At 72.5% G+C, this 196874-nt stretch carries 164 protein-coding genes and 3 pseudogenes; 76 read left to right on the plus strand and 91 right to left on the minus strand.

The features are described from left to right. Positions 1-1347, plus strand: a 1347-nt coding sequence (locus ACWCPW_RS22415) for a M28 family peptidase (RefSeq protein WP_449763368.1), incomplete at its 5' end; no start/stop codon positions are given. Between the two features lie 108 nt (positions 1348-1455). Here ACWCPW_RS22415 and ACWCPW_RS22420 read toward each other — a convergent pair. Continuing rightward, complete coding sequence (locus ACWCPW_RS22420; RefSeq protein WP_449763369.1) at positions 1456-1923, minus strand: MarR family winged helix-turn-helix transcriptional regulator; 468 nt, start codon at positions 1921-1923, stop codon at positions 1456-1458. A gap of 111 nt (positions 1924-2034) precedes the next feature. On the opposite strand from ACWCPW_RS22420, the gene ACWCPW_RS22425 reads away from it, so the two are divergent. Further along, entirely contained in the window at positions 2035-2601 is a 567-nt protein-coding gene (locus ACWCPW_RS22425; protein ID WP_449763370.1) for a DoxX family protein, read from the plus strand. A 90-nt stretch (positions 2602-2691) separates the two neighbouring features. Here ACWCPW_RS22425 and ACWCPW_RS22430 read toward each other — a convergent pair whose 3' ends face one another. Continuing rightward, a complete protein-coding gene (locus tag ACWCPW_RS22430; RefSeq protein WP_449763371.1) occupies positions 2692-3438 on the minus strand; it encodes a hypothetical protein in 747 nt (248 codons plus the stop codon). Between the two features lie 382 nt (positions 3439-3820). Between ACWCPW_RS22430 and ACWCPW_RS22435 the strand changes: the two genes are divergently transcribed. The 3 genes from ACWCPW_RS22435 to ACWCPW_RS22445 all read left to right on the plus strand — a co-directional run bounded on the left by ACWCPW_RS22435 (position 3821) and on the right by ACWCPW_RS22445 (position 7800). Next, positions 3821-4096 (plus strand): heavy-metal-associated domain-containing protein, encoded by a 276-nt coding sequence (locus ACWCPW_RS22435; RefSeq protein ID WP_449763372.1) that lies wholly within the window; start codon positions 3821-3823, stop codon positions 4094-4096. 161 nt (positions 4097-4257) lie between these two features. Next, positions 4258-5253 carry a hypothetical protein gene (locus tag ACWCPW_RS22440; RefSeq protein WP_449763373.1) on the plus strand — a complete coding sequence of 332 codons (996 nt, stop codon included), beginning with the start codon at positions 4258-4260 and terminating at the stop codon, positions 5251-5253. Positions 5254-5490: 237 nt separating this feature from the next. After that, the gene (locus tag ACWCPW_RS22445) at positions 5491-7800 is read left to right on the plus strand and encodes a heavy metal translocating P-type ATPase (RefSeq protein WP_449763374.1); all 2310 of its coding nucleotides are present in this window, start codon (positions 5491-5493) and stop codon (positions 7798-7800) included. A gap of 173 nt (positions 7801-7973) precedes the next feature. Here the strand turns inward: ACWCPW_RS22445 and ACWCPW_RS22450 are convergent, their stop codons facing one another. After that, the gene (locus tag ACWCPW_RS22450; RefSeq protein WP_449763375.1) at positions 7974-8762 is read right to left on the minus strand and encodes a VOC family protein; all 789 of its coding nucleotides are present in this window, start codon (positions 8760-8762) and stop codon (positions 7974-7976) included. Between the two features lie 295 nt (positions 8763-9057). Here ACWCPW_RS22450 and ACWCPW_RS22455 point away from each other — a divergent pair, with 295 nt between their 5' ends. Next, positions 9058-10191 carry an NADH:flavin oxidoreductase gene (locus ACWCPW_RS22455; protein WP_449763376.1) on the plus strand — a complete coding sequence of 378 codons (1134 nt, stop codon included), beginning with the start codon at positions 9058-9060 and terminating at the stop codon, positions 10189-10191. On the opposite strand, the gene ACWCPW_RS22460 is transcribed toward ACWCPW_RS22455, so the two are convergent. The 12 genes from ACWCPW_RS22460 to ACWCPW_RS22515 form a co-directional block, all read right to left on the minus strand. Next, positions 10093-11697, minus strand: a complete 1605-nt coding sequence (locus tag ACWCPW_RS22460; protein WP_449763377.1) for an ABC transporter ATP-binding protein — start codon at positions 11695-11697, stop codon at positions 10093-10095. The two genes, ACWCPW_RS22455 and ACWCPW_RS22460, sit on opposite strands and share 99 nt — an antisense overlap. Then, positions 11694-12494: an ABC transporter permease gene (locus tag ACWCPW_RS22465; RefSeq protein ID WP_449763524.1), complete on the minus strand. Its 801-nt coding sequence runs from the start codon at positions 12492-12494 to the stop codon at positions 11694-11696. Before ACWCPW_RS22465 ends, ACWCPW_RS22460 begins: the two co-directional genes overlap by 4 nt. A gap of 53 nt (positions 12495-12547) precedes the next feature. Beyond that, on the minus strand, positions 12548-13501 hold the full coding sequence (locus tag ACWCPW_RS22470; RefSeq protein ID WP_449763378.1) for an ABC transporter permease: 954 nt from the start codon (positions 13499-13501) through the stop codon (positions 12548-12550). Next, a complete protein-coding gene (locus ACWCPW_RS22475; RefSeq protein ID WP_449763379.1) occupies positions 13498-15102 on the minus strand; it encodes an ABC transporter substrate-binding protein in 1605 nt (534 codons plus the stop codon). The genes ACWCPW_RS22470 and ACWCPW_RS22475 overlap by 4 nt, the downstream gene beginning before the upstream one ends. A 77-nt stretch (positions 15103-15179) precedes the next feature. Then, positions 15180-15974 carry a class I SAM-dependent methyltransferase gene (locus tag ACWCPW_RS22480; RefSeq protein ID WP_449763380.1) on the minus strand — a complete coding sequence of 265 codons (795 nt, stop codon included), beginning with the start codon at positions 15972-15974 and terminating at the stop codon, positions 15180-15182. Beyond that, entirely contained in the window at positions 15971-17308 is a 1338-nt protein-coding gene (locus ACWCPW_RS22485) for an MFS transporter (protein ID WP_449763381.1), read from the minus strand. Before ACWCPW_RS22485 ends, ACWCPW_RS22480 begins: the two co-directional genes overlap by 4 nt. Further along, a complete protein-coding gene (locus tag ACWCPW_RS22490; protein ID WP_449763382.1) occupies positions 17305-18357 on the minus strand; it encodes a dipeptide epimerase in 1053 nt (350 codons plus the stop codon). Before ACWCPW_RS22490 ends, ACWCPW_RS22485 begins: the two co-directional genes overlap by 4 nt. Continuing rightward, on the minus strand, positions 18354-19523 hold the full coding sequence (locus ACWCPW_RS22495; RefSeq protein ID WP_449763383.1) for a PLP-dependent cysteine synthase family protein: 1170 nt from the start codon (positions 19521-19523) through the stop codon (positions 18354-18356). The genes ACWCPW_RS22490 and ACWCPW_RS22495 overlap by 4 nt, the downstream gene beginning before the upstream one ends. Next, on the minus strand, positions 19520-20350 hold the full coding sequence (locus ACWCPW_RS22500; protein WP_449763384.1) for a hypothetical protein: 831 nt from the start codon (positions 20348-20350) through the stop codon (positions 19520-19522). The genes ACWCPW_RS22495 and ACWCPW_RS22500 overlap by 4 nt, the downstream gene beginning before the upstream one ends. Further along, positions 20347-21660, minus strand: coding sequence for an ATP-grasp domain-containing protein (locus tag ACWCPW_RS22505; RefSeq protein WP_449763385.1), 1314 nt, complete (start codon positions 21658-21660; stop codon positions 20347-20349). The genes ACWCPW_RS22500 and ACWCPW_RS22505 overlap by 4 nt, the downstream gene beginning before the upstream one ends. A gap of 276 nt (positions 21661-21936) precedes the next feature. After that, positions 21937-22131, minus strand: a complete 195-nt coding sequence (locus tag ACWCPW_RS22510) for a hypothetical protein (protein WP_449763386.1) — start codon at positions 22129-22131, stop codon at positions 21937-21939. A 41-nt stretch (positions 22132-22172) separates the two neighbouring features. After that, positions 22173-23150 carry a S66 peptidase family protein gene (locus ACWCPW_RS22515; RefSeq protein ID WP_449763525.1) on the minus strand — a complete coding sequence of 326 codons (978 nt, stop codon included), beginning with the start codon at positions 23148-23150 and terminating at the stop codon, positions 22173-22175. 899 nt (positions 23151-24049) lie between these two features. Here ACWCPW_RS22515 and ACWCPW_RS22520 point away from each other — a divergent pair. The 3 genes from ACWCPW_RS22520 (at position 24050) to ACWCPW_RS22530 (ending at position 27294) form a co-directional block, all read left to right on the plus strand. Then, positions 24050-24811, plus strand: a complete 762-nt coding sequence (locus ACWCPW_RS22520) for a hypothetical protein (protein ID WP_449763387.1) — start codon at positions 24050-24052, stop codon at positions 24809-24811. A gap of 355 nt (positions 24812-25166) precedes the next feature. Next, a complete protein-coding gene (locus ACWCPW_RS22525; RefSeq protein ID WP_449763388.1) occupies positions 25167-26210 on the plus strand; it encodes a ferritin-like domain-containing protein in 1044 nt (347 codons plus the stop codon). A gap of 262 nt (positions 26211-26472) precedes the next feature. Beyond that, entirely contained in the window at positions 26473-27294 is an 822-nt protein-coding gene (locus ACWCPW_RS22530) for an SAM-dependent methyltransferase (RefSeq protein WP_449763389.1), read from the plus strand. A gap of 164 nt (positions 27295-27458) precedes the next feature. Here the strand turns inward: ACWCPW_RS22530 and ACWCPW_RS22535 are convergent, their stop codons facing one another. Beyond that, complete coding sequence (locus tag ACWCPW_RS22535) at positions 27459-27782, minus strand: chaplin (protein ID WP_449763390.1); 324 nt, start codon at positions 27780-27782, stop codon at positions 27459-27461. A gap of 243 nt (positions 27783-28025) precedes the next feature. Here ACWCPW_RS22535 and ACWCPW_RS22540 point away from each other — a divergent pair, with 243 nt between their 5' ends. Continuing rightward, positions 28026-29507, plus strand: a complete 1482-nt coding sequence (locus ACWCPW_RS22540) for a multicopper oxidase family protein (protein WP_449763391.1) — start codon at positions 28026-28028, stop codon at positions 29505-29507. A gap of 99 nt (positions 29508-29606) precedes the next feature. On the opposite strand, the gene ACWCPW_RS22545 is transcribed toward ACWCPW_RS22540, so the two are convergent. From ACWCPW_RS22545 to ACWCPW_RS22595, 11 genes are all read right to left on the minus strand, one after another. Next, positions 29607-30641, minus strand: coding sequence for a right-handed parallel beta-helix repeat-containing protein (locus ACWCPW_RS22545; RefSeq protein WP_449763392.1), 1035 nt, complete (start codon positions 30639-30641; stop codon positions 29607-29609). Positions 30642-30680: 39 nt separating this feature from the next. Continuing rightward, positions 30681-32072, minus strand: coding sequence for an acetyl-CoA carboxylase biotin carboxylase subunit (locus ACWCPW_RS22550; RefSeq protein WP_449763393.1), 1392 nt, complete (start codon positions 32070-32072; stop codon positions 30681-30683). 66 nt (positions 32073-32138) lie between these two features. After that, the gene (locus ACWCPW_RS22555) at positions 32139-32762 is read right to left on the minus strand and encodes an acetyl-CoA carboxylase biotin carboxyl carrier protein (RefSeq protein WP_449763394.1); all 624 of its coding nucleotides are present in this window, start codon (positions 32760-32762) and stop codon (positions 32139-32141) included. Further along, entirely contained in the window at positions 32759-34468 is a 1710-nt protein-coding gene (accD, locus tag ACWCPW_RS22560; protein WP_449763395.1) for an acetyl-CoA carboxylase, carboxyltransferase subunit beta, read from the minus strand. The genes ACWCPW_RS22555 and accD overlap by 4 nt, the downstream gene beginning before the upstream one ends. A 158-nt stretch (positions 34469-34626) precedes the next feature. Then, the gene (locus ACWCPW_RS22565; RefSeq protein ID WP_449763396.1) at positions 34627-34959 is read right to left on the minus strand and encodes a TcmI family type II polyketide cyclase; all 333 of its coding nucleotides are present in this window, start codon (positions 34957-34959) and stop codon (positions 34627-34629) included. A 110-nt stretch (positions 34960-35069) separates the two neighbouring features. After that, complete coding sequence (locus ACWCPW_RS22570) at positions 35070-35555, minus strand: SRPBCC family protein (protein ID WP_449763397.1); 486 nt, start codon at positions 35553-35555, stop codon at positions 35070-35072. A gap of 1 nt (position 35556) precedes the next feature. Next, positions 35557-35811 carry an acyl carrier protein gene (locus ACWCPW_RS22575; protein ID WP_449763398.1) on the minus strand — a complete coding sequence of 85 codons (255 nt, stop codon included), beginning with the start codon at positions 35809-35811 and terminating at the stop codon, positions 35557-35559. A 25-nt stretch (positions 35812-35836) separates the two neighbouring features. Further along, positions 35837-37093: a beta-ketoacyl synthase N-terminal-like domain-containing protein gene (locus tag ACWCPW_RS22580; RefSeq protein WP_449763399.1), complete on the minus strand. Its 1257-nt coding sequence runs from the start codon at positions 37091-37093 to the stop codon at positions 35837-35839. After that, positions 37090-38358 (minus strand): beta-ketoacyl-[acyl-carrier-protein] synthase family protein, encoded by a 1269-nt coding sequence (locus ACWCPW_RS22585; RefSeq protein WP_449763400.1) that lies wholly within the window; start codon positions 38356-38358, stop codon positions 37090-37092. Before ACWCPW_RS22585 ends, ACWCPW_RS22580 begins: the two co-directional genes overlap by 4 nt. Further along, on the minus strand, positions 38355-38771 hold the full coding sequence (locus tag ACWCPW_RS22590) for a cupin domain-containing protein (RefSeq protein WP_449763401.1): 417 nt from the start codon (positions 38769-38771) through the stop codon (positions 38355-38357). The genes ACWCPW_RS22585 and ACWCPW_RS22590 overlap by 4 nt, the downstream gene beginning before the upstream one ends. Positions 38772-38821: 50 nt before the next feature. Then, positions 38822-40060, minus strand: a complete 1239-nt coding sequence (locus tag ACWCPW_RS22595) for a SchA/CurD-like domain-containing protein (RefSeq protein ID WP_449763402.1) — start codon at positions 40058-40060, stop codon at positions 38822-38824. Positions 40061-40423: 363 nt separating this feature from the next. On the opposite strand from ACWCPW_RS22595, the gene ACWCPW_RS22600 reads away from it, so the two are divergent. Then, positions 40424-42112, plus strand: a complete 1689-nt coding sequence (locus ACWCPW_RS22600) for an FAD-dependent oxidoreductase (protein WP_449763403.1) — start codon at positions 40424-40426, stop codon at positions 42110-42112. A gap of 387 nt (positions 42113-42499) precedes the next feature. On the opposite strand, the gene ACWCPW_RS22605 is transcribed toward ACWCPW_RS22600, so the two are convergent. The 4 genes from ACWCPW_RS22605 to ACWCPW_RS22620 form a co-directional block, all read right to left on the minus strand. Further along, positions 42500-43183, minus strand: coding sequence for a class F sortase (locus ACWCPW_RS22605; protein ID WP_449763404.1), 684 nt, complete (start codon positions 43181-43183; stop codon positions 42500-42502). Positions 43184-43329: 146 nt separating this feature from the next. Further along, a complete protein-coding gene (locus tag ACWCPW_RS22610; RefSeq protein WP_449763405.1) occupies positions 43330-43758 on the minus strand; it encodes a hypothetical protein in 429 nt (142 codons plus the stop codon). 276 nt (positions 43759-44034) lie between these two features. Beyond that, positions 44035-45069 (minus strand): methyltransferase, encoded by a 1035-nt coding sequence (locus ACWCPW_RS22615; RefSeq protein ID WP_449763406.1) that lies wholly within the window; start codon positions 45067-45069, stop codon positions 44035-44037. A gap of 358 nt (positions 45070-45427) precedes the next feature. Next, the gene (locus ACWCPW_RS22620) at positions 45428-46588 is read right to left on the minus strand and encodes a PucR family transcriptional regulator (RefSeq protein ID WP_449763407.1); all 1161 of its coding nucleotides are present in this window, start codon (positions 46586-46588) and stop codon (positions 45428-45430) included. 92 nt (positions 46589-46680) lie between these two features. Between ACWCPW_RS22620 and ACWCPW_RS22625 the strand changes: the two genes are divergently transcribed. Then, positions 46681-47871, plus strand: a complete 1191-nt coding sequence (locus ACWCPW_RS22625) for a M20 family metallopeptidase (RefSeq protein ID WP_449763408.1) — start codon at positions 46681-46683, stop codon at positions 47869-47871. A 66-nt stretch (positions 47872-47937) separates the two neighbouring features. On the opposite strand, the gene aroC is transcribed toward ACWCPW_RS22625, so the two are convergent. From aroC to ACWCPW_RS22680, 11 genes are all read right to left on the minus strand, one after another. After that, positions 47938-49170: a chorismate synthase gene (aroC, locus tag ACWCPW_RS22630; RefSeq protein ID WP_449763409.1), complete on the minus strand. Its 1233-nt coding sequence runs from the start codon at positions 49168-49170 to the stop codon at positions 47938-47940. A gap of 437 nt (positions 49171-49607) precedes the next feature. Then, a complete protein-coding gene (locus ACWCPW_RS22635) occupies positions 49608-50384 on the minus strand; it encodes a sulfite exporter TauE/SafE family protein (RefSeq protein ID WP_449763410.1) in 777 nt (258 codons plus the stop codon). Beyond that, entirely contained in the window at positions 50381-51424 is a 1044-nt protein-coding gene (locus tag ACWCPW_RS22640) for a zinc-binding dehydrogenase (RefSeq protein ID WP_449763411.1), read from the minus strand. The genes ACWCPW_RS22635 and ACWCPW_RS22640 overlap by 4 nt, the downstream gene beginning before the upstream one ends. Further along, the gene (locus ACWCPW_RS22645) at positions 51421-52329 is read right to left on the minus strand and encodes an ABC transporter permease (protein WP_449763412.1); all 909 of its coding nucleotides are present in this window, start codon (positions 52327-52329) and stop codon (positions 51421-51423) included. Before ACWCPW_RS22645 ends, ACWCPW_RS22640 begins: the two co-directional genes overlap by 4 nt. A gap of 15 nt (positions 52330-52344) precedes the next feature. Next, on the minus strand, positions 52345-53472 hold the full coding sequence (locus ACWCPW_RS22650; RefSeq protein ID WP_449763413.1) for an ABC transporter permease: 1128 nt from the start codon (positions 53470-53472) through the stop codon (positions 52345-52347). Further along, on the minus strand, positions 53469-55166 hold the full coding sequence (locus ACWCPW_RS22655; protein WP_449763414.1) for an ABC transporter ATP-binding protein: 1698 nt from the start codon (positions 55164-55166) through the stop codon (positions 53469-53471). The genes ACWCPW_RS22650 and ACWCPW_RS22655 overlap by 4 nt, the downstream gene beginning before the upstream one ends. After that, a complete protein-coding gene (locus tag ACWCPW_RS22660) occupies positions 55141-56229 on the minus strand; it encodes a BMP family ABC transporter substrate-binding protein (RefSeq protein ID WP_449763415.1) in 1089 nt (362 codons plus the stop codon). Before ACWCPW_RS22660 ends, ACWCPW_RS22655 begins: the two co-directional genes overlap by 26 nt. A gap of 300 nt (positions 56230-56529) precedes the next feature. Then, a complete protein-coding gene (locus tag ACWCPW_RS22665) occupies positions 56530-56895 on the minus strand; it encodes a cupin domain-containing protein (RefSeq protein WP_449763416.1) in 366 nt (121 codons plus the stop codon). 83 nt (positions 56896-56978) lie between these two features. Then, positions 56979-57704 (minus strand): FadR/GntR family transcriptional regulator, encoded by a 726-nt coding sequence (locus ACWCPW_RS22670; protein WP_331771509.1) that lies wholly within the window; start codon positions 57702-57704, stop codon positions 56979-56981. Positions 57705-57709: 5 nt separating this feature from the next. Beyond that, on the minus strand, positions 57710-58195 hold the full coding sequence (locus ACWCPW_RS22675) for a VOC family protein (protein ID WP_395871391.1): 486 nt from the start codon (positions 58193-58195) through the stop codon (positions 57710-57712). 103 nt (positions 58196-58298) lie between these two features. Next, positions 58299-59813 carry an aldehyde dehydrogenase family protein gene (locus ACWCPW_RS22680; RefSeq protein WP_449763417.1) on the minus strand — a complete coding sequence of 505 codons (1515 nt, stop codon included), beginning with the start codon at positions 59811-59813 and terminating at the stop codon, positions 58299-58301. A 279-nt stretch (positions 59814-60092) separates the two neighbouring features. On the opposite strand from ACWCPW_RS22680, the gene ACWCPW_RS22685 reads away from it, so the two are divergent. The 7 genes from ACWCPW_RS22685 (at position 60093) to ACWCPW_RS22715 (ending at position 67164) form a co-directional block, all read left to right on the plus strand. Further along, the gene (locus tag ACWCPW_RS22685) at positions 60093-61490 is read left to right on the plus strand and encodes an amidohydrolase family protein (RefSeq protein WP_449763418.1); all 1398 of its coding nucleotides are present in this window, start codon (positions 60093-60095) and stop codon (positions 61488-61490) included. 134 nt (positions 61491-61624) lie between these two features. Continuing rightward, on the plus strand, positions 61625-62644 hold the full coding sequence (locus tag ACWCPW_RS22690) for a zinc-dependent alcohol dehydrogenase (RefSeq protein ID WP_449763419.1): 1020 nt from the start codon (positions 61625-61627) through the stop codon (positions 62642-62644). 2 nt (positions 62645-62646) lie between these two features. Continuing rightward, positions 62647-64038, plus strand: coding sequence for an FGGY-family carbohydrate kinase (locus ACWCPW_RS22695; RefSeq protein ID WP_449763420.1), 1392 nt, complete (start codon positions 62647-62649; stop codon positions 64036-64038). Beyond that, positions 64023-64412, plus strand: coding sequence for a VOC family protein (locus ACWCPW_RS22700; protein WP_449763421.1), 390 nt, complete (start codon positions 64023-64025; stop codon positions 64410-64412). Before ACWCPW_RS22695 ends, ACWCPW_RS22700 begins: the two co-directional genes overlap by 16 nt. 77 nt (positions 64413-64489) lie before the next feature. Next, positions 64490-64876, plus strand: a complete 387-nt coding sequence (locus ACWCPW_RS22705; RefSeq protein ID WP_331771502.1) for a VOC family protein — start codon at positions 64490-64492, stop codon at positions 64874-64876. 141 nt (positions 64877-65017) lie between these two features. Then, positions 65018-65920, plus strand: coding sequence for a helix-turn-helix domain-containing protein (locus tag ACWCPW_RS22710; RefSeq protein ID WP_449763422.1), 903 nt, complete (start codon positions 65018-65020; stop codon positions 65918-65920). Positions 65921-66189: 269 nt separating this feature from the next. After that, positions 66190-67164 carry a hypothetical protein gene (locus ACWCPW_RS22715; RefSeq protein WP_449763423.1) on the plus strand — a complete coding sequence of 325 codons (975 nt, stop codon included), beginning with the start codon at positions 66190-66192 and terminating at the stop codon, positions 67162-67164. A gap of 57 nt (positions 67165-67221) precedes the next feature. Here ACWCPW_RS22715 and ACWCPW_RS22720 read toward each other — a convergent pair whose 3' ends face one another. Next, positions 67222-68235, minus strand: a complete 1014-nt coding sequence (locus tag ACWCPW_RS22720; RefSeq protein WP_449763424.1) for an aldo/keto reductase — start codon at positions 68233-68235, stop codon at positions 67222-67224. Between the two features lie 185 nt (positions 68236-68420). Between ACWCPW_RS22720 and ACWCPW_RS22725 the strand changes: the two genes are divergently transcribed. The 12 genes from ACWCPW_RS22725 (at position 68421) to ACWCPW_RS22780 (ending at position 83266) form a co-directional block, all read left to right on the plus strand. Beyond that, complete coding sequence (locus tag ACWCPW_RS22725; RefSeq protein WP_449763425.1) at positions 68421-69620, plus strand: aromatic ring-hydroxylating oxygenase subunit alpha; 1200 nt, start codon at positions 68421-68423, stop codon at positions 69618-69620. Between the two features lie 234 nt (positions 69621-69854). Next, entirely contained in the window at positions 69855-70352 is a 498-nt protein-coding gene (locus tag ACWCPW_RS22730; RefSeq protein WP_449763426.1) for a VOC family protein, read from the plus strand. Continuing rightward, entirely contained in the window at positions 70349-70759 is a 411-nt protein-coding gene (locus ACWCPW_RS22735; protein ID WP_449763427.1) for a nuclear transport factor 2 family protein, read from the plus strand. Before ACWCPW_RS22730 ends, ACWCPW_RS22735 begins: the two co-directional genes overlap by 4 nt. A gap of 50 nt (positions 70760-70809) precedes the next feature. Beyond that, entirely contained in the window at positions 70810-71595 is a 786-nt protein-coding gene (locus tag ACWCPW_RS22740; protein ID WP_449763428.1) for a class I fructose-bisphosphate aldolase, read from the plus strand. A gap of 571 nt (positions 71596-72166) precedes the next feature. Next, on the plus strand, positions 72167-74035 hold the full coding sequence (locus tag ACWCPW_RS22745) for a 2-oxoacid:acceptor oxidoreductase subunit alpha (RefSeq protein WP_449763429.1): 1869 nt from the start codon (positions 72167-72169) through the stop codon (positions 74033-74035). Continuing rightward, complete coding sequence (locus ACWCPW_RS22750; RefSeq protein WP_449763430.1) at positions 74028-75092, plus strand: 2-oxoacid:ferredoxin oxidoreductase subunit beta; 1065 nt, start codon at positions 74028-74030, stop codon at positions 75090-75092. Before ACWCPW_RS22745 ends, ACWCPW_RS22750 begins: the two co-directional genes overlap by 8 nt. Continuing rightward, on the plus strand, positions 75089-75394 hold the full coding sequence (gene fdxA / locus ACWCPW_RS22755; protein WP_449763431.1) for a ferredoxin: 306 nt from the start codon (positions 75089-75091) through the stop codon (positions 75392-75394). Before ACWCPW_RS22750 ends, fdxA begins: the two co-directional genes overlap by 4 nt. Before the next feature lie 120 nt (positions 75395-75514). Further along, positions 75515-77659, plus strand: coding sequence for a hydantoinase/oxoprolinase family protein (locus ACWCPW_RS22760; protein ID WP_449763432.1), 2145 nt, complete (start codon positions 75515-75517; stop codon positions 77657-77659). Beyond that, complete coding sequence (locus ACWCPW_RS22765; protein WP_449763433.1) at positions 77656-79257, plus strand: hydantoinase B/oxoprolinase family protein; 1602 nt, start codon at positions 77656-77658, stop codon at positions 79255-79257. The genes ACWCPW_RS22760 and ACWCPW_RS22765 overlap by 4 nt, the downstream gene beginning before the upstream one ends. Before the next feature lie 274 nt (positions 79258-79531). Further along, complete coding sequence (locus ACWCPW_RS22770) at positions 79532-81061, plus strand: class I adenylate-forming enzyme family protein (protein WP_449763434.1); 1530 nt, start codon at positions 79532-79534, stop codon at positions 81059-81061. Continuing rightward, positions 81058-81711, plus strand: a complete 654-nt coding sequence (locus tag ACWCPW_RS22775) for an RraA family protein (protein WP_449763435.1) — start codon at positions 81058-81060, stop codon at positions 81709-81711. The genes ACWCPW_RS22770 and ACWCPW_RS22775 overlap by 4 nt, the downstream gene beginning before the upstream one ends. 334 nt (positions 81712-82045) lie before the next feature. Further along, positions 82046-83266, plus strand: a complete 1221-nt coding sequence (locus ACWCPW_RS22780; protein WP_449763436.1) for a hypothetical protein — start codon at positions 82046-82048, stop codon at positions 83264-83266. Between the two features lie 68 nt (positions 83267-83334). Here ACWCPW_RS22780 and ACWCPW_RS22785 read toward each other — a convergent pair whose 3' ends face one another. Next, on the minus strand, positions 83335-86517 hold the full coding sequence (locus tag ACWCPW_RS22785) for an amino acid adenylation domain-containing protein (protein ID WP_449763437.1): 3183 nt from the start codon (positions 86515-86517) through the stop codon (positions 83335-83337). 133 nt (positions 86518-86650) lie between these two features. Continuing rightward, complete coding sequence (locus ACWCPW_RS22790; RefSeq protein WP_449763438.1) at positions 86651-86962, minus strand: hypothetical protein; 312 nt, start codon at positions 86960-86962, stop codon at positions 86651-86653. A 388-nt stretch (positions 86963-87350) separates the two neighbouring features. Here ACWCPW_RS22790 and ACWCPW_RS22795 point away from each other — a divergent pair, with 388 nt between their 5' ends. From ACWCPW_RS22795 to ACWCPW_RS22830, 8 genes are read left to right on the plus strand one after another with little or no spacing between them, the layout of a single operon-like run. Next, entirely contained in the window at positions 87351-88604 is a 1254-nt protein-coding gene (locus tag ACWCPW_RS22795) for a GNAT family N-acetyltransferase (protein WP_449763439.1), read from the plus strand. Between the two features lie 46 nt (positions 88605-88650). Continuing rightward, positions 88651-89886 (plus strand): DegT/DnrJ/EryC1/StrS family aminotransferase, encoded by a 1236-nt coding sequence (locus ACWCPW_RS22800; RefSeq protein WP_449763440.1) that lies wholly within the window; start codon positions 88651-88653, stop codon positions 89884-89886. Between the two features lie 23 nt (positions 89887-89909). After that, complete coding sequence (locus ACWCPW_RS22805) at positions 89910-90887, plus strand: glycosyltransferase family 2 protein (RefSeq protein ID WP_449763441.1); 978 nt, start codon at positions 89910-89912, stop codon at positions 90885-90887. Continuing rightward, positions 90884-92275 carry an NAD(P)/FAD-dependent oxidoreductase gene (locus ACWCPW_RS22810; protein WP_449763442.1) on the plus strand — a complete coding sequence of 464 codons (1392 nt, stop codon included), beginning with the start codon at positions 90884-90886 and terminating at the stop codon, positions 92273-92275. The genes ACWCPW_RS22805 and ACWCPW_RS22810 overlap by 4 nt, the downstream gene beginning before the upstream one ends. Continuing rightward, a complete protein-coding gene (locus ACWCPW_RS22815) occupies positions 92272-93687 on the plus strand; it encodes an aspartate aminotransferase family protein (RefSeq protein ID WP_449763443.1) in 1416 nt (471 codons plus the stop codon). Before ACWCPW_RS22810 ends, ACWCPW_RS22815 begins: the two co-directional genes overlap by 4 nt. Further along, positions 93684-94109 carry a hypothetical protein gene (locus ACWCPW_RS22820; RefSeq protein WP_449763444.1) on the plus strand — a complete coding sequence of 142 codons (426 nt, stop codon included), beginning with the start codon at positions 93684-93686 and terminating at the stop codon, positions 94107-94109. The genes ACWCPW_RS22815 and ACWCPW_RS22820 overlap by 4 nt, the downstream gene beginning before the upstream one ends. Next, positions 94088-95566 (plus strand): GMC family oxidoreductase N-terminal domain-containing protein, encoded by a 1479-nt coding sequence (locus tag ACWCPW_RS22825; RefSeq protein WP_449763445.1) that lies wholly within the window; start codon positions 94088-94090, stop codon positions 95564-95566. Before ACWCPW_RS22820 ends, ACWCPW_RS22825 begins: the two co-directional genes overlap by 22 nt. 60 nt (positions 95567-95626) lie before the next feature. Then, a complete protein-coding gene (locus ACWCPW_RS22830) occupies positions 95627-97180 on the plus strand; it encodes a GMC oxidoreductase (protein WP_449763446.1) in 1554 nt (517 codons plus the stop codon). A 10-nt stretch (positions 97181-97190) separates the two neighbouring features. On the opposite strand, the gene ACWCPW_RS22835 is transcribed toward ACWCPW_RS22830, so the two are convergent. The 3 genes from ACWCPW_RS22835 to ACWCPW_RS22845 form a co-directional block, all read right to left on the minus strand. After that, on the minus strand, positions 97191-98156 hold the full coding sequence (locus ACWCPW_RS22835) for an ROK family protein (RefSeq protein WP_449763447.1): 966 nt from the start codon (positions 98154-98156) through the stop codon (positions 97191-97193). Between the two features lie 89 nt (positions 98157-98245). Beyond that, positions 98246-98770: a pyridoxamine 5'-phosphate oxidase family protein gene (locus tag ACWCPW_RS22840; RefSeq protein ID WP_449763448.1), complete on the minus strand. Its 525-nt coding sequence runs from the start codon at positions 98768-98770 to the stop codon at positions 98246-98248. A gap of 202 nt (positions 98771-98972) precedes the next feature. Further along, complete coding sequence (locus ACWCPW_RS22845; RefSeq protein WP_449763449.1) at positions 98973-100052, minus strand: LuxR C-terminal-related transcriptional regulator; 1080 nt, start codon at positions 100050-100052, stop codon at positions 98973-98975. A gap of 160 nt (positions 100053-100212) precedes the next feature. Here ACWCPW_RS22845 and ACWCPW_RS22850 point away from each other — a divergent pair, with 160 nt between their 5' ends. Then, complete coding sequence (locus ACWCPW_RS22850; RefSeq protein ID WP_449763450.1) at positions 100213-101658, plus strand: FAD/NAD(P)-binding protein; 1446 nt, start codon at positions 100213-100215, stop codon at positions 101656-101658. A 93-nt stretch (positions 101659-101751) separates the two neighbouring features. Continuing rightward, positions 101752-102831 (plus strand): annotated as a pseudogene (locus tag ACWCPW_RS22855) (glycosyl hydrolase family 18 protein); the annotation flags it as partial. Positions 102832-103002: 171 nt separating this feature from the next. On the opposite strand, the gene ACWCPW_RS22860 reads toward ACWCPW_RS22855, so the two are convergent. From ACWCPW_RS22860 to ACWCPW_RS22870, 3 genes are all read right to left on the minus strand, one after another. Then, the gene (locus ACWCPW_RS22860) at positions 103003-103839 is read right to left on the minus strand and encodes an alpha/beta fold hydrolase (protein WP_449763451.1); all 837 of its coding nucleotides are present in this window, start codon (positions 103837-103839) and stop codon (positions 103003-103005) included. A 187-nt stretch (positions 103840-104026) separates the two neighbouring features. Then, positions 104027-104350 (minus strand): hypothetical protein, encoded by a 324-nt coding sequence (locus ACWCPW_RS22865; protein WP_449763452.1) that lies wholly within the window; start codon positions 104348-104350, stop codon positions 104027-104029. A 917-nt stretch (positions 104351-105267) separates the two neighbouring features. Further along, positions 105268-106521 carry an aminotransferase class I/II-fold pyridoxal phosphate-dependent enzyme gene (locus ACWCPW_RS22870; RefSeq protein WP_449763453.1) on the minus strand — a complete coding sequence of 418 codons (1254 nt, stop codon included), beginning with the start codon at positions 106519-106521 and terminating at the stop codon, positions 105268-105270. Between the two features lie 272 nt (positions 106522-106793). Between ACWCPW_RS22870 and corA the strand changes: the two genes are divergently transcribed. Beyond that, positions 106794-107870: a magnesium/cobalt transporter CorA gene (gene corA / locus ACWCPW_RS22875; protein ID WP_449763454.1), complete on the plus strand. Its 1077-nt coding sequence runs from the start codon at positions 106794-106796 to the stop codon at positions 107868-107870. Continuing rightward, positions 107825-108445, plus strand: coding sequence for a 3-oxoacyl-[acyl-carrier-protein] synthase III C-terminal domain-containing protein (locus tag ACWCPW_RS22880; protein ID WP_449763455.1), 621 nt, complete (start codon positions 107825-107827; stop codon positions 108443-108445). The genes corA and ACWCPW_RS22880 overlap by 46 nt, the downstream gene beginning before the upstream one ends. Positions 108446-108547: 102 nt before the next feature. Here the strand turns inward: ACWCPW_RS22880 and ACWCPW_RS22885 are convergent, their stop codons facing one another. Both ACWCPW_RS22885 and ACWCPW_RS22890 read right to left on the minus strand, forming a co-directional pair. Next, positions 108548-109324 carry a hypothetical protein gene (locus tag ACWCPW_RS22885; protein ID WP_449763456.1) on the minus strand — a complete coding sequence of 259 codons (777 nt, stop codon included), beginning with the start codon at positions 109322-109324 and terminating at the stop codon, positions 108548-108550. A 176-nt stretch (positions 109325-109500) separates the two neighbouring features. Continuing rightward, positions 109501-109926, minus strand: coding sequence for a nuclear transport factor 2 family protein (locus ACWCPW_RS22890; protein WP_449763457.1), 426 nt, complete (start codon positions 109924-109926; stop codon positions 109501-109503). 88 nt (positions 109927-110014) lie between these two features. Here ACWCPW_RS22890 and ACWCPW_RS22895 point away from each other — a divergent pair, with 88 nt between their 5' ends. After that, complete coding sequence (locus ACWCPW_RS22895) at positions 110015-110458, plus strand: MarR family winged helix-turn-helix transcriptional regulator (protein WP_449763458.1); 444 nt, start codon at positions 110015-110017, stop codon at positions 110456-110458. Between the two features lie 83 nt (positions 110459-110541). Here ACWCPW_RS22895 and ACWCPW_RS22900 read toward each other — a convergent pair whose 3' ends face one another. Together ACWCPW_RS22900 and ACWCPW_RS22905 are read right to left on the minus strand one after the other, a co-directional pair. Further along, positions 110542-111438 carry an ATP-binding cassette domain-containing protein gene (locus tag ACWCPW_RS22900; protein ID WP_449763459.1) on the minus strand — a complete coding sequence of 299 codons (897 nt, stop codon included), beginning with the start codon at positions 111436-111438 and terminating at the stop codon, positions 110542-110544. Continuing rightward, a complete protein-coding gene (locus ACWCPW_RS22905; protein WP_449763460.1) occupies positions 111426-113024 on the minus strand; it encodes a dipeptide/oligopeptide/nickel ABC transporter permease/ATP-binding protein in 1599 nt (532 codons plus the stop codon). The genes ACWCPW_RS22900 and ACWCPW_RS22905 overlap by 13 nt, the downstream gene beginning before the upstream one ends. Here ACWCPW_RS22905 and ACWCPW_RS22910 point away from each other — a divergent pair. Both ACWCPW_RS22910 and ACWCPW_RS22915 read left to right on the plus strand, forming a co-directional pair. Then, a pseudogene (locus ACWCPW_RS22910) lies at positions 112950-115157 on the plus strand (family 1 glycosylhydrolase); the annotation flags it as partial. The gene ACWCPW_RS22905 and the pseudogene ACWCPW_RS22910 sit on opposite strands and share 75 nt — an antisense overlap. A gap of 34 nt (positions 115158-115191) precedes the next feature. Next, a complete protein-coding gene (locus ACWCPW_RS22915) occupies positions 115192-115536 on the plus strand; it encodes an alpha/beta hydrolase fold domain-containing protein (RefSeq protein WP_449763526.1) in 345 nt (114 codons plus the stop codon). Positions 115537-115641: 105 nt separating this feature from the next. On the opposite strand, the gene ACWCPW_RS22920 is transcribed toward ACWCPW_RS22915, so the two are convergent. From ACWCPW_RS22920 to ACWCPW_RS22935, 4 genes are all read right to left on the minus strand, one after another. Further along, positions 115642-117600 carry a glycosyl hydrolase gene (locus ACWCPW_RS22920; protein ID WP_449763461.1) on the minus strand — a complete coding sequence of 653 codons (1959 nt, stop codon included), beginning with the start codon at positions 117598-117600 and terminating at the stop codon, positions 115642-115644. 179 nt (positions 117601-117779) lie between these two features. Further along, positions 117780-118073 (minus strand): hypothetical protein, encoded by a 294-nt coding sequence (locus tag ACWCPW_RS22925; RefSeq protein WP_449763462.1) that lies wholly within the window; start codon positions 118071-118073, stop codon positions 117780-117782. Positions 118074-118153: 80 nt separating this feature from the next. Next, positions 118154-118354, minus strand: coding sequence for a hypothetical protein (locus ACWCPW_RS22930; RefSeq protein WP_449763463.1), 201 nt, complete (start codon positions 118352-118354; stop codon positions 118154-118156). Further along, a complete protein-coding gene (locus tag ACWCPW_RS22935; RefSeq protein WP_449763464.1) occupies positions 118338-118580 on the minus strand; it encodes a hypothetical protein in 243 nt (80 codons plus the stop codon). Before ACWCPW_RS22935 ends, ACWCPW_RS22930 begins: the two co-directional genes overlap by 17 nt. A 114-nt stretch (positions 118581-118694) precedes the next feature. Between ACWCPW_RS22935 and ACWCPW_RS22940 the strand changes: the two genes are divergently transcribed. Further along, positions 118695-119513 (plus strand): helix-turn-helix domain-containing protein, encoded by an 819-nt coding sequence (locus tag ACWCPW_RS22940; RefSeq protein WP_449763465.1) that lies wholly within the window; start codon positions 118695-118697, stop codon positions 119511-119513. After that, positions 119510-119701 carry a DUF397 domain-containing protein gene (locus ACWCPW_RS22945; protein WP_449763466.1) on the plus strand — a complete coding sequence of 64 codons (192 nt, stop codon included), beginning with the start codon at positions 119510-119512 and terminating at the stop codon, positions 119699-119701. Before ACWCPW_RS22940 ends, ACWCPW_RS22945 begins: the two co-directional genes overlap by 4 nt. 50 nt (positions 119702-119751) lie before the next feature. Here the strand turns inward: ACWCPW_RS22945 and ACWCPW_RS22950 are convergent, their stop codons facing one another. The 6 genes from ACWCPW_RS22950 to ACWCPW_RS22975 form a co-directional block, all read right to left on the minus strand. Continuing rightward, positions 119752-121290 carry a YfcC family protein gene (locus tag ACWCPW_RS22950; RefSeq protein ID WP_449763467.1) on the minus strand — a complete coding sequence of 513 codons (1539 nt, stop codon included), beginning with the start codon at positions 121288-121290 and terminating at the stop codon, positions 119752-119754. Positions 121291-121383: 93 nt separating this feature from the next. Then, positions 121384-122733: a M20/M25/M40 family metallo-hydrolase gene (locus tag ACWCPW_RS22955; RefSeq protein ID WP_449763468.1), complete on the minus strand. Its 1350-nt coding sequence runs from the start codon at positions 122731-122733 to the stop codon at positions 121384-121386. A 436-nt stretch (positions 122734-123169) separates the two neighbouring features. Continuing rightward, entirely contained in the window at positions 123170-126541 is a 3372-nt protein-coding gene (locus tag ACWCPW_RS22960) for a serine hydrolase (protein WP_449763469.1), read from the minus strand. 510 nt (positions 126542-127051) lie between these two features. After that, positions 127052-127594, minus strand: a complete 543-nt coding sequence (locus ACWCPW_RS22965; RefSeq protein ID WP_449763470.1) for a GNAT family N-acetyltransferase — start codon at positions 127592-127594, stop codon at positions 127052-127054. A gap of 766 nt (positions 127595-128360) precedes the next feature. Then, the gene (locus ACWCPW_RS22970) at positions 128361-129611 is read right to left on the minus strand and encodes an MFS transporter (RefSeq protein WP_449763471.1); all 1251 of its coding nucleotides are present in this window, start codon (positions 129609-129611) and stop codon (positions 128361-128363) included. Continuing rightward, positions 129596-130900: a DNA-3-methyladenine glycosylase family protein gene (locus ACWCPW_RS22975; protein ID WP_449763472.1), complete on the minus strand. Its 1305-nt coding sequence runs from the start codon at positions 130898-130900 to the stop codon at positions 129596-129598. The genes ACWCPW_RS22970 and ACWCPW_RS22975 overlap by 16 nt, the downstream gene beginning before the upstream one ends. On the opposite strand from ACWCPW_RS22975, the gene nhaA reads away from it, so the two are divergent. Beyond that, complete coding sequence (gene nhaA, locus ACWCPW_RS22980) at positions 130818-132704, plus strand: Na+/H+ antiporter NhaA (protein ID WP_449763473.1); 1887 nt, start codon at positions 130818-130820, stop codon at positions 132702-132704. The two genes, ACWCPW_RS22975 and nhaA, sit on opposite strands and share 83 nt — an antisense overlap. A 23-nt stretch (positions 132705-132727) precedes the next feature. On the opposite strand, the gene cynR is transcribed toward nhaA, so the two are convergent. Beyond that, a complete protein-coding gene (gene cynR, locus ACWCPW_RS22985) occupies positions 132728-133759 on the minus strand; it encodes a transcriptional regulator CynR (protein WP_449763474.1) in 1032 nt (343 codons plus the stop codon). Between the two features lie 138 nt (positions 133760-133897). Between cynR and ACWCPW_RS22990 the strand changes: the two genes are divergently transcribed. The 3 genes from ACWCPW_RS22990 to ACWCPW_RS23000 all read left to right on the plus strand — a co-directional run bounded on the left by ACWCPW_RS22990 (position 133898) and on the right by ACWCPW_RS23000 (position 136482). Beyond that, entirely contained in the window at positions 133898-134545 is a 648-nt protein-coding gene (locus ACWCPW_RS22990; RefSeq protein ID WP_449763475.1) for a carbonic anhydrase, read from the plus strand. 91 nt (positions 134546-134636) lie between these two features. Further along, complete coding sequence (gene cynS / locus ACWCPW_RS22995) at positions 134637-135107, plus strand: cyanase (RefSeq protein ID WP_331771442.1); 471 nt, start codon at positions 134637-134639, stop codon at positions 135105-135107. 169 nt (positions 135108-135276) lie between these two features. Next, on the plus strand, positions 135277-136482 hold the full coding sequence (locus ACWCPW_RS23000; RefSeq protein ID WP_449763476.1) for a methyltransferase domain-containing protein: 1206 nt from the start codon (positions 135277-135279) through the stop codon (positions 136480-136482). Positions 136483-136520: 38 nt separating this feature from the next. On the opposite strand, the gene ACWCPW_RS23005 is transcribed toward ACWCPW_RS23000, so the two are convergent. Continuing rightward, positions 136521-137330 (minus strand): alpha/beta hydrolase, encoded by an 810-nt coding sequence (locus tag ACWCPW_RS23005; protein WP_449763477.1) that lies wholly within the window; start codon positions 137328-137330, stop codon positions 136521-136523. A gap of 505 nt (positions 137331-137835) precedes the next feature. On the opposite strand from ACWCPW_RS23005, the gene ACWCPW_RS23010 reads away from it, so the two are divergent. Together ACWCPW_RS23010 and ACWCPW_RS23015 are read left to right on the plus strand one after the other, a co-directional pair. After that, positions 137836-138021, plus strand: a complete 186-nt coding sequence (locus ACWCPW_RS23010) for a hypothetical protein (RefSeq protein ID WP_449763478.1) — start codon at positions 137836-137838, stop codon at positions 138019-138021. Positions 138022-138216: 195 nt separating this feature from the next. Further along, positions 138217-138999, plus strand: a complete 783-nt coding sequence (locus ACWCPW_RS23015; RefSeq protein WP_449763479.1) for an SDR family NAD(P)-dependent oxidoreductase — start codon at positions 138217-138219, stop codon at positions 138997-138999. Between the two features lie 234 nt (positions 139000-139233). Here the strand turns inward: ACWCPW_RS23015 and ACWCPW_RS23020 are convergent, their stop codons facing one another. The 3 genes from ACWCPW_RS23020 to ACWCPW_RS23030 all read right to left on the minus strand — a co-directional run bounded on the left by ACWCPW_RS23020 (position 139234) and on the right by ACWCPW_RS23030 (position 141914). Next, positions 139234-139692, minus strand: coding sequence for a MarR family winged helix-turn-helix transcriptional regulator (locus tag ACWCPW_RS23020; RefSeq protein ID WP_449763527.1), 459 nt, complete (start codon positions 139690-139692; stop codon positions 139234-139236). A 202-nt stretch (positions 139693-139894) separates the two neighbouring features. Next, the gene (locus ACWCPW_RS23025) at positions 139895-140992 is read right to left on the minus strand and encodes a chitinase (protein ID WP_449763480.1); all 1098 of its coding nucleotides are present in this window, start codon (positions 140990-140992) and stop codon (positions 139895-139897) included. 262 nt (positions 140993-141254) lie between these two features. Then, positions 141255-141914 carry a TetR/AcrR family transcriptional regulator gene (locus ACWCPW_RS23030; protein ID WP_449763481.1) on the minus strand — a complete coding sequence of 220 codons (660 nt, stop codon included), beginning with the start codon at positions 141912-141914 and terminating at the stop codon, positions 141255-141257. A gap of 188 nt (positions 141915-142102) precedes the next feature. Between ACWCPW_RS23030 and ACWCPW_RS23035 the strand changes: the two genes are divergently transcribed. After that, positions 142103-143773, plus strand: coding sequence for a flavin-containing monooxygenase (locus tag ACWCPW_RS23035; protein ID WP_449763482.1), 1671 nt, complete (start codon positions 142103-142105; stop codon positions 143771-143773). Here ACWCPW_RS23035 and ACWCPW_RS23040 read toward each other — a convergent pair. The 3 genes from ACWCPW_RS23040 to cas3g form a co-directional block, all read right to left on the minus strand. Then, entirely contained in the window at positions 143743-144975 is a 1233-nt protein-coding gene (locus tag ACWCPW_RS23040) for a styrene monooxygenase/indole monooxygenase family protein (protein WP_449763483.1), read from the minus strand. The two genes, ACWCPW_RS23035 and ACWCPW_RS23040, sit on opposite strands and share 31 nt — an antisense overlap. A gap of 150 nt (positions 144976-145125) precedes the next feature. Beyond that, the gene (locus ACWCPW_RS23045) at positions 145126-145605 is read right to left on the minus strand and encodes a DUF2867 domain-containing protein (RefSeq protein WP_449763484.1); all 480 of its coding nucleotides are present in this window, start codon (positions 145603-145605) and stop codon (positions 145126-145128) included. A gap of 111 nt (positions 145606-145716) precedes the next feature. After that, positions 145717-148302, minus strand: coding sequence for a type I-G CRISPR-associated helicase/endonuclease Cas3g (gene cas3g, locus ACWCPW_RS23050; protein ID WP_449763485.1), 2586 nt, complete (start codon positions 148300-148302; stop codon positions 145717-145719). Positions 148303-148477: 175 nt separating this feature from the next. On the opposite strand from cas3g, the gene ACWCPW_RS23055 reads away from it, so the two are divergent. Beyond that, complete coding sequence (locus ACWCPW_RS23055) at positions 148478-149656, plus strand: MalY/PatB family protein (protein WP_449763486.1); 1179 nt, start codon at positions 148478-148480, stop codon at positions 149654-149656. Positions 149657-149693: 37 nt separating this feature from the next. Here the strand turns inward: ACWCPW_RS23055 and ACWCPW_RS23060 are convergent, their stop codons facing one another. Further along, positions 149694-150218: a hypothetical protein gene (locus tag ACWCPW_RS23060; protein ID WP_449763487.1), complete on the minus strand. Its 525-nt coding sequence runs from the start codon at positions 150216-150218 to the stop codon at positions 149694-149696. A 360-nt stretch (positions 150219-150578) separates the two neighbouring features. Here ACWCPW_RS23060 and ACWCPW_RS23065 point away from each other — a divergent pair, with 360 nt between their 5' ends. Together ACWCPW_RS23065 and ACWCPW_RS23070 are read left to right on the plus strand one after the other, a co-directional pair. Continuing rightward, positions 150579-152885 (plus strand): glycosyl hydrolase family 18 protein, encoded by a 2307-nt coding sequence (locus tag ACWCPW_RS23065; protein WP_449763488.1) that lies wholly within the window; start codon positions 150579-150581, stop codon positions 152883-152885. A 231-nt stretch (positions 152886-153116) separates the two neighbouring features. Further along, the gene (locus ACWCPW_RS23070) at positions 153117-153644 is read left to right on the plus strand and encodes a hypothetical protein (protein ID WP_449763489.1); all 528 of its coding nucleotides are present in this window, start codon (positions 153117-153119) and stop codon (positions 153642-153644) included. Positions 153645-153738: 94 nt separating this feature from the next. Here ACWCPW_RS23070 and ACWCPW_RS23075 read toward each other — a convergent pair whose 3' ends face one another. From ACWCPW_RS23075 to ACWCPW_RS23090, 4 genes are all read right to left on the minus strand, one after another. Beyond that, positions 153739-154710, minus strand: coding sequence for an aldo/keto reductase (locus ACWCPW_RS23075; protein ID WP_449763490.1), 972 nt, complete (start codon positions 154708-154710; stop codon positions 153739-153741). Positions 154711-154916: 206 nt separating this feature from the next. After that, a complete protein-coding gene (gene speB / locus ACWCPW_RS23080) occupies positions 154917-155879 on the minus strand; it encodes an agmatinase (protein ID WP_449763491.1) in 963 nt (320 codons plus the stop codon). Next, positions 155876-156793: a nitrilase-related carbon-nitrogen hydrolase gene (locus ACWCPW_RS23085; protein WP_449763492.1), complete on the minus strand. Its 918-nt coding sequence runs from the start codon at positions 156791-156793 to the stop codon at positions 155876-155878. The genes speB and ACWCPW_RS23085 overlap by 4 nt, the downstream gene beginning before the upstream one ends. Position 156794: 1 nt before the next feature. After that, a complete protein-coding gene (locus ACWCPW_RS23090; RefSeq protein ID WP_449763493.1) occupies positions 156795-158324 on the minus strand; it encodes a purine-cytosine permease family protein in 1530 nt (509 codons plus the stop codon). Between the two features lie 164 nt (positions 158325-158488). Between ACWCPW_RS23090 and ACWCPW_RS23095 the strand changes: the two genes are divergently transcribed. Further along, positions 158489-160111 carry a PucR family transcriptional regulator gene (locus ACWCPW_RS23095; RefSeq protein WP_449763494.1) on the plus strand — a complete coding sequence of 541 codons (1623 nt, stop codon included), beginning with the start codon at positions 158489-158491 and terminating at the stop codon, positions 160109-160111. A 49-nt stretch (positions 160112-160160) separates the two neighbouring features. Here ACWCPW_RS23095 and ACWCPW_RS23100 read toward each other — a convergent pair whose 3' ends face one another. Beyond that, positions 160161-160628, minus strand: a complete 468-nt coding sequence (locus tag ACWCPW_RS23100; protein ID WP_449763495.1) for a DoxX family protein — start codon at positions 160626-160628, stop codon at positions 160161-160163. 1067 nt (positions 160629-161695) lie between these two features. Here ACWCPW_RS23100 and ACWCPW_RS23105 point away from each other — a divergent pair. The 4 genes from ACWCPW_RS23105 (at position 161696) to ACWCPW_RS23120 (ending at position 166906) form a co-directional block, all read left to right on the plus strand. Further along, on the plus strand, positions 161696-164104 hold the full coding sequence (locus ACWCPW_RS23105) for a nitrate- and nitrite sensing domain-containing protein (RefSeq protein ID WP_449763496.1): 2409 nt from the start codon (positions 161696-161698) through the stop codon (positions 164102-164104). Then, entirely contained in the window at positions 164101-164613 is a 513-nt protein-coding gene (locus ACWCPW_RS23110) for a hypothetical protein (RefSeq protein ID WP_449763497.1), read from the plus strand. The genes ACWCPW_RS23105 and ACWCPW_RS23110 overlap by 4 nt, the downstream gene beginning before the upstream one ends. Positions 164614-164832: 219 nt before the next feature. Then, positions 164833-166068 (plus strand): ABC transporter substrate-binding protein, encoded by a 1236-nt coding sequence (locus ACWCPW_RS23115; protein ID WP_449763498.1) that lies wholly within the window; start codon positions 164833-164835, stop codon positions 166066-166068. Positions 166069-166114: 46 nt separating this feature from the next. Continuing rightward, entirely contained in the window at positions 166115-166906 is a 792-nt protein-coding gene (locus ACWCPW_RS23120; protein ID WP_449763499.1) for a class I SAM-dependent methyltransferase, read from the plus strand. Positions 166907-167069: 163 nt separating this feature from the next. On the opposite strand, the gene ACWCPW_RS23125 is transcribed toward ACWCPW_RS23120, so the two are convergent. After that, positions 167070-168017 (minus strand): D-2-hydroxyacid dehydrogenase family protein, encoded by a 948-nt coding sequence (locus tag ACWCPW_RS23125; protein ID WP_449763500.1) that lies wholly within the window; start codon positions 168015-168017, stop codon positions 167070-167072. A gap of 65 nt (positions 168018-168082) precedes the next feature. Next, positions 168083-168382, minus strand: coding sequence for a hypothetical protein (locus ACWCPW_RS23130; protein WP_449763501.1), 300 nt, complete (start codon positions 168380-168382; stop codon positions 168083-168085). A gap of 171 nt (positions 168383-168553) precedes the next feature. Between ACWCPW_RS23130 and ACWCPW_RS23135 the strand changes: the two genes are divergently transcribed. After that, positions 168554-168847 carry a DUF6343 family protein gene (locus ACWCPW_RS23135; protein ID WP_449763502.1) on the plus strand — a complete coding sequence of 98 codons (294 nt, stop codon included), beginning with the start codon at positions 168554-168556 and terminating at the stop codon, positions 168845-168847. A 198-nt stretch (positions 168848-169045) separates the two neighbouring features. On the opposite strand, the gene ACWCPW_RS23140 is transcribed toward ACWCPW_RS23135, so the two are convergent. Then, positions 169046-169861, minus strand: coding sequence for a siderophore-interacting protein (locus tag ACWCPW_RS23140; protein WP_449763503.1), 816 nt, complete (start codon positions 169859-169861; stop codon positions 169046-169048). A gap of 399 nt (positions 169862-170260) precedes the next feature. Between ACWCPW_RS23140 and ACWCPW_RS23145 the strand changes: the two genes are divergently transcribed. The 7 genes from ACWCPW_RS23145 (at position 170261) to ACWCPW_RS23175 (ending at position 178456) form a co-directional block, all read left to right on the plus strand. Further along, complete coding sequence (locus ACWCPW_RS23145; protein ID WP_449763504.1) at positions 170261-171469, plus strand: ATP-grasp domain-containing protein; 1209 nt, start codon at positions 170261-170263, stop codon at positions 171467-171469. Further along, entirely contained in the window at positions 171466-173244 is a 1779-nt protein-coding gene (locus ACWCPW_RS23150; protein WP_449763505.1) for an IucA/IucC family protein, read from the plus strand. The genes ACWCPW_RS23145 and ACWCPW_RS23150 overlap by 4 nt, the downstream gene beginning before the upstream one ends. 83 nt (positions 173245-173327) lie before the next feature. After that, positions 173328-175064: an IucA/IucC family protein gene (locus tag ACWCPW_RS23155; protein ID WP_449763506.1), complete on the plus strand. Its 1737-nt coding sequence runs from the start codon at positions 173328-173330 to the stop codon at positions 175062-175064. Beyond that, positions 175061-176257 (plus strand): type III PLP-dependent enzyme, encoded by a 1197-nt coding sequence (locus ACWCPW_RS23160; protein WP_449763507.1) that lies wholly within the window; start codon positions 175061-175063, stop codon positions 176255-176257. The genes ACWCPW_RS23155 and ACWCPW_RS23160 overlap by 4 nt, the downstream gene beginning before the upstream one ends. A 132-nt stretch (positions 176258-176389) precedes the next feature. Next, positions 176390-177022, plus strand: a complete 633-nt coding sequence (locus ACWCPW_RS23165) for an AAA family ATPase (protein ID WP_449763508.1) — start codon at positions 176390-176392, stop codon at positions 177020-177022. Between the two features lie 310 nt (positions 177023-177332). After that, the gene (locus ACWCPW_RS23170; RefSeq protein ID WP_449763509.1) at positions 177333-178112 is read left to right on the plus strand and encodes a SpoIIE family protein phosphatase; all 780 of its coding nucleotides are present in this window, start codon (positions 177333-177335) and stop codon (positions 178110-178112) included. Positions 178113-178216: 104 nt separating this feature from the next. Then, the gene (locus ACWCPW_RS23175) at positions 178217-178456 is read left to right on the plus strand and encodes a lipopolysaccharide assembly protein LapA domain-containing protein (protein WP_449763510.1); all 240 of its coding nucleotides are present in this window, start codon (positions 178217-178219) and stop codon (positions 178454-178456) included. Positions 178457-178520: 64 nt separating this feature from the next. On the opposite strand, the gene ACWCPW_RS23180 is transcribed toward ACWCPW_RS23175, so the two are convergent. From ACWCPW_RS23180 to ACWCPW_RS23210, 7 genes are all read right to left on the minus strand, one after another. Continuing rightward, entirely contained in the window at positions 178521-180188 is a 1668-nt protein-coding gene (locus ACWCPW_RS23180) for a PucR family transcriptional regulator (protein ID WP_449763511.1), read from the minus strand. 241 nt (positions 180189-180429) lie between these two features. After that, positions 180430-181347: a GNAT family N-acetyltransferase gene (locus tag ACWCPW_RS23185; protein ID WP_449763512.1), complete on the minus strand. Its 918-nt coding sequence runs from the start codon at positions 181345-181347 to the stop codon at positions 180430-180432. Then, positions 181344-182216 carry an ABC transporter ATP-binding protein gene (locus tag ACWCPW_RS23190; RefSeq protein ID WP_449763513.1) on the minus strand — a complete coding sequence of 291 codons (873 nt, stop codon included), beginning with the start codon at positions 182214-182216 and terminating at the stop codon, positions 181344-181346. Before ACWCPW_RS23190 ends, ACWCPW_RS23185 begins: the two co-directional genes overlap by 4 nt. Beyond that, positions 182213-184069: a dipeptide/oligopeptide/nickel ABC transporter permease/ATP-binding protein gene (locus ACWCPW_RS23195; RefSeq protein WP_449763514.1), complete on the minus strand. Its 1857-nt coding sequence runs from the start codon at positions 184067-184069 to the stop codon at positions 182213-182215. The genes ACWCPW_RS23190 and ACWCPW_RS23195 overlap by 4 nt, the downstream gene beginning before the upstream one ends. A 2-nt stretch (positions 184070-184071) precedes the next feature. Continuing rightward, positions 184072-185073 (minus strand): ABC transporter permease, encoded by a 1002-nt coding sequence (locus tag ACWCPW_RS23200; RefSeq protein WP_449763515.1) that lies wholly within the window; start codon positions 185071-185073, stop codon positions 184072-184074. Continuing rightward, the gene (locus tag ACWCPW_RS23205; protein WP_449763516.1) at positions 185070-186641 is read right to left on the minus strand and encodes an ABC transporter substrate-binding protein; all 1572 of its coding nucleotides are present in this window, start codon (positions 186639-186641) and stop codon (positions 185070-185072) included. The genes ACWCPW_RS23200 and ACWCPW_RS23205 overlap by 4 nt, the downstream gene beginning before the upstream one ends. Then, the gene (locus tag ACWCPW_RS23210) at positions 186638-188110 is read right to left on the minus strand and encodes a serine hydrolase domain-containing protein (protein ID WP_449763517.1); all 1473 of its coding nucleotides are present in this window, start codon (positions 188108-188110) and stop codon (positions 186638-186640) included. Before ACWCPW_RS23210 ends, ACWCPW_RS23205 begins: the two co-directional genes overlap by 4 nt. Positions 188111-188363: 253 nt before the next feature. Between ACWCPW_RS23210 and ACWCPW_RS23215 the strand changes: the two genes are divergently transcribed. Then, a complete protein-coding gene (locus tag ACWCPW_RS23215; RefSeq protein ID WP_449763518.1) occupies positions 188364-189212 on the plus strand; it encodes a M55 family metallopeptidase in 849 nt (282 codons plus the stop codon). 52 nt (positions 189213-189264) lie between these two features. After that, the gene (locus ACWCPW_RS23220; RefSeq protein WP_449763519.1) at positions 189265-190167 is read left to right on the plus strand and encodes a serine hydrolase; all 903 of its coding nucleotides are present in this window, start codon (positions 189265-189267) and stop codon (positions 190165-190167) included. Between the two features lie 142 nt (positions 190168-190309). Here the strand turns inward: ACWCPW_RS23220 and ACWCPW_RS23225 are convergent, their stop codons facing one another. Beyond that, a complete protein-coding gene (locus tag ACWCPW_RS23225) occupies positions 190310-191041 on the minus strand; it encodes a spermidine synthase (protein ID WP_449763520.1) in 732 nt (243 codons plus the stop codon). A 234-nt stretch (positions 191042-191275) separates the two neighbouring features. Between ACWCPW_RS23225 and ACWCPW_RS23230 the strand changes: the two genes are divergently transcribed. Then, positions 191276-192319 carry a P1 family peptidase gene (locus ACWCPW_RS23230; RefSeq protein WP_449763521.1) on the plus strand — a complete coding sequence of 348 codons (1044 nt, stop codon included), beginning with the start codon at positions 191276-191278 and terminating at the stop codon, positions 192317-192319. A gap of 58 nt (positions 192320-192377) precedes the next feature. On the opposite strand, the gene ACWCPW_RS23235 is transcribed toward ACWCPW_RS23230, so the two are convergent. Further along, positions 192378-193841 (minus strand): carboxylesterase/lipase family protein, encoded by a 1464-nt coding sequence (locus ACWCPW_RS23235; RefSeq protein WP_449763522.1) that lies wholly within the window; start codon positions 193839-193841, stop codon positions 192378-192380. Positions 193842-194069: 228 nt separating this feature from the next. On the opposite strand from ACWCPW_RS23235, the gene ACWCPW_RS23240 reads away from it, so the two are divergent. After that, the gene (locus ACWCPW_RS23240) at positions 194070-195707 is read left to right on the plus strand and encodes a CocE/NonD family hydrolase (protein ID WP_449763523.1); all 1638 of its coding nucleotides are present in this window, start codon (positions 194070-194072) and stop codon (positions 195705-195707) included. A 391-nt stretch (positions 195708-196098) separates the two neighbouring features. Continuing rightward, a pseudogene (locus ACWCPW_RS23245) lies at positions 196099-196874 on the plus strand (peptidase M28); the annotation flags it as partial.

Consider the following 196874-nt stretch of genomic DNA (forward strand, 5'->3'; position numbering starts at 1 on the left):
TTCGGCGCCCACCTGGACGGCGTCTCCGCCGGACCCGGCATCAACGACAACGGCTCCGGCTCCGCCACCCTCCTGGAGAACGCCCTCGCACTCGCGCAGGCCAATCCGACGCTCAGCAAGCACGTGCGCTTCGGCTGGTGGGCGGGCGAGGAACAGGGCCTGCAGGGCTCGCAGTTCTACGTCGGTCAGCTCAGCTCCACCCAGCGCAGCGCGATCAAGGGCTACTACAACTTCGACATGGTCGGCTCGCCCAACGGCGGCTACTTCATCAACAACATCAACTCCACCACCGCCGCGCCGATGAAGGCCTACTGGGACACGCTGAACCTGCGTCCCGAGGAGAACGTCGAGGGCCAGGGCCGCTCCGACGACTACTCCTTCCAGCAGGGCGGCATCCCCACCTCCGGCTACGCGGCCGGCGCCGACGCCCGCAAGACCTCGGCACAGGCCACGAAGTGGGGCGGCCAGGCGAACGCCTCCTACGACTCCTGCTACCACTCCGCGTGTGACACCACCGCCAACATCAACGCGACGGTCCTCGACCGCAGCGCCGACGGAATCGCCTACACCATCTGGAAGACGGCGGTCGGCGGACCCGCGCCCACCAACGACTTCTCGATCGCGGTCACGCCCGGCGCGGGCAACGTGCCCTCCGCCGGCGGCACCGCCACGACGACCGTGAACACGACCACCACGAGCGGCACCGCGCAGACCGTGGCGCTGAGCTCCAACGGCGCGCCCAGCGGCGTCGGGGTGACCTTCAACCCGACGTCCGTACAGTCCGGGGCTTCCTCGACCGCCACCATCACGGTCGCGGCCGGCACCACGCCCGGCACGTACCCGATCACCATCACCGGCACCGGCTCGGTCGTGCACTCGACCACGTACACGCTGACCGTCGGCAACACCAACCCGGGCAACGCGCTCCAGAACGGCGGCTTCGAGCAGGGCACCGCCAACTGGACGCAGGACGCCACCATCATCACCAACAGCAGCCAGGCCACCGCGCACGGCGGTAGCTGGTACGCCTGGATGATGGGTTACGGCAGCACGGCCACCGAGAACGTCACCCAGTCCAACATCACCGTCCCGGCCGGCACCTCGCTCCGCCTGTGGGTCAGGATCACCACACAGGAAGTCGGCTCGACCGTCTACGACACGCTCAAGGTCCAGGTCAACGGTACGACCCTGGCCACCTACTCCAACACCAACGCCACCGGCACCTACGTCCAGAAGACTGTCGACCTGAGCGCATACGCGGGCCAGACGGTCACGCTCCGGTTCGCCGGTTCCGAGGACGAATCCGCCACGACCACCTTCTACGTGGACGACGTCAGCATCTCCTGACCCGTCCCCGATCGCTCGTGATGATCGTCCGATGAGCAACGCGCCCCGCTCCCGACACCTCATCCGGGAGCGGGGCGCCTCGTCGTGTGGGCCCGGTCGCGGTGCCGATCAGCCGCGGTCGTGTGCCCGCAGCCGCCGGCCGACGGTGCCCAACGCCTCGGCCAGGACCGCGAGTTGCTCGCGATCCAGCACATCGATGAGCACTTCGCGAACCCGCTCCACGTGCGCGGGCGCGGCACCGCGCAACCGCTCGGATCCGTGCTCCGTGAGCACCGCGAAGACGCCGCGCGCCTGGTCGGGACACTGCCGCCGACGGACCAGGCCGAGCTTCTCCAGTTGGGCGACCTGGTAGGTGATCCCGCTCTTGGAGGTGATCAGGCGTTCGGCCAGCTCGGCCATCCGCAGTTCCCCGTCGGACGCGGCGGACAGGTGCACGAGGATCTCGTACTGCGGATGGGAGAGGCCGGCCTCGTCCTTGAGTTGGCGCTCCAGCGCCCGGTCCACGCGGTGGCCGGCCTCGACGAAGCTCTGCCACGCCGCCATCTCGAGGTCGTCCAACCACCGCGGCTCACTCATGCGCGCCAGCCTACTGAGCTTGTCGAAGCCGGGGGCGGGCTGTAGCGTCGAAGTAGTTCAAATTTGAACTCACTATCGTCCGACGACCTCGCATCGACAGGAGACACCCGCATGTCCTCCCCCGCCGAGACGACCCTCCGCAGCCTCGACCGGTCCCCCGATACCGCGTCGCCGACCGCGCCCGGCCCGTCCCTGCACGGATACGACCTGGGGTTGCTCCTGCTGCGCGTCGTGGTCGGCCTGACCATGGCCGCGCACGGCTCCCAGAAGCTCTTCGGCTGGTTCGACGGCGCCGGCCTCGACGGCACCGGCCGGTTCTTCACCATGAGCGGTTACCCGTCCGGCAAGGCGATGGCCACGGTGGCCGGCCTCACCGAGACCTTCGGCGGCCTGGCCCTGGTCGTCGGCCTGTGCACCCCTCTGGCCGCCGCCGCGATCGTGGGCACGATGATCAACGCGGTCGCGGTCAAGTGGGACGGCGGCTTCTTCGCGCCGAGCGGCGTCGAGTACGAACTGCTCCTCACCTCCGCCGCCGCCGCGCTCGCCCTCACCGGCCCGGGTCGGCCGGCCGTCGACCGTTTCCTCCCGGTCCTGCGCGCGCACCGTCTCGCCTACGGCATCGCCGCCGTCGCCGTCGGCGTGGTCACCGCCGGCGTCATCCTGATGCTGCGCGACTGACGCCGGACGATCGCCCGGGCCTGGGTGACAGGCCCGGGCCTCGGGCCTCGGCTTCGGACCCGGGCCTCAGGCCGGCCTCGGACCCGGGCTTCAGGCCTGGGTGGCCGCGGTGGGAGCCGTCGGGGCTTTGCCGCGCTCCAGCGCGTCCGGGTCGAGCACCTGATCGGCGGGCGGCGCGGTGGGCGTGCACTTCTGCGCACCCCTGGTGAGGTTCAACGTCATCGTCACACTGCCCGACACGGTGACCAGCGTCGGGAAGGGCTCACCCTTCTCCGGGACGTGCAGCGTCACCGTGTTGCCCTTGGCGTTCTTCTTGCTGAGCGGAATCAACTTCCTGCCGTCCACCGTGACGACCTCGCCCTTGGCCACACCCTCGGCGGAGCCCTGGAAGAAGTCGCTCATACCGCCGACGCTCCCGTCCTCGCCGTCCTCGCCCTTGGCGGGAGTCTTCACGTACCGGCCCGCGAAGAGCTTGCTCATCAGAGCCGCCTGCGGGCCCCGCTCCGCCAGGGCCTTGGCCCAGAAGTCGGGTTCGGCCTTCATGTAGACGAACGTGCCGACCAGGACGATGTCCACGGGCGATCCGTCGACCTTCATCGTGCCCTGCAGGTCGGCGTTCCGCAGGCAGACGTCCACGTCCTGCTTCCTGCCCCGGTTGTCGCCGCCGCCGACCATCTTCACGTCGTCGGCCTCGCGCAGCCGGGCCAGTGCGTCGTCGGCCAGCACCTTCGCGTCCTTGTCCGCGTTGGACTTCTCCGAGCCGCCGTCACAGGCCGCCAGACCGGCGACGGCGAGAGCGACGACGGCCGAGACGGCGGCCGTACGGATCATGCGCATGGTGCTCCTTGACGCGGCGTGAAGCAGGGGCGGTCGCGCGGTCGCTCCGGCGGGCCGAACCGTCCCCGTGACGATCACCAGACTCACAGGTTCCGCCCCTCGGCGACACCCTGATTCTCGGCCCCGTCCGGCCCCGGGTTGCCGAACATCGGCAATGTCGAACGGACCTACGCCGACCGCTGCCCGAGACGCCCCGACAGGCCCGAAACGTCGCGCCCGACACCCGCGACACCACGCCCGACGAAGCGCCCGCCACTGTCGAGAAACCGCTCCGGATCGGCCTCGACGGGTTGACTACATACCTAGGGGGGGTATGTTGTAACCGAAGCCGCCGACCGGAGCACATCCGGTGCGGCGGATCCGAGAACCGGGAGGCTTCGCCATGGGCACGTCCACGTCCACCACCGTCACCGCGACCTACACCGTCACCGGCATGACCTGCGGCCACTGCGTCTCGTCGGTCCGGACCGAGGTCGGCCGGATCGACGGCGTCACCGACGTCGGGGTCGACCTCGCGAGCGGCACCGTCACCGTGACCGCCGACACCACGATCGACGACGCGGCCGTCGCGGCGGCGATCGACGAGGCCGGCTACGAGCTCGTCGCCCCCGCGGCGGCGCCTGCGGCGGGCGCGAGCTGCTGCGGTAGCTGCCACTGACCGGCCCGGGAGGGCGCCCACCCACGGCGCCCTCCCGGCCGGCGCGGCCCGCGGCCAACCGACGACCGGGGCCCGCGGCCCGACTGGACCCCGACCCCGATCCCGACCCCGATCCCGACCCCGACTTCGATCCCGACCGACCGATCGACCGAGGAGAGACCATGAACACGGCAGTCAAGGTCGGCGCGTTCGGCGCCGGCATCGTCCTGGCCTTCGGCGCCGCGTTCGGCGTGGGCCACGCGGTCGGCCCGGTCGGCTCCGACCCCGCGCCCGCGCACGGCGGACACGGCGCCGACGCCGACGCACGCGGCGTCGAGCCGGCCCCCGGTGCGACCGGCGTCAAGCCCGCCGCCGCCGAAGCGCCCGGCGGCCTCCAGGTGTCCGAACGCGGCTACACGCTCGCCGCGCCCGCCGAACCGCTCCCGGTCGACACCCCGACCGACTTCCGGTTCCGCGTGCTCGGCCCGGACGGCCGCCCGTGGACTCGCTACGACCGCGCCCACGAGCAGGACCTGCACCTGATCGTGGCCCGCCGCGACCTGTCCGGCTTCCGGCACGTGCACCCCACACTCGGGCCGGACGGCACGTGGAGCGTCCCGCTGACCTTCACGACCGCCGGCACGTACCGCGTGTTCGCCGACTTCACCCCCACCGGGGACCCCGGCGGCCCGCTCACCCTCGGCGCCGACGTGGTCGTGGCCGGCTCCTACGAACCGGCCGCGCTTCCCGCGCCGACTCGCACCGCGACCGTCGCCGGATACACCGTGACCCTGACCGGCGACCTGTCCGCGACCGGCTCCACCGCGCTCACCCTGAACGTGAGCAAGGACGGCCGCCCCGTCACCGACCTCCAGCCCTACCTCGGCGCCTACGGCCACCTGGTCGCCCTGCGCCAAGGCGACCTCGCCTACCTGCACGTGCATCCCCAGGGCGCGCCCGGCGACGGCAAGACTCCCGCGGGTCCCGGCATCGGCTTCCACGCCCAGGCTCCCAGCGCGGGCAACTACCGGCTCTACCTGGACTTCCGGCACGAGGGAACGGTCCGCACCGCCGAGTTCACCGTGAACGTGGGCGCTTCGACCAGCACTGAGGCACCCCCGGTCGTGCCGGCCTCGTCGCCCGCCGCGGAAGCGGAGCACGGCGAACACGCGCACTGAGCACCACGAGCGCGCGCAGCGGGCCGGGCAAGGACGCGGCCGAACGAACGAGCACGCGCGTCGAGCCGGGCAAGCCCACGTACCGAAGGAACCACCGAGCGGCGACATCGAGGCCGACACTTGCGCTCCGTATACCCCCTAGGGGTATATTGGAGGTGTGATCGCGAGCCCGCACCGGCCGCCACCGCCCCGGGCCGCGACGGCCACACCGCACCACGACACGAGAAGGAGAGGGCGATGAGTTCGAGCACCGAGACCTCGGCGCCGCAGGACACCGGGCAGATCGAGTTGTCGATCGGCGGCATGACCTGTGCCTCGTGCGCGATGCGCATCGAGAAGCGACTCAACAAGCTCGACGGCGTGACCGCGACGGTCAACTACGCCACCGAGAAGGCCAAGGTCACCTACGCCGGCGACATCGCGCCGACCGACCTGGTCGCCCAGGTCGAGGCCGCCGGCTACACCGCCGAGCTGCCCGCCCCGCCCAAGAGCGCCGGCGGCACCGACGAGCCGGCGCCGGACGCGGACCCGGACGGGGGCAGGGTCCGCGCCCTGCGCGATCGGCTGCTCGTCTCCGCCGTACTGACCGTGCCGGTGATCGCGATGGCGATGGTCCCGGCCCTGCAGTTCACCAACTGGCAGTGGTTGTCCCTCGCCCTGGCCTGGCCGGTCGTCGCCTTCGGCGCCTGGCCGTTCCACAAGGCCGCGTGGACCAACCTGCGGCACGGCACCTCGACCATGGACACCCTGGTGTCCATGGGCACCCTCGCCGCGCTCGCGTGGTCGGTGTACGCCCTCTTCTGGGGCACCGCCGGCACACCCGGGATGACCCACGCGTTCTCCTTCGCCATCGAACGCGGCGACGGAGCGGGCAACATCTACCTCGAGGCCGCCGCCGGGGTGACCACGTTCATCCTGGCCGGCCGCTACTTCGAGGCCCGCGCCAAGCGCCGCTCCGGTGCCGCGCTCAAGGCGCTGCTCGAACTCGGCGCCCGCGACGTGGCCGTGCTGCGGAACGGGCGCGAGGAACGGGTCAGGGTCGAGGAGTTGGTCGTCGGCGACCTGTTCGTGGTCCGCCCGGGCGAGAAGATCGCCACCGACGGCGTGATCGAGCAGGGCACCTCGGCCGTGGACGCCTCGATGCTCACCGGCGAATCGGTCCCGGTCGAGGTACGCCCCGGCGATGTCGTCACCGGGGCCACCGTCAACGCCGGCGGCCGACTGGTGGTCCGCGCCACCCGGATCGGCGCCGACACCCAACTCGCCCGAATGGCCCGCCTGGTCGAGGACGCGCAGAACGGCAAGGCGCAGGTGCAGCGCCTGGCCGACAAGGTCTCCGGCATCTTCGTGCCGATCGTCATCGCGCTGGCCGCCGCCACGCTCGGCTTCTGGTGGGGCACCGGTCAGGGCGTCGCCGGCGCGTTCACCGCCGCCGTCGCCGTACTGATCATCGCCTGCCCGTGCGCCCTGGGCCTGGCCACCCCGACCGCGCTGATGGTCGGCACCGGGCGCGGCGCGCAACTGGGCATCCTGATCAAGGGCCCCGAGATGTTGGAGTCCACCCGCCGCGTGGACACCATCGTCCTGGACAAGACCGGCACCGTCACCACCGGCCGGATGACCCTGTTGGAGACCCACCTCGCCGCCGACGAGCGGATCGAGGACGTGCTGCGGCTCGCGGGTGCCCTGGAGAACGCCTCCGAGCACCCGATCGCCCAGGCCATCGCCAAGGGTGCGAGCGAGCGCGTCGGCGACCTGCCCGACCCCGAGGACTTCGCCAACGTCGAGGGGCTCGGCGTCCAGGGCATCGTCGAGGGCCACGCGGTGCTGGTCGGCCGCACCCGGCTGCTCACCGAGTGGGCCTTGGACCTTCCCGTCGACCTCGAACGCGCCATGGCCGACGCCGAGGCGCTCGGCCGGACCGCCGTCGCGGTGGCCTGGGACGGAAAGGCCCGCGCCGTCCTGGTCGTCGCCGACGCGGTCAAGCCCACCTCCGCCGAGGCCATCCGCCGCTTCCGCGAGCTGGGCCTGACCCCGATCCTGCTCACCGGCGACAACACCACCGTCGCACGCACCGTCGCCGCGCAGGTGGGCATCGACCCAGAGCACGTGTACGCCGAGGTGATGCCGCAGGACAAGGTCGACGTGGTCACCCGGCTCCGGGCCGAGGGCCGGATCGTGGCCATGGTCGGCGACGGCGTCAACGACGCGGCGGCGCTGGCCACGGCCGACCTCGGTCTGGCCATGGGCACCGGCACCGACGTGGCGATCGAGGCCGCCGACCTGACCCTGGTCCGCGGCGACCTGCGGGCCGCCGCCGACGCCATTCGGCTCGCCCGCAAGACCCTGGCCACCATCAAGTCCAACCTGTTCTGGGCGTTCGCCTACAACGTCGCCGCCCTCCCGCTCGCCGCCGCCGGCCTGCTCAACCCGATGCTCGCCGGCGCCGCGATGGCCTTCAGTTCGGTCTTCGTGATCAGCAACAGCCTTCGCCTGCGCGGCTTCAAGGCACTCGCCGACGAAGGCCCCGCCACGAGCGCGGCCTGAACCACCCGCACGACCCGACCCCCGCCGGCACCGCCGGCGGGGGTCGTCCGCATGATCGAGTGGTGACCGGGGTCGACCGGAACGACCGCACCGTGGTGACCATCGTCGACTGCCCGCCCACAACGGCCGTGCGCCCGGCGTCCGTTGCGGATGCCGGGCGCACGACGGGGTGGTCAGGCCGGTGCGGGAGCCGTCGCGTTGATCACCGCGAAGGCGCCGCCCTGCGGGTCCTGCACCACGGCCATCCGACCCGCCATCATGTCGAACGGCGGCTTGAGCACATTGCCGCCGGCCCGGATCAGCGCGTCCACCGTGCTGTCGGTGTCGTCGACGGAGAAGTACGTCAGCCAGTGCGCGGGCGTGCCGGGCGGCAACTGATCCAGCCCCTGCATGCCGCCGATCACCCGGCCGCCGGCGCTCAGCGACGAGTAGCCCTCGGCACCCTCCATCTCGGCGGCCTTCAGGCCCAGCGCGGCCGAGTAGAACGTGGACGCGGCGGCCGTGTCGCCGGTGTTGAGCTCGCTCCAGATCACCGCGCCGGGCTCGTTGACCACCTCGGCGCCGCCGAAGTCCCGCGCCTGCCAGATCCCGAACACGGCGCCCGTGGGGTCGGCGATCACGCCCATCCGGCCGAGCGTCATCACGTCCATCACCGGCATGACCATCGTGCCGCCGGCCTTCGTGACGGCCTGTTGGGTGGCGTCCGCGTCGGCGGTGGCCAGGTAGGTGGTCCACGCGGTCGGCGGCGTCTCCCCGCCGTCCGGGGACATCGCGCCCACGATGCCCGCGACGGGCTTCCCGTTCAGCAGGCACACCGAATAGCCACCGGTCTCCGGCGGCCCGACCTCGCCCTGCCAGCCGAACAGATCGCGGTAGAAGTCGAGGGCGGCCTGCTGGTCGGGGACCATCAGGTCGACCCAACAGGGGGTGCCGGGCACGTAGGGCTTGGTGACCACGGGCATGACGTGAACCTCCAGAGAAACCGACAAGGAACGCCCCCGTCCCCTCATCGTCGGCGCCCTCGGCACGGCCCGCCACCGACGTGACCCATTCGTCGACGCGAGGCACCGCGCGCCTGCCAGGCCTTGCCGATACAACGTATCCAGTGTGTACATTGTCTACTACAGATACAACGTACGCAGCATTGTCGTCCGGCCATGAACGTGCGGCCACGGGCGTCGTCGGCCACTGGTGTCGTCCGCCGTCGATGCCGTCGGCCATGCGTCGGCCACCGTGTCGTCAGCCCAGGGAGAACACGTGACCAGCCACCCGCCAACCACGACCGTCGATCAGGTCCGGCCGCTGTTCCGCCCGTTCGCCGTCGGCGGCCTGGAACTGCCCAATCGCATCGTGATGGCCCCGATGACCCGCGGATTCTCACCCGGCGGGGTCCCCGGGGCCGATGTCGCCGACTACTACGCCCGCCGCGCCGCCGGTGGCACCGCGCTGATCGTCACCGAGGGCACGTACATCGGCCACGCCACCGCCGGGTGGGGCGAGCGTGTGCCCCGCTTCCACGGCGAGGACGCGCTCGCGGGTTGGCAACACGTCGCGCGGGCCGTGCACGCGGCGGGAGGGCGGATCGCGGCGCAGCTCTGGCATGTGGGAACCAGGCTCGACGACGGGATGCGGCCACCCGCCGGCACCGGGATACTCGGCCCCTCCGGCCTCGGTGCGGACGGCCGAGCGATCGCCGGTGGGCGGGCGATGAGCGAAGCGGATCTGGCCGACGTGATCGACGCCTACGCGCGGGCCGCCGGCGAGGCCGAACGGCGCGGCTTCGACGGCGTCGAGATCCACGCCGCGCACGGATACCTGATCGACTCGTTCCTGTGGAGCACCACCAATCGGCGCACCGACGGGTACGGCGGCGACCTGCACCGCCGCACCCGCCTCGCCCGCGAGGTCGTCGCCGCCGTGCGCGGCGCGGTCTCCCCGACGTTCCCGGTGTCGTTGCGCTTCTCCCAGTGGAAGATGGACGACCACGCCGCCCGCCTCGCGCACACCCCCCACGAGCTCGAACGCCTGCTCACGCCGCTGGTCGAGGCCGGGGTCGACGTATTCCACGCGTCCACGCGTCACCACCTCGCACCGGAGTTCGAGGACGGCGAGCTGACGTTGGCGGGCTGGACCCGCAAGCTCACCGGCCGGCCCACGATCGCGGTGGGCTCCGTCGGCCTCGACGTCGACTTCCTGCGGGCCCTGGCCGGGGCGAAAGGCTCGCGCACCGACCTGGACGGCCTGCTCGCGCGCCTCGACCGCGACGAATTCGACCTGATCGCCGTCGGCCGCTCACTGCTGGCCGACCCGGAATGGGCCGAGAAGATCCGTACCGGGCGACCCGACCGGGTCACCCCCTTCACCCGGCCCCTCCTGGGTTCCCTGCACTGACCCGACACCGCCGGCGGCGCGTACCAGCAGCCCGGTGAAAGCGTGCGTGGGCTCGGTCAGGACGCGCCGCGCCGGGCCGTGTTCGACCACCCGCCCGTGGTCCAGGACCGCGATGCGATCGCCGAGCAGGCCCGCTGCCGCCAGGTCGTGGGTGATGAACACCAGGCTCAGCTCGGCGCGTTCGCGCGACCGCGCGAGCAGTTCCAGGATCGCGAGCCGGGTCGGCGCGTCCAGGCCGGAGGTGATCTCGTCGCAGACCAGCACCCGGGGCCGGGCGAACAGCGCGCGGGCCAGCGCGGCGCGCTGCAACTCGCCTCCGGACAACGCGCCCGGGCGGCGGCCCGCCGTGTCGGCCGGCAGTCCCAACTCGCCCAGCGTGTCCAGCGCCTGCGCGCGGGCAGCGCCCGGCTCGACACCGCGCAACCTGACCGCTGTACGGGCCACCTGCTCGAACACCGGCCGATATTCGTCGAAGGAGGCCCGCGCGTCCTGGAACACGTATTGCACGGAGGCCAGTTCGGCGCGGGTACGAGCACGCAGGGTGCGTCGCAGCGGCGTGCCGTCGAGCAGGACCCGCCCGTCGTAGCGGCTGTGCAGTCCGGCCACACAGCGTCCCAGGGTGGTCTTGCCACTGCCGGAGCGCCCCACCAGGGCCAGGCATTCGCCCGCTTCCACCGACACGCTCACGCCGTGCAGCACGGCGGTCGCCCGCCCGCCCGCGCGGTGCCGGGCGACCACGTCGCGCACCTCGAGGCGGGACCCGGCCGCCGTCCGGGCCGAGGGCACCGGCCGGTTCGGCGGCTCCGCGAGCCCATCCGGCCGCCGCGCGGTGAGCGACACCCGGCCCGGCGGCCCGGACTCGACCACCCGCCCGTGCGCCAACACCACGACTTCGTCGGCCAGTCGGCGCACCACGTCGAGGTCGTGGCTGAGCAGGATCACCGCGATGCCCTGTCCGGCCACCGCCGCCAACCGCTCGACCACCCCCTGCTTGGTCAGCGCGTCCTGCCCCGTGGTGGGCTCGTCGGCGACCACGGCACGGGCCCCGAGCAGGAGGGCCTGGGCCAGCACCACACGCTGCTGTTGCCCGCCGGAGAGTTGATGCGGGAATCGCCGCACCGTCTCCTGCGGATCCGGGATCCGAGCCGCCCGCAGGGCGTCGTACACCCGCGCCCGAATCGCGGCGCGTCCGCCTCCCGCCGGCCGGGCGATGTCGCGCAGCAGCGCCCCGACCCGGCGGGCCGGGTTGAGCGCGGCGGCGGGATGTTGCGGGATGTAGCCCACGGGACCTTCGCCGGTGACCCGTACCTCGCCCGTCACCCGGGCGCCGGGCGGGAATTCGCCGAGCAGGGCCAGCCCCGTGGTGGTCTTGCCGCTGCCGGACGCGCCCACGAGCGCGGTGATCCGCCCCGCGCGCGCGGTCAGGCTCACCCCGTCCACGATCGCCCGACCGCCGACCTCCACCCGCAACCCGGATACCACCAGCACCGGTTCCGGATCACTCATCGGTGCTCTCCCGTCCGCTCCCGGGAGCCTTGCAGCGCCGCGTCGAACAGCAGATTCGTGCCCATCGACAGCGCCACGATCAGCGCCGCGGGCACCACCACCGCCCACGGCTGGAGGAACAGGCCGACCCGGTTGCGGTCCACCATCACCGCCCAGTCCGAGGCGTCCGGTGCCACGCCCACGCCCAGGAACGCGGCGGTGGCCACCAGGTACAGCGCTCCCGCCAGCCGCGTGCCCAGGTCGGCGGCGAGGGTCCGCCGCATCGACCGGGCCACGTAGCCGACGGCGATCCGCCACCACGACTCGCCCTGCATCCGCAGCGCCTCCACCACCGGACGCGCGGCGATCTCGGTGGCCGCCGAGGCCACCACGCGCGCCGCGTCGGGCACGGTGACCAGGGCCACCACCGGGACCAGTTCGCCCGGTCCGGGCCGAAACAGCGCGGCCACGAGCAGCACGAACAGCAGCGAGGGCACCGCGAGCAGCACGTCCAGTGGGCGGACGAGCAGTTCCGCGAGCCAACTCCGGCCGGTCAACGCCGCGGCCAACCCCAGCGGGATCGCCACCAGATAGGCCAGCGCGGTCGCGGCGACCGCCACGACCACCACCGAGCGCCCACCCAGCAACACCTGTCGCCAAACGTCGCGACCGGCGAAGTCGGTGCCCAGCCAGTGCCCTCGGCCGGCGGTGAAGGACACGGAACGAGATTCGGGCGCTCCCGCGAACAGCGGCCCGAGCACCGCGAACAGCAGCGGCACGGCGATCAGTCCCAGCGCGAGCGCGTACCGCCACGCCATCCGCCTGCGGGAGCCGATCCCGTCGCGAAGCCCGTCCCGGGCGGTGAGGCCGCTCACGCCGCCACCTCCGCACGCGGGGCGAGCCGGCGGGTGACCAGGTCGGCGCCGAGGTTGACCACGACGGTGACCACTCCGAACACCACCGCCAGGCCCTGGACCACCGGGATGTCGCGCGCCGCGACCGCGTCGATCAGCACCGTGCCCAGTCCCGGGATCACGAACAGGGCCTCGACCACGATCACGCCGCTCAGCAACCAGTCGCAGGTCCGGGCGAGTTGCTGGCCCGCCGGGGCAAGCGCGTTGGGCAGGGCGTGGGTCCAGCGCACCCGGGCCGCGGACAGGCCCTGCCGCCGGGCGTGTGCGACGTACGGCGACGCCATCGCGTCGATCATGCCCGCCCGGACCAGGCGACTGATCGTGCACACCGGCCGGGAGAGCAACACCAGCACCGGCAGCACCAACACGGCCGGGTGCGCCCACGGATCGCCGCCGGTGCCGACGGCGGTGGGCGGCAACCAGCCCAGGCGCAGCGCGAACAGCGTGGTCAACAACACCCCCAGGGCGAACTCCGGGACGGCGTGCACGGCCGAGGTCAACGCGCTCACGGTCCGATCCAGCGGACCGCCCTCGCGGCGCGCGGCGAGCACGCCCAGCCCCACCGACAGCGGCACCAGCAGGGCCGCGGTGACACCGGCCAGCGTCAGGGTCGGGCCGAACCCGTCGGCGAGCAGGTCGGTGACGGGTCGACCGGAGATCAGCGACGTACCCAGGTCGCCGCGTGCCAGGGCGCCGCACCAGTCGAGCAGTCGTTCGGCGGCGGAGTGGTCCAGGCCCATGGACTCCCGGATTCGGGCGATCCGTTCCGGATCGGGCTGGTCGCCGGCCAGGGCCACCGCCGCGTCGCCGGGCAGCGCCTCGGTGAGCGCGAAGATCAGCACGACCAGCGCCGCCGTCTGCGCCACCCCGAGCAGCAGTCGGCGGCTCAGCCAGGTCCGGTCCGGGCTCACGCGAGCCAGACCCGGTCGAATCGGGCCCAGTCCAGCGTGTTGGCGGGCGCGGTCACCGCCACCCCGCGCACCCGGTTCGCGGTGGCCACGATCCAGTCCGCGAACCCCCAGATCAGAAAGCCGCCCTCGGCGTGCAGCCGGCGCTGCATGCGCTCGTAGAGCGCGGTGCGCAACGCCTCGTCGGAGGTGGATTGGATCTGTTGGTAGAGGTCGTCGAAGTCCTTGGCGTGCCACCGCGTGGCGTTGGTGGTGGAACCGGTCAACAGCCGCTGGGAGACGTGGGATTCGATGGGCATCGCGCCCGAGCGGTAGGAGGCCAGGGTGCCGCCGGTGAGGATGTCCTTCCAGTAGGTGTCCTTGTTGCCGACCCGGACCTCGACGATCACCCCGGCCTTGGCGGCCTGTTCCTTGAAGATGCCCGCCGCCTCGACGAATCCGGTGGCGGCCGGCGCGGTGTCCAGGGTGACCCGCAGTCCCTCCGCGCCCGCCTCGCGCAACAGGTCGCGGGCCTTGGCCAGATCCTGGGTGCGTTGCGGGATGCCGGCCGCGTAGTAGCGGTATCCCTTGCCGAACAGGTCGTTGCCCACCTCGCCGGCGCCCGACAGCGCGCCGTCGACGAGTTCGCGACGGTCGGCGATCAGGCAGAACGCCTGCCGAACCCTGAGGTCGTCGAACGGCGGCCGGTCGGTCTTCATCACGAAGCCCTGCATCGCGCTGTTGCGCAGCCGCAGCACGGTGATCCGGCCCTTGCCCTCGTGGACGCGCGCGGTGGCCGGGTTCAACTCGTGCGCGTACTCGACCTGTCCGCCCAGCAGCGCGTTGGTGCGCGCCGACTCCTCGCCGGCGACCACGAATTCCAGTTCGTCCAGGTGCGGCGCCCCCTCCCAGTACTTCTCATTGCGCCGCAGCAGGAGCGAGCTTCCGGGCTTGAACGAGGCGAACGTGAACGGGCCCGAGCCCACCGGTCGTTCGAAGGAGTCCGCGCCCTTGGGCACGATGTAGGCGCCGAACGCGGCCAGCGTGTTCGGGAATTCCGCGTAGGGCCGTTTGAGGCGGAACTCCACGGTGCTCGGGTCCGGGGCCGAACTGGCGTCCAGATCGATCGGTTCCAGGGACGCCTTCGCACGGAACGCCCGCTTGGGATCGGCGATGCGGCGGAAGCTGTACAGCACGTCCTCGGCGGTGACCGGCCGGCCGTCGTGGAAGGCGGCCGGGCGCAGCCGGACCCGCCAGGTGACCAGGCTCGGGTCGGCCTCCCAGCCCGCGGCCAGCCGGGGCACCGGGGCCAGATCCGCGCCGTAGTCGGCGAGTTTGTCGAACAGGGCCTTGGCCCGGGCCACGTCGACGAACAGATTGGCCAGGTGCGGATCGAGGTTCTCGTTGGCCCCGCCGCCCGGGAAGGCCGCGCGCAGTCGGCCGCCGCGCCTGGGGGTGCCCTCGGCCTGGGCGTTGGCGGCGCGCCGGCCGGGGTCGGCCGACCCGCCGCCCGCGCAACTCACCGCCAGGGCCAGGGCGCCGGCGCCGCCGGCGGCGAGGAGGACGCGACGCGAGGTGCCGGGCGGGCGGTCGCCGAACGGTATGGCGGGGCTGGTGCGACTCATGGGTCGTGCTCTCCGTGATGGTGGTGGGGATGGTGGCGGAGCCGTGCTGGGGATGGTGCCGCAGCCGTGGCGGTGCGTCAGTCGAGCCGGCGGGCGACCACGTGCAGGCGGTCCGAGTCGGCGCTGTCCGCCGGTGGTGCGCCCTCGGTCCACGGCGGGTCGGTGCGCGGTCCCGGGCGGTCGTACAGGGCGAGCACCTCGAACCCGGCGACCGTGAGGAAGTGCCGCAGTTCCTGCGGGAACAGCAGCCGCCACGCGGAGTACTGCGCGCGGGGCGGGGTGCCCCGATCCGAGGTCCACACCCGGCGTCGGCGCAGCAGTTGCGCCGCGTGGTCGACCCACAGCGTGGTGTGCGAGGTGTGCGTGACGCCGTCGTGGACGACGGTGTCCACGCGGGGTGTCGACGGTTGCCGGGCGCCGTCCGCGCCGCGCAGGAAGTAGGCGCCGTTGCGCAGTTCGGCGATCAGCAGGCCGCCCGGCGCCAGGTGTCGCCGGGACCGGTCCAGGAACGCGGTCAGTTCCGCGTTGTGGTGGCAGTACAGCAGCGCGCTGTCCAGGCAGACGACGGCGTCGAAGGTGCGTCCGAGGTCGAAGTCGCGCATGTCGGCGAGGCGGTAGTCGGGGCCGGGGTGCCGGCTGCGGGCATGGTCGAGCATGGCCGCCGAGGTGTCGATGCCGACCACCTCGCGCGCCGCGTCGCGGTGCAGCCAGGCCGCGTCCCGCCCGGTGCCGCAGCCGACGTCGAGCACGCGCGGCCCGGCCTCGTAGCGGCGCAGCGTCTCCTCGGTCCAGCGGGCGGCGACCCGGTCCGGATCGGGGAAGCGCCGTTCGTAGAGTTCCGGCGTGTCGGTGAGGAGGTTGCGGGTGTTCATCGCGGCTCGCTCTCGGCCCGGAGGCGGTCGCCGGCGGGCGAGGCGGCCGGCCCCTCGGCGGCGCCGGCGGACGGGGACACCGGCCCCTCCGCGGCGATGATGGGCGGCGTGGGCAGCACACCCCTGCGGTACAGCCGGGCGACCGCGAGGGCCGAGCCCAGCCCGAGCACCACGCAGCACACCCACGGCAGCCACGCGCGGTCGGTGCGCGCGCCGCTGTCCATCGCCCACCCGATCCCGGCGTTGCCCACGGCGGCGGCGATGCCGGACGCCCCGTAGAACAGTCCGAAGCCGGTTCCGGTCAGCCCCTCGCGGCCGAACGCGGGAATCAGTTCCAGCACGAATGGCTGGGCGACCATCACCCCCACGTGCAGCAGCAGCGCGCCCGCGAGCAGCGGCAGCAGCCGCAGCGCCGCGTCCGCGGTCCCGTCCGGGCCGGTGCCGCCGGCCACCAGGATCGGCGGAAGGAAGGCCAGGCCCATCAGCGCGGTTCCGGCGGCGATCCAGCGGGCCCGGTCGCCGCGTGCCTGCAGGTACCGGGTGATCCGCAGTTGCAGGAGCAGATTGGCCGCGGTGCCGATCACGAAGAGCAGTCCGACCGCGCTCTCGCGCCCGGTGGCGTGCCGCACACCGTCCGGGAGCAGCAGGTAGAGCTGCGCCTGCAGGCCGTACATCCCGGCCATCGCGATCGAGAACGCCACGAACGCGCGGTTGCCCAGGACTTCGCGCCAGTCGGCGGCCACCGACCCCTGTGGGGCGGGGACCGGGCGGGCCGGCAGCACGGCGGCCTGGGCGAGGGTGAGCACGGCGAACAGGGCCGCCGCGGTGAGCGCCGCGGTGGTGAAGTTCACCAGGAGCAGCAGGCTGCCCAGCACCGGGCCGAGCAGCGCCCCGGTGGTGGCGAACACGTTGAACAGGGCGAACGCCTCCGCCTTGCGTTCGCCCGCCTCCTGCGCCAGGTAGGTGCGTACGGCCGGGTTGAACAGGGCACCGGCGAGGCCGCTGAGCACGGCCGCCGCGATCAGGATCGGCAGACCGTCACCGAGCGCGAACAGCGCGAATCCCACGGTGCGCAGCGCGCATCCGGCGATGATCACCCCGCGTGCGCCGAGCCGGTCGGCCGCGGAGCCGCCGACCACGAACAGGCCCTGCTGGCTGAGGTTGCGGACGCCCAGCACGATGCCGACCACGGCCGCCGATTGCCCCAGGTCGTCGGTGAGGTGGGTGGCGAGGTAGGGGATCAGCAGGTAGAAGCCGGTGTTCACGCCGAGTTGGTTGACCAGGAGCAGGCGCACCGCGAGCGGGAAGCTCGCCACCGCGCGCAGAGTCCTCATCGGCGCTCCCGCGCGGGCGCGGGCCGGACGCCCAGGCCGGCGGCATCGGCGGCGCGTACGGTGCCGTCGAGGCCGCCGATCCCGGTCCACGGGTCGTGCGCCAGCAGCAGGTGGCCGTCCAGGTCGATCCAGCGGGCCCGGTCCAGAATCTGCACAGCCGGCGCGAGGCCCAGCGAACTGCCGGTCAGGCAGCCGAACATGATCTCGGTACCGCTCCCGCGCAGCGCCTGGACCAGGCGCAACGCGGCGCGTGCGCCGCCGCATTCGGCGAGTTTCAGGTTGACTCCGGGCACTTTCCCGGCCAACCGCAGTACGTCCTCGGGAGTGACCGCGTCCTCGTCGGCGATCACCGGGATCGGCGCGTGTCGGGCGATCCGGGCGAGCAGGTCGGGTCGGCCGGGTGCGACGGGTTGTTCCACGGCCTCGACGCCGAGCGCGGCGAAGCGCGGGAGCAGGTCCAGGGTGCGGGCCTCGGTCCAGCCGCCGTTGGGGTCGAGCAGCAGCCGGGCGTGCGGAGCCGCGGCCCGCACGGCCGCGACCCGGTCCAGGTCGTGGACGGGGTCGGGCGAGCCGGCCTTGATCTTCAGGACGGTGAAGCCGAGCGCGGCCAGCCGGCCCGCCTGGGTCGCGGCGCGCTCGGGCTCGACGATGCCGATGGTGCGGGCGGTCGCGGCGGCGGGCGCCCGGTCGGCGCCGAGCAGTCGGTGGACGGGTCGATCGGCACGCTTGCCGACGAGATCCCACAGGGCCGCGTCCAGGGCCGCCAGGACACCGGCGGGCAGGCCGCCGGGGGCGGCCGTGTCCAACTCTGCCGAGGCGCTCTCGGGTTCGGCGAAGCGGGCCAGCCACGGCCGGGCCGTGCTCTCCAGTGCTGCCACGATGGTGCTCGCCGACAGGCCGAGCCGCGGGCTGCCCAGCGCCTCGCCGCTGCCGTACCTGCCCTCGTGTTCGATCGTCACCCACACCGCGTCGCGACCGGCCGTCACCGAGCGCGATATGCGCAGCGGCTCGGCCAGTTCCAGACGCGCGGTGCGCCACGTGAGCCTCATGTCGTTCCTCGGGTCGCGGTCTCGGGTGCGGGCGCGGAGATCGGCGCCCGCGGGGTCGGCGGCGCGGGTGTGCGCCGGGACGGTCGCGGGTCGTCGACCCTGCGGCAGCGGGCCCAGCCGGCGACCTCGACGGCGCGCGCGTGCAGGATCTCCACCGGATGGGTGGGGACGACCGCGCGATCCAGGCCGTGGGTGCGGCAGAAGTCGTCGTCGTAGACGGTGCCGAGGTAGCGGTGCGGCCCGTCCGGGAAAACGCCGACCACGGTCGCGCCCCGGTGTACGCGGGCCGCCCAGGCGGCGACCAGGGCGACCGCCCCGGTGCTCCAGCCGCCGCTGACGAAGCTGCCTCGGGCCAGCCTGCGGCACGCGTCCACGGCGGCGGCCGGGCCGACCCAGTGCACCTCGTCGAACGCGTGGTGGGCGACGTTGCGCGGATGGATGCTGCTGCCCAGTCCGCGCATCAGCCGAGGACGCGCGGGCTGCCCGAAGATGGTCGAGCCGACCGAGTCGACGCCGATCACGGTCAGCGCGGGCCAGCGCCGACGCAGCGGTCCGATCAGCCCGGCGCTGTGCCCGCCGGTACCCACGCTGCACACGAGCACGTCCACGTGCTCCAGGCCGTCGACCAGTTCGGCCGCCATCGAGGCGTACCCCGAGGGGTTGTCGGGGTTGTTGTACTGGTCGGGCCAATAGGCGTCGGGGGTGCCGCGCAGGATCTCGCGCACCCGGGCCAGCCGGGCCGCCTGCCAGCCGCCGGTGCTCGCGGGTCGATCCACCACCTCCAGCGCGGCCCCGTGGGCTCGGAGCAACTGGCGCATGGACGGCTCGAGTTCGCCGTCGCAGACGAGCCTAACCGGATGACCCAGGGCCTGGCCGGCGAAGGCGAGTCCGACGCCCAGCGTGCCCGAGGTGGACTCGACCACCAGCGCGCCGGGGCGCAGTTCGCCGCGCCGCCGGGCACCGCGCAACATCGACACGGCGGCGCGCGCCTTCATGCCGCCCGCGCTGAGGTATTCGAGCTTGGCCCAGAAGCCGGGTTGCGGACAGGGCAGCGCGGTGCCGATCCGCACGAGCGGCGTACGGCCGAGCAGCGCCAGCAGGTCGGGGTTCGCGACGACCGCCTCGGCCGGACCGGGCGCGGGACGCGGTGCGGGAACGCTGTTCACGAGGCGCCCTCGCCGTACCGGTGCACGACTCCCGGGCCGCCGTCCAGCCAGAAGAACGGGTACGGCTCGGCGCACACCGCGCTCACCCCGGCGCCGAGGAACAGCGGCAACACCGCGCTGCCGGTCTGGGCGAACATCACCAGCGGCTTGCCGGTGCTCGCGGCATGCGCGCGCAGCGGCTCGAAGGTGCCGTTGCCCAGCGTCATCCCCGACGCCAGGATCGCGTCGCAGTACGCCAGTTCCGCGTTCGCGTCGCGGCGGATCGGCTCGCCCCACTCGGTCGTGCCGCCCTTGAGGTCGCACGGCACGCAGTGCAGGCCGAGCGCGCGCAGCCGTTCCAGGAGCGAGTTGACCACGCCTACCACCAGGACCGTGGCCGGCCGTTCCAGCGGCAGCAGTTCCACCACCGCGCGGGCCCGGGCCCGCGACTTCTCCAGCGAGGTCCCGGCGGGCAACGGGTGGGTTCGGGCGCCGTGTTCGGCGGTGTGCGGACGGCAGCGCATCAGGTAGGCGTCCAGCGCGGCGATCCGGATCGGTGCGAGCGGGTGGGCCAGCAGTTCGGCCACGCTCGCCCCCACGCAGTCGTCGAGCGTGTCGGCGGGCAGCGTGCCGGGTTCGGCCGCGCACGAGCCGACCGCCGCGCCCAGTCGCACGCTGAGCACCTCGTTGCGATAGCCGCCGGAGCGCTCGGCGTGCCGGACCGCCTGGATCGTGCGGAACGCGGTGCTCACCCGCTCCCCGGCCGGGTCGGGTCCGTACCGGCCGGCGGCGACCCCGGCGAGCAACTCCTCCAGCGAGCGCACGGGTGGGGTCGGGGGCGCGCTCATCCGGACACCACCGTCGGGTCCGCGTAGCGCGGACGCAGTCGGGACAGCAGCCACTCGGCCGACTCGCGCGCGGCACCGCCTTCGGTGTCGGCGGTCATCACATGACCCAGGTAGTCGTTGTTGCTGGTCGCGGCGCGCACCGCGCGGCCCGGTTCGGTCAGGGTCAGTTCGACCACGTCGGGCCGGTGCCGGACGGCGTCCGCGCCGTCGATGGCCACGAGCGTGCCCTCGCCGCCCGCGGGCAGGTCCTGCTCGTTCGGCAGCAGCAGGCCGATCGCCGCGCTGCGCATCCCGGTCGGGCGTTCGGCGAGGTCGGGTCGCCGGCCGAGGGCGACGTCCACGCACGCCGCGACCAGGTCGACGCCGGTGACGTGACGGACCAGTTCGGTGATGCGGTTGCCCGCCGGTCGCGGATTGACCTCCACCACCCGCGGGCCGTCCGGGGTCAGCTTGATCTCGGTGTGCGCGACCACGTGGTCCAGGCCGAGCGCCTCGACGGCGCGCACGGCGGTGTCCGCGGCGGCCCGGGCCAGGTCCGGGTCCACCGCCGCCGGGAACATGTGCCCGGTCTCGACGAACCACGGCGCGCCGCCCAGGCTCTTGTCGGTGACGCCGACCACGTGGGTGTGCCCGTCGAAGGTGACGGTCTCGACGCTGACCTCGGGGCCGGTGAGGAACTCCTCGACCAGCACGACGGGCACCCGTTCCTGTCCGCGCGCGTTCACCGGGAAGTCGACCGACGCCCGGTGGGCGTGCGCCGCCTCGACGTCGTCGTGCACCTTGCGCACCAGCATTCCGGCGCACAGGTCCACCGGCTTGACCACCACCGGATAGCCGATCTCCCGGGCGGCGGCCCGGGTTTGCTCCCGGTCCCGACACAGCGCGAAGCGCGGGCCGGGCACGCCCGCCTCGGCCAGCCGTACCCGGGTCAGGTCCTTGCGGCAGGCCGCCTCGACCGCGACCGGATCGGGGGCCGGCAGGCCCAGCCGGGCGGCGATCCGGGCCGTGCCGGGCAGGTAGTAGTCGCACGCCGACACCACCCCGTCGAAGCCGAACACCTCGTGCAGCCGCTCCGCCAGCAACGGCAGTTCGGCCGTGTCGTTGGTTTCGGCGGTGACGATGTTGCGCGCGGCCAACAGCGGATGGGGTGCGCCGTCGGACCCGGGGCGCGCTCCGTTCGGCGTCGAGCGCAGGTAGTGGTGCAGGTCCCGGGTCAGGAAGGTGAACTCGTGCCCGCCCTCGTGGATCGCTCTGGGCAGCAGCCTGCTCATCGCCCCGACCCAGCTTTCGACAACCAGCAGATGACCCACCGAACTCCCTCTCCGCCTGCGGCGACGGCTCTCTCGCAGAGCGTCGACCCGCCGCACCGTATCGGGAATGGTTTTCATTATCAATGCTTGACTAATGAAAGTCGTTTTCAGTTATGGTGGTCGTCGAGACGCGTCGGGGCAGCCCAAAACAGCCCGGAACAGCCCGGAACAGCCCGAGAAGGCCCAGGCCGGCCTCGAGCCGGCCTGCCTCGGGCAGGGGTGGGGCAGGCAAGGGCAGGGCGGGTCGGGGGCCCGGACCGCTCCAGGCCGCCCCCGTCAGTCGGCCCGCATCGGTTCGACGATCTCCTCGTGCCGGGCGCGGGGTGGACACGGCACGCCGTCGATGGCGGTCACCCGCGCGACGAGCCGAACGCTGAAGATCGGCCACACGCCGTCCCCGCGCAGCGCCCCCGGGTCGTCGGCCCGCGGTGCCGGTCGGGCGCGGTCGGCGACGGTGTTGTCGACGTGCACCAGAGTCCCCGGGCCGCAAGCGGGCGGCTCCGGCGCGCCGGTCACCGCAACGCCGCCGAAGTGAGCGTCAGGGTGCCCGCGTCCGCGTCCAGGTCGGCCTCGACGCCCAGGGGCATGGTGAGTTGGCGCCGCCCGTGGCCGAAGTCGAGTCCCGCCAGCACCGGCACGCCCAGCGGCGTCAGCCGGTCGCGCAGCACGGCGTCGATCTGCTCGATCGACCCGCAGTCCGCCCAACTCCCGGTCGCGATCCCGGCCACCCCCGCGAACCACCCCGAGCGCAGCAGTTGGGTGAGCAACCGATCAATGCGATACGGCTGTTCCCCGATGTCCTCGAACAGCACGATCGCGCCGCCGGCGGGCGACGACTCCGGGCATCCCAGCGAGCCGACCACCAGACTCAGCGTGCCACCCGTGGTGACCCCGCGGGCACGACCGGCCACCAGGGGGCGGGCCTCCGCGGAGCCCAGTTCCATCGCGTCCTCCGGACTGAACAAGGTCGCGCGCAGGTGGGCGAGGGTGCCCGGGTCGGGCGGTATGCCGTCCACCGCGCCGAAGCCGGCGGTGGCGGGCATCGGCCCGAACAGGGTGACCACGCCCAGCCGGGCGGCGAACGCGGTGTGCAGGGAGGTGACATCACTGGATCCCAGGAAGACCTTCGGCTCCGCCGCCGCCATCGACTCCCAACACAGCAGGTCGAGTGCCCGTGCGGCACCATATCCGCCGCGCGCGCAGACGATCGCGTCGATATCGGGATCCCGCCACGCGTCCTCCAGGTCGTGCGCCCGATCCCGGTCGGTGCCGGCGAGATACCCCGGCCCCTGCCCATCGAGGACGTGCGCGCCCGGCACCACTTCCAGCCCCAGGTCGGCCAGCACCGCACACCCGATACGCAACCGCTCGGCCTCGACCGGACCGGCCGGGCACACCACCGCGACCCGATCACCCGGCCGCAGCCGACGCGGGCGGCGCAGCGCCCGCCCGCCCGGCGCCGACGGATCGGGTTCGACCGGCCGCGTCACCACGAACCCCGCCCTCGGTCGGAATCGGCCGCCGGCCCCGATCCCCGCGCTGCCTCGACCACCTCGAACAACCACGAAGGCGTCCCGGGTCGGTCCCCGCACGAGGGACTCCGGTCGCGGCGCGCCGGGTCGTTGTTCGCCAAGTCGCGGCTCATCCGGTCGCGACTCGTCCGATCGCGGCTCGTCCGATCGCGGGTCGTGCGTTCAGCCCTCATGCCTCGCATCATGCCCAGCGTGGCCGGAGCAACCGGCCCGCGTTCACCTCACCGGGTGAATCGCCGCCGCGCCCGGCGGGTCCGGCCCGGGACGGCGACGGGCGCCCGCCGGGCAAGCCACACCACGGCGGCACGCGCCGGCGGAAGCACACGTCCCGGGCCCGCGCGCACGGCCCGACCACCCGGCCGCTCACGGACATCGCCGACCACCGGCAGGACCACCGCGCCGCCGACGACGTCCCGTTCGGCCGTCCCCACAGCCCCGGCATCACCAACAACCGTGAAACCGCCGCGCTCCGAGCCTGGGACGCCCATCCGTCCCGATCGGGCGGGTAACACCACCCCTGATCGGACCCGGAACCGCCGCCCGCCGAAGTCGCCCGCCGACAACGCTCGCCGACCGCGCACGCGCATCCGCCCGCGCGCCCGCGGAAGTCGCCGAATCCATCGGGTACACGCCGCCGCGACCCCGGAAAGACCCATCCACGAAGCCGGCTTCCCTACACCATCGGGGGCCTGAATTCATCACACTTGGATACCGCCGCCCCGCGGAAAGGGGTTTCGGTGGATCATGGGCGCAGAGCGGGTGGGAAGTCCCCACCCGCCGGAAGGGTACATGCCCGCCCCGACAACGGGCCGCGTTCGCCCTTCCAGCGTCCCAGTGGCATGAGAAGGAGTCGCCGGATGGTCGCATCGTCTGTGGACGAACTGCGGATTTCTTTGGAAAAGGAGGCTAGTGAACTGGCCGGGCAGCGAGACCGGCTGCGTGAGGAACTGGCGGATGTGGAACGGCAGTTGGCGGCCCGGCTGAGCGCGGTGGAACACCTCGCGCTGATCCGCCCGCTGGTGCCGCTGCCCCGGGCCGAGGCCGAACCCGTCGCACCGGTCGAGGTCGCTCCGGTCGAGGCCGAACCCGTCGCGGAGGCGCCGGTCGAGGTTGCTCCGGTCGAGGAGACCCCGGCCGAGGAGGCTCCCGTCGAGGAGGCTCCGGCGGAGGAAGTCGTCGCGGAGGAGCCGCCGGCTCCCGCTCCGGCCACGCGTCGCAAGCGCAAGACGGTTGCGGCTACGAAGGAAAAGACGCGGATACAGGCCGCATCGGCACGCAAGGCCCCCGCGGCCAAGCCCGCCACCAAGCCCGCCGCCAAGAAGAAGACCACCCGCGCGAAGGCGGCTCCGGCCAAGGCGGTCGAGCCGGTCGCTCCGGTCGAGCCGGTCGCTCCCGAACCGGCGGCGGCTCGCCCGGTCCGCTCCCACCTGCGCGACGAGATCGCCGCGTTGTTGGAAGGCACCGGCGAACCCATGAACGTCCGTCAGCTCACCGAGGCTCTGGGTGAGACCGCCACCAAGAGCCGCATGGAGAGCGTGCGTACGTCCACGGAGGGTCTGGTCAAGGCCGGCCGCGCGATCAAGGCCGGTCGCGGCCTGTTCACCGGCCCCGGGGCCTGAATCACCTCCGGGAACCCCCGGATGCACCGACCACCGCCGGCCCGACACCCGCCCCCTGGGGCGAGGTCGGGCCGGCGGTGTCCGTTGGACCGACACCGGCCCGCTCCGACGCGCCCGAACGCCGCCTCGACGTCGAGTGCGGATCCCAGGGCGTCGCGGGGCCGCCGCAGTCCTCGAAGTCCGGTCACCGGAGCGCGGGTTGCTTCGCCGACCCCGCACGATCGTCCGAACGAGTGAATCCGGTGGGCCATCGGGGGTGGGGCCGTAACTCGCCCCGAACCAACCCATACGTTGCCGGCTGCGGGGAGTAGTCGCCCGGGCCCTCGGGTCCGGACCGAATCGACAGGAGAGCGGCATGACAACGGTTCTCGAATACGAGAGCGAAGCCATCGTCGAGCTGATGGGAGTATCCGACGAACAACTCACCGTGCAGTGGCTCAAGGACGCGCTCCAGCAGGCGATCGTCCTGGAACTCGCCACGCTGCCGCCCTACCTGTCCGGGGTCTGGTCGATCAAGGAGCGCGGTGACGTCTCCCGGGCGATCGACTCGATCGTCTGGGACGAGATGCGCCACTTCGGGCTCGCCTGCAACCTGCTCACCACCATCGGCGGGACACCGATCCTGAGCAATCGGCCCGGTGCGACGGTGGTTCCCAGCTACCCGACCAAGCTGCCCGGCGGCGTGCGCAAGGACCTGGACATCCATCTGGAGGGCCTGAACACCCGATCCGTCGAGCTCTTCTCCGAGATCGAGCGCCCCGAGCAACCACTCGCCGAATTCGCCGACGCCTATCCGTCGATCGGCGCCTTCTACACCCGGATCCTCAAGGCGTTCAAGGCCAACGAGAGCGCGATCCAGGGCACCCGACAGGTGGTGAACCAGGCTCCGGAAGTCTTCAAGATCGAGCAGCTCAGCGACGTCGAGCGGGCCATCGAGATCATCAAGGCCGAGGGCGAGGGCACCGACAAGACACCCGACCAACCACAGGTCGCGGTCTCGTTGGCGCACTACTATGTGTTCCGGGAGATCTTCCGAGGCAGGAAGTTGGTCATGGTCTCGAAGCCGGAGTGGGATTTCCGTGGCGATCCGATCGCGATGCCCGACGCCCATCCCATGGGCCGGGTACCCAAGGGCGGCTGGGCCACGGCGTACCAGGTGGACCCCGAGGCGGCGAAGCTGATCGAGAAGGGCAACATCGAATACAGCTCGATGTTGCGCGCCCTGGAGTCGGCCTGGGCGAAGGGCTCATCGACCGACCTGGCCACCGCCGTCGCCCACATGCGGAAGATGCGCGACCCCGCGGTGGAACTCATGCGGATCCGGCTGCCCGTCCAACACCCCCTGCCCGAACCCACCACCTACGGCCCGGAGTTCCGTTACACGGAGAAGAAGGCCTGACCCCGGGGACCCGACCGGCCGATTCCACCGACCCGGCTCGGCGGCGCCCTTGTCACTCCACGACGGATGCCGCCGACCCGGCGCGGCCCGGCGACCCGGCGACCGACGCCCCCTCGCCCCGCCCCGCCCGCACGGGTCGGGTGTCGCCGCTCGGAAAGTTTGCCTAACGTGATGGAACGTTCACCGCGATGCCTGCCGGCCCGGTGTATGGGCCCCTAGATTGGCCTGGACCACCCCACACGGCATCCGGAGATGAGAGTTCGTGGCCGAGTCCATACTCGACGCAGAATCGGCTTTACCCGAGCGGAAGATCGACACCGAGGTAGCGCACACCGCCCGCGTGTGGAACTACTGGCTGGGCGGCAAGGACAACTACCCCGTGGACCGCGAGACCGGCGATCAGATCGCCGCGATCCACCCCGGAACGCGCGACTACGCCCTCGCCGACCGGCAGTTCCTGGGCCGAGCGATCCGCTATCTGGCCAAGGATCTGGGCATCCGCCAGTTCCTCGACATCGGCACGGGACTGCCGACCGCCGGAAACACCCACGAGATAGCCCAGGCCGTGGCTCCGGAATCGCGGATCGTGTACGTCGACAACGATCCGCTGGTCCTCGTACACGCCCGGGCCCTGCTCACCAGCAGCCCGGAGGGGGCGACCCGCTACATCGACGCCGACCTGCGCGACGTCGACGAGATCCTGGCCCGCGCCGCCAAGACGCTGGACTTCGACCAGCCCATCGCACTCGTCCTGCTCGGCGTGATCATCTTCGTCAACGACGACGACGAGGCGTACGGGACGGTCCGTCGACTGCTGGACGCGCTTCCCTCCGGCAGCCACCTGGCGCTGTCGCATACCGTGACCAGTCCGCCGGCGCCGCCGGACGTGGACGACGCGGTGGCGTTCTGGAACGCGCACGGCACGCCCAGACTCAAACAGCGCTCACCCGAGGACATCGAACGCTTCTTCGACGGCCTGGAGTTGCTGGAACCCGGCGTCGTCTCCTGCTCCCGATGGCGGCCCGAGGCGGGCGACAAGACCCCGGACGTGGCCATGTACGGCGCGGTGGGACGCAAGCCGTAGTCGCCGCGAGCACACCGGCCACGTGCCGGCGACACCTGCCGGACCGTCGAGGAGGGTATCGATCGGTCCGGCCGGGCGGCCCCTCGGACCCGTTCGTATCGAAGGGGCCGCCGGTACAACGATGTCGAGCGCTGTCGCCGGAGGACGAGGCGCGCCGACGCGCGTCAGCCCTGGTGGCCGCCGTCGTGGTGCTGCGGGGCCTGGTGCTGGGAGTGCCCGCCCTCGTGCCCGCCCTTGTCGTGGTCGCCGTCGATGTTCGCGCAGATGTTGCCGACCGTCGGGTTGAAGAAGCCGAGCAGGTTGAGGCTGTTGCCGCAGACGTTGATCGGCACGTGGACCGGGATCTGGACGTTGTTGCCGGACAGTACGCCCGGCGAGCCGACGGCCGCACCCTTGGCCTCGGAGCCGGCGCTGGCGACGCCCGCACCCGACATGACGAGCGCGGTGATGCCGACGGCCACGGCCGCGGTCTTCTTGAACGTGTTCATGAGATCTCCGTTTCGGATGGCGCCGCGGGTGGCGCGACGTCCGGTGCAACGACCCGAATCGCGGCCGGCAACTGCTGATTCGCGGGTTTCACCCGGGTGGCGGCACCCGCCCGGACGCACCGGGCGCCGAGTCCGAGCGGCGTGTTCGGCGCGCCCGGCGCGGGGTACTCACCGCCGGACCACGCCGGTCCGCCGGCGGGCGATGCCTCATCGCGAGCCGACTCCAGGAAGCAGGGCCGCATCGTGCCTGTCCCCTCCCACCCGACCCGCCGGGCCCTGCTGTTCGGCGCGGTGGGCAGCGTCGCCCTGCTCGGCGCCGGCGCCCGGGCGCCGCTGCGCACCGGCGCCGCGCCACGGTCCGCGTTCCCCGCCGCCGACACCGCCGTGCCGCTCGACGCGGCGCCGGTCACCGTCGACCTGGGCTCGCGTACCGTGCGCACGTGGGCGTACGGCGACCGGGCGCCCGGCCCACAGATCCGGGTCACCGCGGGCGGCACGGTCTCCGCGCGGTTGCGCAACGGACTGCCGCAGGAGACCACGGTGCACTGGCACGGCGTGCGGATCGATCCAACGATGGACGGCGCCCCCGGACTCAGCCAGGTCCCGGTCGCGTCCGGCGACACCTTCGACTACCGCTTCACCGCGCCCGATCCGGGCACGTTCTTCTACCACTCGCACGTGGGCACCCAGCTCGACCGCGGGATGTACGGGGTGCTCGTGGTCGAGGACCCGGCCGAACCGCTCGGCTACGACGCGGAGTGGGCCGTGGTCCTCGACGACTGGCTCGACGGCACCGGCACCGATCCGGACACCGAACTGGGCACGATCCGGGACACGCCCCGGCCGGCACGCAACCTGCGCAGCACGCTGCTGGGCGGGACGGCCGGTCACATCGACTACCCGCACTACCTGATCAACGGCCGCACACCGCAGGCCCCCGACGTATTCACCGACAGCCCCGGTCGACGGATCAGGCTGCGGTTGGTCAACGCCGGGGCGGACACCGCGTTCCGGGTCGCGTTGGGCGGTCACCGACTGACCGTCACGCACACCGACGGGTTCCCGGTGCTGCCGGTCACCGTGGACACGCTGCTGATCGGGATGGGCGAGCGCTACGACGTGCTGGTCACCCTGGCCGACGGGGTGTTCCCGCTGGTGGCCGCGGCCGAGGGCAAGGACGCCCGGGCGTTCGCCGTGCTGCGCACCTCGGCCGGCGACGCCCCCGATCCCTCGGTCGCGGTACCCGAATTGGATCGCCGCCTGCTCACCCTCGCCGACCTGGTCGCCGACCCGTCGGTGGACCAGGGCGACGCGCCCGCCCGCGCGGTGGATCTGCTGCTGGGCCGCGGGGCGAACGGAACGGGTTGGACGCTCGGTACGACCGCGGCGCCGGAGATGACGCCGCTGCGGGTGCCGGTCGCCGTCGGCGAGCGGATCCGACTGTCCTTCATCAACGCCACCCGCATGTGGCATCCGGTCCACCTGCACGGGCACACCTTCCAGGTGCGCGGCGACGAGGGCCGGGGCCCGCGCAAGGACACCGTGATCGTGCGTCCGAGGGAGCGGGTGACGGTGGACGTGCTCGCCCGGAACCCGGGCGAGTGGATGCTGCACTGCCACAACCTGTACCACAGCGAGTTGGGCATGATGGCGATCCTGGGCTACGGCGACACCCCGCCCGCCGCTCCCGACCCGTCCATGGGGGGCATGTCGGGGATGCGGTGACTCCGACCGCCCCAAGTCCCCCGCCGGTACCGGGAGTCCGAACGGACGAAACCCGGCGTCGGCACCGAGTCCGGTGCCGGCGCCGGGTATCGCGTCCGGTCAGCAGTGCCCTTCCGGCTCCGAGCGGCCACACACGTTCGCGGTGAACGTGTTGACCGCCTTGCCGTCCCGGTTCGCCAGGTCGGCCGGTTCGTTGCGCAACGCCTCGTTGTCCTGGATCACGTTGTTCGTGGTCGCGTCGCCGGAGAAGCTGGGCACCATCACGATGCCCCCGGACATCGGCGACTCGCCCCGGTTGTCCCGGACTTGATTGTCCGTCACCCGCGTCTCCTGGGCACCGGTGAGCACGATGCCCGAGCCCTGGATGTGCGCGATCCTGGAATTCCCCTCGCAGTACTTGTTGTTCTCGTCGATCCGATTGCGCCGGATCGCCAGCGACCCGGCCACCGGCTGCGTCTCGTCGCCGACCACGAACACCCCGGCGCAATTGCCGGTCAGCTCGTTGTACTCGACCGCCAACTCGCGCCCGCGCCGGATCAGCACGCCGAGCCGGTTGCCCGACGCGTGGTTGCGGGCGATGATCGCGCCCAAGGCGTCGGCGGTGTCGGCCAGGAACAGCCCCGCCTGGACGTTGTCGTTCGTGGTGTTGTCGGTGAACGCGGCGCGGGTGGAGTTCTCCTGGCCGATCCCGTGCTCGCCGTTGTCGTGCGCGAACACCCGGCGTACCCGCATGCCTTCGGTGGCGTTGCCCATCACCCCGGTCTTGCCGAAGCCGGTGACCGCCAGCGACTGGATCCGCACGTCGGACACCGGGTCCTCCGCCGTGCCGAACACACAGATGCCGTGTCCGGCCGCCGCGCACGCGTTCGCCGCCGACTCGCCGGGCGTGATCACCGTACGCTCGCCCGCGCCGCGGATCGTCAGGCCGTCCGTGCCGATCAGCACGCTGCCCGGGTAGGTGCCGGCCGACACCTCGATGGTGTCCCCCGGCGCGGCCGCGTCCACCGCCGCCTGGATCGATTCGCCGGGATGGACCACGTGCCGGGTGTCCGCGTGCGCTACCGGTGCCAGGACCGAGCCCAGCACGGCCAGGGCGGTGACGCCGGCGAGGGGAAGCAACCGTTGTACGAGCATGAGCGCGATCTGCCTTCGTGGGAGAGGGATGGGAACGGTTCAGGAAACGGGTACGGGCGGCCGAGCCGGGGTGGTCTCGGCGACGTCGGAGGTCATCGTTTCGACGAGCCCCGTGGTGTGCTCGCCGGCGCGGAACACGGGGTGGGCGAGCAGCCGGCGCAGGAAGCCCAGGGTGGTGTGCACGCCGCCGCCGGCCACTCGGAACTCGCTCAACGCCCGCTCGGCGCGCGCGATGGCCCGGTCCCGGTCCGGCGCCCAGACGATCGCCTTGGCGAGCAGCGAGTCGTAGTCGGGCCCCACCGTCCAGCCCGGGTACGCGTGCGTGTCGATCCGCACGCACGGCCCGCCGGGCGGCACGAACTCGGTGAGCCGACCGGGGGTCGGCGCGAACCCGCGGGTGGGGTCCTCGGCGTTGATCCGGCACTCGATCGCCACCCCGCGCGGCACCACGTCCTCCTGACCGAACGTCAGGGGCGCGCCGGCGGCGATGGTGAGTTGTTCGCGCACGATGTCGACGCCGGTGACCATCTCGGTCACCGGATGCTCCACTTGGATCCGGCAGTTGATCTCCAGTAGGTGGAAATGGTGCGCGGGGGTGACCACGAACTCGAAGGTCCCGGCGCCGACATAGCCGACGGCGGACGCGCCGCGCAGCGCCGCCGCACACATCGCGTCGCGCACCTCGGCCGGCAGGTGCGGAGCCGGGGACTCCTCGACCAGCTTCTGGTGCCGTCGCTGCACCGAGCAGTCGCGTTCGCCCAGGTGCACCGCGCCGCCGTGCCGGTCGCACAACACCTGGACCTCGACGTGTCGGGCGTCGTCGATGTACCGCTCCAGGTAGAGCCGTTCGTCACCGAAGACGGCCCGCGCGTGGGCGCGGGTGTCCTGGTACGCCCAGGCCAGTTCGTCCGGGTCGCGCACCACGCTCATGCCGCGACCGCCGCCGCCCGCGACCGCCTTGAGGATCACCGGGTAGCCGACCCGGGCGGCGATCTCGGACGCCTCGGCCGGCGACGTCAACGCGCCGTCGCTGCCCGGCAGAACCGGCAGTCCGGCCGCGGCCATCACCGCGCGTGCCTCGCTCTTGTCGCCCAGGCGCTGCATGACGTGCGGCGGCGGCCCGATGAAGGTGATCCCGTGCGCCTCGCAGATCTCGGCGAAGTCGGGGTCCTCGGACAGGAATCCGTACCCGGGGTGGATCGCCTCCGCGCCGGTGCGTCGGGCCGCCTCGATGATCGCCGGCATGTTGAGGTAGCTGGATCGGGCGGGTGGCGGGCCGATGTGCACGGCCTCGTCGGCGAAGCGCACGACGGCGGAGTCGCGGTCGGCGGTCGAGTACACGGCCACGGTGCGAATGCCGAGTTCGCGGCAGGTGCGGGCCACCCGCAGGGCGATTTCCCCCCGGTTGGCGATGAGCACGGTCGAGAACACGTGGACCACCTCGGTCGATGTCGGCGCTGGGTGTTCGGACCGCGACGGCCCGGACTGGGACTCGCGTCAAGGGGTGTGGTCGAAACCGCCGGCGTGACCGGCGCTCCCGTCCGGGCCCACCGCGCGCGGTTCGATCGCGATCAGCGGTTGCTGGTACTCCACCGGGTGCGCGTCCGGCACCATCACCTCCACCACCTGCCCGGACACGTCGGCGGTGATGGTGTTCATCATCTTCATGATCTCCAGGATGCCCACCGTCTGACCGGGCCGGACGGTGTCGCCGACGCTGACGAAGGGCTTCGCACCCACCTCGGGGGCGTGGTAGAACGTGCCGACCATCGGCGCGCAGACGAACCGCCGTCCGCCGTCCGGCTCGACCCGCTCCCCGACGGGCGCGGCGGCGACGGGGCCACCGGACGCCGCGGGCGCCGCGGCGCCCGTCGCGGCGGGTTCGGGCCACTCGATCTCGAGGGTGGTGTCGCCGCAGCGCAACCGGATCAAGCGCGGCGGCACCGAACCGGTGCGCGCCTGCCGCGGCTCGTCGCCGGAGACCGGCGGGGGCGACTGCGGGTGCGGCTGTGCGGGGTTCAGCGGCTTGACCCACCGTTCGTCCGCGTAGCCGGCGTGGTTGTTGAGGTGGTCGCCGGCGTGCGCGTCGCGCGCTTCGGGGGATCCGTGGGGTGGGGTCATGACGCACTTCCTTCGGCACGGGCATCCGGCGTGACGCCGAAGCTCCGGAATCGCTCGCCGCGTTCGCGCAGGAGCCGGGTCTTGTCCAGCGCGAGCAGTTCCTCGACGACGGGGATCAGCGCCGCGCGCAGCAGCGCGGCGGCCCGGCCCGGGTCGGTGTGCGCGCCACCGGCGGGTTCGGGCACGATCCGGTCGACCACCCCCAGGCGCAGCAGTTCGCGGGGCCGCATGCGCAGTGCGGCCGCCGCGGCGGGTGCGGCCGAGGGGTCCTTCCACAGGATGGCCGCGCAGCCCTCCGGGCTGATCACCGAGTAGACGCCGTGCTCGCCGATCAGCACCCGATCGGCGACGGCCAGGGCGAGCGCGCCGCCGCTGCCGCCCTCGCCGGTGATCACGGTGACGATCGGGGTGGGCAGCCGGGCCATCAGGCGCAGGTTCTCCGCGATGGCGACCGCCTGTCCGTCCCGTTCGGCGTCCGGCCCGGGGTTGGCCCCGGGCGTGTCCACCAGCGTGATCACCGGCAGGCCCAGCTTGGCGGCGAGTCGCATCAGCCGGGCGGCCTTGCGAAAGCCCGCCGGGGTGGCCATGCCGAACTTGCGGTGTTGGCGTTCGGCGAGGTTGTCGCCACCCTTTTGGTGTCCGATCAGCATCACCGCCAGACCGTCGAGCCGGCCGATGCCGCCGACCACGGCGGGGCAGTCGGCGCCGATCCGGTCGCCGTGCAACTCGTTGAAGTCGTCCAGGAGTCGGCTCGCGTAGTCGAGCGTGGTCGGCCGGGCCGGGTGCCGGGCCAGCCGGACGGCGTCCCACGGGTCCCCCTCGTCCGGCGCGTGCGCCGAGGGCACGGGCGGGGCGGGTGGCTCGTCGGGCACGTCGTCGGGTCGCTCCCCGCGGGGCTCGTCCAGGGCGAGGAACTGCCGGATGGTCGCGCGCAGCGCCGGTCGGGGCACGATCACGTCGACCATGCCGTGCTCCAGCAGGAACTCGGCGGTCTGGAAGCCGGTGGGCAGCCGTTCGCCGATGGTGTGTTCGATCACCCGGGGGCCGGCGAAGCCGAGCCGGGCACCCGGTTCGATCAGGATGACGTCGGCGAGCGTGGCGAAGGACGCGGCCACCCCGCCGTAGGTGGGGTCGGTGATCAGCGACAACACCAGGACGCCGGCCTCGTGCAGTTCGGCCAGGGCGTACGCGGTCTTGGCCATCTGCATCAGCGAGAGCACACCCTCCTGCATGCGGGCGCCGCCGGAGGCGGTGACCAGCAACAGGGGGGTGCGGGTGCGCAGGCTCTCGTCGGCGGCCTCGGTGACCAGCGCGCCCACGGCGCAGCCCAGACTGCCGCCCATGAAGCGGAAGTCCATCGCCGCCACCACGACCGGTCGGCCGTGGACGGTGCCGCGCGCGCACAGCACCGCCTCGTCCATCCCGGTCTCGGCGCGGGCCTCGGCCAGTCGTTCCGGGTAGGGGCGCGAGTCCACGAAGCCCAGCGGGTCGTGCGGGGTGGGACCGGCCGTCAGCGGCGTCTCGGAGCCGGGGTCGAGGAGTTGGTCCAGGCGTTGACGCGCCGTCAGCCGGGCGTGGTCACCGCAGTCGGGGCACACCCGCAGGTCCCGGGTGAAGCGTTTGCCGTAAACGAGTTCGGCGCAGCGCCCGCACTTGACCCAGTCGGGTCGGGTGCGGACGGTGGGCCCGAGGTCGGTCTCGATCATGGGGGCAGGTCCTTGGACGGAGGGGCCTTGGACGAAGGGGCCTTCGACTGCGGGGCCGTGCGGCGAAGAGCCCTGGACGCAAGGGCCGCGGAGCGACCGGTCCCGGGAACGCGGGCTCCGGGGAGGGGAGTTCGTACGCGGGTCCCGGATCGCGGCCGCTACCCGGTCGTGCCGCGCTCCCAGCGGTAGAACTCGCGGGCCATCGCGTCCTGCGGCGACCGCCAGGTCTGCGGGTCGTACGCGTTCACGTGCATGGCCAGTCGTTCGCTGATGTCGCGGAACTGCGGGTGTCCGGTGACCTTGGCGACGGCGGGCCCGGGCGGTCGGTCGGCCTCGATCAGATGCAGGTACAGGTCGCCGAATTGGAACAGGCTGCGGCCGGTGACGCCCACGAGGTGCGGGAGTTCGCCGGTGTCGGAGTCGGCGAAGATGTCCGCGATCCGGGTTGCCGAGTCGGGCTTCATCCGGGCCACGATCAGGGTGCGGTGCATGCGTTCGGGTCCTTCCCGGTGAGTGGGTGGGATGGTCGGCGGGGTCGCGGGACGCGCGGCCCCGCCGACGGGGCGCGTCGTCGGCGGCCGGGCCGTCGACGACGCGCCGGTCACCAGGTGCGCGCGGCGGCGGGCTCGCCGCCCATCTCCCGGGCGCGCTGCTGGATCTTGTCCCGGATCAGTTCCAGTTGCACACGCGAGTTGCGGTTGATGTTGTCCGTCATCCACGCGTCGTCGACCGGGGCGGTCTCCTTCATCGCGAAGTCCTGCACCCAGCGCATCCGCACGCCGTCGGGGACCTCGTGGTACTCCCAGCGGATGTGCATGTGCGCGAACGGCCCCGTCTCCACCCGGCGGGCCCACACCGTGCGGGTCTCGCGGTCGGCCTCGCGCTCGGACACCCAGCTCCACACCTTGCCGTCCCGGTCCGGGTGCATGGTGAGGCGGAAGGTGACCTTGGCGTCCTCGCGGGAGAGGATCTCCACCGACGCGTACTCGCTGAACAGGTCCGTCCAGTGCTCCACGTCGTTGGTCATGTCCCAGATCAGGTCGATCGGGGCCGCGATGACGATGTCGTTGTCGGTATGGCCGGCCATGTCACACTCCAGAGGTCAGTTGGGAGTTGGTGATTTCCAGGAACTCGCGCGGGGTCTTGCACTGGTCCGCGTCCGCGCCCAGCGGGAACTTGTAGCGCCGCTCCACTTCGGAGACGATCCCGAGCAGGCCCAGCGAGTCGAGGCCGAACTCCTCGAACGTCGCGTCCGGGCGACTCATGTGGTCGGGATCGGCGGTGACGCCGGCGCAGGACTTCATCAGCGCGGCGAGTTCCTCGTAGGTGAAGGGTCCGTTCATCGCAGACTTCCTTTCGAGTGGACGGCTACGGGGTCGGGAAGGGCGTCCCGGGCCGGCCGTCGCCGCGGCGAAGCACCAGGGCCGCGTTGTGGCCCATCAGGCCGCGGCTGAGCACCAGGGCGGTGCGCAGTTCGGCGGTTCGGGCCCGACCGGTGACCAGGTCGACGTCGTGGCAGACGTCGAAGACGCCCGGGGTGGGCGGCAGTACGCCGTGTTCCATTGCCAGGATCGCGGCGGCGCAGTCCAGCACGGGCGCGCCGCAGTAGGCGCGTCCGATGCCGGCCTTGGGCGCGGTGACCGGCACCCGGGCCGCGTGCGCGCCCAACGCGTCGGACAGGGCCAGTACTTCGGCGTGGTCGGCCTCGCGCACACCGAGCGCGTCGGCGAAGACCACGTCGATGTCCTGCGGGGCGCACTCGGCCTCGGCCAGCGCGTCCCGGATCGCCCGGGCGAGTCCGTACCGGGAGGGCCCCCAGCCCGAGGTGCCGGTGAACGTGGCGCCGTGCCCGGCCACTTCCGCGTGCACGCGGGCACCGCGCCGGTAGGCCGCCTCCGCCTCCTCGACGACGAACATCGCGCCGCCCTCCGCGGGCGCGAATCCGCACGCGGCCGAGGTGAACGGGAGGTAGGCCTGCGCGGGTTCGCGGGCCAGGCTGAGCGCGTCGTAGCCGAGCTGGCACACCATGGAGTACGGCGCGAGCGGGGCCTCCGCCGCGCCGACCACGACCGCGTCGGTGCCGCGCCGGATGGTGCGGGTCGCGTGCGCGATCGCGTCCAGGCCGCCGGCCTCGTCGTTGGCCAGCACCGCGCACGGCCCCTTGAAGCCGCCGCGGATGGAGACCTGGCCGGTGGTGGCGGCGTAGAACCAGGCGATGGACTGGTAGGGCCCGACGAAGCCGGGACCCTGGCCCCACAGGTTCTGCAGTTCGCGCTGGCCGAACTCGCCGCCGCCGGAGCAGCTCGCGGTGGTCACCCCGACGCCGAACGTCGGCATCGGGCCCAGCGCGGCGTCGGCGAGCGCCTGGTCCGCGGCGACCATCGCGAAGTGCGTGAAGCGGTCGGTCTGGACCAGGAAGCGCTCCTCGACCACGGTGGCCGGGTCGAAGTCGCGCACCTCGCCGGCGACGGCCAACGGCAGTTCGCCGCATCCCTCGCGGCTGATCCGGTCCAGGACGCTGCGGCCCTCCCGGGTGGCCTTCCAGAACACGTCGACGCCGACGCCGTTGGGCGCGACGACGCCGACACCGGTCACCACGGTGCGTCTGGGTACTGAGGTGTTCACCGGGGTCTCCTTTCCCGGCGATCCAGCACCACGGCGGACTGGAAGCCGCCGAACCCGCTGCCGACCGACAGCACCGTCTGCAGTGCCATCGGCCGGGCCGTCCCCGGCACGTAGTCGAGGTCGCACTCCGGGTCCGGGGTCTGGTAGTTCGCCGTGGGCGGCACCGCCTTGTGCTCCATCGCCAGGGCACACGCGGCCAGTTCGATCGCGCCGATCGCGCCGAGCGAGTGGCCCACCATGGACTTGATCGAACTCATCGGGGTCTTGTACGCGTGCTCGCCCAGGGACCGCTTGACCGCCGCCGTCTCGTGGCGGTCGTTCTGCTTGGTGCCCGAGCCGTGCGCGTTGACGTAGTCGATCGCGGTGGGGTCGACCTCCGCATCGGCCAGCGCGCGGTCGATCGCCTCGGACATCTCCAGGCCCTCGCGGGTCAGCCCGGTCATGTGGTGCGCGTTGCCCCGGGTGGCGAAGCCGCCGACCTCGCAGTAGACACGGGCGCCACGCCGCCGGGCGTGTTCGAGTTCCTCCAGGACGAGCACGGCGGCGCCCTCGCCCAGGACGAAGCCGTCCCGGTCCGCGTCGAACGGCCGGGAGGCGTGCGCCGGGTCGTCGTTGCGGGTCGAGGTCGCCTTGATCGCGTCGAAGCAGGCGACCGTGATCGGCGAGATCGGCGAATCGGAGGCACCGGCCAGGTACACATCGGCCCGGCCCTCCTCGATCGCGTGTGCGGCGTAGCCGATCGCGTCCAGCCCCGAGGTGCATCCGGTGGACACCGTCTGCACCGGGCCCCGGGCGCCGAACTCCTCGGCCACCTCGGAGGCCAGGGTGCTCGGCGAGAACGCCCGGTGCAGGAACGGGTTGGCCCGCTTCGGCTCCACCGCCCAGTTCCGACCCGAGTCGCTGACCGCGACGTAGTCGTGTTCGAGCCGGGTGGTGCCACCCACCGCGGTGCCCAGCGAGACGCCGAACCGCCAGGGGTCCTCGCCGTCCCGGTCCAGGCCGCAGTCCGTGACCGCCTCCGCCGCCGCCGCGAGCGCGAACTGCACGTAGCGGTCCGCGCGTTGCGCCCGATCCCGGTTGACGCCGCGGGCGATCGGGTCGAAGTCGCATTCGGCGGCGATCCGGGAGCGGAACCCGGTGGGGTCGAAGAAGGTGATCCCCCGGGTCGCCGTACGGCCGGCCATCAGCAGATCCCAGAACGCGGTGACACCCACGCCGCCGGGCGCCACGACGCCGACGCCGGTGACCGCCACCCGGCGCCTCAAGAGTCGGCGCCCACGGTCTCGGCGGGCTCGATCCCCTCCGTGTCGACGTGCCCCAGTTCCGGTCGGGGCGCCAACGGGGCGAGTTGGAAGACCATCCGCGCCTGGACCCGGCCGACGTTGCGGAACCGGTGCCGCATGTTCTTGGGCACCATCAGGCCCTGGTCGGGGCGGAGTTCATAGGTGATGCCGTCCAGGTCGACCTCCAGCGCGCCGGTGACGACGTGGATGAACTCCTCGGAGTACGGGTGGTAGTGCTCGGTGATCATGTCGCCGGGCTCGATGATGGCCAGGCCCATGAAGCCGCTGGTGCACCCCACGGTCGCCGGGCCGAGGGTGACCCGGAGGTCACCGCCCCGGCGCCGGTTGGGCTCGACCTCGTCGACGTTGACGATGCGTACGGTCTGCGTGGTCATGTGTGCCACCTCCAAGTGGCGGGCGGCGCCCGAAGGCGCCGCCCGGGGGGTCATGCGTCGCGGTCGGCGCGACGGTCGGTGACGAGGGTCGTCTCGGCCGAGGCGAGCAGGTTCCGCAGGCCCTTGTCGGTGTCCAGCGCGCCGTCCCCACCGAGGTCGAGCAGCCGGCTCAGCCGGGCCGCGGACTCCTCGCGGTCGATGCCCAGCACCGTCGCCGGATCGTGCGAGTCGCCGCGCAGATCGAGCACGCGCACCAGGGTGTCTCCACGCAGGAAGACCGAGCTGCTCGCGATCGGCCCAGAACCGGACGCGATCACCTGTTCGTCGTGCCGCTGGAGCACGGTGGCGGCGGATTCGCCGCAGCCGTGCCGCACCGGGTACAACAGCGCACGACGGGTGGTCCGCGCCTTCGCCGACTTGCCGGAGGCGGGTGCGGTCAGGTGGTATGCCTCGGCCAGCGAGGAGCGCATGAAGAACGCCCGGGCGGCCTCGGAGTCGTTCAGGTCGCGGGCCTCCTCCAGGTGCGGGTTCAGCGCCTCCTCGGCGGCCCGCACCTGCGGCTGCTCGGCCACGTGCCGCAGCGCGGCCCGCAGGTCGCCCTCGACCTCGATCGCGCGCACCACCCGGTTCCCGAGCATGAACACCGACGTGCGGCGCAGCGACGTGGTGGCGTTCACCCGGGCCGCGGGCGACTTGTAGCCGGCGAGGATCTTCGCCACCGCCGCCTCGCTGCCGGGCTTGACGGTGAAGGTGAGCGCGCAGCGGACCACACCGGGCACCGCCGGAGCCGCCGCGCGGGCCTTGTCGGTCGCGCCCGCCTTGGCCTTGGCGCTCCCCGCCTTGACCTTGTCGGTCGCGCCCGCCTTCGCCTTGGCGCCGGAACCCGCCTTCGCCTTCGCGCCCCGGGCGCCCTTGGTGATCACCGAGCCGGCCTGGTCCGCGCGCAGGTCGGTCTCGCGGGCCACCGCGAACCGCAGCGAACGGGTGCCGCGTACGCAGCCGTGCAGCGGCTGCACCATCATCTGGTGCTCGGGGCTGTCCACCCAGGCCAGGTATTCGGAACTGCCCTCCCACTCGCTGGTGATCAGCCACTGGGTCGGGTCCTCGATCGACTGGCAGAGCTGGTCGCGCAAGTGGCCCGGTACGGCGGCCACCTGGTGCCGGATGCGCTCGTAGGCTTCCAGGAAGCGCTGCTCCGAGCCTTCGTGCAGCTCCAGCATGAGCAACACCCGGAGCTTGGAGGACGTGTCGACGGTGGGATTCGCCGCGGAGTGGACGAGGGTGTCCATGTCATTCCTTTGGTCTTGGGATTCGGCCTGCGTGGTGCTGCCCGATGCGGGCAATCCCGGGGGGACCCGGCCGCGCCGAAGCCGCCCGGGGGACGGGAATACGAGGGTGCCGGGATACCTCCCGCCGGTCGCGCGAAGCACTCGGACAACCGACCGATCCGTCCCGTCGGGACCCGGCCTCGACTTCGAGCGTGGAGGCGGATCATCACCCTCTGCATCTTTTGATGGCATATGAGTGACATTCGGCACAGCGAACGGCTCACCCGGGATCAGCGGGAACAGGAGGACACCCACGGACCATCGGCCGTCCACCGCGGCGGTCGACGCGTCCGCCGTCCTCGCCAACGCAGGAGAAGAGAACTGATGAACCCCGAGATCGAACACCGGGTACCGGTCCTGGTCGTGGGCGGCTCGCTGGTCGGGCTGTCCACGTCCGTGTTCCTGGGCCGCCTGGGCGTGCCGCACATGCTGGTGGAGCGGCATGCCGACACCTCGCGGCACCCCCGCGGACGCGGCAACAACGTGCGCACGATGGAACTGTTCCGGACCGCGGGGGTCGAGGACCGGGTGCGCGCCGCGTCCGCGGTGCTGGCCGACAACCACGGCATCCTGCAGGCGGACACGATCGCCGGGGACGACCAGGAATGGCTGTTCAAGGAGATCGACCCGGGCGGGGGCCTGGCCCGGTTCAGCCCCGCTTCGTGGTGCCTGTGCAGCCAGAACGACCTGGAGCCGGTGCTGGTCGAGTACGCCCGCGAACTCGGCGGCGTGTTGCGCTTCGGCACCGAACTCGTCTCCTTCGAGCAGGACGAGGACGGGGTCACCGCGGTCGTGGAGACCCGGTCGACCGGCGAGCGGCAGACGGTGCGCGCGGACTACCTGGTCGCCGCGGACGGGCCGCGCAGTCCGGTGCGCGAGCGACTGGGCATCGAGGTGACCGGACCCGGCGACCTCTTCCACAACGTGAGCGTGACCTTCTCCTCCCGTCGGCTGGCCGAGTTCGTCGGCGAACGGCGGTTCATCGTCTGCTATCTGACCAATCGTCAAGGCGAGGGCGCGCTGCTCCCGGTGGACAACCGCGACCACTGGGTCTTCCACCTGCCGTGGCACCCCGAGCGGGGTGAGCCGATCGAGGCGTTCACCGACGAGCGCTGCGTGGAACACATCCGCGCCGCCGCCGGCGTACCCGATCTGGACGTGGAGATCACCGGAAAGGCCCCGTGGCACGCGGCCGAACGGGTGGCCGAGCGCTACCGCGTGGGACGGGTGTTCCTGGCGGGCGACTCCGCGCACGAGATGTCCCCCACCGGCGCGTTCGGCTCCAACACGGGCATCCAGGACGCGCACAACCTGGCCTGGAAGCTCGCGGCCGTGCTGAACGAGCACGCGGGCGCCGACCTGTTGGCCACCTACGAGGCCGAGCGCCGGCCGGTGGCCAGGGCCACGGCCGCCCGCGCGTCCACCCGTTCGGCCGAGCACAGCCACCCGGGATACGCCGCTCCCCCGGTGGCCGGCGGCGGCAAGCAGCCCGGGGTGCTGGGCGTGGTGCTCGGCTACCGCTACGTCTCCGACGCCGTGCTCGGCGCGGATCCCGAAGTCCCGGTGCTGCCCGATCGGTTCCGCCCGCCCTGCGGCGAGCCCGGCACCCGGGCACCGCACGTGTGGCTGCGCCGGGGCGACACCCGGGTGTCCACGCTGGACCTGTACGAGACCTCGCTGGTGCTGCTGGTCGGCGCGGGCGCGGCGGGCGAGGTGTGGCGGCAGGCGGCGCGGCGGGCGCGCGAGCGGCTCGGGGTGCCGGTGGCGATCCACCGGGTGGGCACCGAGGCGGAGTCCGCGATGGTGGACCTGGTCACCGCGCCCGACGTCGACTGGGCGCAACTGCACGGGGTCACCGACGAGGGGGCCGTGCTGATCCGACCGGACGGATTCGTCGCGTGGCGGGTGCCGGCCGTCGAGTTGGACCCGGAGGAGACCATGGTCTCGGTGCTGCGCGCGGTGGCGTGTCGGGCCGAGGCGGACGCCGGGGTGGGCGGCGAACTCGACCGGTAGGCAGCCCGCGACCGGTGGACGACCACTGCCGGCGGGCAGCCGAAACGGCCGGCCTCCGAGAGGAATCCGAGGCCGGCCGCGGTGTGTTCGCGTTGCGCCGCGCCCGCGGTGTCCGCGTTGCGTGACGCGCGGGGTGTTCGGGTAGCGCTACGCACGGGTGTTCGCGTTGCGTCTCGGGCGCGGTGTTCGCGGCGCGCGGCGCGCTGCGTGTTCGTGTTGCGTCTCGCGGGCGATGTGCGCGTCGCGCCGCGCGTGGGGTGTTCGCGTTGCCTCTCGGGCGCGGCCTTCGCGGTGCGCCGCGCGCTGCGTGTTCGTGGTGCGTTTCGCGTGGTGTGGGCCGTGTGGGCGGCGACGGGTGCCTGCCCCCGGGCGGCGCCGGGTCGGCGGTTACGTGGGTGGCAACAGGTGGGCGAACACGACCACGTTGTCCTTGTAGTCCTTGGCCTTCTTGTCGTACACCCCGCCGCAGGTGATCAGCCGTAGTTGGGCATCGGTGGTCTTGCCGTAGACCCGCTCGTCCGGGAAGGCGTCCTTGGGGAAGACCTCGACCGAGTCCACCGCGAACCTCGCCACGCTGCCGTCGAAGCGCTCGATCTCCACGGTGTCGCCGGGTTTGAGACTGCCGAGCCCCCAGAAGACCGCCGGGCCCATCATCGTGTCGACGTGCCCGAGCACGATCGCGTTGCCCCGGGCGCCGGGAGTGACCCCGTCCTGGTACCAGCCGGCCAGGTTGCGGTCCGCGGGGGGCGGCACCTGCAACACGCCGGAGTCGTTCAGGCTCAGTCCGATGAACGGCGCGTCCACCTTGATCTTGGGAATCTTGATCCGCATCGGCTGCGAGCGCTTCATCACCGGCGTCCCCTGCCCGGGGCTCGGACTCGCCGAGGCCACCACCGGCGCGGGCGTGCTCGGTTGTGCGGCGGCGGGCACCGGCTGCGGCGGCGGGCCCGAGTCGGTGCTCAGGTCGTGCTTGATCATCAGGACGCCCAACAGGACGGCCGTCGCGGCGATCAGCATCAGTTTTCCGGCGCTGGTGCGGCGGGGCGCCGGTTGTTGTTCGGACGTGTCCATGGGCGGTGCCGGGTCTCGCAAGACGTTGCCTCTCTCCTGGGCGCTCGTGGGCCGCGGGTCGGGCCGCCGGCGCCGACGACGACAGCCGTGACCACCGCCCCGGTAAGGGCGGTGGCCACGGCGCGTGTTGCCTGGGCGAGGACGGGTCAGGCCTGGGCCGCCGCCGCACCCGAACGACGACGCAGGGCGTAGACGCCCATGCCGACGCCGCCCGCGATCAGGGCCGCACCGGTGCCGAGCGCGGCGCCGTCGTCGAGGAAGGCGCCACCGATGCCGGTGTGCACGCCACCGTGCGGGCTCTTGTGGTCCTTCCAGGACTTCTCGTGCGAGGAGCCCTCGTCACCCTTGCTCTCGTAGCTCTTGCCTTCGTAGCCCTTGTCCGACTTCTCAGTGCTGTGCTCGGAGGCCTTTTCGGGCGTCCACTTCGCCTCGCCGGAATAGGACTTCTCCGAGTCGGAGGCCGCCGGCTCCGGCTTCACCGGCGCCGGGGCGTCGGCGTAGGCGGACGGAGCCGCCAGGGTCAGGGCGGCGAAACCGAGGGCGGTACCGGCGACAAGAGCGCGTGCACGACGCATCGTGATATTCCTTCCGGCGCTTCGCGAACTGCCGACGGGCATCGGCACACGGGGATCGGCGAGGCGCCTTAATCACCATCGAACGACCCCCGTGACCCCGCGACCCGCGTGACTGCATTCGAGGGCTGTCCGTGGGCCTCCCGGGCGGATATCGCGGCCGGCTTCACTCGCCGGGAGCAGTCCGAGGTTTAGCGGAACGTCATAGGATGTCACTTTCAGTAGCTTTTCGGGGGTCGGCGGACCGTGTTCGGAGGGGCGGCAGGCCGTGCCGGGCGGCTAGGCCGGCACCGTGCACTCGAACATGTGCAGCGACGGGTTCACCGCGCGGACGTCCCGACCACGCAGGCCCGCCTGCTCGATCAGGGTCAGCAGGCTGTCCTTGGTGTGCTTGCGGCCGCCGACGTTGAGCAGCAACAACAGGTCCATCGCCGCGGTGAACCGCATCGACGCGGTCTCGTCGACCAGGTTCTCGATGATCACGACCCGGGCGCCGGGGGCGGCCTTCGCGACGACGTTGCGCAGCGTGCGCAGCGTGCTGTCGTCGTCCCATTCCAGAATGTTCTTGATGATGTACAGGTCGGCGCGGACCGGGATGTCGACCCGGCAGTCGCCGCCCACCAGGGTTGCCCTGGCAGCGAGTTCGCCGCCTTCGCGGAGTCGGCGGTCGGCTGCGGCCACCACGCCGGGCAGGTCGAGCAGGGTGCCGCGCAGGGCGGGGTTGCGCTCCAGCAAGGTGGCCAGCACGAGTCCCTGGCCGCCGCCGATGTCGGCGACGCTGTCGATGCCGGTGAGGTCGAGCACCTCGGTGACGTCCTGGGCGGACTGCCGGCTGGACTGGGTCATCGCCCGGTCGAAGGCGGCGGCCGATTCCGGCGCGTCCTCGTGCAGGTAGTCGAAGAAGTGCTTGCCGTGCAGGCCCGGGAAGACGCTCTTGCCGGTACGGACCGCCTCGTCCAGACGCGGCCACACCTCCCACGTCCACGGCTCCGTGGTCCACAGCGCGACGTCGCGCATGCTGCGCGGGGCGTCGGCGCGCAGCAGCCGGGACTCCTCGGTGTGCGCGTACCGCCCGTCCGGCTCCTCGGCGAAGATGCCCTGGCACTCCAGCGCGCGCAGCAGCCGGTGCAGCGCGCCCGGGTGGGCGGACACCGCGGTCGCCAACTCGTCCACGGTGGCCGGGCTCTCGCCCAGCGCGTCCGGCAGGCCCAGGCGCAGCGCGGCGCGCACCGCGCCGGCGGACATCGCGCTGAACGCCAACTCGCGCAGCCGGGTGGCCGCCTGCGGGGAGCGGGTGACGTCGGTTTCGGTCATGCTGATCGCCTCTCAACCGGTGGACCATCCGGGCCGGGCCGGCGGAACTCGACCGCAACGACCCGCGCACCGACGTCCCGGCGGTCCGCGCCGGGGCTGCAACGACTGTGACCCACACTCGCCGACCCGCCGCCGAGGCGCGGCCGGTCCGGGCGAAGACTCGCGCGGGAGTCATCCGGATGGGTGCAGACCCGCGGGGCGGGCGGGCGCGGTGCCGGCGCCGGGCGGGGCCGGGCGGTGCGGAGCCGGATCGCGCGGGGCCGGATCGCGCGGGGCCGGATCGCGCGGGGCCGGATCGCGCGATGGTGGACCGTGCCGTGCGGGTGGTGCGGGGCCGCCGGGATGCTCCGCAGCGGGTCTAAGGCACTTCCTTGAGGGCCAGGAGGAGTTCGCGGGCGGTCAGCGCCGCCTGGAGTTGGAGGGTGACCTCCGGGTCGAGCGGGTTGGCGCCCAGGAGCTCGCGGATCTGGCCGATCCGGTAGCCCACCGAGTTGCGGTGCAGGTGCAGCAGTTCGGCGACCGCGGCGCGGCTGCCGTTGGTGGCCAGCCACGCGCTGAGCGTGGCCACCCACTCCTCGCGCTCCAGGATCGGCCCCAGGTGCTGGTCCACGAACGCCTGGAGCCGGGCCGGCGGCACCCCGAACAACAACTGGGCCAGGCCCAGCGAGGAGAACATCAGTTGCACCTCGCCCGGGCGTCGGCGCAGCAGTCCGAGCACCGTCTCCGCGTCGTGGAACGAGCGCGCGGTCCCACGCGGGTCGCTGACCGTGGGACCGGCGGCGGCCAGGACGGGGACGTCGCCGACCATGCCCTGCAGCCGGATCCGGATCCGGCTGACCTCCCGCTCGATGTTGCCCGAGAGCACCGCGAGGCCCAGCTCGCCCTCCTGACGCACCGGCATCTCCAACCACGACAGCGCGGTGGTCCAGGTGCGCTGGTTGGGTCCGGCGTAGGCGAACACCACGGCGGAGTGCGGGCGATCCAGATGCAGGCCGAAGCGCGCGGCGGTGCGGGTCACGTCGCCGAGGTTGCGCAGCGCGCCGTAGCGCAGTTCGTCGATCAGCCGGCCGGCCGTCTCGGCGGTCGCGGTGGCCACCGCGTCCCGGCGGATCGCCTCGATCGCCACCGCCGTCACCGCCGCCCGCAGCAGCGGTTCGTCGTCGTCGGCGCCGTCCGGCTCGCCCAACAACAGCAGTCCGACCCGGCGTTGCGCCACCCGTACGGCGAGCGCGGAGGCCCGCCAGCCCTCGTCGCAGGTGACCTCGACGACCTTGTCGTCGACGAACACGTGGGCCACGGCGACCGGGGTCATCGACTCGGTGCCGTCGTCGGTCGCGGCGAGCACACCGCCGTGCACGCCCACCAGTCGGGCGGTCCTACCGGTGCGTTGCGCCAGGGCTCGCAGGATCGCGAGCCAGCCGTCGCCGGAGAGCGCGAGCACGTTCAGTTCCCGCTCGAACGCCTGCGCGCGGTCCGGCACGGGGGTCCGGTTTTCCGTGACTTCTACCTTGTCGATCATGGATTTCCGCACCTTATCCGGTCGTTGTTACGCGGAACAGATACTTCGATCGGTCACTTCCCGTTACGTCTTTCCTGGGGCAGGATGCGCGCATGCGAGCCTTCGACCTCGCGGCCGGCGCAAAGGCCGCTGCCCAGGCGGCGGTGCAAGCCGCCGCCCCCGATCTGGTTGCACTCAGTCACCGACTGCACGCCCACCCCGAACTCGGCTTCGCCGAGGAACGCGCGTGCGGCTGGCTGGGCGAGCAACTGACCGAGCACGGCTTCACCGTCACCTCGGGGGTCTGCGAACTGCCGACCGCCTTCGTCGCCGAACGCGGCAGCGGACCGCTGGTGCTGGGGATCTGCGCCGAGTACGACGCGCTGCCGGGCATCGGGCACGCGTGCGGGCACAACGTGATCGCCTCCGCCGCGACCACCGCCGCGCTCGCGCTCGGCGCGCTGGCCGACGACCTGGGCATCACCGTGCGGGTGTTGGGCACTCCCGCCGAGGAGAACGGCGGCGGCAAGGTGCTCATGCTCGAGCGCGGCGCGTTCGCCGGGGTGCACGCGGCGATGATGGTGCACCCCTCGCCGCGCGAGCGCCTGGACCCGACCTGCCTGGCCCGCGCGCAACTGCACGTCGAGTACGACGGTCGGGCCGCGCACGCGTCCGCGTGTCCCGAGGACGGCGTCAACGCCGCCGACGCGCTGACCGTGGCCCAGGTGGCGATCGGGCTGCTGCGCCAGCACATGACGCCGGATCAGCGGGTGCACGGGATCACCACGACCGGCGGGCAGGTGCCGAACGTGATCCCCGAGCACACCGAGGCCGCCTATTACGTGCGGGCCGCGACGCTGGCCGGGTTGACCGATCTGGAGGCTCGGGTGCGCGAGTGCTTCCAGGCGGGTGCGGTGGCCACCCGGTCGCGACTGACCATCTCCTCGACCTCGCCCGCGTACTCCGAGTTCCGGCACGACGGCGACCTGCTGGCCGCCTACGAGCGCAACGCGCTGGCCGCGGGACGCGAGTTCCCGCCGGTGACCGCGGCCGACGACCGGCAGGCGGGCTCCACCGACATGGCGAACGTGTCGCTGGCGATTCCCTCCATCCAGCCGCTGGTCTCGATCGACTCGGGCACCGTCGGGCTGCATCAGGCCGAGTTCGCCGCGTACGCCGTGCGGCCCGCCGCGGATCGGGCACTGCTGGACGGCGGTCTGGCGATGGCCTGGACGGGCGTGGACGCGGCGCTGGACCCGGGCCTGCGCGAGCGGCTGCTCGCGGGCGCGCCGGCCGGGGGCTGACCCGCCGATGGGCTCCGGGGCGATCGCCCCGGAGCCCATCGGTCGCATGCGGCTCGACACCCGTGCTCACGCGTCGGCGACGGTCACCGGCAGGGCCGCGAGGTACGCCTCGGCGTTGCGGCGGGTCTCGGCCACGCTGTCCCCGCCGAACTTCTCCAGGACGGCGTCCGCGAGCACCAGCGCGACCATCGCCTCGGCGACCACGCCGGTGGCGGGCACCGAACACACGTCGCTGCGCTGCGCGATCGCCTTGGCCGGGTCGCCGGTGCGCACGTCGAAGGTGGCCAGCGCCCGGGACAGGGTGGAGATCGGCTTCATCGCGGCGCGTACCCGCAGGAGTTCGCCGGAGGTCATGCCGCCCTCGATGCCGCCCGCGCGTCCGGTCTCGCGGCGCACCCGCGCGGGTCCTGGACGGCCGGGGGCGACCGGGGTGATCTCGTCGTGCGCGACCGAGCCGCGCCGGGTCGCGGTGGTGAAGCCGTCGCCGACCTCGACCCCCTTGATCGCCTGAATGCCCATCAGCGCCGCGGCGAGCCGGGCGTCCAGGCGCCGGTCCCAGTGCACGTGGCTGCCCAGGCCCGGCGGCAGGCCGTACACCACCACCTCGACCACGCCGCCGAGCGTGTCGGCGTCCTTGTGCGCGGCCTCGATCTCGGCGTTCATCGCGGCGGCGGTGTCGGGGTCCACGCAGCGCACCTGGTCGGCGTCGATCGCGTCCCCGCTGCCGGGTTCGGGCACCAGCGCCTCGGGCAGGGCGACCGCACCGATCCGGACCACGTGGCTGAGGATCTCCACGCCCAGCGTCTGGGCCAGGAACGCGCGCGCGACCTCGCCGATGGCCACCCGGGCCGCCGTCTCGCGCGCGCTGGCCCGCTCCAGTACCGGGCGGATGTCGTCGAAGCCGTACTTCTGCATGCCGGCCAGGTCGGCGTGCCCGGGCCTGGGCCGGGTCAGCGCGGCGCCGCGGCCGCGGTCGGGGAGCCGGCCCGGCTCGTCGTAGCGGCGGCCTTCGGCGTCGGTGGGGTCGGGGGCCATCACCTCGGCCCACTTGGCCCATTCGGTGTTGGCCACGCGCAGCGCGACCGGGCCGCCCTGGGTCACCCCGTGCCGGACGCCGCCGTTGAACTCGACCTCGTCGCGTTCGAAGCGCATCCGCGCACCCCGACCGTTGCCCAGGCGGCGCCGGGCCAGCGCCCGGGCCAGATCGGCGGAGGAGATCTCCACCCCGGCGGGCAGCCCCTCCAGGACGGCGGTGAGCGCGGGTCCATGCGATTCACCTGCGGTGAGCCAGCGGAGCATGGGGTCCTTCTTTCAGGGAGACGGATCGGTCGGACGACCAGGGGGCGGGCGGGCAGCGGGGCGCGTTGCGGACGGGGGCGCGTCGTGGGTGGCCGGGTCGAGCGGGGGCGGAGGCTCGCGGGGGACGCGAGGTGGGCGGTTGGGGGTGTGGGCGTTACGGGGGCGGGCGCGTCGTGGGTGGGGGTGCGTCACGGGGGCGAGTCGAGCCGGCGGAGCGGCTCGGGTGCGTGCGGCATAGCGGAAGGCGGACGGAGGGGCGGGCCTGCTCGCGGGGCGACTGGAGGTCGGGCGGCGGGGCGGTGGGGCGTTGTGGGTGGGTGGGCGGGCGGACGGGGCGGGTCTGCGCGCAGGCGGGGGGAAGGTGGGTGGACCGGGTGCCGGCGGATGTGACGGAGGTTGGGTCGGGTGAGTGGAGGGTCGGGTGGGTGGGGTGGGGGTCAGGTGATCAGTAGGGCGATGCCGACTGCCGTGCCGACTACGACCACCAGTGCGCGGAGCACCGGGGGTGGGACCCGGCGGCCGAGGAGGGCGCCGAGCCGGCCGCCGGCCACCGAGCCGAGGGCGAGCAGCAGGACCGGGATCCAGGCCACGTCGGCGGTGAGGGTGAACAGGAGCGCGGCCACCAGGTTGACCAGGGCCTGGAGCAGGTTCTTCAGGCCGTTGAGCAGGTTCAGGTCCTCGTCGAGCACGGTGGCCAGCAGCGCCAGCAGCAACACGCCCTGCGCGGCGCCGAAGTAGCCGCCGTACACGCTGACCGTGAACACCGCGGCGGAGAGCGCCGGGCCTACACCGGTGCCGGTGCCATGCTCCGGGTGCGCGTGCCGCTCGCGACGTGTGCGCAGGCGCCGGGACAGCCACGGCTGAGCGGCCATCAGCAGCGCGGCGAGCAGGACCAGGGCCGGCACCACCGCGCGGAACGCGCCCGGCGGCAGGCCGAGCAGGAGCAGGCCACCGCTCGCCCCGCCGAGCACCGCGGCGATCGACAGCGGGAGCAACCGGGCCGACTGTGCGGCCAGTTCGCGCCGATATCCGAGCGCGCCGCTGATCGAGCCGGGGGTGAGCCCGACCGTGTTGGAGACGTTGGCCACCACCGGCGGGTAGCCGAGCGCGAGTAGGACGGGAAAGGTGAGCAGCGAGCCGGAGCCCACCACGGTGTTGACCGTGCCCGCGCCGAGGCCCGCCACGAGCACGAGCAGGGCCTCGGCGGGGCTCATGCCGAACTGCCGGGCAGCAGCGTGATCTTGCCGAACGCGGCGCCGCTCGCCAGCCGGCGATGCGCCTCGGCGGCGTCCGCGAGCGCGTAGGTGGTGTCCGCGACCGGGAACAGTCCCCGCTCCAGACAGAACCCGATCATGGTCTCGAAGTCCGCCGCGCCGCACGAGCCCGCGCCCAGCAGCGTGACCCCGGTGTGGAAGGCGTGCGGCAGGTCGAACGTCGCCTCGGTGCCGGTGGTGTCCCCGCAGAACACCAACCGGCCGCGCGGGCGCAGCGCGTGCAGCGACGCCTGGAACAGCGCCGGGCCGACATGGTCGAGCACCAGGTCCACGCCGGCCCCGCCGGTGGCCGCCCGGGCCTGGGCGACCAGGTCCGACCCGCGGGTATCGATCAGTACGTCGGCGCCCAGCGCCGCCATCCGGTCCAGTTTGGCGCGCGAGCCGGAGGTGACCACGACGCGGGCGCCCAAGGCGCGGGCCAGTTGCACCGCGGCGATGCTGACCCCGCTGCCCGCGCCGTGCACCATCAGCGTCTCGCCCGCGCGCAGACCGCCGCGCACGACCAGTCCCTGCCAGGCCATGCCGTACGCGGTCGGCAGGCTCGCGGCGGCCTCGTGTTCCCACCGCGCCGGGATCGGGTGGGTGCGGCCGGCGGGCACCACCATCAACTCGGCGTAGCCGCCCGGCCGGTTGCCGCCGACCACCCGCAGCGCCGCGCACCACGCGTCCTCCCCCGCCCGGCACGCGGCGCATCCGCCGCAGTGCAGCGCCGGGTTGACCAACACCCGGTCGCCGACCCGGCGTTCGCGCACCCCTGCGCCGAGGGCGAGCACATCGCCGGAGACGTCCATCCCGGGCACGTGCGGGAGGGTGAAGCCGGGCAGCAGGCCGGGACCGCGGCGTTGCAGCAGGTCGAGCCGGTTCACCGCGGCCGCGCGGACGGCGATCAGCACTTCACCCGGGCCCGGTTCGGGATCGGGCAGTGCCACCGGTTCCAGGATCTCGGGGCCGCCGTGCCCCCGGTGCAGGACGGCCCTCATACGATCCCCCGCACGAACGGGGCGCCCAGCGCGGCCGGTTGGCGGTGGGTCTTGGCCAGGAACATCATCGCGAGCAACGCCAACAGGTACGGCGCGGCGATCAGCAGTTGCGAGTTCAGGTGCACGCCCAGCGCGGGCAGCGCCAGCCGCATCGCGTCGGCGGCACCGAACACGAGGCAGCCGGCCATCGTGCCGCGCAGCGTCCAGCCGCCGAAGATCACCGCGGCGATCACCACGAAGCCGCGACCCGCGGTCATGTTCTGGTTGAACGCGCCCACTTCGCCGACCGCGAGGTAGGCGCCGCCCAGTCCGGCGAGCACGCCGCACAGGAGCACGCTCTGCCGGCGCCGGCGACGCACGTCGATCCCGGTCACGTCGGCCGACTGGGGGTTCTCCCCGGCGGCGCGCAGTTCCAGGCCGAACCGGCTGCGCTGGACCAGCCACCAGACCAGCGGGATCACCCCCGCCAGCAGATAGGCGGGCCAGCGGTGGGCGAACAACACCGGTCCCAGCAGCGGCAGGTCGGACAGGACCGGAATGTTCACCGCGTCCACCTGATGCCCGGTCAGGTCGACCGAGTCGAGCAGGAAGCTGGTCAGGCCGAGCACGAGCGCGTTCAGGGCGAGCCCGACCACGTAGGTGTTGACCGACAGGCGGTGGCTGAACTCGGCATGCACGAAGCCGATGACCAGGCCGGCGACCATGCCGAAGACCAGGCCGAAGGACGCGGATCCGGTCATCGAGGCGCCCCATACGGCGTTGAACGCGCCGCCGAGCATCATCGCCTCGACCGAGATGTTGATCGTGCCGGCCCGTTCGGCGATGTACTCGCCGCACGCCGCGAAGGCCAGTGGCACGGTGAGTCGGACCGAACTGGCGAGGACCATGGCAAGGTCGTCGATCATGTCAACCTCCCGGTCTCAGGCCGCGCCGACGGCGCGCCGGCGGCGCACCTCGGCGTACGCGGCGGGAAAGACCGTGGCCAGCACCAGGAGCGCGGTGACCACGGCGACGATGTAGCGCGGTACGCCGGTCGCGGACAGGAAGCCGCCGCCGGCGCGCAGGGCCCCGAAGAACAGTGCGACGGGCACGGCCAGCATCGGCTTGTCCCGGGCCACCAGCGCGACCAACAGCCCGTCGAAGCCGACGTTGTCGGCGAAGCCGTCCTGCATGCGGTGGCCGCTGCCGGTGAGCATCACGCCGCCGGCCAGACCGGCGAACGCGCCGGAGGCGAGCAGGGCGCCGCCGCCGATCAGCACCGCGCCGACACCGGCCCGGTGCGCGGCCTTGGGATTGAGCCCGAGCATCCGCACCCGGAAGCCGAGCCGGCTGCGCACCAGGACCACCGAGGTGCCCACCGCGAGCACGAGCGCGATGAAGATGCCCGCGCCGATGTTGAAGTTCGGGTACTCGCCGATCCGGGGCAGCCAGACCGACTCCGCCAGCATGTCCGACTGCGACGTGGTGACCTGCCCGGGCACCGCCTTCTCGCGCAGCAGCGACGGTGAGTTGACCGCGTACGAGACGGCCTGGTTCGCCACGAAGATCAGCAGCAGGGTGCTGATCACCACGGCGACGCCGCGCCAGTAGAAGAGCAGGGCCGCGATGGCCGCCCACAGGGCGCCGCCGACGGCCGCGCCGAGCAGGGCCAGGATCAGCACGAGCGCGCCGGGGCCGGGGGTGAACAGGGCGATCGCGGCGCCGACGCTCGCGCCGACCAGGAGTTGGCCCTCCTGGCCGATGTTGAAGATGCCCGCGCGGGCGGCGATCACCGAGCCGATCGCGACCAGGAGCAGCGGTGCGGCCTGGTCGATGCTCTGTCCGATGGCCGCGCCGTCGGCCAGGCTGCCGTCGTACATCGCGCTCGCCGCGTCCCACGGGGACCGGCCGACCAGCGCGATGAGCAGGCCGGCCAGGACGAGCGCGGTGGACAACGACGCCGTGTACAGCAGCGGGGTGCCCAGGTCGGCGATCCGGGGTCGGCGGCGGGGGCCGGCCGGCGGGGCGGCGACGGCCGGGGCGCGTTCGGATGTCAGGGTCGGGGTCATGCCGCCTGGCCTCCCATCAGCAGGCCCAGTCGCTCGGTGTCGACGTCGGCGCGGTCCATCTCGCCGACGACGGCGCCTCGGTGGATGACCGCGACGCGGTGCGAGAGGGTCAGGATCTCGCCCAGTTCGGTGGACAGCAGCAGCACCGCGATGCCGGAGCGGGCCGCGGCGTGCAGCCGTTCGGTCATGTACTCGATCGCGCCGATGTCCAGGCCGCGGGTCGGCTGGGCGGCCACCAACACCTTGGGTTGGGCCGCCAGTTCACGGGCCAGCACCACCTTTTGCTGGTTGCCGCCGGACAGTTGCCGCATCGGGGTGTCCGGCGAGGGGGTGGCGATCTCGAATTCCTCGATCAACTGCCGGGCCCGGGCCGCCATTCGGCGCCGACTCAGCAGTCCTTTGCGGGTGACCGAGGCCAGGTCGGCCAGGACCAGGTTCTCCGCGACGCTCATGTCCAGCACACAACCGGACACGTGTCGGTCCTCGGGCACGATGCCGACCCCGGCGGCGTGCATCGCGCCGGGCCGTCCGGCGGTCACCGGCGCGCCGCACACCTCCACCCGGCCGGCGCTGAGCGGAAGCAGGCTGGAGAGCAGATCGCCCAGCGCCGCCTGGCCGTTGCCCTCGACGCCGGCGATGCCCAGGATCTCGCCGGCGCGCACCTCCAGGGTCAGCCCGCGCAGCAGCGGGCGTCGGTCGGTGGTGCTCGCGTGCGCGTCGCTGATCCGCAGCCGCACCTCGCCGGCCGGCGGCCTGGGCTCCGGGGCGGGTTCGGCGGCCGGTTCGCGGACGTCCAGCAGCGCCCCCCCGCCGGTCGGGGTGCCGGTGCCGGGCTCGATCAGCGCGTCCAGCGCGCCGACCGCCGACGCGGCGGTCCACTTGGACAGCTCACGGCCGACCATCTCCCGGGCCAGCGAGCGCACATCGGTGTCGGCGGTGGCCCGCCGGGCCACCACGCGCCCCTGGCGCATGATGGTGACCCGGTCGGTGGCGTGCACGATCTCGTCCAGCTTGTGGCTGATCAGGATCACCGCCTTGCCCTCGTCGGCGACCACCCGGCGCAGCACGGTGAACAGTTCGCGCGACTCCTCCAGGGTCAGCACCGAGGTCGGCTCGTCCAGGATCAGCACGCCGGGGTCGCGGCGCAGGCACTTGACGATCTCGACGCGCTGACGCTGGCCGGTGGACAGGTCCTCGACGCACGCGTCGGGGTCCACCTCCAGGCCGTAGCGCCCGCCCACGTCCCGCACCAGCGCACGGGCCCGGTCCCGGTCGACCCGGCCCCGGTCGCCGAGCACCACGTTCTCCCACACGCTGAGCCGGTCCACCAGGCTGAAGTGCTGGTGCACCATGGAGATTCCGTGGGCGGCGGCGGCCGAGGGGTCGGTGATCGTGGCGGGTTCGCCGCGCAGCAGGATGCGCCCGGTGTCCGGCACGACCAGGCCGAGCAGGATCTTCATCAGGGTGCTCTTGCCCGCGCCGTTCTCGCCGAGCAGGCCGTGGATCTCGCCGGCCTGCACCCGCAGCGAGACGTCCTCGCACGCGCGCACCGCGCCGAACCGCTTGCCGATGCCCAGCAGTTGCACGACGGGGACGGTGAGTACGGACGGCGCGACCGGGTGCTCGGCGGCGGCCCGGGGTCGTGGGTCCGGGGTGGTCACGGCGGTGTCACTTGCCTGCGGCGACGGCCTCATCGACCTTCACCTTCCCGCTGCCGATGTCCTGGATCAGGGTCTTGAGCTGCTGCTCCTGGTCACCGGTGGGCTTGCAGAGCTTGACCGTGGGCACCGGGTCCTTGCCCAGGTGCCATTCGCGGGCCACGCCCATCCGCAGGGTGCCCTTCTTGAAGTCCTCCAGCGCGCCGGCGAAGTAGGCGCCGGGGCTGAAGATCACCGACACCGCGTACTGCGCGCCGGGCGTCGAGCAGCGGTCGGTGCCGGGGGTGAGCGCCGGGACGCCCTTCTCGTTGGCGAGTTGGGTGACCACGTCGGTGGCGCCGCCGAGGTAGGGGTAGATCACCTTGACGCCCTGGCTGATCTGCGCCTGGGCGGCCTCCTTGGCCTTGCCGGAGTCGTTGAAGTCGCCGGTGTAGGTCTGCACCATCTCGGCGTCCGGGACGACCTTCCTGATGCCCGCCTCGAAGGCCTTGGCCACGTCCCGGGCGAACTGGAGGTCGGGGCCGGTGATGTAGCCGGCCTTCTTGCCGCCGTTCTCCTTGAGGATCAGGCCGGCCGCGTAACCGGCCACGTACAGCGACTCGTTGATGTAGTCGAGGGACTGGGTGAACTCGGGGGTCTGGGTCACGCCCTGGCCGCCGCTGATGTACCAGGCGATGCCCTTGCACTGCGGTTCCTTGGCCGCGCTGAGCGCGTCCTTGAGCTCGCTGGCGCCGATCGCGATCATGTCGACCTTCTGCCGACACAGGTTGCGGGCCTGCTGGACCGCGTTGGCCGGGTTGATCTTGTCGACCACGACGAGCTTCCACCCGTTGGCGTCGGCGTAGCCGTTCGCCTCGTCGACGAAGCTCTGGTAGTAGCCCTTGTCCTTGGTGTCGCCGGGGCTCATCACCCCGATGACGACCTTCTTGTCCTTGTTGACGTCGGGTTCGTTGGCGGGGAGGGTGCCGGCGCCGGGCGCACCGGCCGAGGCGGGCGCCGCGGCGGACGTGGAGGAGGAAGAGGAGCCACCGCCACAGGCGGTGACGAGCAGTCCCGGTATGATGACCGAGGCGGCGATGACTCGAACCATGTTCTTCATCGGAAGGTCTCCAGACGAATCAGGGCGCGTTGGTTCGACACGGACCGACGGGTGCGCGGCGACCCGGGCGGGCACGGTGGGCGTGCCGGGCTCGGGGGTACGGTGCCGCGGGCCGGGGATGAGGGTTGTCGGTCCGGCGGAGGGACCCGTTCCGGTTGCGCGGGGGATTCCGGCCCGGAAGCGGGTGGGGGTCGGTGCGCGGCGCCTGCGGCGACCGCTACCGTCCGACAGTGGTGTGGTGGTGCGGAGTTGCCTGTTCGCGAGCCCGCGAGTGTGCGGTGCCGCGAAGGGTGCCGTGGGTCAGCCGTTGCGGTATTCGTCGCGCGGCGGGGTGAAGATGTCCAGGATCCAGGTCTCGCCGTGCTCGGGGTCGCCGATGAACAGGCTGTCCCCGTGGTCGCAGCCCTTGGGCGCCCAGTAGACGTCGCCCGGGCCGAGCACCCGCCGCTCGTCCGAGTCGATCCTGAAGTCCAGCCTGCCCTTGAGCACCATGCCGTACTGCTCGTGCTCGGGATGGTCGTCGTAGGGGGTGGGACCGCAGCCCTCGCGGATCCGCCACAGGGTCAGCATCATCTCGTCGCCGGTGTAGACCCGGCGCCGAAATCCCGGCTTGACCTCGACGAACTCGCTGTCGTCGAAGGCCCAGACGCGTTGTACCTCGCTCATGTCACGACCGTCCTCTCCGGTTGATGCGCGCGATTGCTTCCTCGGGCGGGTCGGCCCCCGTGCCGACCGCGCCAGGGCGTGTCCTAGAACATCCGGGCGGTCATCTGCCGCTCGACCTCGCCGAGGTGGTCGGCGGCGGCGCGTGCGGCGGCGTCGGGGGCGCGGGCCGCGACCGCCTCGGCGATGCCGCGATGCGAGCGGCAGGACTCGGCGATCACCTGGCGCACCGCCTCGGCGTTGCCCTCGGCGTCGAGGAGCGAGGCGAAGTCGCCGGACGCGAATACCGCGTCGAGCACCTTCGCGTACAGCTCGCGCAGTGTGGTGTTGCCACACGCGCGGGCCAGCGCCGCGTGGAAGCGGCGGTCCTGGCGGCGGAAGGCCTCCAGGGTCATCTGTGCGTCGAAGCCGGCCGCGAGTTCGCTGATCTCGGCCCGTTCGTCGGGTGCGGCACGGATGGCGGCGAGGCGGGCGATGGCCACCTCGGTCACCTGCCGAACCTCGAACAGTTCGGACACGCGCAGCTTGCGGCCGTCGTCCTCGTCGAAGGACACCCCGGGCAGTCGCTCGGCGACGTAGAACCGGTTGCCCCGCTTGACCAGGCAACCCAGCGAGACGAGTCCTTGGATCGCCTCGCGGACCGAGGTTCGGGCCACCCCGAACTGCTCGCACAGGGTGCGTTCCGGGGGCAGTTGGGCGCCGGGGCGCAGGTCGCCCTCGCGTACGCTCGCCAGGAGCGCGTCCCGGACCTCCTCGGAGATCGTGCGGCGCGCGACCTTGGCGAACGGGATCCGGTCCCCCGGTGCCCGCAAGGGCACTACGCGCCCGCCAGGGCCGCGAAGCGCTCGCGCTCGGCGTCCAGGTCCAGCGGCCGGATGATCGCCTCGTGCTCCTCGTCGCCCCAATACGCGGGCGGGACCAGCCACATGACCTCGAACTCGAGGCCGTCGGGGTCCTTGGCGTACAGGCTCTTGTTCGCGCCGTGGTCGCTCGCGCCGATCAACGCGCCCGCCGCCACCAGGCGTTCGCGGGCCTCGGCCAGCGCGTCGAGCGTGGGCACCTCCCACGCGACGTGGTACATCCCCACGGTGCGCCGGCCCGCCTGCGAGTCGCCCGCCTCGGCACCGATCGTGAAGAACGCGATGTCGTGGTGGTTCTCGGAGGCGGGGGCCCGCATGAAGACGTAACTGCCGGGCGGGCCGTCGATGACGGTGATGAAGTCCAGCACCTCGTTGTAGAACCGGGCGGTCCGGTGTGCGTCGCGCACGTACAGCACCGCGTGGTTCATCCCGGTAACGGCCACGATCGGGCCTCCTCAGGGTGTGGGTCAGGCTGTTGGTCTGACAATCAGAAGGTATGAAGCTCGGTCAGGTGTGGTCATTGGTCTCCCAGCACAACCCCACGCTTCACCCGCTGTGCACCTGGACGTTCACCGCCTTGGTGCGGGTGTACGCGTCCACGCCGGTCCGGGCGAACCCGCTGGCCCGGCGCGGCTCGCCGCGTCCGCCGTTCATGTCCGGCGCGAAATGGCAGTTCACGTTGACCTCGCCGCAGTCCAGCGCGTCCGAGAAGCGGAACGCGCGCTCGATGTCGCGGGTGAACACCGTGCCGTTGAGGCCGTACCGGGTGCCGTTGGCCAGCGCGATCGCCTCGGCCTCGTCGCGGAACGGCATCGCGGCCAGCACCGGCCCGAACACCTCCTGCTGCTCCACCTCGCAGCCACGGCGCACCCGGCCCAGCACGGTCGGCGCGACATAGGTCGGCAGGAGGCCGTCCGGCAGGGCGGGTTTGCCCACCACCGAGGCGTCGCCGGCGTCCAGTGCCCTGCTCACGAAGCCGCGGACCCGGTCCGCGTGGCGCTCGTTGATCAGGGGCCCGATGAAGGTGTCCGGATGCAGCGCGTCGCCCACCGGCAGCGTGGCCGCCGCCGCCGCGACCGCCTCCACCACCTGGTCGTAGACCGATTCCTCGACCAGCAGCCGGCTGCCCGCGACGCACACCTCGCCCATGTTCACGAACGCGGCCATCATCGCCCAGCCCACCGCCTGGTCCAGGTCGGCGTCGGCGAATACCACCACCGGCGACTTGCCACCCAGCTCCAGATGCACGGGGGTGAGGTTGCGCGCGGCGGCGGCCAGCACGTGTCGGCCGGTCTCGGTGCCGCCGGTCAGGCTGATCAGATCGATCCGCCGGTCGGTGATCAACCGCTCGCCGACCGTCGAGCCCGGGCCCAGCACGATGTTCAACACCCCCGCCGGCAGCCCGGCGGCGGTCAGGATCCGGCCCAGCTCGACCAGCGTCACCACCGCGTCCACCGGCGGCTTGGCCACGATCGAGCAGCCGGCCGCGAGCGCCGAGGCGATCCGCTGGCTGCCCGTCATCAGCGGCCCGTTCCACGGCAACAACTCGGCCACCACACCGGCCGGCTCGCGCAGCCGCAACGTCAACAGGTCCGGGCCGCCGCCGGGCAGCAGGTCCGGCGGGAAGGACGAGCGGCGCACGTCACCGTGCGTGGTGCGACAGATGGCCGCCGCGTACGAGAACGCGTTGGCCGCCTCGTACACGTCGTTGGTCAGCGCCCCGGAGACCGCCTTCCCGGTGTCCATCGCCTCCAGCGCGGCCAGCCGGGGCGCGTCCGCGCGGATCGCCGCGGCCGCCGCCTCCAACACCTCGGCCTTGCGCGGGCCCGGCATGCGCTGCCACACCTTCGCGTCGAAACTGGCCCGCGCGGCGGAGATCGCGCCCTCGACCTCGGCGTCGCTCGCCGCCAGATAGGAGGCGACCCGCCCGCCGGTCGAGGGGTCGAACACCGGCCGCGCCGCGCCGTCGAACGACTCGCGCCCGTCGATCAACTGCGGATACGGGTCCGGGCGCAGCCAGTCGGCGCGGATGCGCGGCTCGCTGGTGGTGGTGTCGGACATGCGGCAACTCCCTGGACGCGGCGGACGAACCTTCGAGCCGTACGCCGTGCCGGGCGCCGCAACCTGGTAAGCCTCGCCCGACACGGCACCGGTGCCGCGCCGGCGAGGGTCGCCCGGCGCCGGGCGCGGCACCAGGCCAGGTTTGCCCTCGTCGCCCTGTGCTCGCATTGTGTCCCCGGCATGTACTGGGCCCACTTGATTGTGCTCCCGGCCACGATGCCTGCGGACGGCGCCGGGCCTAGTGTCCCCAGACATGGTGAGTTCGCAGGTGAGAGCAACGTGAACGGCGCCGGGCCGACGCGGCCCGACCTGTTGGTCGTGCGCGGTGACGTGGTCACCATGAACGCGCGCCGCGAGGTGTTGCTCGGCGGCACGGTCGCCGTCGCGGGCGAGCGCGTCCTGGCCGTCGGCGCCACCGGCGAGCTGCGGGCGCGCTGGCCGGGCACCCCCGAGCTGGACGCGAGCGACTGCGTGGTCACGCCCGGCCTGGTCAACGCGCACCTGCACCAGACCGGCGACCCGCTGGCGCGCGCCCGGATCCCGGACGACCTGCCGCCGGGGGCCTCCGTCGACACCTGGGCGGTGCCGCTGCACGCGGCGCACCGACCCGCCGACGACACGCTGTCCGCGCTGCTGGCCGGCGTGGAGAGCGTGCGCAACGGCGTCACCACGATCATCGAGGCGGGCACCGTGGCCCACCCGCACCGGGTGGCCGCCGCGATGACCGAGGTCGGTGTGCGTGGCGGGATCGGCGCGTGGGGCTGGGACGTGCCCGGCGCACCGTTCGCCGCGCCCGCCGCCGAGGTGCTGGACCGGCTCGCCGCACTGGTCGACGCCTACCCCGCGGGCGGCCCGGTCGAGGCCTGGGTCACCCTGGTCGGGCACGGCCTGGCCTCGGACGAACTGCTGGCCGGCGCGGCCGACCTGGCCCGCGGCACCGGCGCGCGGATGACGATGCACCTGTCGCCCTCCGGCGCCGACCCCGACGACTACCTGCGGCGCACCGGACGCCGGCCGGTACTGCACCTGGCCGACCTGGGGGTGCTGGGTCCGCACCTGCTGCTCGCGCACGCGGTGTGGCTCGACGACGCCGAGGTCGACGCGCTGTTGGCGGGCCGTACCGCGGTCGCCTACTGCCCGTGGGCGTACCTGCGGCTGGGCCAGGGCGTCACCCGGGCCGGGCGGCACGCCGAGTTGCTGCGCCGGGGCGGCCGGCTCGCGCTGGGCACCGACGCGGGCAACGCCGCCGACTCGGCCGACCTGCTGCGCACCGCGGCGCTCGCGGTCGGCCTGGCCAAGGACATGGCGATCGACCCCACCGGCCCCGGCGCCGCCGAGGCACTGGAATTGGCCACCATCGGCGGCGCCGAGGCGGTCGGCATGGCCGATCGGGTCGGCTCGCTCGAACCCGGCAAGTACGCCGACCTGGTCGTGCACGACGCCACCGGTCCCCAGTGGACCCCGCGCGGCGACATCGCCCAGCAGTTGGTGTGGTCCGGCGACGGCCGCTCGGTCCGCGACGTGCTGATCGGCGGACGGGCCGTGGTCCGCGACCACGTGTGCGTCACCGTCGACGAACGCGCGCTGCGCATCGAGGCGGCGCGCGCGTCCCGGGAGTTGCTCGCCCGGGCGGGCGTACCGCTGCGGTCGCGGTGGCCGACGCTGCCCGCGTACTGAGTGCGGGCGCCGCCGCGTACCGGGTGCCGAAGCCGCCGGCGACCCCGGTTCCGACGCCGCCCGCGCACCGAATTCGCGCACCGCTTTCCGCACCCACCGTTGATCGCCCCGAATCCCCCACCGAGGAGCCCCACATGCGAGTTGCCGTAGTCACCGCCCCCGAGCAGGTCGATCTGCGCGAGGAGCCGGTCCCCGAGGTCGGGCCCGAGGACGTGCTCGTGCGGGTCGGACGCACCGGCCTGTGCACCATGGAGCGCCGGCTCTACCTGGGCACCAAGCCGATCTACCCGGTCGCCCCCGGCCACGAGGTCGCCGGCGAGGTGGTCGCGGTCGGTGACGCCGTCGCCGGGCTGCCCGGGGTCGCGGCCGTCGGCGACACGGTCACCGTGGACCTGCTCACCCGGTGCGGCACCTGCACGTCGTGTCGGCGCGGGCGCAGCGCGCTGTGCAAACGACCGCAGGGCGGCGCGCTGGCCGACGGCACCATATCGATGGGTGCCGGCTTCGCCGAGTTCGTCAAGGTCAAGGCGCTGCAGGCGTTCCGCACCGGCGACGCGCCGATCGCGCACGCCGCGATGGGCGAACCGCTGGCGTGCGTCGCGCACTCGGCCCGATTGGGCGGACTGCGCGCGGGCGACCGGGTGGCGGTGGTCGGCGCCGGCTACATGGGGCGCCTGCACCTGGCCCTGGCCCGGTTCAAGGGCGCCGCGTCGGTCGGGCTGATCGACATCAGCCGAGAGCGCCTCACCCAGGCCCGCGAGGCCGGCGCCGATTGGACGAGCACCCCGGAGGAGGCCGTCGCCACCGGCGGGAAGCAGGACGTCGTCTTCGTCACCGCCGGCGCCCCGGGCGCGCTGGAGACCGCGCTGTCCCTGTGCGACGACGGCGGCACCGTGGTGCTGTTCGGCGCCTTCCCGAAGGACGTCCTGGCCGGGGTCGGCCCGGACCACGTGCACCACCACGAACTGAGCATCGTCGGCGTGTACAGCCAGGAGCCGCAGGACTGGACCGAGGCCGCCGCGATCATCGCCTCGGGCCGGCTCGCCGCCGAACTGGACGCGCTGGTCACCGCGACGTACGCGCTCACCGACGTCGACGCGGCGTTCCGACTGGCCGCCGAGTCGCCGGTCTATCGCGTCCTCGTGGGCGGCTGAGCGTGGCCGGCAACCCCGGGGTCGTCGTCGGCGTCGACGTCGGGAGCAATTCGGTACGCGCCCTCGCGCTCGACCCGGACGGCGTCGTCCTGGGCGCGGCCACCGCCGGCTACCCCGGCGCGGCGACCTGGCGGCCCGGACACGCCGATCCGTACGCGTGGTTCGCGGCCGCCGCGCAGGCGCTGGCGAAATTGCGCGCGCTCGTGCCCGGCGCGGCCCGTCCCGCCGCGCTGTGCCTGGGCGGGCAGAGTCCGACCACCGTTCCCGACGGCGTGCCGCACACCGGTTCCGATGCCGCGCTGACCTGCCGGCACCCGGCGGGCGCGACCGGCTCACCGGTCGAACAACACCACGCGCAGCACGCCGCGTTGCGCGCCGCGCACGGACCCGACGTGCGGGCCTGGCAGCTCTACGACTGGCTGGCCGCGCGGTTCGGCGCGGGGCGGGCGCAGGCCCGCTGGCCCGGCGATCCGCCGCTGACCGACTACGGGCCGATCGCGGCGACCGGATCGGTGGTGGGCGCGGTCGGCACCGGGCACGACGTCGCGGCGGGCACCCCGCTGGTGGCCGGCGCGCAGGACGCGTACCTGGCGTTCTGGGCGGGCGGCCTGGATCGGCCCGGCCGGGCGATGGACCCCGGCGGGCGCACCGGCGGCCTGGCCGTCGCGGTGGCCGCCGGCTCACCCGCCGCGGACGCCTACGCGCTGCCCTCGGCGGTGCCCGGCGTCGACATCGTCGGCGGCCCGGTCGCCGCGCACGGCCTGATCCTGGAGTGGCTGCGCGACCTGACCGGGCGCGACGTGCGCGACCTGCTCACGCTGGCCGCCGCGGTACCGCCCGGCGCGCGCGGCGTGCTGGTACTGCCCTATCTGGAGGGCGAACGCGCGCCCCGATGGAACCGCGAGCTGCGCGGCGAGGTCTTCGGGCTGAGCGCGGGCACGGGTCCCGGCGAGCTGGCCCGCGCCGTGCTGGAGGGCACCGCGTACGGCCTGGCGCACATCGCGATGGGACTCGACGCGCGGGGCGCCCGCCTGGACACGCTGGTCTGCGCCGGTTCGCCCGCGCGCAGTCCGCTGTGGTGCTCGATCAAGGCCGCCGTGCTGGGTGTGCCGGTCGAGGTGCCCGCGGAGACCGACCTCGCCGCCTACGGCGCGGCGCTCGCGGCCGGCGCCGGGGCGCACTGGTGGCCCGCGCCCGGTGCCGGGTCTGCGGGCGACTGGCCGCGCCCGGCGATGACCGTGCTCGACCCCGAGCCACACCCCGAGTACGCGGCCGGCCTGCGCCGCTTCCTAGAACTGGGCGACGCGGCACAGGCGCGCCTGGCCGCGTCACCCGCATCGTCCGACGCCCCCGTTCCGACCCCCTCCGAGGAGCCGACGTGCCCAATCCGGTGATCTTCATGGACCTGCCCACCCCCGACGTGGAGGCCACTTCCGCGTTCTACGCGGCGCTGTTCGGCTGGGACTTCAAGCGGCGACCCGCCGGCGAGTTCAGCGAGGTGCTCCCGGGGGTCAAGCCCAACCTCGGGATCCGCCGCGAGTCGCGCCCGGCCGCGGGGCCGGTGCCGCGCATCTACGTGATGGTCGACGAGCCGCCCGTCTACCTCGACAAGGCGGTCGCGGCCGGCGCGAGCGTGTTGTGGGAGGAGAAGCCGTGGGCCGAGTTCGAGGCCCGGTACGCGGCGTTCCGCGACCCATGGGGCAACGAGGTCGTGCTGTGGCGCGACAAGGGCACCTACTTCACCCACGGGCACGCCCACCAGGTCTGAGCCCGCGTCGGATCCCCAGTCCGATGCCGCGTCACATCCCGTTCGGTACACCCGAGTTCCCCCGGAAAGGACCCCGCATGACCAACACCCTGGTCTTCGTCGACATGCCCACGCCCGACGTCGACGCGACCACCGAGTTCTACCGCGAGTTGTTCGGCTGGACCATCAACCCCCGCCCGCAGGGCGTCTTCCACCAGATAGTCCCGGGCGAGGGACTGCACCTGGGCCTGTACGACGAGGTCGCCCAGGTGCCCGACCCGGCGCCGCTGCCCCAGCAGGCGCGTGCCGGTCTGCACGCCCGCGTCTACATCCTGGTCGACGCGGCACCCAGCGAATACCTGAACAAGGCCGTGCTGCTGGGCGCGACCGCGCTGTGGGAGCAGTGCTTCTGGGAGGAGTTCGGCGGGCACCACGCCTCCTTCCTGGACCCGTGGGGGAACCAGATCGTGATGTGGGAGAAGTGAGGTAGCGCCGCACCGGAACGGCCCGTGCGCCCCGTGCCCGCGATCCGCACCGGATCGCGGGTACGGGCGTATCGACGCGCCGCGGATCCGTACCCCGGCAGGGTGCGGCGCCGGGCGCCGACGGTTCGCATACTCGACTGCATGAACACGAACGGGCATCTCGCCGACTTCCTCCGCGCCCGCCGGGGCCGCCTGCGACCCGAGGACGTCGGGCTGCGGACCTACGGTGAGCGGCGTCGGGTACCGGGGCTGCGGCGCGAGGAGTTGGCGCTGCTCGCGGGTATCAGCGCGCCCTACTACGCCCGTCTGGAGCGCGGGGAATCGCGCAACGCCTCGCGGGAGGTGCTCGACGCCATCGCGAGTGCCCTGCGCCTGAACGATTCCGAGCGGGCCCACCTGCACCTTTTGGCCACCGCCCCGAGCCGGAGCAGAACCGCCGGCCGGCCGCGCCCGGAGCGCGTCACCCCGGCGACCACCGCGCTGCTGACCGCCCTCGACGGCACGCCCGCCCTCGCGATCGGTCGGAGCGGCGACGTGCCGGCCTGGAATCGGCAGGGTCACGCGCTGTTCGCGAGCCACCTCGACCCGAACGGCCCGAACCGGCCGGGTCGACGGCCGAACATGACCGCGCTGGTGTTCCTCGACCCGCACACCCGCGACCTGTACGCCGACTGGCAGGCCAAGGCCAGGACCGTGGTCGGCAATCTGCGCCTGACCGCCGGGCGCCATCCCGAGGATGCCGCACTGGCCACGCTGATCGGCGAACTCACGATCCGCAGCCGGGAGTTCGCCGCGATGTGGGCGGACCACCGGATCGTCGCGTGCCATGTCGCCGACTACGAGATGCGCCATCCCCTGGTCGGGACGCTGACCGTCACCCAGCAGACGCTGCAGAGTCCGCAGGGAACCGGCCCGGCTTTCGTGATGGCCACGGCCGCCCCCGACTCCCCGTCGGCGACCGCGCCGGCCCTGCTCGCGCACGCCACCGAGCCCCGCGATTCGACCCCGGCGCGCCGGGACGCGGGCGCGGCCCACACCGGCTGACCCGAGCCCTTTCCGTCTCCTTCGTCTGCGTCTCCCGCGTCTGCGTCTGCGTCGAGGGCGGCTGCGGCAGGTGCCGTCGCGACCGCACCGGTACGCCGGGCGGTCTCGCGTCACCCGGCCGCCGCCCCCGACGCCCGGCGATCCCACTCACCGGACCGGCACGCCCGAATGCCGGCCATCCCGCACCCGGGCACCGCCCCGTCGTGTGTCATCCCCCGACCACGGCGCCGTACCTCGGCCGCCGCATGCCCGAAAACAGTGAAGGAATCATGTCCCAGCGAAAGCTCACCCTCACCTTGACGGCCGTCGCACTGGCCGCGACCACCCTCGTCGCAACCGCCCCGGCCGGTGCGGCGCCGGTGACCGGCAGGCCGTTGACCGATGTCCGGATCGCCGCGCACTTCGACCTGGCCGCGGGGCAACAGGCGGAGAACATCAGCCTCTCGCCCGACGGTTCGGCGTACGTCACCTTCGCCCGCAGCCGCCAGGTGGCCCGGGTCGACGCGCGCGGCACGACCCGCATCCTGGCGACCCTGCCCGCGCCCGCCGACGGCGGCGCGCACCCACCGGCCCTCGACGCGCCGATGGCCACCGGCATCGTGCGTACCTCCGACGGCACGGTGTACGTGTTGTACGCGGCCGGCACCGCCGACCTGACCGGACTGTGGCGCTTGCGCCCCGGAGGGGCCCCGCAGCGCATCGCCGCGTTGCCCGCCGACGGCGTGCCCAACGGGCCGGCCCTGGACGCGCACGCCAAGCGCTTCTACATCGCCGACTCGGTGCTCGGCACGGTCTGGACCGTTCCGGTCGCCGGCGGCACGCCGACCGCGTGGTCCACCGCCCCCGAACTCGCCGCGACCGGCTTCCTCGGGGCCAACGGCGCGAAGGTCCACGACGGCGCGCTGTGGATGACCAACCTGGACCGGGGCACCCTGCTGCGCATTCCGATCCGGGCCGGGAACCGCGCCGGAACGCCGCATATCAAGGCATCCGGCCTGGTGGGCATCGACGACATCGCCTTCACCGGGAACGGCGACGAGTTGCTCGCCGCGGTCAACGCCCCGAACCGGGTCGTGCGGGTGCGATCGGACGGCGCGGCGAGCACCGTCCTGGACACCGGCGACGGGCTGCAGAACCCCACGTCCGTCGCGGTGCGCGGGCGCGAGGTGTACGTGCTCAGCGCTGCCTTCTTCACGGCCGCCGATCCCAACCTGCTGCGCGCCCGCCTGGGCGGCAGGAGGTAGGCGGTAGGAGGCCGCCGGACCGGCGGAGGCATTCCCCCGACCCGGGCGGGCCGGAGCTCAGCCCCGGTGCGGGATCGGGCGCGGGTAGGGGGAATCCGCCGGGTTGACGTCCGTGCCGGGCGACACCAGGGCGTCCAGGCGGCGCAGCGTCTGTGGGGTCAACCGCACGGCGCAGGCGCCGAGTTGGGACTCCAGTTGCTCCTCGGTGCGCGGGCCGATGATCGCCGACGTGACGTTCGGGTGGGCCAGCGCGAAGGCGAGGGCCAGTTCCGGCAGTGAGCACCCGGCGTCCGCGGCGATCGCGGCGAACTCTTCGACCAGCGCGGTCTTCGCGACCCGTACGGCGGCGTCCGCGTGGTCGAAGTGCTCGGCGTTGCGCACCGCCCGCGAATCGGCCGAAACGGCTTGTCCCGCACGGTACTTGCCGGTCAGCCAGCCACCGTTGAGCGGACTGAACACCAGCACGCCCAGGCCGTACCGCCCGCACGTGGGCAGTGCGGCCGCCTCCGCGTGCCGGGCGAACGCCGAGTACGCGAGCTGCTCGACCGTGAAGCGCTCGTGCCCGCGCCGCTCGGCGACCCACTGCGCCTCGACGATGGCCTCCGCGGGCAGTGCGGAGGAGCCGATCGCCCGCACCTTGCCCTGGCGGATCAGGTCGCTCAGCGCGCCGAGCGTCTCGTCCGGGTCGGTGCTCGGGTCGGGCCGGTGCATTTGGTAGAGGTCGAGGTAGTCGGTGTCCAGGCGGCGCAGGCTGTCCTCGACCGCGCGGATGATCCAGCGTCGGGAGGCGCCGCGGCGCAGCGGCGCGTCCGGGTCCATCGCCTCGCCGAACTTGGTCGCCAGCACCACGTCGTCGCGCCGGCCCTTGAGCGCCTTGGCCAGGATCGCCTCGCTCTCGCCGAACGCGTACACGTCGGCGGTGTCCACCAGGTTGATCCCGGCGTCGAGCGCGCGATGCACCATCCGTACGCACGCGTCGTGGTCCGGGTTGCCCCACGCGCCGAACATCATCGTGCCCAGGCACAGCCGGCTGACCCGCATGCCGGTGCGACCGAGCGAGGTGTACTCCACGGGTGCCCTCCAAAGGTGATCATCGGACGTCCTCCCCCGAGGCTGGCACGGCGGCGCGTGTGCACCGATGTGGTCCCGGCGCAGCGCACGGGCCGTTTGTTCGTGCCTGAAGCACATATCGGGGCCGTTTCCCGGCGCCTACCTTCGGTCGTATCGCAAACATCCCAGGTGACGGGGAGGAAGCTGTGCCGACTGACCAGCTTGGGGCTGCGGAACTTGCCCTGGACGAGCGGGTGGCGGAACTTCGCCGGAACGCGGCGGCGCGAGAGGGCGACGGGCTCGTGGTCGCTCCCCTGCCGAGCGAGATGTTGCAGCCGTGGGAGGTCTGGGACCGGGACCTGTTCGACCTGGAGATGATCCGGGTGTTCGCCCGCTCGTGGCTGTGGCTGGGCGACACGGAGGACCTGCGCCGCCCCGGCGACTTCATCACCGGACGGATCGGCAGCCAGTCGGTCCTGGTGGTCAAGCAGCGGGACGGCTCGATCAAGGGCTTCCTGAACAACTGCCGGCACCGTGCCTCGGGCGTCGCGTTCGACGCGGCGGGCAACTGCGGCAAGGCGTTCGCGTGCCCGTACCACGCCTGGACCTACGGTCTCGACGGCAAGCTGCTGTCGATTCCGGACATGAACCGGATGTACGGTCCGGACTTCCCCGTGCAGCAGTACGGCCTGGTGCCGATCCGGGTGCACGTGGCCTTCGACAAGCTGGTGTTCGCGTGCCTGTCGCACAAGGCGCCGACGTTCGAGGAGTGGATCGCGCCGCTGCTGCCGCGCTACACGGCGTACAAGATCGGCGAGTACCACCGCTACCACCGCGAGTTGGACGAGGAGTACCCGTTCAACTGGAAGGCGTTCGTGGAGAACTCCAACGACGACTACCACGTGCGGTTCGTGCACCGGCGGCTGAACAAGGTGCGCAAGCAGATGGACACCATCGTGCGCTTCGAGGGCCGCACCACCAGTGGGTACAAGCCGCACAGCGACGCGTACGACATGTCGCTGGGACGTACCGACCTGGGCGAGGAGGACCTGCGCGGGAGCTACGCGGAGTTCATCTATCCCAATCTGACGCCGCTGCCCTACGCGTCCCAGCTCATCATGGTCCGCGCGGACCCGCTCGCGCCGGACCGGACCCGGTTGTTCTCCCGGATCTACGGGCTGACCGACGACATCGAGCTCCAGGAGCGCGAGCTGGTCAACCTGGAGCTGACGAACAAGGAGGACACGGACATGGTGACCGTGCTCATGGAGAACCTGCGTTCGCCGTTCTATCGGGTCGGTCCGCCCAGCGCGTGGGAGGGCCGGGCCCAGCACATGATGCGGCAGATCCGGCAGGACGTGGCCACGCCGCTGGCGGCGGACGAGTTCGACGGGCCGATCGAGTGAGCGGTCCACGGTCTTCGGGCCGATCGGCCGCCGGTCGGTTCGCCGATCGCGAGCGGTCGGCTTCACCGGTCGGCCGCGATGGGTTCGACCGGTCGACCGTGTTCGGTTTGACCGGTCGACCGACGGACGATTGGCCCATCGACCGAGGTCGATGACGCCGACCGACCCCTCGCGCGCGTCTCGCCGCAGACTGCACCAACCCCGACACACCGGAACGTGAGAGGAGCCACCGCGATGGAACCGACGCTGACCGAGGCCCGCTGGACCCATATCGCGCTGCCGTCGTCCGACCTGGAGGCGGCGATCGAGTTCTACACCTCCTTCACCCCGCTGGTGGTGGTCTCGCGGCACAGCGACGCCGCCGGCTCGAACGCGTGGTTGTCCAATCCCAACCAGGTCCAGACCCCGTTCGTGCTGGTCCTGGTCGCCTTCGACAAGGACCGGGGCAATCCTCAGCCGCAACTGACGCCGTTCGCGCACCTGGGCATGGAAGTGGCCGCCCGCGAGGACGTGGACGCCGTCGCGGACCGGGCCCGTGCGGCGGGATGCCTGCACTGGGAGCCGATGGACGTGCCGCCGCCGGTGGGCTACATCTGCGCGCTCAAGGACCCGGACGGCAATGTCGTGGAGATCTCGCACAACCAGCGGGTGTTCGCGGAGGTCCGCGAGCTGTGGGGCGACCGGGCGGACCGGGACGATCGGGTGGACCAGGGCGACCGGGCCGACGCGTGAGCGACCCGGCGCGGACCCGGGAGACCGTCGAGGCGTATGTCGCGGCGCTCAACTCCGGTGATCCGGAGCAGATCGCGGCGTGCGTGAGCGAGGACTTCCACAACGAGCACACCTCGGCGCTGGGTCGGAGCCTGCGCGGGCGAGCCGCCTACCGCGAGCGACTGCCGGTGTTCCTGGCCGAGTTCGAGGGCCTGCGGTACGCCGTCGAGGACCTGCTCGTGGACGGCGATCGGGCCGCCCTCGCGTACACCATGACCTTTCGCCCGCGCGGTTCGGCGGCCGGTGAACCGGTGCGGATCCGCGGGGTGTTCCGACTGCGGGTGGTGGCCGACCTGATCGCGCACCGCGTGGACTACTGGGACGGCGCCGAGTTCGAGCGGCAGATCGCCGGCACCGAGAAACGCTGAGCACTGCACTGCCGACAATCATCGACCATCGACCATCGAAGGGAACGACTGTGCACACCTTTTCCGCCACCGGGGCAGGCAAGCTCCGCCGGATGCGCCGGATGTTCGGCGCGGACGGCCGCGCCGTGTTCGTCGCGATCGACCACGCCGCCTACATGGGCGAGGGGCCGCCGCTGGGCGAGCCGATGGCGCAGATCGCCGCGGGCGGGCCGGACGCGGTGCTGGCGACCTGGCATCTGGCCCGGGCCTACGCGGACACGTTCGCCGATTCCGGGCTGGTGTTGCGGATCGACGGCGGCGCGTCGGAGTTGGGCGACTTCGCGCCCGGTGACGTCACCGACATCATGCACCTGCCCGAGCAGGCGCTGAAACTGGGCGCGGACTGTGTGGTCGTGCTGGCGTTTCCCGGGGCACCCGACGAACACCTGTCGCTGCAACGGCTGGCCCGGCTCACCTCGGAGTGCGAACAGCTCGGCTTGCCGGTGATGGCCGAGATGATCCCCGGCGGGTGGGGCAAGGCGGTGCCGTGGACCACGGAGAACGTGGCCCGCGCGGCGCGGATCGGCGCGGAACTGGGCGCGGACATCGTCAAGACGGTGTGCCCGGGCCCGCCCGAGGAGTTCGCCGCCGTGGTCGCGGCGTGTCCGGTCCCGGTCGTCGCACTGGGCGGGCCGAAGTCGGACAGCGAGGACGAGGTCGTCGCGCTGGCTCGCGGTGTGGTCGAGGCGGGTGGTGCGGGGGTGGCCTTCGGCCGGAACGTGTGGGGGTCGGCCAAGCCGCAATTGTTGGTGGAGCGGTTGCGCGATGCGGTTCACCGCGGAGCGGTGGGGGGTTGATTTCGGGCTGCGGGCTGGTTTGTCCTCCAACGCGTGTCCTCACGCGCCGGACGGGCTGGATGGGCTGGATGGGTGCCGGACCCGGTGAATGGGCCGGACCGCATGCATGGCCGGCCCGCGGCCTGCTTGTCCTCAAACGCCGGACGGGCTGGATGGGTGCCGGACCGGGTGGATGCGCCGGGCCGCATGCATGGCCGGCCCGCGGCCTGCTTGTCCTCAAACGCCGGACGGGCTGGATGGGTGCCGGACCGGGTGGATGCTGCGGGACCGGGTGGATGGTGCGGGACCGGGTGGATGGTGCGGGACCGGATTGATGGGTGCAGGACCCGGCTTGATGGGTGCACGACCCGTTTGATGGGTGCAGGATCCGGTTTGATGGGTGCGGGGTCGGCCTGACGGGTGCGGGGTCGGCTTGGTTGTTGTTGGTGGGGTTGGGTTTTGCCGGGCGGCTTGGTTGTTGCCGGGTCGGTTGGGCGGGCGGGCGGGTTGGGTTGGTTGGTTGGCCGCCCGGGGCTTTTTCTCTTTGTGCCAGGTGTTGTCTTCGCCATGCCTGTGATCAGGAGTCGCGATCATGTCTCAACAGGTCATATCCGTATCCCGGGTGGTTGTCAGGTTCGCCGGTGACTCCGGTGACGGGATGCAGCTCGCCGGGGATCGGTTCACGGCGCAGACCGCGCTGTTCGGCAACGCGGTGTCCACCTTTCCCGATTTCCCGGCCGAGATCCGTGCCCCGGCGGGCACCTTGCACGGGGTCTCCGCCTTCCAGGTGCAGTTCGCCGACCATCGGGTCACCACCCCCGGCGACGCCGCCGACGTGCTGGTCGCGATGAATCCGGCCGCACTGCGGGTGAACCTGCCCGACCTCCCGCGCGGTGCGCAGATCATCGCGGATGCCGACGAGTTCACCTCGCGCAATCTGGTCAAGGCTGGCTACCCGGCGGGCACGAACCCGCTCACCGACGACTCGTTGGCCGGATACCGGCTGCACGCGGTGCCGTTGACCGGGCTGACCGTCGAGGCGCTGCGCGCCTTCGAACTGCCGCGTAAGGACGCCGAGCGGGCGAAGAACATGTTCGCGCTGGGCCTGGTGTCGTGGCTGTACCACCGCCCGACCGAGGCCACCGTGGCCTTCCTCCGACAGAAGTTCGCCGCGCGTCCGCATCTGGCCGACGCCAACGTCGCCGCCTTCACGGCGGGTTGGAACTTCGGCGAGACCACCGAGTCGTTCGCGGGCGGATACCAGGTCTCGGCCGCTCCGCGAACTCCCGGACGGCATCGCACGATCACCGGCAACCGCGCCCTTGCCTACGGGCTGATCGCCGCCGCCGACCGGGCCGAGCTTCCTTTGTTCCTGGGCTCGTACCCGATCACCCCGGCCTCCGACATCCTGCACGAGCTGAGTCGGCACCGGAACTTCGGAGTGACCACGTTCCAGGCCGAGGACGAGATCGCCGGTGTCGGGGCCGCGCTCGGCGCGGCCTTCGGCGGCGCCCTGGGGGTGACCACCACGTCCGGCCCCGGGCTCGCGCTCAAGGCGGAGACGATCGGACTGGCCGTCTCGCTCGAACTGCCGCTGGTGATCGTCGACGTCCAGCGCGGCGGCCCCTCGACCGGGCTGCCCACCAAGACCGAACAGGCCGACCTGTTCCAGGCGTTGTACGGCCGCAACGGCGAGTCGCCGGTGCCGGTGCTGGCCGCCTCCTCGCCCGGGGACTGCTTCCACGCGGCGGTCGAGGCGGTCCGGATCGCGGTCACCTACCGCACACCGGTCGTGCTGCTCTCGGACGGCTCTCTGGCCAACGGATCCGAGCCGTGGCAGGTCCCGGACGTCGAGGAACTGCCGAGGATCGAAGCGGCGTTCGCGACCGGTCCGAACGCCGTCGACGCGGCCGGCAAGCCGTGCTTCCAACCCTATCTGCGTGATCCGCACACCCTGGCGCGGCCGTGGGCGGTACCCGGCACGCCAGGTCTGGAGCACCGGGTCGGCGGCCTGGAGAAGGCGGATCGCACCGGGGAGATCTCCTACGACGCGGCCAACCACGAGTACATGGTGCGCACCCGGCGGGCCAAGGTGGACGGGATCACCCGCGATCTGCCGCCGCTGTCCGTGGAGGACCCGGACGGGACCGCCGAGGTGCTGGTGCTCGGGTGGGGCTCCACGGCCGGGCCGATCGCGGCCGCGTGCGCCGAGGTTCGCGCGGCGGGCGGATCGGTGGCCCGGACCCACCTGCGCCATCTGGATCCGCTGCCGGCCGACCTCGGCGACCTGCTCGCCCGGTACCGGCGGGTGTTGGTCCCGGAGATGAATCTGGGCCAGCTCGCGCAACTGCTGCGCGCCCGATACCCGGTCGACGTCGAATCCCTCACCCAGGTGCGCGGCATGCCGTTCAAGGTGGCCGAACTGCGTACCGCGATCGAGAAGGTCGCCGCCGATGTCTGAGTCACCGCTTCCTACCATCGCCGGGCCGACGGCTGAACCCCCGCTGTCCGCCCGTGACTTCCGCAGCGACCAGGAGGTGCGCTGGTGCCCCGGCTGCGGCGACTACGCGATCCTGGCCGCCGTACAGGGCTTTCTGCCCGAACTCGGGCTGCGCCGGGAGAACATCGTCTTCGTCTCGGGCATCGGCTGCTCCAGCCGCTTCCCGTACTACCTGGACACGTACGGCATGCACTCGATCCACGGGCGCGCACCGGCGATCGCCACCGGACTGGCCGTGACCCGCCCGGATTTGAGTGTGTGGGTGGTCACCGGCGACGGCGACGCGCTCTCGATCGGCGGCAATCACCTGATCCACGCGCTGCGGCGCAACGTCAACCTGAAGATCCTGCTGTTCAACAACCGGATCTACGGCCTGACCAAGGGTCAGTACTCGCCGACCTCGGAAGCCGGCAAGGTCACCAAGTCCACCCCCGCGGGCTCGCTCGACCACCCCTTCAACCCGGTCTCGCTCGCGCTCGGCGCCGAGGCGGGCTTCGTCGCCCGCACCATCGACTCCGATCGCAAGCACCTGACGTCGGTACTGCGCGCGGCGGCTGCGCACGAGGGCACCGCCCTGGTGGAGATCTACCAGAACTGCAACATCTTCAACGACGGCGCGTTCGAGCAGCTCAAGACGCCCGGCATCCGGGACGACTTCCTGCTGCGGCTCGAACACGGCGAGCCGATGCGCTACGGACCGGACGGCGCCCGCGCGGTGGTGCGCGACCCTGGCGGCGGGTTGCGACCGGGCGGTCCCCAGGACACCGCCGTGACACACGACGCGCACACCGTCGACCCGGTGCCCGCGTTCGCGCTGTCCCGGTTGCCGGAGGCGGGCGGGCCCACCCCGATCGGGGTGTTCCGCAGTGTGCGGCGGCCCGCGTACGACCGCCAGGTACTCGAACAGGGCCGGCGCGCGCTCGCCGAGCGCGGGCCCGGCAGTGTCGCCGACCTGCTCGGCGGCGGCGACACCTGGACGGTGCCCGAACCGAGATCGGCCGGAGGTGATCCCGCGTGACCTACGTCATCGGCGCGAACTGCGTGGACGTCAAAGACCGCACGTGCGTGGCGGAATGCCCGGTCGACTGCATCTACGAGGGCGACCGCATGCTCTACATCCACCCCGAGCAGTGCGTGGACTGCGGCGCGTGCGAGCCGGTCTGCCCGGTCGAGGCGATCTACCACGTGGACGACCTGCCCGCCGACTGGTTGTGGCACCTGGACGCCGCCGGCGAGGCCACGGCGGGCCGCGAGGACGCGGAGCCGGTGAGCGATCCACCGGCCGTGACCGCGCTGCCGGCTCGGGCGGCGACCGCATGACCGGCACCGGCCCGGGCGCCGAGCGCGTGAGCAGCACCTGCTCGGGCCGCGAACGCGTGGACGCGTCCCGACCCACCGAAACAACACTCCGGACACACCGAGAAGAAGAGGAGGCCTGACGTGACCGACTGGCGCCTTGCCGTAGACATCGGTGGCACCTTCACCGACGTGGTCCTGCTGGATGCCGACACCGGCCGCGTGGTGGTCGAGAAGACGCTGACCACCCCGTCCGCCCCGCTCGGCGGGGTCCGCGCGGGCGTGACCTCCGCACTGACCAAGGCCGGCATCACCCCGGCCGACATCACCCGGCCCATCGTGCACGCGACCACACTGATCACCAACGCCCTGATCGAGGGCAAGACCGGCCGGGCCGCGCTGGTGACCACCTCGGGCTTCGGCGACACACTGGAGATCCGCAACGAGCACCGCTACGACATGTACGACCTCCAGATCGAGTTCCCGGCCCCGCCGATCCCGCGCGAACTGGTCTTCGAGATCGACGAGCGCACCACCGCGACCGGCGAGGTCCGCACCGCGCCCGCCGAGGCCGAACTCGACGCACTGGCGGCGCGGTTGGCCGCCGACGACGTCGAGGCCGTCGCGGTGTGCCTGCTCAACTCGTACGCCAACGCTGCCAACGAACGCGCGGTCGCCGAGGGACTGGCCAAGCGGCTGTCGGTGCCGGTGTGCGCGTCGCACGAGGTGACCCCGCAGATCCGCGAGTACCCGCGCATGGTCACCACCGCGTGCAACGCGGCCACCATGCCGGTGATCGGCCCCTACCTGGCCGAACTGCAAGCCTGGTTGACCGCCGAGGGCTTCGGCGCGTCGGTGCTGATGATGCTCTCCAACGGTGGCGTGGTCTCCGCCGACGACGCCCGCCGGGTACCGATCCGCCTGGTGGAGTCCGGTCCGGCCGCGGGTGCCCTGGCCGGCGTCTGGTACGCCCGACGGCTGGGCGAGGAGCGGCTGTTCTGCTTCGACATGGGCGGTACCACCGCCAAGTCCTGTCTGATCGAGGACTATCGGCCGGAGTTGACCAACGCGTTCGAGGTGGCCCGGGTCTACCGGTTCAAGAAGGGCTCGGGCTACCCGTGCTCGATCCCCTCGGTCGACCTGGTCGAGATCGGCGCGGGCGGCGGAAGTCTGGCCCGGGTGGACGAGTTGGGTCTGCTCAAGGTCGGCCCGGATTCCGCCGGCGCCGACCCGGGCCCGGTCGGCTACGCCCGGGGCGGCACCATCCCGGCGACCACCGACGCGGACCTGGTGCTCGGTCTGCTCGACCCGCAGTACTTCCTCGGCGGCGAGATGCCGCTCGATCTCCCGGCCGCCCGGGCCGCGTTCGCGCCCTTGGCCGAGCGGCTCGGCGCGGGCTCGGACGCGGATCACGTCGCGGTCGGGGTGTACGAGGTGATCAACCAGAACATGGCCGCGTCGGCACGGATGCACGCGGTGGAGCGCGGCATCGACCTACGCGGTGTCGCGCTGATCGCGTTCGGCGGCGCCGGACCGGTGCACGCGTGCGGGGTGGCCACGCTCCTGGAGGCGCCGCGGGTGATCTTCCCGGTCAACGCGAGCGTGTTGTCCGCGTTCGGCACCCTGGTCAGCCCGGTCCGCATCGACCTGGCCCGGAGCATGGTCCGCACTCTGGACGAGAGCGTGTCCGCCGATCGGGACACGCTGCTCGCGGACATGCGGCAGGAGGCGCGCCGAGTGCTCGCCGCCGCCGGCGCGCAGGCGGGCGACGTCAGCTTCCGCTACGGCCTGGACGCCCGCTACGAGGGGCAGGGCAACGAGATCACTCTCTGGGTCGGCGAGGGCGACGCGTGGCCCACCTCGCTCGCGGACACCGTCGAGCAGTTCCACACCGAGTACCAGAAGATCTACGGCCTGCGGATCCCCGACGTCGGCGTCGAGGTGGTCACCTGGCGGGTCGCCGCGTGGTCGGACGCACCCGGCTTCGAGGTGCCCACGGTGCCGGTCGGCACGGGCAGCCCCGCGCCGAACCGGTACCGCGCGGCGCGGTTCCGGCTCGGTACGCCCGCCGTGGACGTACCGGTCTACCGGCGTGCCGAACTGGGCGCCGGCGATCGCTTCGACGGGCCTGCTCTGGTCGAGGAGCGCGAGACCACGTCGGTCGTCCCGGACGGCTGGTCCTGCGAGGTCGCGCCGGACGGTTCGATCATCGCCACCGCCACGCCCACCGCATCCGCCGCCGGCACCACTGCCGCCACGACCGCCACGACCAAGGAGGGATCCGCGTGACCCGCACCTTCGACGCGATCGAGCTGGAGGTCCTGTGGGGCTCCCTCGTCGCCACCGTCAACGAGCAGGCCAAGGCCCTCCAGCGGGCCGCGTTCAGCCCGATCGTGCGTGAGGCCGGCGACTTGGCGAACGCGCTGTTCGACCGGCGCGGCCGGATGGTCGCCCAGGCCGTCACCGGTACGCCGGGCCACATCAACTCGCTGGCCATCGCGTGTCGCAACATCCTGGACCGGCATCCGGTCGACTCGCTGACCCCCGGCGACGTGCTGGTCACCAACGACCCGTACCAGACCGCCGGCCAACTCCTCGACGTCACCGTGCTGGTGCCGGTCTGGCGCGGCGGGCGGGTGATCGCGTTCTTCGGCTCGACCATCCACCACACCGACGTCGGCGGCTACGGCATCGGCGCGGGTGCCCGGGACGTGTTCGAGGAGGGCCTGTGGATCCCGATCAGCAAGCTCATGGTCGGCGGCGAACGCAACGAGCCGGTCTGGGACTTCGTGCTCGCCAACGTCCGGCAGCCCACCCACATGGCCGGTGACCTGCACGCCCAGATGGCCTCCGGCGAGGTGGGCGCGGCCCGGCTGAAGACGCTGTTGGACGCGTACGCGCTGGATGACATCGAGGATCTGGGAGACGAGGTCATCCGCCGCTCCGAGGAGGCCACTCGGCGGGCGATCCGGGCGCTGCCCGGCGGCACGTACGAGGCCGCGTCGATCCTCGATCTCGCGGACGGCTCGGAGATCACCATCAAGGTCGCGGTCACCATCGACCCCGACGCCGGCGAGATCCTGGTCGACTACGCGGGTTCGTCCGGCGCGAGCCCGTTCGGGATCAACGTGGTCAAGAACTACACGCACGCCTACACCACGTTCACCCTGCGCAGCCTCCTCAACCCGGACGTGCCCAACAACGCCGGGTCGCTCGCGCCGATCAAGGTGGAGGCGCCGCTGGGCAGCATCGTCAACGCGGTGTCCCCGTCGCCGTGCACCGCGCGGCACGTGGTCGGCATGTTCCTGCCGATGCCGCTGCTCAACGCGATGTCGCAGGCGCTGCCCGAGGCGGTGATGGCCGAGGGTTCGGCGGCCGTGTGGACGATGCAGGTGAGCGGGCACGACGCGGAGGGCAAGCCGTTCATCACCGCGATGTTCACGTACGCGGGCGGCGTCGGGGCGCGGGCGGGCAAGCCGGGCCTGTCCACCACGTCCTACCCGACCGGGGTTTCCGCGGTACCGCTGGAGGTGGTCGAGGCGTCCGCCCCGATCCGCTTCCTGCGCAAGGAACTTCGCCGCGGCTCGGGCGGCGCGGGCGCGCAGGAGGGCGGGATGGGCCAGACCATCGAGTTCACCGTCGACTCGCCCTCGCCATGGGTACTCAACGCGGTGGCCAGCCGCCTCGCCCGCGGCCCACGCGGAATCTTCGGCGGCGGGGAGGGCGCGACCGGCCGCTTCCTGGTCAACGGCGAACCGGTACGCACCCAGGCACGGATCACACTCCAGCCCGGTGACGTGGTGCGGTTGGAACTGCCGGGCGGGGGCGGCTACGGGGCACCGGTCGGGGAGACGGATGGTGTGGGTGTGGGTGTGAGCGCCGGGTAGGCGCCGGCCCGGGATGATCGCGGCGCGCGGCTCGGGTCGCGCGCCGCGTGGCGACCCGGCGGTCGGCCCCGCGGTTGCCGGGGGGGGTTGCCGGGGGTGGGTCCGTGGGACGGGCAGGGGGTGGCGGCGGGCGGGTGCGGGTCCGGCCGAGAGTGGGCGGGGCGGAGATGGGGGTGGGCTGCGAGGCTTGGCTGGTGCTGGTGCTGGTGCTGGTGTTGGTGTTGGTGTTGGTTTTCGGTTTTTCGCTTGCTTGGTCGATGTTCTGGAGGTCGACATGGCGTCCGTTCCGCCCACCTTCGCGGCGCGTTGGTCCGACACGGTGGCGGCCCATCCGTACGCGCCCTTCTTGATCTGGGAGGCGCCCGACGGGGCGGTGACGCGCTGGTCCTACGCCGAGTTCGACGCCCTCGTGGCACGCGTGGCCGGCGGGCTGATCGCGCGGGGTGTCCGGCCCGGCGACCGGGTCGGCATCGCGTTGCGCAACTGCCCGGCGTACGTCGCGCTGTGGCTCGCGCTGGTCCGCCTCGGCGCGGCGATGGTGTGCTCCGACCCCTCGGCACGGACCCCCGAACTGGCCGCGCACCTGCGCCGGACCGACGCCCGGCTCGGCTTCTGCGCGCCCGAACGGGCCGGCGACTACCGGGCGGCCGCTGCCGGAACCGGCACGACCGTGGTCGAGGTCGCGGAGGACGACACCGACCTGACGCTCCTGATCGGCCGTCCCCCGGGCGCGGACACGCCCGCACCCGGCCCGTACGACCTGGCGGGATTGATGTTCACCTCCGGCACCACGGCCGAGCCCAAGTGCGTGATGGTCACCCAGGCCAACTACGCCTTCACCGGCACAGTGATGGCCGCTGCCGCCGAACTCGGACCCAGAGACCGTCAGTTCGTCGTGCTGCCGATGTTCCACGCGAACGCCCAGTACTACTCGTTCGCCGCCGCGATCACCGTCGGCGCGAGTGTCGTACTGCTGCCCGCGTTCTCCGCGAGCCGGTTCGTGGCTCAGGCCGCGCGGCACGAGGTGACCCACGTGAGCCTGTTCGCCGCGCCCATCCGGATGATCCTGGCCCGCACCGGCGCCCGGGACGCGCCGCCCGGGCTGCGGGTGCGGCACTGCTGGTACGCGCAAAACGTCACCGACGACCAGTACGAGCGGTTCGCGGCGCTGCTCGGGGGCTGCCGACCGCGCCAGTTGTACGGGATGACCGAGACGATCCCGGCGGTGCTGAGCAATCCCGCCGGCGCGCCGGTCCCGGGGTCGATGGGTCGGCCCACGCCCGGCTGCGTGGTGGCCGTGCGGGACACGGCGACCGGGGCACCGGCGGCGGACGGTGAGATCGTGGTCGGCGGCGAGCCGGGGGTGAGCCTGTTCGCGGGATACCTCGACGACCCGGCCGCGACGGCCGCCGCCTACCGGGACGGCTGGTTCGTCACCGGCGACCGCGCCCGGGTGGACCGGGACGGCCACTTCCACTTCGCGGGGCGGCGCGGCGATGTGCTCAAGGTCGCCGGGGAGAACGTCTCGGTCGTGGAGATCGAGGCGGTACTCGCCGAACATCCGGCGGTGTTGGAGGCGGCCGTGGTGGGTGCGCCGGACGAGGTCCGCGACGAGGTACCGGTCGCGTTCGTGGTGGCGGTGCCCGAGGCCGATCCGGCCGCGCTCGACGATCTCGCCGACTGGTGCGCCGCGCGGCTCGCCAAGGCCAAGCGTCCGGTGCGCTTCGAGCGGGTGGCCGAGTTGCCGAGGACGTCCGTCGGCAAGATTCGCAAGTTCCTGCTGACGGAGAGGACCACATCGTGACCGACACCCGGTCGCTGCCCGCCACCGCCGCGCTCGCCGATCTGCTCCAACTGCGCGACCGTACAGGGTGGTTGACCCCGCCGCTGCGGCCGTTCCATCGCGGCGACACGGCGGTGCTGGGCGTGGCCCGTACGGTCCGGATCGCGGCCGGCGCCGGCGCGCACGGCCTCAAGCCGCTGCACGCGCTGCTCGCGGAGGACCTCACCGGCCGGGTCGTGGTGATCGCGGGCGCGGACGCCGCCCCCGGCGCGGTGTGGGGTGAGATCCTCTCCGCGGCCGCGTTGGGCCGGGGAGCGGTCGGGGCGTTGGTCGAAGGCCGCGTCCGGGACGTACCGGCGGTGGCCCGGCTGGGGTTGCGGCTGTGGGCGCTGGCGGAGGCGACGGCCGGCCCGGGGGGCGCGGTGCGCGTCGCGGAGATCGGCGGTCCGGTCGAGATCGGGGACGTCACGATCGCGGACGGCGATCCGATCCTGCTGGACGACGGTGGCGCGGTGGCGCTGCCGGCCGCCGACGCGGACACGTTGCTCGCCGACGCGCTCACCTACCACCGGGCGGAGGAGGAGGTACTCGCGGCGCTGACGGCCGGCCTGCACCTGCCACGCGCCTACACGCCGAAGGCCGAGGCGATCACCCGCCTCCGGAGCCGCTGACCCGGGCCGGGCGGTGGGCGGCGACGCGGCAGCCCGGCCGAGCACGGGCCGGCCGGGCGGTGCGCGCCGACGCGGCAGGCCGATCGGATCCGGGCGAGCACGGACCGGGCGCTCGTGCCGAGGGGCGAATTCCCGAAGACGACGATTCCCTTCGCCCTTTGTCCGCGCGGCCCCGATCCGCCCGCGCCCGCGCGGCGACGGGCAAGCCGCCATCGCCCCGCGACGCCGTTTCCGCCGGCCGTCGCCGGTTTTCGGCAGTACATCGACGCTTGCCGATCGGTGCCCTACGGTGAAAGCACGGCGTCATCGTGCGGTATATCCGGAGGTGGGGATCGTGATCGACGACCGGTTGAAATGCGCGGCCGAGAGGATGGCCCGCGAAGTTCCGACTCCGTTCCACGTGGTGGATCCCGTCGGCGTGGAACGGGACTTCGTGGCAATGGACAAGACGTGGCGCGAATACTTTCCTCGCTTCTCTCTCGCGTACTCGTACAAGAGCAATCCGCTCGTGGCCTTCACACGGCTGCTGTGTTCCCTGGGGGCACTGGCCGAGGTTGTTTCGGGGCCCGAATTACAGACCGCGCTCGACGACGGTTTCGCGCCGCGGGACATTCTTTTCGACGGTCCGGTGAAAAGCCCCGCCGAGTCGGCGTTCGCCGTGGCGCGCGGCGTGGGTCTGCAGATCGACTCGTCGTCCGAGGCCGAGCACCTGGCCGCCGCCACCCGCGATTCGGGCGGCGCGCCGCGCGTGTGTCTGCGGCTCGCGGTGCCCACCGATTCGGGGCGGTGGTCGCGCTTCGGCCTGCTGCCCGACGAGGCGCCGTACGCGTGGCGGCTGCTTGCCGACGCCGGCGTCGTGGTGCGCGGCGTGCACCTGGGCGTGGGCACGCTTGTGCGCGACCCCGAGACGTACCGCGCCGCGATGCGGATGTGGCGGCGGACGATCCGAGCGTGGGCCGCGGCGTCGGCCGAGCCGTTCGTGCTGAATCTGGGCGGCGGTTTTCCCCCGCGTCGCGAGAGCGCCGATCCCGTCGCCCCCTGGCGGGACTTCGCGGCGGGCGCCGCCGAGGAGTGCCGGTCGATCGGTCTGCCGCCCGAGGACGTGCGCCTGGTGATCGAGCCGGGGCGCAGCCTCGTGGAGGAGCACGGCGTGCTCGTCGCCCGCGTGGCGGTGCGCAAGCGGCGCCCCGACGGCGCCGACCTCCTGGTACTCGACGCCGGCACCAACCTCGCCCGCACGGTCAAGTCGCGCCCGCACCCGATCGAGTTCGTGCGGGCCGATCCGCCGTCGACGGCCGGGGCTTCGGCCGACGTGCCGTTTGGGACGGACGCGTTCGACCTGTACGGCAACAACTGCTACGAGGAGGACGTCTTCGCCCGAGGGGTACGCGGGCCCGCGTCGCTCGCGCCGGGGGATCTGGTCCTGGTGGGGTGCGTGGGTGCGTACGACATGCCGTTCTCCCACGTATGGGTCCGTCCCCGGCCCCCGGTGTTCGCGGTGGGCGACTCCGGAGAGCATGTCGTGGTCCGCGAGAGGGGCACGCGGATCCGGTGATCGGGCGGCGTCCGGCCGGTCGGGGTCCCCCGATCGGCCGGGCGCCCCGCGGCGCCTCGGTTCGCGCGTCACCGATCCTGGCTCCCTTCCCGCGCGAACGTGCGGTGGTAGTGGATGTAGCGGCCCAGCACGGCGGCGTCGATCACCGGCGGCTGCCATCCGATCCGGCGCGCGAGGCCCTCGGCGCGCGTGATCGAGAACCGCGTGGTGCCGTCCTGGAAGACGTCGTCCAGCCCGCCGGCGCGCGTGGGGTCGTGCCCGTTCGTCCGCCCCGCGGTGTCGGGCGCCGGCAGCAGGGCGAGTGCGCCGGCGAGTGTGCGGTCCTCGGGGTCGGTACGCACGGTCCGGGCCAGCAGGTCGTGGAAGGTCGTGTACTCGACCGGCCGCAACGCGAACGCGGCCCCGAACTCCCCCAGCAACGTGCCCAGTCGCACGGCTCGCGGGTGCAGCAGGTGGAACCAGCCGCGTTCGTGGCGGGTGACGGCCGCGGTCAGCAGCGCGCCGACGGCGTCCACCGGCGTGTAGTCCACGGACAGGGCCGCGTCGGCGGGGTACGCCCCGACGCGCAGGCACGCGCGGATGAGCAGATCCGTGCGCGAACCGGGGTTGGGCACGCCGGTGTCCGTCGCGGGCATCACCTCGCCGAGTCGGTGCACCGCCACCGGCAGGCCGCGCTGCGCGGCCTGCAGGACGAGTTGTTCGGCGACCCACTTCGAGTGTCCGTAACCGCCTCTCGCCGCGGCCGAGGCCGGCCATGGCGCCTCGGGCACCCGGTCGTCGCCCGGCGGAGCCTGTGGACCCGGCGGGTCGGCACGTGCGGCGAGGGTGGAGACGAAGTGCAGCGCCTTGGGGTGGTGGACCGTCGCGAAGCGCAGGATCTCCACGGTGCCCGAGACGTTGGCCGGTCGATGGGCCGTGTAGCCGCGGACGAGGTTGACCAGCGCGCCGGCGTGCACGATCGTGTCGACGCGTTCGGCGAGGCGCACCGCGTACGCGGGCGCGAGGCCGAGTCCGGGTGCGGCCAGATCGCCGGTCACGGCCGTCAGGCGTGCCGCGTACTCGGGGCGCCACAGTCGATAGTGCCGCAGGGTCGCCTCGACGCGTCGCCGGGCGGCCCGCGCGTCGTGCGCGCGCACCAGGCAGTATGCCCGGACGCCGGGCAGCCGCAGGATGTCACGCAGGACGTGCGCGCCGACGAATCCGGTCACGCCCGTGAGCAACACGTGGCGTACGCGCGGCGGTTCCTCGGGCGCCTCGCGCACGCGGATGCCCGGGTCCAGGACGAGGTCCGCGCCGACCCGCCCGCCGACGTCCCCGCGCACCCCGGACGCGGCGCCGGCGCTCGTGGCGGCGTGCCGGGCTCCGGCCCGGTGCCCGACGGGGTGGGCGAGTGTGCCCAATCGCGCCAGTTGTGCGGCGATGGTCGGGGCCGCGACCACGTCGCGCACCGAGAAGCGGGCCCGGAAGCGGGCCGACACGGCGAGCGCGAGCCGCTGCGCGCTCAGCGAGTCGCCGCCGCTGTCGAAGAAGTCCTCGTCGGTGCGGGTGACCGGCTCGGGCAGCACGCGTGCCCACAGCTCCAGCAGCGCGGGCAGCTCCTGCCCGGGCGCGGGAACCCCGTGCGGGTCGGCGGCATCGAGGTCGCGCGCGTCCTCGTTCGCCGGCCGCACGAGCAGGTCCGCGAGGGCCCCGCGATCGGCTTTGCCGTTGCCGTTGACCGGCAGCCGATCGAGGATCAGGAACCGCTTGGGGACCAGTTCGACCGGCAGCGCCGCACGCGCGTGCCGGGCCAGCTCGGCGCCCGAGGTGGCGCCGGCGACGGTGACGAAGGCCGCGAGGTACGTCGCGCCGCCGTGTTCGTGGGCGATCACCTTGACCTCGCGCACGTGCGGGTGGGCCGCGATCGCGTGCTCGACCTCGGCGGACTCCACCCGCACTCCGCCGATCTTGAACTGTTGGTCGCGCCGACCGTCGAAGAACAGCACGCCGTCCCGGTCGTGGTGTCCCAGGTCGCCCGTGCGGTACATGCGCGATCCGGGCAGTTCGGGAAACGGGTTGTCCACGAACGCCGCCGCGGTGCGCGTCGCGTCGTCGAGGTAGCCGATGCCCAGACACGCGCCGCCGATGTGGATCTCGCCGATCTCGCCCGGCTCGACGGGCCGTGCCCGGTCGTCCAGGACGACGGCCCACGTGTTGTCGATGGGCCGCCCGATCGGCAGCGGGACGCGGTCGTCCCGGCTGACGTCGTGGAAGACCGACCCGATCGCGGCCTCGGTGGGACCGTACGTGTTGACGATCTCGACTCCGGGGAGCATCGCCCGAAAGCGCCGCACGGCACGCGCGTTGATCTCCTCGCCGCCGATCAACAACCGGCGCAGGCAGGTCAGCGGCGGTATCAGCCGCGGTTCGGAGTCGAGGAGTTCGACCAGGCCGTTGAAGATCGTGGGCACGAAGTCCGTCATCGTGACCCGGTGGCGCTCGATCACGCGCACGGTGGAGGTCAGGTCGAGCATGTGGCCGGGCTCGGGAATCACGACGGTTCCGCCGTGCGTGAGCGGCCACAGGAGCTGCCACAGCGACGAGTCGAACGTGTGCCGGCTGTTCTGGAGCACCCGGTGCGGGGCGTCGTCGACGAAACGTCGGGTCATGTAGAGGAAGCGGTTGAGCAGGCCCCGGTGCACGTTCAGGGCGCACTTGGGTACTCCGGTGGAACCGGATGTGTAGAAGCCGTAGGCGAGGTCCCGGGGACCCGGACGGGCGCCGCGGTCCCGGGCGTCGGCTCCGCCGAGCCGCTCGACGTCGACGACGAGCGTCGCGGGCCCGCCCTCGCCGGTCGACCATGTCGTCGCGGGGGCGGGCCGCTCGCCCGGTGCGGCGATCGACACGACCACCCGGGGCGCGCACGCGCGCACCATCTCGTGCAGCCGCGGCGCGGGCCACCGCGCGTCCAGCGGGAGGAACGCCGCGCCCGCCGCCAGCACCCCGAGCATCGCCACCGGCAGAGCGGGGCCGTTGTGGGCGACCAGCGGTACCAGATCACCCGGCTCGACACCGAGGTCGTGCAGATCGCGGGCCACCGCGTTCGCCGCCCGCGTCACGCGCCGGTAGTCGAGGGAGCGGCCCGCCCACTCCACCGCCGGCGCGTGCGGGGTGAGCGCCGCCCGAGCCTCGACGAGGTCCACGACGGTGTGGTCCGCGGGCAGCGGAACGACCCGTCCGAGAAACCGTGCAACCTGTGTCTCACGCAACATGCGCATGTCGTTGAAGCCCCTGTCGCATCGTTTCGTGGGCCGGGGCGTGCGGCGGCACGCGGTGTTCGACCGGGCGGGGGCGGGATCGCGGGTCGACGCGCATCGATCCACGATTCCCGCCACCGACGCCGGATCAGACCTCGGTCGCCACCCAGCTGATGTACCAGCCGTGGCTGACCGCGTAGTCCACCTTCAGCGGCCGTCCGTCCTGCCACCGCACGTAGATGCGAAAGCCTTTCGCGGTGGGCGTGTAGATGGTGTTGCCGCCGGTGGTCGTCCACATCGAGTCGCGGCCGCACAGGTTCGCCGTGTACACCGGGGTCTCCGCGAAGTTGCCCGCGCTGGTGTCCACGTCGATGTAGATCCCGGTGCCGTTGTCCTCTTCCACGTGCTGCTGCCAGTCCCCGACGGGCGTATTACCGGCGATAAACCTCGGATTGGTCACGTCGATCCTTTCGACGAAGAAAGAACGCGCACCGGATCGGCGGCGTCCGATCTCGAGTCTCAGCGATCGGTTCCGAAGATCACAAGGCACCGAAGTCAATCTTCGAGGAATTAAGTTGAATGATCTCCTCCGATATAAACGATCTCCACACGGAGACGATCATTCCCCCGTCGGCAAACACACCGGGCGTCGTCCGGCCCATTTTCTCGAAATGCAAGAGGAGCCTTGACAGTACATCCGTGCGGTGTGAAGCATGGCTAACGGTCGAGCGCCCCGGATCGAATTGCCCGATCGGCCGCAGCCGATAATCATGCCTTTCTGAATGCGATGTCGCCGGGCCGGGACATCGATTCGATCATCCCCCTCTGCCTGTGAGGTGTGCCCGCTCGTGGATCAGACGCGCCTGCGTACCGAAGAATACGAATTCGGTGTCCCGGATTCCTGGGACCGATTCGCCGACGTCGTGGCACGCGCCTATGGCGGCTACGACGCCGCCCCCGCGTACCGGGCGGTCGTCGCCGAGGTGTTCGAGCCCAAGCGCTCGCTGTTCGTGCGCCGCGACGGACGGCCGTGCGCCACCCTCGCGCTCTACTCGCTCGACATGGGCGTCCCGGGCGGCCGTCGGCCGATCGCCGGTCTCGGCTACATCACCGTGGACCCCACCCACCGGCGCCGCGGCCTGATGCGCGGCCTGATCCAGCGCACACTCGCCGGCCTGCACGAACGCGGCGAGGAGCCGGTCGCCGCACTGCACACCACCGAACCGGCGATCTACGGCCGCTTCGGGTTCGGCGGCGCCACTCGCGCCGTCCATCTGGAAATCCCGCGCCATGCACGGGAGTTGACGCTCTCGCACGCCGAACCGCTGCTTTCGGTAAGCGTCGCGGAGCCCGCGGAATGCGTCCCGCACATCGCGCGTATCCACGACGGCGAACCGGACCGACGCCCCGGCACCTTCCACCGCGACGACGCGTGGACCCGGCGCGCCCTGTCGGACCTGCCCGAGCGTCGCGGCGGCGCCGGTCGCATGTTGTGCATGCTGGCCGAGGACGCGGACGAAGGCGGCCGGCCGCGCGGATACGCCCTGTACTCGCTGACCGCCCGCTGGGTGGACTCCTATCCGCGCTACGACGTGCACGTGCGCGAGGTGTTCGCCGAGGACCCCCTGGCGTACGCGAGCGTGTGGCGTGCGCTGCTCGACATCGACCTGGCCGGAACGGTGATCGCCGACCGGCCCGTCGACGACCCGATCCTGGCCCTGCTGGCCGATCCGCGCAGCGCGGTGCCCGTTGTGCGCGACCAGCTCTACACCCGCGTCGTGGACCTCGAACGTGCCCTTCCGCAGCGCGGATACGCGGCCGAGATCGACCTGGTGTTCGACCTCACTGATCCGGACTGCCCCTGGAATCAGCGACGTTGGCGCCTGCACACCGGCACGGACGGCGCCTCGTGCGCGCGCACGGACTCGCCGGCGGATCTGTCCCTTTCGGCCCGCGAGTTGGGCGCCGTGTATCTGGGAGGCACCTCCCTCGTGCAACTCGCCGCGGCCGGCCGGGTGCTCGAACACCGCGCCGGCGCGGTGCGGGCGGCCGCGCGGGCGTTCCGGCACGACCCCGCGCCGTTCTGCCCGATGGTCTTTTGACCCGGGCGAGTCGGCGGCCACGTAGACGACGTGAGGAGGCGCTCGCATGCCCGGTCCCGGGTACGCGTGGTTCGGTGACGAGGAACGCCGCAACATCGCGGAGGTCCTCGACGCCTGGCAGAGCACGATCTCGGTCCACTCCCAACCGCTGTCCGACGACTCGCAGTGCCGCCGGCTGGAACGCGAGACGGCCGACCTGCTCGCGACGAGCCACTGCCTGACGCTCAACAGCGGCACCTCGGCGCTGCTCGCCGCCCTCGCCGCCCTCGGCATCGGTCCCGGGGACGAGGTGATCGTGCCGGGATACATGTACGTCGCCTGCCTGGCCGCGGTCGCCTACAGCGGTGCGACGCCCGTACTCGCCGAAATCGACGAATCACTCACGCTGGACCCCGAGGACGTCCTGAGCCGGATCACTCCGCGTACCCGCGCGATCATGGCCGTGCACATGCTCGGCGCGGCGTGCGACATGGACGCGCTCACGCGCATCGCGCGAGAGCACGACCTCGTGCTGATCGAGGACGCGGCGCAGGCGTGCGGCGGCCGGTACCGCGGCCGCCGCCTGGGCACGCTCGGCGACGTCGGGGTCTTCTCGCTCAACGTGTTCAAGGTCGTCACCGGCGGCGACGGCGGTCTGCTCGTGACCGAGGACCCCGAGACGTTCCAACGCGCGTACTCCTTCCACGACCACGGCTGGTTCCCCTACCGCCGCCAGGACGGCCCCGGCGATGTGCTGCTGGGTCTGAACCTGCGCATGACCGAGTTCACCGCGGCCATCAGCCGCGCCCAACTCGCCCGCCTGGATGCCGTCCTGGCACACCTTCGCGCGCTCGAACGGCAGTTGACCGAGGCGATCGGCACGCGCGACGGACTCGCCCGGCGGAGACTGCACGACGTCGACGGAAACTGCGCGACCGTCGCGGTCTACCTCTTCGACGACCGCGAGGCGGCCGACCAGGTCGCCGCCGGTCTGGGCTCGAAAACCCTGCTGCACTCGCCCAAGCACCACTACGGCGGCCTGCCCGAGCTGCGCGCCCTCGCCGACCCCCGCCAGCCGTCCTGCCCCTTCCGGCCGGTCGAGTCGCCCGCGCGCGGGCACACGTATCGCCCCGGCGCGCTGCCGCGTACCGACGACGTGCTCGCCAGGTCGGTGGCCCTGACGGTCGGGCTCACCGACACCTACCTCGGTGCCGACTTCGGGGTCGACGTCTTCAGCCGCCCGCACGACATCGCCGCCGCCGCCGACAAGTTCCGGGCGACGGTCGACGCGGTCCTGGGCTGAGCCAACGGAGCGGAGTACGCATCGTGTCGCAACGAAACCCGGGGCCCCCCACGGCGCCGCACACACCGCTGATCAGCGTCGTGGTGCCGTGCCACAACGAGGAGGAGGTGATCGCCCGGACGCATCGTCGGATCTCGAAGGTGCTGGCGGCCCTGGAGGCCACCGAGCACGAGATCGTCTTCGTCGACGACGGCAGCCGCGACCGCACGTGGGACGTCCTGACCAGCGTCGCACGCGCGGATCCACACGTGCGCCTGGTGCGATTCACCCGCAACTTCGGCCAACAGCCCGGCATCATGGCCGGTCTGCGCGAGGCGCGCGGCGACGCGGTGATCACCATCGACGCCGATCTGCAGGACCCGCCCGAGCTCATCCCCGAGATGGTCGAGCGCTGGACCCAGGGCTGGGCCGTCGTCTCGGGCCGGCGTACCGAACGCCTCGGCGACTCCCGGTTCAAGGTCGGCACCGCGTACGCCTTCTACCGCGTGCTCGAGTTGCTCGCCGACCACCCCGTCGCGGTGGACACGGGCGACTTTCGCCTGCTCGACCGCGCCGTCGTGGAGACGCTGACCGGGCTGCCCGGCGACCCGAGCTACATCCGCGGGCTCGTCGGCTGGGCCGGCTACGCCGAGACCAGCGTCGAATACGGCCGCGAACCGCGCTCGGCCGGGCGGTCCAAGTACACGCTGCGCAAGATGGCGGCCCTGTCCCGCTGCGGCCTGATGACGTGCAGTACCGCCCCGGCGCGGCTGCCCGCCGCCGTCGGCGTCGTGTGGCTGGGCGGGACGGCACTCACCAGTGTGCTGCGCCGTCGAGCGATGCCCGTCGCCGCTTGGACGTTCGGATGTGAGGCGGTGCTTCTGGGCGTGCTGGGCGAGTACCTGCGCATGGTCCACCAGGAGGCGCGTGGACGCCCGGCGTACGTCGTCCGCGGGCGCGTGTCGCAACCCGCCGTCAAGCCCGTCCCGGTGCTCGCCGACTCGGAAGGACAGGTGTCGTGACCCCCCGCGGCCCCCGCCGATTCGACGTCGTGGTGGTGGGAGCCGGTTTCACCGGACTCGCCGCCGCGCACGAACTGGGTCTCGCGGGCCTGAAGACCCTGGTGGTCGAGGCCGAGGACCGCGTCGGCGGCCTGGCCGGCACGTTCGACGTCGCGGGCGGGCGCCTCGAACGCTTCTACCACCACTGGTTCGAGTCCGACCAGGACATGTTCGGGCTGCTCACCGAACTCGGCAGCGCCCACCTGATCGAGCGCCACCCCGCCCGCACGGGCTTCTACCACGCGAACACGATCCACCGTCTGTCGAGCCCACTGGACGTGTTGCGCTTCGCGCCGCTGCCCCCCGCGGACCGTGTGCGCCTGGGGCTGATGGTGGTGCGCGCGGCGCGCGTACGCCACTGGCGCCAACTGGAGGCGCTCACCGCCGAGGAGTGGCTCGTGGGCATCGGCGGCCGGCGCGTCTACGAACGGGTGTGGCAGCCGCTCCTGGAGGGCAAGTTCGGCGCGTACGCCTCCCAGGTGGGCGCGACGTGGATGTGGACGAAGCTGCATCTGCGCGGCGGCAGCCGGGGCAGGTCCGGACGCGAGATGCTGCTGTACCTGCGCGGCGGATGCGGCGCGCTGTTCGACGCGTGGCGACCGCGGCTGTGCCAACTCGGGGTCGACCTGCGCCTGCGCAGTCCGGTCGGTGCCGTGGAGGTCGACCACACCGGGGTCACCGGCGTCCGCGTGGGCGACGAGGTACTCGCCACCCGACGCGTTCTGGTGACCACCGCGCCCGGCCTGCTCGCCGACATGCTCGACGGTCAGGACGACGCCCACCTCGCGGTGCCCGCCGTGCGCCGGCGACTGGGGAACATCCCCTATCTCGCGAACATCTGCCTGGTCCTGGAGAACACGCACGCGCTCTCGGACACCTATTGGCTCAACGTCGACGACCCCGATTTCCCCTACGTGGGGATCATCGAGCACACCAACTTCGACGACCCGGGGCGCTACGGCGGCCGGCACATCGTCTACCTGTCCAAATACCTGCCCGCCGACGCGGAGCTGTATCGGATGAGCGACGCCGAGGTGCTCGCCTACAGCCTTCCGCACCTGCGTCGGATGTTCCCCCGCTTTCGCGACGCCTGGATACACGACTACCACGTGTGGCGCGCGGACCACGCGCAACCGGTGATCACCGCGAACTACTCGCGCGTCGTGCCGGAGGTGGAATGCGAGATCCCCGGCCTGTACATGGCCGGCATGGCTCAGGTCTTCCCCGAGGACCGGGGCACCAACTACGCCGTACGGCAGGGCAGGAACGCGGGCAGGCTCATCGCGGACCGGGCCCGCACCCGCCGGCGCACCGGCCTGGCAAGTGTACGAATCGGAGGCGACACGTGAGCGAACTGCTCGATGCGCAGGCGTGCGAGCGGCTGTCGATCGACGAGGTCCACGACCTGTACCGCCGCCACGTCAGCCGCGGCCAGGTGTCGCTCATCGGCGCCTTCGGGTTCGGCCGTGACCTCGTCGAGCACGCCGAGGGCGCCTGGATCACCCTGCGCGACGGCCGTCGGGTACTCGATTTCACCGGCGGTGTGGGCGTGTTGAGCCACGGCCACAACCATCCGCGCATCCTCGCCGCCCGGGAGCGCTTCGCCCGCCGCCGGGCCATGGAGGTGCACAAGAACTTCCTTTCCCCCTACGTGGCCGCGCTCGCGCACAATCTCGCGACGCTGCTGCCCGGTGACCTGGACATCGCCTACTTCCCGAACTCCGGCGCCGAAGCCGTCGAGGGCGCGGTGAAGCTCGCGTACAAGTACCACGGCGGCCGGCGCGGCACGATCCTGCACACCGACATCTCCTTCCACGGCAAGCTCCTGGGCGCTGGCAGCCTGACCGCGTCCCCGGAGGTGCACTTCCCCTTTCCCCGTCTCCCCGGCACCGACCACTTCGGATTCGACGACATCGACTCGTTCGAACTCGCCCTGGACCGGCACCGCACGCGCGAGGGCAGCGACGTGTACGCGGTCGTCCTGGAACCGTTCAGCGCCTCCGCCGTCCGCGAGTGCTCCGAGGAGTTCCTGCGCGCGGTACGCCGTCGGTGCGACGAACTCGACATCGTGCTCGTCTTCGACGAGGTGTTCACCGGCTGGGGACGCACCGGCACGCTCTTCCACTTCATGCGCCACCCGGGTCTGATCCCCGACGTGGTCACGATGTCCAAGTCCTTCGGCGGCGGCAAGGCGTCGATCTCCGGCTACGTCGCGCGCGAACCGCTCTTCCGCCGGGCGTACGACAACCTGGCCGACGCGACACTGCACAGCACCACCTACTACGGCTTCGGCGAGGAGACCGTCACCGCGCTCGAAGCCGTCGCGATCGCGGTCGAGGACGACTACCCCGCGCGCGCCCGCCACATCGGCGAGCGACTCGGGCAGGGCCTGGCCAAACTGGCCGAGACGCACCGCACCCTCGTCGCCGCCACCACCGGGCGCGGCGGGCTGCACGGCGTGTTCCTCGACGCCGCGCCGACCCGCCTGGACCGGTTGGTGCGCCTGCTCCCCGCGTCCTTCGCGCGCGACCCGCAACTGCGCGCCAAACTCGTCACGGGCGCCGTGGTCGGCGCGCTGTACCGCGACCACGACGTGCTCACCTACTTCGGCTCCAACCACGGCCTGCCGTTGATCGTCGCACCGCCGCTGATCGTCGAGGACCGCGACATCGACCTGTTCCTCGCGGCCCTGGACAGCGTGCTCGACAAGGGCGCCGCGCGCCTGGTGGCCGCGTTCGTGAAGGAACGGGCAAGCGCGTGAGCCGGCTCGCGCGGGCCGCGCGGGCGCTGCGCGCGGGCGGCCTCGAACGCGTGTGGGCCGCGCGATATCCACCGCTGCGCGAACCGGCCGCCGCCGAGGCCGCGCGCACGCATGTCGTCGGCAGCGTCGCCGCGCTCGCACCGCCCTATCGCGGCGCGTTCACCCTGGCGCTGCGCCTGGTCCCGCTGTGCTTTCGGCTCGTGACCGGACGACGCCTCGCCTGCGCGCCGGCGCAGGTCCTGCTGGTGGGAGCCGCGCGCCTGGAACGGGTGCCGCTCGTGGGCACGGTCGTGCGCGCGAGCGGCGCCCTCGCCTGCTACGGCGGCCTGGACGGGCTGCCGACCGCCGTGCGGGATCCCCTCCCCCCGGCCCCCACGCACGACGATCCCCGGGAGCGGACATGGACCGACGCCGCACGGTGATCGAGTGCGACTCCCTCGTCGTCGGTTCGGGCGCCGGGGGTGCGGTCGCCGCACGCGAACTCGCGCTCGCGGGCCGCGCGCCCGTCGTGTTGGAAGAGGGCCCCGAAGCGCCCGACTCCGATCTCGCCGCACGTTCCCCGGCCGAGAACATGCGCCGGCTGTACCGCGACGCCGGCCTGTCCCCGATCCACGGCCGGCCCGCGATCGCCTTCGGCGAGGGGCGCTGCGTCGGCGGCACCACCGTCGTCAACGGCGGCCTGCTGTGGCATCCGCCGGCCGACCTGCTCGCCCGCTGGGCGCGGCGGTTCGGCATCGACGGCTACCGGGCCGAGCACCTCGCGCCGCACGCCCGCGAGATCTCCCGTCGGCTGTCGGTGCACACCCATCCCGAACGCGCCCCCGCCAACCGCGACTCGCGCCTGCTCGGGATCGGGGCCGACGCCCTGGGATGGCACACCAACGGCGCCCGACGCGCGATCCGGGGATGCCGACACAGCAACCGCTGTGCCACCGGGTGTCCCACCGGAGCGAAACAGAGCATGGCCCTGACGTACCTGCCCGAGGCCCGGCGCGGCGGTGCCCAAGTCCACCCGAACACCCGCGCCGTCCGCCTGGTCCACCACGCCGGCGTCGTCACCGAGGTGCACGCCGTCGGCCCCGGCGGTCGACTCCTGGTCTACCGGCCCGAGGTGGTCTTCCTCGCCGCCGGCGCACTGTGCACGCCCGTGCTCCTGCAACGCAGCCGCGTCCACGAACGCACGGCCGGCCGGCGCACCGCCTTCCACGTCAACGTCCGCCTGAGCGCCCGTTTCGCCGAGCCCGTCCGGGCGCGCGACGCGACCATCTTCACCACCCAGCTTCGCGAGTTCGCCGATCTGGGCATTCTGGTCATGCCCGCCAACCTGACCCCCGGCACACTGGCCGCCGGACTCGCCGCTCACCCGCCGCACGTCCTCGACGGCATGCTCGCCGACATCGACCGCGTCGGGACGTACACCGCACAGGTGCGCGTGTCCGGGCCCCTGCGGATCCGCGCGCTGCCCGGCGGGGGCCGATTCCTGTGCCACCGCATCCGCGCGAGCGACCGCGACCTGCTGCGGTTCGCGGTGGAGCAGGCTGCGCGGGTGCTGTTCGCGGCGGGCGCGGTGGAGGTGTACGCCCCCGAGCGGCAGGTGCTGCGCGGCGTCGACGACGTGGACACGTTCGCGGCCCGCGCCGACCCGCGCCGGTGGGACCTGGTCTCGGTGCACGCGATGGCCTCGTGCCCGATGGGCGGTGCCGACCGCGGCGGGATGTGCGACGCGTACGGCCGACCCTACGGCCTGCGCAACCTGCACATCTGCGACGCCGCCGTGCTTCCCGGCGCGACCGGGGTGAGCCCGCAGGGCACGATCATGGCCTTCGCGCACGAGATCCTCGCCCGCCACCTCTTCGCGCCCGCCCCCGTCCGGCGCTGACCCGCGCCTACCCGGCTGCGCCGGCCGCACCACCTCGACGACGGAAGGAACCTCACCCGCATGCCGATTACCGCCACCTCATCCCTGCCCGGGCTGCTGCGGCCCGAAGGCGACCTCGTGCGCTGCGACATCGCGATCATCGGCTCCGGCATGGGCGGGGGAACCCTGGCCTACGCGCTGCGCGAGCGCGGAGCACGCGTCGTGGTGATCGAGCGCGGCGACTTCCTGCCGCGCGAGTACGAGAACTGGTCGCCCGAGGCGGTGTTCACCCAGGGCCGCTACCGCAGCGACGAGCAGTGGTACGACGGTGCGCACCAACCCTTTCGGCCCGGCGTGCACTACTACGTCGGCGGCAACACCAAGGTGTACGGGGCCACCTTGCCGCGTTTTCGCGAACACGACTTCGAGGCCGTCGAACTCCACGAGGGCGTGTCGCCGGCCTGGCCGATCCGCTACCGCGACATCGAACCCCACTACGGCGACGCCGAACGCCTGTACAACGTGCACGGCACCCGCGGCCAGGACCCCACCGATCCGTGGCGGTCCGGCGACTACCCCTTCCCCGGCGTCGCGCACGAACCCGCCATCGCGCACCTGGCGGACGCGCTGCGCGCCCAGGGCCTGACCCCGTTCGACATGCCGATCGGCATCGACCTGCGCCCGGGCGGCGCGTGCGTGCGCTGCGCGACGTGCGACGGCTTCCCCTGCCTGCTCGACGCCAAGAGCGACGCCGACGTGTGCGCGATACGCCCGGCACTGGCGAGCGGCAACGTCGAACTGCTCACGCGCACCACCGTGACCCGGCTGCGGACCGACCCGGGCGGCACCCGGGTCACCGAGGCGCTCGCCACCCGCGACGGCCGGCGACTGCGCATCGTCGCACACCGGTTCGTGCTCGCCGCGGGCGCGGTCAACACGGCCGCCCTGCTCCTGCGTTCGGGCCCGGCGCCGGGACGGGGCCTCGCCGACGGCTCCGGCCGCGTCGGTGCCCGCTACATGGTGCACAACAGCACGTTCGCGGTGGCGGTGGATCCGCGGCGACGCAACGACACCGTGTTCCAGAAGACCCTCGGGCTCAACGACTGGTACACCGACTCGAAGAGCGGGTACGGCCCGCTGGGCAACGTACAGACACTCGGCAAGCTCCAGGCACCGATGGCCCGGGTACTCGGCCGCGCGGTACCGAAGCCGATCCTCGCGCAGGTGGCCAGACACAGCGTCGACCTGTACCTGACCAGCGAGGATCTGCCCACCATGGCGAATCGGGTGGCCCTGGACGGTGCCGGACGCGTCGTCGTGCGCTGGTCGCCCAACAACCTCGCGCCGCACCGCGAACTCGTCCGGCGCACCACCGACGCGATGCGCCGGGCCGGCTATCCGCTCGTGTTCACCCGACGCATGGGGGTGGCGGTCAATTCCCACCAGTGCGGCACGGCGGTCATGGGCGAGGACCCGGCCACGAGCGTGGTCGACCCCTTCGGCAGGGCGCACGAGGTGGCGAACCTGTGGATCACGGACAGCTCGGTCTTCCCGTCCTCGGCCGCGGTCAATCCGGGTCTGACCATCGCCGCGAATGCCTTCCGCGTCGCCGCACACGGCCAACTCACCGCCTGAGCACGGGACTTCAGCGCGCGGCGGGGCCCGCGGGCACGGGCCCCGCCAACAGGTCCCAGGCGAGCAGCCCCGCGCCCAACGAACCCGACTCGTCCGCGAAGCGCGCCGGCAGCAGCAGCGGCATCACCTGGAACGTCAGGCGCCGTTCGAGTTCCGCGCGCAGCGGGCGCGACAACAACTCGCCCGAGCGGGCGATCCCGCCGCCGAGGACCACGGCGGAGGGATCGAGCATCGACACGGACGCGGCCAACGTATCCGCGAGCGCGTCGACCATCTCGGCCCACACCCGACCCGCGATCGGATCGTCGGCGGCGGCGAGAGCGGCGACGTCGGCGGCGTCGACGCCGCCCGCGGCGTCGTCGGTGAGCTCGCGGTAGCGTCGCGCCATGGCGGGTCCGCCGGCCACGGTGCTGACACACCCGCGCTGCCCGCACCCGCACCGCCTGCCACCCGGGCGCAGGACCATGTGCCCCATCTCGCCCGCCTGCCAGTGCGCCCCGACGAACGGGCGGCCCCCGATCATCACGGCCGCTCCCACACCGGTCCCGATCGGCACGAACAGGAACACGTCGTGCCCGACGCCCGCGCCCAACCGCGCCTCCGCGACGCCGCCGGCCCGTACGTCGTGCCCGAGCGCCACCGGCAGCCCGAGGCGCTCCGCGAGCCGGTCGCGCAGCGGCACGTCGTGCCACTTGAAGGCCGCCGAGAAGACGGCGACTCCCGCCGCCTCGTCCACCACTCCGCACGAGGCGACCCCGACCGCACGCACCACCGCGCCCCGCCGCGTGGCCTCGGCCACGGACTCCGCCGCGTGGTCGAGGATGCCGGCCACGACCTCCTCCGGCCCCGCCGCGCGCTCGGGCCGGTGCCGGCCGACGAACTCGTGGGTGCCGTCCGGCTCGATGAGCGCGGACTTGAAGGTGGTGCCTCCGAGATCGAGCCCGACCACGACATCACTGCCGTCGAATGTGCGCATGTGCGCGACCCCTCACTCGCAGGCGCTCGCCGTCGCCGCCGGTGCGCGCGACCCGCCGTCACGATACAAGGGGCCGCGACGGGTGCGGCTCACCGCGCGCCGCGCAGCCGCGCGGTGCTGAAGGGCACCGGGACGCGGTGGCTGACCAGGCCGCGGTGCACGGGATGACCGTCCGGGTGCAGCAGCGAATACGCGTCGATCTCGGCGCGGTAGAGCCGATTCGGCGCGGCGCCGCGAAAGTGCTCCGGCGGGCGCGCGCGCTGCGCCCGCACGGCCGGATCCGGATATCGCCGTTCGTAGTACGTCGCGCACCCCCGCGCGGTCTCCTCGTCGTCGAGCATCCGCGCCGTGCCGCTGCCGAACAGGGCCTGGTCCGCGCCGGTCGCGCCGAGGTCGAAGACCAGCACCGACACGGCGGGGTTCTCCTCGATGTTGCGCGAGTGTCGGGAGTCGGCCGCCGACATCCAGTAGAACGCGTCCTGGTGGTCCCACGCGTGTGCGAGCGGGGTCATCCACGACTCGCCGTCACGCGACGCGGTGCCGAGCGTCAGGTAGCGGACGGATCGCAGGACGTCCGCCGCGATCTCACACAGATCCTCATCGGACAACGACATTCGCGCCTCCGTGACGAAAGGAAAAGGAAGGGAACCGGAATCTCGCCCGCACCTCGGAACCCTTCCGCCACTGTAATGACGCACCAATATCCATAAAAGCCTTCTCATCATTCGATAAGCGGAATAGCAACATCCTGTCAGGGACATCCTTGATCGCCTCACGACCGGGCGTCGGACGGGTCGGCTCACCCCGTCAGGCCTCTCACCGCGACAGGGCGGGCCAGTAGTGCTCGGTGAACAGCCGCGCCACCAGCGCGCCCCGGCTGGAGACGGCGGCCTTGGTGAAGACGGTCTTGAGGTGGTCGCGGACCGTGTGCGGGGAAATGAACAGCGTCGCGGCGATCTCGGCGGTGGTCAGCCCGCGTGCGACGAGCTGGGTGATCTGGAGTTCACGCGAGGTCATGCCGTACGCCTCGGCGATCAGGACCGACAGGTCGGCGAGCGTGGCGGTCTCGATCACCAGCGCCACCGGACCGGGGCGGCCTCCGACGCCGGTGAGGCACGAGGCGTGGCAGGTCAGCCAGCGGCCTTCCGCGGTCCGGATGCGGATGCGCGCGTCGCCGTGGTCGCGCCCGTCGGCGACGGCCCGCGCCTGGAGGGCCGTACCGATCACCCAGATGGGCAGCCGCAGACCCAGCGGCGACGGGAAGGACGGCCCCTCCGGCAGCAGGGCGAGGTGCTGCCGGGCCGCGTCGTTGATCGAGGTGGCCTCCCCCGACTCGTCGAACAGGATCAGGCCGGGCGCGGGGGCGTCGGTGCCGCGTACCGAAGCGGCCGGCCTGGCGAATCCGCGCAGCCGCTCGGCCAGCGGCCGGGACAAGCCGGCGAGCACCGCCGTCTCGTCGGGGCGGAACGCGTCGGCGGTGCGGAACAGGCTCACCAGGCCCCACGGCCGGTCTCCGATCCGCAGTACGGCGCGCAGTTCGTCGTGCACACCCTCCTTGGCCAACAGGCGTCGGAAACGGGTACTCCGGCCGGGCAGGTCCCCGGTGGCCGCGCGCAACGCGGCGGCCGGTACGGACGCTCGGGCGAGGTCGCGGAACGGCAGGACGTTCTCCTCCAGGAGCTCGCTCTCCCAGTACGCGGCGCAGCCCTCGCCGGAGCCCAGGTCCTCCACCAGCATCGGCGCGGTGATCAGGCCGGTCTCGGGGTCGGCGGCGGTCCACACGGCACAGTCGAACGGCACCCGCCGCCGCAACCCGGCCGAGGTCATCCGAAACAACTCGACGGCGTCGACGGCCCGTTCGCCGAACGACGGCACCGGTCTGCGTGGCTCGCTCATGGGTATCCCTCCACGGGTCAGCCTGTCCGCCGGCCTCTCCCGGCGTAAACCCCCCGTTCGAGGGGGTTGTTCCGCGCCGATCACCCCTCCGCGCGGGATGGGACCGGCGGACCACTCCCGCCAAGGTCGATATGGCACACGACCACCGGAGAGGGAGAACATGGACATCGCGATCATCGGAGGCGGCGCGGCAGCGGTCGGCCTCCTGGACGCCCTGGCAGCCCGGACCGCCGCGGGCACGGGGGGAACGGTCACCGTCTTCGATCCGTCACCCCATCCGTGGCGGGGACGGCCCTACGGCCCGGACCTGGACGCGGTCCTGGTGAACGCGCCACCGGCCATCATGTCCATCCGCGAGGGCGACTTCGGCCACTACGCGGCCTGGTTGGGCGAACGCGGCGCGGAGCACGACGACGAGCTCCTGGGCCGCCCGCTGGTCCCCCGGGCGCTCTACGGCGAGTACCTCGCGCACACGGCGGAGAAGGCCACGGCGGCCCTGGGCGAACACGGCTGCGCGGTCCGCCTCGTGCGCGCCCGGGTGACCGGGGCCGCGCGTTCCGCGGGCCGTATCGTCCTGCGTACACACGACGCGCGGGAACACGAAGTCACCGACGTGGCGCTGTGCGTGGGCGGTGGAACACCCGCGGACCTCTACGGCCTCGCCGGCAATCCCGGCTTCACGGCCGACCCCTACCCGCTCGCCGAGACACTCGACGGTGTTCGGGCCGAGGACGAAGTGGCGGTCGTCGGTAGTGGCCTGACCGCCGTGGACGTGGTCGTGGCGCTGGCCGCACGCGGCCACACGGGTCGAATCACCATGCTCTCGCGCGGCGGGGTGCTGCCGCACGTCTGGCAGCGCCCGACCGACAGGCGCCCGCGGCACATGACCGCCGACCGGGTGACCGAACTGCACAGGGCGCGCGGGTACGTCTCGCTCGACGACCTCATCGGCCTGTTGCGCGCCGAACTGGCCGAAGCGGGCGAGGATTTCGATGGATTCGCCGCCGCGCTGCGCAGCTCCGCAACCGAGGATCCGGCCCGGCGCCTCCGGCGTCAGATCGCCGCCGTCGACGATCCGCGAGTCGGCCGCCGCGCCCTGCAGGAGGCGGCGCACAGCGTCGGCCCCTACGCCTGGCGGCTGTTGCCCGAGTCCGACCGCACGTGGCTGCGGGGCCACGTGCGCACGATCAACAGCGTGGTGTCGCCCATGGTTCCGGTGAACGCGTCCATCCTGCTGGGGCTGCTGGATTCCGGCCAACTCGCCGTCAGCCGCGGTGTCGACGCGATCGAGCCGGTCGGCGGGCGGTTCCGGGTGCGCACCGGCGGTGGCGAGCGGACCGTGACGACCGTCGTCAACGCCGTGAACCCGGCACCGCAGGCCGTCCCCACCGCGGCCGGGCAACTGGTGCGCTCCCTGGTGGACACCGGCCTGGCCACACTCCACCCGGCCGGCGGGCTGGTCCCCGTCGACCCGCACGTGCACGTGGTCGGGGACCTGGCGGGCGGCGGGTCGTTCATCACCTCCAGTATCCCCGCGATCGCCGCCCAGGCGTCCCGGACCGCCCAGGCACTGCGACGGCACGGCCGCGAGGTCGCGCGGTCCTGAAGTGGGGGGTCGGTTGCGCCGATCGGTCCGATTCCGGCCTTCGTCGGCGGGCCGGGTGCCTCGGATACCGCCGGTGTGCAACAGGGTCGGAGCATGAGAACAGCCTCGGCCACGCGCAGTCGCTTCGCGGGCGTCCTTGCCGCCGCCCTCGTACTGACGACCGGTGCCGCGGGCGCCGGCACCGACTCCGTCGCGACGGGCTCTCGACTCGCTCCATCCGCCGCGTCGGCGTCGGCGTCGGCACCGGTGCCGGTGCCGGTGCCGGCACCGGCACCGGTGCGGGTCACCTCGGCCTGGTTGCCCTACTGGGGCGGCGAAGCCGCCTACCAGGACGCGCTCGCGCACGCCGACCAACTGCACACCGTCAGTCCGTTCTGGTACCAAGCCACGTCCGAGACCACCGTCGGTCCCCATCCCGGCGCGGGCGACCAGCGCATCGTCGAGGGCCTCCACGCCCGGGGCGTCAAGGTCGTGCCCACCGTGACCGAGACCCTCGACGCCCGGGCCATGGCCGACCTCATGGACGATCCGACCCGCCGTACGGCACACGTGGACACTCTCGTCCGCCTCGCCGAGAGCCCCGGCTACGACGGCATCGACCTGGATTACGAACGCATGGCCGAGACCGACGACGAAGACCTGCGCGAGCGAGTCCGCCGCGGTTACAACGCCCTCGCCACCGAACTGTGTCGGCGCCTCCACGCCATCGACAAGCAGTGCGTGATCACCGTGATGCCCCACACCCGCGATTCCGGGCACGCCTACGACTACGCGCACCTGGGCGGCGTCGTCGACCGCCTGCGGATCATGGGTTACAACCTCCACCACGCCGAGGGCGCACCCGGACCGCTGTCCTCGCTCGCGTGGTACGACGAGTTCCTCCGCCACGCCACGAACGCCGTCCCGGTCGACCGGATCGAGGTCGCGTTGCCGGCGTACGGCTGGGACTGGACCGTCGGTTCCACCGACCGCGCCGAACACGTGACCACCCTGGAGGCGGAGGCGCTGCGCCTGGACAAGAAGGCGGAGTACCGCCTCGACCCCGAATCCGGCACCCCGCACTTCACCTACGTCGACCAAGGACAGACCCACGAGGTCTGGTACCAGGACGCGAACGGTGCCGCCGCCCATCTGGCGACCATGCGCGCATACGGTGTGCGAGGCAGCGGCCTGTGGGCTCTGGGCTTCGAGGATCCCGCGCTGTGGGGCGTACTCGCCGAGGGTCAGGGCGTGTCTTCACCCGGTTGGGGCCCGGGGATGCCGCGTTCGGGATCGGGGTGGGGTCGGGGTGCGGACGACGGATCGGGACGGGAGGTCACCGCGCACGGCCGGGGGGTCGGTCGGTCAGTTGTGGGCCTCGGCGGCGAGGAAGGTTTGGATGGCTTCCGCGACGCGGTCGGGGAAGTGCACGTGGGCGTAGTGGCCCGCGCCCTCGACCAGTTCGAGTCGGCCCAGGCCCTCGGGCATGGCCGCGACGATGGCCGCGCCCTCGGCCTCGGCGGAGGGCCAGTCGGGGTCGAGCGTGCCCTCGATCACCAGGGCCGGGCAGCGGATGTCGCCCAGCACGGCGCCGGCATCGGTGGGCGCGGACTGGCCCATCTTGGCGACCACGGCCATCCGGCCCGGCCGGCTCAGTTCGGTGTCCAAGGTGGCGACGTGTGCGGCGTAGCCGGCGGGCTTGGTGCCCGGGTAGGCGTGATCGAGGTAGCGCTTCCACAGGCCGATATTGCGCAGTACGGCGGTGCCCATGAGCAGGGTCATGCCCTTGCGGTAGCGGCCGTTGCGCAGCAGGGCCTTGGCGTCGATCTTCTGGGCGCGGGTGAACGGGGCGATCTCCACGATCGCGTCGACCAGTTCCGGCTCCCGCGCGGCTGCGATGGTGGCTGAGCCGCCGGAGAAGGAGTGGCCGACGATCACGGCGGGGCCGCCCAGGTGGCGGATCAGCGCGAGCAGGTCGCCGGCGGTGTCGGTACGGGTGTAGGAGGCCCATCCGACGGTGGATTCGCCGTGGCCGCGCAGGTCCGCGCGGGCGACCCGGTAGCCGGCCGCCTTCAGTTGCTCGGCGACCTCACGGTAGGCCGATCTGTTGTCGCCCATGCCGTGCGAGAGCACGATCAATCGACCCTCCCCGCTCACGTCGTAGGCGAGCCGGCCCCCGTCGACCTCCAGGAACTCCGTCATTTTCTTCCCCCATGCATCCGTGCGGCGATGTCCTCCACCGCAAAGCTAACACCGTTAGCCTAACAGCGTCAAGCAACCCGCAAACCACCACCGGCCACCGGTCACCCGCCACCCGCCACCCGCCACCCGCCACCGGGTACCGGGAAGAGCGCGTCCGTGCACGCCCCCTCCCCGGCACCCGGTCGGATCACCCGAACTGCACGCTGTGCGGCACCGTCGGATCGAAGCCCCCCGCCGTGCCCGGCGGGAGCGATGCCATGGGTTCCTCACAACCCCGATCGCCGTACAACTGCGCGTGGGTATCCGTGCCGTTGTCCACCCACGTGGCTCCGTGCAACAGCAGGTAGCACTCCCCGTTCTCCGGATCGGACAGGGTGAAGTCGTCCCCGGTCACCGACACGTAGGTCAGCGTCCCGGTGGCGGCCTGGGCACTCGTGACGCAGGTGACGCCCAGCGCGAGGGCGACACCGACGGTCAGGGTGATTCGGCCGAAGTGTTCGAGTAAGCGCATCGATGCTCTCCGATTCCCGGGCAACGAACCCTCCACGCGGGCGAGTTCGTGATCAGTGGACCCTCACCCTCGATCGGCCGGCGACACAACCGGGGCGCGGTGGAACCTCGTTCCGAGGGGTCCCTCCCCAACTGGTCGGCCGGGCAACAAAAGTTCACCCGTTCAGCCGCCCACATCGCGCCCGGGCCGCAATCACCGGCATCGGCGCCCCTCGGATACCGGGCCCACCGACACAACACGTCGTCAAGGACACCCCGGCCGGAGCGGATCCCGCGCGACCACGACCCGCGAAACCGACTGGGCGTCGCCGGCGCGAGCGTCCGGTTCGGCTCCCGGGCCGGGGAGACCGACGGCGGCGCGGGTTCGGCTACGGTCGGGCCGGTCCCGGGCGGCCGCGCTCGGGGAGGTCGAACGGGCTGTGCCGACCGGGGCGCAGACGTGCGATCCGGTATCCGGGCCCGACGAGAACGCGCGGCGCGGGCTCGGTCGCAAGCGAGGCCGGCGCCGAGCGGCTGCGGTCCGGTGGAGCCGGCACCCGGGGCGGCGATGCTCGCGCGGTGCGGCCGGGTCGTGCGCGGGCCCGACGCGGACCGCGGCATTCCGGGCGTGGTGCCGACCGCGGGGCTGCTCCTCGCGTCCATCGGGCGAGCACGCCGGGCGGAGACAGGGATCCGAGCGAGCGCACAGCGCGCCGTACGGCGTACGCCGTGCGGCGAGCCGTCCGGGAGGGGCGGTCACGACGCGGACCTGCGCCCGTGGACCTCGACCGGGCGCCGACGCGGGATCGCGGTCGCCGTCGGCCGGTGGCGATCCGAAACCACGAGCGCCCAACCCCCGGTCCCGCCGAAGGCACGCGCGCGCCGTCCGCCCCGTCGCGCCGGTCCACTCGGTGGGGCGGTGCGACGGGGCGGGTGGGGTCAGGCCGCGGCGGCCTCGGCGGCGGCCAGCTTGACGCAGATCGCGACGGCTCGCATCGCGCGGCGGACCTCGTCGACCGTGGGGTAGCTGGGCGCCAGCCGGATCTGGTGGTCGCGCGGGTCGTTCCCACCGGGGAAGGCCGCACCCGCCGGGGTCAGCGCGACGCCGACCTCCTTGGCCAGCCGCACCACCTCGGCGGCGCAGCCGTCCGGCACCTCCAGGCTGACGAAGTAGCCGCCCTCGGGACGCGTCCAGGTGGCGATGCCCAGCGGGCCGAGCTCGCGCTCCAGCTCCTCGTAGACCGCCTCGAACCGCGGCGCGAGCAGGTCGCGGTGCAGCCGCATGTGCGCCACCACGCCCTCGGTGTCGCCGAAGAAGCGCACGTGCCGGAGCTGGTTGATCTTGTCCGGGCCGATCGTCTGCTTGGCCAGCAGCCCGGTCAGCCAGGCGACGTTGGCCTCGGACGCACCGACGAACGCGACGCCGGCACCCGCGTAGCTGATCTTCGACGTCGAGCCGAAGACGAACGCCCGGTCCGGGTTCCCGGCCTCGGCGCACGCGTCCAGGATCGACAGCAGCTCGACCGGGGTGTCGGTCAGGTGGTGCACGGCGTACGCGTTGTCCCAGAAGAGCCGGAAGTCCGGCGCCGCCGTCGACATCGCGGCCAGCCGACGCACCGTCTCGTCGCTGTAGGTCTCCCCACTGGGGTTGCTGTACTTGGGCACGCACCACATGCCCTTGATCCTCGGGTCGGCGGCGACCAGCGCCTCCACCTGGTCCATGTCCGGACCCGCGCCGGTGAGCGGAACCGACACCATGCCGATGCCGAACCGCTCCAGCACGCCGAAGTGCCGGTCGTAGCCGGGCACCGGGCACAGGAACAGCACCTCGGGCTCGTCCACCCAGCGGCGCTCCGCCCCGGGCACCCGGGACAGCAGCGCGTTGGCGATCACGTCGTGCATCAGCGTCAGGCTCGCGTTGCCCAGGGCCAGCAGTTGGCCGGCCGGTACCTGGAGCAGGTCGGCGAAGATCGCGCGCAGCTCGGGCAGACCGTTGAGCCCGCCGTAGTTGCGGCAGTCGGTGCCGTCGGCGGCCTTGAAGTCCTCCCCGCCGGGCAGCGTGAGCAGGTCGTTGACCAGGTCCAACTGCTGCGGCGAGGGCTTGCCTCGGGTGAGGTCGAGGCGCAGTCCCTCGGCCGCCAGGGCGGCATACTCCGCCCGAGCGGCCGCGAGGTCGATTTCCGGAATGGACACGGTGGTGCTGTGCGGCACGGGATCCCCAAAATAGGCGGAAGCCGCAGTCACTTGCGGCGGGGCCAATCTAGCAACACGCCGGGGTGCGGCGGAGCCGGCGGCCTGTCCCGGCCGGGCCTTGCGTTCACTCCGCGTTCACCGCGGCGTCGACTCGGCTGCTCACTCCGCGTGCGGTGCGCCCGATTCCGCGCACCGATCCGCCGCTCCCCGCACCGCAGGCGTCGGCGGCGCCTACCATCGGCGGGGACACCCTCGATCCGGGAGCAGGACCCATGAGCTCGTGGCGCACGCCCAGGCGATTCCGGCAAGGCAGCGGCGCGGTACCGACGCCCGACGCCGGGGCCTCGCGCGCGCCCGTCGTGGTGGACTGCGCGCTGTACGACAAGGGCGTGCGGCGGCCGGGCAAGGTGGCACTGCGCGACGCTCTGGACGCGGCCGAGGCCGGCGAGGACTCGTTCGTGTGGATCGGACTGTACGCCCCGCTCGCCGAGGACCTGGCCGGCATCGCCGACGCGTTCGACCTGCACCCGCTGGCCGTCGAGGACGCGGTCGAGGCCCACCAGCGACCCAAGCTGGAGTACTACGACGACACGTTGTTCCTGGTCCTGAAGACCATCGTGTACGTCGAGCACGACGCGCTCACCGCGACCAGCGAGGTGGTCGACACCGGCGAGATCATGGTCTTCGCCGGCGAGAAGTTCGTCGTGGTGGTCCGGCACGGCAGCGCGCCGCCCTTGGTCGAGCTGCGCCAGTCGCTGGAGGCCGACCCGGCGATGCTCGCGCACGGGCCGGCCGCGGTCGTACACGCCATCACCGACCGGGTCGTCGACGACTACCTGCGCGTCGCGGACAAGGTCGAGGACGACTTCGAGCGGCTGGAGGTCGACGTCTTCGCGCCCCGGCCGAGCAACGACGCGGAGCGCATCTACCAGCTCAAGCGCGAACTGATCGAGTTCAAGCGCGCGGTGTTGCCGCTGGCCCGACCGCTGGAGCGACTCTCCGGCGGCACGCTGCCCGGTGTCGGCACCGGCTTCGACGCCTACCTGCGCGACGTCGCCGACCACCTGGCCCAGGTCCGCGAGCGGCTGGCCGCGTTCGACGAATTGCTGGACGGCATCCTCTCGGCCAGCCTGGCCGGCGTGACCGTCCGGCAGAACACCGACATGCGCAAGATCGCCGCCATCGCGGCCATCCTGGCCGTCCCGACGCTGATCGTCGGGATCTACGGGATGAACTTCGACCACATGCCCGAGTTGAGGTGGACGTACGGCTACCCCGCCGTGCTGGTGGTCATGGTCACCGCGTGTTCGTTGATGTTCCGGGCGTTCCGCCGCAACGACTGGCTGTGACCCCGGCGGCGGGACTGGTGCTGGAGAAGGGGCTGATCCGGCATCGCCTGCCGGCCGTGTCCGCGCGCGACCACCGGGCCGGTACGCGTCCGCACCCGGACGTCCGGGTCCCCGGGCCGGCACGTGCGCGGGTCGGGGCGGGTGGTGGAACGCGAGTCGGGGCGGTCGGCGAGATACGTCACCACGAACCGGGGTGGTCCGCGGTGGCCACGATGGCGGACCGGGTCAGCGCCTCCTGGCGGGAGCACCACGGCGAATGCCTGTGGGACGCGCCGATCGCGGTCTCCGCGGTGATCGCACAGACGCTGCGCCAGGCCGGGATCGCGTGGTCGACCATCGACCACGTCGCCCTGCGCACGCCGTCCGCCGAGACGAGCCGGGCCTTCCGCCGCCACTTCGGCCTCCAGCACCACCGGGTCACCGACATCGGCCCGGAAACCGGCCACCCCCGAGCCGCGGGCCTGCTCATCGCAACCCGCATGGTCCTCGAGTCGAACCATCCAACCGGCACCCGCGTCCTACTCGGCTCGCTCGGCGGCGCGGGAGCGGTGGCCGCGGCCGTCGTCGAAATCTGACCCCACCCCCGTCAACCGACGAACCCCCGCAATCCCGCGGCCGATTCCCCCGCCCGCGGCCGACGACGTGCCCGAACACACCCTCGGAAACACCCTCCGGGGTCAGGTCGTCTGCGCTCGGAGCAGTTTCTCGTACTGGGTGCGCAGCAGGGTTTCCGGTGCGGCGGGGGCCTTGAGCGTGCGCAGCGTGGCGGCCGAGCTCACGGGTGCGACGTGGATGAGCACGCTGCCGCTGCGCACGTACGAGAACGTCGCGCTGCCCGCCTCGGTGGGGACGACGATGGTCAGCGAGTCGTCGCCGAAACCGGGGTCGGTCCCCGCCTTGAATCCGCGGGAGTTCTCGTTCCCTCCGCACTCCGGCAGGGCGTTGCGCGCGCCTTGGATGAGGGCCTGGGCCCGGGAGCTCCGGTGCTGGCTGAGGCCGATCTCGTAGCCGGACTGCTGATCGTCGGCCCGGCCGCTCTCGCGCACCTTGGTGGAGGTGAACAGAGCCGGGAGGTTGCGGTCCTCGGCGACGTACCAGTCGGTGCCGCCCAGCAGGTCGTACAGCGGTTGGCACGGCCCGGCGCCGTCCTGGCCGGTGTTGCTCTCGCTCATCTCCGACCCCTGCGACACGCGGTCCGGCGTGGCGGTACGGCCCGGCAGCTCCTGCGTCGTGACCAGCGCGGCGGCGAGCTGTGTGCCGCTGAGCACCTGCCGTTCCTTGGCCGCGGGCTTCGACGGAGCGGCTACGGGGCCGCCGTTCGCCGCGGTGTCGCCGGCGCCGCCCGGGACGAAGCCGGGCGAGTCGGAATCGCCCGAATCGGAACCGCAGCCCGACACCAGCAACACCGCGGGGGCTATGACGGCAACGGCGAGGCGGCGGACAGTCTTGCGCATGGGGGCGTTCCTCGGGGGTCGTACGAACGGACGGCTGCAACGCGGTCATTATCCGGATCGGTCCGTGTCCGGGCCGAATCCTCCGCGCATCCCGCACTTCGGGTCGCGCGAACGGGCCGGCGACCAGGCCCACCCGCGCGGCTCGCCCTCGGCACGTGCGGCGCCCGGGGCAGGGATCAGTTCTCCCGCCTCCAGGCGAGTTCGGTCCACCCCTCGTGGAGGCGCCAACCGGCCGCCGTGCGCACGACGGTGTAGGTCAGGCGCAGGCCGCTGGTCAGGTGGGGGGCGCGGCCCTCGCGGTAGAAGTACACGAGCGAGTTCGCCGAGGCGGTGGCCCGGTCGCCGTCGACGTCCACCAGCAGGTCGGTGGTCACATGCTGGGTGTACTCCCCCACAGCCTCGGCATCGGCCCGGCGCAGGAATCCGACCACCTGCTCGAGGCCGCGGATCTCGCCCCCGCCTCCGCGCGGCGTGTGCAGCGTCACGTCGTCGGCGAAGACGGTGTCCGCGTCCTCCCACCGCCGATCGTCGAGCAGGCGCGCGAAGCGGCTGAACAGGTCGGCGATCTCGATGCGATCGGCGATCAGGGTATTCGTGGACATGGCATCCCTTTACGTTGGCGAGTCCAACATTGGCGACGCCAACCATATCGGGATTCATTGGCTACGCCAACGATGTATCGTGGCGGTCGTGGAACAGACCCCCGCGCAGATGGCCGCGAAGCCGAGTTGGCTGCTCACCCAGGTGGCGGTGCACGCCCACCGCCTGGCGTCCGAGGGCTTCGGGGAGGTGGGCGCGCGCGGGTACCACTACCGGATCCTGGCCGCACTGGACGAGTTCGGGACGGCCAGCCAGGTCGAACTCGGTCGCCGGTGCACCATGGACCGAAGCGACGTCGTGGCGGCGGTCAACGAACTGGCCGAGGCGGGATACGTCGAGCGCACGCCGGACCCCGACGACCGAAGGCGCAACAGGGTCACCCTCACCACCGCGGGCCGGCAGCAACTGCGACGCATGAATCGAACGCTCGACAGGGTGCAGGACGACCTGTTGCAACCGCTCTCGGGCGAGGACAGGCAGACCCTGACCCGCCTGCTCACCCGACTGCTCACGCACCACCAACAGCGGGCCTGACGCCGCCGCCGACGATCCGGGCGTGATCCGCATACCCGCCGGCGCCGACCCTGGTGCCGCCCGCCGCGATCGCACCCGGCCGATCACCGCGGCGCGCCCTCCCGCACGAGCCGATGTCGCGCGGCCCGGCGGTCGGCCTGCCGCGCCGGATCGGGCACCGGTGCGGCGAGCAGCAGGTTGCGCGTGTACGGGTGCGCGGGATCGGTGGTGATCCGCCGTGCGGAGTCGCATTCGACGATCGCGCCCTTCGACATCACCGCGACGCGGTCGCTGACATGGCCCACCACCGACAGGTCGTGCGCGATGAACAGGTAGGCCACGCCGGTGCGTTGCTGGAGCTCGACGAGCAGGTTGAGCACCTGGGCCCGGGTGGACGGGTCCAACGCGCTGACCGGCTCGTCGCAGATGATCAGGCGCGGCCCGGGCGCGAGGGCCCGGGCGATGGCGACCCGTTGGCGCTGTCCGCCGGACAACTCGCGGGCGAGCCGGTCCGCCGAGTCCGCCGGCAGGCCCACCGCGTCCAGGAGTTCGCCGATCCTTGCCCGGGCGGCGGCTCGGCTGTGCGTGCGCCCGGCGGTGAGCGGTTCGGTGAGGATGTCGCCGATGGTCATCGACGGGTTCAGCGAACCGTACGGATCCTGGAAGATCACCTGGATGTCCCGGCTCAGCGCGCGCCGGGCGCGCCGGGCCAGGCCGTCGATCAGGCTTCCGTCGAAGGCGATCGTGCCCGACGCGACCAGGACCAGGCCGAGCACCGCGCGGCCCAGCGTGGTCTTGCCCGAGCCGGATTCGCCGACGAGACCGACGGTTTCGTGGGGACGCACGTCCAGGCTCACCTCGTGCAGCACCCGCAGCGGCGGCTTGCGCCGACCGGCGGTGCGGTATTCGACCACCAGGTTCTCGACGCGCAGGAGCGGACCGGGAGCGGACTTCGTGCCGTTCGACGCCGCCGCGTCGGGTTCCGGCCTCAACGTGCCCATGCGATCACCTCGTTCCGCACCCGGGCGCAGCGCACCGCGCCGGTTCCGTGGCTGCTCGGTTGCGGGTGGACGGCGCATTCGGGCGCGGCGTACGCGCACCGCGGCGCGAATCGGCAACCGGTGGGCCGGTCCCGGACCGAGGGCACCCGGTCCGGGATGGTGCGCAGCGGGCCCCGGTCGGTGCCGCCCTCGGCGGGCGGGATCGCGGCCAACAGCGCGGCCGTGTACGGGTGGGCCGGTCGGGCGAACAGGTCCGCCGAGGTCGCCGTCTCGACGATCTCGCCCGCGTACATCACCGCGACCCGATCGCACAGGTCGGCGACCACGCCGAGGTCGTGGGTGACCAGTACGACGCCCATGTCGTGCTCGCGCCGGAGCGATCGCAGCAGGTCGAGGATCTCGGCCTGGACGGTGACGTCGAGCGCGGTGGTGGGCTCGTCGGCGATCAGCAGGTCGGGCTCGCACGCGACGGCGCACGCGATCAGCACGCGCTGGGCCATGCCGCCGGAGATCTGGTGCGGGTAGGCGTCGAACACCCGGGGCGGGTCGGTGATGCCCACCCGGTCCAGCAGTTCCAGCGCGCGTCGGCGGGCCGCGTCGCGGGAGAGGCCGAGGTGGGCGCGCAGCGGCTCGGTGAGTTGGCTGCCGATCCGAAAGCTCGGGTCGAGGTTGGACATCGGGTCCTGCGGGATGTAGCCGATCCGGCGCCCGCGCAGCGCGTTGACGCCGCGTTCGGACAGCGCGGCGAGATTCTGCCCGTCGAACTCGACCCGGCCGGCGCGGATCGTGCCGCCCGCGGGCAGCAGACGCAGCACGGCCAGCGCGGTCTGGGTCTTGCCGCACCCCGATTCGCCGACCAGACCGAGGATTTCGCCCCGGTGCACGCTGAGCGAGACCGTGTCGACGACGGCGGCCTCGCCGTCGGGGGTGGGGTAGGCCACCCGCAGTCCTTCGACCGCGAGGAGTACGTCGGTGCCGACCGTCGTCGGCCCCGCCGGCGCCGCCTCGCCGGCCGGGGCCGCCTCGGCCGCCCGGACCGGTCCGCGCGCCGCCCCTCGGATCGCCCGGCGGCGCGGTGTCCGGACCGGCCGGGGCGCGTCGCCGAACGCGTCGCGCAGGCCCGCGCCCAGCAGGGTGACCGCGAGGACGGTCAGCGTGATCGCCGCGCCGGGCCACACCGACAGCAGGGCGGTGTCGTAGACGTGTGTGGAGGCGTCGCCCAGCATCGCGCCCCAACTCGCCCGGTCGGCCTCGCCGAGGCCGAGGAAGGCGATGCCGGATTCGATGATCATGGCCAGGCCGAAGATCAGCGAGGCCTGGGTGATGATCGGGACTCGCACCACGCGCAGGATGTGTCGGCGCATGATCCGCAGGTCGGACAGGCCCGCGACGCGCGCGGCGTCCACGTACGGTTCGCCGCGCACGCGCCGCACCTCGCCGCGGACCAGGCGGAAGACCGGCGCGGCGGTGAGCACGCCGAGCACGATCATCGACACGGCCAGGCCGGGGCCGTGCACCGCGACCAGGGCGAGCAGCACCACGATGCCGGGCAGCGCGAGGAACACGTCGGCGACCCAGCTCGACACCGCGTCCCATCGGCCGCCGACGTAGCCGGCGACGAGTCCGGTGGGTACGCCGATCAGCAGCGCGACGCAGGTGGTGATCGGGACTTCCCGACGGACTTCCTGTGGGGCGCGTCCACCGCGGCCCATCAGGTCGAGGGCGGTCAGGTCGACAACGACTGGGTCGACTGGGTCGACTGGGAGAACGCCGGGCGTACCGCCGAGGTCAGCGGTCCCGGGATCGCCCAGTGGGAGCGCCGGCCCGCCGACATCGCGCTGCTGGCCGAACTCGGGCACAACGCGCACCGCCTGTCGATCGAGTGGTCCCGGCTGGCCCTCGGGCCCGGGGTGTGGGACCTCGCCGCCTTCGACCACTACGCCCGGGTGCTCGACGGGCTGCGCGGGCACGACATCACCGCGTTCGTCACGCTGCACCACTTCACCCTGCCGCGCTGGTTCGCCGCGCGCGGCGGCTGGCTCGCCGACGACGCCGCCGAGGTCTTCGGCGCCTTCGCCGCGGAGGTCGGGCGCCGCCTGGGCGACCGGATCCCGTTCGCGTGCACGATCAACGAGCCGCAGATCGTCGCGTTCAACGGCTACCTCAAGGGCAACCACCCACCGGGGCACCGCGATCGGGGCGAGACCGTCGCGGTCAACCACACGCTGATGCGTGCGCACGACGCCGCGGTGGCCGCGCTGCGGGCGACCTCGCCGGACACCCGGGCGGGCGTGTGCCTGCAACTCCCGTTCATCCAACCGGCCGACCCGGACAGCCCGCAGGACGCCGAACTCGCCGACTGGTTCCGGGACGTGCTCGTCCAGCGGCACCTGGAGCACCTGCGCGACACCGCCGACCCCGGCGACTGGGTCGGCGTCCAGTACTACACGCGCGCCCGGGCGGACGCCGCCGCCGAGCACTCCGACCTCGGCAACGCGCCGCCGGGCGCGCCCACGACCCAGATGGGCTGGGAGGTCTACCCCGGGGGCCTGACCGAGATGCTGCGCCAGGCCGGCAAGGTCACCGGCCTGCCGATCTACGTCACCGAGAACGGCATCGCCACCACCGACGACACCGAGCGTGTCGGCTATCTGGACAGCCACCTGCGGGCGGTACGGGCCGCGCTCGCCGACGGCGTGGACGTGCGCGGCTACCTGCACTGGTCCGCGTTCGACAACTTCGAGTGGACGCACGGCTATCGGCCCCGCTTCGGGCTGGTCGGCATCGACCGCGACGACGACCTGCGTCGGATCGTCCACCCCAGCGCACGCGCCTATCGGCGGGTGATCACCACCGGGCGGATCGACGCCCTGCACGAGAACGACGCCGCCCCCGAGCAGGCGTCGGACCGGACTCCGGCACCTTCCACTGCCACTGCCACTGCCACTGCCACTGCCACTGCCAACGGTGACCCCACCGGCCTCGCCTCGACGGCCGGTTCAGCGAAGGAGAAGCCCATGATCATCGACCCGCCCGTGCGTCGGCTCCTGGAGCGTGTCGCCGCCGGGGCCCGGCCCGAGAGCGCCGACCTGAGCGTGCGGCGCGCGCAGTCGGCCGCCGTGATGACCCTGGTCAAGTTCCCGTACGGTCCCGACCCGGAGGTCACCGAGCACCTGGTGCCGGTCACCGACGGCACCATCGCCGTACGGGTGTTGCGGCCCAAGCAGCCGGAAACCCCGGTTCCCGCCTACTTCTTCCTGCACGGCGGCGGCTGGGTGCTGGGCAATCTGGACACCGCCGAGGCCGAGTGCGGACCGGTCGCCTCGCTCGTCCCGTGTGCCGTGGTCAACGTCGACTACCGGCTCGCCCCCGAACACCCCTTCCCCACCCCGCTGGAGGACTGCCTCGCCGCCTACGCGTGGCTGTTGGAGAACGCCGCCGCATTGGGCATCGACGCGACCAAGGTGGCGATCGGCGGCGCCAGTGCGGGCGGCAACCTCGCCGCCGCGATGTGCCTGGCGCTGCGCGATCGGGGTCTGCCACAGCCCAGCCTCCAGGTGCTCGACGCCGCCGCCGTAGACCTGACGCCGATGGCGGAGGAGCCGGTCGTGCCCGGCGCACCGCGCAAACCGGGCCTGACGCCCGCCGAGTTCAACACATTCACCCGGCACTACCTGGCCGACTCCGCCGACGCCACCGATCCGCTGGTCTCGCCACTGCACGGCAGCGATCTGTCGGGGCTGGCCCCCGGCGTTGATCTTCGTCGCCGAGCACGACCCGCTGCGCGACCAGGCCGAGGAGTACCTGGCCCGGCTGCGCGCGGCCGACGTGCCCGCCGCCGGCCTGCGGGTGCTCGGCCACCTGCACGGCGGCTGGGTCGTCCCGGGCACCGTCACCCAGACCCTGGTCGCGGAGATGCGCGCCGCCGCCCTGCGACACGCCTTCGCCGGCACCCTGGTCGGCCCGCTGCCGCCGGCCCTGCTCGACCGGTTGGCCGAGGTGCAACGGGCGGTCGAGGCGAAGTGGGCCGCCGAGGCGGCGGACGTGGCCGAGACGGCGGGGGCACCGGAGCCGGGGCGCGCCATCGAACCCGCCTGACCCGGCCCCTGACCGCACACCCCCACACCCCCGGGACCGACGCACCGGCGCGCCGGTCCCGGGCTCGGCCCGCACGTGGCCGATCGGCGCCTGATCGCCGCCCGATCAGCGCACCGTGACCTCGTCGACGAAGATCGGAGCCGTGCCGGACCCGCCGTCTCGGCGCTCGAACTGCACGCCGATCTCCCGGACGTCGTGGAGGGAGCCCACGGCGGCCAGGTTGAGGGTGAGCGTGCGGGGTTCGGGGCCCAGCGGGACGGCGCCCGCGTCGTACCAGGTGTTCGAGGCGGTGGTCTTGACGTAGAGCTTGGCGGTGCCGCCCGAGGCGCCGGCACGGACCGTGGCGGCGAGTACCCGGCGTCCCGTCAGGTCGAGGACGGCCCGTCGGTTCAGGTAGGACTCGGGTGCCGCCAGGTCGATCTCGGCGCGCAGCGAACGGGTGCCCTCGCTCGCCCATTCGGTGCTGCTCGCCGGCGCGGTCCCGGTCAGGTATCCGGTCCAGCCGTCCGTCCCGGACTCGAAGCCGGACAACACGGTCGGCGGTGCGATCGCGGCAACGTCGTCCACGTACACCGCTGTTCGTCCGCTCGCGCCCGGTGCCGAGTTGAACAGCACGCCGAGCTCGCGCACGTCCCGCAGGTCGGCGACCCGGCCGAGATCCAGACGCAACACGGCGCCGTCCGGGCCGATCCGGACCGCTCCCCCGTCGTACCAGGTCATCCCGGCGCCGGTGCGCACATAGAGCTTGGCGGTGGTTCCGGCCGCGTGGTTGCCCCACTCGGCGGTGCGCACGGTCGCGGTGAGCGCGCGGTAGCCGGACAGATCGCGTGGCGTGACCCGGTTCAGGTAGGCCTCCGGTGCCGCGAGGTCGATGTCCGCCTTGAGGGACCGGCTGCCCTGCGCGGCCCATTCGGTCACCGACCACGGTCCGGCGAGCACGCGATAGCCGCCCCAGCCCTGGGTGTCGGTTTCGAAGTCGGCGAGCGGAACGGGTGTGCCGACCGGCGCGGGTGCGCCCTCGGTGCGCGCCGCGGTCGCGATCTCGCCGCGCACGATCGTCCACGGGTCGCTCATCAGTCGGCCCGCGCCGATGTTGGCGGTCGGACGCCACTGGTCGTTCCACGCCATGAAGTAGGCGGTGGCCGGGAATCGGGTGCGGATCGCGTCGATCCACTTCCCGTAGTCGAGCGGCACCTCGATCGAACCACCGGGACCGCTGCGCGGACCGATCTCGGCGAACGCGAACGGCTTCCCCAGCGCGACCAGTTCGTCGTATCCCTGGACCGCGGCGGGCTCGCGCACATAGCAGTCGAGGCCGACCACGTCGGTGTACGCGCCGCCCGCGTAGTAGGACGAGCGCTTGCCGTAGTTGCAGTCCGGCGCGTACACCCACAGCAGGTTGTGCAGGCCCTTGACGTCGGTCAGGTAGGTGTACATGTCCCGCCACACCTCGGCGAAGGTCTGCGGGTCCTGCGCGCTCCACCAGAACGAGTCGCCGTTCATCTCGTGCAGCGGCCGGAACAGCACCGGCACGTTCGCGTCGGCGAGTTCGCGCAGACCCTCGGCGACCCGATCCAACTCCGCGTGCCAGCTCTGTCCGGTGGCGGTGCTCCGGTCGGTGAGCCGGTCGAAGGTCGGCAACTTGGTGAACAGCCCGTTCCAGTCCGGCTGATCGGGATTGGGCAGGTGGGCGCTGACCGTGACCAGGCCGCCGGCGGCCGACCAGTCCTTCAGCGTCGCGTTGCAGGTGTGGTCGATCGCGTTTCCGTCGTGCCCGTAGTCGCAGCCCAGCAGCCCCGGATTGGCACCGGTCTGCGCCTTCAGCTCGTCCACCTGGGCCAACGAGAAGGTCTTCCCGCTGTACCCGGCGAACTGCCCGGACACCACCCGGTTCTGCGCCCGGTTGGGCAGATGCGTCAACCAGTCCCGCACGTCGCGCGTCGCCGCACTCGCCTGCGGATCACTGGGATCCGTCGTATGAGCGCGCGCGGCAGGCACCCCCGCGAAGCCTGCGGTGAATGTCATGGCCAGTACGGCCGTCCAGCCACGCCATCGTGTTCTCATGCGTTCGCCACCCCCGTGGTTCGTGATCTTCACGATCGCACGAAGAGTAGCCCGCGTTCGCGGCTGCCACCGGGGTGGACCGGTGGGTGGAGCGGGTGCCGTGCCGCCCACCGGTGCCGTCGGCGTCGGCGTCGGCGGTCGATGCGGCGCCTGCGACAGGGCAGATGTTCCCCGGGTCGTCAGAGGCGGTAGCAGCCGTAGGTGCGTGGGGCTCGGGTGCCGGGGGGAATGGGGAAGGGCTTGGATCTGGCGGGGGGTGCGCCGTCGCTCGGGTACCAGATGGCGTCGTCCGGGACGAGGTGGGTGACGGGGGCGGTCCATGGGGGGCGGGTTGGGTCGAAGGGTTGGATCCGGGCCTGGGCGGTGAGCGGGTCGATGTGCTCGATTTCGCCGGGTGGGTGGGTTGTTCGTAGGTTCTCGTCCTGGTGTTTGACCTTGTGGCCGATCCGGCCGAGTGCGTCGTGGGCACTCATCGGCGTACCTCCGATTCGGTCTTCCCGTGTGGGGAGGCAAGGCCGCACCGCAGCCAGGCCAGTGACTGCGGTGCGGCGGTTCAGGGGGCGGGCCGGGCCGGGGGTTCGGCCGGGCGCACGCTGTCGGAGGGCATCGCCCAGGCGATCCGGCCGCCCGGGGGTTGGACCGTGAGCCTTTGGTGCCCGTCGGGGAGGGGTTGCGCCATCAGGATCTGTCCGGGGTGACGCACCCGGCGCACCGCCTCGTTGGCCGGTTCCACCCAGTCACCCTCGCGATACATCGCGCCCCGCCTCCTCCAGCACCCGCAGGTGGCCGCAATGGGTGCGGAACTCGGTGCCGCCGGGGAGGCGCACGAACGCCTGAAGGCTGATGACAGCGGCGAACGTGCCAATCCGGCCGGAGAGTTCGCACCGGACGGCGCGCTTGGCGTTGGCTTTCCAGAAGCGGGCCACGTCGTCCGTGGTCCACTCGCGGGGGTCTTTTGGATAGCTCTCGGGAGTGGGCATACCTGTCCTCTCGGTTGCCGCCAGTACTGATTCGGCCACTCTGTGAACAAGCATCGGCACGCGGAACTATGGTGCAAAGGCCCCAGGTTTTTAAGGTTCGAGACTTAAGAACGGATGATCTTGGTCGCCGAGATGAACCCCGGCGCGTCGTTCGCTGCTCTGTTCGGACGACGCGTCGCCCTGCTGCGCATGGCTCGGGGATTGACACAAACAGAGCTAGGCCACGCTGCCGATCGAATGCACTACTCGCGCATCGGGCAGATCGAACGAGCCCTGGGCCACCCTCCGACGGCAAAGCAGGCAGCCGACCTGGACAGAGTTCTGGGGGCGGAGGGGTTGTTGATTGACCTCTGGGGCTACCTGGATCGGGAGAGCTTCCCGAACTGGGTGGCGCGATTCATGGAACTGGCGGAGAAGGCAACTCAAATCAGGGAGTACGCGGCGCATGCCGTGCCAGGGCTGCTCCAGACGGAGGACTACGCGCGCGCCCTCCTGCGGACCGTCTTGGATCCGGAGGAAACGGAGAAGCAAGTCCGCCTGCGAATGGCGAGGCAAAGGCGCCTGACGAGCTCCGATACTCCGGACCTGTCGGTGATCCTTGACGAGTCGGTGCTTCAGCGACCGGTCGGCAGTCGCAAAATCATGGTGACCCAACTTCGACACCTGCGAACAATGGCGAACCTGCCCGAGATCACGGTTCACGTGCTGTGCTTCGCCGAGGGGGAACACCCGTCGATGGGCGGCTCGCTTTCGATGTTGACGCTTCCCAACGGCTCCGCGGCGGCCTACACGGAAGGCGCGGACTACGGTCGCCTGTACGAGGATCCGGCCGATGTCCGACGGTACGAAACATCCTTCGGACGCGTTCAACAGCTTGCCCTGCCGCCGGTACTCTCACTGGAAATGCTCGAATACATGGCAGGGGACATATGACCAGGTCCGAATACCAACCCGCCGACTGGCGCAAGTCCTCGTACAGCAACCAAGCAGGCGGAAACTGCGTGGAGGTCGGCGTCGCCGCCACGCTCGTCCCCGTCCGGGACAGCAAAGCCCCGACCATCGGCCACCTCATAATCGGCGCAGCCTCGTGGGCCGCCCTCACCGCGTCGCTGCGTGCCTGACGTCACCGGTCGCCGACGGGCCCGTGCGTGCCGGGCCCGTCGCCTCCCGGTCAGGACAAGCCCGAGCCCAATGCCAGGAACCCGCAGATCAGTACGAACAAGATCCCGAGCAGCGGCGCCGCGAACCGTAGGTACTGGTTGTAGCCGACCTTGGCCAGTGACACGCCACCCATGATCACCGCGGTGGTGGGCACCCACAGGTTCATCCACCCCGACGCGGACTGCCACGCCGTCACCACCAACGCCCGCGGCACATCCGCGAAGTCGGCCAGCGGCGCCAGGATCGGCATCGCCAACGTCGCGTGCCCCGACGTGGACGGGATCAGGAACGCCAGCGGCAGGTTCACCAAGAAGATCAGGATGCCGAACAGCGCCGAGGAGGCGTCCGAGACCGCGCCCTCCATCGAGTGCAGCACCGTGTCGGTGACCTGCGCGTTGTTCATGATGACGGTGACCCCGCGCGCCAGCATGATGATCAGCGCCGGAGAGATGAAGTCGGCCGCGCCCTGGACGATCGTCTCGGCCAGCTTCTTCTCGCCGAGCCGGGCCAACACCCCTACGATCACCGCCGCCACGATGAACATCGCGGCCAACTGGGCGAAGGACCAGCCCAGTTCCCAGCCGTACGGGGTGGCATCCGCTTCGCCGGTGAGCACCTGGGCCCACGGGATGATCGAGAAGATCATGAACACGAAGGTGATGGTCACCGCGACCAGGACCATCTGGTGCGTACGGGTCAGCGGGGGCGGCTCGCTGCCGGTGGCCGCCGATTCCGCCGCCTCGCGGTCCCCCGGCAGGAATCCGACCAGCGAACGGGACGGATCGGCCTTGACCCGATGGGCGTACCGCACCACATACAGGATGGTCACCGCGGTCAGCACGATCAGCATCGCCAGCCGCAGCACGATCCCGTCGCCCAGCGAGATCCCCGCCGCCGACGACGCGACGCCGGTCGCGAACGGGTTGACCGTCGAGCACAACACGCCCACGCCCGCGCCCAGGATGATGGTTCCGGTGGCCACCATCCGGTCGTAGCCCAGCGCCAGCATCAACGGCACGATCAGGCCGTAGAACCCGAGCGTCTCCTCGGCGAAGCCCTCGACCGAGCCGAGGATCGCGAACACCGTCATGATCGCCGCGATCAACACCGCGCCGCGCGTGCGCAGTCGGTGCGCCAGCCGGGCAATGCCCCGATCCAGCGCACCGGTCGCGAACACGACGGTGATGAACGCGCCGATCGCCAGCACGAACAGGAACACCGCCGCGCTGCCGTACAGATCGCCCGTGTTGTCCGGCCCGACCTGACCGCTCTGCGTGTCCCGGATCCCGTACAAGCCGTTGACCGGCGACAGGAACAGGTCGTTGAGCCGCTGGACGAAGTCCTCCGGCGACTTGATGTGGTGGTAGCTGCCCGCGACCGGCTTGCCGTCCTCGCCGCGCTGGTACTCGCCCGCCGGGATCGCGAAGGTCAGTGCCCACACCGCGAGCGTCACGATCGCCAGCACCGTCAGCGCGCTGGGAAACCGGAACCTACCCTTGGGCGGGGGTGCTTCGTCCTCGGCCGCGGCCGGGGCTTGGTCGGTACTCACGCGCTGCTCCTTGCGAGTGCTGGTGGCTACGGAGGTGGTTCGACGGGCGCCACACGAACGGCCCGGACAACAACCGCGGTCGTGCTCGGGTGCTCAGCCGCGCCGGAACCGCTTGGCGTACGCGGTGAAGAACGCGGCCTCCGCCACCACCGCGTCGCGCAGTTCACTCACCAACACCCGTTCGTTGGGCCCGTGCAGGTTGCACATGCTGTCCTGCGCCCCGAACAACAGGATCTCCGCACCGGGTTGGGCTGCGGCCAGGCTGTTGACCAGCGGAATCGATCCACCCGCGGCCGCGTGTACGGGCTCCGCGCCCCACGCGGTGCGCAGCGCCTCGTGCGCCGCCTGGTAGGCCACCCCGTCGGTGGCCGCCGCGAACCCGGACCCGGGCGCCCCGGCCTGGGTCACCGTCAGCGGCACCCCGAACGGCCGCAGGCCTTCCAGGAATTCGAACAGCAGGCGCTGTGCCTCGGCCGGATCCTGGGCCGGGTGGCAGCGCATGTTGAGCTTCGCCCGCGCGGACGGCACCACCGCGGACGCGGCCTTCTCCACCGACGGCGCGTCGAGTCCGGTCACCGTGATCGCCGGTCCCGACCACAGCCGCGAGCCGAGGTTCCCGGTGCCGATCAGCGGCATGCCGTCGCGGATGCCGGCGAGCCGGCGGAACTCGTCCTCGTTCCAGCCGCCGCCCGACCACTGCTCGCGGCGCAGACCGGGCACCGCGACGTCGCCCTTCGCATCGTGCAACGCGGCCAGCGCGTGCAGCAGGACCAACAGCGCGTCGGGGGCCGCGCCGCCGAAATTGCCGCTGTGCTTGGCCTCTTCGAGGGTGCGCGCCTCGACGATCACCTCGACCACCCCGCGCAGCGCGACGGTCAGCGTGCCGGTGCCCGGGCGGATGTTGCCCATGTCGGCGATCACCATCGCGTCGCAGGCGAACTCGTCCGGGTGGGCCTGGGGATAGTCGTCGAACTCGCTGCCGTACTCCTCCTGTCCCTCGAACACGATCCGGATGCCCACCGGCGGACGCCCGTCGAAGGCGCGCAGCGCGCCCAGGTGTACGACCAGGTTCGACTTGTCGTCGGCCGCGCCGCGCCCGTGGATCGCGCCGTCGACGTCGGTCGGCTCGAACGGCCGCGTCGTCCACAACGCCTCGTCGCCGGCGGGCTGTACGTCGTAGTGCCCGTACAACAGCACGGTCGGCGCGTCCGGGTGCGGCGGCGGAATGTGACCGGTGATCACCGGCGCGGTGTCCGGCAGCCGCAACGCGTCGACGTCTCGCACGCCGGCCTCGCGCAGCAGCTCGACCAGCAGGTCGTGGGCCTCGGTCACCGGCTCCGCGGGATACCCCGGGAAGGCGATCGACGGGATCCGGGTGAGTCGCCGCAGGTCGTCGCACAGGTTGTCGAGCATGCCGTCGACCCGTGTGGTCAACTCGTCCATCGTCGTGCTCCTTGGCCGCGCCGGGTACGGTCCGCTGATCGCGTCTCCCGGCCCATGCTGACCCGAACCGGACGATCCGGACCGAACCGGCGCGCGGCACCCGCCCGGCTCACCCGGCCGGCCGCACCCGGCCGAGGGCCGATCGGGTGGCCCCACGTTGCCGCGACCGCGTTCCCGACCACGTCCCCGACCGTCCCCACCGCCCGTCACCCGGCCGCACGCGAACCGGCCCGCCACCTCGGCACAGGGAGCCGGGGCGACGGGCCGGTCGACACCGCGTCACGGGGGGAACGCGGTGATCGGGACCGCGTCCGGGGGGACGCGGCATCGAGGTGGAGCGGTATCAGGGTGGAGCGGCTTGGGGTGAAGCGGCTTCGTGGTGAAACGGTCCGGCGCGGCGCGGCGCGGCAAGGGCCGGCCCGCCGGACGCCGGCCGTCAGTCCCGACGCGGGGTGACCTGGCCGCTGAACAGGTAGCGCCCGCCCCCCTCGAAGGTTCCGAAGGTCACCGGGCGCCAGATCACCGATCCGGGCTCGCGCATCGCGAACAGGTCCTCGGCGACCGCGACCAGCGGCAATTCCCGCACCGCGTCCGGCAGGCTTTCCGCGATTTCCCCGGTCAGTTCGATCCGCAACGCCAGGCCCTCGCCCTCGGCGCCGACCCGCACCTCGAAGCGCTGCATGGCGCGTTCGTACACGCCGACGTAGCGCTCCGGGTCGACGGCCGGAGGTTGCGCGGGCGGGGCGAACGGCGCGGGCACCGCGACCCGCGCGACCTCGGCGAAGATCTCCCGGAACAGGTCCTCGTACAGCTCCGGCGCGTCCCCGCCGTTGGTCAACAGCGCCACCGCCAGGCCCTGTTCGGGCAGGACCCGGAGGAACGCGTACTGCCCGATGGTGCCGCCGTCGTGGCCGACCACCTCGTGGCCGTCCCACACGTAGCGGTGCCAGCCCAGGCCCCACGACGCGTCCATGGCCGCGAGGTCGGGCATGTCGACGTGCTTCTCCCGCATCGCGACGGTGTGCTCGGCGCCGAGGAGCCGCTTGCCGTCGGCGGTGACGCCGTCCGCCAGATGCAGGCGGGCGAACCGCAGCAGCTCCGCCGAGGTGGACCCGATCAGACCGGCGGGTCCGGCCGAGCGAGGCAACATCCACACCGGCGCGACCTGCGGGTCGCCGCCGTCCTGGGACACATGGCCGACCGCCGCGCGCAGCAGCAGGGCCTCCTCGGGCAGCGTGATGGTGCGCTCCAGGCCCAGCGGCCCGCTCAGTCGTTCGCGCAGCACCTCGTCCCAGGTCTTTCCGGTGAGGTGTTCGATCACCCGTCCGGCCAGATTGAAACCGGTGTTGCAGTACGACCAGGCGCCGCCGGGCGGGAACACCTGCGCCGCGTCCTCGAGGCCGGCCACGTACCGGGCCAGGCAGTCGTCGCCGCGCCCGGTGTCGACGAACCGGTCGCCCTCGATGCCGCTGGTGTGCGTGAGCAGGTGCCGCATGGTGATCTGCTTGGCCGACTCCGGGCGGGACAGCCGCAGTTCGGGCAGCACCTCGATCAGCGGCTGGTCCAGGTCGAGCAGGCCGTCCTCGACCAGTTGCATGGCCAGCGTCGTGGTCCACAACTTGGTGATGGAGCCGATCTGGAACACGCTGTCCGAGGTCACCGGGACCCCGGTGTTCAGGTTGAGCACGCCGTGGGCGGCCTCGACCAGGTCGTCCGACGCGTGCCCGTCCAGGCGCAGGATGCCCAGCGTCGCGCCGGGAACCCGGTGCCGCTCGGCCAGCGTGGACAGGCGGCGCTGCCAGTGCGCGGCGTCCAGCGGGGCGGGCCGGGTGCGGCCGGCGGAGCCGGCGTACTGCTCGACCCAGTCGACGATCCGGCGGTTCCAGTCCAGCCGGTGCGAGGGCGGGCCGTCGAGGATGAACAGGTGCGACCCGTCGGGGTAGAGCACCATCCGGGCGGGCACGTCGCGTTCGCGCAGCGCGCCGAACCACTGCTGGGCCTGGCCGAGCGGACAGCGCACGTCTGCGGCGCCCTGCAGGAGCAGCGTGGGCGTGCGCACGTCGCCGACCTTGGTGAAGGGGTTCGACCGCGTGTACAGGTCGACGTCGTCCCACGGGGTGCCGCCGAACTCGGCCCAGCCCATGTAGGAGCCCATGTCGGAGGTGCCGGCCATGCTGTTCAGGTCGCTGACCACGCCGCCCGCGACGGCCGCCGCGAAGCGCTGGTCGCGGCTGGTGAGATAGCAGGTCATGTAGCCGCCGTAGCTGTAGCCGGTGACGGCCAGCCGCTGCGCGTCGGCGATGCCCTCGGCGACCAGTTCGTCCAGCGGCTCCAAGAAGTCCGGGGCGTCCATCGTGCCCCAGTTGCCGACGGTGGCGGCGTAGAAGTCCTCGCCGTAGCCGTCGCTGGCCCGGGGGTTGAGCGTCAGGATCGTCCAGCCGCGCGCGGCCAGTTCCTGGTGGTAGAGGTGCACCGAGTCGGCCGTACCGGTCCACGCGTTGTGCGGTCCGCCGTGGATGTCCAGCAGCAGCGGGGTGGGGCCGGTCACCTGCGGGTCGCGCAGGAGCCGTCCGTGCACCACCGTTCCGTCGGAGGTGGTGAACCAACGGTCGATCGGAGTGAACAGCTCCACGTCCGGCAGGGCCTGGGCGCCGTGCGCGGTGAGCACCCGCTCGGTGCCGTCGGCCGGGTCGACGACGGCGATCTCGCCGTACGAGGTGGCGGTCGTCAGCACGAACGCGACGGCGCCGGGGCTGCGGGAGACGGACAGGCCCGAGACGGACCGTCCGGCGTCGCCGACCACCAGGCGCGCGTCGCCGCTTTCGAGGTCGAGCGCGTACAGGTGGGTGTTGCCGGCCTCGCGGAGGCAGAACAGGAGTTCGCGGCCGTCGGACGCATGTTGCGGCAGGCCGCCCGGGTAGCCGGAGCCGCCCGGCATCACGTTGCGGTCCAGGGCTCCGGTCAGGTCGACGGTGGGGCCGCCGGCGAGCGGCACCCGCAGCACCCGGGTGTGCGCGGTGCGGGTGTACTCGGCGCCCAGCACCAGCAGCGACTCGCCGTCCGGGGTCCAGTCCACCCAACCCGCCATGCCGTCCGCCGAGCCGACCCGTTCGGCGGGTGCGGCGGGGGTGGCCAGGTCGACGACGTACGCCGCGGAGCGCATGGTCAGGTCCGCGTCCGCGTCCGGGCCGGCGGCGTAGGCCAGCCGCTTCCCGTCCGGCGACCAGGCCGGGTCGCTCGCGTTCCAGGCGCCCTCGGTCACCCGGGTGACCTCGCCGGAGGCCACGTCCACCACGTGCACGTGCCGGCGCAGGCTGCCCAGCATGCCCGCGCCGTCCACCTGGTAGTCCACGCGGTCGATGACCAGCGGCGCCTTCGCCCGGGCGGCCCGGGCGGACTCGTCCTCGTCCGCCGTCGCGTACGTGTCGACCACGGCGCCGAACGCCACGCGGGTGCCGTCGGGGCTCCACAACGCGCGGCCGGCGCCCATCGGCAGGCGGGTCACCTGACGCGCGTCGCCGCCCTCGATCGGCAGCACCCACAGTTGCGGCGGGCCGTCGACGGCGCGCAGGAACGCCACCCGGGTCCCGTCCGGCGACCACACCGCGGTGCTGTCCGAAGGGCCTTCGGTGAGCCGCTGCGGCTCGCCGCCCGAGGTCGGGACCCACCACAGCGAGCGCACGTTGCGGTCCTTCGCCGCGTCGACGCCGACCAGGGTGTAGACCACCCGAGTGCCGTCGGGCGACACGGCCGGTTCGGCCGGCACCGTGATCGCGGTCAGGTCGTCCAGACGCAGACGTCGTGTCATGGCTTTCTCCATCCTGGTCGGCCCGTCCCGGGCGGCCCCCGATCCTGGGTCGACCCGGTTCCGCGAGCGCCGGGTCGAGGACCCGGCAACGGGTATCCGGTCGACTCACCGAAACCGGCCCCCGCCTGAGGTGAGGCGGGTGCCGGTTCGGGGCTGGAGCTCAACGGTCGCGTCGGAGCCTCTCGGCGGCGCTTCCCCGAGGCTAGGGCGATCCGAAGGTCGCGGACTTCGTGGCTTCGGACCAAGGTCGGGCCGCGTTTCGGTGCCACGCCACCAGGCGCGGGCGGGGTGCAGCCGGTAGACGAAAGCGGATGGGGCTTCCGGGGATGCTTGGCTTCCCGGGGTGGCGGGCTTCCCGAGCGTGGCGGGCTTCCCGGGTTGGCGGGCTTCCCGGGTTGGCGGGTTTCCGGATATGGCAGACCACCCGCAGAGGCGGGGCGTGCGAGGGAGGCAGACTTCAGGGGGAGAGGATTTCGGCGGGAAGTGGCCTTCGGCGGGAGGCGCCGTGTGCTAACGAGGCGCCTCGTCCGTCGGCGACGGAAGTTCCTCGCGCAGCAGGCTGTAGAAGACCACGTCGCGCCATGCGCCGTCGCGGTAGGTGTAGGAGCGGGCCACTCCCTCGCGGGTGAAGCCCACCTTCTCCAGGGCGCGCTGCTCGGCGAGGTTGCCCACCTCGGTCCCGGCCTCGATCCGGACCACCTGGGTGTGCGCGAACAGGTAGCGCACCAGCAGGAGTTGGGCGCGGGTGCCGTATCCGTGGCCGCGTGCCTCGGGGAACAGGTTGATCCCGACGTTCCAGCAGTGCGAGCTGCGCGACGTGAGGATGCTGCGCCAGGCCACGAAGCCCAGCACCTCGTCGCCGCGAACCACCAGCAACTGCCCGGCCTCGTCGCCGAGTAGGCCGTTCTGCGTCCAGTGGCGCCGCCACCGTCCCGAGTCCGACCAGCCGTACCAGGCGAACGAGCCGACCGCCTCGGGGTCGGTCGAGAACCGCTCCAGGAGGGATATGTCCGCTTCGGCCACCGGCCGCAAGGTCACCTGATCGTCGGCCATGTTCCCGAACCCCGTTTCGGTCGTCGCCGTCCGAGCGTCGGGCCCCCGGCCCGCCGCGCCCGACCGAGTCGACGAGGGCGCCGACCGGGCCGAGCAGGGCAGCATAGTCGACGCGGGCGCGCCCGACGAGCCGTCGTGCCCGTCGGTCCGGTGGCACCGCGGCCGGGTGCCGACGCGCGAACGGGCCGCCCGGCCGCCGGAGTCGCCGGAGTCGCCGATCGACGAAGCGGCCGGGGCGTTCGTACGCGACGAGCGATCGTGGGGGCCGCAACCATCGGGACGGCGGTCGTCGGCACGGCCGTCGTCGGCACGGCGGCCATCGACACGGTGGTCGTCCGTACGTCCGTCCTCGTTCGTCGGCCGAGCCGTCACGAACCGGTGCGCGGCGGTTCCGTATCGGGGCGGTTGGCCACCAGGCGACGCACCCGCGCCCGGAGCGAGTCTCCCGATGCGCCGTGCGACGGCTGCCTGGATGCCGGATCCGGCGCCGACTCGCTCCACCGACGGGCCTGCCACACCAACGCGGCCAGTTCGTCGGCGCCTGACTCCCGGGATGAATCGTGCTGCGTCATGCCGAGCGGCTGCCCGCCCACGCCCCCGGCCACGGCCGCTGAATGATCACGAATGCGCGACATATCCATAACATTGGTAGCGCCAGACCCTCCAGACAAGTGCTCCAGCGATGCGTGTCCGGCCGTGAATTCGCCCAAATCACAGCAAGGTTCCCACTTCGCCGATCTCGTGGCGGTCGCCGTCACCGCGCTCATCACCCGGTCCCAGGCGTCCGTGCCGGTGTCTTCGGCTCCGCGGCACCGGGCGCGGCCGCACGGTTGGTGAGCAGTGCCAGCGCCGGCAGCCCGGCGATCGCGGCCATCGCACAGGCGGCGGCCCCGAGTCGACCATGGGCGAGCAGCGGGCCGGCGATCAGGGCACCGAGTGGCGGAGTCGCCTGCATCAACGTGCGCAGGGTGGCGAAGGCCCGGCCGCGCAGTTCGGCGGGAATGCGCTCCATGCGCAGCGACTGGGCCCACACGGTCATCAGTACCCCCAGCATGCCGATCACGCCGAACCCGGCGGCGACCACCCACCGGTGCCCGCCCGCGAGCACCGCGAGGAAGCCGGCCGCCGCCGTGATCTGGGCCGCCGCGATGGCTCGCACCCGGGTCAGCCGTGGCCGCCACGCACCGGCCACCGCTCCTCCGACGAGTTCACCCGCGGACAGGGCCGCGAGGAACAGGGCCAGCGTGGCCGGGCCGCCGGGCATTCGCTCCTTGGCCGGCCACGGCGCGACCACCAGCACCAGCGCGCCTTCCGCGACGTTGAATGCCATGAACGCCAGCGTGGTGCGCACCACCGCGGGATCGCGACGCAATGAGGTCAGGCGGCGCCCCTCGGCGCCTAGCCGGTCGGTACTCGCGGCGTCGCGCCGAGGGCGCAGCGGCCGGCGGATGTCGAGCACGCACATCGCGAAGCACCAGAACGTGACCGCGTCCACGGCAAGCACCCACGGCGCGCCCAGCACGCCCACGAGCGCACCGGCCGCCGAGAAGCCGACGATGCCGGAGATCGCGTACGCCATCGACTCCAAGGCGTTGGCGGCGTCCAGTTCCTCGGCGTCCACCAGATCGGGGATCGCCGCCGGTACACCCGCGAGCGGCACCATCTTCAGGAGCCCATAGCACGCCGCGACGAGGAACGGCAGCCAAACGGGCACCCCGCCCGCCACGTGCGCGACCGGGACGGAGGCCACCGCCCCACCGCGCAGCAGGCTGTCGGCCGCCGGCACGTACCGCTTGTCGAACCGGTCCAGGAGCGGCCCCGCCAACCATCCGCCGACCAGGACCGGGGCGGTGTGGCATACGCCCAGCAAGCCCAGGAGACCGACTCCGCCGGGCTGGTTCAGCACCAGCCAGGACAGGGCGACCACGGTCATGCCGTCCCCCATCAGCGAGACGGAGGCGCCCAGCCACAGCCTGCGAAAGTCCGGGCGTGCCAGTACCGTCAGGCCCCCGCGCATGCGCCCGCCCCGTTTCCCGACCCGGCGGCCGGACCCGCGGGAGGGGCCCCGAGGCTCGCCCACACATGGTGGTGGACGTAGGAGCGGTACGGCCGCCACACGTGCGACCACCGCACCGGGTCGCCGACGCGGTGGGTCCCCCGGGAGGCGACGAGCGAGGGCAGGTGCGCGTCCTCCGCGACCAGGACGTCCGGATCGTGCAGGGCGCGCATCCGGATATGCGCTGCCGCGGTCGGGGAGATGCCGGGCACCGTGTCCAATGTGCGCCGGGCCTCCGCGCGGTCGGCACCGGGATCGAGCCGGAGCGCCCCGGACGCGAGCGTCGCCGCCAGCGCGCGCACGGTGGCCCGGGTCGACGACGGCAGGCAAGTGCCGCACACATCGGCGGGGGCCTCGGCCAATGTCTCCATGACCGGGAAGGTGTGGGTGACCGCGCCCATCGGTTCCGTCAGAGGGACACCGTGGCGCTCGAGCAGCCGGCGGGCCGCCGCACGGCCGCCGTCGACGCCCAACTCCGCCTCCAGCACCGCTCGCACGGCGGCCTCTCCGGGGTCGACCGCACCCGGTGAGCGCAGCCCGGGCCGGGCGGCGACGAACGAGGCAGCCGGCGCGTCCGCGCCCAACACACCGTCGATCTCGGCGGGGTCGGCGTCCAGATCGAGCAGTGTGCGGCAGCGCTGCACGGCAGCCGGCAGGTCGCGCGGGTCCGCCCGGCGCAGTTCCGCGTCGACATGCCCGCCGGCGTCGCGCAGCGTCGCCACGCCGGTGCCGTGCGGCAGGCGAAGCGCCCGGCGGTGGTACCGGTCGCCGCCTTCCTCCAACCCTGGGACGGCTCGCGCGGCCAGGAAGCCGAACAACGCGACCGCGGCCAACGGCGGCCGGTACGCCAGTCTCAGGGTGATCAGCCCCTCCCCGCCCGGTGCGCCGGCGGCGCCCGCCGCGGCTCGTAACGCGGTCGGTGTGCCGGCGTAGATCCGGCGAACCGTGTCGTTGAGCCGGCGGACACTGTGTTCCCGTCCGTGGGCCGCGAGGGCCCGAAGGCCGCGGTGGTCGTGTGGGGCACCGCCGAACCCACGGGCACCGTGAGCGCACCCCTCGGGCGGTCGGGGGCGCGAGCGCGGCGGAAAGATCATTTGGTGCGTCGCTGCCGATATCCTCTGACCCGGTTCTGCCGGGGAGCAAGACAGGGACACAGGGGGCACACGGATGACGCAGCCGACCAGCGACGAGGGCCTGTCCGGCCAGTCGCTCGACGAGGGCGGCGCGCGCACCGCGCGTTGGGCGTTCATTCGGACCGAGAGCGGCAGCGCCACCGTGCTGCTCGCCGCCACCCTGGCCGCGCTGGCCTGGGCCAACATCGACGCCGACTCCTACACCTCGCTCTGGCACACCCACCTGTCCGTGCGACTCGGCGACTCCGGCGTATCGCTGGATCTGCGCGAGTGGGTCAACAGCGGCCTGATGACCCTGTTCTTCTTCGTGGTCGGCCTGGAGGCCCGGCGCGAGTTCGACATGGGCGAACTGCGCGAACGCCGCCGACTGACCCTGCCGCTGCTGGCCGGCCTCAGCGGCATGGCGGTACCGGTGCTGATCTACCTGGCGATCAACGCGGGCGAATCCTCGGCGCACGGGTGGGGCGCCGCGATGTCCACCGACACGGCCTTCGCGCTGGGCATGCTCGCCCTGCTCGGCAGCCGGTTCCCGCGGCGACTGCACACCTTCATCCTGACCGTCGCCGTGGTCGACGACTTCGTCGCCCTCGTGGTGATCGCGGTCGCCTACAGCGACGAGATCGACATGTCCGCGCTGATGATCGCGCTGGCCCTGCTGGTGGTGATCGTGCTGGTGCGCGCCGCGAAGGTGCGGCGCGGCAGCGCGTACGGCGTGCTCGGCGTGATCACCTGGGTGGCGGTGCTCAAGTCGGGCGTGGACCCGGTGGTGGTCGGCCTGGTGATGGGGCTGCTGACCTTCGCCTACCCGGCGTCCCGGGCGGAACTGGAGCGGGCCACCGGTCTGTTCCGCTCGTTCCGCGAACAGCCCACGCCGGAGCTGGAACGCACCGCCCGGCTGGGCATGGCGGCGGCCCTGTCGCCGAACGAGCGCCTCCAGCGCATGTACCACCCCTGGACCAGCTATGTGATCGTCCCGTTGTTCGCACTGGCCAACGCCGGCATCACGCTGGACGCCGGGCTGATCTCGCGGGCGTTCACCTCACCGGTGACGCTGGGCATCCTGATCGGCTACGTGGTGGGCAAGCCGGTGGGAATCATCGGCATGTCCGCGCTGACCACCCGACTCAGCGGCGGCCGGCTGCGCCCGCCGGTCGGCTGGGGGGCCGTGGTCGGCGGCGGTGCGATCGCCGGGGTCGGCTTCACCGTGTCCCTGCTGATCGCGACACTGGCCTTCGAGGGCGAGCGGCTCGAAGAGGCCAAGGTGGGCGTACTCAGCGCCGTGGTGTGCTCGTTCGTGGTGACCTGGCTGGTCTCGCTGGTGATCGCCGCGCTGCCGCGGCCGGCCCGCACGCGGGCGCTGCTGGGCACCGCGCAGACCTTGGTCGACCTGGCCGTACCGGTGGATCCCGAGCGCGACCACATCCGCGGTCCGATCGACGCCCCGGTGACGCTGGTGGAGTACGGCGACTTCGAATGCCCGTTCTGCGGTCTGGCCGAGCCGGTGGTCCGCGAACTGCTCGCCGACTTCGGCGACGTGCGCTACGTCTGGCGCCACCTCCCGCTGCCCGACGTGCACCCCCGGGCCCGGCTCGCCGCGATCGCCGCCGAGGCCGCCGCCGAGCAGGGCGCGTTCTGGGAGATGCTCGACCACCTGCTCCAGAGCCAGGACGCGCTGCGGCCCGGCGACCTGGTCACCCACGCGGAGACGTTGGGTCTGGACGTGGAGGAGTTCCGGATAGCGCTGCGCACCCATCGCGGCGCCGACCGGATCGCGGAGGACGAGGAATCGGCGGACCTGAGCGGGGTCTCCGGCACCCCGACCTTCTTCGTCAACGGCCGTCGACACCACGGCCCGTACGACATCGCCGGGCTCACGGCGGCGGTCCACGCGGCCAAGGAACGCGCCTTCATGGACCGCTGAGCTCCGCGCTCCGCGCTCCGCGCTCAGTCGCCGGTCCGGGTCTCGCTCTCGGCCCCGGCCCCGATCCCGACCTCGCTCTCGGTCCGGATCCCGATCCCGGCCTCGGTCCCGGTCCCGGTCCCGGTCCCGGTCTCCGGAAGGGTGTACTTCCGGGCCCGGACCACGTCCCGGGTCACTCGCGCGAAGGCGCGGGCGGCGGCGCTGCGGTAGGCGCCCTCGCGGTGCAGCACGGTGACCGTGCGCTCCGGCAACGGCGGGTCGACGGCGACCGGGCGCAGGTGCGGGTGGTCATGGGTGATCGCGTCGGGGAGCACGGTGGCCAGCGGGGTGCGCCGGACGATCTCGATCAGGGCCTGGATCGAGTTCGCCTGTACGGCGATCCGAGGTCGCACCCGGTGCCGCGCGAGGTAGGCGTCCACGTGCCCTCGGGTGACGAAGTCGTGGCTGAGCAGCGCCAGTTCGTACGCGGCCAGGTCACCCACCGGGAGCGGGGCGGCGGGCCGACCGGTCCCGGTGTCCGGACCCGCACCGGTTCCCGTACCGACGACCAGGCTCAGTCGCTCGACGCACAGCGGGGTCGCGCCGACGCCGGACGGGTGCGCGCCGGCGAACGCGATACCCAGGTCGAACTCGTCGGCCGGCAGCCCGGCTTCGATCCGGTCCTGGGTGGTCTCCACGACGTCCAGGGCGATGCCGGGGTGCCGGGCGTACATCTCCTCGGTCAGTGGGCCGACCAGGTACGCCGTCAAGGTCGGCGTCACCGCCAGCCGCAGGCTGCCGCGCGCGAGGTCGGCCACGTCGTGCACGGCGCGCTCGGCGGCGGCCAGGTCGCGCAGCGCTCGGCGCGCGTGGTGCAGGTAGACCTCGCCCACGTCGGTGGGGCGGACCGTGCGGCCGGTGCGGTCGAGCAGTTGCACACCCAGCGCGCGTTCGAGCTGCCTGATCTGCTGGGACAGCGTCGGCTGCGAGACCCGCAGTTCCTCGGCCGCGCGGGTGAAGTTGCCGTGCTCTGCCACGGCGAGCAGATAGCGCAGGTGCCGCAGTTCCGGGGCCATGACTTCGACTATAGACGACCATAGATGAGGTCTATGGCATCGATGGTCAGTGCGTCTTGGACGCTATAGCCACAGGTCATGCATGGTGGATGCAGTCGGCCCCACGGGGCGGACGGCCACCGAAAGGCAGGAGTGACCATGCATCACCTCACGGAGGGCATCCACCGCTTCCAGCGCGACGTATTCCCGGCCAAGGCGCCGCTGTTCGACCGGCTGGCGGGCGTACATCGGCCGGCCACGATGTTCATCGGGTGTTCCGACGCCCGGGTCGTTCCCGAACTGATCACCCAGAGCGATCCCGGCGAGCTGTTCGTGATCCGCACGGCCGGCAACCTGGTGCCGGCGTACGCGCCGGGCTCCGACGGCGCCGACGGCATCGCGGCGAGCGTCGAGTACGCCGTCGCGGTCCTGGCGGTCACCGATGTCATCGTCTGCGGGCACTCGGCCTGCGGGGCGATGACGGCGCTGGCCGAGGGCCACGACCTGACCGGGACACCGCGGATCGCCGACTGGTTGCGGCACGCGGACGCCTCCGCGGCCCGCGCTCGGGACAGCGGCGCGGGCGCGGACACCGGCACGGAGGCGGACACCGCCACAAACGCGGTGGACAGGCTCGTGCGGGACAACGTCGCCGCCCAACTCGCGAATCTGGCCGGCCACCCCAGCGTGGCCCGCGCCCTGGCCCGGGACGCCGTCACGCTGCACGGCTGGGTCTACGACATCGCCTCCGGCACGGTCACCGCACTCGACGCCGCCACCGGCCGGCCGATCCCCCTTCCGGCCTGACGCCCTCGGCTCCCGGAACCGGACATCCCGCACTCACCCCACTCACCCCTCAACCCCCGTTCACCTCACCGATCACGTAGGGATCCCCACCATGGTGCACGCCCAGTTCGACCCCACCGCCCGGCAGAACCTGGCCATCGCGGCCGTCGAGGCCAAGACCCGCAAGGACCTCACCTGGCAGCAACTCGCCGACCCGACCGGCCTGTCCGTCGCCTTCGTCACCGCGGCCGTGCTCGGCCAGCACCCGCTGCCCGCCGACGCCGCGCACACGGTCGCCGAACTCCTGGGCCTGGACGAGGACGCGGCGCTGCTGCTGCAAACCGTCCCGACCCGGGGCTCGATCCCCGGCGGTGTCCCGACCGACCCGACCATCTATCGCTTCCACGAGATGCTCCTGGTGTACGGCACCACCCTCAAGGCGTTGATCCACGAGCAGTTCGGCGACGGCATCATCAGCGCGATCAACTTCAGGCTCGACGTCCGCAAGACGGTCGACCCCGACGGCGGCGAGCGCGCGGTGATCACCCTGGACGGCAAGTACCTGCCCACCAAGCCCTTCTGAACCGCCGGCTCGGGCACTCGGGCGGAGGCTGCGTCGTTGGGACGGCAAGTTCCTTGACTGCCTTGACGATTACGCTTCGGGGTTTCTAGGGTACGTTGAGTAATCGATCCTGGAAAGGTTGGTTTGTGATGGCTGGTCAGTCCGTCTTATCCGATCGACGGCCCGCGTCATGACGGTGGGGCCCGACACGCTCGCGGCGTTGCTGAAGGGCAAGGATGTGCTTCCGGCGGGCTGGGAGTCGGTGTTCGGCATGGTCGCCCGCGAGGATTTCGTCCCGGCTCGGATCTGGCCCGACGACAGCGATGCCCCGCTGGACCGCGACCGCGATCCGGAGGCGTGGCGCCGAGCGGTGTACTCCGACCGGGCGTTGGTGACCCAGTGGGACGACGGCCGGCACACCGGGTCCACCGCCGGGCGGCTGGCCACGTCGTCGGCCTCGACCCCGTCCACGCTCGCGGAGATGTTGTACGACCTGGACGCGGCGCCCGGGATGCGGGTGTTGGAGGTCGGCACCGGGACCGGCTACAGCGCCGGCCTGTTGGCGGCCCGCGGCTGCCGGGTGACCTCGATCGAGGTGGACCCGCAACTCGCCCACCGGGCACGGGAGAACCTGGACGCGGCCGGATTCGGCGACCTCGTCGAGGTGATCACCGGCGACGGCACCCACGGCTACGCGGCGGGCGGCCCGTACGAGCGGATCCAGGTCACCGCCGGCGTCCGGCGCGTACCGCCGGCGTGGATCGAACAGGCCGCGCCCGGCGCGGTGATCGTATTGCCGTGGGGCACGGACTACGGCAGTGGCGACTGCGCGCTGCGCCTGGTCGTGGACGCGGAACGGCAGGCCGCGAGCGGGCCGTTCACCCTGGCCACCGCGTTCATGAAGCTGCGCGCGCACCGTCCGGACTGGCGACGCTACGGCGGCGCGGCGCTTCCCGAGGACTGGGCCGCCTACGCGCGGGCGACCACCACCTCGCTCGGCTACGACGACGTGGTGGGCGGCCCGTTCGACCCGGTGGCCCTGGTGCTCGGCCTGTGTGTGCCCGACTGCCTGGCCCGACCGATTTTGCACGGCGCGCTCGGCGGGACGTTGTGGCTCTACGGCGCGGACACCGGCCGCGGCCACTCGATCGCCGCCGCCGACTTCGCCATCGGCGATCCGCCCACCGTGCGGCAATCCGGTCCGCGCCGACTGTGGGACGAGGTCGAGGCGACCTGGCACTGGTGGCATGCCCAAGGCCGGCCCGCCATCCACGACTTCGGCCTGACCGTGTCGCTCGCCGACGACCGCACCGTCGACCAGCAGCCCTGGCACCTGACTCCCGCCCGCCCGTTGATTCCCCCGGCCCACGACTGGCCGCCGACCGCGACGCGGTGACGCCGCTCCCCCCGTCCCGGAAACCCGGGACCCACGGATCAGGCTTCCGGGAAACCGGATTTGGTGAGCCAGGTGAGGGAGGTCTCGGCGAGTTCGGGCCAGCCGTGGTCGACGATCAGCGAGTGGCCCCGGTCGTCGAAGCGTTGATAGTCGGTGGTGGCACCGGATTTGCGGTACTGCTTGAGCGTCGAGCGGGTCAGCGCGTCGGGAACGGTGTGGTCCAGTTTTCCGGACAGGAGCAGGAGCGGTCCGCGGGTCTCGTTGTCGGTGGCCACCCTGGCGGCGGAGTTCGGGGTGAAATTGCCCAGCGCGAGTTGGAACAACGGTCGGGCCGGGCTGGGAATCGTCCACGCCGCGAACAGGTCGTCGGACTCCTTGAGGGAGACGGCGTTCGCGAAGCCGTACCGGAACTGTGCCTGGTTCAGCGACACCGCGCGCTTGGTGTTGACGGGGTTGCGCAGGAACGCGAAGGCCGATCTCGCCTGCGCGGGTGCGATCGCCTTCACGCCCTTGATCTGGCCGGGGCAGATCGCCACCGCCGCGGCGGCCCACCCCTGCCCGAGCAGGTGTTGGGCGATGAATCCGCCCACGGAGTGGCCGACCAGCACCGGCGGGGTCTCCAGTTCCCGGATGACGCGGATGTGCGCGTCGGAGATCTCCGCGAGGCCGACGCCGGCCTGCTCCTCGGGCTGTCTGCGGGACGCGAGCACGGTTTCGGGAACTCCGGGCCACTCCGGCATGAGGGGCTCGTAACCCGCCTCGCGAAACCGCTCGGCCCAGCCTCGCCAACTGGTCGAATGCAGCCACAGGCCATGGATGAACATGACGGGTGTGCGCTTGGTTGCCATGCGTCGCCTCGCTCGCGAACTGCTCGATCCGTGCGCCGTCGCGACGGCGTGCTGCGCGCCGGACGACCCGCGGCGGCGGGCGATCTCGGGATCCGAGGCCGCTCGTTCCGCCGGTCGCGCCCGCGACCGGGCCACACGAAGATCCTTTACCGCCACTGTGGCACCCACCCGGCGTCGGCGCGCGCCGACACCGGACACGTCGCGTGCCCGATGCTGGACGTACGGTGAACACACTCGCGGCGGCGACCCGTTGCGGCGGTCACGGCGACCGCGTGCCCCCGGGCCGCCGGTCGGGGCGAGGGGGCGCCGAACGCCGGGCGGGGTTCATGTATGGTTTCTACAGATGTGTAGAAGCCTGGTTTCGGCGGCCTCGACGTGAACGAGGCCGCTCCGTCGCCTGCGGATCAGGGGTGGAACTGTGCTGAATGATCATCGAGAGCGGCCCACTGCCGACGGCCCCGGGGCCGAGTGGGTGCAGGCTCCGCCGGACGCGGAGATTCGTCGGGTGTACGAGCCCGTGGAGATCCGCAGTCGCGACGGCAGTTGGGCGCTCGGGCGGATCAACGCCAGATGGCACGGCGGACGCGGCGAGGACTGGTGCCGGCTGCGGATCGTGGGCAGCGACCGCCCGGCCCGCTGGGTCCCCTTCGATCCGGACGTGTTCGTCGAATTGCAGATCGACGGGACCTGATCGACGGGGTCCGAACGTCGCCACGGGTCGGCGGGACCGGGCCGTCCCGGGTCACCGGCGGGACCCGACCGTGGCGGATCACCCCGCCACGCGTGCGCGAGCGGGCGTGCCGCGATCGCGCGCCCGACCGGACAACGGCGCTGTTGCGGGCACCCTTTAGGCTCGGTTGCCTTCGAGACAACCGAGGAGGGCGTCGTGTCCGACGAACGAGCAGGCTTTCCGGCGACCGGCCGGCGGGTGTTGGTCAGTGGTGCCGCACGGGGTCTGGGACGGGCGATCGCGCACGCGTTCGCGGCCCAGGGCGACCGGGTGGCCGTGCACTACGGGTCGCGACGGGAGGAGGCCGAGGCCACCCTGACGGACCTGCCGGGTGAAGGTCACGTACTGGTCGGCGCGGATCTGGCGGTGCCGGACGAGGTCGAGCGACTGGTGGCCGAGGTGGAGGGCGCGCTGGGCGGGATCGACGTCCTGGTCAACAACGCCGCCGTGAACACCCCGCATCCGCCGGCCGACACCGGGTACGCCGAGTGGGTCGAGGCCTGGCAGCGGCACGTCGCGGTGAACCTGGTCGGCGCCGCGGGGCTGAGCCACCTCGCCGCCCGGGGGATGATCGCGCGCGGGAACGGCGGGCGGATCGTCAACGTCGGCTCGCGCGGCGCGTTCCGGGGCGAGCCCGACCATCCGGCCTACGGCGCCACCAAGGCGGGCCTGCACGCGCTCGGCCAATCCCTGGCGGTGGCACTGGCCCCGCATCGCATCGCGGTCGCCTCGATCGCCCCCGGCTTCATCGACACCGACCGGGTCGCGCACCGCCTGTCCGGGGCCGAGGGCGCCGCCATCCGCGCGCAGAGCCCGTTCGGTCGCGTCGCCGCTCCCGCCGAAATCGCGGCCTCCGTCGTGTGGTTGGCCTCCCCGGACGCCGAGTGGGCCTCCGGCACCATCCTCGACCTCAACGGCGCCTCACACCTGCGGACCTGACCGACCGAATCCAGGGGTTTGCCGTTCGTGCTACGAACTATTATTGCTCGTAGCACGAGCGGTGTTTTTTGCCGCTCAAAGACATCGCACACTCATGATTCGTGCCGTCGCGGTCATCGGTGGGTTTGTGGCGGCGCCGCGCGGATCTGTTCGTCGGCCGATTCGCCGGCCGATTCGCCGGCCGAGTCGCCGGCCTGTTCGGCTTTTCCGGAGACCGGCGCGGGCGCCGATGTCTCAGCGCCCGTTCGCGACGGAGCGGCCCTCGTCCAGCTCCATGAAGACCGCCGGCACCTGGTTGTCCAGCACCAGTCGGCTCAGGAGTTCGGCGAGCCTGGCCCGATCGGCGGTGGCGAGGCCGGCCGGCAGCGCCTCCACCCGGCGGCATGTCTCGGCGTAGAACTCCTCGGCGAGTCCGGCGCCTTCCTCGGTGAGCGCGATGCGCACCGCGCGTCGGTCCTGCGGGTCCGGCTCGCGCCGCACCAGCCCGCGCTGCACCGTGCGATCCACCAGCCCGGTCAGGCTCGACTTCGCCAGCCCGAGCACCTCGCCCAGTTCGCCCATGCCGTAAGGCTGCGGCATCAGCACGCAGAGCAGTTGTCCCTGCTGTGGGGTCAGCCCGTATTCCCGGCCCGATTCGGCATACACCGCATTCACCAGGAATGCGGAACGCACCAAGGCGGTGACGACTCCCATCTGCCTACCCGCGGTCTTTCCCATTCGTCCAGAATAGGGCACCGGCGGAAGGCGTCGTCCGAGTCGGCACCGGGCCGCGCGTTTTGGCCGAGGCGTCGCGCGCGGCGACTCGTCGGTTCGTGGTCACGGCGGCCCGCACGCACACCGTCCGCCCGGGATCGACCGGGGCGGACGGTGTGTCACGGCGCGGGCGCGGGCCGGGTCAGCGGCCCTGGAGGGCCTTGACGTTGTTGCCGAAGCTCCAACTCCGGGATCCGTCCCAGTTCAGCGACCAGGTCATCAGACCCTTGAGGCCGCCGCTGTAGCGGTTCCACGCCTGGGCCACCTGACTCGGCGTCATGTAGCCGCCGCCGGCGCCCGGTTGCGCGGGCAGGCCGGGGACCTGCTTGTCGTACGGCACCTTGATCGTGGTGCCCTGGATCACCAGACCCCGGTTCAGGCAGTCGGTCTGCGCGGTGAAGCCGGCGACCGTGCCGGCCGAGTACGAGTCGCCGGAGCAGCCGTACATGTTGCCGTTGTAGTACTGCATGTTCAGCCACCACAGTCGGCCGTTGTCCACGTACTTCTTCACGATCGGCAGGTACGCGCCCCAGATCGAGCCGTAGGTCACGCTGCCGCCGGTGACGTACGCGGTCTCGGGCGCCATGGTCAGGCCGAAGCCGGCCGGCATCTGGGCCAGGATGCCGTCGATGATGCGCACCAGGTTTGCCTGCGAGGTGGACAGCGTGTTGATGTTGCCGCCGCCGACCAGGCCGGTCTCGATGTCGATGTCGATGCCGTCGAAGTTGTAGGTCTTCAGGATCGGCACGATGGTCGCGACGAACCGGTCCGCGACGGCACGGGAGTTGAGGTCGATGCCGGCCGCCGCGCCGCCGATCGACATCAGGATGGTGGCGCCCGCGTCCTTGGCCTGACACATCTCGGTCGGTGTGGCGACCTTGACGGTCGCGTCCATCCCGTCCTGCCACAGGGCGGTGCCGTCGTTGAGGATGACCGGGAACGCCGCGTTGAGCACGTTGTAGCCGTGCGCGGCGATCTGCGGATTGGTGATCGGGGTCCAGCCGAACGGCGGATGCACACCGTTCACGGCGCCGTCCCAGTTCTCCCAGTAGCCCTGGAGCACCTTGCCCGCGGGCTTCGGCTTGACCGCGCAGGTGCTGCCCAGCGGCGCGCTCGCGGTGCTCGTCCGGTGCGAAGTGTCTTTCGCGTCGCCGTTGTTCGGTGCGGCGGCGACCGATCCGGCGACGGTGAAGGCGACCGCCAGGGCGGCTCCCAGCAGGCGTGACGTCCGACCCATCATGCTCGATTCCCTTTCGGCACTTCGAGCGCGGCCGGGCACGGAAGGAACGTCCTGCGTGGCACGCCTACCTCCCGGGCGGGGACGGGCCCGGAGACTCACGTGGTGCGGTTGCCACGACGGTAAAGTGGTCCAGACCTTACGGTCAATAGGTCTGGACCACTGGCAAAGTCCGGCAAATGCCCCGCTCGCGCGGTCGTTCCGGGCCGGCCGCACCCCGGCCGTGCGCCGGCGTCGCGAAACGACGGCGCGGCCCGCCTCGGGATCAGCGTGGTGGGGCGGGGGCCCGGTAGATGGTGGCGATCCAGACCGCGAGCAGCGTGTCGACCGCGTCGGCCTCGGCCAGGGCGGGTTGTTCGGCGGCGAACGTCGCGTGCAGCACCCGTTCGTTCATCGAGGTGAGCGCGATGGCCAGGTCGCGCGCCGGCAGCCCCTCGGGGGCCAGGCCGCGCTCGCGTTCCGCGTCGATCGCGCGGGTCGCCTGGCGGACCCACGTCTCCATCACTCGGGCCCACAACTCGCGCACCTCGGCGTTGGTGCCGCAGGCCCGGCCGGCCGCGAGGGTCACCGCGCGATGCGCCCGGAAGGTGGCGAAGAAGGCGTCGATCGCCGCGCGCCAGTGGGCGGTCCGGTCCCGGGGCGGGCCGTCCGGCGCGGCTGCCGAGGCCGCGTCGGCCTCGGCGACGACCCGGTCGATCAGCGCGAGCAGGACCGCTTCCTTGGAGGCGAAGTAGAAGTAGAAGGTGGGTCTGGAGATGCCCGCCCCGCGGGCCAGGTCGTCGACGGAGATGGCGCTCAGATCGCGCTCGCCGAGCAGCCGCTCGGCGGTGGCCAGGATCGCCTGCTCCCGGTCGGCGCCCGAGGGGCGGGACTCGCGCCGGCCCCGGCGCGGACGGGTGGTGTCCTGCGCGGACGTGTCGCTCACCCCCGAACCCTACCGCCGGCCCACGGACTCGACACTGTGTTGACCGGATCGACAACACGTCGATAACGTGGCCGGGCCACCATCACCCGGCAGGCGCGTGTCGTTCGTGGCGCGCGGTCCGGGGTGTCGTACGCACCGCCCGGTCTCGGGTGCCCTCGGCGGCGCCCGGTCGCGAAATGGGGACTGGCATGGCCACGGAACACGTCGACGTCCTCATCGTCGGTGCCGGCCTCTCCGGAATAGGGGCCGCGTGTCACCTGCGCGAGCGATCGCCGGGCAAGTCCGTGCTGATCCTGGAGGGTCGCGACGCGATCGGCGGGACCTGGGACCTGTTCCGCTATCCCGGGATCCGGTCCGACTCGGACATGCACACGCTCGGCTACTCCTTCCGCCCGTGGACCGCCGCCGAGTCGATCGCCGACGGCGCGGCGATCCGGGACTACATACGCGACACCGCGCGCGAGCACCGCGTGGACGAACTGGTGCGCTTCGGCCACCGGGTGCTCGACGCCGAGTGGTCCGGCGAGACGGCCCGCTGGACGATCCGGGCCGAACGTACGCCCGCCGGCGGCGAAACCGGCGCGAAGGACCGGGAGCACGCCCCGGACGGGACCGCCGCCCGGAACGCGAGTGGGAACGCCGGTGGGAACACGACCCGCGAGCCGGGCGGGACCACGGGCCGGGAGGAGGACGGGACCGCGGGCCGGGAGCCGGGCGGGACGGCGACCGAAAGCGTCGAGCTGACCTGCTCGTTCCTGTTCGTATGCACCGGCTACTACCGCTACGACCAGGGCTACACCCCGGACTTCCCCGGCCTGGAGGACTTCGCCGGTCGGGTCGTGCATCCGCAGGCGTGGCCCGAGGACCTGGACTGCGCCGACAAGCGGGTGGTGGTGATCGGCAGCGGCGCGACCGCCGTCACCCTGGTCCCGTCGCTGGCCCGCACCGCCGCACACGTGACCATGCTCCAGCGCTCACCCGGCTACGTGATGGCGCTGCCCTCGCGCGACGTACTGGGCGCACGATTGCGCCGGGTGTTGCCGGATCGGTTCGCCTATCCGCTGATCCGGGCCAAGAACGTCGGCATGGCCATGCTCGCGTTCCAAGTCTCCCGCCGGGCACCGGCGTTGATGAAGTCGGTGCTGCGCAAGGACGCGATCCGCCGACTGCCCGAGGGCTACGACGTGGACACCCACTTCGCCCCGCGCTACGACCCGTGGGACCAGCGGGTGTGCTTCGTCCCGGACGGCGACCTGTTCACCGCCCTGCGCGGCGAACGCGCTTCGGTCGTCACCGACACCATAGCCGGCTTCACCGAGACCGGCCTGCGCCTGACCTCCGGCTCCGAACTGGCCGCCGACGTCGTGGTGACCGCGACCGGTCTGAATCTGCTCGCCATCGGCGGGATGACGCTGCGGGTGGACGGGACCCCGGTCGAGTTGTCCGAAACGGTGGCTTACAAGGGCATGATGCTCTCCGGCGTGCCCAACTTCGCGCTCGCGCTGGGTTACACCAACGCCTCCTGGACGCTCAAATGCGACCTGGTCAGCCAGTACGTCTGCCGGCTGCTGAACCACATGGACACGCACGGCTATCGGGTGTGCCTGCCGCAGGCCCCCGCGGCCGACGCGCCGCTGGAGCCGCTGATCGATCTGAAGTCCGGCTATGTACTGCGCGCCGCGGCGAGGTTGCCCAAGCAGGGGCCGACCACACCGTGGCGGCTGCACCAGAACTATCCGCGCGACGTGCTGATGCTCAAGCACGGCTCGCTCCGGGACCGCGGCATGCGCTTCGCCCGCACGGCGACACGTGCGCGCCCGACGGCCGATCAGACCGACGCCCCGACCTCGCGCAGATAGGCGTCCGTCCGGTCCGGCTCGTACAGGAAGTTCTCGAAGTCGGCCGGGGAGTCGATGGCGCGGGCCACCCGATCCGCCACGTCCGGGTGGTCGTTGCCCGCCGCGAGCAGCCGCACCACATGCTCGGGCGGCGGCGCGAGCAGCGCGGTGGTGAACTTCACCGAGTGGCGGGCGTACGCCCAGAACCGCTCGAAGGTGTCCAGCATCCAGTCCCGGTCGAACGGCTTGTCGCCGTGCTCGACGATCGCGGCCAGGTACACCGCCGCCGCGCGGGCGGCGCTGTTCGCACCCTGGCCACTGATCGGGTCGTTCGCCACCACCACGTCGGCAATGCCCAACGCGAGCCCACCCGAGGGGAGTTCGGCCACCGGCCGACGCACCACGGGGGTGAAGGAGCCGCTGAGCACGCCGAGCGCGTCGGTCAACTCGGCCGCGCGCGTGCGCTCGTAGTCCCACGGCGCGTACGTGCGGATCAACTCCAGTGTCAGCGCCCAGTGTTCCTGCGCGTCGCGAACGCCGGTGAACAGGTCGAACGGACCACCCGGGATCGCCTCCACGAGCACGATCTCGCACGGCCCGGTCAGCGTGAGGCCGGGCAGGTAGTACAACTCGCCCAGTCCCGGGATCACGTTCAGGTGCACCGCCTGGCGACCGACCTCCGGACGCGGCGTGACGCCGTGCAGGTAGGACACGGCCAGCCGGCGCTGCGGAACGGTGTGCACCGAGCGCTCGTGGTCGCGGTCGAACATGGTGACCAGTTCGCCCTTGCCCGCCGCGACGATCACCAGGTCGTAGTTGCGGCTGTACCAGTCGATGTCACCGACCGAGACCGGATGCAGCACCACATGGCCGCCGCGCTGTGCGAACAGCTCCAGCCAGGTGGACATCTTCAGCCGCTGGTCGACCGACTCGGACCCGCCCATGTCGCCGAGCCAGTCGACGAACGGCACACCGTCCGGCCCGGGGATGGTGAACCCGGTGTGCGGCAGCTTGGGCACCTGGTCGTTCCACAGGTCCAGGTTCTGCGCCGTCTCCAGGGCGAGTTGCGACGGGAACATCATCTGTGTCGAGCTGACCCGGCCGGCCCGGATCTCCTCCGGCGTGCGCTCGGTCATCACGGTGATGTCGTAGCCATGGTCCTGGAGCCCCAACGCGAGCTGAAGCCCGGAGTGGCCGGCACCGACGACGAGGATCCTGCGCACGGATGACGCTCCTTCCGGTTCACGGTCGAATGCATGCTATGGCCACGCATCATCTGCCCGGACGGGCGCCCTCGGTGTCCCGGGCCTGATCGCGCCTGCCGCGGGGCGGGCGAACACGGCCGACACCGACGCTGCTTGGTCGAACGCGGCCTATCCGGGCGGGGCGTGGCGGCGGGCGCGTCGGAGCAGCCAGGGGATCGTCAGGTGGTGGATCGGCGCGGCGGCGCCCCAGATCGCGCGCACGACGGGCCGCTCGAAGCGCACCACGGTGGTCCACACGACGCTCGCGTCGCGCACGAGCACGATGTTGTGCGCGGTGATCAGGCGCGAGCGGGCGGTCACGGTGATCGAGTCGGCGTCGGCCGCCGCGATCGGCCAGCCCAGGATGTGCTTCGGCGAGGGCCTCGGCCCCAACCGCAGGCGCAGCACCGCGGTCCAGCCGGTGAGCAGCACGCCGCGCAGGGCGAGCGGGGCGCCCTCGAACACGGCGCGGGCCCACTGTTCGGGCGTCCACGAGCGTGCCGTCGAGGTGGGCAGCTCGAACGCCGAGGTGTAGTGGGCACCCGCCCGGTCCGGCTCGGCGGGAAGGTCGGAGGGTACTTCGACGCGTCGTGCGCGGTCGGTGCCCACGCGGCCCTCCCTTCGACGACGATCCGGCGGCACGATCCTAACCGGGGCCTCCGGGGCCGCATCCATCGGCACACCGCCGGCGGCGAGGGGCCGGCAGGGCGGTGGGGCCGGTCAGGGCGGCGGCGCGGGCCGGCCGTAGGAGCGGCTGACCCGACGGTCGGCCACCCGGACCAGGGCCTCCAGGAAGCCGAGGCGGAAGGGGCCAAGTCCCGGGGCGTCGCACAGTCGGAGCACCCGCGCGGTCCAGGCCGCGGACGTGCCCGGGGTGCGCGCGGCGCCCGGGGCGCCCCAGGCGCCCGCGCGGGGATCGACGCGCGTGCCGCCCGCGAGGAGCACGGTCGGGTCCAGGACGATCGCGGGCACCCGGCGGTCGCCGGGCACCTCGACCGGGCCGAACCGGTCGCCGGTCTCGACGCCGAGCACGCGCGGCACCGCTCGTTCCACCTCGTCCGGCATCGGCCGGATCGACACCCGGACCTGCCCGTGGTGCGCGGCGACCAGGTAGGTGATCAGGTCCGCGTCGGGCACGCCGGTGAGCAGGTGGACCTCGGGGTGCAACAAGGCGAGCACGGACACCAGTTCGTGCCGGAAGTGGGCACGCGAGTGCCTGCCCCGATCGTGGCCGGACTTCGCCCACGGACCCGGACCCGGTGGCTCGGCGCCGGGCGGGCAGTCGTCGCACAACATCGCCTGGAACGCGGCATGCGCCTTGCCCAGGTCGTGGTACCGCCCGGCGAGCGCCGCGGACGCGACCAGGTGTCCGGCAATCACGAAGCCCGTCTCGGCCAGCTCGCCGGCCACCGTACGCACGTCGCGCTCGACGTCGGCCAGATGTTGCGGCAGGTCCACCCAGCGCTCCGCGCACGGCTCTTCGGGCCGCTCGGCGTCGGCGGGGAGGCGGTCGTCATGGAGGCTGTCGTCGCGGGGGCTCTCGTCGCGGGAACCGTTTTCGCGGGAACCGTTTTCGCGGGAACCGTTGTCGAGGCGGCCACGGTCGAGGCGGACGACCGGAACCGGCCCCGGGTGCCGGCTCCCCCAGCCCGATGCCACGTCATAGCAACCGACTTCGGCGGCGGCCAACACCACCGCGCCCGGTCGCAGGTCGGCCGCCGTCAACGCCCGGCATCCCCCGGCCCGATCGAAGGTCCACCACCCGCTCGGCCGGCGGGCCAGCGCGTCCGCCACCTCGGCGACCGGCGCCGGGCAGATCTCCACCCGGCGGGGGTACGGCTCGCGCTCGTCGGGACGGCCGCCCGGCCAATGCCGCCACGTCACCGCGACGTTCGGATCGGCGTCGTCCCGGATCCATCGGGCCACCTCCTCGGCCCCCGCGTCGTCGGCGTCCGGCGCCGGCAGCGTGTCGAACAGCCGCATCAGGTCCGCGCGCCGCAACACGTGCCGTACCGGAGCGCCCGCCGCCACCGCGATCCGCGGCAACCGGGCGGTGGTCACCGCGTGCCCCTCGAGATCAGTCAACGCCCGTGCCGCGCATCGCAGTTCCGCCCCCGCGTAGGGTGCGTGCCCGGCGTCGCCGGCGCGGTCCACCGGCGGCCACGTCCACAGCAGGCGCGCGTCCGGCTCCCGACCGTCGCGATTGCACCGCCCGGCCCGCTGCACGATCGAGGGCCACGGGGCCACCTCGGTCAGCAGCACCCGCGCGGTCACGTCCACGCCGGCCTCGACGACCTGGGTGGTCACCACGACCTGTCCGGCCGGCCCCGGCTCCTCGGCCAACCGCGCGATCAGGGCGGCGCGTTCGGGCGGGCGGAAGCGAGCGTGCAGGCCGAGCACCTCGGGTGCGAGAGCCTGTCCGGCCGCCAGGACGTCCAGCGCCGCCCGTACCGCGCCCGCCCGTTCGTCCGTGTTCAGGATCGCCATCGTTCGGGTCCCCGGCCGGTGCCTGCGGAGCAGTTCCTCGGCCACCGCCGTCGGGTAGGACGCGGGACTCGCGGGCATCGCGGCGAACTCGATCGTGCGCGCCGCCTCCACGCGCCGAGCCAACTCCGCGCCCAGGGGCAGGTCCAGCGCGTTCACCACGCGGGCCACCGTCGGGTGATCCGGGGTGCCCAGCCGGGACGCGTCCGGCATCGCCGTCATCCACATCGTCGACGAACCGCCCACCGTGCCCAACTCGTCGCGCAGACCCTGGAGTTGGGCCGACGTCTCCAGTCCCGGGCCCATCAGGTACGGCTCGTCGAAGACGAACCGGGTGCCCGCGTGCAGCAGTCCGAACGACAGCGGCCAGGAAGCCCGCCATTCGCCGTGTCCGCGCATCAACAGGCGGGACAACACCAGGTCCTGGGTGCCGATCAGGACGGTCGGCCGGGCCGGCCGCACCTGCCAGTCGTCGGCCTCGGGTTCGGCCCCGAGGGACAACACGCGCACGTCGACCGCCGCGGCGTGGCCGAGTCGCCCGATCCAGTCGGTGATCAGCCGATGGGTCTGCTCCACCGAGGACCGCAGCGGCAACACGTAGACCAGCCGGCCGGGCGTCGCCCGGCGCACCGCGGACCTGGGATGCGCCAACCTCCGCCACAACCACGGCAATACGGCCGCGACCGTCTTCCCGCACCCGGTCGGCACGCACAACACCTGCGGCAGGTCGTCCCGCGCGAGGGTCTCCTGATACGCGTACGGCACCGACCCCGTCGCCGTGCGCACGAACTCGACGAACGAGCATTCCGTCATCCGGCTCATCACCGCCCCGTCGTCCGGCTGGGGCCGGACACCGAGCATCCTGCCGGCCGGTGCCGACTTCGGTGGGCGAATCCCCCGACGGCGCCGGCGACCGCACCGGCCCGGCCGGCGACCGCCCGACGCGCCCCGGCCACATGCTGCGAGCTCGCCCGACGCCTCGCTTATGGTGGGATCCATGGAGAGTCTGCCGCGGCACATATCCGAGCACGTCAACCCGTTGCGCGCGCTTTCGCTCGCCGAGCTGCGGCAGCGCACCAGCGAGAAGTGGCGGGTGTATCCGGAGGACGTGCTGCCGGTGTGGGTGGCCGAGATGGACGTCCCCCTCGCCGAGCCGGTCGCGCGGGCGATCATCGACGCGGTCCGCCTCGGCGACACCGGCTATGCCACGGGCACCGCGTACGCCCGGGCCCTGTCCGACTTCGCCGCCAAGCGCTGGGACTGGCACACCCTCGCGGCGGAACGCACCGCGATCGTGCCGGACGTGATGCTCGGTGTGGTCGAGATGCTCAGGCTGGTCACCGACCCCGGCGGTCGGGTGATCGTCAACTCGCCGGTGTACCCGCCGTTCTACTCGTTCGTCACGCACATGGACCGGCAGGTCGTCGAGGCCCCGCTCGGCGCGGATCACCGGATCGACCTCGACGTCCTGGCAGCCGCCTTCCGCGAGGCCGTCGCGACCGGCGAACGGGTCGCCTATCTGCTGTGCAATCCGCACAACCCGACCGGCACCGTGCACACCGAGGCGGAGCTGACCGCGGTGGCGGCGCTGGCCGCCGAGTACGGGGTGCGGGTCGTGGTGGACGAGATCCACGCGCCGCTGGCCTCGCCGGACGTGTTCGTGCCGTACCTGACCGTGCCCGGCGCGGAGAACGGCCTGTCGCTGATGTCCGCCTCCAAGGGCTGGAACCTGGCCGGTCTCAAGGCCGCGCTCGCCGTGGCCGGCCCGGCCGCCGCGGACGACCTGGCCCGGATGCCCGCGGAGGTGGGGGACGGTTGCAGCCACCTCGGCGTGATCGCGCACACCGCTGCACTGCGCGACGGCGTCGGGTGGCTGGACGCGCTCCTGGTCGGGCTCGCCGAGAACCGGCGCCTGTTGGCCGAGCTGCTCGCCGACCGGTTGCCGGGCGTGCGCTACGCCCCGGCCCAGGGCACCTACCTGGCCTGGCTGGACTGCCGCGAACTCGGCCTCGGCGACAGCCCGGCGACGCGCTTCCTGGAACGCGGTCGGGTCGCCTTGAGCTGCGGCACGTACTTCGGCACGGGCGGCGCGGGGCACGCCCGATTCAACCTGGCCACGCACCCCGACATCCTCACCGAGGCGGTCGCCCGGATGGCGGCCTCGATCCGAGCCTAGGGAGTCTCCTCATTCCCTGGGCGCCGGACCGGCACGCTCACTGCGGTGGGCGCTGCCGGGCGGCGTACTCCAACGCGTGCAGGAGGTGGGCGGCGGACGGGTCGGCGTGGTCGTTGCGCAGCGCCCACAGCGCGACCTCGGTGGGGAACTGCACGTCGGCGAACGCGATCACCACGCCCGCGCCGTCCAGGAACAGGCGGCTGCGGGCGCTGCCCAGGTCGATCCAGGTCGCGGCGACCGCGAGCGCGGCACCCTCGTCCACGCAGGGCAGACAGGCGAACCGGCCGTCGACGAGGTCGGCGGGCAGGACCCGGACGGCCCGGCGGACCTGCGCCAGGTGCTCGTCGAACGCGCGCCGGTGCTCGTGCGCCGGCCACGGCAGGCGCGACCGCCACAGCAGGCACGTGCACCAGGCGAGCAGCTCGGCGGTGTCCGGATCCGTGTCGGCATCCGGGTGTCCGGCCGCGTCGGGGTGTGGCTCGGTACGCAACACGTGACCGGCCCGGACCCGCTCGAACCTCGCGTCGGCGTCCCGCGGTCGATTCGGCTCTTCCTCGCTCAACGATCCGATCCCGTTCTCGCACGTTTCGTCGCGACACGTTCGGCCGCGACACGGACACGGTAGTCCAACCACCCGGCTCACGACCGCCACGCCGCCCACGTCGGCGGCTCGCCTCCTTGCTCGCGCCCCGCCCGCGCGCCGTCGGCCGCCGGCAACGGCCGCCGCTCGGGGCGCACTTCGACTGTTGACGTTCTGGTCCAGACCAATTACCTTCCAATAGGCGTTTTGGTCCAGACCAATTCGCCTGCGACTGCTTCGGATCACGGTCGATGTCCCACATCGCCGGCCGCGATCACCCCGGTGAGGCGCGCGCGTGCACGGTTCCGTACCGCCCTGTACCACGCACACAGGGAGAGAGCCATGTCCCCTCACAAGCGCAGATTCCGCAGCCGATTCCGCAGCCGGGCCCTCGCCCTGCTCGCCGTCCTCGTCCTGCCACTGGCCGTGCTCACCGGGCTGTCCGCCGGTTCCGCCCAGGCCGCCGGCAAGCTCACCGCGACCTTCTCCATCCAGGACAACGGCTCGTGGTGGAAGGGCACCTACGTCGTACACAACGGTGGCACCGCCGCCGTGACCGGCTGGCAGTTGGAGTTCGACCTGCCCGCCGGCGTCACCGTGACCGGCAACTACTACGGCGACGCCACGGTGACCGGAAGCCACGTCTCGGTCAAGAACGCCTACTACAACGGGACCATCGCGGCGGACGGCAGCACCGACCCGTTCAGCTACTGGTTCATCGGCAACGGCCCGGCCGGGCCGCCCCTGCACTGCACCGTCAACGGCGACAAGTGCGACGGCTCGCCCGACGTCCCGCCCTCCGCGCCGGGCGCCCCGCGGGCCAACACCGTCACCGCACGCTCGATCGCGCTCGACTGGAGCGCCGCGACCGGCGGCGACTACCCGGTGGCGGGCTACGAGGTGGTCTCGGGCGGCACCACGGTCGCGACGGTGCCGACCAACTCGGCCACCCTCACCGGCCTGACCCCGGCCACCGCGTACACCTACGCGGTCCGGGCCAAGGACACCCGGGGCAACCTCGGCCCGCTCGGCCCGTCCACGACGGTGACCACCGTGGACCCGGCGAGCGATCCGACCCCGCCGACCGCGCCGGGCACCCTGCGCGGCACCGGCAAGACCTCCTCCACCGTCGCGCTGGCCTGGACCGCGTCGACCGACAACGTCGGCGTGGCCGCCTACGACGTCTATCGCGACGGCACCCTGGCCAAGACCGTCCCGGCCGGCACCACCGCGGCCACCATCGAGGCGCTGTCCCCGGTCACCGAGTACACCTTCACGGTCAAGGCCCGAGACGCCGCGGACAACGCCTCGCCCGCGTCCAACGCGCTCGACGTCACCACCGACGACATCGCCGGCGCCGGCAAGAACCTACGGGTCGGCTACTTCGTGCAGTGGGGCATCTACGGCCGCCAGTACTTCGTGAAGAACCTGGACACCTCCGGCTCGGCGGCCAAGCTCGACGTGATCAACTACGCGTTCGAGAACATCGATCCGGTCAACCTGACCTGCATGGCCGGCGTCACCAAGGGCACCACCGCCAACCCGCAGGACCCCGACCAGGGCACCGGCGCGGGCGACGCGGACGCCGACTACGCCCGGCCGATGTCGGCCGCGCAATCGGTCAACGGGGTGGCCGACGACGGCTGGGCCAAGCTGCGCGGCAACTTCAACCAGCTCAAGCAACTCAAGGCGAAGTACCCGCACTTGAAGGTGGTGGTCTCGCTCGGCGGCTGGACGTACTCCAAGTTCTTCTCGGACGCGGCGGCCACCGAGGCGTCCCGACAGAAGCTGGTCAAGTCCTGCATCGACATCTGGATCAAGGGCGACCTGCCGGTCTACAACGGCGCGGGCGGCCCGGGCACCGGCGCCGGGATCTTCGACGGCATCGACGTGGACTGGGAGTGGCCCGGTTCGCCCGACGGCCACGCCGGCAACCACTACAACGTCAACGACAAGCAGAACCTGACCCTGCTGCTCGCCGAGTTCCGCAAGCAACTCGACGCGACCGCCGGTCCGCGCAAGCTGCTGACCGCGTTCACCCCGGCCGACCCGGTCAAGGTGAACCAGGGCTGGGACGTCTCGAAGATCTTCGACTACCTGGACGTCGCCAACATCCAGGGCTACGACTTCCACGGCGCGGGCAGCGACAACTCGTGGGAGCCCAACCGCACCGGTGACCAGGCCAACCTGTACACCGACGCGCAGGACCCGTACCCGACCCACTTCAGCATCGACGACGCGGTGAAGATCTATACCGACGCCGGCGTCAACCCGCGCAAGCTGACCATCGGGTTCCCGTTCTACGGCCGAGGTTGGCAGGCCGTCGCCGACGGCGGCGCGCACGGCGAATGGCAGGCGGCCGGCGGAGCGGCACCCGGCCAGTTCGCCGAGGAGGCGGGGACCAGGGGCTACTCGAACCTCCTTGCCAGTGTGCCCAATCTGACCGTCTACCACGACGAACAATCTGTCTCGACCTACGGCTACACCGGGGCCGGCGGCCAGTGGTGGACGTTCGACGACGCGTGGTCGATCGCCAAGAAGACGGCCTACCTCAAATCCAAGAACCTCCTCGGCGCGATGATCTGGGAGATGTCCGGCGACACCGCGAACGGAGCCCTGATCACCGCGCTCGACAACGGACTCAAGTAGTGCGCGGCAGTTGACAGTCGGCACAACCTGCGATGCCGGCGCCGGGACAGCCGTCACGTTCCGACCCGTACCGCCGTCCGGTCCCCTCCGGGCGGCGGTACGGCCCCGCGGCCCGGGCGCCCGGCGATGTCGGAACTCCCCGTCCAACCGCCACGAAGCCTGGTGTCGTCCGGGGCGGACAGGGACACTTCGGGAGACATCATGTGAACACGCCCAGGGGAGGGGATGTTCATGAGCACGCCGAGCAAGACCGGCGGGGGCGACGGATCCGACAGCGGCAGCAGGAGCAGCAGTTCGTCGAGTTCGTCCGGATCGACGAGTTCGTCGAGCCTGTCGTCGACACCCGCACCGGTACAGGTTCCCGCACCCGCACCGCCGCCTCCGCCGGCGCCGCCAATTGCGCCCGCGCCCGCGCCCGTGGTCGCCGCGGCCGTTCGCCTGGCCGCGTACGTGGCGGCGCCGAACTCGTTCGACATCTACTGGGAGGACCGGCAGTCCCTGACCACGAAGGCGATCCGGGTCCCGGTCGGCGGAGTCGAGCTGATCATCAACCTGCACTTCGGTGCGGAGCAGAACGTCTGGTTCGGGTTCGGCAGCGCGTACGTGCGCGGTGAGGACGGCAACACCTGCAACGTCAACGCCCTGACCACCGCCGCCCAGCGGCAGGTGATCCGAGACCAGATCGAGGGCGACTTCAACACCCAGTGCAGTAGCGCCTACGCGGGCCGCGACGGCGGCACGCCGGACACCTGGCGCTGACCGGGCAGAGCAGCCGGCCCGCCGAGGGCACCGGAACCCCGGCGGGCCGGATTCGCGTTCGAGCCACGGCGAGACGGGCCGAGGCGGTCCCGGATCAGGCGAAACCCGCGACCGGTCGCGGTGTGTACGGCCGTTCCAGGCGGTCGATCTCGTCCTCGGTCAGCGTCAGCGACAGCGCCGCCACCGCGTCCTGGATGTGGCCGGGCTTGCCCGCGCCGACGATCGGCGCGGTCACCCCGGGCCGGCTCGCGATCCAGGCCAGCGCCACTTGGGCACGCGAGACGCCGCGCTCGGCCGCGATCGTGGCGACCGCCTCGACGATCGGCCGGTCCGCCTCGCCGTACAGCGTCTTGCCGAACTCGTCGGTCTCGCTGCGCGCGCTGTCCGCGCCCCAGTCGCGGGTGAGCCGACCCCGGGCCAGCGGGCTCCACGGGATCACCCCCACGCCCTGGTCGGCGCACAGCGGCAACATCTCCCGCTCCTCCTCGCGGTAGAGCAGGTTGAGGTGGTTCTGCATCGACACGAACCTGGTCCAGCCGTGCCGCTCGGCGGTGTACTGGGCCTTGGCGAACTGCCACGCGTACATCGAGGAGGCGCCGATGTAGCGGGCCTTGCCCGCCTTGACCACGTCGTGCAGCGCCTCCATGGTCTCCTCGATCGGCGTCGCGGTGTCCCAGCGGTGGATCTGATACAGGTCCACGTAGTCCGTGCCGAGCCGGCGCAGCGAGTTGTCGATCTCGGTCAGTACGGCCTTGCGGGACAGCCCCGCCGCGTTGGGTCCCGGCCGCATCCGGCCGTTGAGCTTGGTGGCGATCACGATGTCGTCGCGGCGGGCGAACTCGCCCAGCGCCCGGCCGACGATCTCCTCGCTGGTGCCGTCCGAGTAGACGTTCGCGGTGTCGAAGAAGTTGATCCCGGCCTCGACGGCCTGTCGGATCAGCGGGCGGGCGGCCTCCTCGGGCAGTGTCCAGGGGTGCGTGCCGCGCTCCGGCACGCCGTAGCTCATGCAGCCGAGACAGATCCGCGAGACGTCCAGCCCCGTGGTGCCGAGCTTCACGTACTTCATCCCGTGCCGTCCTCTTCCTCGTGCTTTCGTACGTCCCCGCGAGCCGCGCCCACGCGCCGTGCGCGCCGAGCGAGAGGCAACGGTCGGGCCCGCTCGCCGGCCGCGACGATCACGAAGATATCCCGCGCGGCGACCGCCCCCGTGAGCGGTCGCCGCGCCCGCGCGCCGAGTTCGTCGGCGCCGGGTCGACGCGGGCGTGCGCGCGCTCAGCCGGACAGGCCGTCGCGGCGGTTGCGGGCCAGGACGGAGAGCAGTTCGTAGCCCACGTGCGCGGCGGCGATGCCGGTCAGCTCCGCGTGGTCGTAGGCGGGCGCGACCTCGACGATGTCGGCGCCGACCACATTCAGGCCGACCAGGCCGCGCAGCGTGTTGAGCAGCTCGCGGCTGGTCAGCCCGCCCGCCTCGGGCGTGCCGGTACCGGGCGCGTGCGCGGGGTCGAGCACGTCGATGTCGACCGAGACGTAGACCGGGCCGGTGCCCAGTCGGCGGCGCATGCGCTCCACCACCGAGGCGACGGTGGCGTCCTGGTAGTCGTCGCTGTGCACGACCTGGAAGCCCAGCACGCCGTCCTCGCGCAGATCGTCGGGCCCGTACAGCGGCCCGCGGATGCCCACGTGCAGGCAGCGGGTCGGATCCAGCAGACCCTCCTGCGACGCCCGGCGGAACGGCGTGCCGTGCGTGTACGGCTCGCCGAAGTAGGTGTCCCAGGTGTCCAGGTGCGCGTCGAAGTGCACCACCGCGATCGGGCCGTGCTCGGCGGCCACCGCGCGCAGCAGGGGCAGCGCGATGGTGTGGTCGCCGCCGATGGTCAGCAGCCGGGTGCCGCGCGCCGAGAACGCGCGGGCGGCCTGCTCCAGGTCGGCGATCGCGGCGCCGATGTCGAACGGGTTCACCGCGATGTCGCCCGCGTCGGCGACCTGCTGCTCGGCGAACGGCGAAACGTCCAGGGCCGGGTTGTAGGGCCGCAGCAGCTTGGACGAGGCGCGTACGTGCGCGGGACCGAACCGGGCACCGGGCCGGTAGCTGACGCCGCTGTCGAAGGGCACGCCCACCACCGCGACGTCCACGTGCTCGACCTCGTCGGCACGCGGCAGCCGCGCGAAGGTGGCCGGGCCGGCGAACCGGGGTACACGCGTGGCGTCGATGGGTCCTCGGGGGGCGCCGGTCATCGCTCGGTCCTTTCATCGGTGTGCTCGTCGAGGGAGGCGAGGGAGGCGAGGGAGGCGAGGGGGCCGACGGGCGGGTCGGCGGGCCGCGTCACGATCGGTGCGTACAGCTCCGGTCGGCGGTCGGCGAACACGTCGTTGTGCGTGCCGATCCGCTTGTCCCGGGCGTCGGCGAGCCGACAGCGGGCGAGCAGCAGGTGTTCGGCGTCCTCGGCGGGTGGACCGGCGAGCGGGAAGCCGTCCGGGTCGACGATGATCGAGCCGCCGACCCACGAGGTGCCGCGTTCGGGGCCGGCCCGGTCGCACGCGGCGACGAACACCCGGTTCACCGCGGCGTTCGCCTGCACCCGGACGTCCTCCGCCGGCCGCTCGCCGGCGGGTCGGGGCGCGAACGGCCAGTTCACCGGCGCGCACAGCAGGTCCGCGCCGCGCAGTGTCGCGGCGCGCACCCATTCGGGGAACTCCACGTCGTAGCAGACCAGGACCCCGATCCGGCCCACCCTGGTGTCCACCACCGGCGGCAACGCGCTGCCGGGGACGAACAGTTCGCTCTCGCGGCCCCACAGGTGCGCCTTGCGGTAGCGGGCCCGTACGCCGCTCGGGTCGACCAGGACCGCCGAGTTGCGGATCGCGCCGTCGGCGTCGCGCTCGGCGAAGCCGCCCACCACGATCAGGTCGTGCCGCCGGGCCGCGTCCCGCCAGCCGGTCACGGTCGGCCCGTCCACCGGCTCGGCGAGCGCCGCGGCCTCGGCCGCGTCGCGCATCACGTAGCCGCTGTTCACCAGTTCGGGCAGCACCAGCACATCGGCCCCGGCCTCGGCGGCCCGCTCGATCGCGGCCAGCGCCGCGCGGCGATTGCCGGCCACGTCGCCGACGGACAGCGCCAGTTGCGCGCAGGCCACCACGGTCTCGGTCACGTCACACCCCCCGCGGCGCGTCGGCGCCTTCGAGTTCGGCCTCGCTCGCGCGCTCCGCGGCCCGTTCGGCGGTCAGGTCCAGGTCCCGGCACAGCCACGCGTACAGCGCGCCGCCGACCAGCAGGCCGACCACGAAGGACAGGTCCGCGCCGTCGAGCGCTTCCGCCACCGGTCCGGTGAAGAAGCTGGTCTTGAAGAACGGGATCATCGCCGCGAAGCCGACCACGTAGGCGGTCAGGCCGCGCCAGGACCACAGGCCGTAGATGCCGCGCGGGTCGAAGATCGAGGTCACCGCGTAGTGGCCGCGTCGGACCAGGTAGAAGTCCACCAGGTTGACGGCGGTCCAGGGAATGAGGAAGTAGAGCATCATCAACACGAAGTCGTTGAAGCTGCCCAGGTAGTCGTCCGGGAGCACGATCGCGACCACGAAGACGACCGCCTCGATCGCCACGATCCCGGCCACCCGGACCCGCACCGTCGGCCGCACCGGCCGGAAGGCGTCGATCGCGCTGGTGGTGGTGAGCATCGCGCCGTACGCGTTCACCGCCATGATGCTGATCAGCGCGAGCGAGGAGACCAGCACGGCGAACGTGCCGAAGCCGGGCACGATGTCGTTGCCCACCTCGCGCACCGCGCCGATCGCGTCCGGGTCCGGCAGTGCGGAGGCGAGCAGCGCGCCCAGCGACATCAGCCACGCCGCCGAGCCGGCCGCGCCCGCGTAGGTCCACCAGATCACCTTGCGCGCGGGCACGTCGGCGGGCAGGTAGCGGGAGTAGTCCGAGACGTAGACGGCGTAGCTGATCTGGTAGCCGGCCGCGCCGGAGAAGACCACCAGGAACGCGGTCCAGGACATCCCGCCGCCGCCGGCCGGCGCGGCCACGTCGAGGTTGACCATCGCGCCGACGCTGAGCACCCCGAAGACCGCGATCAGCGCGTAGGTCAGCCAGCGCTGGACCAGGTGCAGCAGGTCGTGGCCGACCACGGCGAGCACGATCGCGATCGAGATCAGTACCGCGTACCACAGCGTCGAGCCGCCCGGCAGCACGGTCTGCAGGCCCTCGGTGGCCAGCACCACGTTGAACACGTTGAAGCCGACGTAGACGAACACGACCGCGACGAACGGGACGATCGCGCCGCGGATGCCGAACTGGGCGCGGGACTGGATCATCTGCGGCAGGCCCATTCGCGGACCCTGGTTGGCGTGGAAGGCCATGAAGAAGGTGCCGAAGCACGCGCCGAGCACCACGGCCAGCACCGACCAGCCCAGGCCCAGGCCCAGGGCCGGGCCGATGAAGCCGGTGACCATCGTGGTGAGCACGAAGTTGCCGGTGAACCAGAACGGACCCTGGTGCCACACCTTGCCGTGCCGCTCCCGGGCCGGAACGTAGTCGATCGAGCGGGTCTCGATGGCCACACCGCCGGGACGCGGCGCGGTGTCCGCCTCGGGGCCGGTCGCGGCCGGCCCGGCCGCCGGGACGGCGGCGTGGCGGGCGGTGGCGGGGGCCGCGCGCGGTGGCCTGGTGGCGTCCATGGGCTCTCCTGCGGTCCTGGGTCCCGTTCGGTCGACGCGTCGGGGGACGACGGTCGGGGGACGAAGCGTGATCGATGGGATGACGCTTGAAGGTACGCCCGGTTAACAACCGTAAACGATCGATATCATGTCGAATCTGATGGAGACGGGTGGACACTATGTCCATGCCCCCGTCGACGATCCCACCCTCCGCACCCACCGGCCGGTCCGTCATGCCCGATTTCTCCGGCGCCCTGCGCATCGCCGACCTGGTGGCCCTGCCCGACCTGCGTCTGGCGGTCGCCGCCGGCGCCGAGCACCTGGACCGGCGGGTCGAGGCCGCGCACGTGTCCGAGCTGCTCACTCCCGGCCACTGGCTCCAGGGCGGCGAGCTGCTGATGACGATCGGCCTGCTGCTGCCGATGACCGACGCGGCCTGCGCCGCGTACGTGCGCGACGTCGCGGGCGCGGGCGCGTGCGCCCTGGTGTTGGGCCTGGGTAGGGAGCTGCCGCATCAAAGCGCGCCCGAGCCGCTGATCCGGGCCGCCCGGGCGGCCGGCCTGCCGCTGCTCACCGTCCCGGACGAGGTGCCCTTCATCGCGGTCACCAAGGCCGTGTTCGAGGCCCGCGCCGCCCGGCAGCGGCTGGCCCTGGAGCACGCGTTCGAGGCGCAGCGCCGGCTGACCATCGCGGCGGCCTCCGGCAACGGCGTGCTGGCCACGCTGCGCGCCTGGCGGGCCGCGACCGGGGTGGACGCGATCGTCGCCGACCCGGTGGGCCGGTTGGTCGCGGACAGCCTGGCCGGTCCGCCCGAGGCGCCGGGGGCCGACGGCTCGGCGGACGCGGTGGCGCTGCTGGCGGCGAGCACCGACCTGATCCGGAAGGTGGCCGCGCGGGGGCTGCACGGAAGCGGCAGCAGCAGCGACGCGCAGGGCGTACGGGTGGAGGTGCAGCCGTTGGGCGCCCGGCGGCTGCGCGGGCTGCTGGTGCTGGCCGGTCCGGTCGAGTCGGCGGCCCGGCTGCTGGTGTCCGGCCTGGTGTCGCTGCTGTCCCTGGAGCTGGAGCGCCGGCACCTGGCCGATGAGCCGGTGCGTCGGCGCCGGGCCGCGCTGCTCGGTCGCCTGCTCGCCCCGGGCACCACCGCCGAGCAGGCGCGCGACGTGCTGGCCGCCGCCGGGTTGGCGGCGCGGGAGGTGCGCGGTGTGGTGGTGGGCCTGGATCCGGATCCGGCGGGCGCGGACACCGCGCACCTGGACGCCGCCGAACTCGCGGCCGACCTCGCGCTGGCCCTGCCCGGCGGCCTGGTCCGGGTGGCCGGCGGCGCGGTGGAGGCGGTGCTGGGCGCCGAGCTGGACGTACGGGCCATCCTCGGCCGCTTCGCCCCGGGTCGGGCGGCGGGCATCGGCCTGGCCGCCGCGCCGGACGCGGCCGGGTCCTCGATCCGGCAGGCGCGCAGCCTGCTCGCGGTGAGCCGGGCCGCCGGGCATCCGGTGGAGGCCCGGCACGGTACCGCGAGCAGGCTGCTGCTCGGTCTGGCCGACGCGCACACGCTGGCCGGCTACGCGGACGCGGTGCTGGGGCCGATCGACGCCGCCGACCCGGGCGGCGAACTGGCCGCGACGCTGGCCGTGTGGTTGGAGACCGGCGGCTCCTGGGACGAGACGAGTCGGCGCCTGGACGTGCATCGGCACACCGTGCGCAACCGGGTGGACAAGGCGATGCGACTGACGGGCCGGCGCCCGCAGGACGGTGACGATCGCTTCGATCTGTGGCTGGCGGCCCGCATCCGCCGCGACAGTCTGGGCTGAACCTCGCGCACCGCCCCGGGGCGCCGGTCGCCGCTACCGGGGGCCGTCCTCAGCGCAGCGCCGCCGGTGCCGACTCCTTCGACGGGGCCGGCGCGTTCGAGGTGTCGACGCCGCCACGCGCCAACAGCCGCTCGAGCGCGAAGCTGCCCGACCCGAACACCACGATCAGCAACAGGGCCCAGCAGAACATCGCCGACGCCTCGCCACCGTTTTGGATCGGCCACAGATCCAGCTTCTGGTGCTCGGTGAAGTAGGCGTACGCCATCGATCCGGACGAGACGAACGCGGCGGCCCGGGTGCCCAACCCGAGCAACACCAGCCCGCCGCCCACGAGTTGGATCACGGCCGCGTACCAGCCCGGCCACTCGCCGGAGGGTACGGTGCCGCGCCCGCCGTCCGGGAAGCCGAACAGCGAGGCGGTGCCGTGGCAGGTGAACAGCAGTCCGACCACGATCCGGAACAGGCCCAGTACATGGGGTTTGGCGGACTCGAGGAAGGCGTGCGGAATGGGTGACATCGGACGGCTCCTGGGGGGATGGAGTGCGGGAGATTGGTCCAGACCAGTCTTGACGGGCCGTCCCGACAGCGACAATGCCGCACTTCTCAACCGGCACAAAATGGCAAGTGGCCCGAGTGGACAGCACCCCACCAACCGGTGACCCTGCACCGCGCGCGTCCTCCCGCGTCGACCGCCGCGATCCACCCCCGCCCACCGCGCCGAACCGCCCGCGGCGGCGAACTGCCGCCGACGCCAGGGGCGTCGATCCCGACCGTGACGGTGACAACAGGGGCGGGGCGACACCCAAGTTTCGTTTGACGTCCGGTGGATTCGCAGGGACAGTGTGTGTGCGCACCGATGCGAACAGTTGCCCTACCCGCAATCGGGCGCTTCCTGGTCGACCCCGCACCCCCTTGCGAGGAGTGATCCGTTCATGGGCGTTTTTGCGTCGAATGCTCGCGACCGAACGATCCCGGAACGGTCGGCGAGCTGTTCGAGGACGCCGCTCCGGGACCCGAACGCCGGTTTCCCGACCGCGAGTTCAGCTCGGGTGAACCGGCCGCGCCGCGCGGGCTAGCGCGTGCGCTCGTCCCCCGGCCGCCCATGAAGCGTGCGCGGACACCCGCTGACCGCGAGCCCGGGTCACATCGAATCGGCGTTCACCGTACGGCGATCCAAGCGCGTGCGAACCGGAAGCGGAGGCACCGGTACCGCGCGCCCGGATCGCGCCGGCACCCCGCGAGCCCGCCGGCGCCGGCGCGCCCGACCGCGCGAGGCCCCGGCATCGGGCCCCGTTCCGGTCCCCCACACCGTGTCCGGTCGGCCGCGCCCGCCCCCGACGGGCCACCCCTCGCGTGCACCATCGTCGCGAATCCCCTCCCACCGACCATCCTTCAGGGATCACTGCCCGTGTTGCGATTACTCCGCCGTCCCCCTCACGTCGCCGACGCGGCCCGGCCCGGTCGACCCCAACGGCCGTCCCCGGCCCGTGCCGACCGACGGACGAGCACCTCCGCACACCCGGCGAACCCGCGCCCGTCCGGGTGCGCGCGATCCGGCCGACCCGGCCGAAGGGGCGAACCCGGATGAAGATACGTCGCTCGCGCCCGGCGACCGCCGACTCGTCGGCGCGGCCCGCCGACTTCCCGCCCCCTCCCACCGACTCGCCGCGACCCGCGCTGCGGATCCGACTCGCCGCCCGGATCCGTCCGCGAGTCCGCGGCCTGATCACGCTCATGGTCGTCGTGCCCTCGGCGGGCATGGTCTTCTTCGCCGGATCCGCGATCCTGACCATGGTCGAACAGGCCCAGGCCGCCGACCACGCGCACGACCTGGTCCGGGTCTCCGCCGACGCCGGCGAGGTGGGGCGCCGGCTCCAGGCGGAGAGCGCCGCCGCGGTGACCCTGCTCTCCCGCGGCCCCGGTCCGATCACCAGCGCCGACTACCGGACCGCGATCGACGCGAGCGAGACCGCCATCCGCCGCTACGAGGACCGGCGTCGCGGCCTCGAACCCGCCTCCGCCGGCGAACGCGCCGCACTGACCGCCGTGGACACCGCGCTGCGCGGCCTGCCGGGCCTGCGCACCCAGATCGACCAGCGGGGCGTGGCCACCTCGGCGGCGGCGGTGCGCTACTGGGCCTGGATCGGCACCACCGTGGACCTGCGCGCCCGGGTCGCCCTGGACCCTGGCGTGTCCACCGACATCGCCGCCCGACTGCGCGCGATCACCTCGCTGGCCCAGGCCCGGGCCGCGCTGGGACAACAACAGGTCACCGTGCTGCGCTCGCTCGGCGCCGGACCGCTGGGCGGGCCGGTGCTCAAGGCGGCCTCCACCGCACGCGCCGCGCACGACCAGGCCCTGGAGGCTTTCGCGGTCACCGCCCCGACCGGCTGGCGCGACCGCCTCGCCCGGGCGCTGGCCGGGTTCGAGATGATCCGGGTCGCGCAGACCGAGGACGCGATCGGCCGCGACTCGCTCGAACCGGACGTCTGGCGCGCCGCGTTGGCCGAACGCGCGGACCGCCTGTGGTCGGTGGAGCAGCGGGCCGACGCCGACATCGCGCGCGAGGTGGCCGATGTCACCGGCGACCGGTGGTGGCTGGCCGGCGTCCAGGGCGCGGTGCTGATCGGCGCCGTACTCGCCGCCGCCGCGGCCGCCGCCTGGCTCGGCCGCCTGCTGCACCGGCGCCTGCGGACCCTGGCCGAGCGGGTCACCGAGATGACCCAGAAGACGCTGCCCGCCGTCGAGGCCGACCTGCGCCGCCGCGACGCGTTGGGCCCGCACGAGAGCGGTGCGGCGTACGCGGTCAAGATGCTCGGCCCGCAGCCGGACCGCGAGCGCGGCGCCGACGAGATCGCCGACCTGGCCCGCGCGCTGACCCGACTCGCCTACAGCACGGTCGAACACAGCGCGTCGCTGGTGCTGGCCCAGCGCGAGTACAACGACGCGCTCGGCGACGTCGCCCGACGCATCCGGGTGCAGACCAGCCGGGTCAGCAGCGCCCTGGACCGGCTCCAGGAATCCAATCTCACGGTGGACCAACTGGGCACGGTCTTCGAGGTGGACCACGGCAACGAGGGCACCAAGCGGCTCGCCGACTCGATCGCGGTGCTCAGCGGGCAGCCACCGAACCGGCTGTGGCCCGACACCCCGCTGTACGAGGTGGTCCGGGCCGGCGCCCAGCGGGTGACCAACTACGAACGCCTGCCGGACATCGCGTTCAAGGGCATCCCCACGTCCGTCACGCTGGCCGGCGACACGGTCGGCGCGGTGACCCAGATCGTCGGCGAGATCGTCGACAACGCGGCCCGCTTCTCCGGTCGGCACGAGGTCGAGGTCACCGCCGAACGCACCGAGGCGGGCGTCCTGGTGCGCGTTCGAGACCAGGGCGTGGGCCACCGCGATCCGGAACTGCTCAACCGGCGGCTGCGCGCCGACGTGGACGCCCTGCCCTCGCTGCGCCAGACCGGCCTGACCGTGGTCGCGCTCCAGGCCCGCCCGCTGGAGATCGAGGTCGAACTGCAACCGGGTGCCGACGGCGGCACGGTGGTCGAGATCGTGCTGCCGCACGCGATCATCGCCTCGGTGGGCCGCCATCGTCGCCGGGTGGAGCACGTCACCCGGCCGGGCACGCCGCAGATCGGCCCCGCGCGCCCGATCGCCATCGGCGCCGGCGTCAACGGCCACGGCCGAAACGGCAACTCCGCGAACGGCAGCGCCGGCAACGGCGGCCACCCGGGCGGCGTCGATCCGAGCGCGGCGGATCCGAGTGCGTCCGCCCCGATCGCCGGCGGCCCGCTGCCCGCGAACTACGCGCCCGAGTTGACCGCGCGGGGCCTGCCCCGCCGCGAACGCCGCACCGGACAAGCGACCCAGTTCCGTCGTACCGCCCCACCCACCCGTGACATCGCGCAGGCCAGCGCCGCCGCCGCCTCGTTCGGGCGCGGCGCCCGCGACCTGCCCTTCACCCGGACCCCCAAGGAATCCCCATGACCGAGCCCGCCGTCGACCAGAGCGTGCTCGACGACTTCATGCGCCAGTTCGTGCACGACCACGCCCCCGACGTGCTGCACGCGGTCGCCGCCAGCGGCGACTCGCTGCTGGTCGCCCAAGCCGCGCTGCCCGGACGCGTCCGCACCGACCCCGCCGCGCAGGCGGCGTGGATCGCGAACGCGGAGAAGATCGCGTCGAGCGCGCCCGGTGCCCTGCTCATGCAGGACTACAGCGCCGATCTGATGGGCCTGGGCCCGGTCAGTGTGCTGATGTCGCAGGCCGAGCACGGGCTGCTGCTCACCATGGGCAACACCAGCCCGGGGCCGGACGGGCAGGTGCACCCCTCGGCGCTGATCGTGGCGACCACCTGGAACGCCGACGTCGGCAACCTGATCCGGGCGATGCACGCGCTGATGGAGCGTGTCGGCCCGTCCCTGACCCCGCTCGCGCGCGGTCGCGGCCTCCAGCCGCAACCCGCCCGCATGCCGGCTCCCAGCCGGGTCTTCTGACCCCACGATCCCGGCTGCTCCCGCCGGGCGACCCGGCCATCCGCACGGGTCGTCCGGAGTATTCGCGCGCCTCGGCCCACCGGCCGATTCGACGCGTCCGCCCCGCCCGGCTCCCGCGCGCCCGAGACCGCCTTCCACGTCGTCGCGCGAGCGAACCGGCAGCCACATCCGGAGAGTTCGAACCCCCGTATCGCCGAACCTGCCGAGAGAGAGACCGACATGCGCAGCAGCACCAGTAGACGGTTCCGCAGCACCCGCACCCCGCTGGCCATCGCCACCACCGGCTTACTCCTGGTGTTGTCGGCGTGCTCGGGCAGCGCGGCCGGTGACGACAAGGCCAAGGCCTCCGAGGCCGTCGCCAGGATCGGCCTGCTCACCCCCGCGAGCGGTCCCTACGCCGCCGTCGGCGAGGACACCCGGGCGGGGCTGGAGCTGTACCGCGACACGCACGGCGGCAAGCTCGGCGGGCTCAAGGCGGAGATCCTGGTGCGTGACGAGGGCGCGGGCCCGCCGACCGCCGTCCCGGCCGCGACCGAACTGGTCAAGCAGCAGAACGTGTTGGCCATCACCGGCATCGTCAGCGGCGGCAGCGTGGCCGGTGTGCTGCCGATCGCGGCGGCCAACAACACTGCGCTGATGGGCGTCGCGGGCCGACCCGAGTTCCCCGACCCCAAACTGACCGCGCACGTCTGGTCGTTCAACACCCAGTCCTACGAGGCCGGCGCCGCCGCCGGTCCCTGGGTCAAGGAACACGTCAACGGCCCGGTCTACGCGATCGGCCCGGACTACCAGGGTGGCTGGGACCAACTCAAGGGCTTCACCGAGTCGTTCACCAAGGCCGGCGGCACGCTGGCCAACCCGGACGGGAAGACCACCTTCACCCCCTTCCCGGCCACCCAGAACTTCCTGCCCTACCTGAACAAGATCGCGCAGAGCGGCGCCAAGGCCGTCTACGCGTTCTACGCGGGCACCGCGGCGGTCGACTTCGTCAAGCAGTACAAGGCCTCCGAGGCGGCCAAGCTCCCGCTGTACGGCAGCGGACCGCTGACCGAGGGGCGCCAACTCGACGCGCAGGCCGACGCCGCCGCCGGGATCACCACCTTCGCCACCTACGGCGCGGACCTGGACAACCCGGCGAACCGGGCGTTCGTCGCCGCGTGGCAGCAGCGCCACCCGGACCGCAGCCCGACCATCTACGCCGTCGCCGCGTGGGACATCGCCCGGTCGCTGGACACCGCCATCGCCGCCGTCCGCGCCGAGAAGAAGACGCTCACGCCCGAGGCGGTGAACACCGCGCTGGGCAACGTCGGACAGATCGACAGCCCCCGCGGCGTGATGCAGCTCAACCCGGCCACCCACTCGCCGGTGCAGCAGTGGTACCGCTTCGAGGTGCGCAACGACGGCCCCAAGCGGGCCAACGTGGCGGTCGAGCAACTCGCCGTCCTCGGCGGCTGATCCCGCCGGTCCCGTTCCGCACCGCTCACCCACCCCAGGAGGGCTCTTGTACGCGTTCGCCGAAGCCGACGACATCACCTTCCAGTTGGAGACCCTGCAGAGCCTGCTCGACCCCAGCACCCGGATGGTGCTGGACTCCCTCGACGACCCCACCGGCCAGGAATGGTTGGAGATCGGCTACGGACTGGGCAGCATCGCCCGGGAGTTGTCCCGCCGTATCGGTCCGATCGGCGTCGTGCACGCCACCGACCTGGACGCGCGCCCGCTCGCCGCACCCGTCGACGGCGCGCCGATCCGCACCTTCCCGCTGGACCTGCGTACCGACGAACTGCCGCGCCGGCCCTACCGGGGCATCCACGGGCGGCTGGTGCTGCTGCACATACCCGAGCGCCGGGCCATCCTGTCGCGCCTGGTCGACGCGCTGGAACCCGGCGGCGTCCTGGTCGTCGAGGACTGGTACTGCCCCGAGCCGCCGCGCGTCCTGGCCTGCGCCGACCCCGCCGACGAGAAGGTGTTCACCGAGGTCGTCGCGGGCATCCTGGCCGAACTGCGCAGCCGGGGCGCCGACCTGGAATGGGCGGCGGCGACCAGGGACGCGTTCGTCGAGGCGGGCCTGACCGACGTACGGGTGACCCGTTCCGACGCGGACTGCGCCGGACCCGGCCTCGCGCACCGCCTGTACGCCTGCAACGCCCGGCAACTGCGGTCCCGGCTCGCCGAGTCGGGTCTGGACGGCGACCTCCTGGACCGCTTTCAGGAGGTCGCCGCCCAGCCGGGCCTGGTCACCACCGGCTGGCGGCTGTATTCCACGATCGGCACCAAGCCGACGGCCGGCTGACCCGAGCCGGCGCACGAACCTCGCCCCCTGTCGACGCTCCGGCAGGGGGCGACGTCGTCGCGTCCGGTGCCCGGTCACGAGCCCTCACGCGGGGCCTGGTGACGGTCTGTACGGTCGACGGGACAATCGGTGAACATCGTGCGGGCGCTCCGCCGGGCCGCGCCTACAGCTCGCGTACCGGTCGACCGGCCAGGAACGCGGCGATGTCCTCGACCGCGTCGGTGTACGCCAGCGTGTAGTTGCCCTGGGTCGCATAGCCGATGTGCGGCGTGAGGATGGTGTTGGGGGCGTCCAGGATCGGGTCGTCGGCGGGCAGCGGCTCCACGTGGTGCACATCCAGCGCGGCACCGGCGATCCGACCCTCGTGCAGCGCCGCGAGCAGGGCGGCCCGGTCCACGATCGCGGCCCGGGAGGTGTTGACCAGGTACGCGGTGGGGCGCATCAGGGCGAGTTCGGGCGCGCCGACCAGGGACCTGGTCCGCTCGCTGTAGCGCACATGCACGGAGACGAAGTCGGCGCGGCGGAAGAGTTCGTCCTTGGCGACCACCTCCACACCGAGTTCCGCGCCGCGCTCGGCCGTGAGGTTCTGGCTCCAGGCCAGTACCCGCATCCCGAACGCCGCGCCGATGGTGGCCACCCGCGCGCCCAGTTTGCCCAGACCGATCACCCCGAGGGTGGATCCGGCGAGGTCCGACCCGATGCCGCGCTGCCATCCGCCGGCGCGCAGGCTCGCGTCCTCGGCGCCGGTGCGGCGGGCCAGTTCGAGGATCAACGCCCAGGTCAACTCGGCCGCCGGATGCGGCAACAACCGCGTGCCGCACACCGTGACGCCGTGCGCGCGGGCCGCCTCGATGTCGATGGCGGCGTTGTTCATCCCGGTGGTGACCAGCAGCCGCAGGCCCGGCAGGCGCGCGAGCAGTCCGGCGGGGAACGGAGTGCGCTCGCGCATCGCGACCACCGCGTCGAACGGCGCCAACCGCTCGACCAGCGCCTCGGTGTCGGTCACGTGGTCGGGGAAGAACGCGACCTCGGTGCCTTCGGGCAGCTTGCACCAACAGTCGAGCGCCGCGGCCGGCCCCTGGTAGTCGTCGATGACGGCGACCCGAAACACCTGTCGTCCCCCCGCGTCCGGCGACCGCCGAACGCGGATCACCCGGTCGGCTCGCGGGTCCGACCCTATCGGGCGGGGCCGTCGAGCGCGCCCAAGCCCTTGTGCAGGTCTTCGAGGTTCATCACCGGCTTGACGCTCACCTTGGCGCCCATCGAGAAGAACGGCTCCGCGATGCTCGGCAACTGCGACGAGTCCTGCATGTCGAACACGAACAGGCACGAGCGGTCACCCTCGACGGCGGTGAAGTAGGCCGCCTCGGGGTGGAGTCGCTCGACGATCGCCTGAATGGTCTTGGGCAGCGACCCGTCGGCGATCGCCCGGTTGCCCGCCTCGGTGTCCATGCGTGCCTGGAGGAACATGCGCATCGATCTCACCCGGTCTCGCGTACGGACCGTGCTCGGCGCCCACCACGGGCACCCGTGAGGACTCGGCCGCGTACCCTTTCAGGCTCCCCCCGCGCGCCGATGCCCGCAAACGCCGCGAACGCCGCCCGCCGCGATTCGCGTACCGGTCGGGTGGTCGGGTATGCGAAAGGTATGAACGGGCGACATCGCGCTCCGGCCAAGCGCCCTCCCGGCAGCGAGGCGGCCCATCCGCGCAGCGACCTCGCCGCGCGCAGGGTCATGTCCACGATCGCGCTGCCGTTCTTCGTGGTCGGTTGTGCGCTGTGCGCGTGGGCGGCCTCGACGGATGTCACGAGCGAGGTGCGCACGCTGTGGATCGTCGCCGCGGTCGCGTGCGCGGCGACGGCGCTGATCGCCTGGATCGATCTTGTGGTCATCGCGCGGCGGATGCGTGGCGAGCGGACCTGGTCGGCGCGAGACCGGTGAGCGGCGGCCGGTCGTGGGTGGGCCGGCGCTTCGGCGAACCTGTCGGCGGGTCGCTCGACGCACGCGGGGTGGCGTTCCGCCCGCGTGCCGCTCGGCGCGTGTACGGTCGGCCTCCCGCTCGGCGTGCCCGACGGTGTGGCGTGCCCGAAGGCACGGTGCGTCCGACGGCGCGGTGCGTCCGTCGGTGCGCCCGTTGTGTCAGTGCGCCGGTTGTGCCACCGGGGGTTCGGCCCGGGCGGCGGGCTCGGTGTGCGCGGTCTCCTCGGTGTGGCCCATGCGCCAGTAGCCCATGAAGGCGATCGAGCGGTGGTCCATGCCGCGCTCGTCCTTGAGGTGGCGGCGCAGCGCGCGCACCCGACCGGCCTCACCGGCCAGCCACGCGTACCCGTGGTCGACCGGCAGGTGGGCATCGCGGATCGCGTCCAGCAGCCGGTTCTCCGCGGCCGGCGCGTCGCCGCGATGAATCCAGTCCACCCGTATCCCGGGCGGCGCCGCGAGATGTTGGCGATCCGCCTCGGAGGCCACCTCGACGAAGACGTGCCCGCGTGCGTTCGGCGGCAGCGATTCGACGATGGAGCCGATCGCGGGCAGCGCCGCGTGGTCGCCGGCCAGCAACAGCCGACACCCGGCGGGCGGCTCGAAGCTGTAGCCGCCGTTGCGCTCGGCGGTCGGCCCGAGCAGCTCGATGGCGTCGCCGGGACGCGCGGAGCGGGCCCAGCGGCAGGCGGGTCCACCCGGCGCGTGCAGCGCGAAGTCGATGTCGATCTCGACCGGATCCGACCGGTGCGCACGCACGGTGTAGGTGCGCTGGTACGGCCGGTCGGCCTCGGGGATCCGCGTCCACGCCTCGCGCCAGGTCAGGTCGTCCCGGGTGACCCGGGACGCGGGCCGACCCTCGCGCGGCACGAAGAGCTTGACCCGCTGGTCGGGCCCGCCCGGGACGAAGTGCGCCAACCTGGGACCGGTCAGGGTGATCCGGGTGGCGTTGCGGGTGATCGGCGTGTTGCGGACCACGGTGAGCTGGAAGGGCCGGTAGAGCTGCGCCCGGCGTTCACGTTCGGTGGAGATTGGAACTCGCCCTCTCGGACACGGTCGGCCACGGACGACCCGAGACGATGTCGTGGTTAGGTTAACCTAACCACAGACTCCCGGTGGCCGATGACGACGCGCCGGGCGAACCCGAGGACTCGCCGGGAACTCAGCGGGGACCGACCGAGGACCGACCGGGGCACGCCCGAACGGCCCTGGGACCGACCGGATTTGGCCGGCAAGTATGCCTACCCTAAGTTGTTGGGCGTCCGGGTGGACGGGTCCGGATCGGCGCTCCGGCCGATGGTCCCGTTCGACGTGCCCGGGTCGAGGTGCCCGGTTCGCCGTGTCCGGGTCGACATGTCCGAGGGGGACCGATCACGCATGCGGCTGTACCTGCTCGCGCTCAACCCCACCGACTCGGTGACCGAGGGATTCCTGCCCGCCGCCCACCGCCTCGGACTGCACGTCACCCTTCTGGCCGACCCCGCGCACGCCGCGCGACACCGCGAACTGTGCGCCTCGCTCCCGGGGGTGCGAGTGCTGGACTGCGACGTCCGCGACTTCCGCGCGGTGATAGACCGGATCTCGGGCGGGCACCGCCCGGACGCGGTGTTCACCAACAGCGACCACCTCCAGGTGCAAGCCGCGCTCGCCGCCGCCTACTTCGACCTCCCGACCAAGGACTGGAAGGCCGCGCTGCGGACCAAGAACAAGGCCCGGATGCGCGGCCGGCTGGCCGACACCGGCACGGACACCGTCTGGGCCGCCGAACTGACGCCCGGGCAGTCGGCCGCCGACCTGCTCGACCTCGCACCGCCGTTTCCGTGCGTGGTCAAACCGCGCGAGGGCGTCGCCGGCGAGGACGTGGTCCTGGTCACCGACGACGCGGAACTGCTCGAGCGCTGTGCCGAGATCCAGGCCCGCCGCCCGGCGGCGGCGCTGCTGGTCGAGGAGTTCCTGCCGGGAGAACTGCACACCCTGGAGACGCTCGGCGACCGGCACGGCATCCGGGTCCTGGGCGGCTTCCACACCCGGCTGTCGCCACCGCCGTACTTCGTCGAGACACGGCTCGATCTGGTGCCCCAACCGCCGGCCGCGACCACCACCGCCGTGCTCGCCCAACTCGGCGCGCTGGGGGTGGGATTCGGGGCGTGCCACACCGAATTCGTGGTCCAGGACGGGCGCCCCCGGATCATCGAGGTCAACTACCGTGCCATCGGCGACCAATGCGACCTGCTGCTGCGGGACGTGCTCGGCATCCCGCTGTTCGAGCACATCCTGCGCGTGCACCTGGGCACCGACCTGCCCGCCGACCTCGGCGCGCGCGCCGGCGGGCACGCCCGGGTGGACTACCCGTGCGCCGACCGTGCCGGCATCCTCACCGCGGGCCCGGACCGCGTGCGCTCCGACCCGGCCGGCGACACCCGCGTGGACTACCACCCGCTGCGCGCGATCGGCGAACGACACCCGGTGTACGGGTCCAACCGGGACTATCTCGGAGTGCTGCGCACCATCGGCACCGACCGGGCCGCCGTCGACCGGGCCGCCGAGGCCTTCCTGACCGGCCGGCAGTGGAGCATCACGCCATGACCGAACACGCCGCCGGCGACCCGCCGCCACCCCCGGCCGGCCCGGACGCGCCGCTCGACGCCGCCGCCGCGGACCCGCCGTCCGACGCGGCCGATACGGCCGATACCGCTGATATCGCCGACGGGCCCGGTGGCTTCGACGGCGAACTGCTGTGTCGGGTACTGGACACCGTGCTGCGCGAGGACGTCCTGGGCCTGCGCGGCACCGCCGTACCCGAACAGCGACCGGACGGGACCTGGCTGCGGCTGACCGCACCGACCGGCACGCACGCGTTACTGCTGCCGGTCCGCGCCGACGGGTTCCAGTGCGAGTACGCCGCCCGCGCGCCGCTCGTGCTGGCGTCGTGGGACGGCAGGCGCGTGACCGATACCGACCGACTGCTGGCGATCCTGCGGGACTGGGCCGATCCACGGGACCGGTCCGGCTTCGACGCCTTCGCCGAGGAATGCCGGCAGGCCGCCCGGGCCGGCCGACTGCTCGCGCGCACCGGCCCGGCCGTTCGCGCCGGGCTCGCCGACCGGTACGGCCAGGACCCGAGCGCGTGGACCGGGCTCGGATCGGGCCCGGCCCTGGACACCCTGGCCGCGCACGTCGACCATCCGCTCTACCCCACCGCACGCGCCCGCTCCGGCCTGACCGAGACCGCGCTGTGCCGGTACGCGCCCGAACACCACCCGAGCTTCCGCCTGCGCTGGGCCCTGCTCCCGCGCGACGCGATCACCCGCGCCGGGACCCTGCCGCCCTGGTGGCCGACCCCCGCCGACCTCGGCCGGCCCGACCTCGCGGGCAGCCATCTCGCCCTGCCCGTGCACCCGTTGACGTTCGACCGGCTCCCGGACCCGGCCGTGCCGACCGACCGGGAGTATCTGGACGTGCGCCCGACCCTGTCGATGCGCACCGTGGCGGTGACCCGCGACCCGGCCGTGCATCTCAAGCTCCCGCTGCCGATCGCCACCCTCGGCGTGCGCAACCGGCGCACCATCAAACCCGGCACCCTGGTCGACGGCGCCGCCGGCCGACGACTGCTCGCCGAGGTGCTGCGCCGGGAACCACGCTTTCACGACCGGGTGTTGCTCGCCGACGAACAGAGCTACCTGCACGCGGACCACGAACTGCTGGGCGTGCTGGTGCGCCGGCATCCGCCCGGCCTGGAGCACGCCCTCGTGCTGCCGCTCGCCGCACTGCTCGCCCGAGGACCGGACGGCGCCCTGACCCTGGACCGGGTCGCCGACCGATTCCACGCGGGCGATCGATTCGCGCTGCTCGACGCCTACCTCACGCTGCTCCTGGACTGGCAGACCACGCTGTTCCGGTACGGCATCGCGCTCGAATCACACCCGCAGAACCTGTCCCTGGTCCTGGCCGAAGGTCACCCGGCCCGCCTGCTGTTCAAGGACAACGACGGCCCGCGCGTCAATCCGGCCCGCTGCCCGCTGCCGCACGGCGGATTCGACGACGCGCGCACCTACACCGCCGACGACGGCCCGCTCGCCGACCTGTTCCTCACCATCACCGTGCACCTGTGCGCCGGCGCCCTCGCGTTCGCGCTGCCCCCGCCGGAGCGGGACGAACTGCTGCGGCTGGTGCGCGAGCGGCTGGCCGTGCTGGCGCCGCCGGAACTGCGGCGCCGCGCGCTGGACGGGCAACGATTGCCGGTCAAGGCGATGATCACCGCCGGCACGCTGCTCACCAAGGAGCGCTCCGGCGCGGCAGATATCAACAAGTACTACACGACCGGGCCGAACTACCTTCGTGGTGCGGCGCGTTCGACCTAGCGATGGACCGCGACCGTCGACCCGTCCGACCGTACAGCGCGCACCGCGCACCTCGCCTCGCCCTCGAATCGTTGGAGTCGCCCATGCCGCTGCCGTCGGCGCAACCCCGAACCGACCCCGCCCACACCGGCCAGGCGCCGCCCCAGCCGCCCTCCGCCGACGAGGTCGTCGTGCACACCCTGCTCAACTGCCTGCATCGGGAGGTCTGCCGGCCGGAGGGACGCAGCGTGGTCGAGCCCGGCGACGGCGGGCACCTGCGGCTGCACCTGGCCCGCTCGGGGACCCGGTTGCGGGTCCGCCTGCGCCGCGCCGCACTGTTCGGCGACCATCGCTTCACCGGCCCGGTGGCCGAACTGCGCGGCTCCACCTGGCACGTGTTGACCTGGCCCGAGGTGGCCGAGCGTGTGCACGCCGAACTGGGCCTGCGAACCGGAGTGCGCAACGACGAGTTCCTGGGCCAACTGGCGTCCAGCCACGCGGGCGTGCGCGCGGGACTGGCCCGCCGGTCCGCGCGACCCGCCTCGCGCTACCTCGACTCGGAGCAGGCCCTGCTGTTCGGACACCGCTTCCATCCCACGCCCAAGGCCCGCGGCGCCGACCCGGCGACATGGGCGGCCTACGCACCCGAAGCCCGGGCCGCGTTCCGCTTGCGGCATCTGGCGGTGCGCGACGAACTGGTGGCACAGGAGAGGCTGTCCGAGTCGGCGACGGCCGTGCTGGACCGGCTCGGCCCGGTGCCGGCCGGATACACGCTGCTGCCCGCGCACCCGTGGCAGTACGAACTGCTCTCCGGGCACCCGCGCCTGCGGGCCGCGCTGGACCGGGGCGACGTGCTCGACCTGGGCCCGCGGGGCGACTCGTTCACCCCGACCGCGTCGGTGCGCACGCTCGCCGGCGCGGGCGCCTTCCTCAAGTTCAGTCTCAATGTGCGGATCACCAACTGTGTGCGCAAGAACGCCGCCTACGAGTTGTCCGGCGCCGTCGCGCTGACCCGCGCGCTGGGTCCGATCCTGGCCCGATCGGCGGCCCGGCGACCGGACTTCGCGATGCTCGGCGAGCCCGCGTACCGCAGCCTGTCGGCGACGGTCGCGCCCGAACTGCTCGAAGGCTTCGGGGTGATCGTCCGGGACGGTCTCGACACGCTGCTGCGGCCGGGCACGACGGCGCTGCTGGCCGGCGCCGTGGCCGCCGAGTACCCCACCGGGTCCGCGCACGTGTCCCGGTTGCTGGACGGCGCCGGGCCGGACGCGGCGATCCGCTGGTGGGACGACTACCTGCGGCTGCTGGTGCCGCCGGTGCTGGCCGCCTACTTCGAGCACGGCGTGGTGTTGGAGCCGCATCTGCAGAACGTGCTGCTCGCGGTGGACGACGCCGGCCGGCCCCGCCAGGTGCTGATCCGGGACATGGAGGGCACCAAGCTGCTGCCCGGGCCGCACGCGGCCACCCTGGCCGCGTTGCCGCGCTCGGTCGCCGAGCCCATGACGTACAGCGCCCGGCGCGGCTGGGATCGAGTGGCCTACTGCCTGCTGGTCAACAACATCGCCGAGTTCCTCGCCGCGCTGACCGACCTGTACCCGCGTCTGGAGACCCGCCTGTGGGCCCGGGTGCGGGCGGTCCTGGCGGACTGCGCCGCCGAACACGGCGAACCGCCGCCGCTGCGCGCGCTGCTCGCGGGTGCGCCGCTGCCCGCCAAGGCCAACCTGCTCGCCCGCTGGGAGCGGCGGGCCGACCGCGAGGCGCAGTACGTCCACATCCCCTCGCCGCTGGCCGCGTCCCGACCCGACACCGCCGCCCGCACACCCGCCCGGAGCGCACGATGATCACACCGGCCGTACGGACCCGGGTGGCCGACCTGGACCCCGCCGAACTCCCCGCCTACATCCACGACACGACCCACCTGCGGACACACGCGGCCGCGGTGCGCGCGGCGCTGCCGGCGCGGATCGAGCTGTACTACGCGGCCAAGGCCAACCCCGCGCCGGAGATCCTCACCGCGCTCGCCGGCCACGTGAGCGGCTACGAGGTCTCCTCCGGCGGTGAACTCGCGCACGTACGGGCGCATCTGCCCACGATGCCGGTCGCCTTCGGCGGCCCCGGCAAGACCGTCGACGAGCTGACCGCCGCGCTGCGCCTGGACGTGGGACGCCTTCATGTCGAAAGTCCGTACGAGGCGCGCCGACTCGTCGCGCTCGCCGCCCGGACCCGGCCCGACCACGACGTCGACGTGCTGCTGCGGGTGAACCTGCCGCTCGGTCCGGACGTCCTGCGCGGCGCGGCGCTCACCATGGGCGGCGATCCCGGCCCGTTCGGCATGGACCCGGACGACGTGGAGTCCTGCCTGCGCGTGCTCCGCGGCCCGGACGCGGGTCGGGTCAGGGTTCGGGGCATCCACGCGCACCTGGCCAGCGGCCTGGACGCGGAGCGTCGACTCGCACTGGCCGAAGGCGTCCTCGCCTGGGCCCGCGAGATCGCCGACCGGCACGGGATCACCCGGCCCGAGGTGAACATCGGCGGCGGAATGGCGGTCGACTACACGAACCCCACCGCCCGCTTCGACTGGGCCCGCTTCGGCGCCGGCCTGGACCGGCTCGTGGCCGACCGCCCGGACCTGACCGTGCGGATCGAACCGGGTCGGGCGCTGACCGCCTACTCCGGCTGGTACGCGACGGAGGTGCTCGACCTCAAGCACAGCCGCGGCCGGGCCTTCGCCGTGCTGCGCGGCGGAACCCACCACCTGCGCACCCCGGCGGCCAAGGGCCACGACCAGCCGTGCGTGATCGTGCCGACCACGAGCCCGTGGCCGCACCCGTGGCCGCGGCCGGAGATCCACCGCACCGAGGTCACCCTGACCGGCCAACTGTGCACTCCCAAGGACGTGTTCGCCCGCGACCGCCCGACCACGGAACTCCGCGTCGGCGACCGGGTCGCCTTCGCGCTGGCCGGCGCGTACGCGTGGAACATCTCCCACCACGACTTCCTGATGCACCCCCACCCGACGTTCCATTACCTGTGACCCACCGCCGGTGACCCACCGCCGGTGACTCCGCGGGTGACCCCGCCCGGTGACCCCGCCCGATGACCCCATCCGCAGCCTGCGGACCGAGTGCACCGGGTCGGGACCGGGGACAGGCCGTAGGGTCGGCACATGCTCGTGTGGATCAACGGCCCGTTCGGGGGCGGCAAGACTCAGACCGCGTACGAACTGCGACGACGGTTGCCCGGCAGCGTGGTCTGCGATCCGGAGCAGGTCGGCTTCGGCCTGCACCGGATGTTGCCGCCGGCGCTGCGCGGCGACTTCCAGGATCTGCCGGCCTGGCGGCAGGGCGTGTTCGAGGTGTTGGACCTGGCGCTGACCAGGCACGACGGACCGGTGATCGCACCGATGACGGTGGTCGAGCCGGGCTACTTCCGGGAGATCGTCGGTAGGTTGCGCGAACGCGGCCACGACGTCCGGCACTTCGCGCTGCTGGCGGAGCGTGCGACGGTGCTGCGGCGCCTGCGCGAACGCGGCTTCGGGCACGCGGTACGGGTCGTGGGCGGCAAGGACGCGCCGCTGCGCCGGGAGAGCTTCGCGGTCTCCCGGCTCGACCTGTGCCTGGAGCGGCTGGTCGACCCGGAGTTCGCCGAGCACATCCGCACCGATCACATCGCCATCGCCCGAGTCGCCGATCGCATCGCCCACTCGGCCGGGCTGACCCTGGCCCCGAACACCGACGGCCCCCTGCGCGGTCGGCTGCGCCGGGCCTGGATCGGCGCCAGGCACATCCGCTTCGATTGATCCGGGCACGGGGGCGGCGGGCGCGCGGTGATCAGATCGCGGGCGGCAGCGGGACGGTGGGACGGGGACGGTGGCGCGCCCGCCGCCCGGCCCGGGCCTGCTGGGACGCCGGTGGGGGCGGCGACTCGGGCGGGAGGGGGTGGCGGACCGGTGTCGGCGGGGTGGGTGGCGGCCGGACAGCGCCGGCAGGGCGCGAGGGGTGGGGTGGTGGTGGGCCCGGCCCGGCATCGGCGGGGCGAGGCCGGGGGTTCGTTTCAGGTGGGGGTGGTGGGGTGAATCTGGTCGGGTGACCCATCGGCGAGGAGTTCCCGTGAGTACAGACGACACCGGGGCGGGCGGCCCGTCCGGCGCCTCGCCGGCACTGGACGTCGAGCCGCACCCGCGTACCACCACCGTGGCCGAGGCCACCGGGCTGCGGGTCGCCACGCGGCGGATCGCCGCGCCGCCGTCCGCGAGCCCGCGCACCTGGTTCGGTCGGGTCCTGGACACCCCGTTCGGCCCCCGGGTGCTCTTCGGCGACGTGTCCGGCGACCCGCTGTGCGCCCCCGACCTGACGGCGGACGTGCTCACCGCGTTCGTCGCGGCGGCGCCCGACGTACCGGAACTGCCCGATGTCGCGCACCGGATCGCCCTGTCCCTGCGCGAGGATCATCTGCGCGGCCATCGATCCATGGTGCGACTGCTTCTGGTCGGCCACATCGACGAGGCGCCCGGGGCCGGCTCGCTGACCCTGGTCAATCGCGGCTACCCGGCCCCGCTCCTGGTCGTCGGCCGGCAGGTGCTCGACCTCGAACCGGCCTTCACCACCCCGCCGATCGGCGCGCTGACCCCGGGCAGCCTGCGGCCGTCGGAGCTGGTGGTCGCGGCCGGGGGCGGCGAGCGCGTGTTGTTGTACACCGACGATCTCACCGAGGCGTACGACGCCGCCGGCGAGCGCTATCCGATGGCGCGGCGCGCGCCGGATCGGCTGCACGGCGACTTCGTCGACGCGCTGGAGCGTCTCGCGGTCGACGTCGAGGCCCATGTCGACGCGTCCTTCGCCGGCGACGCGGCGCTGTTCCTGCTGGAGGCCGAGCGAGCGGGCGGCTGAGCGCACGGGCGGGCGCACCGGCGGCCGAGCACTCGCGCGCGGCCGGGCCACCCGTTCGGGTCGCCCACGGCGCGCCCGGGCCGCGCCGGGCCTACCGTTCGAACATGGCGAAGACCTCGAAGCACGGCACGGCCGAGCGGCGCTCGCGGGTCACCATGCGGCAGATCGTGATCGTCGTGGTGATCGCGCTGAGCATCTGGTTCGTCCTGGCCAACACCGGGACCACCTCGATCCGCTTCTGGATTCCCGAGGTGGAGGCCCCGTTGTGGTTCGTCCTGGCCGGCACCTTCGTGGTCGGGGCGCTCATCGGATGGCTGATCGGGCGGAACCGCCGGCCCAGGTGAGCACGGGCCCCGCGCCGAACCGGCCCCGCACCCCACCGGCCCCGCGCCCTACCGCCCCACCGCCCTACACCCCCGGCCCCCGCACCGTCGTCGGCGGAGTGGGCCGCCCCACGGCGCCCGTCGCGCGTCGCGCCGACCCGTTCAGGTGCACGCCGTGCAGGCGGAGCTGGAACATCGCGTCGAAGCGGGCGTCGCCGTCGGCGAGGTCGATCGCGCCCACCTCGGACAGCCGGCGCAGCCGGTAGCGGAAGGTGTTCGGGTGCACGTGCACGGCCGCCGCGGCCGCGGTGACGTCGCCGAAGGTGTCCAGCCACGCGGCGAGGGTCTCGGTGAGATGCGTGTCGTGCTCGGCGTCGTAGGCGCGCAGCCGGGCGACCGGTCCCGCCGGTGCGTCGTCGGTGGCCGCGACCCGGTCCGCGACGTCGACCAGGAGCGAGGACACGTACACGTCGCACAGCCGGGCCACCCGCAGGGACGAGCGGCCCGAGCGCAGCACCCGCAGCGCGCGGTCCGCGTCCGCGCGGGAGGAGGGCAGGTCCACCTCGCGCGCGACGACCCGGCCGATGCCCACGACGGCCTCGATCCGGCCGCCGATCCGGGCCAGGAACTCCTCCGCCAGCCGGACCGCCCTGGCGTCCGACTCGGTGGGCAGGATCGCGTAGGTGAAGCCGCCGAGCCGCGCGGTGGCCGTACGCGGGTGTACCGCCGCCAGGTGCAGGGCCAGCGCGTCCACGATCCGGTGTTCCTCGGCGGTGCGTTCCGCGGGTGCCGAGTCGCCGACCACCGCGAGCGCGAGTACACACGCGGGCTGGTGCGCCAGACCCAGTCGGCCGGCCGCGTCGACCGCCGCGGGGCCGCCTTCGAGCACGGTGGCGAGCAGGTCGGTGCGCAGTCGGCGCTCGACGTCGGCGCCGGCGCGGCGGCGCAGCAGGTGCAGCGCGACCACCTTGGCCGCCTCGGTCAGCGAACGCTCCAGCTCGGCGGACAGCGGTGCGCGCACCACGACCCAGATCGAGCCGAGGATCTCGTCGCCGGCCCGGACCGCGATGGCCACCCGGGGCAGGTCCGAGACGCCGGCCAGGTACAGCGGCCCCTCGTTGCGGTACAGGGCGTGGAAGGCGCCGCGTTCCTCCAGGATGCGCAACATCTCCGCGGGCACCTGGCGGTCCAGGATGGTGGCGATCCGGGGTTCGTCCGCCTCGTCCTGACGACTGGAGAAGGCCAGCACGCGCCCGCTGCGGTCCTCCACCGTGACCGGCCCGTCCAGCAGCGCGGCGATCGCGTTGACCAGCGCGAACAGATCGCCGGCCGGTGCGCCGTCGAGGGTCTCGCCGGTCTGCGCGGTGCCCACCTCGTCCACCGCGAGCAGTGCCCGCAGCAGTGTGGCGACCTGGGACCAGGAGGCACCGGGGGTGAGCGCGAGGACGACCACGCCGGTGCTCGCCACCGCCGCCTCGATCTCGGCGTCCACCACGATGGGGCCGCGCACCACGACGGCCGGCGCGGCCAGGCCGGCCGCGCGGTGCACCAGGGTCACGATGGCCGGCGATCCGTAGACGGCGACGCCCAGGACCACCGCGCCGGGCGCGTGCGAGGGTTCGTCGTGCGGGTCGTGGATCAGCACTCCGGTGACCTCGCGGTCGGGATCCGGCTTGCCGGCCGCCACTTCGAACAAAGTGGAGCCGAGGTCGTCGATGATGCGCCCGAGGACGGCGCGCGGATGCGCGGTCATCGCAGGCTCACCGGCGCGGCGGCGAGGCCGCCCGACGCTGTTCGCCGCGGGCCCAACACGTTCACCACGTTCATGACACGGGGATCCAATCGGTCGACACAGTCCCCCGTCGGGCGCGCCGGGCCGACCGCGTCTGCGCCGGTCGCTCCGTGGGCGGGAGTCTAAACGATCTTGTGATGGATGTCGTGGTCCATCTCGACGCCGGGTGCCCGTCCCCCGGGACCGGGCACCCGGCGCGGGGTCAGCGCGAGCGCGGGCCCCGACCGAGCACGTACCGTCCGTCCCGGGTGAAGCCGAGCACGACCCGGCCCTCGGCCATCAGCCCGCCCAGCACCTCGCGCAGCGCCAGGCGCCAGCCCCGCGCCGCCGCCGGATCGGTCCGGCGCAGCGCCTCGATATCGCGCGGCACCGCCACCAGCACCACGTCGGCGTCGGTCCGGCCCGGGATCGGCCGCTTGTCCGGACCCGCGTCCAGGCCGATCACCACCTCTCCCGCCAGGGCCCGCGCGTCGACCGGTTGAGGTGTCCCCGCGCAGGCGAGGGCCACCCGGTCGGCGGTCAGGTCCCAGCCGGCGAGGATGCGATCGGAGTAGTCGTCGCCGTTGATGGCATCGGACATGGGCCCGTAGAAGTCGGCGAGGTACTGCGCGGGTACCGCGCCGAGCTTGGCCAGGTTGAAGTACGCGTTCCGTCCGACCAGCGGGTCGAACGTCCAGGTGACCCGGGTGATCCCGCGGGTCAGGCACCACGCCCGCTGGAACACCTTGAGCGCGTAGCCCACCTCGCGTCCTCGCGAGCGTTCGTCGACGCCGGCGATGTGCGAGTGCAGGCCGTCCGTGGAGAGCAGGCCCACGCCCGCGCCGACCAGTCGGTCGCCCTCGTAGGTGCCCGCGACGTAGCCGCCGGAGTGCGCGACCACGGTCATCATCTCGGGGCTGATCATCGGGGTGTCGGGCTGCCACACGTGTTGGAACAGGTCGCACGCGTCGGACATCTCGACCAGGGTGTGCAGTTCGCGGATCTCGATCCCAGCCACGCGAGCCGCGCGGTCGGCCGCCTCGGCCGCGCGGTCGCGCAACGCACCGGGCTCGGGTTCGGGTTCGCGGTCGGCGCGGTACAGGTCGCCGCCGGTACGCGCCCCCGCCGGTGTCGGGGTCATCGGGCCGCTGCCTCCGTCTCCACATCGGTATCGGGGTCGACCGCCGCGCGTTCGGGCAGCGGCTCGCCGATCGTGGGCACGCCGGACAGCAGGGCCCGGGTGTACTCGTGTTCCGGGTTCTCCAGGACCTGGGCGGCCGGGCCGGACTCCACCAGGACGCCGCGGTCCATCACCGCGATCCGGTCCGCGAGGTAGCGCACGACGGCCAGGTTGTGCGAGATGAACAACATCGCGAAGCCGAGTTCGCGTTGCAGGTCGCGGATCAGGTTGAGCACCGCGCCCTGGACCGAGACGTCCAGCGCGGAGGTGACCTCGTCGGCGACCAGTACGGCGGGCCGGGCGGCGAGCGCGCGGGCCAGTGCCACGCGTTGGCGCTGGCCGCCGGAGAGCGCGTGCGGCAGGCGTCCGGCCACGCCGGGGTCGATCCCGACCAGGTCGAGGTAGCGGGCCACCTCGCTCGCCCGGGTCGCCCGGTCGGTGCGCGGCACCGCCTCGGCGACCGAACCGCCGATGGTCAGGCGCGGGTTGAGCGAGGCGAACGGGTCCTGGAAGACCAGTTGGATAGGTCGGCGCCCGGGCTTGCGGCCCTGGTCGACGCCGTCGACCAGGACCTGCCCCGAGTAGACGGGGACCAGGCCGACCGCGGCCCGTCCCAGGGTGGACTTGCCCGATCCGGAGCCGCCGACCAGGCCGACCACGCTGCCCGCGGGCACCTCCAGGGACACGTCGTCGACGGCGGTGGAGGCGTTGCGGCCGCGGCCGTAGCGCACGGTGATGTTGCGCAGTTCGAGCGAACCGGATGTGGCGCTCCCGGCGGGGCTCGGGGCGGCTTCGACGGCGGAGGGATCCACCGTGCTCGCGGCTTTCATCGTGCCTCCTCCAGTTCGTGGGTGACGGTGGTGATCGGGTCCCAGCACGCGACGCGGCGGCCGACACCGATCGATTCCAGGACCGGCTCCTCGGTGCGGCAGCGGTCCGTCGCCCGGGCGCAGCGCGGCGCGAACGGGCAGCCGACGCCGTCCTCGCCCGGCTCCGGCGGCCGGCCGGGGATGGTCGCCAGCGGGACGTCCCGGTCGGTGGTCATGCTGGGCACCGCGCCGATCAGCGCGGCCGAGTACGGGTGGGCGACGCCGTCGGCGAGGTCCCCGACGGGCAGTTCCTCGACGATCCGTCCCGCGTACATCACCACGACGCGGTCGCACACCTGGGAGACGACGGCGATGTCGTGCGAGATGAGCAGCAGTGCGGCGCCCGATTCGGTCCGCACGTCCCGGAGCAGGGCCAGCACCTGGGCCTGCACGGTCACGTCCAGGGCGGTGGTGGGCTCGTCGGCGATGATCAGCCGGGGTTCGCCCATCAGGCCCATCGCGATCATCACGCGTTGGCGCATGCCGCCGGAGAACTCGTGCGGACGCTTGCGGACCCGCTGTTCGGGGTTGATGATGCCCACCGCGCCCAGTCGGGACACGGCCCGGGAGACGGCCGCCGCCCGCCCGGCGTTGTGGTGCACCTCGGCCACCTCGGCGAGTTGCCGGCCGACCGTGAGCGCGGGGTTGAGCGAGGCCATCGGGTCCTGGAAGACCATGGCCATCGAGGTGCCCTTGGGGGCCTGCTTGTTCAGGTCCCGGTCGCCGAAGCGCAGGGTGCCGGCGCTGACTCGGCCCGGGTGCGGGACGAGTCCGGCCGCGGCGAGCGCGGTCAGGCTCTTGCCCGACCCGGACTCGCCGACGATGCCGACCGCTTCACCCTCGGCGACGGTGAGGCAGACGTCGTGCACGGCGGTGTGCCCGGGGAAGCGCACCCGCAGGTGGTCGATGGTCAGCAGCGCGGACTCGGCCGCTTCGGCGGGCCGTTCGGTGATCGGGTCGGCGGTGCCGACCTCGGCCTGCGGCGCGGTACGGCCGGCGTTCGCCTTGGCGACCACCTCGCCGATCAGGCCGAAGGTGATGCCGGTGAGCACGATCGCGAGCCCCGGCCCGACCGCCGACATCGGGTCCACCATGACCCGGTCGAGTTGCTCGTTGAGCAGGCGTCCCCAGTCGTAGTCGGGCGGTTGCACACCCAGACCGAGGAAGGACAGGCCGGAGAAGGCGACCAGGATGCCGGCGGCGGTCGTGGAGACGAACAGCGCGACGGGTTCGGCGATGTTGGGCAGGATGTGCCGGACGATGATCCGGAAGCGGCCGACGCCCAGGATCCGCGCCGCGGCCACGTAGTCGGTGCCGGCCACCGAGGCGGTCAGGTTCTGCACGAGTCGGGCGGTGCTCGGGGCCGCGCCCAGGCCGATGGCGAAGGCGGCGGAGAAGGTGCCGACGCCGAAGATGACCGCGAGGAAGAGCACGAACAGCAGGCCGGGGAAGGCGACGAGCAGGTTGACCGTCGCGGTGATCAGGCGACCGGCGCGGCGGCCCAGGACGGCCGGCAGGACGCCCAGGACCAGGCCGCCGACGACCGCGATGAGCGTGGCGAACAGGGTCAGTTCCACGGTGAGCCGGGTGGCCACCACCACGCGGGCGGCGATGTCGCGACCCAGCGCGTCGGTACCGAACAGGTGCTCGGTGCCGCTGTGTCGGCCGATCGCGTCGGTGTCGATCCGGTCGGCGGTGTCGCCGAGCAGCATGGGGCCGAAGATCGCCACCAGGGCGATGATCGTGCTCGCGACGGCGGCGGTGATCCCCAGCGGGGTGCGCAGTGCGAGGCGAAGTCTTGGTGCGTTGGCCATCTTCAGCTCCCGCGAATCGTGGACTGGGGATCGGCGGCGGCGACGGCGAGGTCGACCACGAAGTTGATCGTGAGCGCGGCGGCTCCGTAGACCAGCACGATGCCTTGGACGAGCGGGTAGTCCTTCTGCAGGATCGCCTGGACGATGGTCATGCCCAGGCCGGGCCAGGCGAAGACGTTCTCGATCAGTACGGTCCCGGCCAGCAGGCCGCTCAGGAGCAGGCCGCCCAGGGTGAGCGAGGAGGTCAGCAGGTTCGGCAACGCGTGCCGCAGGTAGACCAGTCGGCCGGGCAGCCGCTTGGCGCGTGCGGTGCGCATGTAGTCGGTCTCGAAGACGCGCAGCGCCTCCACCCGGACGATCCGCGACAGTGCGGCGATCGGGGTGATGGCCAGCGCGAGCACCGGCAGGACGTAGGAGTCCGGGCCCTCGCGCAGCGCCACCGGGAACCAGCCCAGCGAGACGCCGAACACCGAGGCCAGGCCCACGGCGAGGAGGAATTCCGGGATGGCCACGATCGCCCCGGTCGAGGAGGCGAAGGCGAGTTCGCCGCGCCGGCGCCGGCCGTTGCGGGTCCACACGGCCATGGCCATGCCCAGCGGGATGGCCACGAGCATCACCAGGAGGAACGCGTAGATCGCGATCTCCAGGGTCGCCGGCAGTCGGTCGCCGATCATCCGGGACACCGGGACGCGGGCGGTGATCGATTCGCCCAGGTCGCCGGAGAAAAGCCCGCTGACGAAGTGCCGGTATTGGGTGAACAGCGAGTCGTTCAGACCCAGTTGCTCCTTGCGGGCGGCAACGGCGTCGGGTGTGGCGTTCATCCCCAGCGCACCCCGGACCGGGTCGCCGGGGACGAAGTGGATCATCGCGAAGGCGGCGGTGACCAGTGCGGCCAGGGAGACCACCAGGCGACTGGTGCGGCGCACGAGGAAGGAGGTCCAGGGGCCGAGCCGGAAGTCGATCACCCGGCCGGCCGAAGTTGCGGTACCGGCTGCGGTACTCATCGGCCACCGACCTTGCGAAGGGTGGTCGGAATGGGACCGCCACCGTCGAGTTCGAAGCTGTAGCCCCGAGCGAAATAGGGGGTCAACGAGTCCATGAAGGTCACCACATCGAGACGTTTGATCAACTCGGATTCGGCCGCGGTCCACTCGGGGCAACCCGAGGTGTCCGGTTTGGCCATGGCGAGAGCCACGAGACGTTTGAATTCGGGGTTGTCCAGCGAACCGAAGTTGAGCCCGTCCGGTGGGGCGGCTCCCATGAAGAACGGGAGGGCCTGGTCGGGTGTGGTCACCGAGAGCGGTGCCCACGCGACTTCCCACTGACCGCCCATCAGGATCGTGGCGTTCGTCGCGGCGGTGGTCGGCTGAGCGCTGACCTTGACGCCGAACGACTTCCATTGCTTGACCGCCAACTCGACGGCGGCGGTGAGCTGGTTGCCGAACACACCGGGGTAGGGCATGGAGATCGACAGCTGCTTGCCGTCCTTGGTCCAGCGCCCGCCGGACTTCTTCCACCCCGCCGACCGCAGCGCCTCCGCGGCCCGAGCCACGTCGTGCCGTGGCAGGTGGTCGGTCACCGCGTCCTCGGTGCAGGGCGGCGCCGCCGTGACGCCGACGCGGGTTGCGGGTTGACCCTTGCCGCCGGTGGCCACCGCACCGATCTGCTTGAGGTCGAGCGCCTCGATCAGCGCCCGGCGCACCAGGGGATCGGCGGTGACCCGGTTGGCGGCCTCGTTGAAGACCAGCATCCCCAAGGGGTCGCGCTGGACCGCGGACTTGACGCCGGCCGCGGTCAGCCGGGCGCGGTCGCCGCCGACGATGGGCGCGATGTCGATCTGTCCGCCGAGCACCAGGTTCGCCCTGGTGGATTCGTTGGCGAGGACCTTGAAGACCACTCGGTCGGGCAGGTCGGTGTTGCCGATGCCGTTCGGCCCCCAGGTGTAGCCGGCGCGCTTGGTGAAGGTGAAGTGGTCGCCCGGGACCACCTGGCTCAGTCGGTAGGGTCCGGTCCCGTCGGACGTGTGGCTCAGGACATCGGGGGACTTCATGGCGGTGGGGCACACCAGTCGCAACATCGCGGTGCCGCGGACCAGGAACGGGGCCGGGTCCGGGGTCTTCAGCGTCAGGGTGCCGGCCGCGTCGTCGGCGGTGGCAACGGTCCCGGGAGGCACCATCAGGCCGTACAACGGCGACTTGTTGACCGGGTCGGCGATGTAGGCGTACTGGGCCGCGATGTCGGAGGCGGTCAGTGCTCGGCCGCTGTCGCACGTCACGTCGCGGCGGAGCGTGAAGGTCGCCGAGGTCGCGTCGGAGGTCCACTTCTCGGCGACACCCGAGACGATCCGCCCGTCGTTGGCGACGTTGATCAGCGAGTCGTAGGAGTAGCGGTTCATCGTGACCGCGGACGAGGTCAGCGCGGTCAGCGGGTTCATGTTGCCGGGGTCGCCTTCGATGGCGATCGTGACGGTGTCACCGTCGCCGGCACCACCACCGCTGCCGGTCCCTCCGCACCCGGCGGCGAACAGGCCCAACGCGACGGCCGCAGCGGCGCCGCGTGGGAGCCTTCTCATCTCGCGCCTCCGGCGGTACAGCCGACGGCGCCCTGCTCGGCGGCGTGCGCGGCGACCGCGTCCACGGCGCTCACCCGCGGCATCGCGCGGGTCATGTGCAGGAAGCGGGCCCGGTCGCCATCGCCGAGGAAGGCATACTGCGTGTGCTGCCCACCCTGCGCCTCGACCTCGATCAGCGTGCGGGCGTCGCGGATCACCAGCCTGCTGGTCTTGACCTGTTCGCCGAGCATCTCGGCGGCGGCGCCGAGCGTGCGCGTGGTGAGTTCCAGTCCCTCCTCGGACTCGACCACGTCGAACGCCATCGCCTGCGAGGCGTAGCGGCCGACGAAGAAGCGCGAGTCCACCACCGGGGGCTCGGCGGGCGGTACGACCGGCTCCGGTACGCGCACGTCCGCGGTCGTCGCGAACACGTCGCGGACCAGGTCGTACATCACGGCCAGGTCGCCGCCGTTGGTGAGTATCGCGATCGAGACGTCGCTCTCGGGGGCCACCCGCAGGATCGCGGCCTGGCCCAAGGTGCCGCCGTCGTGACCGATGATCGGGCCGCCGACCCAGTCGAACAGATTCCAGCCCAGCCCCCACGCGCCGCCGACCACCTCGATGTCGGGCACCCGCACCTGCGGCTCGCGCATCGCGAGCGCGGACGCCTCCGACAGCAGCCGGGTGCCGTCCGGGAGCAGTCCCCGGGCGATGTGCGCGGCGGCGAACGCGAGCAGGTCGGTCGCCGTGGTGGTCAGGGTCGAGCCGGCAGGCGCGTTGGAGCGCGGCATCTCCCACCCCGGCACCCGCACCGCGGTCCCGTCCGGCCCGGACACGTGCCCGATCGCCACCCGGTGCAGGATCGCCTCGTTCGCGCTGGTGGCCAGCCGGCCCAGGCCCAGCGGCACCGCGATCCGCTCGCGCAGCGTCGCCTCCCAGGTCTGTCCGGTGAGCACCTCGATGATCCGGCCCAGCACGACGAACCCGCTGTTGCAGTACGAGAACATCTCGCCGGGTGCGAACAGTTGGCCGGCCTTCTCGGCCAGGGCCGCGACCAGCTTGGCCACCGCGTCGTGCCCGGGGCCTTGGTCGTCGAACAGGTCGCCCTCGAAACCCGCGGTGTGGCACAACAGTTGACGCGTCGTCACCACCTGTGCGGCGGCCTCGTCGACGAGCTTGAAGTCCGGCAGGTAGGTGCGCACGGGGGCGTCGAGGTCGAGCACGCCCTCGTCGACGAGCTGCATGATCAGCGTCGCCGTCCAGACCTTGGTGATCGACCCGATCTGGAAGATCGAATCCGGGGTCGCCGGGTACCCGATCTCCACGTCGAGCACGCCCGTGGCGGCCACGACCGTCTCGTCGCCCATCCGTACCGCGACACTCGCACCGGGAATGTTGCCGCGCTTGGCCAGTTCGCCGAGTCGGGTCGCTAGGTACTCGGGCGTCGGCAGTGTCCGGGCAGCAGACCCGGACACGTCGGATCGTCCCATCGTGGGATACCTCCTCGAAGGCGGCGGCGAGTGCCGCAGAGGACGATCACGGTAGGCAGCGCCCGAAAACCTCGAATCGTCCTCGTCGACGAAGAACCGCCGCCGAACCTGTCCGAATCACCGACGCCGAGCCTGGCCCGCCTCGGCAATCCTCGGCAGTGGCCGCCGACGGTCGGCGCACCGCCCGGCCCGGCGGCGGGCGACGCGCGCGCATCGGGTCGGTCACGGGCAGCGCGACGAACGGGAGTGACCGATGGACGTGTACATCTCGATCGACATGGAAGGCGTGGCGGGCATCGCCACCCTGGACCAGATCTGGCGCGGCGGCACCGGCTACCCCCGGGCGCAACACCTGATGACGGGCGAGGCGAACGCGGCGATCGAGGGCGCGTTCGCGGCGGGCGCCGAGCGCGTACTGATCAACGACAGCCACGGCACGATGGACAACCTGATCGCGGAGGATCTGGACCCCCGCGCCCGGATGATCCTGGGCACCCCCAAGGCCCAGTGCATGGCGCACGGCCTGGGCCCGCAGCACGCGGTGGCGCTGTTCGTCGGCTACCACGCGGCGGCCGGCAAGCCGGGCGTGCTCTCGCACACCTTCTCCGGCAACTTCACCTCGGTGAAACTGGGCGACCGCCACGTCACCGAGGCCGAGGTGATCGCGCTGCTGGCCGCCCGGCACGGGGTGCCGATCGGACTGGTCACCGGCGACAACCACGTCTGCTCGGTGGCCGAGGAAGTGTTCCCCGGCGTGGTCACCGCGCAGGTCAAGTCCGCCGAGGGATGGACCGCGGCCGACACCATGCACCCCTCCCTGGCCCGGGACCTCATCCGGGAGAAGGCCGCGCTGGCGGTCGAGAAGGCGAGCGGGTTGCGAGCCCTGCCGGTGCCCGAGGAACTGGTCCTGGAGGTGGGCTTCCAACTCCCCCTGGCCGCCGAGTTCGCCGCCGCCGTGCCCGGCGCGGAACGACTGGACCTGTTGACCGTGCGATGCGCGGCGCCCGACCCCGACGTCGTGATGGACCTGATCAACCTCTGGTACACGGTGGGCGCGCACGCGGCCGCCACCCATCTGCCCAACGTCGCCGCCAAACGCTGAGCACACCCCGTCGGGCCCCTCGGGGCCACCCGACCACCCCACGGAGCGATACATGATCACCGACCAGGACCCGGTCGAGCCGGCCAAGAGCATCCGCGCCGTCTTCGACGCGGCCGAGGTCGAGGGCTTCCTGCACGTACGCGACCTCGACGGCGACGACGAGGTCTGTTACGGGTCCGACGACAAGGTCGTGCTCGCCTCGGTCTTCAAGATCCCGATCGCCTTGGAGTACGCGCGCCAGGCGGCCTCGGGCCGGCTGGACCGGGCCGGTCGGCACGTGGTCACCGACGCCGACAAGGCGGGCGACGGCATCGGCACCGACGGCTGCGCGCACGACGTGGAGATGAGCGCGCGCGACCTCACCGCCATGATGATGACCATGAGCGACAACGCGGCCACCGACGTCGTGCTCGGCCTGGTCGGCCGGGAGAACGTGCGGGCCACGCTGGACGAGTTGGACTGCCGCGTCACCGCGGTCACCGGCTGCAAGGAACTGCTCTCCAGCGTGGTGACCGACCTGGGCATCGACCCGGCGGCCGAGGACGTCGAGGAGCAACTCGCCCGGGTCACCCCGGACCGCATGCGCATGCTGACCGTGCGCGACCCCGAGCGCACCGCCTCGACCACCCCGCGCGAGATCACCAAGCTGCTCGCCGCCATCTGGCGGGACGAGGCCGGGCCCGCCGAGGCCTGCGCCGAGGTGCGCGAGATCATGGGCCGGCAGATCTGGCCGCACCGGCTCTCCTCCGGCTTCGAGGACGAGATCCGGGTGTCCGGCAAGACCGGCACCCTGTGGGGTGTGCGCAACGAGGCCGGGGTCGTCGAGTACCCCGACGGCAAGCGCTACGCCGTCGGCGTCTTCCTGCGCTCGGAGTCGATGGGCTTCCGGCTGCCCCGGGCCGACGCCGCGATCGGCCGGGCCGCCCGCGTCGCCATCGACCACCTGCGCTCCTGAACGGTGCCGCGCCCGGCGACTCGTGCCCTGTCGCCGGGCGCGGCACCCCGGCGTGTCCTCGCGTCCCGGTACAGACCCGGTGGGGTGTTCGAGGACACGCCCCCGCACCCCGCGTCCCGACCCGGTCCGCCGTCCCGTCGGGTCAGGACGCGGGGTCGCCCGCCTTGCGCGCCACATACACGGTGTTGGTCGCCGTACCGCCCTGGAGCGGGTTGTCGAAGTCGACCACGTGCGCGGCCGAGGCGGTGAACACCTCGGCGAGCACCGCGCCGAACTCGTGGTCCGGCGGGTCGTTCGACCACAGCGCGAAGACGCCGTCGGGATGCAGTCGATCGGCCAGCGCGCGCAGCCCGGCCGGCCGGTAGAGCGCGGCGTGGCTGGGGTGCAGCACGTGCCGCGGCGAGTGGTCGACGTCCAGCAGGACGGCGTGGAAGCGCCGGCCGGGCGCCTGCGCGTCCCACCCGCGAGGGTCGCCGGCCATCGCGAAGAAGTCGCCGCGGACCAGCCGACAGCGCGGATCACCGGCCAGTCCCGCGCCCAGCGGCACCAGCCCGCGCCGGTGCCAGTCGATCACCTCGCCGAGCGTGTCCACCACGATCAGGCTGCGCACACGCGGATCGTCCAGCGCCGCCCGGGCGGTGTATCCGAGCCCGAGGCCGCCCACCACGACGTCGAGTCCGGCCTCCGGCAGGTCGGCCAGGCCCAGTCGGGTCAGCGCGATCTCGCCCGCCGTGAACAGGCTGGACATCAGGAACTCGTCGCCGAGCTTGACCTCGTACACGTCCTCGCCCGTGGCCGGGTCCCGCCTGCGGCGCAGACTGATCTCGCCCATCGGCGTCGGCTGCCAGTCGAGTTCCTCGAAACGCGCGCTCATCCGTGCACCCTCAACCGTGTCGGTGCCGCTCTCCGGCGCCAGTGGGTGATCTGTGGGTGGTCAGCCTATAGAGCGCGCGGGCCCGCGCCGACCAGGCGCGAGGGCCGCCCGGGGTTGGTGTGGCCCACCCGAGGCGGGTCCGAACTTTCGTCCGCGACGACGGTGCGGCGGACGACGGGCACAGCGGAGAGTGACGGCATGCGAATGCCGGCCGAAACGACATCCGGAGCCACGATGACCGAGCTCGCGACGGACCCTTCCAAGCCGCGCCCGCGCATCCGCGACTTCGGCCACGCGCCGGGCCTGCTCGATCCCGGGACGTGGAACGCGCTCACCGACGTCCCGGGCGTACGGGTGGGGCACACCACCCTGCGCGACCCCCGGGAGGGGTTGTATTCGGGAGTGACCGCGATCGTGCCCGACGCGCTGGGCAGCCACGGCCCACTGCGGGCCGGGCAGTTCGTCGGCAACGGCCACGGGAGGTTCGTCGGCGCCGGCCGACCGGTGGAACCGGGCGAATTGGAGACCCCGTTGCTGCTCACCTCCAAACTGTCCACCTTCCCCGTCGCGAACGCGCTGTCGACCTGGCTGCGGGAGCGGGCCGACCCGCCGCTCACTTCGGTGGTGCCGGTGGTCGGCGAGATCGACGACACGTGGCTGTCCCGGAACCGACCACGCCGGGTGACCGCGGCACACGTGTACGCGGCGCTGGACACGGCCTCGACCGGGCCGGTGCCGCAGGGCAGTGTGGGCGGCGGCACCGGCGCGTGCGCGCTGGGCTACAAGGCCGGTATCGGCACCGCGTCGCGCCGGGTGCCCACCGACACCGGCGAGGCGACCGTGGGCGTGCTGGTGCAGGCCAACATGTCCGGCGAACTACGACTGGGCGGGCAGGTGTTGCGCCCGGCCGCGCTGGGTCTGCCGACCGCCGGGCCGCCGAGCGGGCAGGGCTCGTGCGTGATCGTGGTGGCCACCGATCTGCCTTGTTCCACACGCGAGTTGACCCGGATCGCCGGGCGCGGCGTGTTCGGACTGGCCCGGGTCGGGGCCGCCTTCGCGCACGGCAGCGGCGACTACGCGGTGGCCTTCTCCACCGCGCCCGCGCGGGCCGTCGAACCGCTGCCCTCGGCGCTGTTGGACACGGTCTTCGCCGCGACCATGGACGCCGTCGAGGAGGCGGTGCTGGACGCCCTGTTGGCCGCCGAGACGGTACACGCGCCGTCCGGGCACAAGGCGTTCGCGCTGCCGCACGCGGCCGTGCGTCGCGCCCTGGGATGAGGGGCGCGACGCCCCGCGGGCCGGCCCGGGAGTTGGGCGTCGGCCCGGCACGCGCCGGTCAGGGCCAGACGGCCCGCTCGTCCTCCCGCGGGGCGAACACCGTGCCGGACTCGGGATGGTCGAACACCCGTACCGGGCGCCGGGCGTCCCAGGGTTCCCAGCCCGGGTCGCCGGTCTTGGCGAACCGTACCCACGCCGCGTGCATGTCGTCGGCCAGCCGCTGCGGCGGCGCGTCGCCGGTGAGGGCGCGCCAGTCGGGCGTCGCGAGGCCGTCGAAGACGAAGGGCAGTTCCATCGCGTGCGCCGCGCCCAGTTCCAGGACCGGGCTGCGCCAGCCGAACTCGTAGACGTAGGTGGGCGCGTCGTGATCCAGTCGGGCGTCCGCGACCCGGTTGATCGGCAGTCGCAGCAGCAGGTCGCCGACCAGCGTGCCGAGCAGTTCGCCGCGCGAGGCGCCCGGCCGGTTGGCCCGATACGCGGCCAGGATCCGGCGTCCGATCCGGAACTCGAGCCGCGCGCCCGCGAACAGCGGTGCCCCGACCCGGTCCAGCATCCCCGTGGGCACGAACCACAACCGGTATTCCTCGGTGTTCGAGCCGAGCAGCAGCGTGATGTCCGACCCGGCGCCGGCCGGCAGCGCGGCCATCGGCTCGACCGGCACCAGGTCCGCGTCGACGGCCATGGTGAATCCGGGGCCACCGCTCATCGGCGATCCGCCGGCGGTGACGGCCTGTTCGGCCGCGACCAGTTCGGCCGCCGGCACATCCGCGAACGCCTCCCTGGTGGCCGCGCGGCCCAGCCGTCGGGCCACCAGGCGGGTGATCCGGCCGGCGCCCTTGGGCGGGAGCGCGCCGGGCATCCCGCTCTGCAGGATCGCCCGACCGAACAACGACGCGGCCTCCGGGTGGGCGACCAGCGCGCCCAGCAGGATCGCTCCGGCGGACTCGCCGAACACGGTGACCTGTTCGGGGTCGCCGCCGAAGGCCGCGATCTCGGCGCGCACCCAGCGCAGCGCGGCGAGCACGTCGGCCAGTCCGAGATTGAGCGGCGCGCCCGCCAATACCGAGAATCCCTCGGAGGCCAGCCGGTAGTTCAGCGCCACGAACACCACGCCGTCCCGGGCGAAGGCGGAACCGTCGTACCCGGGCAGGGCGTTCGCGCCGTGTGCGAGCGAACCGCCGTGCACCCACACCATGACCGGCAGGCCGGCCGCGTCGACCGGTGCCCAGATGTTCAGGTTCAGGTATTCGTCGCCCTCGACCACCACCGTCGGCAACAGGTCGCCCAGACCGCCCCGATACGGCGCCTGCGGCGCGGTCGCCCCCATCGAACCGGCGTCGCGCACGTCCGCCCACCCCGGGTGCGGGGCCGGCCGGTCGAACCGTCTCGGGCCCACCGGCGCGGCGGCGTACGGGATACCGAGGAACCGACGCACGCCGTCCGCGGTGGTGCCGCGCAGGCGCCCGGCGGAGATCGACACCGTCGGGCGCCCGGGCTCGACGTCCGGGGATACGTTCTTCATGGGCCATCCGATCCGCGGGGAGCCCCGCTCGACGATTCCGCCGGATCGGGCGAGGGTAGCGAAGGGGTCGGCGCACCGGAATGGTTGTTTCCCACTTCGGATTTTCCTCCCATTCTCCCGTCACGAATCGGGATTCGATGACACTGTGTCTTCGAGTCGACACCCACCGCGATCATGGGCGGGTGTCGGCCTCGTCCGCACGTGTCGACGAAGTGGGAAGGGATCGACGTGAGTTCACAGGAACCGCAGCCGACCAGCCTCTACCCCGAACTGGACGAGGCGACCTTGACGCAGGTCGTCGAAGCACTGGAGACCGGGAACCCCGGTCGACTCGCCCCCGCGCGCGTGGCCGAGGTCGAGGAGACCCGGGCACAGGTCGAGTTCAGCAAGGTTCGCGTGCCCGGCGCGGGCGGCGACGAGTTGGACGGCGCGCTCTGGCTGCACCGCGACGGCCGACCCCGGCCGCTGATCGTGATGCCCTCACCGTGGGTGAACCTGGGCTGGGTCGTCTACGCGGTACAGGCGACCCGCTTCGCGCTCAAGGGCTACCACGTACTGGCCTACACCGCGCGCGGGTTCGGCAACTCCCAGGGCGAGGTCGAGGTGGCCGGCCTCGAGGACATCCAGGATGGTCAGGCGGCGATCACCTTCGTGGAGGGCCTGGTCGCGGGCGAGTTGACCGGTGTCGGCTTCATCGGCGACTCGTACGGATCGGGCATCAGCCAGCTCGTCGCCGCCGAGGAGCCCAAGGTGGGCGCGGTGGTGGCGCTGAGCACCTGGGGCGACCTGGGCGACGCGTTCTTCGAGAACGGCACCCGGCACCTGGCCGCGGTGTCCACACTCCTGGGTGCCGCCGCCGACGCCCGGCTCAGCGAGACCACACAGCAGGCGTTCCGCGATGTGCTGACCAATCCGGACCCGCAACCGGCGCTGGACTGGGCGGTACCGCGCTCTCCGTTCGACAGCGTCGGAAAGCTCAACGAGCGCGGCGTGCCGATCCTGTTCGCGAACGCGTGGCACGAGACGCTGTTCCCCACCAACCAGACGTTGAAGATGTTCAACGCGCTGACCGGTCCCAAGCGCCTCCTGCTGTCCATCGGTGACCACTCGGGACCGGAGTCGCCCGGCATCATCGGGCTGCCGAACCGGATCTGGGAGGACGCCTACCGGTGGTTCGACCACCACCTCAAGGGTGTTGCCAACGGCATCGACACCGAGGGCGAGGTCGTCACGCAGATCATGTGGAAGGGCCCGATCGAAGAGCAGCCCACATGGGGCGCGGTCACCGGACACACCGAGCGGCTGTATCTGGGCGGCCCGCAAAACGGCGGCGACGGCACGCTCACCGACAAGCCCGGCGGCGACACGGACATCACCTTGCGGTCCGGCGCCGACACCCCGGCCACCGTGGCAAACAAGATCATCTTCTCCGGCTACCCGGAGATGGCCGGTTTTCCCAAGATCTACCCGACCAACGAGATCGACCGTTCCCACGCGGGCGTGTGGGCCACCGCGCCGCTACCGGTGGCGGTGAAACTGCGGGGTGTGCCTCGACTGCGAGTGACCTACACGATCGAGGGACCGACGCCGACGGTGATCGCACACCTCTTCGACGTCGACGCCGACGGCAACGCCCACATCATCACGCACGCACCGTTCACCGGCCCCGAGGGCGAGGCGGAACGGCTGGTCGTCCTGGACATCGCCCTCCAGGCCACCGGCTACAACGTCCCGGCCGGCCACCGGGTACTGCTCGTACTGGACACGTTCGACCCGTTCTACGGTGCGGCGCCCGTCGCGGGCACCACCATCACGGTCTCGCCCTCCGAGGAGGATCCGTCCTACCTGGACCTGCCGGTGAGCTGATCACGGCCTCTCCATGGGCTGATCGCGACCTCTCGGCGAGCCGGTCGCGACCTCTCCACGAGTTGATCGCGGCCTCCAGGTGAGTCGTTCGCGCCTGCTGCCCGGCACCCCGATGCGCCTCTCCGGTCGCCGCACAAGGTGCCGGGCAGCCCCGTCGACCGACTCCCGGAGATATTCTCCGCTGTAGGCAACTCACCGGCGTGGCACGGAGTTTGACAGATTTTGCCGGCTGTTCGAGCGCGCATTGAACGGAACGGGCAGACCGTGTGAACGTGTGCCGATCGGGCACGAATCCGGCGGCCACGCGCGTCGGCGGTTCGCTCACCATGCGGACACGCATCGCGAAGGCCGGATTCGTGGTCGAGGTCTACCTTCCACTCGAGGAGCCTCGATGAATCGCAAAACGGTGACGGCCGGGACAGTCCTGGCCGTACTCGCCGGATTGGCGGTCTCCACGACCGCGCAGTCGGCTTCGGCCGATCCGCCTTCCCCTCCCGGCTCGCAGGCGCTGGCGGTCTCCGCCGCCGACCGAGCCGCGACCAGTGGCTTGGACACCCTCGCCAAGGGTCCCGACGAGCAGTACGAACGGCAGTCGGTGACCCCGTGGGTCAACGACCTGTACTCGGTCGCCTATCAGCGCACCTACCGGGGCATCCCGGTGGTCGGCGGCGACGCGGTGGTGCTCGCCGACGGCCAGGGCCGGGTCCGCGCGACCCAGTCCGCCACCAGCACCCGCATCTCGGCCAAGACCACGCCCACGATCGACGCGGGCGCCGCCGAAACCACCTCCAGGGCCAGACTCGCGGCCGTGGACAAGGTCGAGTCGCACCGCCTGGTCGTCCGGGTCAAGGACGGGCAGAGCAATCTCGCCTGGGAGACCGTTCTGATCGGTCGTACCGCGACCGCGCCCAGCAGGCTGCACGTCTTCGTCGATGCGAGCACGGGCACGGTGCTCGACACCGTCGACGACGTGAAGGCCGGCACCGGCAACAGTCAGTGGAACGGGCCCAACCCGCTCGCCATCGACACCACCGGCTCGGGCAGCTCCTTCTCCCTGCGCGACCCGAACCGCCCCGGCCTGACCTGCGCCGACTACAGCAACGGCCAGGTCTTCACCAAGTCCACCGACGCCTGGGGCAACGGCCAGGCCACCAGCAAGGAAACCGG

The organism is Embleya sp. NPDC001921 (assembly GCF_053594475.1).

Bases quoted from the DNA above. Each gene is read 5' to 3' on its own strand.
- ACWCPW_RS22935 (WP_449763464.1), bottom strand. From the start codon at position 118,580: ATGCCCACTCCCGAGAGCTATCCAAAAGACCCCCGCGAGTGGACCACG.
- ACWCPW_RS22835 (WP_449763447.1), bottom strand. From the start codon at position 98,156: ATGCGCACATTCGACGGCAGTGATGTCGTGGTCGGGCTCGATCTCGGA.
- ACWCPW_RS22860 (WP_449763451.1), bottom strand. From the start codon at position 103,839: ATGACGGAGTTCCTGGAGGTCGACGGGGGCCGGCTCGCCTACGACGTG.
- ACWCPW_RS23135 (WP_449763502.1), top strand. From the start codon at position 168,554: ATGAACGGGCGACATCGCGCTCCGGCCAAGCGCCCTCCCGGCAGCGAG.
- ACWCPW_RS22600 (WP_449763403.1), top strand. From the start codon at position 40,424: ATGAACCCCGAGATCGAACACCGGGTACCGGTCCTGGTCGTGGGCGGC.
- ACWCPW_RS22710 (WP_449763422.1), top strand. From the start codon at position 65,018: ATGAACACGAACGGGCATCTCGCCGACTTCCTCCGCGCCCGCCGGGGC.
- ACWCPW_RS23145 (WP_449763504.1), top strand. From the start codon at position 170,261: ATGCGGCTGTACCTGCTCGCGCTCAACCCCACCGACTCGGTGACCGAG.
- ACWCPW_RS22650 (WP_449763413.1), bottom strand. From the start codon at position 53,472: ATGACCCCGACCCTGACATCCGAACGCGCCCCGGCCGTCGCCGCCCCG.
- ACWCPW_RS22800 (WP_449763440.1), top strand. From the start codon at position 88,651: ATGCCCGGTCCCGGGTACGCGTGGTTCGGTGACGAGGAACGCCGCAAC.
- ACWCPW_RS23130 (WP_449763501.1), bottom strand. From the start codon at position 168,382: ATGCGCATGTTCCTCCAGGCACGCATGGACACCGAGGCGGGCAACCGG.
- cynS (WP_331771442.1), top strand. From the start codon at position 134,637: ATGGTGCACGCCCAGTTCGACCCCACCGCCCGGCAGAACCTGGCCATC.
- ACWCPW_RS22475 (WP_449763379.1), bottom strand. From the start codon at position 15,102: ATGAGTCGCACCAGCCCCGCCATACCGTTCGGCGACCGCCCGCCCGGC.
- ACWCPW_RS23095 (WP_449763494.1), top strand. From the start codon at position 158,489: ATGCCCCCGTCGACGATCCCACCCTCCGCACCCACCGGCCGGTCCGTC.
- corA (WP_449763454.1), top strand. From the start codon at position 106,794: ATGAGCTCGTGGCGCACGCCCAGGCGATTCCGGCAAGGCAGCGGCGCG.
- ACWCPW_RS22635 (WP_449763410.1), bottom strand. From the start codon at position 50,384: ATGAGCCCCGCCGAGGCCCTGCTCGTGCTCGTGGCGGGCCTCGGCGCG.
- ACWCPW_RS22825 (WP_449763445.1), top strand. From the start codon at position 94,088: ATGGACCGACGCCGCACGGTGATCGAGTGCGACTCCCTCGTCGTCGGT.
- ACWCPW_RS22680 (WP_449763417.1), bottom strand. From the start codon at position 59,813: ATGTCCGACACCACCACCAGCGAGCCGCGCATCCGCGCCGACTGGCTG.
- ACWCPW_RS22640 (WP_449763411.1), bottom strand. From the start codon at position 51,424: ATGAGGGCCGTCCTGCACCGGGGGCACGGCGGCCCCGAGATCCTGGAA.
- ACWCPW_RS23210 (WP_449763517.1), bottom strand. From the start codon at position 188,110: ATGGGACGATCCGACGTGTCCGGGTCTGCTGCCCGGACACTGCCGACG.
- ACWCPW_RS23020 (WP_449763527.1), bottom strand. From the start codon at position 139,692: ATGGGAGTCGTCACCGCCTTGGTGCGTTCCGCATTCCTGGTGAATGCG.
- ACWCPW_RS22660 (WP_449763415.1), bottom strand. From the start codon at position 56,229: ATGAAGAACATGGTTCGAGTCATCGCCGCCTCGGTCATCATACCGGGA.
- ACWCPW_RS22460 (WP_449763377.1), bottom strand. From the start codon at position 11,697: ATGAGTGATCCGGAACCGGTGCTGGTGGTATCCGGGTTGCGGGTGGAG.
- ACWCPW_RS22565 (WP_449763396.1), bottom strand. From the start codon at position 34,959: ATGCACCGCACCCTGATCGTGGCCCGGATGAAGCCCGACTCGGCAACC.
- ACWCPW_RS22450 (WP_449763375.1), bottom strand. From the start codon at position 8,762: ATGCCCGTGGTCACCAAGCCCTACGTGCCCGGCACCCCCTGTTGGGTC.
- ACWCPW_RS23005 (WP_449763477.1), bottom strand. From the start codon at position 137,330: ATGGCAACCAAGCGCACACCCGTCATGTTCATCCATGGCCTGTGGCTG.
- speB (WP_449763491.1), bottom strand. From the start codon at position 155,879: ATGACCGGCGCCCCCCGAGGACCCATCGACGCCACGCGTGTACCCCGG.
- ACWCPW_RS22430 (WP_449763371.1), bottom strand. From the start codon at position 3,438: ATGCGCATGATCCGTACGGCCGCCGTCTCGGCCGTCGTCGCTCTCGCC.
- ACWCPW_RS22520 (WP_449763387.1), top strand. From the start codon at position 24,050: ATGGTCGCATCGTCTGTGGACGAACTGCGGATTTCTTTGGAAAAGGAG.
- ACWCPW_RS23215 (WP_449763518.1), top strand. From the start codon at position 188,364: ATGGACGTGTACATCTCGATCGACATGGAAGGCGTGGCGGGCATCGCC.
- ACWCPW_RS22425 (WP_449763370.1), top strand. From the start codon at position 2,035: ATGTCCTCCCCCGCCGAGACGACCCTCCGCAGCCTCGACCGGTCCCCC.
- ACWCPW_RS22940 (WP_449763465.1), top strand. From the start codon at position 118,695: ATGATCTTGGTCGCCGAGATGAACCCCGGCGCGTCGTTCGCTGCTCTG.
- ACWCPW_RS22925 (WP_449763462.1), bottom strand. From the start codon at position 118,073: ATGAGTGCCCACGACGCACTCGGCCGGATCGGCCACAAGGTCAAACAC.
- ACWCPW_RS23000 (WP_449763476.1), top strand. From the start codon at position 135,277: ATGACGGTGGGGCCCGACACGCTCGCGGCGTTGCTGAAGGGCAAGGAT.
- ACWCPW_RS23075 (WP_449763490.1), bottom strand. From the start codon at position 154,710: ATGAAGTACGTGAAGCTCGGCACCACGGGGCTGGACGTCTCGCGGATC.
- ACWCPW_RS23230 (WP_449763521.1), top strand. From the start codon at position 191,276: ATGACCGAGCTCGCGACGGACCCTTCCAAGCCGCGCCCGCGCATCCGC.
- ACWCPW_RS23155 (WP_449763506.1), top strand. From the start codon at position 173,328: ATGCCGCTGCCGTCGGCGCAACCCCGAACCGACCCCGCCCACACCGGC.
- ACWCPW_RS22955 (WP_449763468.1), bottom strand. From the start codon at position 122,733: ATGGACGAGTTGACCACACGGGTCGACGGCATGCTCGACAACCTGTGC.
- ACWCPW_RS22960 (WP_449763469.1), bottom strand. From the start codon at position 126,541: ATGACACGACGTCTGCGTCTGGACGACCTGACCGCGATCACGGTGCCG.
- ACWCPW_RS22420 (WP_449763369.1), bottom strand. From the start codon at position 1,923: ATGAGTGAGCCGCGGTGGTTGGACGACCTCGAGATGGCGGCGTGGCAG.
- ACWCPW_RS23090 (WP_449763493.1), bottom strand. From the start codon at position 158,324: ATGGACGCCACCAGGCCACCGCGCGCGGCCCCCGCCACCGCCCGCCAC.
- ACWCPW_RS22930 (WP_449763463.1), bottom strand. From the start codon at position 118,354: ATGTATCGCGAGGGTGACTGGGTGGAACCGGCCAACGAGGCGGTGCGC.
- ACWCPW_RS23165 (WP_449763508.1), top strand. From the start codon at position 176,390: ATGCTCGTGTGGATCAACGGCCCGTTCGGGGGCGGCAAGACTCAGACC.
- ACWCPW_RS22830 (WP_449763446.1), top strand. From the start codon at position 95,627: ATGCCGATTACCGCCACCTCATCCCTGCCCGGGCTGCTGCGGCCCGAA.
- ACWCPW_RS22445 (WP_449763374.1), top strand. From the start codon at position 5,491: ATGAGTTCGAGCACCGAGACCTCGGCGCCGCAGGACACCGGGCAGATC.
- ACWCPW_RS22485 (WP_449763381.1), bottom strand. From the start codon at position 17,308: ATGAGGACTCTGCGCGCGGTGGCGAGCTTCCCGCTCGCGGTGCGCCTG.
- cas3g (WP_449763485.1), bottom strand. From the start codon at position 148,302: ATGAGCCGGATGACGGAATGCTCGTTCGTCGAGTTCGTGCGCACGGCG.
- ACWCPW_RS22785 (WP_449763437.1), bottom strand. From the start codon at position 86,517: ATGTTGCGTGAGACACAGGTTGCACGGTTTCTCGGACGGGTCGTTCCG.
- ACWCPW_RS22490 (WP_449763382.1), bottom strand. From the start codon at position 18,357: ATGAGGCTCACGTGGCGCACCGCGCGTCTGGAACTGGCCGAGCCGCTG.
- ACWCPW_RS22970 (WP_449763471.1), bottom strand. From the start codon at position 129,611: ATGCGCGGGGGCCTGACGGTACTGGCACGCCCGGACTTTCGCAGGCTG.
- cynR (WP_449763474.1), bottom strand. From the start codon at position 133,759: ATGGCCCCGGAACTGCGGCACCTGCGCTATCTGCTCGCCGTGGCAGAG.
- ACWCPW_RS22575 (WP_449763398.1), bottom strand. From the start codon at position 35,811: ATGAACGGACCCTTCACCTACGAGGAACTCGCCGCGCTGATGAAGTCC.
- nhaA (WP_449763473.1), top strand. From the start codon at position 130,818: ATGACGCAGCCGACCAGCGACGAGGGCCTGTCCGGCCAGTCGCTCGAC.
- ACWCPW_RS23195 (WP_449763514.1), bottom strand. From the start codon at position 184,069: ATGGCCAACGCACCAAGACTTCGCCTCGCACTGCGCACCCCGCTGGGG.
- ACWCPW_RS22545 (WP_449763392.1), bottom strand. From the start codon at position 30,641: ATGCTCGTACAACGGTTGCTTCCCCTCGCCGGCGTCACCGCCCTGGCC.
- ACWCPW_RS22730 (WP_449763426.1), top strand. From the start codon at position 69,855: ATGGAACCGACGCTGACCGAGGCCCGCTGGACCCATATCGCGCTGCCG.
- ACWCPW_RS22965 (WP_449763470.1), bottom strand. From the start codon at position 127,594: ATGGCCGACGATCAGGTGACCTTGCGGCCGGTGGCCGAAGCGGACATA.
- ACWCPW_RS22605 (WP_449763404.1), bottom strand. From the start codon at position 43,183: ATGGACACGTCCGAACAACAACCGGCGCCCCGCCGCACCAGCGCCGGA.
- ACWCPW_RS23235 (WP_449763522.1), bottom strand. From the start codon at position 193,841: ATGAAGAACGTATCCCCGGACGTCGAGCCCGGGCGCCCGACGGTGTCG.
- ACWCPW_RS22620 (WP_449763407.1), bottom strand. From the start codon at position 46,588: ATGATCGACAAGGTAGAAGTCACGGAAAACCGGACCCCCGTGCCGGAC.
- ACWCPW_RS23065 (WP_449763488.1), top strand. From the start codon at position 150,579: ATGTCCCCTCACAAGCGCAGATTCCGCAGCCGATTCCGCAGCCGGGCC.
- ACWCPW_RS22615 (WP_449763406.1), bottom strand. From the start codon at position 45,069: ATGACCGAAACCGACGTCACCCGCTCCCCGCAGGCGGCCACCCGGCTG.
- ACWCPW_RS23055 (WP_449763486.1), top strand. From the start codon at position 148,478: ATGGAGAGTCTGCCGCGGCACATATCCGAGCACGTCAACCCGTTGCGC.
- ACWCPW_RS22865 (WP_449763452.1), bottom strand. From the start codon at position 104,350: ATGCGCTTACTCGAACACTTCGGCCGAATCACCCTGACCGTCGGTGTC.
- ACWCPW_RS23220 (WP_449763519.1), top strand. From the start codon at position 189,265: ATGATCACCGACCAGGACCCGGTCGAGCCGGCCAAGAGCATCCGCGCC.
- ACWCPW_RS22610 (WP_449763405.1), bottom strand. From the start codon at position 43,758: ATGCGTCGTGCACGCGCTCTTGTCGCCGGTACCGCCCTCGGTTTCGCC.
- ACWCPW_RS23205 (WP_449763516.1), bottom strand. From the start codon at position 186,641: ATGAGAAGGCTCCCACGCGGCGCCGCTGCGGCCGTCGCGTTGGGCCTG.
- ACWCPW_RS23175 (WP_449763510.1), top strand. From the start codon at position 178,217: ATGGCGAAGACCTCGAAGCACGGCACGGCCGAGCGGCGCTCGCGGGTC.
- ACWCPW_RS23190 (WP_449763513.1), bottom strand. From the start codon at position 182,216: ATGAAAGCCGCGAGCACGGTGGATCCCTCCGCCGTCGAAGCCGCCCCG.
- ACWCPW_RS22570 (WP_449763397.1), bottom strand. From the start codon at position 35,555: ATGGCCGGCCATACCGACAACGACATCGTCATCGCGGCCCCGATCGAC.
- ACWCPW_RS22845 (WP_449763449.1), bottom strand. From the start codon at position 100,052: ATGAGCGAGCCACGCAGACCGGTGCCGTCGTTCGGCGAACGGGCCGTC.
- ACWCPW_RS22555 (WP_449763394.1), bottom strand. From the start codon at position 32,762: ATGACCCCACCCCACGGATCCCCCGAAGCGCGCGACGCGCACGCCGGC.
- ACWCPW_RS22440 (WP_449763373.1), top strand. From the start codon at position 4,258: ATGAACACGGCAGTCAAGGTCGGCGCGTTCGGCGCCGGCATCGTCCTG.
- ACWCPW_RS22850 (WP_449763450.1), top strand. From the start codon at position 100,213: ATGGACATCGCGATCATCGGAGGCGGCGCGGCAGCGGTCGGCCTCCTG.
- ACWCPW_RS22975 (WP_449763472.1), bottom strand. From the start codon at position 130,900: ATGAACGCCCAACGCGCGGTGCGCGCGCCGCCCTCGTCGAGCGACTGG.
- ACWCPW_RS23180 (WP_449763511.1), bottom strand. From the start codon at position 180,188: ATGACCGCGCATCCGCGCGCCGTCCTCGGGCGCATCATCGACGACCTC.
- ACWCPW_RS22920 (WP_449763461.1), bottom strand. From the start codon at position 117,600: ATGAGAACACGATGGCGTGGCTGGACGGCCGTACTGGCCATGACATTC.
- ACWCPW_RS23115 (WP_449763498.1), top strand. From the start codon at position 164,833: ATGCGCAGCAGCACCAGTAGACGGTTCCGCAGCACCCGCACCCCGCTG.
- ACWCPW_RS22535 (WP_449763390.1), bottom strand. From the start codon at position 27,782: ATGAACACGTTCAAGAAGACCGCGGCCGTGGCCGTCGGCATCACCGCG.
- ACWCPW_RS23070 (WP_449763489.1), top strand. From the start codon at position 153,117: ATGAGCACGCCGAGCAAGACCGGCGGGGGCGACGGATCCGACAGCGGC.
- aroC (WP_449763409.1), bottom strand. From the start codon at position 49,170: ATGCTCCGCTGGCTCACCGCAGGTGAATCGCATGGACCCGCGCTCACC.
- ACWCPW_RS22465 (WP_449763524.1), bottom strand. From the start codon at position 12,494: ATGGCGTGGCGGTACGCGCTCGCGCTGGGACTGATCGCCGTGCCGCTG.
- ACWCPW_RS22705 (WP_331771502.1), top strand. From the start codon at position 64,490: ATGACCAACACCCTGGTCTTCGTCGACATGCCCACGCCCGACGTCGAC.
- ACWCPW_RS22590 (WP_449763401.1), bottom strand. From the start codon at position 38,771: ATGACCACGCAGACCGTACGCATCGTCAACGTCGACGAGGTCGAGCCC.
- ACWCPW_RS22625 (WP_449763408.1), top strand. From the start codon at position 46,681: ATGCGAGCCTTCGACCTCGCGGCCGGCGCAAAGGCCGCTGCCCAGGCG.
- ACWCPW_RS22525 (WP_449763388.1), top strand. From the start codon at position 25,167: ATGACAACGGTTCTCGAATACGAGAGCGAAGCCATCGTCGAGCTGATG.
- ACWCPW_RS22945 (WP_449763466.1), top strand. From the start codon at position 119,510: ATGACCAGGTCCGAATACCAACCCGCCGACTGGCGCAAGTCCTCGTAC.
- accD (WP_449763395.1), bottom strand. From the start codon at position 34,468: ATGATCGAGACCGACCTCGGGCCCACCGTCCGCACCCGACCCGACTGG.
- ACWCPW_RS22435 (WP_449763372.1), top strand. From the start codon at position 3,821: ATGGGCACGTCCACGTCCACCACCGTCACCGCGACCTACACCGTCACC.
- ACWCPW_RS22665 (WP_449763416.1), bottom strand. From the start codon at position 56,895: ATGAGCGAGGTACAACGCGTCTGGGCCTTCGACGACAGCGAGTTCGTC.
- ACWCPW_RS22885 (WP_449763456.1), bottom strand. From the start codon at position 109,324: ATGCGCAAGACTGTCCGCCGCCTCGCCGTTGCCGTCATAGCCCCCGCG.
- ACWCPW_RS22595 (WP_449763402.1), bottom strand. From the start codon at position 40,060: ATGGACACCCTCGTCCACTCCGCGGCGAATCCCACCGTCGACACGTCC.
- ACWCPW_RS23160 (WP_449763507.1), top strand. From the start codon at position 175,061: ATGATCACACCGGCCGTACGGACCCGGGTGGCCGACCTGGACCCCGCC.
- ACWCPW_RS22645 (WP_449763412.1), bottom strand. From the start codon at position 52,329: ATGATCGACGACCTTGCCATGGTCCTCGCCAGTTCGGTCCGACTCACC.
- ACWCPW_RS22745 (WP_449763429.1), top strand. From the start codon at position 72,167: ATGTCTCAACAGGTCATATCCGTATCCCGGGTGGTTGTCAGGTTCGCC.
- ACWCPW_RS22770 (WP_449763434.1), top strand. From the start codon at position 79,532: ATGGCGTCCGTTCCGCCCACCTTCGCGGCGCGTTGGTCCGACACGGTG.
- ACWCPW_RS23200 (WP_449763515.1), bottom strand. From the start codon at position 185,073: ATGAGTACCGCAGCCGGTACCGCAACTTCGGCCGGCCGGGTGATCGAC.
- ACWCPW_RS23100 (WP_449763495.1), bottom strand. From the start codon at position 160,628: ATGTCACCCATTCCGCACGCCTTCCTCGAGTCCGCCAAACCCCATGTA.
- ACWCPW_RS22840 (WP_449763448.1), bottom strand. From the start codon at position 98,770: ATGTCGTTGTCCGATGAGGATCTGTGTGAGATCGCGGCGGACGTCCTG.
- ACWCPW_RS22890 (WP_449763457.1), bottom strand. From the start codon at position 109,926: ATGTCCACGAATACCCTGATCGCCGATCGCATCGAGATCGCCGACCTG.
- ACWCPW_RS22750 (WP_449763430.1), top strand. From the start codon at position 74,028: ATGTCTGAGTCACCGCTTCCTACCATCGCCGGGCCGACGGCTGAACCC.
- ACWCPW_RS22900 (WP_449763459.1), bottom strand. From the start codon at position 111,438: ATGGGCACGTTGAGGCCGGAACCCGACGCGGCGGCGTCGAACGGCACG.
- ACWCPW_RS23110 (WP_449763497.1), top strand. From the start codon at position 164,101: ATGACCGAGCCCGCCGTCGACCAGAGCGTGCTCGACGACTTCATGCGC.
- ACWCPW_RS23025 (WP_449763480.1), bottom strand. From the start codon at position 140,992: ATGATGGGTCGGACGTCACGCCTGCTGGGAGCCGCCCTGGCGGTCGCC.
- ACWCPW_RS23035 (WP_449763482.1), top strand. From the start codon at position 142,103: ATGGCCACGGAACACGTCGACGTCCTCATCGTCGGTGCCGGCCTCTCC.
- ACWCPW_RS22480 (WP_449763380.1), bottom strand. From the start codon at position 15,974: ATGAACACCCGCAACCTCCTCACCGACACGCCGGAACTCTACGAACGG.
- ACWCPW_RS22500 (WP_449763384.1), bottom strand. From the start codon at position 20,350: ATGAGCGCGCCCCCGACCCCACCCGTGCGCTCGCTGGAGGAGTTGCTC.
- ACWCPW_RS22655 (WP_449763414.1), bottom strand. From the start codon at position 55,166: ATGAGGCCGTCGCCGCAGGCAAGTGACACCGCCGTGACCACCCCGGAC.
- ACWCPW_RS23225 (WP_449763520.1), bottom strand. From the start codon at position 191,041: ATGAGCGCGCGTTTCGAGGAACTCGACTGGCAGCCGACGCCGATGGGC.
- ACWCPW_RS22990 (WP_449763475.1), top strand. From the start codon at position 133,898: ATGCATCACCTCACGGAGGGCATCCACCGCTTCCAGCGCGACGTATTC.
- ACWCPW_RS23185 (WP_449763512.1), bottom strand. From the start codon at position 181,347: ATGACCCCGACACCGGCGGGGGCGCGTACCGGCGGCGACCTGTACCGC.
- ACWCPW_RS23105 (WP_449763496.1), top strand. From the start codon at position 161,696: ATGAAGATACGTCGCTCGCGCCCGGCGACCGCCGACTCGTCGGCGCGG.
- ACWCPW_RS23150 (WP_449763505.1), top strand. From the start codon at position 171,466: ATGACCGAACACGCCGCCGGCGACCCGCCGCCACCCCCGGCCGGCCCG.
- ACWCPW_RS22715 (WP_449763423.1), top strand. From the start codon at position 66,190: ATGTCCCAGCGAAAGCTCACCCTCACCTTGACGGCCGTCGCACTGGCC.
- ACWCPW_RS22690 (WP_449763419.1), top strand. From the start codon at position 61,625: ATGCGAGTTGCCGTAGTCACCGCCCCCGAGCAGGTCGATCTGCGCGAG.